Below are 181,230 nucleotides of genomic sequence, written 5' to 3' on the forward strand. Positions count from 1 at the left end.
GACCACCCGCGCCATCCGCGACCAACCCGAACGGGCCCTCCCCATCCTGGGCATCACCTACAAGCCCGACCTCAACGGAACTTGATCAAGCCCTGACCCGCACCAGCGGCCTCACCCACCTGCCCACCAAGACCCGGGCCTCCGAACGCAGAATCGCCCTCCCCACCGAATGCCTCCACTCCCTCAAAGAGCCCCAGCAACAGCAGGACGAGGAGCGCGAAACCGCAGGGCCAACCTGGCAAGACGGCGCGCGTCTTCACCACCCCTACCGGCCGGCCTCTCGACCCGGCCAACCTCACCCGCCGCTTCCGCAGCTTCCTCAACCGGGCCGGCCTCCGCCGCATCCGCTTCCACGACCTCCGGCATTCGACTGCCACCCTGCTCCTGGAACAGGGGATCGACCTCGTCGTGATCAAGGAACTCCTCGGGCACGCCCACATCGGCGTCACCGCCGGCGTCTACGCCCACGTACGACTCCCACTCCAGCGGGATGCCATCGACGCCCTGAGTCACGCTCTCAGCGGCCAGGACGACGACCCCGACGACCCACCAGCCGCACCCGTCGTCCGTTGACGTTGCCGTCAGCGTTGCCGTCAAACGACTCAGAAGCCCCACCGAAATTGCTCTCGGTGGGGCTTCTGATATATCCAAGGACATTCCGCCTTGCTGTTGCAGAAACAGACGGATCAGAGCAGAGCTCTATCCATCAGTCCAGTTGATTCAGTTCAGCACTGATTCTTTCTCCTTCGGCGCGAGCAGCGGCCGCTTCGGCGGCAGCTCTCTGGCGATCTTCCTCATAGATGAGAACGCCGGCCAGTGAATCCAAAGCGTCTGCAATCCTTTCCCGCCACGCGGCAAAAGATTCAGTTTCACGCCCACCCGGAGGCCTTTCGGATCGCACTTCTCTCAATCTTTGAAGTGCGGCGCGCAACTCTGGAGAGACGGGCATGAGACTCACCCACGTCCACCGATTAGAGGCAAGAACCGTTGGCAGGCAGGGCATGGTGCGATCAGCTCGCCATGATTCTCAATTGGGAACGAATTCCCTCTACCGCCACCACCGATCATGACGGACTGGAATGTCGACCCTTCCAGTGGGATGCCAGCATTCTCGAACTGGATGGCACACCCAACTTCCCCACATCCGCCATGGTGTCCGGAGTTGGCTACTGCCCTCGCTGTCTGCGGAGGCATTGCACCGCTACGCGTATCCGTCGCATAGGCGAAACGGACATGCTCTCCATCCGCAGAAGTAATCTTTGTCGCAACGTTGGGTCGCGATTCCGGGCTCATACTCAGCGCCTCGTCTGCGAAGTCGAGCAAGTCATCAGCGGCCTCACCACAGTTGTGAACGAGAACCGGCGTAGCCCCCGCCAGCACATAGTACGTATGCAGGTCACTGACCGTCAGGTTGTGCACCGTCGCTGTCAGAGCCGTCCAGCGCTTCACCGCGGTGATCTGGACCCGTGTTCCCGCGCTGGTGCGCAGCCAGGTGCCGGCCTTGAGGTCCGTCGCCTGGAGCCACTCGCCGAGTTGCGGGACCCAGAAGGGGTGTCCGTCGGTGGCGGTGACCGAGGCGGTCTTGGTGCCCTTCCTGCCGTCGATGTCCACGGTGATCTTGACGAGGTGCTTCAGGCCCTTGCCCTTGATCTCTGCGGTGACCGTCTCGGTCTTGGTCTCGCCCGTCTCGGGGTCGGTGGCCAGGACCTTGTCGCCGACGTCGACGTCCTTGATCTTCTTCGTCGAACCGTCGGCCATCAGCACCCTGGTGTCCGGGGTGAAACTGTTGACCAGGCAGGACGCGGCAGCCTCGACTTTCTCCGCCGCCTTCTTGCTCCTCCGCCAGCCCTTGAACTCGGCCCACAGCTTCCTGCCCAGGCCGACGATCCGCTTGCCCACGGCAATGGCCTTGTCGACCCTGAGCCCATACTTGACCGCCAGTCGGGCAGCGGGACCGCCGCCGATCAGTGAGGTGATCACATTGAGCGCGGTGGAGCCGCAGGAGCCCAGGCTTCCCGTCGTGAAGCAGTCAAGCGCGTCCGTGAGGCCCAGTTCGTCCGCGATGATCTGGCCGAGTTCCTTGGCTATGGCGATGGCCCGCTGCTTGGCGGCGTCCTCCTTGGCGCGGGCCTCGTCCGCTTTGGCCTGAGCCGGCGTGTAGGTGTACGTGCTGTCGTACGGAGTCTGGCCACCCGACAACCCGGACGCGTTGTCCGTCCACGCGCCCCGGTTCTTCGAGGTTCCTGGTCCGCACTCGTTCCAGCCGCCCACGCAGTTGGCCAGCCGCAGACCCGAGGCGTCGCTGTACGTGACCGGGCTGTTGTTCGCGTACGCGTAGCCGTTGATCTGCTGCGGGTCGCTGTAGTCGATGACCGGGTCGGCCGAGATGAAGCGGCCCGTGTCCGAGTCGTACTCCCGTGCCCCGAGTGTCGTCAGGCCCGTGAACTTCTGGACGGTGCCGCCCACGAAGCCCTTGTCGTTGACCCAGCCCGAGGAAGCGGAGGACGACGACGTGGACTCGTCCCGCAGGGTGCCGAACGGGTCCGTGCGCCGGCGGGAGGTCTCCCCCGTCTTGGCGTCGATGGCCAGTTCGGCCGTGCCCTGGTGGTCCGAGGCCAGGAAGTGGACACCGTCCGCCTCCCGCATCGCGACCGTCTGCCCGCCGAAGGAGTAGTAACGGGTCGCCGTCACCGCCTTCGTCGACTTGTCCAGGTGGAGCTCCGTGCCCGGCAGGTAGAGCGTCTTCTCGTCCGGCGTCTCACTGGTGATCCGCTCGCCCGAGGCGTCGTACTTGTATGAGGTCACCGTCCCGTCGGCGTTGGTGACCTTGGTCAGCTCGCCCTGCTTGTCCCAGTCCAGGGACTGGGTGTCGCCGTTCAGGACACGCGTCACGGTGTTGCCGGAGGCGTCGTAGGTGTACGTGTCCTGGGACGTGACCTGCGGAGTCGTGCTCGTCGCCTCGGTCGTCTGCGTCACCGACGAGACCGTGTGCGGGCCGGAGTCCGTCCCGTTCGGGCCGGACCCGTCCCCGTACGCGTACGAACGCGTGGACGTCGCGGCCCCGCCGAGCCCGTGCCGCACCTCGCTGGTGCGGTTGCCGATCGAGTCGTAGCCGTACTCCGTCCAGTACGGGGACACACCGCCGACCGTCGAGGACGAGGCGCCCGACGCGCACGCCGCGTCCGTACTGCCCGTGCCCGACGCGCTGTCGGAGGACACCGACGACGTCCAGGCGTCCGTCAGACGCTGGAGACCGTCGTAGCCGAAGCACTGCACGTCGCTCGCGCCGGTGCCCGGGGTGTCCGCGATCGACAGGACGTCGCCGGCGGCGTCGTAGGTGTAGCGCGCGTCGTACGCCAGCGTGGAAGCACCGCCGACCTTCACCGTCGCGCGGGACAGGCGGTCGGTACCGCGCTCGTAGTCGTACGACAGGGTCGACTTCGGGTCGTCGGTACCACCCGTCGTGAGCTGCAGTGCCGTCAGAAGCGACGTCGCCGAGTAGGTGGCGTCGGAGACGTAGCTCAGGCCGCCCAATGACGTGCTGAGCCCGACCGGCCGCTGCAGGCTGTCGTACTGGTAGGACAGCGCCTCCGCCGACAGGTCACCGGCCGCCGGGAGGCCCTGGCTCAGCACCGTCCCGTCGTCGTTGTACTGGGTCGTGAACTCGTAGGTGCCGCCCAGTTCCGGTTCGGCGGTCTTGGAGACCACGTACCGGGTCAGGGTCGGCCGGTAGTCGTTGTTCTCGTCCAGCTTCGGGTACAGCAGCGACGAATAGACCGCGCCGTCCTTGTAGGTGTAGGTGCCGTACAGCTCGCCCTTGTAGAGCGTGTCGTACTTCGCGACCGACAGCTTGGTCCCGGTGTCCACCTCGCCCAGCCAGGTCGACACCGCACGGCCCAGCTCGTCGTACTTGGTCGACGTCTTGTTGCCGCGGCTGTCCGTCACCGAGGTCGGACGGTCCAGCACGTCGTACGTGTAGGACGAGGTACCGGTGTCCGGGTCGACAGCCGTCTTCTTGCGGCCCAGCTGGTCGTAGTAGTACTGCCAGACGTTGCCCTTGTCGTCCGTGACCTTCGACAGCAGTCCCGCGGCCGTGTACTTGTACGCCGTGGTGACCGCGTCGCCGTCGGCCGGGTACTGGATCTGGGTGGTCGTCCGGCCCCGGGCGTCCGTCACGGCCGTCGTCTTGGTTCCGCCGGAGGGCGGGGTGGTGGTGACGCGGTCACCGCCGTAGGCGTAAGACGTCCGGTACTTTTCCTGTCCCTTGACCTTGAAGACAGTGGCGGTGGTGCGGCCCGCGCCGTCGTACTCGGTCTCCGTCTGCGCGTCGAGGTCGGAGTCGACGGGGACGAAGAGCGTCGCGGACGGGGCGCCGGTGGTGTAGTAGGTGTCGTTGACCTTGACCACGCGGCCCGAGCCGTCGTAGCGCGTGTCCGCCACCAGGCGGTTGCCGCCCGGCCCCTCGGTCTGCTCCTGGCGCGGCCGCAGCAGGCCGTCGTACAGCGACCATTCGCTGCCGTAGGACGTGCCGTCCTTCTCCACCTTCTGGGTGTGGACGGCGACGGGACCGCTGTCGCCGCGGACGAGGTACTCGTACTTGATCGAGGGCGTCTTGCCGATACGGTCCGGCAGCCAGACGGAGGTCAGGCGGCCGAGTCCGTCGTAGGCGAGCTCGGTGCGCTTGCCGTTCTGGTCGACCTTCGCGCTCGGCGCCCCCCACTGCGGGGCGTACTCCGTGGAGGTCGTCCAGCCGTCGATGTTGGTCACCGTCGACTTGGTGGCCAGCCCGTAGGTGTCCACGTATGTGGTCGACGAGGTGTACGTGGTGGAGGACGTGTAGGTCTGGGCGTCCTTCACCACGAGCGGCCGGCCGTAGTCGTCGTACGTCGTCACGGCGGTCGTCTGGTACGTGGCCGTCTTACCGTCGTGCGCGGACAGCCGCTTGACCGTCGTCACGTCGCCCTTGGTGGGCGCGGCTCCCAGCACGGTCGAGCCGTCGTAGAAGGTCAGGTCGTCGGAGATGACGTCCTTGGAGCGGTCCGGGGTGGTGGAGCAGTCGACGCCTACCTTCTCCACCCGTGACACGTACGTGTACAGGTGCAGGCTCGCGCTGTCCGCGTACTCGGTGCGGGTGCACTGGTTGTCGGCGACGCCGACCTCGCCGTCGTCGTCGACCTGGGTCGCACGGCCGGTCACGTCGTCGTAGCTGGTGGTCGACTTGGTGTGCTGCCAGCCGCCCACCGCGAGGGCCGTGTACGTGTCCGTGGAGCCCGCCGCGATGTAGCGCGCCCTGCGCGTGCCGAAGTCCTCCGTCTGGGTCGCCGTCACCGCGGTCCACGGCACCGTCACCGACTTCTGCGTGACGTCGGAGCCGTTGTAGGTGATCGTCTCCAGCTCCTGGCCGGCCTTCCAGTCGGAGTCGTCGTAGGAGACCCCGTTGGAGTCGGTGACCGTCGCCGAACGGGTGTTTCCGTCCTTGTCCACATCCCCGTCGAGGCCGCGGAAGAAGACGTGCTCGGTTTTGGTGTTCGAGGCGGAGTTGGTGCCGTCCGAGGTGACGACGCGGACCTTGCCGTAACCGCGCCAGTCGCCCCACGTCCGGCGCTCCGACGTGGTGATGCCGTCGGCCGGGGTCTTACGCCAGCCGGCATCGCCGAGGTAGGTGTACGAGGTGACCTGGTCGGCGTTGCCGCCGGTCAGGTCCTGCTCGTTGACGGACGCGACCACGTACTTGTGGAACCAGTCGACGATCGGGTCCGCCACACCCGGCGGATTCCACTTCACGGGGAAGCAGCGCTTGGTGGAGGAGTCCTCGGCGGGCAGGTCGCTCGTGGTGCACTGGGGGTCGGCGTAGTTCACGCTGAGCTTGCCACCGGTCTCGTTCTGCACCCCGCTGAGCCGGAAGCGGTAGAAGGGCTGGAGGTTGTCTCCGGTCTCGTCGACGCGGTTCGGCAACTGCTGGCCATAGAGCTCGATGGAGGGCAGGGAGACGTCCGTGCCCACCTTGCCGGTGTGGTCGATCTTGCTCAGCCACAGGGACTTGGAGCCGTCGCCGTTGTCGGTGAAGTCCTGCGTCAGGCTCCACTCGTCGACCGGACTGTACGTCGAGTCGCCGGTGCGGATCTGCGTGGTGATCTTCGTCAGCTTCTTGCGGGTCCAGAAGGTCGGCGAGTTCTGGCCGGGGCACTTGCTGTCGGCCTTGCAGTTCTGGTCCCAGGGGACGTCCGGCCAGTCGGCGGCCGTGGAGTCCGTGAGGTCGGAAGGCTCGCAGTCGGTCAGGTCGCCGATGCAGCGCTCGGCCGTGGTGAAGGCCACCTGCGCGGCCGGCTCGGTGGAGTACACCTTGCCGGCGCGCTGGCCGTAGTCGATGCGCTTGAGGTAGCCGCCGCGGATGTAGGGCTTGCCGTTCTCCGTCGTCTTCAGGCCCTGCGTGTAGTGGTTCGTCTCCGTGCCGTAGTAGTACGACATGGCGTTGCCGTGCGGGTCGACGACGTAGTCGAGGTTCCAGCGCCAGGCCTGCGTGCAGTACGCGTCGGCGAGGGTGGACTTGTAGCAGGGCTCGCCGGAGTCGTCGCCGTAGACGGGGACGGTCCACGTGGAGTCGGTCTCCTCGTTCCCGCTGGCATAGCCGGGCAGTCGGTCGAGGCCGAAGTAGTACTGGGTGCCGTCGGCGGTCGTGATCTTCCAGTACTCGCCGTTGTCGTCCCCGTTGGTGGCGCCGGTCAGGTGCTCGACCTTCGAGTTGTCGTCGTTCTTGACCCGCCACTCGCCGGTCGTGTCGTCCTTGATGAGCTGTCCGGAGGTACCGCCCGTGAGGGCGAGCGTGGCGTTGTCGTACGCCCAGCACTCATCGCCGTTGGTGTCGTCGTGTCCGTCGTCGGCGCACGGCTTGTAGCTCCGCTCGATGTAGCCGGGGTCGTAGGAGAAACCCTGCCCGATCCACGAGCCCTGGTTGTTGGTCGCCGCCGTCTGGCCGTCGATCGCCTGGGAGTTGTAGCTCAGACCGACGGTCGGCTGCAGGCCTCCGGGGACCGGCGGGGTGGTCAGCGGGTACGACCAGGTGAAAGCGCCCGAATTGGTGTCCACACCCCACTGCGAGGACGGAGCGAGGCTGGTCGCCTTGTAGTCGCCACCGTCACCACTGCTGCCGGAGGTGGCCGCGACCACGGTGGCGGACGACGTGCTCGAGCCGGCCTCGAGAAGCTGGGCGGACGGGCCGGAGGTGTCACCGGCCGCCCGCACCGTCGCCGTCAACGTCTGCTTCGCCGCGTTGTTGGTGCTCTTGAGGTACCTGGGCGTGGCGCAGGACTTCTTCTGCGGCGTGGTCAGCACGCACTCGGGGTACTGGGCGAGACGGAGTCGCGAACCGTACCCACCGCCGTAGGCGTCGGCGAAGCCCGAGTAGTCCAGGGTGACTCGGGCAGTCCCCGCGGCCGTGTCTCCGTCGGCCCGCGCCACGGCGAACAGGACGCCGTCGACGCCGGCGGCCTGGGCGGCCTTGCGTCCGAGGACCTCGACGCGTACGGAGCCGGCGTCCTTCTTGCCGCCGGTCGTCCTCACGGTCAGCGGCAGGCCCTCGGCCCTGGCCGCCTTGGCGGAGATGCCGACCTCGGCGCTGCCGGCCTTGGGCCAGTGCGCTTCCTCCGCGTGCTTGACCGCTGCCTTCCCCGCCTCGTCGTTCTTCCTGACGGTCCTGGGCTCGGCGTTCTTGCCCTGGACCGGGTCGTCCTTGTACGTCGGCATCTGCGGGGCGGCCGGGCTGGCATCGGCCGCGGGGGCGTACTGCGGCAGCAGCCCTATCGACAGGGTCAGACCGAGGAGCACTGCGGCTCTTCGTTGACCGCTGCGCCAGGCCGGTCTGACAGACCGGATCCAGGCAGGCGAGGACATGACATCTCCCTGTGGAGTCGGGTGGGCGGGAAGGCTGGGGGGCGGGAAGACGTGCGGGCGGACGGCCGTGGGCCGGCCACCCGCACGCCGTGGCGCTATGCCGAGGTCTCGTCGATGCTCGCGCCGGACGGCATGGCCGTCAGGAGCGCCACCAGTGATGCGTCCAACGGGCCCTGATACACGCGGACTTCGTCGACCGCACCGGCGAAGTACTCACTCGCGGTGGAGCCGGTCAGCGCACGTCCGATCTGCAGGCCGGTCGTGCTGAAGTCCCAGGAGTTGTCCCAGGGAGCATCGGCCACCGCGACACCGTTGACGTACAGGAGCACATCGCCGAAGACCGCGTTGTAGACCAGCGCCACGTGGTCGCCGTCGCCCTCGGAACTCGGCAGATGGCCGGCGTCGAGGAGTTCGGTCGTCACCGGGGAGGCGGAGTCCGCGTCCGTCACCACCAGTTCCCACGCGTCGTCGGCTGCCGAGTACCGCACCGTGGCCGCGCTGCCGTTCGTGCCGGGCAGCGACAGCAGGGTCTCGTCCGAGGCCGGATCCGCCGTGGCGAGGCGCGCCCGTGCCGTCACTGTGAAGCTGTCCTGCGCGGAGAGCAGCCCGGCCGCGCGAGCCGCGTAGGCGTCGGTGCCGTCGAGTGTCAGGTTGCCGTCGCCCCACAGGGGTTCGGCCGGAGGGGTGCAGTCGGGGTCGAGGTCGGCGTCGCAGGACTCGTCGGGGACGTAGATGGAGGCGCCGCCGCCCAGGGTCAGTCCCGTGCCGCCACCGGTCTCCGGGGAGACACCGGACGTCGCCTCGTCCAGCTGCCAGTACGCGAGTTGGTGGGGCTGGACACCGCCGAGTTCCTGGCCTTCGGCGGGTGGGATCACGCGGTCGTGGATCTTGACGTCGGCGACGCTGCCCTTGAGGTTGCCGGTGTAGCCGTCGAGGCCGATCTTCCGGCCGATCTGCACGGCGCCCGTGGCGTTCCAGGACGTGTGCCGGGCCTGGACGTCGTCGGCCACGAGGACCCCGTTGACGTACAGCATCATCTTGCCGGACTCGGCGTCGTACACGCCGATCAGATGTGTCCAGCTACCGGGCACGGCGGCCGCGCCGGAGACCTTCCAGGTGCCGAGCGACTCCATGTCGCTGACGGGGATGCGGAAGGTCCAGGACGCGCTGTCGACGTCGTAACCGAGCTCGAAGCCGGGCTGGGCGGTGCCGTCCTGGCTGACGACGGTGACGTTCTCGGTGGGGAGGGCGGGCAGCATCACCCAGGCGCTCACGGAGAAGGTCCCGCCGGTGTCGACGGCGGGCTCGCCCGCGTCGAGGTAGGCGTTCGCGGTGCCGTCGAAGGAGACGGCGGTGTCGGTGGAGCCGAGCGGACCCTGGACACCGAAGGTCACACCGGAGCCGGCCGTGGCGTCGGGGGTGCCGCTGCTGCCGACCGCCCGGGTGGCACCCTTGGCGTCACCGAGAGTCCAGGCGGCGACGGGGGCACGGCCGTCGCTGACGAGGAACACGTGGGTCGTCGGGTTCTTCTGCGAGTTGCCCGCTCCGTCGATGGCCGTGACGGTGAGGAAGTAGGCGCCCTCGTCCGGCGGCATCCAGCGGATGGTGACGGGAGCTCCGGCACTGGCCGCCGGCACGGTGACACCCGCGGCGTCCTCCTCGCTCACCATGGGGCCGCTGAAGGTGTAGAAGTACTTCGTCACGTCGGCGTCCGGCGAGTCCATGGTGAACGAGCCGTAGTCACCCGTCCCGACGTGCGTGGTCTCGTCGTCGGGGTACTCCGGCGACGAGATCACCGCCGGCTTGGGCCTCGTCTTGTCGTAGACGAACTCGCAGCGGGTCTGGTCGCCGTCGGTGGACCAGGGCCCGTACGACTGCTGGTCGAAACCACGGACGGCCCAGGCGACGACCGTGTTCTGCGGGACGGAGAAGCTGGCCTCGCCGTCGCCCGAGACATCGCTGCCGACGGTGTAGCTGAAGACCGCCTGGCCGGTCTGGCCGCCCGAACCGGTGACGGTGGACGTCCCCACCTTGCCCGTCTGCGCGTAGTGGACGACGGTGTTCCCGCTGCTGTCCGTCCACCACACCTTGAACTGGGCCTGCAGGCTCTCCTGGAGGCCGTCGTTGTCGCCGTGGTCGTAGTCCTTGATGACGACCCGGACCTTGGGAGCTTCCGTCACGTAGTGCTCGGTGGCCTTGCCGTACTCGCAGCTGCCGCCGGGCGTCATCTTCATCTGGTCCGTGTCGGGCTCCAGCGGCGGCCGGTTGTAGGTGACTTCGAGGTGCGCGTTGCCGCAGAACCGCTTCCAGTAGGACGTGTCGGACTCGCTGCCGGCCTTGAGGCGGAACGTGGTGGTGTCCCAGCCGTTGTCGGCGGCCTTCTGGACGGTGCTGGTCACCGTGAACCGCACGTTCTGGTTGGTCGACGTGCAGGAGCCGGCCGTCTCCGTCGGTGACTTGGTGCCGATCGTCTCCTTGGAGGAGGGCTGGTTCGACCAGTTGGTGGACGAACTGATCGCGCTGGCGCCGGTGCTGTTGACCCGGGCGAGCTGGACCTCGCGGGCGGCGGAGCTGTAGGTGAACACCTGGGTCACCGCGAACTCGGCGCTGACGATGTCCTTGCCCTCGAAGCCGCCGGTCGGAACGGCGAAGAACTGGCGCTTGACGTCGTCGGAGCTGGAACAGCGGTACGAGACGTCTGACGGGCACAGGCCCACGCCTTCGTCGTCGTCGAATTTCCAGAATTCGGCGGTCGAGTAGTGGGAGGACACCATGGTCCAGGCGCTGCGGTTGGCGGTCTTGACGACGGGGTCGATGTAGACCGGGTAGACCGTGTCGGCGTCGCCGAGCAGACCGGCGTCGGGGGTGAGCGTCACGGCTGCGGACGTGACGTCCATGCCGACATCGGCGACCCGGGCTCCCTCGGGGGGCGTCTGGGTGCTCTCGTCCCCGGCGGGCTGGTCGGCCGCGGCGTGGCTGGAGTCCCACATCACCGGCTGCGGCGCCTCGAAGACGGTGCCGCCGGAGCCGGTGTCGGTGGCGGTCAGCCCGCCTTCGCCGCTCTCCTCCAGCTTCACCGAGGAGGTACCGACCGACAGCTTGAGCTGCTTCAACCGGGGGTCGTCCGCCGCTTTGGCGTTCTTGACCACCAGCACGTGCGAGAAGCCCTCGGCGGTCGCGGTGACGTCCAGGTCCACCCCGGGTAAGACGTCGGCATAGGTGGCCGTCGAACCGTCGATCTCCGGCTCGGGCAGTTTGTCCGGCCAGTCGAGGGAGAGCGCGCGTCCGTCCTTCTCGATCTCCGCGAACGTGGTGTCGCCGCCGCCGGAGAAGGCCATGGCGGACAGCGCCGCCTTCGGTGCGTACCTGCCGTTCTTCTGCTTGACGAGAGTGGTGTCGATGGGCGTCCACTTGCCGTCGATCCGAGTGCGGACGGGCTGGACGTACTCGGTGGTCGTGAAGGTGCCGTCGGGATTGGCGACCGTGGTGCTGCGCTCGTCGCGGAGGCTCAGGATCTCCACCGGATCGCCGGTCTTCCGGGCTTCGGCCGGTGCGGCGGACGCGGTCAGCGACGGGCCGACGTCGGCGTGGGCGCTCGCGGCGGTGGCCGCGCGGACGGTGGCGGAAGGGCGTCCGGTAGCGGGTGCGGCGCTCATGGCCGCGGTGAGCAGGGCTGCGATGGTCGTGGCCACGAGGAGCGTGCGGTGTCCACCGCTGGTACGGGTCCTGATCCTGGACTGTCTTCTCTTCCCCGGCTCGCGGCTCATCCGACCACTCCGAACGCCTCACCAGCGTCGGGCAGGCCGCCCGAACCGGGCAGGTAGGTGGTGGTGCCGGTGCTGGTCGTGCCATCCACGTCCGTCCACGGCAGCACGTGCAGCACGCCCTTCAGAGAGCTGGTGGCCTTGCTGTAGGGCACGCCGACGTAGAGGTTGGCGGAACCGGCGGTAAGGGCGACCCCTGTATAGTCCCGGGCGGTCGCGGTGCCGGGCAGGCCCGAGCCCAGGGTGAGGATCTTGTCGTTCGTACCGACCGAGCTGTCCAGCGGGCGGAAGATCTGAATGGCGCCCGCGTTCTTGACGGTGTCCGCCTCCCGGCCCGGGATGCCGACGGCCAGCCGGACGGTGGCGGTGCTGGTGACGACGCTCGTGTTGGTGTTGGCGATGGCTACGCGCTGCCCGAAGAAGTCGCCCTGCGTCTCCGTACCGTCGACGCCGTCGGTCTTGGGGTCAATCCCGGCGACCAGGGAATACGTGCCCGACGGCTGCACACGCACCACCGTGACACTTCCGGTGTCGACGACTCCGTCGATGTCCTCGCCGGGTGTGCCCGCCACCAGAAGCGCATCCGAGTTGTACGTCTCGCCGCTCGGACGGTAGTTCGTCATGGAGATGGAGGTCCCGAAGGCGTCACCGGCCTCTGCCACACCGGGAACGGTGTCGCTGCTGGTCCCCTGGCCGATCCCGGCGAGCGCGGTGGGCACGCCGTCGGTGAAGGTGTGGTTGAAGACCGTGACGCCGCCTGCGAACTCCTCGTCCCCGATCGCCTCCCCCGGTCCGCCGACGGCGAAGTAACGGTTCGTACCCGCCAGCGAATAGCCGAACCGGTCGTTCGTCTCAACGATGCCGGGCACACCTGGGGACTTCTCACTAACGGAGGCCTTGGTGGCATCCTGAACGTACTCGATGCACCCGGCGTCCGTGTAAGTCGTTCCGCCGTCGGTGACGTTCTCACCTGGGACACCGATCACGAGGTAGGGCGAACCAGCCGCCGTCTCACCGGCCTTCAACGCGTATCCGAACCAGTCGTACGCCTCGGTGGCGGTGGTCGCGTCAAGTGAGGCCTGGGTGTAGGCCTCGATCGTCGAGCCCGCGCCGATGCCGGTCGGCGAGCCGTGGATCACATAGACCGCTCCGGCGTCCACCAGTTGCCTTCCACCGCTGGCTACGTCCTCATAGGGAGCGCCGACCACCAGGTCGGTGCAGCCGTCGCCGTCGGCGTCGTAGAACGCGCGTGACAGGCCAAAGTGGTCATTGGTCTCGGGCCTCGCATTCATACCACTGACCGACTGGGAGATCTCCGAGACCCCCTTGCCCCCTCCGAGAACCACGTGCACCAGCCCTGCGCCCACGGCGCCGTCGACCGTGGCGTTCGGGTCACCGATGACCGTGTCGGCGATACCGTCACCGTTGAAGTCGGTGGACGTACTCGCGGTACATGTGGCGGCGGCGGCCTGGGTCGCTTCGAGCGGTACCACCCCCGCGGCCAATGCGGTGATCCCGGCCACACCGGCCAGTAATCTGGCCACCTTTTTACGACTACACATACCCCACCCCGCCTACCTGACCCGGACCGATCTTGCCCCCGGCCAGCCACAGTGAATCCAACGAACACCAAATAATTGTGACCCGAATAAAGATCGTCAAGCCCCGCCAACGAACCGACTGCACATGGCAAACACACCCAGGATTAACCCACCTGATTCTTTTCGTTGCACAATGAACCGGAAGGTGTAATTCCAGAAAGAATGCAACATTATGTCCGCTTCACGGGTGGCCGAAAAACGCCGTTCACCTGCAACTTCACCAGTCGAGCACACCATGCGCTCGACAAGAGCATGGTAATTTCACAACCCCCTCAAGCTTCACAGGAACATTCTTTGAAGTCGGTGGAATTCTCGTGAGGCATCGAGCTCCAGCATGAAACGGGAGGATTTTTCAACACCAGATGGAGACCGCGACAATGCCTGGCCCCACCGTTTCGGTGATTATCGCCGCGTACAACGCAATGCCCTATCTGACGCAATCCATATCCTCAGCCGCCGAGCAATCCATCGGCCAGGAAAACCTTGAGATCATCGTCGTGGACGACGGCTCCACCGACGGCACGGCGGCCGAACTGGCACGGCTGACCGAGGTGTATCCAGGGTTGATGCAGGTCGTCCGCCAGGCGAACTCCGGCGGGCCCTCGGCCCCGCGCAATGCCGGGCTGGACCGGGCGCGCGGGGAGTTCGTGTTCTTCCTGGACGCCGACGACCACCTCGGCCCGGAAGCGCTGGAACGCATGGTCGCGATGTCGGTGGAGAACGGCACCGACATCGTGCTCGGCAAAATGGTGGGGATCGGCGGCCGAGACCTGCCGCAGTCGATGTTCAAGCGCAGCCAGCCGAAGACGGACGTCTTCACGTCTCGTGTCTACTGGGCGCTCAACCCGCTGAAGCTGTTCCGCCGGAAGCTGATCGAGAAGCATGGCCTGCGCTTCCCCACCGGTCTGCCCATCGGAGAAGACCAGCCGTTCGTGGCCCTCGCGTACCTCCACGCCTCCGGTATCTCCGTGGTCGCCGACTACGACTGCCTCTACTGCAACCTGCGGGAGGACGGCGGCAACACCACGGTGCGCAACGGCGGTTCCGAGCCGAGACTGCTTTTCCTGCCGCGCATGGTCGATCTGCTGCTGGAGCGCGTACCGCCTGGTCCGGGCCGCGACCACCTGGCGCACCGGCATCTCACGGTGGACGTCCAGCAACTGCTGAACGACCACCTTGTGCACGAGCCCCGCGAAGTGCAGGAGAAGGCCCTCGAACGGCTATCGGAGATCATCGCCCCGTTGTGGCACGACGGGATGAACGACCGTCTCTCGGCCATGGCCCGGCTGCGGCTGCACCTCGTACGGCACCGGATGCTCGACGAACTGCTGGAGGTCGTCGAGTTCGACAAGGAGATCTCCCGCAGCAAGGCGGCCACCCCCGTCCTGGTGGACGGCGGCCGCGCCTACGCCCGCTACCCCTACCTGCGCGACCCGGTCCGCGCCGTCCCCGACCTCTGCTACGACGTCACCGCTCAGCTCGGCACACGTCACCACGTCAGCCGGGCGGAATTACGCGGCACGGAGCTGCACTTGGCGGGCCACGCCTACCTTCACCGGGTGGTGACACAGGACGTCACCACGGAACTGATCCTGCGGGAGCGCGACACCGCGGCCGAGTACCGGCTTCCGGTCACGCACACCGCGACACCCGGGCTCGGCGCGGACGCGGACGAGGGCCGGTTCACCTACGACCTGGCCGGCTTCGAGGCGGCCGTCGACATCACCACGGCCGCCGACGGCGGGCCGCTCGGCGACGGCCTGTGGGACCTCTACCTCTCCGTGGGAGCCCAGGGGATCTCGAAGGAGGTACGCATCGGCGCGAAGCGGGCCGAGAGCGTCTCCGCCGGGCCCAGCACGCGCATCGTCGCCATCGGCGAGGAGCTGCGTTCCCTCACCCTCTATGCCACCAAGCCGTACGGCAACTTCACCCTGGACCTCGGTGAACGCAAGCACAAGGTGCTGCCCAGGCTGAGCCTCGACGGCATCGGCTGGGCGGCCGGAGTTCCCACCGAGCTGGAGTTCACCGGGCGGTGCGCTCTGGACGCGTATCCGGACGGCGCCCTGAGAGTCGTGCTCGACGACGGCCAGGGCGGCACCGTGAGCTTCGCCGCCCGGCACGTCGCCGACGACGGCCGGTTCGTCGTCCGAGTCCCCGTCCGGGATCTCCCCGCCGGCGTCTGGGGCGGCGAACTGCGCATCGGAGGGTGGGCGTTGCCCCTCACGCCGCTTCCCCGGGACCTGCCCCCGGCCACATGGCGCCGTCGCGCCCTGCCCTGGTACGCCGAACCGGTTCGGAACGCCAATGAACGGTTCGCGCTGCTGGTGGCGAGGGGCGGGCTGGTGGGGTGGCTCGCGGGGGCGGGCACATGATGCGGAGTGGGCCGGCGTCTCAGAGATTGTGGATCTTCCAGTTGGTGATCGCCTCGTCGGCGATCTTCCGGCCTTCCTGGGTGAAGTAGCCCTTGCCCGGGTAGTCGATCCAGATCCAGTACATGTCGCCGTTGCCGGCGCGGTAGTAGAGGGCCCGGGCCTGGCGGACGCGGGGGTGCGTGGGGTCCGTGGTCGTGTAGGTGATGAGGTTCTCCGCGGCCTTGCCGCCCCGGTACGTGGTTTCCCGCGGCTCCCCCTTCGGCACGGGGTCGGAGGCGATGTCCCAGCCGTACTCGCCGTCCTTGAGGTTCGCCCAGTCCGCGAACGCCTTCTCCGACGCGGACGCGGGAACCCCGTTGTCCTTGTCGTCGGCCTTGACGTCGCGGTTGACGTAGATGCGCACCGCTCCGCTGGGGTCGCTGAACTGCGCGTCCGTGCCGTCGGACCCGGAGAGGTCGTCCGCGACGAACGAGGCGGGCACACCGACGGTCATCCCCACCTTCGAGCCGAGGTCGTGCGTCTTCCAGCCCTCCGGCAGCGTCCCCGCGAACGGATCCGCGATCAGCAGGTACGCCGCCACCGCGGCCGCGACGATCCCCGCCCCGAGCCCGAGCCACGCCCTGCGGCCCAGCCGGAGACCGCCGCGCACCACCCGCACGGCCTGGGTGGGCGGCGGCGCGGGCGGGTCGGCGGCCTCCCGCAGCAGCGCCCGCACCCGGTCCGCGCCGGGCCTGCGCGCCGGGTCCTTCTGCAGCAGGCCGTTGATGGCCTCGGCGAGCGGGCCCGACGCCGAGGCGGGCGGCGCGGGGGTGGCGTTCAGGACGGACTGCAGGGTGGCCGGCGTGTTGCTGCGGCGGAACGGCGAGACGCCCTCCGTCGCCGCGTACAGCACCACGCCCAGCGACCACAGGTCGGAGGCCGGGCCGGGGCGCTGGCCCAGCACCCGTTCCGGGGCGATGTACTCGGGCGAGCCGACGAAGCCGCCGGTGTCCGTCAGGTTGGTCTCGCCCTCGATCTGCGCGATGCCGAAGTCGGTCAGCACCACCCGGCCGTGACGGCCCAGCAACACGTTGTCCGGCTTGACGTCCCGGTGCAGGATGCCCGCGGCGTGCGCGGCCTCCAGCGCACCGAGCACCTCCAGGCCGACGCGGGCCGCCTCGCGCGCGTCCAGCGTGCCCTCCTGCAGGGCGCTGCCGAGCGAACGGCCCTGCACCAGCTCCATGACGATCCACGGCTGCCCGTCGACCACGGCCACGTCGTGGACGTTGACCACCGCGGGGTGGTCGAGACGGGCGGCGGCGCGTGCCTCGCGGCGCATCCGCTCGAAGGCGTTGGCGCGTTCGCGCTCGGGAAGGTGGTCGGGGACGCGGGGCTCCTTGACGGCGACCTCGCGGTCGACCGTCTCGTCCTTGGCGTGCCACACGGTGCCCATGCCGCCGTGCCCGAGCTTGCTCAACAGCCGGTAGCGACCGGCGATCAGCCGCCCGGCGCCCGGGTCCTGCGGGGACTGCGGGGCCTGTGCGGACTGGGCAGCATGGGCAGGATGGGCAGGATGGGCAGACTGCGCGGCATGGGCGGGCTGGGCGGCATGGGCGGACTGCGCCTGCGGCGGGACGATCCGGGTGGGCGCCGGGTGCGGGCTGGCGTGCCGGTCCGGGTGCGGGCTCGCGTACTGGTCCGCGTGCCGGTCCGCGTGCCGGTCCGCGTGCGGGTCCGGGTGCCGGTCCGCGTGCGGGTCCGCGTGCGGGTCCGGGTGCCGGTCCGCGTGCGGGTCCGGGTGCGGGTCCGGGTGCGGGTTCGCATGTGGCTGCTTCGGCGGTTGCAGTACAAAACTCGTCGTGTCGTCGGACTCACGACCGGGGCCCCCGTTGCTGCTCATGCGTCCATCCATATCGCGCCGCGCGGCCTCGCATCCACACCGACGGCCCACCGGTCACAGACCCGTGACTTTCCGGGCGCGCCCCTGTCCCGGCACGCCTCCGTCCGGCCGCACGAACGCGGTCAGGTACGCGTGAACGTGTCGACGGCGACGTCGAAGTACTCCTTCGCCTCCCGCACTTTGCCGACCGGCGCCGACACCCACACGTCGTACAACCGCCCGTCCTCCTCCCAGCACAGGTCGTAGGTGTGCCGGGCGCCTTCCGCCTGCGTGAAGCCGTTCCAGGTGAACTCCCAGAACGCGGCCGGGTGTCCGTGGTGCCGGGTCTCGCTGACCCGGCCGTCGCGGTAACCGGGGTTGTTCTCGGGGCCGTCGGCGGCCGCGCGGCGCATCACCGCCGTGGGGCCGCCCGGTTCGGGAGCGGCGACCCGCACGCCGATGCGGAAGGTGTCGCCGGGCGACCTGTAGAAGATCCGTTCCCCCTGCGGACTGCGGGTGAAGCCCTCCGGCACGGCGAGGGCGAAGCCGTCCGGGTCGTCGGCGAGGCGGTAGCCGGAAGGGGCCGACGGGAGCGTGCGGTCGGCGCGGGAGGCGGTGGCCGCCGGGGTGCCCGGCGACGCCGACGCGCTCGCGGAGGTCCTCGGCGACTCGCCGGCCGAAGTCCCCCGTGACGCGCCGGCCGACGTCCCGGGCGCCGGGCTCACCGGCGTACGGCCGCCGCCGTCGCCGCCGTCCGTCAGCAGCGCCGCCGCGGACACGCCCGCCCCGGCCATCGCGGCGACCAGCAGCGCGGCGACCAGCACGCCCCGCTTCGAGGTCCTGGTCTGTGCGGTGGAGGACGACGGCGCGGGCGGGTGGAGGACGTGGGGCCGGGTGTGGGTGTGGCCGCGGGAGGACTGCGGGGTGTGGCCGGGCGGGAGCCGCGGGGTGCGGCCGGTGTCATGGAACTCGCGCAGCATCCGCTCCGCCCGGTCCGCGTCCAGCCGCCGGCCGGGGTCGCGTTCCAGCAGGCCGCGTACAACGGGCAGCAGCGGCTCGGCCTGCGGGGGCGGGCGGATCTCGTCGAACACGACCGCGTGCAGGATGCCGCCCAACGAGTCGCGCCGGAACGGCGACCTGCCGCTCAGCGCCGTGCACAGCAGTGCGCCCAGCGACCACAGGTCGGACGCCGGCCCGGTGCCGGCCCCGGACATCCGCTCCGGCGCCGTGTACTCCGGCGAGCCGACGAAGGAGCCCGTCTCGGTGAGGGTGGTGGCCCCCGCGACCTGGGCGATGCCGAAGTCGGTGAGGACGACCCGGTCGGTGCCGGACTCCAGCAGGACGTTGGCGGGCTTGACGTCCCGGTGCAGCACACCGGCCTCGTGCGCGGTGCGCAACGCGCTCAGCAGGTCGGCGCCGATGCGCGCGACCTCGGCGGCGTCGAGCGGCCCGTGCGCGGAGATGCGGTCGGCCAGCGAGCCGCCGTCGATCAACTCCATGACCAGGTAGGGGCGTTCGTCCTCCTCGACGACGTCGTGGACGACGACGATGTGCGGATGGCGCAACTGGGCCACGGCGCGCGCCTCGCGCAGGGTGCGGTCGCGCTGGCGGCGGACCTCCTCGGCGGAGAGCGTCTCGTCGAGATCGAGGGGTATCTCCTTGACCGCCACCTGCCGGCCGAGCAACTGGTCGGTCGCCCGCCACACCACGCCCATGCCGCCGCGTCCGAGCCTGGCCTCGAGCCGGTAACGGCCCGCGATCACGCGGACGCCTTCCCCCTCGGTCCCCATGCGCCCCATCATGCCGCACCGGACGGACCGGCTCCGGGACGCCGACCGGCCAACTCCGTCAGTTCGGCCGGATCAGGGCGTCTGTTCCTGCCAGCCCCGCAGCACCGCCGTGAACTGCTTGCTCGTGCGCGCCCAGTCCGCCGCCGGCGAGGACATGTAGAGCACGTGCTCGGTGCCGTTCCGGGACATGTACGCCTCCTCGACGGCGCGCCGCGGGCCGGGGAACGGCGTGTCCTTGGGCTGCGCGGTCCAGGTGTACTCCCAGATGGAGCCGCTGCGGTCGCGGTAGACGTTCTGCTGGAGCCGTATGACGTTGTAGTCGACCAGCCGCTGCAGTTGCTGCTCGAGGTCGGACTGGTGCGCGTAGGCGTCGTTGAAGTCGGGCGAGGTGTCGACGGCGATGCGGAGGAAGTGCTCGCCGCCGTCGGGCGTGTAGTCGACCTGTCTCAGGCCGGGGTCGGCCTGACTCGGGTCGCCGTCGGATTCGACGACCTGCCGATTCCAGCCGGGGGGCAGGTAGACGCTGAAACCCCACGGGTCGTCGTAGCGCTTCCACGTGGCGGGAACGATTCCCCCGGGCTGCCCGGTGAGCGTGCTCGTCGCGGTCGGGGAGGGGGTGGGCGTCGGCGACGTGGTTCCCCCGGCTGTGCCGCCCTGCCGTCCCGCCTCCCACTTCTGCAGCGCCACGACGGTGCCCGCGCCGACGATCGCGGCCAGGGCCAGCGCGAGCGCGAAGGTGCGCAGGCGCAGGCGCCGGCGTTCGGGCGGCGTGGGCGTGCGGTGCGCGGGCCCGGGCGGCGTGGGTCCGGCCGCGGTGGGTCCGCTGGCCGTGAGTCCGCCGGCCGTGAGTCCGCTGGCCGTGGGTCCGGCCGTCGGGGGTCGGACGGCCGTCGGGGGTCGGACGGCCGTCGGTCCGGTGGCCTGGGGGTACGGCGTGGCGGTGGCCGGGTGCGGCACGGTGCGCGGCTCCGGCGCGCGGCGGACGGGTCCGGCCTGTGTGGCCTGCGTGGGCACGAACGCCTGCGCCACGTCGGGCCGGCGCCCCTCGGCGGCCTCGGCGAGCATCTGCTCGGCCGCGTCGGCGCCGGGGCGCGCGGCGGGGTCCTTGTGCAGCAGCGCGGCGATGACGGGCCCGAGCGGGCCGGCGTGCTGCGGCTCGTCGGCCGCCTCCTCGACGACCGCCTGCATGGTGGACAGCGGCGAGGTGCGCCGGAACGGCGACCTGCCCTCGACGGCCGTGTAGAGCGTGGCGCCGAGCGCCCACAGGTCGGAGGACGGACCGGGATCGTGTCCGCGGACGCGCTCGGGGGCGAGGTAGTCGACCGAGCCGACGACCTCCCCGGTGCGCGTGATGGTGGTGTCGCCCTCGATCTGGGCTATGCCGAAGTCGGTGAGCAGGACGCGCCCGTCGTGCCCGAGGAGGACGTTGCCGGGCTTGACGTCGCGGTGCAGGACGCCGGCGGCGTGCGCGGCGCGCAGCGCGCGCAGCACCCAGAGGCCGATGCGGGCGGCCTCGGTGGGCTCGAACCGGCCGTGCTGCCGGACCGCCTCGGCCAGCGAGTGCCCCTCGACCAGCTCCATCACGATCCACGGGCGGCCGTCGTGCTCGAGCACGTCGTGCACGGTGACGACGGCGGAGTGGTTGATCCGCGCGGCGGCGCGGGCCTCGGCCCGGGTGCGGGCGAGCAGGCGCTCCCGGTCGCTTTCGGAGACGTAGAGCGCGGCCGTCAGCTCCTTGATCGCGACGGCCCGGTGCAGCACCTCATCGTGGGCACGCCACACGCGGCCCATGCCGCCGGTACCGATCGAGTCGGCGAGCCGGTAGCGGCCCGCGACGAGCTGGCCCTGCATCTGATTCACGTGCCCCCGCAATGGTCTTGACAGGGTCAGAGTAAGGACCGGTCCGCGTCGCGGGAAGCGGCGGCACGCCACGGAGACCGCACTGTGACGGTTGTCGCTCCCGGCTTCGGAACGCAACCGTTCGGGCCCGTCACGGACCGTCGGGGGGCGGGGTCAGCGGGTGACCCGGTACGTGGCCGACGCCTGCTCGAACAGCCGCGTCACCTCGTCCCGTTCCGACTCCGGTCCGCGTACCTGTACGACGTGGTAGCGGCCGTTCACCAGGATCGCGAGGTTGCGTACGAAGAGGTCGTGCCCCGCGTCGTCCGTCCAGGTGAACTGCCCTTCGGCCATGGTCCGTCCGCCCACCTCGATGGTCCGCAGACCGGTGGCGGTGGCCCAGCTGGAGCTGCGGTAGGGCTGCAACTCGTGTTCCTTGTCCCGCTGGTAGGCCATCGGATCGCTGCCGTAGGTGACCGCGCCGTCCCGGCCGGGCACGACGATGAGCTCGAAGTCGCCGTGCGCGTAGACCACCTGGTTCCAGTTGTTCTTGGGCGTGCGGGACCAGCCCTTGGCCACGGCGACCTGGAAGCCCTCCGGGTCCGTGCGCAGGGTGAAGCCGTCGGCGACGTCGGGGCCGGTGGTCTGCGTCTCGGTGGCGGCGGCCGACTTCGAAGCGCTGGGCTCGGACCCGGGCGAGGTCTGGTCGGGCCGCGGCTCGCTGCTCGCGCTGTCCGACTGCTCGGGCGCCGGGCCGGCTTGGCCCGCCACCCCGGTGCGGTCGCCGCTCGCCGCGCCGTGGTCGCCGGCCTTCGGCATGAACATCACGGCGTAGGCGACCGCCCCGGCCAGCAGGAGCAGGATCAGCACCAGCAGGGTGCGGCCGAGCCGGCGCGGCGAACGCGCCTCCTGCCGGGACCGCTTGTGCCGCCCGTGCGGAGTGGTCGCGGGCAGTCCGGCGCGCCGTCTGCGCACCAGCTCGCCCCGCCGCCGCACGACGGGGAGCCGGCTGACGTCGACGGGCGGCGCCGGGACGACATGGGTGCCGGCGTCCGGTTCGGGCGCGGACCGCACCAGCGACCGCAGCCAGCCCCCCAGTTCCTCGAAGTCCAGGCGCTCGGTCGGGTCCTGGCGCAGCAACGACTCCACGACCGGCCTGAGCGGCCCGCACTCCTCGGCGAAGGCGGGCGGCTCGGCGCACACCATCTGCACCAGTTCGGCCGTCGACTCCTCCGGGTACGGCGCGTGCCCCTGCACGGCTCTGAACAGGAGCGCACCGAGCGCCCACAGGTCGGTCATGGGCCCGATGGGCGGTGCGAGCTGCCAGTTCTCGTGCACGGGCCCGGCCTGCTCCGGCGCCCACCGCTCGGTCACCGGACCCACGACCGCCATCCGCGCCTGCCGCGCCCGTTCGGCGGCGAGTGCGGTGGCCGGACCGCGGTGGCGGACGGGGGTGCCGGCCACCAGGTCGTCCCAGCGGCCCGTCGGCTGGGCGGCGGGGGCCGCGTGGCTGTCAGGGGTTCCGGAGGGGCCTGCGGCGTCAGGGGTGCCGGGGGCGCCAGGGGGGTGGCCCGCCGACGTGCCGACGGCCGGGGGGAGTGCCCCTGCCGCCGCGCCGGGGCCCGCCGTGGTGCGGGGCGACGCGCCGTGCCAGGGCTTGCCGCCCACGCCGTAGGGGTCGGCTATCCGGCCCGGAGGTGTCGTGGTGCCGGGCTGTTGTGCCGGGTTGCCCTCCTGGGTCACCGCGCCGCTCTCGGAGGCGGGGCGGGAGCTGGGCAGAGCCGCCCGTCCGGCCTGCTGCGCCTCCTGGACGCGGGCCGCCGCCCGGGCGCCCGCCCGGTAGGCGGCGATGGCCCCGGCACGGGCGGCCCTGATGTCCCCGCCCGCTTCGAGGGCGCCGCGCGCGAGGGCGCCCGAGGCGCCGTTCGCCGTGCCGCCACCGGCCGCGGTCGTGGCCGCGGGCAGTCCGTCGGCGGCCCGTGCCTCGATCGCGGCCCGCCGCGCGGCCTCCGGATCCCCGGCGAACGCCCCGCCCGGGCCGCCGGGACCATCGGGACCACTGGGACCAGCGGGACCTCGGGAACCCCCGGGGCCGCCGTGGCCTCCGGCAGCCCCCGCGCCGCCGGGCTGCGCCGCGCCCGGCCCGGTGTGCTCGTCGCCGTCCGGCTCGGGCACCGGGTCGTAGCCGCACAGCGCCTCCTCGGCGGCGCCCACCGCGAGCCCGGTCAGCATGACCCGGCCGTCGTCGCAGACGAGTACGGTCCGGGCGGTGATGTTCCGGTGCACCCAGCCGTGGGCGTGCAGCACCCGCAACGCCATGAGGACGTCGGAGGCGACCTCGGCCGCCCGGTACGGCGTCAGCGGCTTCTCGGCGAGCAGGGCGGCGAGCGGCCGCGCGGCCACCAGCTCGCTGACGATCCACAGCGAACCGCCCTCGGCGAACACGTCGAAGACCTGGTCCAGCCGTGGGTGGTCGGGGATCCGGGCGGCGGCCTGCGCGGCCTCGACCGCCCGCCGTACGGCCGGATCGGTGGGCCGCCGCGTTCCGCCGCGGCCCGGGGCGCGCCGCGCCCCGCGGTCACGCGCCGTGAAACCGTCGGGCAGCCCCTCCGCGTCGAGCACCTCCGCCTCGACGATCTCCGGCAACGGGACCTGCCGGACGAGGACTTCCTGCCCGCTGTAGGTGTCGAAGGCCCGGGTCTCGGTGAGTTCGTACTCGTCCGAGGGCGGTAGCGGCAGACGGTAACGGTCGGCGAGAACCCGTCCCGCGTAGTCGTCCACGTTGCCTCCCCCGGCCGTCCGGTTGGTCAGATCCGTTCGCCTCGCGTCCCGTTCCGTGACTCCGCCCGGCTGCGTACGGTCCGCAAGCCTTCACGATACGTGCCGGAGGCAACCCGCAGAGAGGGGATGTCAGATCTCGCGCCCCGAACACGGGACCCGAGTGTTACGACTTGGGTTCGAACGTCTTCGCGAGGGTCTTCCAGGTGTCCTTACGGAGGCCGGTGTCCCACTTCGCGGCTTTCGCCGTGTACATCAGCGCATGCCCGAGATGGTCGTTGACCACGAACCCCCGGTCGATGGACCGGTACTTCGTCCCGCTCTCCTGATAGGTGAATTCCCAGTCGGCCGTGTTCCAGCCGCGGTAGTCCACCTTCTCTATGCGGATCCTGTGGTACTGAGAGCGCGTCATGTAGCGCTCCTGGTTCTTCCAGTCGGCCACCGGGTCGCTCTTGGGCGTGGACGTCCAGGCGATGAGGAGCTTCTGCCCGTCGGGCCCGGTGAACCGGTCCCCCGCGGCACCCGTCGACTGGTACTTCCAGCCTTTGGGCAGCCCGATCGAGTACCCCTGGCTTCCGTGGTACGTCGACTCGGCCGCGCCGCCGTCACCGGACGAACCGCCGGTGGCCGCGCCGCCCGTGCCCGCACCGCTCGACTTGGACGCGCTCGCGCCGGAGTCGCCGGACGTCGGGGACGCCGACGCGGAGGAGGGCGTCGCGGACCCGTCCGTACGGGTCCCGTCGCCCTTGTCCTCCTTGGTGCCGGGGCCGGAGCTCGCGCTCGCGGCGGTCTTGCCCGCGCCGTTCCCGGCGTCCTGCGAGCCCTTGTCGTCGTCCCCGCCGAGGGTGAAGGCCAGCACGGTGCCGAGCACGGCGAGCGCCACGGCCACCGCGAGGATGACCAGCGTCCGCCTCGGCACCACGTCGGTGAGCGGCGCCCGGGGCGCCGGCCGCGGCGGCAGATCCGGCGGGGTCATCACGGGCCAGCCCGAACTCTGCCCGCCGGAGCGCGTGTTGTCCCCCTGCGCCGCCGCGCTCGGTCCCCCCTGTGAGGCCGCCGCGGCGGACGGGGCCGCAGTCGCCGAAGCGGCCGGGGAGGGCTTCACGGCGGCCGGCGACGCCGAGGCGGCCGGTGCTCCCTCGTCCGCGGTGCCGCCCTCCCGCTTGGCGCGGGTCTTGGCGGCGGCACCGGCCGCCCCGGTGACCAGGCCGGCCTTCCGCACCGAACGCAGCGCCCCGCGGCGCTGGTCGGGCTGCTCGGGCAGCGGCACGACCTTCGTCGCGTCGGCCGGCTCGGACGGGTCCGCCTCCGGGTCGGGCGCGTGGATGACGGCGTTCAGCATCGCCCGCGCACCCGCGTCGTCGAGCCGCTGCGCGGGGTCCTTGGTGAGCAGGCCGTAGATGACGTCCCGCAGTGGCCCGGCGTTCTTCGGTTCCTCCAGCGGCTCGGTCATCACCGCGGTGAGGGTCGCGATCGCGGAGCCCTTGTCGTACGGCGGGATGCCCTCGACCGCCGCGTACAGCAGCCCGCCGAGCGACCACAGGTCGGCCGCGGGACCCGGCTTGTGCCCGCGGGCGCGCTCCGGGGAGATGTAGGAGGGCGCGCCGACGAGCATGCCCGTCGAGGTGATGGACGGGTCGCCCTCGACCTGGGCGATGCCGAAGTCGGTGAGCACGACCCGGTCGGTCCCGGACTCCAGCAGCACGTTGGACGGCTTGACGTCGCGGTGCAGGATGCCTTCGCGGTGCGCCGACCTGAGCACGTCGAGGACGGCGAGGCCGACCTCGGCGGCCCGCTTCGGCTCCAGCAGGCCGTCCTCCCGGATGACCTCGGCGAGCGACTTGCCCTCGACGAGTTCCATCACGATCCACGGCCGGTCGTCCTCGTCGACCACGTCGAAGACCGTCACGGCGCTGTTGTTGCGGATCCGCGCGATCGCCTTCGCCTCGCGCAGCGTGCGCGTGATGAGGCGGCGCTTCTCCTCCTCGTCGATGTTCGCCGGGAACCGCAGTTCCTTGACGGCGACCGTCCGGCCCAGGGTCTCGTCCTCGGCGCGCCACACCGTGCCCATGCCGCCGCGGCCGAGCACCTTTCCCAGCCGGTACCGCCCGGCGAGAAGACGCTCGCTGTTGTCCTGACGAGTGTCCTGACGGGATGTGCCCGCCCGCTCCGCCTCCGACATGCGTCCCCTCATGCAACCCGCCCTGACAGAGCCTCCATTGTCCCTCACCCGACAAGTGCCCGGCGCCCAGGGTGCTTATGGCGCCCTGTCGGCCCTGGCGCACCCGGCCCGCATGGTTCCGGACACTCGGTGCACCCGGCTCCGGACGTCCCCCGCGCCCCGGCCGACGCGGGCCCGGACCCGGTGAAGTGCCATTTCAGCCACCCTGGATGATGGGCCGCGACAAGGGAAGGACCCCTGCGATGCCACCGATTCGGACACTACTGGCCGTACCTGTGGCCGTCGCCCTGCTCGCCCTGGCCCCGACCGCCTCCTCCGCACCTTCGGTACCGGCGACGGACGCCGTCCTCCCGCTGCTGGTCACCCGGGGCGGAGCCCCCGCCGCGGCCCTGCTCGCCCACGAGGAGACCGGTACCCGCTACGACGGGGTCGGCCGGGGCATCGCCCGCGCCGACCACTTCCGCGCCGGCAGCATCACCAAGACGTTCCTCGCGACGGTCGTCCTGCAACTGGCCGCGCAGCACCGGCTGTCCCTGTCCGACACCGTGGAGCGGCACCTGCCGGGCGTGGTGCGCGGAGCGGGCAACGACGGCCGCGCGCTGACCCTGCGCGCCCTGCTCACCCACACCAGCGGCCTGTACGACTTCACCCGGGACACCGGGGGCGTCGTCCCCGTCTCCCCGCGTCAGGCATTGCACATGGCGCTCACCCATCCCCCGGCCGATCGCGGCCGCTTCGCCTACTCCAACACCAACTACGTCCTGCTCGGCCTGGTCGTCGAGCGGGTCACCGGCCGCTCCTACGCCGCCGAGGCCGAACGCCGGATCATCGCTCCGCTGGGCCTGACCGGCACCTCCTTTCCCGGTTCCCGAGCCACTCTTCCCTCCCCGCACGGCCGTGCCTACGACGCCGACGGGACCGACGTCACCGACCTCGACCCGCGAGTGGCCGGCGCCGCGGGCGAGTTGGTGACCACGCTCGCCGACCTGGACCGCTTCTACGCGGCGCTGCTCGGCGGCGAGCTGCTGCCGGCGCACGCCCTGCACGAGATGCTCGACACCCGTGCCGCACACGGCGCGTACGGCATGGGTCTGTTCCCCGCGAGGCTGCCGTGCGGCGTCACGGTGTGGGGGCACAACGGGCGCATCACCGGCAGCTACGTGCGCACCGCGGCCACCGTCGACGGCCGTCGCGTCCTCACCTTCCGCGCGAACACGACGTCGATCGCGGATCCCGGCCTGGAGCTCCGCCTGCTCGCCGCCGAGTTCTGTCCTCGCACCCCGTAGAACGACCGGGCCCCGAACGGAGATCCCACCTCGCGCCACTCGTTCGAGTGAAGCCCCGCCCGTCACTCCGCCCGCCGTCACAACGGCACGATGTCCGGCGCCCCCAGCCGCGCCGCGTCCGCCGTCAGGTCGTCCGGCTGCCGCTGCGACTCCCGCTCGGCCTCCACCCGCTTCTCGTAGTGCTCGACCTCGCGTTCGACGTGGTCCTTGTCCCAGCCGAGCACCGGCGCCATCAGTTCGGCGGCCTCACGGGCGCAGCGCGTGCCCCGGTCGAACGTCTCTATCGAGATGCGGGTGCGCCGGGTCAGCACGTCGTCCAGGTGCCGGGCGCCCTCGTGCGAGGCGGCGTACACGACCTCGGCGCGCAGGTAGTCGTCGGCGCCCTGCAGGGGCCGGCCCAGGGAGGCGTCGGCGGCGACGAGGTCGAAGACCTCCTCCGCCATGGCGCCGAACCGGTTCAACAGGTGCTCCACGCGCGCCACGTGCAGGCCGGTCCGGGCGGCGGTCCGCGCCCGCGCGTTCCACAGCGCCCGGTAGCCCTCCGCCCCCAGCAGCGGGACGTCCTCCGTCACGCTCTCGGCGACCCGCAGGTCGAGGCCGTGCACCGCCGCGTCCACCGCGTCCTTGGCCATCACCCGGTAGGTGGTGTACTTGCCGCCGGCCACCACCACCAGCCCCGGCACCGGGTGCGCCACGGTGTGCTCCCGCGACAGCTTGCTGGTGGCCTCCGACTCGCCCGCGAGCAGCGGGCGCAGGCCGGCGTACACGCCCTCCACGTCGTCCCGCGTGAGCGGTACCGCGAGCACCGAGTTGACGCGCTCCAGCAGGTAGTCGATGTCCGCGCTGGACGCGGCCGGGTGCGCCTTGTCGAGGTCCCAGTCGGTGTCCGTGGTGCCGATGATCCAGTGCCGGCCCCACGGGATGACGAACAGCACCGACTTCTCGGTGCGCAGGATCAGCCCGGTCGAGGAGTGGATGCGGTCCTTGGGCACGACGAGGTGGATGCCCTTGGAGGCCCGGACGTGGAACTGGCCGCGCTCCCCCACCATGGCCTGTGTGTCGTCGGTCCACACGCCCGTGGCGTTGACTATCTGCTGCGCGCGCACCTCGTACTCGCCGCCCGCCTCGACGTCCAGCACGCGCGCGCCGACGACCCGTTCGCCCTCGCGCAGGAAGCCCGTCACGCGGGCGCGGTTGGCAACCTTCGCGCCGTACGACGCGGCGGTGCGCACCAGCGTCGTCACGAAGCGGGCGTCGTCGACCTGGGCGTCGTAGTACTGCAGCGCCCCGACGAGGGCGGACGCCTTCAGCGCCGGTGCCACCCGGAGGGCGTGACGGCGACTCAGGTGACGGTGCATCGGCAGACCCCGGTCATGACCGCGGGTCATCGACATGGCGTCGTAGAGCGCGACGCCCGACCCGGCGTACAGGCGCTCCCAGCCCTGGCGTTGCAGGGGATACAGGAACGGCACCGGCTTCACCAGGTGCGGGGCGAGCCGCTCCAGCAGCAGTCCGCGTTCCTTCAGCGCCTCGCGGACGAGCGTGAAGTCGAGCATCTCCAGGTAGCGCAGGCCGCCGTGGATCAGCTTGCTGGACCTGCTGGAGGTGCCCGACGCCCAGTCGCGCGCCTCGACCAGGCCCGTGGACAGGCCCCGTGTCACGGCGTCCAGGGCGGTGCCCGCGCCGACCACGCCGCCGCCCACCACCAGCACGTCCAGTTCTCGCTCGGTCATCGCCGCCAGTGACTCGGCGCGCTGTGCCGGTCCCAGAGTCGCTGTCCTCACCGCTGCCTCCCGCTCTCCCGCTATCGGTCGTGCAGGCCGCACCCGGTGGGCGAAGCCCGGTTCCTTACCCTCATGCCCAAATTCTGACCGGCTCGCCCGGCTTCAGCCACCACTCGCCCCAGCCTGTGGACAACCGCTCACCCCCAGTCTGTGGACAACCACTCGTCCGCCGGTTTGTGGACAACAACTCGCCCCCCGGCCCGTGGACAGCGTCCACGGCCCGCCGGAAAACACAGACGATCAATGCCGCATATCGGTCATATTTACTCCTAGTCTGACATTGCGCTCGCCCGTTCTGTCCTCAGGGCTTGCGCGCCTGCCCCGCGTCGGTTACTGGGAAGGACGGCCCACGCCATGCCCGCAGATCTCGCCGTCATCGGACTCGGCCCCTACGGCCTGCCCCTGGCCCAGGCGGCCGTCGCCGCCGGCATCCCCACACTCGGTTACCGCACCGGACCCGAAGCCGGCTCCCTCAGCCCCGCCGAGCTGCGGCGGATGCTCGCGGGGGGCTTCCGGCACGCCTCCGGCCCCGCCGAACTGGGTCGCGTCCGCACCGCCGTCATCTGCGCGCCGACCCCGCGCGGCGCGGACGGCGGGCTCGACCTCGGCCAGGTCGAGGCGGCGGCCCGGGTGCTGGCGGCGCGCCTGCGCCCGCACACCACCGTGATCCTGGAGTCGCCCGTGCCCCCCGGCACCACCGAGGACTTCCTGCGCCCGCTCCTCGAAGAGGGCTCCGGGCTGTGCGCCGGCCGCGACTTCCACCTCGCCTATTCACCCACCCGGGTGGATCCCGGCAACCGCGACCACACCCCGGCCAACACCCCCAAGGTGATCGGCGGCCTGACCCCCGCCTGCACCGAGTCGGCCGCCGCCTTCTACGGCCGCCTCACCGACAAGGTGGTACGCGCGCGTGGCCCCCGCGAGGCGGAGACCGTGCAGCTGCTGGAGACCAACTTCCGGCACGTCAACATCGCCCTGGTCAACGAGATGGCCGTGCTCTGCCACGACCTGGGCGTCGACCTGTGGGACGTCGTGCGCTGCGCGGAGACCAAGCCGTTCGGCTTCCACACCTTCCGACCCGGGCCCGGCGTCGGCGGCCACGCCGTCCCGCAGGACCTGGCCGGGCACGCGGGCCGCACCCTGCGCATGGTCGAACTCGCCCAGCAGGTCAACACCCAGATGCCCCGTTACGTCGTCCAGCGCGCCGCCGCCCTCCTCAACGAGCACGGCAAGTCGGCCCGGGGCGCGCGGGTGCTGCTGCTGGGCGTCACCTACAAGCCCGACCTCGCCGACCAGCAGGCCACCCCCGCCCGGGAGGTCGCCGTGCGCCTGATGGAGCTCGGCGCCCTCGTCAGCTACCACGACCCGCACGTCCCGTCCTGGAACGTCCTCGACCGCCCGGTCCCGCGCGCGGACTCGCTCTACGAGGCCGCGGCCGACGCCGACCTGACGATCCTGCTCCAGCAGCACCGCACGTACGACCTCCAGGGCCTGTCGGTGAAGGCGCAGCTGCTGCTGGACACGCGGGGGGCGACGCCCACGGGGGCGGCGCACCGGTTGTGAGGGGGGCGCGCGCGGACGGCCGCGCGTCCGGGGCCGCTGGCATGCCGGTCACCGCGCCGCTAGCCTGTGAACAGGTGGAGCCCACCGCAGCGGGTACTGCGGCAGGCTCCGGGGTGGATCACGGAGTGTCCGTCCCTAGTGTGTATAGGGACGGCCGCTCACCATCCGAAAAGCCGCAAGATCCACCTCCTCCGGCACTTCACCATCCGAAGACGGATCCGGTCCCAGCGGGTGGGCTTGCGGTGGCGGCCCATAGGCGCCCCCTTCCACGACGCCGCCCAGAGACCCGGTAGGCAGCACGTCGGATGTCGGGCCGGGCCCCGAGGGCCGGGGTCCGGGACCTTGCCCTTGGAAGGGGGCGCCCCACACGACTGGGTCGCCGGAAACGGACACTATCGCCTCATACGACCCGTTCAGCACGCATTCGCCCTGAACGCAACCGTGCGCCCCCTACATCGCAAACGCGCCCCACTCACCCCCAGGCACGCAAAAGGGCCCGGACCGAAACGTGGTCCGGGCCCTTTCGGGCGTGCCGTACGGCCTACCGCCTGTGCTGGGAGTCCGCCACCGTCACCTCGACCCGCTGGAACTCCTTCAGCTCGCTGTAGCCGGTCGTGGCCATGGCCCGCCGCAGCGCACCGAAGAAGTTCATCGAGCCGTCGGGGGTGTGCGACGGGCCCGTCAGGACCTCCTCGATGGTGCCGACCGTGCCCAGGTCGACCTTCTTGCCACGCGGCAGTTCCTCGTTGACCGCCTCCATGCCCCAGTGGTGGCCCTTGCCCGGCGCGTCCGTCGCGCGGGCCAGCGGGGAGCCCATCATCACCGCGTCGGCGCCGCAGGCGATCGCCTTGGGCAGGTCGCCGGACCAGCCGACGCCGCCGTCCGCGATCACGTGCACGTACCGGCCGCCGGACTCGTCCATGTAGTCGCGGCGGGCGGCGGCCACGTCCGCGACCGCCGTCGCCATCGGGACCTGGATGCCCAGCACGTTGCGCGTGGTGTGCGCGGCGCCGCCGCCGAAGCCGACCAGCACGCCCGCGGCGCCCGAGCGCATCAGGTGCAGGGCCGCCGTGTACGTGGCGCAGCCGCCGACGATCACCGGCACGTCGAGTTCGTAGATGAACTGCTTCAGGTTCAGCGGCTCGGCCGCGCTGGAGACGTGCTCCGCCGAGACCGTGGTGCCGCGGATGACGAAGATGTCCACGCCCGCGTCGACGACCGCCTTGGAGAACTGCGCGGTGCGCTGCGGGGAGAGCGCGGCCGCGGTGACCACGCCCGAGTCGCGCACCTCCTTGATGCGCGCGCCGATCAGCTCCTCCTTGATGGGAGCCGCGTAGATCTCCTGGAGGCGGCGGGTCGCCGTGTCGGAGTCCAGCCCGGCGATCTCGTCGAGCAGCGGCTGCGGGTCCTCGTACCGCGTCCACAGGCCCTCGAGGTTGAGCACGCCGAGGCCGCCGAGCTCGCCGATGCGGATCGCGGTGGCCGGCGAGACGACCGAGTCCATGGGGGCGGCCAGGAAGGGCAGCTCGAAGCGGTAGGCGTCGATCTGCCAGGCGATCGAGACCTCCTTCGGGTCCCGCGTACGGCGGCTGGGGACGACGGCGATGTCGTCGAAGGCGTACGCCCGGCGGCCGCGCTTGCCGCGCCCGATCTCGATCTCAGTCACGTCTGTGGCCTTTCCCTGATGCGTTGCAGCGTCTTCCAGTATCGCCGACGGGCACGACAAGGGCGGCCCCGGATGTGCCGGGACCGCCCTCGGTGTGCCTCACGCGTGCGCGTGCGTCACGCCCTGCTGCCGTAGTTCGGCGCCTCGACCGTCATCTGGATGTCGTGCGGGTGGCTCTCCTTCAGACCCGCCGAGGTGATCCGCACGAACTTGCCCCTGGCCTGCAGCTCCGGGACCGTCCGGCCGCCGACGTAGAACATCGACTGGCGCAGGCCGCCGACCAGCTGGTGCACGACCGAGGAGAGCGGGCCGCGGTAGGGCACCTGGCCCTCGATGCCCTCGGGGATCAGCTGCTCGTCGGAGGCGACGCCCTCCTGGAAGTAGCGGTCCTTGGAGAACGACTTGCGGTCGCCGCGGGACTGCATGGCGCCCAGCGAGCCCATGCCGCGGTAGGACTTGAACTGCTTGCCGTTGATGAACAGCAGCTCGCCCGGCGACTCCTCGCAGCCCGCGAGCAGCGAGCCCAGCATCACCGTGTCGGCGCCCGCGACCAGGGCCTTGGCGATGTCGCCGGAGTACTGCAGGCCGCCGTCGCCGATGACCGGCACGCCGGCGTCCTTCGCGGCGAGCGCGGCCTCGTAGATGGCCGTGACCTGCGGGACGCCGATGCCGGCGACGACGCGGGTGGTACAGATCGAGCCGGGGCCGACGCCGACCTTGATGGCGTCGGCGCCCGCGTCGACGAGGGCCTGGGCGCCGTCGCGGGTGGCGACGTTGCCGCCGATGACGTCGACGGAGGAGTTCGACTTGATCTTGGCGATCATGTCGCCGACCAGCCGGGAGTGGCCGTGCGCGGTGTCGACGACGATGAAGTCGACGCCCGCCTCGATCAGCGCCTGGGCGCGCTCGAAGGCGTCACCGGCCACGCCGACCGCGGCGCCGACCAGCAGCCGGCCCTCGGCGTCCTTGGCGGCGTTCGGGTACTTCTCCGCCTTGACGAAGTCCTTGACGGTGATCAGGCCCTTGAGGACGCCCTCGTCGTCGACCAGCGGCAGCTTCTCGATCTTGTGCTTGCGCAGCAGCTCCATGGCCTCGACGCCGGAGATGCCGACCTTGCCGGTGACCAGCGGCATCGGCGTCATGACCTCGCGGACCTGGCGCGTGCGGTCGGACTCGAAGGCCATGTCGCGGTTGGTGACGATGCCGAGCAGCTTCTTGTTGCCGTCGGTGACGGGCACGCCGCTGATGCGGAACTTGGCGCACAGCGCGTCGGCCTCGGCGAGGGTGGCGTCCGGGTGCACCGTGATCGGGTCGGCCACCATGCCGGACTCCGAGCGCTTCACCAGGTCGACCTGGTTGGCCTGGTCCTCGATGGAGAGGTTGCGGTGCAGGACGCCGACGCCGCCCTGGCGGGCCATCGCGATCGCCATGCGCGACTCGGTGACCTTGTCCATGGCGGCGGACAGCAGCGGGATGTTCACCCGCACGTTCTTGGAGACGTACGAGGCGGTGTCGATCTCGTCGGGTGCCATGTCCGACGGGCCCGGCAGCAGCAGCACGTCGTCGTAGGTCAGCCCGAGTGTCGCGAATTTTCCGGGCACTCCGTCGACGTTGGCAGTCATGACACCTTCCCCAGATGGCCTTGCTCGGTGCGGATGTCCATGCTAACGGGAAGCGCGGCTGTCCCATTCCACGGTTTGAGGCCTGTGCGGGCTTCGGATGTTCGTATGTTCCTACGGAACTGGCTCGCATGTTCCTACGGAAGCGGCGCACCGCCTGTTCAACTGAGGGAGGCCTACTGCTCGGCGAGCGCGCGCAGCCGGCTCAGCGCCCGGTGCTGCGCGACGCGCACGGCCCCGGGTGACATTCCCAACATCTGGCCGGTCTCCTCGGCCGTGAGACCCACCGCGATGCGCAGCAGCAGCAGCTCCCGCTGGTTCTCGGGCAGGTTGGCCAGCAGTTTCTTGGCCCATTCGGCGTCGCTGCTGAGCAGCGCGCGCTCCTCGGGGCCCAGCGAGTCGTCCGGGCGCTCCGGCATCTCGTCGGACGGGACGGCCGTCGAACCGGGGTGCCGCATGGCCGCGCGCTGCAGGTCGGCGACCTTGTGGGCGGCGATGGCGAAGACGAACGCCTCGAAGGGACGCCCGGTGTCCTTGTAGCGCGGCAGGGCGAGGAGGACGGCGACGCAGACTTCCTGCGCGAGGTCCTCGACGAAGTGGCGCGCGTCGCCGGGCAGCCGGGACAGCCGGGTGCGGCAGTAGCGCAGGGCCAGCGGGTGGACATGGGCGAGCAGGTCGTGCGTGGCCTGCTCGTCCCCGTCGACGGCACGGTGGACGAGCGCACCGATCGCCCCCGCGGCGCCCGCCGCCTCGTCCTCGCGCATCGGTCCATGGTGCCTTGCGGCCGTGCGGTCCGTGGCACCGCGCCTGATGTTGTGCACCGAAGCGTTATGAGCAGGTGCGCCGGCACTCATCCCCTGCGCCCTCCCCTTCCGCTCGACCGACTCGTCCCCGGAAGACTCCACATCTCAAGGATGCGGCATCCGCGCCGAAACGAGCAGCGGGCACCCGGCGGTCGCCTCCGCGCAGCGGATTCGAGGAGGTGCGGGCGCGTGCCGCGCGTCCGGACCCGCCTCGCATCGCCTCACCCCGCCCACCCGGCGGCAGGCGGGGGTGTCCGTGCCCCCGCTGCTGCGCACGGGGTGTCCGCGCACTGCATGTCCGCGCTCGGGGTGTCTGAGCACGGCGTGCCTGCGCACGGCATGTCCGCGCACTGCATGTCCGCGCTCGGGGTGTTGGCGCACGGCATGTCCGCGCTCGGGGTGTCCTAGCGGACCAGACCCCACCGGAAGCCGAGCGCCACGGCGTGTGCCCGGTCCGAGGCGCCGAGCTTCTTGAACAGCCGACGCGCGTGCGTCTTGACGGTGTCCTCGGAGAGGAACAGCTCGCGGCCGATCTCCGCGTTGGACCGGCCGTGGCTCATGCCTTCCAGCACCTGGATCTCACGCGCGGTGAGCGTGGGCGCGGCGCCCATCTCGGCGGAGCGCAGCCGGCGGGGGGCCAGACGCCAGGTCGGGTCGGCGAGGGCCTGCGTGACGGTGGCGCGCAGCTCCGCGCGCGAGGCGTCCTTGTGCAGGTAGCCCCGGGCGCCGGCGGCGACCGCGAGGGCCACGCCGTCCAGGTCCTCGGCCACCGTGAGCATGATGATGCGCGCGCCCGGGTCGGCGGACAGCAGCCGGCGCACGGTCTCGACGCCGCCCAGTCCGGGCATGCGCACGTCCATCAGGATCAGGTCCGAGCGGTCGGCGCCCCAGCGGCGGAGGACTTCCTCGCCGTTGGCCGCGGTCGTCACGCGCTCGACGCCGGGCACGGTCGCGACCGCGCGGCGGAGCGCCTCTCGAGCGAGCGGGGAGTCGTCGCAGACGAGGACGGATGTCATGGCCGCCCTCCGCAGCTGATGCACGTCACCTTGAGCCTCCAGGCTGGTACGAATCGTCACCTGTGCGGTCGACCCGCTCGGACGCCTGCCCGAGCACTTGCGGTGCCAACCGCCTCCGCCTTCTCAACGACGGTCACTCGAAAGAGTTACGGGGCCGTGTGCCATCTTCGGCACTCTACGTGAGGGGCCGGACACGGTGGAGACATGCGCGGGGGACTCACCGCGTTTCACCATGAGCCATGCCCCATTCGGACCCTTTTCTTCCCATCTACAGGTGTCTGAGGCTAGATTCGCAATGAGTCATATTTTCATCTCCTTAGATCGTAGTTGTGCGGTCATCGCCACCGTATCCGCTCAGAACGGCTACAAGGGGTCATGTAATGGCAGATTTCTCCCGCCTTCCCGGACCGAACGCGGACCTGTGGGACTGGCAGCTCCTGGCCGCCTGCCGCGGAGTGGACAGCTCGCTCTTCTTCCACCCGGAGGGTGAGCGCGGTGCGGCCCGGAGCGCTCGTGAGAACTCGGCCAAGGAGGTCTGTATGAGGTGCCCGGTCCGCGCGCAGTGCGCGGCGCACGCGCTGGCGGTGCGTGAGCCGTACGGCGTGTGGGGCGGCCTGACCGAGGACGAGCGCGAAGAGCTCATGGGAAGGGCGCGGAACCGGCTGGTATCGGCGTCGGCGACCGGCGGGGACAGCGTCTCGAACAACTGAAGGAACGTTTCTGCAAGACACGATGGGTACGCGCCACGCGTGCCCATCCTTTTGTCCCCGGTGGCTCGCCCCGGCCACCGGAACCCCCGGCCACCCGAGCCCCCGGCCACCGGAACCCCCGGCCACCGGAGCCCCCGACCACCGGACCGCCCGGCCACCGGACCTCCCGGCTACCGGACCTCCCGGCTACCGGACGGCCGCGTGCGCGAGCTGGTCCAGGGTGGCCGCCACCGCCGGCACCTGCGCCAGGTCCGGCAGTGTCAGCGCGACGATCTCCCGCCGCACCGCCGGCTCCAGCGTCAGCACGCGCGCGTGCCGGGGCCGTACGGCCTCCAGCGCGAGCTGCGGCAGCACGGCCACGCCGAGGCCGGCGCCGACCAGGCCGACGACCGCCGGATAGTCGTCGGTGGCGAAGTCGATGCGCGGGGTGAATCCCGCGCTCTCGCACACCTCGACCAACTGCCCGCGGCAGCGCGGACAGCCGGCGATCCACGGCTCCGCGGCGAGCTCGCCGATGCCGACGGACTCCGCGCCCGCGAGCCGGTGCCGCTCCGGTACCAGGCCGACGAGCCGGTCGGTCAGCAGCGGCCGTACGACGAGGTCGTCCCACTCCTCCGCGCCCGGCGCGCCCTCGTACCGGAAGGCGAGCGCGATGTCGCAGTCGCCCTGGCGCAGCAGTTCGACCGACTTCGGCGGCTCGGCCTCCTCCAGGAAGACCCGGGTGCCGGGATGCGCGGCGCGCAGGGCGGCGAGCGCCGTCGGGACGAGGGTGGAGCTGCCGCTGGGGAAGGACACCAGCCGCACGCGCCCGGCGCGCAGCCCGGCGATCGCGGCGACCTCCTCCTCGGCGGCGGTGAGCCCGGCGAGGATGCCGCCCGCGTGCCGGACGAGCGCCTCTCCGGCCTCGGTCAGCCGCATCTCGCGTCCGCTGCGGACGAGCAGCGGGGTGCCGACCGACGCCTCCAGGGCCTTGATCTGCTGGCTGACGGCGGGCTGGGTGCAGCCCAGTGCGCGCCCCGCGGCGGAGAAGGAGCCGGTGGTGGCGACGGCGCGCAGTACACGCAGATGACGAGCCTCGAGCACACCGCCGAGGATAAGCGGTCCTTTGGCCGGGCGCCGAATAATGCGTCGACGCTTTGACCGCCCGTCCCCTACCGTGCGGCCATGAAGCTTCTGTCCGTCAACGTCGGCCGCGCGCGCCCCGTGCCGTACACGGACCAGCCGCAGGGGCTGACCGGCATCGACAAGCGGCCCGCGGACGGGCCGGTGCGGGTGGCCGCGCCGGGACCCAAGGGCGTGGGGGCGAGCGGGATCGCCGGGGACGCGGTGTGCGACACGCGCCACCACGGCGGTGACCACCAGGCGGTGTACGCGGTGGCGCGCGAGGACCTCGACGACTGGGAGCGCGAGCTGGGGCGGCCGCTGGCGAACGGCTCGTTCGGCGAGAACCTCACCACCCTGGGCCTGGACGTGTCCGGCGCGCTGATCGGCGAGCGCTGGCAGGTCGGACCGGAGGTGGTGCTGGAGGTGACCTGCGGGCGGATCCCGTGCCGCACCTTTCAGGGCCATATGGGTGAGAAGGGGTGGGTGAAGCGGTTCACACTCAAGGGTGCACCCGGGGCGTATCTGCGGGTGATACGACCCGGCGAGATCCGCGCCGGCGACGCGGTCGAGATCGTGCACCGGCCCGGACACGATGTGACGGTGGCCCTGCAGTTCCGCGCGGTGACGACCGAACGGGCTTTGCTGCCGCGGTTGTTGGCTGCCGTGGACGCGCTGCACCCGGAGTCGGCGGAGACGGCACGAAAATACACCGCGCGACAGCAGACCTGACGAGCCATCAGCTACCGGCCTCTTCGCGGGTGCTTCACCACCGCCGGGACCTGTGCAGACAGCGGACTGACGCGGTCCGGGTAACTACGCTTGGGCCATGACAACGGCTCTGATCACAGGAGCGACCGCGGGCATCGGCGCCGCGTTCGCACGTCGGCTGGCGGCCGACGGGCACGACCTGGTGCTCGTGGCGCGCGACACCGAGCGGCTGCGCGAGCAGGCGACCGAACTGCACGACCGGCACGGCATCGAGGCGGAGGTCCTGACCGCGGACCTCGCCACGGACGACGGCATCGAGGCGGTGGCCGCGCGGCTGTCCGACCGCAAGAACCCCGTCGACCTGCTGGTCAACAACGCCGGCTTCGGCAACAAGGGCCGCTATCTCGACGTGTCGATGGCGGACGAGCTGAGGATGCTGAAGGTGCACTGCGAGGCGGTGCTGCGGCTGACGTCGGCCGCGGCGGAGGCGATGCGGGAGCGGGGGCGCGGCGGCGTGGTCAACGTCGCCTCCGTGGCCGCCTTCGTGCCGCGCGGGACGTACGGGGCGTCGAAGGCGTGGGTCGTGCAGTTCACGCAGGGCGCGGCGAAGGACCTGGCGGGCAGCGGCGTACGGCTGATGGCGCTGTGCCCCGGCTTCGTGCGCACGGAGTTCCACCAGCGGGCCGGGATGGGCACGGACAACATCCCGAACTGGATGTGGCTGGACGCGGACAAACTCGTCGCGGCGGCGCTGACGGACCTGGCGCACGGGAAGTCGCTGTCGATCCCCGACCCGCGCTACAAGGCGCTGATGGGCCTGGTGAAGGTGACGCCCCGGGCACTGCTGGGCGGGATCTCCTCCAAGACCGGCCGGAAGTACGGACCCCAGTAGCGACCGCCCGGTAGCGACCACGGCGGCCGGTGGGAAGAATGGTGCTGTCCGACCGGGCCGGACCCAGGGGGCCGGAGGCGGCGCCATGACCTTCGTACAGCTCATCGACTGCCGGACCAGCCGGTTCGACGAGATGAACCGGCTGATGGACGCGTGGGTCGAGAAGACAGGGGGGAAGCGGACCGCGACGCACGCGCTGATCGGCAGGGACCGGTCGGACGCGTCGCACTTCGTCGAGATCGTGGAGTTCCCGTCGTACGACGAGGCGATGCGGAACTCGAGGCTCCCGGAGACCGGCCGGATCTTCCAGGACATGGTCGCCCTCTGCGAGGGCGCGCCGGCCTTCACCGACCTGGACGTCGTACGGGACGAGCCGCTCGACCGCGCGACGGCGCGGGGGTTCTTCGCGGAGGCCGGGCGGGCCGGCGCGGAGGCGCTGTTCGAGCGGTTCACGGACGACTACGTCGGCCACGATCCCGCGAACCCGCGGGACACCGGGCTGCGGGCGGCGCGCGAGGAGTACGCCGGATGGCGCCGGGCCTTCGAGTTCTCCTTCACGGTCGAGGACCAGATCGCGCAGGGCGACCGGGTGTGCACGCGCTGGTCCTGGCACGGCACCCACAAGGGCGAGTTCCTGGGCATCCCGGCCACCGGCCAGCAGGTCGCCATGACCGGAACGACGTGGCACCGGTTCCGGGACGGACGGATCCGCGAGAGCTGGTGGCAGTACGACCGGGCGGGACTGCTGGAGCAGCTGGGGGTACTCGGAGAGTAGCCCGCGAAGGGGACGGCCCCCGCCCGGTGTATCGCTTCAGCCGGAGCGGGGGCGTCGTCCGGTCCCAGGCCGACCTGGGCGGTTGTTGTTCGCACCGATCAGGCCGTCTCTATTTTTCTTTCCGATCAACCGATCGTCGGCTTGACCGTGGTGCGGGTCACCGGGATCCACAGCTGCGCGTCGGACTGCGTCGGGTCGTGCCGAGTCGGGCGGGTGCGCAGGATCTCCGGTCCCGGACGGTACTCGTACGGGTTGGACGGCATCCACTGGGCGGCGACGTCACCCCACATCTGCTGCAGCGCCTGCGGGAACGGCCCGGTGTTCTCGAACACGGCCCAGGTGCCCGCGGGGCAGTCCAGCACGTCGAGGTCCCTGGGCAGCTCGGCGGCCGTGGTCACCACGGCGTGGTAGTAGTCGAGTTCGCTGCCCTCCTCGAAGCCGTCCGACAGGCGCACGGTCGCCGATACCACGCCCTCCGGGTCCTGGTCCGAGAGGCCGGCGATCCGCAGCATCGTCTCCGGCGGGATGCTCCGGATGTGCTCGGCGATGTGCGGGTTGACGCCCTGGTAGATCAGCGGGACCCGGGCCTTCCTGCCGACGACCCGGAATGCTTCCTTCTCCACGATGCGGTACCGCATGGTGCTGTTCCCTTCGACGGTGAGGCGGAAGGACAGCCGGGGCTGCGAGTTCAGAGCCGCGCCGGTACGCCTGGCCTCGCCGGGGCCGACGCCGTGCACGGCGCGGAACGCCCGGGCGAAGGCCTCGCCCGAGCTGTAGCCGTAGCGGATCGCGATCTCCAGCAGGGTCGGTTCCCCGGCCAGCACCTCCGCCCCCGCGACGGTGAGCCGCCGACGTCGGACGTACTCCGACAGCGGCATCCCCGCCAACGACGAGAACAGCCGCCTGAAGTGGTACTCGGACGTGACCGTGATCCGGGCCAGCGCGGACGCCTCGATGTGCTGGTCGAGGTGATCCTCGATGTGCTCCATGGCCTGGTTCAGCCGATCCAGCAACTCCGGCCTCCTTCCCTTCCGGTCACCGACGTTAGGAGGGACCGAGCCTGCCGCACCCGACATCCTGTGCCCGCTCCGGTCGGGTGCCGCAGGCCCACCAGGGCGACTTCCTGGGCATCCCGGCCACCAGGCAGCGGGTCGCCATGACCGGCACGACGTGGCACCGCTTCCGGAAGGGACGGATCTGCGAGGGCCGGCGGGGTCACGACCGGGCGGGACTGCTGGAGCAACTGGGGTACTCACGGAGCAGCCCGTGAAGGGGGACGGCCCCGCCCGGTGCGTACTTCCGCCGGAGCGGGGGCGTCGTCCGTCCCGTACCGGCATGGACGGATTGTCGGAGGCGCCGACTAGGATTCTCGGTCTGTCCCAATGGAGTCGGCCCCGTGTGTCTCTGGCCGGGGCCCCCTTGCTGTTCAGTGCCGTTTCCGTCCGGAGGTGCTCGGTGCACGCTGTCCCCAAGCCGACGGCTCCTGCTCCGCGAGAGCGCTGGTTCCAGCCGCGGCGATCGGGCTTCCGGTGGGAGCAGGAGGGCCTGGATCACCTCCGGGCGCTGATGCCGAAGACAGAGCCGTATCGTGCGTGGGCGACCTTCCAGTTCACGGGGGCTTCCGGGCGCATCAACGAGTGCGACGTCCTGATCGCCGTTCCCGGTGGGCTGTACCTGCTGGAACTGAAGGGGCATCCCGGCCGCGTCGTCAATCACGGTGACACCTGGCAGTTCCACGGCGACCGGGTACGCACCCTCCGCAATCCGCTGCACCTGACCGACCTGAAGGCCAAGGAGCTGAAGGGTCAGCTCGAACGGGCGGCCCGCGCGCTCGGCATGGATCCGCGGCAGGTCCCCTTCATCAAGCCCGCCGTCTTCCTTCACGACCCGGCGCTGGTGAGCGAACTGGACGAGTTCCAGCGCACCTCCGTCTACGGCCGCAACGACGGGGCGAGCGGTCTGCCGAAGGTCTGGGACGACCTGCTGGGCCGTCCGCCGGAGCGGGAGAGCTGGCGGATCACACCGGTGATCAGCCAGCGTCTGGAACAGCTCATGCAGCGGATGGGCATCAGCCACTCGACGGCCCACCTGCGTTTCGGCGACGACTGGAAGCTCGCCCCCCGGGCCCTGGACGCGGGTCCCGGCTGGGAGGACCGGCTGGCCGTGCGGGACGACGGTCTGGTTCAGGAGAGCGGCCGTGTCCGTATATACCTGGCCGGTGCCGCCGCGTCGGACGAACAACGGGCGAAGCTGGACCGTGCGGCCCGCCGCGAGTACCAGGTGCTGCAGGGCATCAACCATCGCGGCATCGTGCAGGCGGTGCAGATCCGCGAGCACCAGGGCGGACCGGCCATCCTGTTCCGCCACCGGGAATCCGACCTGCGGCTGGACGCCTACCTCGACGCGTACGGCGGCCTGCTCACCCCGCTGGTCCGCCTCGATCTGGTCCGTCAGCTCGCCGAGGCCGTGCGCTACGCGCACAACCGGTCCCTCTACCACCGGGCGCTGTCGGCGCGGTCGGTCTACGTCACGGCCCGCGAGGACGGCAGCGACCCGGTGCTGCGCATCGCCGACTGGCAGACCGCGGCCCGTGACTTCGAGACCACCCTCCATTCGCTGGGTGACACGCCCCTGGACACGGGCCTCATCGCGGACACGGCGCAGGTCTACCTGGCGCCGGAGACCGACCAGGAGTTCGCCGATCCCGTCGACCTGGACGTGTTCGGCCTGGGCGCGCTCACCTACCTGCTGATCACCGGCCGCCCTCCCGCCGATCGCCGCAGTTCCCTCCTGGAGCGGCTGCAGGGCGACAAGGGGCTGCACCCCTATGCGGTCTCGGACTCCGTGTCGGCCGCCCTGGACGCCCTGGTGTTCCGGGCCACGGCCGCCGACGTGCGGGACCGTCCGGCATCGGTCGACGAGTTCCTGGACCTGCTGGCCGCCGCGGAGTCGGATGCGGCGGCTCCGCAGCCGTCCGGCCGGCCGGCCGCGGATCCCCTCACGGTGCAGCCGGGGCAGCCCCTGGACGGCACCTGGACGGTGGTCCGTGTGCTCGGCACCGGCGCGACGGCCCGCGCCCTGCTCGTCCGCCACACCACCGACGACGGTGGCGACGACTCCCTGCGTGTCTTCAAGGTCGCCCTGGACCAGGAAAAGGACGCCCGGCTCCTGGCGGAGGCGAAGGCGCTGAAGGAGGTGGGCGGCGGGCGCATCGTGAAACTGCTCGCCGAGCCGCGCGAGTTCGAGGGCCACACGATCCTGGAGATCGAGTACGCGGGCGGATACCGCGCGGCCGACGACCGTGAGCCGGTCAGTCTCGGCTCGCGGCTGCGCGACCAGGGCCCGCTCGGCTACGACCAGTTGGAGCGTTTCGGCAACGACCTGTTCGACGCCCTGGACACGCTGGCGGCGCGCGGGGTGCGACACCGGGACGTCAAGCCCGACAACCTGGGCCTGTTCAAGCGCAGCGACGGCTCCTGGCAGCTCATGCTGTTCGACTTCTCCCTGGCCGACGCCCCGGACCAGGATTTGCACGCGGGCACGCGGGCGTATCTGGATCCGTTCCTGGGCAGCGCCGGCCGTTCGCGGTACGACGACCACGCCGAGTGGTATGCCGCCGCCGTCACCCTGCACGAGATGGCGTCCGGGGAGAGGCCGGTGTGGGGCGACGGCCAGGGCGATCCGCGCATGGTGCCCGACGCGGAGCTGCACGTGTCGGCCGAGCTGTTCCCCTCCGCTCTGAGCGAGGGTCTGAAGAACTTCTTCGAACGGGCCCTGAACCGGGACGTGGAGCAGCGCTACGACAGCCTGGGACAGTTGCAGGAGGCGTGGCGGCAGGTCTTCCGCACCGCGGACGCTGCGCGTCCGGCCACCACTCCCGCGACGGTCGGCATGAGTGCGGAGGATCTGGAGGACGCACGGGAGCAGGCCGCCGAGGCCGCGGGTCTGGAGACTCCGCTCGCCGCCGCGGGCCTTTCCCCGCGGGCCGTGGCGGTGGCCGAGAGTCTCAAGGCCCACACGGTCGAGCAGTTGCTCAACATTCCGCCGCACCACATCGCGCGGGCGCGCGGCGCCGGCAACGCGATCCGCAAGGAGCTGAACCGCCGCCACCGGCAGTGGACGCAGGCGCTGCGCCGCCGCGCGACCGTGCAGAGGTCGCTGACGCTCGCCCCGGACGCGCCGGAGGAGGTGCTGGAGTCCGTCGACACCCTGGCGGCGCGTCTGACGCCGCCGGAGGGCAAGCGCCGTACGCGGCCCCGCTCCGACGTCGTCCGTGCGACGCTTCAGCTTCCGGGTGCGCTGGAGGCCGACGAGGCGCTGGAGCCGTGGCCGGCGCAGAGTGCGATAGCGCAGGCGCTGGGCATCAGCCAGCCGACCGTGTCGCAGAACGTGCAGGTCGCGGTGGAGCTATGGGCTGGACTGCCGTGGCTCGACAAGGTCCGCGACGAACTGGTGGCGATCCTGACCGACCGGGACCGGGTCTCGACGGCCGGGGAACTGGCGTCGGAGCTGCGGGCCCGGCACGGCGCCGGAACCGAGGATCCGGCCGAGGCCCAGGCCAAGGCGCTGGCGGTGGTGCGGGCAGCGGTCGAGACGGAGATCCGCAAGCGAAGCGAAGAAGCGCAGCCCGACACTGAAGGGGAGCCGCCGGCCCGCCTTGCCGTGCAGCGCCGGGTCGGCCGGGTCGTCGTCGCGCTGGAGGACCAGCCGGGCGCCGACGAGCCGACGCCTGCAGAACTCGCCGACTACGCGGCCGAGTTGGGCCTGCGAGCGGCCGAACTGGCCGGGCGTGACCCGTTGCCCGGCCGGACGACCGTATTGCGGGAGCTGCGCGCGGTGCCCGCCCCGGACGGCATGCCCCCGCTCGCCGACACCCGGCTGGTGGAGCTGGCCGCCTCGATGGCGCACGACGTCGCGGTGTCCCCGCGGCTGGAGCTGTTCCCGCTCGGTCTGTCGCTGGCGCGTGCACTGCGCATCTCGCAGGCGCCGGCGGGGGTCCGCCCGGAGACCGGGATCACCACCGCGGACCTGCTGTCCCGGGTCCGGGCCCGGTTCCCCGGCCTGGCCGTGCTGGACGAGACGACGTACGTCGAGCTGGGCGAGGCGCTGACCGAGGCCGGGTTCCCGCTGGTCCACGACCAGGAGCGGCGGCGTTTCGTCCCGCAGCGGCCGAAGGACGGCACGGCCAGCCGGCCGGCGTTGTCTTCCTCGGTGCTGACCAGCACCGGCTCGCTGTACGCCGCCGCGCAGGGCAGCATCGCGGAGGGCCGGGACCCGCGCGAGGTGCTGTCCGCCCGGCTGGCGGACGCGAGGCGGCGGGGCGGGTTCCTGGCGCTCACGCTGAGGGGGGCGGAGCTGCCGGGAGTCGCACCGGCCCTGGCGGAGCGGTACGAGGTCACCGCCGTGTCGCTGGGCGGGCTGTTCCTGGACGCGTTGAAGGAGCTGGCCGAGGAGCAGTCGGTGCGCTGGCAGGCGCTGCTGAAGGCGGACGCCAAGTACACGGCGACCGGCACGCTGGGGGCGGCGCTCGCCTCGTACACGCGGCTGGCGGCCGAGCGGGTCCGGCAGCAGGTGCTCGACCTCGCGGAGCGGTCCGGACCGCGCACCGTCCTGCTGGTCCAAGAGGCCGGGCTGATCGCCCGGTACTGGGAGGCGGGCGGCAGGGAGCTGCTGGCGGCTCTGCAGCAGTCGGCGCGGCGGCCCGCGGACACCCCGCACGGCCTGTGGCTGTTGCTGCCGGCCGAGGACGCGCGGGCCACGCCCACGCTGGACGGCCGCACGGTGGAGGTGGTGGACCGGGCCAGCGAGTGGGAGGTGCTGGACGGGCTGTTTGTGAAGAGCCTGCAGCCGGCCGGTTCACCCTCCTGATTGCCCGATTCGGCTTGCCAAGTATCTTTACCGGCGATTCACTTGCACAAAATCGGGTGAGACTAGCCTGGGGCAGCCTTCGGAAGGGAGTGCGGCATGCTTCTCAATTTCCGGGTGTCCAACCACCGGTCGATCAGGGACGAGCTGGAGTGGCAGCTCCATCCGGTGTACGACGGCGACCGGCCTCCGGGGACGTCCTGGCAGGCGGTGCCGGTGGCGGGCATCTTCGGGTCCAACGCGGCGGGCAAGTCGAACGTGGTGGACGCGCTGCGGTACATGGCGAACATGGTCGGGCGGTCTCCGCTCATGGCGGAGGACGGCGAGGGCGTGCGCAGGCAGCCCTTCTTACTCGACACGGTGGCGCCCTCGGAGTGTTCCTGGTACGTCGCCGATCTCGTCATCCGTGACGTGCGCTATGCCTACGGCTTCGAGGTCGACGACGAGAGCGTCCGCAGCGAGTGGCTGTACGCCTACCCGGAGGGACGCAAGCGGGTGGTGTTCGAGCGGGACGGGGAGAAGTTCCACGTCGGCAGCTCGCAGAGCGACGCGAAGGCGCTGTACACGGTGGCGGAGGTGACGGCGCCAAACGCCTTGTTCCTGTCCATGGCAGCCCGGTCAAGGGCGTCCGTCAGCTCGCTCGTTCGCGTGTACCGCTGGTTCCGCAGCGAGTTGGTGTTCGGTGGGCCCGTGTTGGGGCGCGCTCTGCGTTATCCGACGCGTCTCTTCACGAGGGAACTGGCCTGGCGTCTGGACAAAATGGGTGAGCCGACGCATCTGCGGGATCTGCTGCGCGCCGCGGATCTCGGCATCGAGGACTTCCGGGTGGAGACTTCGGAAGAGCACCTCTACGTGGACGGCCGCGCCCGGCGCAGCGATCAGCCGGTCGTGGACGTGAAGGGGGCGGAGACGTTGCTGGACGGGCCGCCGAACTCGCGGCGCGTGCACCATGAACTGTGGCTCCGGCACACCGGCCGGAACGGCTCGTTCGAGCTACCGCTGTCCGCCGAGTCCGCCGGGACCAAGGCGATCGTCGAGTACGCCGTCGCTCTGGAGCGGGTGACCAGCTCGGGCGGCACCCTCGTCGTCGACGAGCTCGACAGCAGTCTGCATCCCCGGCTGAGCGCTTTCCTCGTCGGTCTGTTCCAGGACCAGGAACGCAATCCGCATGGCGCTCAGCTTCTCTTCACCAGCCATGACGCGAGCCTGCTCGGCCGGAAGGCCGGTCAGGACATCCTCAAGCGTGACCAGATCTGGTTCGCGTCGAAGAACGAGTTCGGGGAGACCTCGCTCTACCCGCTGTCCGACTTCCGGCCACGCACCGAGGAGAACCGGGAGCGGCGCTATTTGAGCGGAAGTTACGGCGCGGTGCCGGTGATCGACGATAGTTTCGCGCTGGCGATTGCCGGGCGAGGGGGAGCGGATGGCGAGACAGCCGAAACCGGACGGGCGGAAGACCCCGAGGCGTGAGTCCACACTCCGGCGCAGGCCCGCACACCGGGACCCGCTGCCGCCGGTCCTGGTCGTCTGCGGTGCGAAGAACACGGAACCGGCCTACTTACGCGGCCTGTTGGCGTCCGTGGACAACCGCGCCGTCGACGTGAAGATCAAGATCTGCGACCAGGACCCGGTGTCGGTGGTGCGGCACACCGTGGGCGAACGCGACCGGGCCGGTGACCACTACCACCAGGCGTGGTGCGTCCTGGACGTCGACGAGTTCGCCCACCTGGACGAGGCCCTGCGGCTGGCCGCCGACGAAGGCGTCGAGGTGGCCCTCTCGAATCCCTGCTTCGAACTGTGGCTCCTGCTCCACCACCGCGACCACTTCGGAGAGATCGCCGGATACCAGCAGGCCAAGCGACACCTCACCGACCACCACCCCGGTTACAGCAAGGCGGCCCGCGAGTTCGACTTCGGCCGCTACCGCGCGGGGTGGCCTGACGCCGTCGACCGGGCGAGGAAGCTCGCGAGGAAGGGCGAGGAGGCCAAGAAGAACCCATCGAGCGGGATGTGGCGGCTGGTGCGGGAGATCGTCCCGGCGCATCTGCAGGGTTGACTCATCAATGCACCGTTGACCGGAGGGGGATGGCAGTGATTGATCACAAGGATTTCATGCACGGCGCCGCGCTGGTGGCGATCGCCGACTCGGAGAAGTTCACCGCGCTCAACCGCGCCAGCGTGAAGTACGGGCACTACGTCGTGAACCACGATCGCCACCTGTTCATCAAGTACAGCGACGGCAGTGGCCCAAGAGACTACTTCTTCACCTTCTCCGCCGAGGACAAGAGAAGAATCAGCTCCGTACCGGCGTCCTTCGTCTTCGCCGTTCTGGTCTGCGGCAACGAGGTGGTCACCGGAATCGCGCGGGACGAGTTGGCTCAGCTCGTCCCGCTCGCTTCCGCCGGCTCCTCGGCCGTCAAGGTCGCCGCTCACCAGGGCAGGCAGCTCAAGATCTCCGGACCGAACGGGCAGTTGCCGCTGGTCTCGCGCGGCTCCTTTCCCGCCCGCATCCTGGATTAGGGTCGGGTCGACGGCGTACCGGTTCTGAATTCGGCCGGGGACGGAGCGAAGGCGGTCAGCGGACCGGCTCCAGTCTGTCCGGCCAGCCGGCCAGAGCGCCGCTGTCGCGCAGCCGGTACAGGTCCGCCATGAGCTTTGCCCGCGCGGCTGCGTTCCGTGCGGACCAGCCGAAGAAGGCAAGGGCTTCACCGACGGCCTGCTCCGCACTGAGACCGCGGGGTTGGTCCTCGACCAGGCCGAGCAACGCGCGGCGGCGCTCCGCCGGGGCGACGTGTTCGAACGGCCGCAGAGTGAGACCGGGCAGCGGCCAGCGGGCCTGTCCGCATGGCCGTCCTGGGATGTCGAGGAAGCCGCCGGCCTCGGCCGTCCGTCCTTCCTCCACCAGTTGATCGGCCGCGGATTCCACCCGCGCCTTGATCGAGCCGACCCTGGGCTCGAACAACAGCTCGGCCATGTGTCGCAGAAGCACCTGCCAGTGGATCGGGCCCTCAGTCTCGACGACCCGGTACACGGCGTCCTTCAGCGGTGGCTTCGGAATCCCACCGCGCCGACCGGCGGTCTCCGGGTCGAGGTCCGCCACGTCGGCGGGCTGGTACGGGACCGCCCAGTCGCCGTGGTCGACAGCGGCCTGGAAAGACTTACGGGGTGTCACAGCCTGCCTCTTTCTGCGCGGTGCGAGTGATGCGTTCGAACGAGTACGCGTTGGCGCCGGCTACGGCCAAGGGAGCGAGACCGGCCGTCTCCGGCCTTCCGTGCAGCCTTAGCAGTACGTGGTCTTCGGCGACGAGGCAGTCGGTGTACGGAAGCGTGCGGGACAGCAGCCGGGCGAAGTCGTCGCATGCCGCCGGGACGTCGATGTCGGGCAGCCCGATCCACACATGGAGCGTGCCGTCCTGGACGGTCAGCTCGGCGTCGATCCGGGTACCGGCCGCTTCGGCTGCTTCCCCGCACCAGGTCAGCGTCTCGTGCAGTGTGCGGAGGTGAACGGTCAGCGGCGTGAAGTTCTGCCCGACCATGTCGTCGCGGACGGTGACGCCGGTCCGCGGCGCCTGGCCTCGCCACCACTCCTGCACGACGTCCCTCACGGACGCGGCGCAGACCCCGGAACCGGCGACCACGCGTCGCACTGCGTCGGCGGCATGGCGCCGCACCGCGCCGACGGCACCGGTGTCGGGGTCCACCGCCATCCTGCGCAGCAGGGAGCGCGGCCCCTGCCGGGTCTCGTCGACGACCTTGCGGTACAGCTCGTGCAGCGCCTCGGGCGCCGGGTCCTGGTCCGCGCCGAGCACGGCCGTGACGCGGTCGGCCCAGACCAGGAACGCTTCGGTGTCGCCGGTGGCGAGCAGATCGGTGCCGAGGTCACCGCGGGCGACGATGCGGGCGCGCTGCCGTGCGCTGGTCGGACCGAGGCCGTCGAGCTGGGCGCGTAGGAGGTAGGCCAACAGGTCCTGTTCCGCACGGGGGAGGTCGTCGACGACGCCGTTGACGGGGGTGGCGAGGATGTCGAGGACTGCTTCGGCGGTCGCCTGTTTCGCCGCCGGCTTCCCGGAGGCGTGGGGCAGCGGTTCGGTCCACCGGTGCACCCTGCCGCGCGCGTCCCGCAGGATGACGGTGGCCGTGTGGCTCTTGAGGTGATCCGGCCCTGAGCTGGCGTACTCGTATTCGTGATCGATGTCGTAGGTGTTGGCCAGAGCGGCGAGGACGGTGACCGGGTCGTGCCGGTGGTCGAGTTCCGTGAGCCAGTCGTCCAGGACGGCGGGGCGACGTCGCAGCAGGTGCGGCCCGTGGGTGCGCCAGGCCACGGCTACGGCCGCCTGTGTTGCATCGGACACCGCGTGGCGGCCCTGCCCGCTCTCGCCTCGGCTGGTCAGCAGGCCTTCCGCGAGCTGCAGGGTGGCGCCGAGCTGTGCTGTGTCCTGGTCCGAGGTGTAGTGGAGGCGCGTCTCGTCCTCGTCCGGGGTGAGGCCGTGAGCGAAGGCCCGGCGGGCCCTGGCGTGGGCCGCGAGGTAATTGATGACGAAAGAGCCTTGGTGGGCGAGGAGATGGTTGTCACGCTGACGGGCCTCTCGCACTGTGTCCTGGTTCCCCTGGATCCAGGACACATGAGTCAGGGCTTGGGCGAGGAGCCCGTCCGCGCGGTGGCCGAGCTCGAACATCGCTGCCAGGTCGCTCACGGCATCCCGGTGCCGGTTGCCGGGCTGGGCGTACGGCAGCGGCGAAGCCACCGGGATGGGGCCAGGTTGCGTCTTCTGCCGTACGCTCAGCGCTCTTGCTGCCTGCGGATACCTGTTCAACAGGGCCTGGGATGCGGCCGCTCTCGCGGCCTTCTTCGACGGTCCGGTGCCCTCGGCCGTGCGGCCGGCACCGGTGCGGGCGCGGGCGCGGAAGACCTTCTGGTGATCGGGGCCTTCCTCGTCGTAGTCGTAGGTCAGCCCTTCCTGGCCGAAGGCCGAGTGCGCCATGGTGACCGGATCGGCGACGGGCTCGGCGGGCAAGCGGTCAAGATCGGACCAGACGGCGGCGACGAGCCGGTGGGCGACCTGATGTTCACCGCACAGGCTGAGGGCGCCGAGGATCTGCCGGGCGACTCTTTCGGCGACGGATCGGGCAGGCTGCTGTGCCTCACCGGCACCCAGGCGGACCAGACCACGCTCGGCGGCCCAACGGCCCAGCGTACGGTCTGCGGCACCGCGCCTTCGGGCATGTTCCGAGGACTGTTCGCCTACCTTCTGGGGAGCTGCCTGCCGCACATAGGCGTCGAGCAGGATCACGTCGAGCGCGGTGCTGCCGAGCCGTTCCAGCAACCCGAGAACGGGAAGCGTGATCTGGTCGGCGTGGCGGCTCTCGTAGAGGTGGCTGCGGTGCTCCGCCGCCAGACCGAGCCATGCGGTCACCTCGGTTCCAGCGTCCCACCCTCCTATGGTCTTCCGTACGACCTCATGAACCACCTCCCCGAACGTGCCCACCAGTGCGGCCGGCGGCTCGTACAGATCCGGGTAGGTGACGTCTCGGGCGGCGAGCGGCCGTATGGCACGGGAGTACGGCTGGACCGGCGCGGTTGACGGATGGGGCTCGGTTCGGGGCGACGCAGGCCGAGCCGTCACGGCGGGCGTGCTCCCCTTCCGGCGCGAGGAAGGCCGAGGGCGGTCGGAAATCCGGGATCTGCGCGGCGAGGCATTCTTCTTCCGGGCGCCCGTCCACGGAGTGTCAAGGTCTTCGAAGTACTCCCGGAGTTCAGTGGTGAGCCAGTAAGGCAATCCGGTAGGGGCTCCTCTTCCTTCGAAGAAGTCACCGGCCAGTTCGACGCAGTACGTGTAACGCTCCCACTCGTAGCGACGTGCGTGTTCCTGACCGAGTGTCCGGAGTGCCGCCCGCATCTGCGCGTATGACACTTGGTGTCCGTTTATCTGGTACGACGTCCGTTTGCGCGCGGCCTCGATGGCCAGCGCGATCCGGTGTACGGGTGTCGGCGCCGCGGTGTCCCGCAGCGACACGATGCCGACCCAGCGGTTCATGCCCCTCCCGGTCCCGGGCCGCACGGCGCGTCCGGCGTGCCGACGGGCGGCGTCTGCCCGCTTCCCGGCGTCGCACGGACGGGCTTTCCCCCGGCCCGCTGTTCCCCTCCGTTCCGCCGTGCAGCGCCAAGCCTCAGCCCGGCCGACGGAATCCCCAGGTCAGCGTATGTCTCCATGGGCCGGTTCGGGGAGGGTTCAGCGAGACTCGGCGGACCGGCCGCGCTCGCGCTGCTCATCGGTGTCAGTCCGCCAGCAGGACGTGGCAGCGCGACCAGCGGAGGGTCCAGTCGCCGTCCGTCTGGTAACCGGCATCGCGCACCTGCTCGCCCGCCCGCTCCAGGAGAGTCCGCAGCCCGTCCACGGTTGAGGTGTCCAGCGGCTCACCGCCGGGTCCGGACACGGGCTGGTCGTGGAAGACGTGCCATTCTCCCCAGCGCGCCCCGGTGATCCGGAGGGTGGGGATGTCGTCCTCGTTGTCGATCGAGGCGAAGTAGTGGATCGCGTCCGACTCCCCGTCCGGGCCGTCGTCGGAGGAGTCGGAGTCATCGCCTGCGTCCTCGGGGCCGGTGACGTCGCTCTCGCAGGAGGTCCAGGTCACCCGCCAGGGCCCCTCCGTGTCCCAGCGCTTCCCGTCCAGCTTCTCCCGCGCGGCTTCGGAGGGAGGAAGGTGAGCCCTCGGAGCGAGCTCTCGTCGAAGTCCGGCGGGAGTTCGCCGCTCAGGTCCCAGTACGGGTCTCCGCATACGCCGCGATAGGCGTTCACGAGTTGCAGGACGCGGCCCTCCTCGTCGCAGTCCTCGTGGCCCTGGTGGCTGTCCACCTTCGCGTAGGGCTTTCTGCGCACCTCGTCGTGCAGGCAGAGGCCGGGCATGCCGGAGTGACAGGAATGGGCGTCCTCGTCCTCGTCGGTCTCTTCGAACTCCTCGAAGTCTTCCGGCTCCTCGTCGTCCGTGACCGCACAGGACGGTTCCCTGCTCGAAGCCCGCACATGGTCCGGCTGGTACGGGTTGAGGCAGACCGCTTCCAGCCGCGCCTGTCCGACACGGCTGGACCTCAGCGTTTCAGGCACCTCGTCGGCCATGTCGACGGCACGCGCCTGCAGCGGCCGGTCCGCAGCGCGGTAGAAGGCGATGTCGCAACGGTCGCCGAGCCACCGGTCGAAGATCTCGTCGCTTCCCGGCCGGCCGAGGCCGCTCGACTCGGCCGTGCGGAAGAGTTCCCGCGCGGCGGCGAGGTCGATGACCGGCAGGCCGACGCGGTTTCGCGGTGTCTCGGAGGGTACGGGCATGTCGAACAGCCTCCCGGAGTCGTAGGACCCCGGTAGCGCGCTGCCGCACCCCGGTGATCTGCACTTTCCCGCACACCTCGCGCGGGCCGGCCGTCACCCGGCGGTTTCTCACGCCGGGCGTGAACGAGGTCCAGCCGGCCAGGGCTTGGTGCTGAACCACACGACCGAGCGGGAAGCCAACACCCGCGCCGATCTTCCGCAAGATCTCCACAAACCCCTTGCTTTCAGGTCGCGATCATGAAATCTTGCGGCCCGGACGACCTGGACGAGCGCGCCGGGTCGGGACGAAAAGCACTGATCTCCCTGCACGATTCGTAAGGGGGTCTTCGATTCACAGGAGGCCCTTGTGCACGCCATCGACGCAGCCGTCACGGTCCGCAACTGGCACCACTACCGGAGCGCGGTGGTCGACATCCGGTTCCCCGACCGCGTCGTGCACGTAGAACCGCGCCCTTCGGGCACGGCCGAGGGTTCCTTCCCGGTGGCGGCGGCCGGTGGTGCCACCGTCCATGTGATCACCGCCTGGAACCCGCTGGGCCGTGACGCGTCGGACGACGCCAATTCCCGTGCCCACGCCCGGCTGCTCGGCGAGGTCCGCCGTCGTGGTCTCACCTGGTGGCCCGCGGTGGGCGGTGACGCGGCCGGCGCGCACAGCGAGGAGAGCGTCGCCGTCGCCGGCCTGGGCGATGCCGCGGCACGCGAACTGGGCCGCCGCTTCGGCCAGGACGCGGTCTTCGCCTGGACTCCCGGCGCCTGGCGCGTCCTGGCCTGCGGCACCGACGCCGCCGAAGTGAGCGGATGGGCGGCCTCCGAGCAGGTCCGCTCCGCTGCTCCCGGCAGTCGTTGAGGGAGACGGGAGGAGAGCGATGGGCATGTACCCGATGCGTACGCCGGACCACTGTCCGCGCTGCGGCAGGCGTCTCACCTCTCCACCGGCCGAGCGGGTCAGGGTGGACGGCTTCCCGGCCGAGGTGACGTACGCGACCGATCCGGTGTGCGGTGGGCGCTGGCACGTGTGGGACAAGACATCACCCCTGCGCTGTTCGGCCAGTCCTTATGTGGACGGCAAGGGGTGAGGTCACGACGCGCCGGGGACGGCTCGATCAGCCTCCGGTGCGGGCGGCCGACACCGTTCAGCGCTGCTGTAAGACTCAAAGCCCTTGCCAGTCAACGGAATTGAGGCCGATTCGGCCTGACATCCCCGCAGTGGCCGCCGTATCATGGCCAGTCCCTGTCGGCGACTGATAGCGGGGGGACGGATGGCCGGCACCGCCCTCGGCCCTACCGAATCAAGCCGTACGTTACGACCCACCGCACCGGGACAGACGGCCGCACCCCGGCGGGCAACCGCGTCGGGCGCTCGGCCGTGCGTTTCTTCCGGGCGGCAGCAGTCCGCAGGACCACATCCCGGCCGGCCCGCGCGAGCCTGGCCGGCACTGGTGCAGGAACTGCGGGACCCCACCGTCGAGGCGTTTTCCCGAGCGTGCCGGGAATTCGTGGCGGCTGATGCCGAACTCTGCGGAATGAGCGCCCGGGACTTCGACATACAGTTACGTCTGCACGCCCCTTCCGTATTCCCCGGAGAAGGGCCACAAAGGACCTACCGGAATATTTACGACCAGTTGCGTCCGCAGCTCATCGCACGCTGCAGCAGAATTTCGAGTTACGTCAGGGACGCCGATCTCCTCGCCAACAGTTCCCTGCTGCTGGGCGGCAGCGAGGCCCGGCGGGACTTCACCATCCGGCGCACCGACGGATCCTCCGTCGGAGTGAATTTCGCTCCGGTGTCACCGAGTGTCGGTCATCTGTACCAGTCCAAGCTGCACTACCTGCTCTGTGCACGGGCCGACACCATGGTGGAAGTCGGATGCTACCTCCAGGGAGCCTCGCATCCCTTCACCTACCTGGCGTTCTCCATGTGCGACAGGCCAGGCGTCATCAGGGCGCTGAGGACGCACGGCATTCCGGCGGAACGCGGCAACTTGCTCATCCTCACCCGCGCCCTAGGATTGTCGGACGCAGCACGAAACCTCATGAGTTTCACCGTCGGGCAAGCCGTGAAGCACCTCCGAACCATGGGATGCAAGTTCATTGTGACAGCGTTCAATCCGCTGCTCGGTTTTTCCGGATCGGCGTTGCACGCCACCAATTTTGTCCCCTTCGCCACCGCCCCGGTGGCGTACTACTACGACACCTTCGGCCGCTACCTCACCCGACGCCAGTCATCGTCGGACCATTGCACGGACCGCCGGCCGGGACAATACCGGAATCTCCTGGTGGTCCTCGGCACGGACAGTACAGCGAGAAAAGAAACCCGAAAAGTGACAGCCCTCCAGCATGTAGCAGAGCCTTCCACCGACGCGCCGTCCGGTCGACGGCGTACCCCGCCCATCGAGGAGTTGCGGCGCTACCGGGATCGGCTGGAGGCCGCGTGGTCGCTCGGCACCGCGCATCCCAGCTACGCCCGCGAGCCGCTCTCCTCGAAGGGGCAGTGCGGAGTGAGTTCCGTCTGGCTGGCGCGACGCCTGCGGCAGCAGGAGATCGAGGCGACGTACTGCTACGGCCGTCTTCGTTTCACCGACTCGCGGATCTCGTCCGTCGACCACCACTGCTGGATCGAGATCGGCTCCCCCGACGATCCCGCCCGCCAGGTGATCGACCTCACCTGCGACCAGGCGGACGGTTTCGAGGAGAAGGTGATCTGCCGTCGCTACGACGAACTCGTCCGTGCCGGCATCCGCTACGAGCCGGCGGCGCGCCTGACCGTCGACGAGCTGCCCGGCGACCGCGTCTGGCCCCGCTACCTCTCCCTCGAGGAGTCCATGCAGGCCCGGTGGGGCATGCAGCCCCTGTACGACGCGGTCTGACAGCTCCGCCTTCACGCTTCGGGGGGAACGTGACCAACCAGGAAGAGCGTCCGCAGGTCCTGCTGCTGTCGTCGAACGCGCGGCGCCGCTACTCCGAGGACATCCTCACCGCGCTGGCGCTCCCGCGGGGTGCGTGTATGCAGTTCCGCTACGAGGCCCGGTACGTCGCCTCGCCCCTCCAGCAGAAGGTGGCCAACGGGAGCGTCCTCGGCATGCGGGCGCTGCTGGGCTTCGTCGCCGACGCCGCATCGCCCGACGACGCCTTCCTGCTGCCGGTCAGGGTCGCCGAGGTGGTGGCCGCCGAATGCGCGGCCGAGGTGTTCCTGTTCAAGTTACGCGTCACCGACCACGTCGATCTCGACGACTACTCGCTCTCCCTGGCGGAGATCCGGAGCGAGAGCCGCAGGGTCATCGCCAAGATCGTCGAGGGGAACTCCGGCACCTACTTCCCCGCCGTCCTGAAGTTCCCCGCCTTCCCGATACGGACCGGCGGGGACCAGGCACAGTTGTGGATCAGCGTGGCCCGTCGCCTCGCTCTCCATCCGACGTTCGAGAACGCGTACTTCATGCGGATCGACCCGCCGACGCACCTGGCCCATGCCAGGGCCTTCACCTTCGAGGCGGGAGGCCGGCTGAGTCTGGGGGATCTGCAGCCCGCACGGCTGCCGGTCAGCTTCTACTCCGAGCGGTATGCCGAGACCCCGAAGATCACGCTGGCCTGTGACACGGACGGCCGTTTCCTGCGCGTCTCCTCGGACGCCTCCCACGACGTGGCCCTGCGTTACGACTCCACCGAGTTCTGGCTCCAGCCGGACGCGGCCTCCTTCGACGCCCTCACGCACGTCACCGTCCGTCTCGGCCCCGATGAGCCCGGCAGCACGCCGGTGGCGGCCGTACGCCTGCCGGTCATCATCAAGCACTCCCGCATGCGCCTGCTGTGGCGCGTCGCGATCAGCGCCCTGGGCGCGTTCCTGGTCGCCACGCCGGCCATCCTCGGCCCGACGTCGTCCCTCACGCTCCGTATCTTCCTGGCGGTGATCGGCTCCGCGGCCCTCAGCACGGCCACCATCGTGATGGGCCGGCCCCGTAGCTGAACCGGCACCGCCGCAGGTCTCCGGCCCTGGAAGCGCGGGGAGGACCGGCCGGGGGGGGAGGGGAGCTGGCAGGATGGGACGGCGGGCCTTGGGGGGTTCGCCGGGAAATCGGTGCGTCCGCGGTGATCGCGGGGCCGTGAGCAGGATGTGAGGTGCGGCTGTGACGGTGACGGCGGAGGGGACGCGGGAGGCGGGGGCCGCACTGGACCGGGTGCGGCTGCTGAAGGACCTCCAGGCGCAGGCCCGCCTGCTGGAGGACGACCTGCGGGAGCGCACCGACAGCGAGCCGGAGTTCCGGGCCGCGCTGCGCGCCGAGTACGACCGGGCCCTCGCCGCGGAGCGCACGGCCGCGATGTACGAGACGTGGCGGGACGAGCGGGTCGTGCAGATCGCCGCCGCGTGGGTGCTGGCGTGCGTGTTCGTCCGGTTCGCCGAGGACAACGGCCTCATCCCCGACCCGTGGCTGGCGGGCCCCGGCGAGCGACTGGCGGAGGCGCAGGACCGGCACGACGACTTCTTCCGCCGCCACCCGCAGAAGAACGACCGCGACTGGCTGTTCGAGGCCTTCGACGCGCTCGCCGCCGCGCACCCGACCGCCGCCGGGCTGTTCGACCGCGCGCACAATCCGCTGTACGAGGTGGAGCCCTCCTACGAGGCCGCGTCCGCCCTGCTGGCGTTCTGGCGGCAGCGCGGCGCCGACGGCGAGATCGTCCACGACTTCACCGACCCCGCGCTGGACACCCGGTTCCTGGGCGACCTCTACCAGGACCTGTCCGAGCACGCCCGGAAGACCTACGCGCTGCTCCAGACCCCGGTGTTCGTCGAGGAGTTCATCCTCGACCTGACGCTGGAACCGGCCGTGGAGGAGTTCGGCCTCACCCCCGCCTGGAAGCACCGGCCCGACGGCTGGGCCGGCGAGCTGTGGGCCGACGGCCCGGACGGCGCGGAGGTCGTGCGGGGGCTGCGCTCCATCGACCCGGCGTGCGGCTCCGGGCACTTCCTGCTGGGCCTCTTCCGGCGGCTGCTGGCCAAGTGGCGGGACGCCGAGCCGGGCACCGAGCAGTGGGTCCTCGTCCGGCGCGCCCTGGAGTCCGTCCACGGCGCCGACAAGAACCCGTTCGCGGTGGCCATCGCCCGCTTCCGGCTGCTCGTGGCCGCGCTGGAGGCGTGCGGCGTACGGGAGTTGAGCGCGGCGCCCGAGCTGCCGATCCGGGTTGCGGTCGCGGACTCGCTGCTGCACGGGCGGGGCGCGGAGACGGTGACGGAGGCGCTGGACACGCTGTTCGCGGAGAACGAGCCCTTCTACTACCGCACGGAGGACGTGGACCTGTACGCCCGGGAGGTGGACCTGCTCGGGCGGGGGTCGTACCACGTGGTGGTGGGAAATCCGCCGTACATCACGGTCAAGGACGCGAACGAGAACAAGAACTACAAGGCCGCGTACGACGCCTGCTACCGGCAGTACGCGCTGTCGGTGCCGTTCGCCCAGCGCATCTTCGAACTGGCGGTGCGGGCGGGCGGTGACCATCGGGACGGTGGGTTCACCGGGCAGATCACCGCGAATTCCTTCATGAAGCGGGAGTTCGGGAAGAAGCTGATCGAGGAGTTCTTCCCGAGGGTCCAGTTGACACACGTGATCGATACGTCCGGGGCGTACATTCCGGGGCACGGGACGCCGACCGTGATCTTGATCGGACGACACCAGATCCCTCGGCAAGGAGACAGCATCAGGGCTGCACTCGGTGTTCGCGGAGAACCGGGCCAACCATCTGATCCTGAGAAGGGCCTTGTCTGGCAGGCACTTCTTAGACAGCACCATGCACCCGGCAGCGAGTCGGAGTGGATGTCTGTTGAAGATGCCGACCGCAACCGATTCTCAAATCACCCGTGGGCACTCAGCGGCGGCGGGGCTGCCCCCGTGCAAGCCAAGATCGAGCAGGGAGCCACGCCTCTGCGTGAACTGACCGAGATCGGGTCTGGTGCCGTGACACGGGAAGATAGCGCATATCGCGTCTCTGCTGGCACCCTTCGCCGAAACGGGATCGGCGCCGACTTCCAACGAACGCTACTAGAAGCAGAAAACATCCGGGATTACGGGTACGACAGTCCGATCATTGGCCTTTGGCCGTACGACAGCAACACTCTCCAAGCGCGTCACACAAAAGAGATCGAACTGCTGCTGTGGCCCGCCCGCGCCATTCTTCGCGAACGAATTGCCTACGGAGAGAGCCAACTCGAACGCGGGCTGCAGTGGTTCGAGTATTCGATGTTCTTTCCCAAAAAATACGAGACACCGCTTTCCATTACAGTGGCTTTCTTCGGCACGCACAACCACTTCACACTTGACCGGGGCGGCAACGTCTTCAATCGCTCAGCACCCGTTATAAAATTGCCGAAGAACTCAACCGAAGAACAGCATCTACAACTCCTCGGCTTGCTGAACTCATCGGCGGCTTGCTTCTGGCTCAAGCAGGTCTGCCATGACAAGGGGAGTCAGTCAGGCACCGGCGGCTTTATGCATGACGAGTGGGAGCGCTTCTACGAGTTCTCGGTAACCAAATTGCAGAAATTTCCCGTTCCCGCTCCACTACCCTTCGGGTCAGCACTCGAACTCGACGCCTACGCGGGGGAGTTTACTGAGCACGAACCATCCAAGATCGTGACGCAAAACGTCCCCACGCGAGACGCACTGGCGTCAGCCCGCCGGGCTCAGGAAGAGATCCAGGCGCGGATGATCGCATTGCAGGAAGAGTCCGACTGGGCGGTCTACGGGGCATACCGGCTGCTCAGCGACGAGGAAGTCGCGCGTACCACCACCGACGACGTTCCTGGAATCAAGCTGGGTCAGCGTGCGTTCGAGATCGTGCTTGCCCGCAAAGTAGCCGCTGGGGAAATTGAGACGGTGTGGTTCGACCGACACGGCTCTACTCCCACCACCGAAGTCCCCGCCCACTGGCCCGAGTCCTACCGGAAGGTCGTTCAAGCCCGTATCGACCTCATCGAGGCCAATAAAGACATCCGGCTCATCGAGCGCCCCGAGTACAAGCGCCGTTGGTCCGTCGAGCCCTGGGAAAAGCGCGAGGCCGCCGCACTGCGGAACTGGCTGCTCGACGCCGCCGAGCGCGAGGAGCTGTGGTTCGAGGAGCGGGACGGGTTCACCGTTCCGCGTCCGCTCACCGTCAACCAGCTCGCCGACGCCCTCCGCCACGACGCGGACGTGCAGGCCGTGGCCGAGCTGTACGCCGCCGACCACCTCGGCAAGCGCGACGCCTCCCTCGCCACCGTTCTGGCCGCCGTCATCGAGCCCGAGCACGTGCCGTACCTCGCCGCCCTCCGCTACAAGGACTCCGGTCTGCGTAAGCGTGCCCAGTGGGAGCAGGTGTGGGAGAAGCAGCGCGAGGAGGACCGGACCGGGAAGCGGCTCGACATCAACGTGCCGCCCAAGTACACCGGCGCCGACTTCCTCAAGCACTCCTACTGGTCGAACCGCGGCAAGCTCGACGTGCCCAAGGAGCGGTTCATCTCCTACCCCGGTGCGTCCCTCGACTCCGACCCCTCCCTCCTCCTCGGCTGGGCCGGCTGGAACCACCGCGAGCAGGCCGAAGCCCTCGTCGGACTCCTCACCAACCGCGTGGAGAGCGGCGGTTGGGCCAAGGACGATCCCCGGTTCGTCCCGCTGCTCGCCGGGCTGCGCGAGGTCATGCCCTGGGTGCACCAGTGGTACGGCGAGTACGACGAGGAGTGGGAGGGCAACCCCGCCGAGGAGTTCCAGGCCGCCCTCGACTCCGGCCGTATGGAGAGGGGCGTGTCCGACGCCGACCTCGCCAACTGGCGCCCCGAGAAGAAGACGCGGGGAAGGAAGAAGAGCGAGTGACATGCGGGAGGGGCGCCGGACCAGCCGGCCGCCCCTCCCGCACCACGTCAGCCGCGCGCGGCCATCCTCACGAATGCCGCCCACGGCTCCGCACCGACATGGACGACCGCGTCTTCCGGCCGCTTGGAGTCGCGAACCAAAACGGCAGCGGGAACGGCGGCAACCTCCACGCACTGGCCGCCGTCTCCCGCGCTGTAACTGCTTTTCCTCCAGGTCAGCTCTGCTGCCCGATGCTCGTCCTTCACAGCTCTCCCAAGCGCTTCTCGATCCAAGACAGCGACTCCCTCGGGGTCATGGCCTGCGCCCGGATAACCCCATAAGTGGACTCGAACCCTTGAACCTTCGCCGGTTTGGTGTGGAGGGCGCTGTTGCTCTGCACCTCCGTGTAGGCAATCCTGCGCCCTTCTCGCGAGAGGATCAACGTGAAAGGACCAGCAACTCCGGCGTGCTCCTCGCGGTCGGTCGGCATGACCTGAATCTCGATGTTCCGCTCGTGGCCGGTCAGCAGCAGATGTTCCAACTGGGCCCGATGCACGGACCGGCCGCCCAGAGGTCTCAAGATGACGTGCTCCTCGATGACGAAGCTCAAGAGCGGCTTGGGACAACGTGACAACAGCTTCTGTCGATCCAGTCGGGCTGCCACCCGTTGTTCCACCGTCTCGGCGTCCAGCAACGGGCGCCACATCCCGAAGACAGCCCGCATGTACTCTTCGCACTGCAACAGGCCGTTCACCAACTGAGCGTCGTAGGCATGAAGTTCCGCAGCGTCCGCCTCCAGACTCGCGAACCGGCGAAAGAACGACGGATACCGAGCCTTCGCCACCTCCTCCTTCATCGCCGCCAGCACACCCCGTGCCCCCACCGCCCGGTCCACCGCGTCGATCAGTTCCGGCTTCGGGATGCGCCGTCCCTGCTCCACCGCCGCGATCTGCGCCTCGCCGTACCCGACCCGCTCGCCCAACTGCGCCTGCGTCAGCCCGGCTGCCTCCCGCAGCAGCTTCATCTGGCGGCCGAAGCAGCGCAGGAAATCCCCGCTGGAGTCAGGCTCCGCGCCGCCCATGCCCGAGTCCGCACCCACGTCCACGTCCCTCGCCTCCCGCCGCCGGACCGACCGTCCACCCTTCCCGCAGGCTAGGAACACCCGTGCGTCAAGGGCGCCCGAACAGGGACAAGTTGGCTCGTACGAGTGACAGGCCCCCGCAGGAACCGTTCTTCACGGATAGCGCTCACGCGAACACTTTGCGTGCGCTACGGTCGCCTCAGCGCACCACACAAAACGGCCCCCGCGACGGCTGCAACCGTCCGCGAGGGCCTGAACCACCAGTGGAAGTGGACTCCACCGTGATTTACCGGCACTTTATCGCGCCCCCGCGCGCCTTCACGCAGTTCTCCCACGACCTCATCCGGCACCCCCGGCTGTCCTCCGACGCCGTCCGCCTCCTGACCTGGCAGCTCTCCCTCCCCGAGGGCGCCCGCGAATCACTCTCCCGGACCGCCGAACGCGCCCGCATCGGAGGCTGCGCCTTCACCCGGGCCAAGCGGCAGCTCAAGGACGAGGGGTTCGTGCACGAGCGGCGCGTCCAGGGACCCGGCGGGCACTGGGTCACCCAACAGCTCGTCTCCAACGTACCGTTGAGCCCTGGGGAAGCCGCCAAGCTCCTCGCCCGCATGCCCGTGTCGCCGCAGGTCGCACCGAGTGCCCCGAATCCGATCGTCGGTGAGCGGACTGGTCGGCTCACCGACGGTCTTCCCTACCGCAACACCTGTGGGAACACCTCCAACCAACCCCCCAAACCCCCCGAGGACGCGCCCGATGCCGCCGAGACCGCCCAAGCCCCCGAAGCCCCGCACCCCTCGCCAGCCCCGCAAGCCGCGCAGGCCCAGGAAGCGGTAGGCCACGCCCACGGAAGCGACCAGCCCGATCCCCCGCTCCCCCGCCTCGACGAGGCCCGCGCCCTCGTCGACGCGCTCCCCGCCCTCTCCCCCGACCTGCGGCACATCCCGCGCGCGATGCACGCCGAGCTGACGGATCTCACCGCCCGCTGGCTGGCCGCCGGCCACCCGCCCGCCGCCGTCCGCCTGCACATCCTGCGCGGCCTGCCCGACGACGGCACCCCCGTCCGTCGCCCCGGCGGCCTGCTGCGGCACCTTCTGCGCGACGTACCGCCCCCGGTGTCGCCCGCACCGGCTCCAGCAGCCGCCGCGTCACCCCCGCGCACCCCCGACGCCGGGCAGCCCGGTACCCCTCCGCCCCCGCACCCGTCCCCGCGCCTCTCCGCCCGCCTGACGGGCACCCGGGAGTGCGCGGGCGACCATCTGCAGCCGATGCTGTTCCGGCCGGTCGGTGACGAGACACTGTGCCGTCACTGCCTCAACACCCCACCGGCCGAGGGCAGTCGGCACACACCGCCCGTCCCGCTGCCCCAGGCCCCCGCATGACTCTCCTGACTCCCCGTGGTCAGCTGCCCCTGGCAGGATGCGCGTCATGGGAGCGAGAGACGACAGCGACGAGGCGTACGTCATCGGCCTGTGCAACCGGATCCTCGGCGAAACGGCCCTGACACAGCACCGGTTCGACTGGCTGCTCGGGGACCCGGGAGCCGGAGGCAGGCGGGTCAGGCTGCCGGTCGAGGCGTACTGGCCCGGTCACCGGCTGGTGGTCGAGTACCGGGAACTCCATCACGACCGGCCGGTGCCACACTTCGACAAGCCGGACCGGCTCACCGTGAGCGGTGTCCACCGGGGTGAGCAGCGCGCCCTGTACGACGCGCGCCGGGAGACCGAGATACCCGCCCACGGGCTGCGGCTGGTCGTGGTCCGGCCCGCCGACCTCGACGCGGACAAGCGCGGGCGGCTGCGGCGCGACGAGGCGGCCGACCTGCCGGTCCTGCGGAGGATCCTCACCCAGGCCGGCGACGAGGACCGGGCATGAGGTGACGGGCGCAGCGGGGCGGTGCGTACGCCGGACGCGGGGTTCCGGCCCGTTCCGGCCCGTCGGCAACGAGACACTGCGCCGTCACTGCCTCACACTTCACGAGCCGGCCACCTTTACCCCTGCTTGACAGCCGCCTTACCTCGCGCATAACCGCCTTCAATAGTGTCGTGAGGTTGGCATGTGCACAGCGTGAATAGCGGGGGGTGGGTGGCGTGTCGGACCTGAAGAAGACAGCCACGTCCATGCACAAGGCGGCGACGGGGCTGCGGCATGTGGGGCATCACACGGCGAAACCGTTGCAGGAGTTCAAGGCTCAGTCCCACGACCTGGGCGCGCTGGGCGCACTCGGCTCGCTGCTCAGCGCCACGGACGAGATCCGCAAGGGCATGACCACCCTGACCAGGCTGACCAAGGCGCTGGAAGAGGAGTGGGAGGCGGAGGCGAAGCTGATCGGCGAGGTCTCCGACGCCTTCGACCTGCTGGATGTGCTGATCGCTGCCACGGCGCAGGAAAAGAAGGGCTGAGCCGGGCGTGGTCGACCTCAACCCCCTCCACTACGTCAACAAGTTCAACCACATGTTCGGCGACTCCATCGCCAGTGGTCTGGAGTTCCTGGGCATCTCGGATCCGGCGGTGGACCCGGACGGGGTGCGGGAGATCGCCAAAAAGTGGCGGCATCTGGCCACCGGCCTGGACGACGCCGCGGAGGCGTCCCGCAAGGCCGTCGCCGAGGTGGAGTGGGAGGGCAAGGCGGCCAAGGCCTTCGACAAGCGCTCCAAGGCCGCCCGCAAGCAGGCCAGGGAGATGGCCCACTCGCTGAGGGAGGGCGCGAAGGCTCTGGACGGCTTCGCGGACAAGGCGCACGAGTTGCTGTCCGAGATCGGTGTGATCCTGGCGGAGATCGTCGAGTTCGAGATCGCCGGTCTGGCCCTGTCGATCCTGACCGCCGGCGCCTCGGAGGTCGCCTCCACCCTCATGGCGGGCGAACGGGCGCTGAAGGTGGTGGCGCTGGTCGGCCGGATCGAGGAGGAGGGCACCGCGCTGGGCTCCGTCATCCGCGGGGTGATGGAAGTCATCCGCGGTGTGGAGCGGGCGCTGAAGACGCTCAAGGAGATCCGGGGTGTCGCCGCGGTGGCCAAGATGGCCAAGGGCGGCGCGGAGTTCACGGCGTTCGAGACGCTGCTGCAGGATCCCTCCGCCTTCAAGGACCCGGAGAAGCTGGCCGGGATCCTGGCCCAGGGCGCGGTGCTGGGCGTCGGCTTCGGCGTCCTGGGCAAGGCCCTCGGCAAGGGACTCAAAGCACTGGGCCCCGCCGCCCTGGCGAAGCTGAGCCAGGCCATGGGGCTGGACTGCGCCGCCTTCGAGCGCCTGAAACTCAACCCGGGCTTCGACAAGCTGCCCGCCTCCGTCCGCAACATGGTCAAGAAGTTCGTGCGGGACCCGATCGACGTGGCCACCGGCGACATGGCCCTCACCCGCACCGACGTGTCCCTGCCGGGCGTGCTGCCGCTGATCCTCACGCGCACGCACCTCTCCTCCTATCGGTGGGGCGGCTGGTTCGGCCCCACCTGGGCCTCCACCCTCGACCAGCGGGTCCAGGCCGACGACGAGGGCTTCGTGTACGCGGCCGCGGACGGCGCCCGCCTCTGCTTCCCACGCCCGGACCCGGAGACCAACGACCCCGTCGGTCCGCAGACGCCCGGCTCCCGCCTCACCCTGTCCTGGGACACCGAGACCGACGGCGCCGTCCGCGTCACCGACCCCGACACCGGGCTGACCCACGTCTTCCACTCCCCGGTCCCGGCGGCCGGCGACACCGCCGTCGACCTGCCCCTCCAGCACATCGTCGACCGCAACGGCAACCGCATCACCGTCCACTACGCCGACGGGGACGTCCCCGCCGCGGTGATCCACTCCGGCGGCTACCGCATCGCCCTCGACCACGACCCGGCCCGCTCCCGCATCACCGGCCTGCGCCTGCTCGACCCCGCCCACCCGAACCGCCCCGGCACGACCCTGCTCACCTTCGGCTACGACGAACAGGGCCGGCTGACCGAGGAGACCAACTCCTCCGGCCTGCCGATGCGTTACACCTACGACGCCGAAGGCCGCATCACCTCCTGGACCGACCGCAACGACACCACCTACTGGTACCGCTACGACGAACAGGGCCGCGTCACCGCCACCGGCGGCACCGGAGGTGCCCTCGCCTCCACCCTCACCTACGACACTGCCACCCGCACCACCCGCGTGACCGACTCCCTCGGCCACACCCGCGTCTACGAGCACAACGAAAACCTGCGCCTCGTCCGCGAAACCGATCCGCTCGGCAACACCACCCGCCGGGAGTGGGACGATCAGCTACAACTGGTAGCGGTCGTCGATCAGTTGGGGCGCGCTACGAAACTCCGCTACGACCCCCTGGGGAACGTGGTCCAGGTGGTCCGGCCTGACGGGCACGAGACGACCGTTGCTCACAACACCCTGGGTCTGCCCGAGACGGTGACGCACCCGGACGGCTCTGTGTGGCGCCAGACCTATGACGAGCGCGGCAATCGCACCACCGTGTGTACGCCGGGCGGGGTCGAGTCCCGCTTCAGTTACGACGCGGCCGGCCGTCTGACGGCAGTGACCGACGGGCTCGGCCACACCACGGTGGTCCGCTGCAACACCGCGGGTCTGCCTGTCGAGGTCATCAACCCGCTGGGGCAGACATTCCGTTACCAGCGCGACGCCTTCGGCCGCACCGTCAAGGTCACCGATCCGCTCGGCGCACCCACCCGACTGCGGTGGACCGCTGAAGGCCGCTTGGCTTCCCGGACCTCCGCGGACGGCACGGAGGAGTCCTGGGCCTACGACGGGGAGGGAAACTGCGTCAGCCATACGGACAGGAACGGGGCGGTCACCTCGTCCGAGTACACCTGCTTCGACCTGCTGGCCGCACGCACCGGCCCTGACGGCGTGCGCTACGAGTTCACCCACGACACCGAACTACGCCTGTCGAGAGTGACCAATCCACAGGGGATGACCTGGGATTATGCCTACGATGCCGTGGGCCGGCTCACCTCGGAGACCGACTTCGACGGCCGAACCCTCACGTACACCCACGACGCCGCGGGACGTCTCACCAGCCGCACCAACGCGCTCGGCCAGACCGTGCGCTACGACCGTGACGCTCTCGGCCGGGTGATCCGCAAGGACGCCGAAGGCCGGGTCACCACCTACGAACACGACGTGTCGGGCCGGCTCGTCCGTGCCGTCGGGCCGGACACTTCACTCTCCGTCGAGATCGACGGAAGCGGACTGCCTCGGTCCGAGACCGTCGACGGCCGTACCGTCACCTACGCCTACGACCGCCTGGGCCGCCGTACCCGACGCACCACCCCCACGGGCGCGACCAGCACGTGGTCGTACGACGCCGCAGGCCGACTCATCGAACTGACCGCCGGTGGCCGCCCGGTCGGCTTCGACCGCGACGAGGCCGGCCGGGAGACAGCCCGCCGCATAGGCGACAACATCTCCCTCGCCCACACCTTCGACGTGCTGGGGCGGCTCACAGGGCAGAGCCTGCTCACCGCAGACGGCCAAGCCGTCCAGCAACGAGCCTTCACCTACCGATCCGACGGCCTCGTCACCCAGATCGACGACGCGCTCAACGGCACCCGGCGCTTCGATCTCGATGCCGCGGGCCGCGTCACCGCCGTTCACGCCCAAGGGTGGACCGAGAGCTACGCCTACGACGAGGCGGGCAATCAGACGGACGCGGCCTGGCCGGCCGCCCATCCCGGGCAGGAGGCAACCGGCCCACGCGTCTACCAGGGCACCCGCATCAACCGCGCCGGGCGGGTCCGCTACGAGCATGACGCCCAGGGCCGGATCACCCAGCGCCGCAAGACCCACCTGTCCGGGAAGTCCGAGACGTGGAGTTACGCCTGGGACGCCGAAGACCGTCTCGTCTCGGTCACCACCCCCGACGGCACACGCTGGCGCTACCAGTACGACCCGCTCGGACGCCGTTCGGCCAAGCAACGCCTTGCCCCGGGCGACGAGAGCGTCGTCGAGCAGACCGACTTCACCTGGGACGGCCACACCCTCTGTGAGCAGACCAGCGTGGCCGATGGCCCCTCCTGCCCAGTCGTTCTGACCTGGGACCACGACGACCGCCGGCGCCCGCTCGCCCAGACGGAACGCATCACCGCCGCAATGGCATCCCAAGAGGTCATCGACCAGCGCTTCTTCGCGATCGTCACCGACGTCATCGGCACCCCGACAGAACTCGTCGACGAACGGGGCGCCATCGCCTGGCGCAGTCGCGCCACCCTGTGGGGCACGACCACCTGGAACAGCGATGCAGCGGCCTACACTCCGCTCCGCTTCCCGGGCCAGTACTACGACCCTGAAACCGGCCTGCATCACAACCACTTCCGCACCTACGATCCCCAAACCGCCCGCTATCTCACCCCCGACCCCCTTGGGCTCGCCCCCGCCCCCAACCCGACGACCTACGTGCACAATCCGCACACCTGGAGTGATCCCCTGGGACTCGCCCCGGAATGCGGGGAGGAGTCGGAATACCTCTACAGAGGAGTCCCCAAGGGCCACCCCAAATATGACGAAGCCCTGCAAGGGGCAGCGGTCCCGCACGGTGGACATTCCGACCCCGGACGCCATGCCGGCGGGAACACTGAAAGCGAGTTCACATCATGGACTCATGACTACGAAGACGTGGCGCTCGACGCCGCGGAGGAACTCGGCCCCGGAGGAATCGTCTTGAGGATTCCCAGGGACAGTGTTCCACCAGAAATTGACTACGTGATCCACGGAACGGATTACGAGGTCTACGAGGAGATGGAGCATGCCCTGAAAGGAACCGTGAAGGGCGCTGAGATCAGCGTCGACAGAGGACCTTGGCGCAGGCCCTGACCGGCCCGCCCTATACTCGCCGCAACCCTGCTACAGACTGGCAGTCAAGTGGAACGTGAGACTTTGCAGCGCCTGCTCCGAACGGGCGGCCAGGTTGCGCAGCAGTGCGCCGACGCCCTGACGCAGGGCGCGGAATTCGAACTGTGGCCGGACCAGTCGCCGAAAATGCGCCTGGTCTCCCTCTACGCCCGCAGAGAGCGGACACTCCAGAAGACCGGCCAGCCTTCCATTGGATTTGCTGCGGCTGTCGAGGATCTCCGCGCATACCCGGGAGAAAGCCTGCTGACGGGATACGTCGACGACCGGCCGAACGGCGGCTACTACTTCCAGATCTTCACCGATCCATCGACGGAGACTCTGGTTGCCTGCCTGGGCGTGAGGCCATCCCCGGACGATCCTCCGCCTGCCTGAACGCCATCTTCGGCAAGCGCCGACTCCAGGACGCCGCGGCCACCCGCCGGTCGGCCTGCGCGCGGAGCCGGGGCTCGTGCCGCCCTTCCCCTCCGGTCGCCTCGCCGCTCTCCACGAGCCGTGACGGACCGGCCGCACGGACCGGCGCACTACACACCATGCCGACACCGATGCCGGCCGGAGACGGAACCGTAGCCGCAGGGTAGGCCCGACACACGTCAACCGGGCGTCGAACGACGCCGGTTGCCTCCTGTGAGTGAACTGGCGCCGCACGTTCCCTTCCTCGGACCACCCCACCCCTTTTCGTGCGATACCGTCGCCTCCGCAACCAGCCGGTCCGCACCGCAGCGATCGCCGGCTCGGCCCCCGGTCCCCGAAACGCACCGGTAGGACTTTCTGAGCGTGCGGCCTGCTCGCACCCACGCCTCACCGTGTCAGGCGTGGAGGACGGCTAGCGTACCGCCGAGGATTTCGCTACCGTTCGAGGTGCTAACCATCAGTCCACCCAACTCATCACCATCGCCCGATTTTTGATGAAGTGCATGACTGTGGGCGGGGCACCCGGGGTTGTGCGACGAGAGTTCTCAACAACACCCCACAAGCCCGTCTGCCGCGACATCATGGTGCGTGCGCGGCTACACGGAGTCGACCTCAGAGAGAATGGAGCGAGCGATGGACCAGGAACGGTCGGACGCCGAAGGAATTTTCCCCTCGCTCTTCAGAAGGTTAAGCCACTGGATTCGACGCAGTTCGGCGGAGACCGATTCCGCATGCATTTTCTGCCGGCGGGACCAACCCGATCTGAACAGAATTTTGCAGCAGAACAAGACGTTCTACGTCCGCTATGACAACTTCCCGGCCACCGCCGGCCATGTGGAGGTCGTTCCCAAACGCCACGTGGAGTCCTTCTTCGAGCTGACCGCCAGGGAGGTCAAGGACGCCTATGCCCTCATCCTCGCCACGCGGGAACGCCTCACGGAGGAACACGACGACCTCGACGGGTTCACCATCGGCGTCAACGAGGGGCGAGCGGCCGGACGAACCGTCGACCACCTGCACATCCACCTGATCCCCCGGCGCTTCGGGGATGTCGCGGATCCTCGTGGCGGAATCCGGCAGGCGGTCCCGAACTGCGAGCCGGACCTCTGGGCCGCCAAACCCGACGAGGAACCCGAGCTGAGGCAGCTCACCGACGCTCATACCGGCCGCCGCTGAGATCCACGGCCGGATCACAGGACGTCGAAGTCGTCCTGCCCGATACGGGAGCACAACGAGTTCAGTTCGTGCCAGAAGTCATCCACGTCCATGGCAGCGTGGCCGTGTCGGGCATCGACGCTGACGCATCCGATGAAGTCACCCCCGCGGCTCCTGATCGGGCTCGCGAAGACCGCCCCGCGGTGCGCCACACGCCGGAACTCCGACCAAGTCAGGCCCATCACCGCGTCGGCGCCCCGGGCATCCCGGTACCGCTCGAACTCCTGTCGGTCCGTCAGCCGGTCCGCCAGTTCCCGCACGTCGAAGGACACCTCCTCGTTCCGCTTCCAGCAGAGGCCCACGACGCCCACCCCTTTGGTCGGCGCGAAGGACCTGGTGGCCGGGGTGCTTCCGAGGCGATACGTGACGGTGCGCCGGAGGTACCCCCGCAGCGGATGACGAAGCGACCGCTGGATCTGCCACACGTGCAGCCCGAGGTCACCCGTGTCCACGGGAGGCTGCGCGTTTCGCGCCACGGCCAGCATCTTGCCGAAGTGCGCCAGCACCTGCTGCCGGACGACGACCCGGCGCCCCACCCGCTGCCGGTCCGCGTAGCTCTGGAACGGGGTCAGGGCGCCGAACAGGGCGACCGTGCAGACGAGCGTGACGACGACATACGGATGGTTCAGCATCGCGTCGGCCCAGAACTGCTTGCTCGGCAGGTCGTACTGCCGGGCTATCAGCACCAGAGATGCCCCGAGCAGTATCGACCGGTCCAGGAACTTGGCGGTCAGCGCTCTCATCTGGACTGCGGGTCGGACGAGCCGGAGGCCAGCAGGCTGACGTCGGACTTCTGGTGCTTCCACGCCACCCCGGGCAACGGGCGCGTTCCCTCATCACTCACCGCCCACGCCTCTCCGTCGTCGGTGGCTTCGCCGATCACGAAGAATTCCAGCCCCATGGCCGCGAACTCCGCGCGGCACGCCTCCAGATCATCCGGGGCAAGGGTGAAGGCCAACTGGAAGTCGGACGAGGCGCTCATCGTCAGAGCCAGCGGATCGACCCGCATGAGGTCCGCGACCATGCGCACCGCGGGGTCGACGGGGACGTCCCGCTCCGTGACGCGGAAGCCCACCCCGCCGGCCTGCATGATCTGCTCGATGGTGGCCTTGAGCCCGTCAGAGGTGTCCTGGCACGACGTGGCGAACGGCTTCTCGGCCAGGACACGTCCCTCGGCCACGCGGGCCCGGGGCCTTCGCCAACTGTCCAGCAGCCTCCGCGCCGCGTCCGCAGGAAGCCTGCGGGGAAGGAAGGAGTCCTCTTTCGGGAAATACGCGACCGCGGCTCCGAGCAGGCCGCAGGCGCCCGTGACACAGAGGAGGTCTCCCGGCCTGGCGCCGCTCCGTTTGAGTACCTTGCCCGGCCGGCAGACGCCCAGGGCGGTTCCGGAGAGGATGACGCGCTCGGCGTTGCCGATGTCGCCGCCCACGTTGAGGGTCCCGAAATCGGTACACGCCTGATGGATTCCGGCCATGACCTCCCGGAACCCCGCATCGTCCAACTCATGCGGGTAGCGGACGACGCTGAGCAGGCCGATGGGTGTCGCGCCCATGGCGGCGATGTCGCTGATGTTGGCCGCTGCCAGGTAATAGCCGATATCGAAGTCCGATAACAGGCCCATTTCGTGGAGAATGAATTTCGGGCCGCGAATGTAGTCCGATCCCACGACCAGGGTCACCGGCGATCCGATGTCGTACACCGCGCAGTCGTCCCGCACGTCCGCGCCCATGCTCAGGACCACGTCCAGACCGTCCGGTCCCACACCGGCTCCGGACTGACTGCTGAAGAATTCGCTGACCAGTTGCTTCACCCGTGTCGGCTCGTCCGAGTAGACCGGTTCCTGGGAGGTCACGATTCATCGCACCTTTCTCTGAGTACCTGGCGCCGAGGCGTTCGTCAGCCTGTTCAGGGCGCATGTGGACACCGCCGGAGCGGGAAGATACGTCGTGTCGATCTCGATGGAGTCGGGGAGCGACCGGACGGCGGCCCGGTTCTCCTCGTCGCGCTGCGTGGGCGGGCCCACTGCCGTGGAGCGGTCGCTCCGGTCGCGGTACTGCGCACGCCGCCGCTCCCTGCGCACGGCCAGACTGGCGGTCAGGTAGATCCGCAGACGCGCCGCCGGCAGGAGAGTCATGGCCACGTCTCTGCCGACGGCGACGACATCGCCGTGCTTCTCGACGATGGCCTGATGCATGCGCAGGATCTCCTCGCGCCAGGCGGAATCCCCTGCGACCGCCTTGAGTCCGCCGTCCAGGGACATGTCCCAGATGTCCTCGGTGATGTCCTCACCGTGCAGGAGAATGGCGTGATCCTGAACCAGCTCTCCCGACCTGTCGTACACGACGGGCCGGTGCTCCAGAGCGGAGTGCAGTCGGGTGCGCAGGCTCTCCGCCGGCTCCCGGGAGAGAGCGTAGGCCAGGCTTCGATAAGTGAGTCCGGTATCCAGGAAAGCCAGCCCGAGGGACTGGGCGAGACGTGTGGCCAGTGTGGTTTTACCGCTGGCCGTAGGACCGTCGATGGAAATCGAGACGCGCGGCACGTGCCGCCCTCCACATGTGCTCAGAATGACGTCCCCACGGCCGGCAGGGCGTCCCGCCAACTCCTGGTGAGCGTCATGGTCTCGCGGAGCAGTTCCTTGCGGACGACCAGGGCGTAGTCCCAGAGCGGGTCGGGGATGTCCAGCAGACGGCCGACGACGGAGCGCAGATACTGGCTGCGCATGGGGGTATGCCCGTCGTACACCTTGTATTCGCCCTCATGGGCACAGAGAAAATACGGCTCGCCCCGCAGGGCCGCCAGGCCTTTGATGTCCGTGAGGGAAACAGCGGGCAGCCCGTCCGCCGCTATCAGAGAATCGACGTGCTGACCGTCGACGGGCAGTATGTGCCAATGCGCGTGAGAAATGCACGCGCGTGTCCGCATGGCGGCGGAGGATCCATGCTCAAGTATCGTAAGCGGTCCGAAGGCACTTCGATATAAGGACTTTAAGACCGAGAACACGGCCGCCAGTTCACCATGACGCACATCGACGAACTCGGCAAAGCTGAGATAATGTTCGACCGGGAGAAGCAGCAGATGACCGGCGCACAGGGGAGACATGTCGGCGATGAGTCGGAACCGCGAGGTTTCCCAGATGACACGGCTCGGCGGGTCGCCCCCGTAAATCGCCGAGAAAGTGGTGTCCGGCGCACCGGCGATTTCCTCACAGAATTCCGAATCGACACAGCGGAGTCCGCTTTCCATGCCTACCCCTTGCCCAAGGGCTCAGCCGAGGAGAGAATAAAGTCGGGAGGACTTTACAGGATGCCGCAGGGACACACAAGTAAAAAGGTTGTCGCTCGTCGAAGTTGACTGAAACAATGTACGTCGGATTGTCTGCGCCTTTTCGGCTCTGTCTTCTGCATGGATGGTGAGTAATGCGTGAGGCCGATAGAAACCACCCAGCGGGTCCAGGACAGAGTAGACGCTCCTCCCCCTCGGGGACGGCAGGCTATGGCGCCGCGGCCGAAGATCTCGCGCGCCAGTACGAAAGCATCTCCTTCCAAAATGTCCACGGTGAGATGCTCCCCCTGTTTCCGCCTCCTCCCGCCAGGGTCGCCGACCTGGGCGCCGGGTCCGGCAGGGACGCGGCGGCGCTCGCCGGACTGGGCCACGACGTGGTGGCGGTCGAACCGACGCCCGAACTCCGCGAGATCGGACAGCGACTGCACGCGGACGCGCCCCTCACCTGGATCGACAGCGCACTGCCCGGACTCCCCGGCGTGCACGGACCCTTCGACCTCGTGCTGATCGTCGCCGTATGGATGCACCTGGAGCACGGAGACCGGGAGGCAGCCATGACGCGCGTCCGGTCGCTGCTGTCCCCGACGGGGCGCGTGCTCATCACCCTTCGGCACGGTCCCGTCCCACCCGGGCGGCGTATGTTCGATGTTCCCCTGTCCGAGACGATCCGGCTGGCGCGCCGGGCCGGACTCGACGTACTGACGGTCCGCGAGCAGCCGGACCTGCAGCGACGCCCAGGGGTCTCGTGGAGCGTGCTGCTACTGCGGGCCAGGCTCTGACCGGGCGAAGCGCGCGCCTGCCAGGGGGCAACCCCGACAACCCCGACAGAGCTTCCCGTCGCCCCCACAGAGCGCCACCGTGGGGGTGTCGTACCTGGTGAGCGGGGGTTTCACCACGGGATCTTCGGGACATGACCACGTCCCCCCGCCAGGAGCGGCGGTCCACGCTGCCGCTCCCGCTCGCCGACCAGACGGTTCTCTCGTTCCGCTTCACCGCGTCCCCACGCGGCGCCCGGCTCGCCCGCCGGCTCGCCTCCTGCCAGATGGACGCCTGGGGCTGGCGCCACCGGACCCCCGTGCACGATTCCGTGGAACTGATCGTCGCCGAACTGGCCAACAACGCCGTGACCCACGGCCGCGTGCCCGGACGCGACGCCAGTCTGCGTCTGACGCGGTTCCGCGTCACCGGCCGCATCCGCATCGAGGTCAGCGACGCCCGCGGGGAGCGGCACCCCGCCCCCGTCCGGGACGGCCTGCCCGATGACGAAGGCGGACGCGGTCTCGCGCTGGTCGCCGCACTGGCCGAGGAGTGGGGCATCGCCCCGCGGCCCGGCGCGCCGGGCAAGACCGTGTGGGCGGTGGTGGCGGCGCCCGGCACGCCGTAGCAGCGGCCCGGCCCGCGCTCCCGCACCGGTCCACTCCCCGCAGACCGCCCCAGCCGCCCGCCGCGACCTGGCAGGATGAATGGGACGTACAAGGGACACACGGGGACCACGGGGAGCGGGAGCAGTCGATGGCCAGGGGCGCGGGCGAGACGGTCGTACTGAGAGACGTGCTCGACATCAAGGAGGACGTCTACGCCGGCGACTTCAAGGTCGAGCTGTCCCAGGGGTTCACCGGCAGGGCCGCCGGGCGCGTCGAGGAGTACGTCGTCACCCCGCAGCTGCAGGAGCAGTTCCGCAAGGCGCTGAACCTGGTGCGCGGCGCGGTACGCAAGAACACCTCATACGCCGCCTACCTGCACGGCTCCTTCGGCGCCGGTAAGAGCCACTTCCTCACCGTGCTGCACGCCGTCCTCAACAACGACCCGTCCGTGCGGACCAAGCCGCGGCTGCGGGAGGTCGTCGCCGAGCACGACGAGTGGCTGCGCGGGAAACGGTTCCTGATGGTGCCCTACCACCTCGTGGGCGCCGCGAACCTGGACGAGGCGCTGCTCGGCGGGTACGTGCGGGCGGTGCGCGAGCGGCACCCGGAGGCGCCCACCCCGATCGTGTTCCGTTCCGACGCCATGCTGGCGGACGCCCGGCGCATGCGGGAGCAGCTCGGGGACGACGCCTTCGTGCGGCTGCTCCCGGCCGACCCCGGCGGCCCCGACGACGGCGAGGACGACGAGCTGCAGGTGATCGGCGCCGGCGGGGCCTGGACGTCCGGCGAGCTGGACGACGCCTTCACTGCGCCCGCCGGGGACCAGCGGCGCGAACGGCTGGTGTCCGCGCTGCTCAGCGGGCCGATGCGGTCGTACGCGGAGAGCGCGCACGGTGACGCGGCCAAGTACGTGCCGCTGGAGACCGGGCTCGCCGCGATCAGCAGGCACGCCCGCGCCCTGCACTACGACGGCGTGGTGCTGTTCCTCGACGAGCTGGTGCTGTGGCTCCAGGCCCACATGAGGGACCGCACCTTCGTCAACAGCGAGATCCAGAAGCTGGTGAAGCTGATCGAGTCGGGCGACGCGGAACGGCCCGTGCCGATCGTGTCGTTCATGTCGCGTCAGCGCGACCTGTCCCAGCTCGTCGGCTCCGACGTGCTCGGCGCCGACGTCAAGGCGATGGAACAGGCCCTCGAATACCTCAACGAGCGGTTCGACACCGTCGACCTGGAGGACCGCAACCTGCCGGAGATCATCAAGGAGCGGGTGCTGAAGCCGCTGCCCGGCAAGGAGGCGGTGCTGGAGAGCTCCTTCGCCGGCATCGACCGCTCCAACCAGCAGGTCAAGGACATCCTGCTGGACGGCGGCGGCGCCACCCAGGCCGACTGGTCCGACTTCCGGGCCGTGTACCCGCTGTCCCCGGCGCTGCTCAACGTCCTCGTCGCCCTGTCCGGCGCGCTCCAGCGCGAACGCACCGGCCTCAAACTCGTCCAGCAACTGCTGCAGCACAACGCCGGCGCCGCCGTCGGCCGGCTCATCCCGCTGGGCGACCTGTGGGACGTCCTCGTCGACGGCACCCGCGCCGCCTTCACCGACAAGCTGAAGCGCGAGTCCGAGGCCGCGGTGAAGTTCCACGCCAAGGCGCGCGCCCACCTGCTGGACAAGTACGGCTCCGACACGCACACCGACTTCCAGGCCGACGACCGGTTCGTCAAGACACTGCTGCTGGGCGCGCTCGCCCCCGACGTGCCCGCGCTGCGGCGGCTGACCGGGGCCCGGCTCGCCGCGCTCAACCACGGCTCGGTGCGCTCCCGGACCGTGCCCGCCGGCGACGTCGTCGTGCGCCGCATGCGCGACCTGCAGGCCGCGTTCCCGTCCGAGGTGCGCTCCGACGGCGAGGCCGACCCCGTGTTCTCGCTGCACCTGTCCGACCTCGACATCGAGCCGCTGCTCGACGCCGTCGCCGAGGAGGACAAGGCGGGCGTGCGCCGGGTGTGGCTGCGCGACCGGCTGTGGGACGCCATCGGCGTGCGGGACGGGCAGTTCGTCGCCGAGAAGGAGATCGTCTGGCGGGGCACCCGGCGCGTCGCCGAGTTCGTCTTCGGCAACGTACGCGACCGCGCCGACCTGCCCGACGAGCAGTTCACCCCGGCCACGTCCGGCAACGTGCGGTTCGTCGTCGACTACCCCTTCGACGACGGCGACCACTACCCCAGCGACGACTTCCACCGCGTCGAGGAGCTGAGGAAGGACGGGCTGACCGCCCCGACCCTGGTCTGGCTCACCGACTTCTTCTCCGACCAGCGCAAGGCACAGCTCGGCCGGCTCATGCGGATCACCTTCCTGCTGGAGCGCGACCGGCTCGCCGACTACACCGGCACCTTCCCGCCCGACGACCGGGCCAAGGTCAGGCGGCAACTGGAGGTGGCCCGCGACACGCTCACCGATCAGCTCACCGGCGCGCTCGCCGAGGTGTACGGCCTGGCCCGCCCCACCGACGCCAACCCCGGTCCCGAAGTGCCCGACGGGCGGCACGTGCTCTCGCTCCAGCCGGAGTTCACGCAGCCCCGCACGGAAGGCGGCAAGGGCTTCGAGGCGAACGCGCAGCACCTGGCCGACGGCATGTTCTCCGCGCTCTATCCCAAGCACCCCGACTTCGGGCCGGACCCCAAGGGGCAGCGCAAGGCGGTGACGGCCGGTGAGCTGCGCACCGCCCTGGAGTGGATCACCCGGGCGATGGACGAGGGCGGCCGCGCCCAGAACGTCGACAGCCACCACCTGAAGACCGTCAAGCGGATCGTGGAGCCGCTGGAACTGGGCACCGTCCACGACGGCCCCCTCGTCATGCGGCAGGACTGGCGCACCCGCGTCAACCAGGCCGCGTCCGCGCACAAGCAGCGCGGCGACCTCGCCGTCGAGGACATCCGCAACTGGATCACCAAGGACCTCGGCCACGGCGGGCTCGACAAGCTCACCGGGAACCTCCTCATCGCCGCGTACGCGCTGCTCGACGACCGGGCCTGGGTGTACCAGGGCGGCCCGGAGCGGGAGGCGCCCGCCCTGCACGAGATCGGGCCCGGCTGGTCGCTGCGGTCCCAGCCGCTGCCCGGCGAGGACGAGTACGCGGCGGCCCGGGACCGGGCGGCCAGGCTGTTCGGCGTCACCGCCAAACCGGCCATGTACGCGCGCAACGTCAACCGGCTCGCCGAAGGCATCCGTGCCCGGGCGGAGAGCTGGGAGAAGGACGTGGCCGGGGTGCGGGCGTCGCTGGAACGGCACGCCGCACTGCTCGGACTGGACACCCCGGGCCAGGCCGCGCCGCGCACCGCGATCCTGCGGGAGGCCGCGGGCCTGCTCGCCCGGCTGACCCGGCACGGCAGCGACGCCACCGCGCTGGTGCGCGAGCTGGCGTCGGCCTCGTTCACCGCGACCGAGCGGGACCTCAACACCGCCATGGGCAGCGCCGGCGAGGTACTGCGGGCACTGGACGGTGCCGCCTGGCCCGCCCTGACGAACGTACGCGGCCTGATCGGCCGTGAGGACGGCGTGGGCGACCGGGCACGACGGCTGTTCGACGAGATCGCCGTCACCGCCCGGGCCTCCGAGTTCGAGCGGCCGCTGGTGCCGGTGCTCGGCGAGGCGGGCGAGAAGGCCAACGCGATCATCAACGCGGCGCTGGCGGTGGAGACCGCGTTCACGCCCCGGCAGGAGCCCGCGCCGGCCGCGCAGGACGTACGGGTCAGCGAGCCGGAGGTGGCGACCCACCACCCCGCGGGGCCGCAGCCGGGGGCGGGCGGCACGGTGGTGCCGTCGCAGGCCGACCCCGCCGCCGCTCAGGCGCCGGACGCTTCCGGCACACCGCCGCGCGCTCCGAGATCGGGGCGCCGGGTCGTCGCCGCGGCCGGTGCGACGCCGCTGGAGGAGCTGCTGGCCGGTGAACTCGCCGGTGTCCGCGACGACATCCGCGCCTATCTCGCCGCCCACCCGGACGCCGCCGTGGAGATCAGCTGGCGGCCGGTGGAGTCCGCGGAGGGTGCCGAGAGCGCCGAGAGCGCCGGGGAGGCCCGCTGATGGCGGCCCGGCCCGCCGCCGGGCGGCGCGCCGTCGAAGTACTGCTGGAGACGGAACTGCCCGGGGCCGAAGGCCGCCGCCTCGTGCTGGTCGACGCCGTGTGGGCGGGCAGCGACGAAGAACGCGAGTTCACCGTGCAGGTGGACGGCGGCACGCGCCGCGTCCGCGTCACCGACCAGGACTCGCCGCTCGGCATCGCCGACGCCTGGCGGCGCCACCTCGCCGACACCGGCGAGGACGGCGACGGCGTCCTGGTCGTCACCGGCAGCGTCCCCGCCGACCAGCTCGGCTGGGACCTGCGCGGACACGCGGTCCGCCGCCGGCCGCTGGCCGTCGAACGGGCCGACATCGTCAAGCAGCTTTTCGGAGCCGGCGACCTCGACACCCGGATGGTGCGCGAGACCTGGCTGCTCGACGCGCTGCTGGAGGCCGAACCGCCCGGCGGCTGGCCGCGCACGGGTTCCGTCCTCACCCGCGACCGGGCCGTACGGGCCCTGCTGGCCGCCCGCGTCGGACTCGGTGACGCCGCGGACGACTCCCTGGACCTGGACGCGGACACCCTCTTCGACTGGAGCCGCACCCCGGCCGGGCCGCGGCGCTTCGCCGAACTGCCTCAGCAGGAACGCGCCGGGCTGACCACCTGGCTGGACCAGGTGGCCGGGCCTGCGGCGCCCACCCTGCTCGCGCTGGCCGCCGACGGCCGCGGCGCCGACGCGCTGCCGCTGGGCGCGCTCGCCTCGGCGGCCCTGGCCTGCCCGGCCGCCGCCGACGCCGGGTTCGCCCTGGGCACCCTCTTCGGCGAATCCCTGCGGTCCTTCGACGCGCTGACGCCGTACGCGGCCGCCGCCACCGGAGTGCTGACCCGGTGGATCGCACAGGCGGAAGCCGGCGGCCCGTCCGGGGCGGACGCCCGCGCCCGGGTGCTGGCCGTGCTGGAGCAGGCCGACCGGCTCGCCGAGACCGCGCGGCTGACCGGCCTGCTCACCGGCGACCGGCTGCTGCCCTCCGGATACCGGGCCCGGCTGCGGACCCTCGCCACCACGCTCGACGCCCGCCCCGCCGCCGCCGAGGCCGCGCTGCGCGACCTCGCGGACCACCAGCTCACCAGGCTCCACGCGGAGTCCACCGAACGCGCACGCACCGCCGTCCGGCTGCTGCGCTGGCTCGACACCCCGCTCCCGCCGCTGGAGTCGGCCGGCCAGAGCGTGCGCCGTCACATGGAGTCCACCGGCTGGGTGGACCTGGCGACCGGCATCCTCGCCGAGGGCGACACCTCACGCGACGGCACGGTCGGGGAGGCCTACCACCGGCTCATCGGCCGGGTGCGGGACCGGCGCCGGCAGCTCGACGAACGGTTCGCCCAATCCCTCGCCACCTGGGTGGAAAGCGCGTCGCAGCAGGCGCCGAACGGGGCGCTGCTGATCGAGGACGTCCTGACGGAGGCAGCCGCTCCGCTCGCCCGGGAGGGCGGCCGGCCGCTGATCCTCGTCCTGGACGGAATGAGCGCGGACGTCGCCGCCGAACTCGCCGCCGGGCTCGACCGGCGGGACTGGACCGAGATCGTCCCCACCGCACCCACGGGACGCCGTCCCGGCCGGCTCGCCGCGGTCGCCATGCTGCCGACCGTCACCAGGATCAGCCGGGCCTCCCTGCTCGCGGGCACGGCCACCGAGGGCGGCCAGGACGTGGAGCGGGCCGGCTTCACGGCCTTCTGGAAGAAGCGGCGCCGGGCAGCCAGGCTCTTTCACAAGGGAAGCTACGAAGGAGCCGCCGGGCACCGGCTCGCTCCCGAACTGCTGGGCGCGCTCCAGGACGACGACACCGTCGTCGGAGTCGTCGTCAACACCATCGACGACGCGCTGGCCGACGGGCGGGAGAACGGACGCGCCCGGTGGGGCACGGCCGACATCGCCAGACTGGCCGACCTGCTCGACGCCGCCCGCGGTGCGGGCCGGCCGGTCCTGCTCGTCTCCGACCACGGGCACGTCCTGGACCGCAGCCCGCGTGAGGCGGGGCCCACACCGGCCGACGGGGTGGAGGGAGCCCGCTGGCGCACCGGCCCGGCCCAGCCCGGCGAGGTGGAGCTGGCCGGGCCGCGCGTGCGGGCCGGCAACGGGCGGATCACCGCCGCCTGGCGTGACGACCTGCGCTACACCTCCCGCCAGGCGGGCTACCACGGGGGCGCCTCACTCGCCGAGGTCACCGTGCCGGTCCTGGCCTTCGTCCCGTCCGGCAGCGAACTCCCGTCCGGCTGGACGGCGCTGCCCGCGGAGAACACAGCCCCCGCATGGTGGCGGGGCGGCGGAACAGCCGAACCGCCGCAGCCCGCCCCGGTGCCGCGCGGCAGGGACACCCGCAAACAGCAACCGCCGCAGTCCGAAGGGCTGTTCCCGCAGCCCGGACACGGCACACTCGGCGAACGGACCGTGCGCAGCAAGCCGTACGAGACGCAGCGCGAGTTCGTGCGCAACGCGCCCGGCAACACCGCCGTGGCCGCGGCGCTCGACGCACTGCTCGAAGCGGGCGGCAAGCTGTCACCGGCCGCCGTCGCCGCAGCAGCGCAGTCGGCCACCGGCCGGTCGGAACGCAACCCCCAGCGGTTCGTCACCATGCTCGAACGTCTGCTCAACATCGACGGTTACCCGGTGCTCCAGCTCGTGGAGTCCGGGCGCACCGTCCACCTCGACAGGGAGCTGCTGCGGCAGCAGTTCACGGAAGGCACACAGGCGTGAGCACCCCGACTCCCCGACCGACCGGCACCGCCGGGATCAGCGCCGCACGCGCCCGGGACGTCGTCGACGCCCTGCGCCGCGGCACCGTACCGCAGCAGGGGCTCGGCCTGTTCGCCGTGGGCCTCGACCGGTTCACCGACGCCCTGGACGACGACCTGTCCACCGTCGCCCGCGGCGGCAGCGCCTTCCACGCCCTGCGCGGCGAGTACGGCTCGGGAAAGACGTTCTTCGCCCGCTGGCTCGCCGAACGGGCCAAGAAGCGCGGCCTGGCCGTCAGCGAGGTGCAGATCTCCGAGACGGAGACCCCGCTGCACCGCCTGGAGACCGTCTACCGCCGGCTCACGGAACGACTGACCACGTCCACGCATCCGCCGTCCGCGCTGCGCGCGTTGATCGACTCCTGGTTCTATGCCCTGGAGGAGGAGGTCATCGGCGCCGGAGAGGTGGACGAGAACGACGAGGCCGGACTCGCCCGTGCCGTGGACACCCTGCTGGAGCTGAGGCTCACGGACGTGGCCCGCACCACCCCCGCCTTCTCCGCCGCCCTGCGCGGCTACCGCGAGGCGGTCGCGGCGGGTGACGGGGCACGTGCCGAGGCGCTGATCGCGTGGCTCGGCGGACAGAAGTCCGTGGCCGCGTCGGCCAAGCGGTCCGCCGGGGTGCGGGGCGACCTGGACCACTTCGCCGCACTGGGCTTCCTGCAGGGCCTGCTGACCGTGCTGCGGGACTGCGGGCATCCCGGGCTGCTGCTCGTCCTCGACGAGGTGGAGACGCTGCAGCGGGTACGCGGCGACGTACGGGAGAAGTCCCTCAACGCCCTGCGGCAACTCCTCGACGAGATCGACGCCGGACGGTTCCCCGGCCTGTTCCTCGTCATCACCGGCACCCCCGCCTTCTACGACGGCCAGCAGGGCGTGCAGCGCCTGGCACCGCTGGCCCAGCGGCTGGCCACGGACTTCACCACCGACCCGCGCTTCGACTCCCCGCGGGCCGTACAACTGCGCCTGCCGGGCTTCGACCTCGCGTCCCTCGGCGAGCTGGGGCGGAAGGTACGCACCGTGTACGAAGCCACCGCCCGCCGTCCAGAGCGCGTCGCCGCACGGGCCGACGACGCCTACCTCGACGACCTGGCACGTGCCGTCACCGGCTCACTCGGCGGCAAGGCCGGCATCGCTCCCCGGCTCTACCTGCGGAAGCTGGTGGCCGACGTCCTCGACCGTATCGACACGTTCGACGACTTCGACCCACGTGTCCACTACACGCTCACGGTCAACACCGCGGAACTCGACGAGGTGGAACGCAACGCCGCGGCGAGCGCCGGAGACGTGGAGCTGGAGCTGCCGTGAGCGCCGCCGCGCTGGACCTGCTGGACCCGATCCTGACCCACCACATCGTCAACACGCTCGGCTGGCGCTCCCTGCGCCCCCTGCAGGAGGAGGCGATCGGGCCGCTGCTGTCCGGGCAGGACGCGGTGCTGCTGGCGCCCACCGCCGGAGGCAAGACCGAGGCCGCCGCATTCCCCCTGCTCACTCGCGCGCAGCGGCACGGGTGGAAGGGCACCGGCATCCTGTACGTCACTCCGCTCAAGGCGCTCCTGAACAACCTGCACCCCCGGCTGGAGACGTACGCGGGCTGGGTGGGCCGCACCGCGGAGCTGTGGCACGGCGACATCGCGACCAGCAGACGCCGCCGCATCCTGGCCCAGCGGCCGGACCTTCTCCTCACCACGCCGGAGTCCCTGGAAGCGATGCTGGTCAGCGCCCATGTGGACCACCGGACGTTCTTCTCCGGGCTGCACAGCGTGGTGGTCGACGAGGTGCACGCCTTCGCCGGTGACGACCGCGGCTGGCATCTGCTCGCCGTACTGGAGCGGCTGCAGAGGATCACCGGGCGGCCGGTGCAGCGAGTCGGTCTGTCGGCCACCGTCGGCAACCCGCACGAGCTGCTGGACTGGCTCCAGGGGTCGGGACACGGCCGACGGCCCGGGCAGGTCGTCGCACCCGGCGTGGCACCGCCCGAACCACGTACGGCAGCACCCCCGCTTTCCACCGCTCCCCCGCCGGGCGACATCGAGCTGGACTACGTCGGCTCGGTCGCCAACGCGGCCACGGTCGTCGCCGCCCTGCACCGGGGCGAGAAGCGCCTGGTGTTCTGTGAGAGCCGCCGCACCGTCGAGGAGCTGGGCGAGCAGCTCAGGCTGCGCGGTGTCACCACGTTCCTGTCCCACGCCTCACTGTCGGCGGACGAACGACGGCGTGCCGAACAGGCCTTCGCGGAGGCCCGGGACTGCGTGATCGTGTCCACCAGCACCCTGGAACTCGGCATCGACGTCGGTGACCTCGACCGAGTGATCCAGCTCGACGCTCCGCAGACCGTCGCGTCGTTCCTGCAACGCCTCGGCCGTACCGGCCGTCGCCCCGGCACCCGCCGCAACTGCCTCTTCCTCGCCCTCACCGACGCCGGTCTGCTGTCCGCGGCGGCCTTGCTGCTCGCCTGGTCGCGCGGCTGGGTGGAACCGGTGACGCCACCTCCTGAACCACGGCACCTGGTCGCCCAGCAGATGCTCGCCCTGTGCCTGCAGGAACACCGGGTCGGGGAGAACCTGTGGCAGGAGTGGTGGGGTGGGCTGGGAACCTTCGGGAAGGCCGCCGAGCCCATCGTGCACCACCTGGTGGAGCAGGGCTACCTGGACCGGGACGGCGGCCTGCTGTTCATCGGGCCCGAGGCCGAACGCCGCTTCGGGCAGCGGCACTTCATGAACCTGACGGCATCGTTCACAGCCCCGCCGGAGTTCACCGTGCTGAGCGGGCGGACCGAGATCGGCCGCACCGACCCGGATCTGCTCACCGAGGAGGTCGAGGGACCGCGGAAGCTGCTGCTGGCGGGCCGCAGCTGGCTGGTGACGTACATCGACTGGCGCCGCAGGCGCTGCTTCGTCGAGCCCGTGGACGAGGGCGGGCGTGCCAGGTGGAACGGCTTCGGCCCGGACCGTGTCCGGTCGTTCACCCTGACCCGTGCCGGGCGGCAGGTGCTGCTCGGCGATGACCCACCCGTCGTCCTCACCCGTCGCGCACAGGCCAAACTGGCCCAAGCGCGGGATGCCCACCGGGACGTGGTCCACCCGGCCGGTACGGTCATCACCCGCCGGGGGGACGGCGACGTCCGGTGGTGGACCTGGGGCGGACACCGGGCGAACGCCACCCTGACCGCCTCTCTCCCCTCCGTGGTGCTGCCCCACCGGATCACCGACGACCGCTTCCTGAGGCTGCGTGACGACGTGACCCCGCGGATGTGGCGAGCCGCCGCGGCGGACGCCGGCAACGGCGTGACACTGCCCGAGGTGGACGTACGCGCCGTGCGGGGCCTGAAGTTCGCGGAGGCACTGCCCCCACGGCTGGCGGAGGCCACCCTCGCCGCCCGGCTGGCGGACGCTCAGGGGGCGCGGGCGCTGCTGGCGGAGAACGTCCGGTTCCTGGTAGACACCGACGGCTGACCGCATCTGCCGAGACGGGGGCCTTCCTGTGAGCGGTGCGGCTCAGTGGCTGTGGCCGTGGCTGTGGCCCGCGGCGGCCGGCTCTTCCTCTTCCTTCTTCTCGACGACCAGGGTCTCGGTCGTCAGCAGGAGGGAGGCGATGGAGGCGGCGTTCTCCAGGGCGGAGCGGGTGACCTTCACCGGGTCGATGACCCCGGCCTTGACCAGGTCGCCGTACTCGCCGGTGGCGGCGTTGTAGCCGTTGCCCTTCTCCAGCTCCTTGACCTTGGAGACGATCACGTAGCCCTCGAGGCCCGCGTTCTCCGCGATCCAGCGCAGCGGCTCGACGACGGCGCGCGCGACGACGGAGACGCCGGTGGCCTCGTCGCCGGTCTTGTCGAGGTTGCCCTCGAGGACCTTGGCGGCGTGGACCAGCGCGGAGCCACCACCGGAGACGATGCCCTCCTCGACCGCGGCGCGGGTCGCGGAGATGGCGTCCTCCAGACGGTGCTTCTTCTCCTTCAGCTCCACCTCGGTGGCGGCGCCGACCTTGATCACGCACACGCCGCCGGCCAGCTTGGCGAGGCGCTCCTGGAGCTTCTCGCGGTCCCAGTCGGAGTCGGTGGTCTCGATCTCGGCCTTGATCTGGGCGACGCGGCCGTGGACGTCCTCGGACTTGCCGGCGCCGTCGACGAGGGTGGTGTCGTCCTTGGTGACCGTCACGCGGCGGGCGGAGCCCAGCACGTCCAGGCCGACCTGGTCGAGCTTGAGGCCGACCTCCTCGGAGACGACGGTGGCGCCGGTGAGGATCGCCATGTCCTGCAGCATCGCCTTGCGGCGGTCGCCGAAGCCGGGGGCCTTGACCGCGACCGCGTTGAAGGTGCCGCGGATCTTGTTGACCACCAGGGTCGACAGGGCCTCGCCCTCGACGTCCTCGGCGATGATCAGCAGCGGCTTGGAGGAGTTGGCCTGGATGACCTTCTCCAGCAGCGGCAGCAGGTCGGCGATCGCGGAGATCTTGCCCTGCGTGATCAGGATGTAGGGGTCGTCGAGGACGGCCTCCATGCGCTCCTGGTCGGTGACGAAGTACGGCGAGAGGTAGCCCTTGTCGAAGGCCATGCCCTCGGTGAAGTCCAGCTCCAGGCCGAAGGTGTTGGACTCCTCGACGGTGATGACGCCGTCCTTGCCGACCTTGTCCATCGCCTCGGCGATGAGCTCGCCGACCTGCTGGTCCTGGGCGGACAGCGCGGCGACGGCGGCGATGTCGGACTTCTCCGCGATCGGGCGGGCCGACGCCAGCAGGTCCTCGGAGACGGCGGCGACGGCGGCGTCGATGCCCTTCTTCAGGGCGGCGGGGGAGGCGCCGGCGGCCACGTTCTTCAGGCCCTCGCGGACCAGGGCCTGGGCCAGCACGGTGGCGGTGGTGGTGCCGTCACCCGCGATGTCGTTGGTCTTGGTCGCCACCTCCTTCACCAGCTGGGCGCCGAGGTTCTCGTACGGGTCCTCGATCTCGACCTCGCGGGCGATGGTGACGCCGTCGTTGGTGATGGTGGGAGCGCCGAACTTCTTGTCGATGACGACGTTGCGGCCCTTGGGGCCGATCGTCACCTTGACCGTGTCGGCAAGCTTGTTGACGCCGCGCTCGAGGGCGCGACGGGCGTCCTCGTCGAACTTCAGGATCTTCGCCATGACAGCGTGAGCCCTCTCGGAAATCTAGGTGAAAGAAACTGCGCCCCGGGCGCCCGGCTTCTTGTGTGGTCGCGGGGGCCAGGGGCGCAGCTAAGAGCGGAATGCTCGAGGTGGGACTACTTCTCGATGATCGCGAGGACGTCGCGAGCCGAGAGGACGAGGTACTCCTCGCCGTTGTACTTCACCTCGGTGCCGCCGTACTTGCTGTACAGCACGATGTCGCCGGTCTTGACGTCGAGCGGGAGACGCTCGCCGTTCTCGAAGCGGCCCGGGCCCACGGCCAGGACGACGCCCTCCTGGGGCTTCTCCTTGGCGGTGTCCGGAATGACCAGGCCAGAGGCCGTGGTCTGCTCGGCGTCCAGCGGCTGGACCACGATGCGGTCCTCGAGCGGCTTGATGGCAACCTTGGAGCTGGCGGTCGTCACGATCCGACCTCCCCCTTCGGAGATCTCACGGGGTTAACTGTCTGAGGTGGCGACCAGGTCGATCCGTCGTCGCGGGTGCCGGACCTGCCCGTCGCGTTGTTGGCACTCTCCAGGGGGGAGTGCCAGACCTGAGACTATGACCGTGATTAGCACTCGGTCAAGCGGAGTGCCAATCACCGCGGCGCGTCGGCCGGGGTTCCGCGCCGCAAGGAGGACTGCGCGGGGTCGCGCGGCGGCTGCGCAGGACCGTACGCGGCCGTACGGCGGACCCGGGGCCTGCCGACTGACTTGGCGGCGTCAGACGTAGTCCTCCAGCCGCGCCACCCTCAGCCCCCGGCCGCGTGCCTCCCGCAGCAGCCGCGCCGTCCGCTCCCCGACCGTCGGTCCCGTGCCCTCGCCCGCGGCCACGGCCACGATGTCGCCGGGGCCGAGGCGGTGCTCGCCGCCCGCGTACGTCAGTTCGCCGTCCCCCGTCATCGCCGCCCGCCACAGCACGACCGCCGAGATGCCGCAGTCCGCCGCGGCGCGCAGGGTCGTCGCGTCGTACGTGCCGTAGGGCGGGCGGAAGAGGCGGGGGCGGACGCCGAGGCGAGCGGTGAGCTTGTCCTGCTGGCCGCAGATCTCGGCGCGCTGACCGACGTAGGGCAGGCCGCGCAGGGCGAGGTGGTCGAGGGTGTGGTTCTGCAGGCTCACTCCGACCGACCGCAGGCGCGCGAGGTGGGCGTAGCCCGGGCCGGCGACCCGGTCGGTGAGGAAGATGCTGACGGGCAGGCGCAGTGTGCGGACCGTCTCGGCGAAGCGGGGGTCCGTCTCCGCGCCGTCGTCGTAGGTGAGGAAGACGACCTTGTCGCGGGTGGGGACGCGGAAGAGCACCCGCGGCAGGCCCCGGTCCGCCGCGGGGGCGGCCGGAACCCGGGACGGATTCGGGGCCGCGTGGCCCCGGCGGCGGGGCGACGGCCGCCCGGGCGCGGGATCGCTGCCGCGGGGCGACGGCCGCCCGGGGGCGAGGTCCCGGCCGCGGGGCGACGGCCGCCCGGGGGCGAGGTCCCGGCCGCAGGACGACGACTGCCCGGCGACCGGAAGACCGGCAGCCGGAAGACCGGCGGCCGGAAGACCGGCGGCCGGATGACCGCCGTCGTACGGCGGCCGCCCGGCAGCCCTGTCTCCGGCGCCGACCAGCCGGTGCCCGACACCTTCGTCCCCCGCGCCACGCGGCCGACGCCCGACACCCTCGTCCCCCGCGCCACGCGGCCGACGCCCGGCGACCCCCTCCCCGGCCCCGCACGGCCGGCGCCCCGCGCCCCTGTCCCCCGTACCGCGCAGCCGCTGCCCAGGACCCCCGTCCCCGTCCTCGACCCCGCCGTGCGCCCGGTGCCCGACGGACGTGTCCCCCGTGGCGTGCGGCGGCCGGCCGGCGGTCGCCGTGCCGTGCGGCGACTGCCCCGCCGTCGCCGCACCGTGCGGACCCATTCGCCGGGCCGCCTTCTCGCCGAGCCGTTGGATGGGGTCGACGGACGGGGCGCAGCCGGTGAGCAGGAGGGTGGCCGCCAGCGCACCGGCCGCCAGGCGGCGCCGCCTCACAGGTAGTCCTCCAGCCGGGCCACCGCGTATCCCTGGACGGTGACCTTGTCCAGGAAGCGGCGGAGCATGTCGGGCATGGTGCCCTTCCACTGCCCGCGGCCCCGGAAGTGGGTCAGGACGATGTCGCCGGGGTGCAGGAAGCGGTCGTCCCGGTACTCCCAGTGGTCGACGAAGACCTCCTCGTCCCAGATGGGCGCGTACCGGATGCCGCAGGCCTTGGCGGCGAGCAGGGTGTCCTGGTTGTAGCTGCCGTAGGGCGGGCGGAAGAGGCGGGGGCGGACGCCGTAACGCTCCTCGATCACGTCCTGCATGCCGCAGATCTCGCGCTTCTGCTCCTTGTAGGACAGGCCGCGGAGGTAGGGGTGGTTGAGGGTGTGGTTGTTCAGCGTCACTCCGTCGTGCCGCATCTTGCCGAAGTAGCCGTAGTCGTCCCGGATCAGGAAGTCGCTGAGGAAGGCGGTGTACGGGATCTTCAGCTCGCGCGTCATCCGCAGGAACGCCGGGTCCTTCTCGGCGCCGTCGTCGATGGTGAGGAAGACGACCTTCTGCTCGGTGGGGACGGTGGTGAAGACCGGGGGCAGGTCCAGTTCGCGCTGCCCGTCGACCTCGAAGCCCTTGCGGGCGGTGATCACCGGCTTCTTCGCGGGCGGCGGCGGGGCGGTCAGCGGCACCTTCGCCAGGCCCCAGCGTCTGGCCGCCGCGGCCCGGGCGACGGCCGCGGCGCGCAGCCGCGCGGCGTACGCCTCCAGGGCGCGGGCCGGGGCCGCCTTCAGGGGCGGCTGGCCGGCGGCCGGGGTCACCTCGGCCGAATCCACCTCGGAGGCGTCGCCCTGCGCACAGCCGGAGGCGATGGCGGCCGCGGCGAGCAGGGCGGCCCCGCAGCGGACCCGCATCCGGAACGATGCCCTATTTTTATCGTTTTGTCGTACTGCTCGCATGATGCCGGATCCTCGCAGCCCCCGTCCCGCGTCCCGGCCCGACACCGCGGCCGGCGGCACACCATCCACCGACTGGCCCACAATGAGCCGGTGAACGACCTCGCCTGCCTCCTCACCCCCGAAGGCCGCGCCCTCCTCGAAGAGGTGCGCGACACCGCCCCGGCCGACGAACTCGCCGTCGCCACCCGGCTGCGCCGCGAGCACCCCGCCGAACTGGTGTCGGCGGCGCTCGGGCAGGCGCGGCTGCGGCAGCGGGCGGCGGCGAAGTTCGGGGCGGCGGACGCGCGGCGGATGTTCTTCACGCCGAACGGGGTCGAGCAGTCGACCCGGGCGAGCGTGGCGGCGTACCGGGCCGGGCGGCTGCGGGAACTGGGCGTGACCTCGGTGGCCGACCTGTGCTGCGGGATCGGCGGGGACGCGGTCGCGCTGGCGCGGGCCGGCATCAGGGTGCTCGCCGTGGACCGCGACCCGGTGACGGCGGCCGCAGCGCGCGCGAACGCCGAAGCGCTCGGGCTGGCGGAGCTGATCGAGGTGCGCCAGGCCGACGTGACCGAGGTGGACACGGCCGGCTGGGACGCCGTGTTCGTCGACCCCGCCCGGCGCGGCGGACGCGGCCGCGTCTTCGACCCGGAGGCCTACTCGCCCCCGCTCTCGTGGGCGGTCGGCGCGGCCCGCACGGCGCCGCACGCCGCCCTCAAGGTCGCGCCCGGCATCCCGCACGAGGCGGTGCCCGCCGACGCCGAGGCCGAGTGGATCTCCGACGGCGGGGACGTGAAGGAGGCCGTGCTGTGGTTCGGGACCGCGCCGGGCGCGGTGCGCGCGACGCTGCTGCCGGGCCCCCGCACGCTGCACGGCAGGGGCCTGCCCGATCCCCCGGTCCGCGCCGTCGGCCGGTACCTGTACGAGCCCGACGGGGCCGTCATCCGCGCCCACCTGGTCGCCGAGGTGGCCGAGGAACTGGACGGCGGCCTGATCGACCCGACCATCGCCTACGTCACCGCCGACCGCCTGCGGCCCACGCCGTACGCCGTGCCGTACGAGATCACCGACCGGCTGCCCTTCAACGTGAAGAAGTTGAAGGCGCTGCTGCGGGAGCGGGAGGTCGGGACGCTGACCGTGAAGAAGCGCGGGTCGGCGGTGGAGCCGGAGGAGCTGCGCCGGAAGGTCAAGCCGCAGGGGCCGAACGCGGCGACCGTGTTCCTGACGCGGGTCGCAGGGGCGCCGACGATGCTGATCGGAGCGCCCACGCGGCCTTAGAGCTCCGGCCGGAAGCGCCGTGGGACCTCAGGCGCCGGGGAGGGACTTGAGCCGGTCCAGCAGCAGTTGCCGCTCGCGGGCGTTGCGCGTCAGCCCGGCCGCCCGCGCCAGTTCCTCGCCCGCCTCCGCCGTGCGTCCCAGGCGGGCCAGCAGGTCACCGCGCACGCTGGGCAGCAGGTGGTAGTCGCGCAGGGCGGGCTCGGCGGCGAGGGCGTCGACGATCTCCAGCGCCTTCGCCGGGCCCTCGGCCATGGACACGGCCACCGCGCGGTTGAGCTCGACGACCGGGGACGGGGCGCGGGCGGCCAGCAGCCCGTACAGGGTGGCGATGCTCGCCCAGTCGGTCTCCTCGTAGGAGTGGGCGTGCGCGTGGCAGGCGGCGATGGCGGCCTGGAGGGCGTAGGGGCCCGGGGCGCCGGACGTGGAGGCGGACGTGGAGGCGGACGTGGAGGCGGACGTGGAGGCGGCCCCGGCGCGGTCGAGGGCGGCGATGCCGCGGGCGATGAGCATGCGGTTCCAGCGGCGGCGGTTCTGGTCCTTCAGCAGCACGGGTTCGCCGTCCGGGCCGGTGCGGGCGGCCGTGCGGGACGCCTGGAACTCCAGCAGCGCGGTCAGGCCGTGCACCTCGGGTTCCCCGGGCATCAGCTGCGACAGCACGCGGGCCAGCCGCAGCGCGTCCTCGCACAGGGCGGGACGCAGCCAGTCGTCGCCGGCCGTGGCGGCGTACCCCTCGTTGAAGACGAGGTAGACGACGTCGAGGACCGGCCCGAGCCGGGCCGCGCGCTCCGGCCCGTACGGCACCTCGAAGGCGACGTTCTTCGCGGCCAGCGTCCGCTTGGCGCGCACGATCCGCTGGGCGATCGTCGGCTCCGGGGTGAGGAACGCACGGGCGATCTCGGCCGTGGTCAGGCCGCCGAGCAGGCGCAGGGTCAGCGCGATGCGGGCCTCGGCGGACAGCACCGGGTGACAGGCGGTGAACACCAGCCGCAGCAGGTCGTCGTCGATGTCGTCGGGGTCGGCGGGCTCCTCGAACGGCGCCGTCGTCTCCAGGTCCCGCCCGATCTCGCGCAGCTTGCGGGCGTAGGTCTCCCGGCGCCGGACCAGGTCGACGGCGCGGTGCCGGGCGGTGGCCATGAGCCAGGCGCCCGGGTTGTCGGGCACCCCGTCCCGCGGCCACTGCTCCAGCGCGGCGACCAGCGCGTCCTGCGCGAGTTCCTCGGCGATGCCGACGTCGCGGACGATGCGGGCGACGCCCGCGATGACGCGCGGGGACTCGATGCGGAAGACGGTGTCGATGGCCTGGCGCGTGTCGGCGGCCTGACGGGGGTCGATGGCCTGGCGGGGGTCGGCGGCCTGACGCATGTCGGCGGCCTGACGGGGGTCGATGGCCTGACGGGGGTCGATGGCCTGACGGGGGTCGGCGGCCTGACGCGTGTCGGCGGCCTGGCGGGGGTCGATGGCCTGACGGGGGTCGGTGGCCTGGTGGGGATCGGCGACCCGGTGGATGTCGGCGGCCCGGCGGGGGCCGGCGGTGGGCTGCGGTGTCACAACCCACCATCGAACACCCCGCGGCGGCCGGAGGCCAGGAGGAATCAGCCCTCCGCGATCTCGCGCACCTCGCAGGTCACCTGCCACTCCGGGCCGTGGACCTTGAGGAACCGCGACGCCCACTCCAGCGCCTCGGCCTTGTCCTTGCACTGCATGATCGCGTAGCCGCCGATCACCTCCTTGGTCTCGGTGAACGGCCCGTCGGTGACGGAGGTCTTCTGACCGTCCCAGTGCACCCGGGTGCCCTGCGCCGACGGCGTCAGCCCGGCGGTGTCCAGCATCACCCCGGCCTTGGTGATCTCCTCGATCAGCTCCCCCATCCGCTGCATCAGCTCGGGGCTGGGGCCCTCGGCGGGCGCGGAGTTCTCGTCGATCCGGACCAGTGACATGAAGCGGGGCATGGTGACTCCTCGGTCGTTCGGTCTCCGGGCCGGTTCCTTCGGGTTCCTTCGGGTTCCTTCGTTTCCGGCCTCTCACCCAGTGCGTCGAACGAACGACGGCCGGATCGACAGGCGCGCCGGATTTCTTCGAAGATTTTTTTCGGAGATTTTTTCCGGCCCGCGTGCGGAGGCCGTGACGGCGGTCAGCGCAGCGACGCCCACAGGTCTCGGGCCGCCGGCTGCCGGGCCACCACCCGGTTGGGGTCCGACGGCGCGGCGACCACTGGCATCGTCACCGTCCTCACGTCGTCCGCCGTCAGGTTCCGCAGGCTGCGGCCGAGGCCGGCCAGTTCGCTCAGCGAGTCCAGGCCGGTGTCGGTGGTCAGGCTGCCGGTCACCGCCTCGGCCACCGCGTAGAGCCTGCCGGGGTCGGTGAGCAGGCCGACGGAGGAGATCTGTGCCAGCAGGGCCTTCACCAGCTCCTGCTGGAGCCCTATGCGGCCCAGGTCGCTGCCGTCGCCTATGCCGTGCCGGGTGCGGGCGAGCGCGAGGGCCTGCTCGCCGTTCAGGTGGTGGGTGCCGGCCTGGAGGGTCAGGTGGCTGTCCTCGTCGTCGATGTCCTCGTCCGTGGTGACCGTGACGCCGCCGAGCGCGTCCACCAGCTTCGCGAAGCCGGCGAAGTCGATCTCCAGGTAGTGGTCCATGCGGACGTCCGTGAGCGACTCGGCCGTCTTCACCGCGCACACCGGCCCGCCGAGCGAATACGCGCTGTTGAACATGGAGTTGTAGGCCACCGCCGTGGAACCGCCGCCGCGGAGCGGACACGACGGTCGGGTGACGAGGGTGTCGCGCGGGATGCTGACGACGGTGGCGCGGGCACGGCCGGCGTCGAGGTGCACGACCATCGCCGTGTCGGACCGGGCGCCGGAGCTGCTGCCCCCGCCGAGTTCCCGGTTCTCCTTGCCGCTGCGCGAGTCCGAACCGAGGACCAGGATGTTCAGCGCGCCGCTGGGCAGCGGCGAGGCGGCGACGGAGACGGACCCGGAGGGAGACGGTGTCGTCACAACCCCGGCCGGCCGGCTGCCGCCGAGCGCGCTGTCGATGTCGACGCTCTTGATGTTGTCGTCGAGGTGCAGGTACGCCCAGCCCGCCGCCGCGACGCCCAGCACGAGCGTGGCGGCCAGGACGAGGCCGACGGCCCTCAGCGCTCTCGGCCGTCGGCCTCCGGTTCCGCCCGCGTCGGCGTTCTCGTGTCCGGTCACGGGCAGGACGGTAAGTCCGCAGGATTAGGGGATGGTTAGAGGAACGGTGCGGGACGGTTTTCTTCGGAGAATCTCACGTTTCCCAGCCCCGCCCAGCCCTCGCCCGGCCCTCGCCCGGCCCTCGCGCAGCCCCGCTCGTCCCCGCGCATCCCCGCTCGTCCCCTGGCTCAGCCCAGTGTCACCGTGGGCACCGGATTGCTGCCGCTCCAGGACCCGTTGAACCCGAAGGTCACCGAACCGCCGTCCGGCACCGTGCCGTTGTAGGAGGCGTTGGCGCATGTCACCGCCGCCCCGGACTGGGTGCAGGTGGCGTTCCACGCCTGGGTGACCTGCTGGCCCGCGCCGTACGTCCAGTTCACCTTCCAGGACGACAGGGACGCCCCGGAGCACGCGATCCGCACCTCTCCCGTGAACCCGGTGCTCCACTGGTTGGTCACGCTGTACGCCGCCGTGCAGCCGTCCGTGGACGGCGGCGGGGTGGTCGTGCCGCCGAGCGCCTCCGCAATGCCGTAGTACGCGGGCTTGGGCGCGTAGTTGTCGTCGTACGGCGTCGCCGCCCCATAGCCGGGGAACGTGCTCGGCACCCAGGAGTCGGAGTCGGCGAAGCCCCAGACGGTGACGTTGACGCAGCGGGCGACGGCCACGCAGGCGGCGACGACCGACTTGTAGTCGGCGGCCTGCTGGGCCAGCTTGGCGCTGTCCGCCGGGAGGGCCATGCGCACGTCCAGCTCGGTGATCGCCACGTCGACGCCGAGGTCGGCGAAGCGCTGGATGTTCTGCTGGAGCGTCGAGGGGACCTGGCCGAGGATCAGATGGGCCTGGAGCCCGACGCCGTCGATCGGCACGCCGCGGTCCTTCAGCGACTTCACCAGGTTGTACAGGGCGGTGGACTTCGCGTTGACGCCCTCGACGTTGTAGTCGTTGATGTACAGCTTGGCGGCCGGGTCGGCGGCGTGTGCCCAGGTGAGGGCGTTGGCTATGTAGTCGGCGCCCAGGCCGTTGTACCAGAGGGTGGAGCGGTAGGTGCCGTCCTCGTTGAAGGGCTCGTTGACGACGTCCCAGGCGGCGATCCGTCCCTTGTAGCGGCCGACCTCGGTGCTGATGTGGTTCTGCAGCAGGCTGCTGAGCTGGGCGGAGGTCCAGGAGCCGTTCGTCAGCCAGCTCGGGTTCTGGTTGTGCCAGACCAGGGTGTGGCCGCGCACCTGCTGGCCGTGCGCCTCGGCGAAGGCGACGATCTGGTCGGCCTCGGTCCAGTTGAAGCTGCCTTGGGTCGGCTCGACCGACCCCCATTTCATGGCGTTGCCGGGGGTGAGCGAGCTGAACTGGGCGCCCGCGATGTCGCCGTAGGTGCCGGTGAGCTTGGAGCCGGTGACCGCCGTGCCGACGATCTTGCCCTTGGCGGCGGCGAGGTCGCGCAGCGGGGTGTCGGCGGCGTGCGCCGCGGGCGCCGTGAACAGCATCAGCGCGCCGGTGACCAGTGATGCCAGGGATAAAGCCGTTCTCAAAGATCTCATTGCCAGGACCTCCGAAAGTTTCGGCCGTGCAACCGATTGACTTCGGAGAGTGTCGGACGGCCCGCCACACCCGTCAATACAGCAACAGGCTCCTCTCGCCCCGACAGGCCCTAAACCTCCGGCGGCGCCGCCGTGCTGCTGCGCACCACCAGGCTCGTCGCGAGTTCCACCCGGGTGGCCACCGGGGCATGGTCCTCGCGGCCGAGGTCGAGGACCAGCCGGGCCGCCGTCTCGGCCATCTCCGTCAGCGGCTGCCGTACGGTCGTCAGCGGCGGGCCCACCCAGCGGGCGACCGGCAGGTCGTCGAACCCGACCACGCTCAGGTCCTCCGGGATCCGCAGCCCGAGCTCGCGGGCGGCCTCGTACAGCCCGAGCGCCTGGAGGTCGTTGCCGGCGAACACGGCGGTCGGCCGGTCCGGGCGGCGCAGCAGCCGCAGCCCCTGCCGGTAGCCGGTCTCGTGGCGGAAGTCGCCGGGCGCGATCATCGACGTATCGACCGGGAGCCCGGCGGTCTCCAGGGCCGCCCGGTAGCCGTCGACGCGGGCGCGGCTGCACATGATGCGGGACGGTCCGCTGATCGCGCCGATGCGGGTGTGGCCGAGCTCGACCAGGTGGCGGGTGGCGGCCAGCCCGCCCTGCCAGTTGGTGGCGCCGATCGACGGCACGTCGACGCCCGGGTCGCCCGCCGGGTCCACCACGACGAACGGGATGGAGCGGCTGGTCAGCAGGGCGCGCTGGGAGTCGTCGAGGCCGGACAGCACCAGGATCACGCCGTGCGGCCGGCGCGCGGCGACCTGGTCGGCCCAGGTGCGGCCGGGGGTGAGCCGGCCGGCGCTCTCGCTCAGCACCACGCTCAGGCCGGCGTCCCGGGCGACGTTCTCCACGCCCCGGATGACCTCCATCGCCCAGGCGCTCTCCAGCTCGTGGAAGACCAGGTCGATCAGGGGCGAGCGGCTGGTCTCGGCGCGCCGGCGCCGGTAGCCGTGCACGCGCAGCAGTTCCTCCACGCGGCTGCGGGTGGCCGGGGCCACGTCCGCACGTCCGTTGAGGACCTTCGAAACAGTCGGCGCGGACACGCCGGCCTCACGGGCGATCTCGGCGAGCGTCGCGCTCTGCGCCGACCGCCCCGCCGTCCGCGTTTCCTGGGGCTCCGGAGGGGTCATGGCGGCGATCGTATCCCTGCGCCCCCTCTTGACGAACCTTTCGTCACCGGCCTAGGTTCCGGAACATTCGATATACCTACCGAAACATTCGCGAGAGGGCCGCACCCCGCCTCGACAAGAGCAGGAGTTTCATGACCACCGCCCCCTGGCGTGACCCCGCCCTGCCCGCCGCCGCCCGCGTCGACGACCTCCTCTCCCGGATGACCCTGGAGGAGAAGACCGCCCAGTTGTACGGGGTGTGGGTGGGCGCCGCCACGGACGGCGACGGAGTCGCCCCCCTGCAGAGCGAGATGGCCGCCGACTACGACTACGACGAGCTGATCAACCACGGCCTGGGCCAGCTCACGCGCTCCTACGGCACCGCCCCGGTGGACCCGGCGCTGGGCGCGCAGGCGCTGGCAAGCGCCCAGCGGCGGATCGCCGCGGCCGGCCGCTTCGGCATTCCGGCCGTCGCCCACGAGGAGTGCCTGGCCGGCTTCACGGCCTGGGGCGCCACGGCCTACCCCGTCCCGCTGGCCTGGGGCGCCACCTTCGACCCCGGCCTGGTCGAGGAGATGGCCCGGCGCATCGGGCACGACCTGCGGGCGGCCGGCGTCCACCAGGGCCTCGCCCCGGTGCTGGACGTCGTACGCGATCCGCGCTGGGGGCGGGTGGAGGAGACGATCGGCGAGGACCCCTACCTGGTCGGCACCATCGGCACCGCCTACGTGCGCGGCCTGGAGTCGGCCGGCGTCATCGCCACCCTCAAGCACTTCGCCGGGTACGCGTCCTCGGCCGGCGCCCGCAACCTCGCTCCCGTGCGGGCGGGCGTGCGCGAGTTCGCCGACGTGACGCTGCCGCCGTTCGAGATGGCGCTGCGCGAGGGCGGGGCCCGCTCGGTGATGGCCGCGTACACCGACACCGACGGCATCCCGGCCTCCGCGGACCCCGCCCTGCTGACCGGGCTGCTGCGGGAGGAGTGGGGCTTCACCGGCACGGTGGTCGCCGACTACTTCGGCATCGCCTTCCTGCAGACCCTGCACCGCGTCGCGGGCTCCCCCGCCGAGGCGGCGCACGCGGCCCTGACCGCCGGGATCGACGTGGAGCTGCCCTCGCTGAACTGCTACGGCAGACCGCTGCTGGAGGCCGTCCGGACGGGCGAGGTCCCCGAGTCCCTGGTGGACCGGGCGGCCCGCCGGGTGCTGCTGCAGAAGTGCGAACTGGGCCTGCTGGACGAGGACTGGGACCCGGAGCCGGCCACGGCGCTCGACCTGGACTCCGCGGCCAACCGGGACGTGGCCGGCCGGCTCGCCCAGGAGTCGGTGGTGCTGCTGGACAACCCCGACGGGCTGCTGCCGCTGGCGCCCGACACCCGGATCGCGGTGGTGGGCCCGAGGGCGGCGGACGCGCTGGCGATGCTCGGCTGCTACTCCTTCCCCTCGCACGTCCTGCCCCGGCACCCCGAGGTGCCCATGGGCATCGACATCCCGACCGTGCTGGACGCGCTGCGCACCGAACTCCCCGACGCCAAGGTCACGTTCGCGGAGGGCTGCGGGGTGTCCGACCCGGACGCCTCCGGTTTCGAGGAGGCGGTGGCCCGCGCGTCGGAGGCGGACGTGTGCGTGGCGGTCCTCGGCGACCGGGCGGGCCTGTTCGGCCGGGGCACCTCGGGCGAGGGCTGCGACGTGACCGACCTGCGGCTGCCGGGCGTGCAGGGCGAGCTGCTGGACCGCCTGGTCGCCACCGGGGTGCCGGTGGTGCTGGTGCTGCTGACCGGCCGGCCCTACGCCCTGGGCCGCTGGCAGGGCCGGCTGGGCGCCGTCGTGCAGGCCTTCTTCCCGGGCGAGGAGGGCGGGCCCGCGGTGGCCGGGGTGCTGTCGGGCCGCGTCAGCCCCTCCGGCCGCCTTCCGGTGAGCGTGCCGCGCGAGCCCGGCGGCCAGCCCTGGACCTACCTCCAGCCGCCGCTCGGCCTCGCGGGCGAGGTCAGCAACCTGGACCCGACCCCGCTGTACGCCTTCGGCCACGGGCGCTCGTACACGACGTTCGCGTGGGAGGACTTCACGGGCACCACGCCCGGGATCACCACGGACGGCTCCTGCGACCTGTCGCTGACCGTCCGCAACACCGGCGACCGGGCCGGTGCGGAGGTGGTGCAGCTGTACCTGCACGACCCGGTGGCCTCGGTGACCCGGCCGGACGTGCGCCTGATCGGCTACCGGCGGCTGGAGCTGGAGCCGGGCGCGGCGGCCCGCGTCACCTTCCGCTTCCACGCGGACCTGTCGGCGTTCACCGACCGCTCCGGCACACGGGTGGTCGAACCGGGCGCCCTGGAACTGCGGCTGGCGGCGTCCAGCGCGGAGGTCCGCCACACGGCACGCCTCAGGCTGACCGGCCCGGTCCGGCCGCTCGGCCCGGACCGGCGGCTGCGCTGCGAGACGGAGGTGTCACCGGCGGAGTGACCCGGGGAGCCCCGGAGTGACCCGGGGAGCCCCGGAGTGCCCCGGGGAGCCCCGGAGTGCCCCGGGGAGCCCAGGGGTGACCCGGGGAGGCCACGGGTGAGGTGACCCGGGGGGCCAGGGGTGACCCGCCCGCCTCGGAGCTTCGGGCTCCTACTCCGCCCCCACCGACTCGAACCGCCACCGGTGCACCGCCCGGGTGACCAACTCGGCGTCCGGCTCCGGCAGTTCGGGAAGATCGGCGTCGAGGGCCGCATCCCACCAGGTGATGACGAGGACGCGGTCCTGTGGGGCGCGGAAGGTCTCCCGGCGCAGGGGGCGGGGCCGGTCCGGGAGTTCCTGGGCCCGTGCCCAGGCGAGCAGTTCCGCGCCGCGCCCCGCGGCGGCCCTTGCCTCCCACATCAGCGCGACGGTCACGAGTACAGGTTCCCCTTGGCGGTCTCGTGCACGTGATCGTGGCCGTGACTGTGGCCGTGACTGTGGCTGTTGCCGTTGCCGTTGCCGGGGACGTGCGGGTCGGTCACCGGCAGCGAGGAGTCGGCCGACAGGTCCCAGCCGGACGCCGGCCGGTTCCGGGCCACCATCTCCGCGCCGAGCGCCGCCACCATCGCCCCGTTGTCCGTGCACAGCTTCGGCCGCGGCACCCTGAGCCGGATCCCCGCCGCCTCGCAGCGCGCCTGCGCCAGCGCCCGCAGCCGGGAGTTGGCGGCCACGCCGCCGCCGATCATCAGGTGGTCCACGCCCTCGTCCTTGCACGCCCGCACGGCCTTGCGGGTGAGCACGTCGACGACCGCCTCCTGGAAGGAGGCCGCCACGTCCCGCACCGGCACCTCCTCGCCCGCGGCCCGCTTGGCCTCGATCCAGCGGGCGACGGCCGTCTTCAGGCCGGAGAAGGAGAAGTCGTACGCCGGGTCGCGCGGGCCGGTCAGGCCGCGCGGGAACGCGATCGCGTCCGGGTCGCCCTCCCGCGCGTACCGGTCGATGACCGGGCCGCCGGGGAAGCCGAGGTCCAGCACGCGGGCGATCTTGTCGAAGGCCTCGCCGGCCGCGTCGTCGATGGTCGCGCCCAGCGGCCGGACGTCGGAGGTGATGTCACCCGACAGCAGCAGGGACGAGTGCCCGCCGCTGACCAGCAGCGCCATCGTCGGCTCCGGCAGCGGGCCGTGCTCCAGCTGGTCGACGCAGATGTGCGAGGCGAGGTGGTTGACGCCGTACAGCGGCTTGCCGAGGGCGTAGGCGTACGCCTTCGCCGCCGAGACGCCGACCAGCAGGGCGCCCGCCAGCCCCGGGCCCGCGGTGACCGCGACGCCGTCCAGGTCGCGGGCGCTGACCCCGGCGTCCTTCAGCGCGCGGTCGATGGTCGGCACCATCGCCTCCAGGTGCGCGCGGGAGGCCACCTCCGGCACGACGCCGCCGAAGCGGGCGTGCTCGTCGACGCTGGAGGCGACGGCGTCGGCCAGCAGGGTGGTGCCGCGGACGATGCCGACGCCGGTCTCGTCGCAGGAGGTCTCGATGCCGAGGACGAGTGGTTCGTCAGCCATTGATCTCGGTTCCTTGTACGGAGGTGGAAGGGTCGGTCAGGCGCATCACCAGGGCGTCGACGTTGCCCGGCTGGTAGTAGCCCCGCCGGAACCCGATGGCCTCGAAGCCGAAGCGCTCGTACAGCTTCTGGGCGCGGGTGTTGTCGATCCGGCACTCCAGCATCACCTCGGAGCACTCGAACGCGGTCGCCGCCCGCAGCAGCTCGGTCAGCAGGCGTCCGCCGAGCCCGGTGCCCTGGTGGTCGCGGGCGACGGCGACGGTCTGGACGTCGGCGAGGTCGCCGGAGGCGGCGAGCCCGGCGTACCCGACGATCCGGCCGCCGGCCTCGGCGACGAGGTAGCGGCGCGTCGCCTCGGGGCCGCGCGCGTGGGCCAGTTCGGACCAGAACATGCCCCGGGACCAGGCGTCCTCGGGGAACAGGTCCTTCTCCAGCTCCAGCACGGGGTCGATGTCCCACCAGCGCATCTCGCGCAGTCGGGGGGTCTCGGGTTTGGTCACTTGGGGGTGACCACCTTGTAGTTCTTGGGGACCTGGGCGTCGGGCCGGCGCAGGTACAGCGGCCGCGGCGCGGGCAGTTCCGTGCCGGCGGCGAGCCGCTCGGCGGCCAGCGAGGCCAGGGCGGCGGCCGACACGTGCTCGGGCTCGTGCGCCCGGGGGAAGGTGTCCGGGTACAGCAGCGCGCCCGCGCCGACGGCCGGCAGCCCGGCGACCCGGTCGGCGATGTCGGCGGGCCGGTCGACGGCCGGGCCGGTCAGGCGGGTACGGGAGTCGGCGTAGGTCGCCCAGTAGACCTCCTTGCGCCGGGCGTCCGTCGCCACGACGAAGGGGCCCTCCTCGATGTCCGCCGCGTACGCGAGGCCGTCGAGCGTGCACACGCCGTGCACCGGGACGCCGAGCACGAGCCCGAAGGTGTCCGCGGTCATCAGGCCGACCCGCAGCCCGGTGTAGGGGCCGGGGCCGACGCCGACGACGATGCCGGTGACAGCGTCGATCTTCAGTCCGGCCTCGGCGAGCAGCCGGTCGACGGCCGGCAGCAGCAGCTCTCCGTGCCGGCGCGCGTCCACCTGGGTGGAGGAGGCGATGACGTCCGTTCCGTCGTGCAGGGCGACGGTCACGGCGGGGGTGGCGGTATCCAGAGCGAGCAAGAGCACGCAAACAGCCTACGGCTCCCGCGGCGCGCGCACGGCCGCCCGGTCCGGGCGCACGGGGGCTGCTACGGTCGCCCGGAAGCACGACGTACGACACGACGGCTGAGGTGGGCGACGGTGGCAGGCGGCAGCTCAGGAATCGTGTTCGGGCTCACCACGGCGGCCGTCGCGACGGTCGGCGTCCTCGCCTTCCAGGCCTCCGCCGGCGTCCCGGACGGCCTCGGCGGGCCGCACGCCGGTACGTCGCCGTCGGCGGCGCCCACGCACCCGGCCCGCGGCCCGAAGGACCCCACCGCCCTGCCCGTCGACTCCGGCACCGGCGCACGGGTCGTGTACTCGGTGACCGGCGACCGGGTGTGGCTGGTCGGCGCGCGCGACAAGGTGCGCCGCACGTTCCTGGTCCTGCCCGGCAAGGTGGACCCGGCGCCGGGCACCTACGAGGTCACCTCCCGCTCGAACTCCGTCACCGGCACCGACGGCGCCCCCGTCCGGCACGTCGTCCGCTTCGCCGACGTGGACGGCGTCGCCATCGGGTTCAGCACACCGGCGGGGCCGGCGACGGCGAAACCGGACGAGGGCGTGCGCACGGGCGGCATCCGCGAGTCCCGCGCGGACGGCGACGCGATGTGGTCGTTCGCGACGATCGGCCGCCCGGTCGTGGTGGTCCGCTAGGCCCGTGGTGGTCCGCTAGGCCCGTGGTGGTCCGCTAAACCCGTGGTGGTCCGCTAAACCCGTGGTGGTCCGCTAGGCCCTGCCGTTCGGATCACCCCGGCGTCGCGGGCTCAGGCGGCGTCCCGGTGCCCGGTCTCCCGCTGTCCGGCTTCCCGGTGTCCGGATTCCGTGTGCCCGGTCTCCCGGTGCGGGGGGGTGCGGCCGGGCCGCCTCGGGGTCGGGCAGGCGCGGCGGGGTGGAGATGACCTTCGCGGCGGCGCAGGACGCCAGCAGGTCACGCATGGGCACCGCGGACACGCCGCGCGACGGCACCTCCGACACCTCGCGCGACGGCACCTCGTCTCGTTCCGTGGCCGGCATGAGTGCCTCCTGGGAGCCGGGGGCGAGCGTAGTTAGGTACACCTAACTACGTCGGAGATACCATGTGACCACGTACCGGACGCCGGACGCAACATCTTGCCGACATCATGTCGGAACCCACCCCGTGGGTGACACAGGCGGCGGCCGGAACCCGGCCCCGGCAGGCGACATACGCGGCAGCCGGAATCCCCCGGGGCGAACGACCGCGTCAGGCCGACAGCACGCTCAGGTCGGCCGCCGCCCAACGCTCCCCCAGCCCGGTCACCGTCACGTGCCGGACCTCGTCCGCGGTGTCGCCGACGGCCCGGTGGATGACGACGTGCAGGCGGTCTTCGGTCAGCTCCTCGACCTTGCCCTCACCCCACTCCACGACGACCACCGAGTCCGGCAGCGAGACGTCCAGGTCGAGGTCCTCCATCTCGTCCAGCCCGCCGCCCAGCCGGTAGGCGTCGACGTGGACCAGCGCCGGGCCGTCGGCGAGCGACGGGTGCACCCGGGCGATCACGAAGGTCGGGGAGGTGACCGCGCCCCGGACGCCGAGCCCTTCGCCGAGGCCGCGGGTGAGGGTCGTCTTGCCCGCGCCGAGTTCGCCGTCGAGCATCACCAGGTCGCCGGCGCGCAGCAGTTTCGCCAGTCTGCGGCCCAGTTCCCGCATCTGTTCGGGGGAGGTGACGGTCAGCTCGGTCTCAGCCGCGTCGTGCGGTGCTGCTGGTGCTTCCATAGCCACCCACGGTAGCCCCTGCGGGCACCGCGCCCACACGGGTCAGCAGGTCGGCGAGCCGGTCGGTGACCACCTCCGGGTGCTCCAGCATCACCAGGTGCCCGGCATCCGGCACGAGCACCAGTTCGGAGTCCGGCAGCAGGTCGGCGATGGCCTCGCTGTGCTCGCTGGGCGTGACCAGATCGCCGATACCGGCCAGCACCAGCACGGGTATGTCCCGGAACAGCGCGAGCGCCTCGGTCTTGTCGTGGTCGTCGAACGCCGGGTAGTACTCGGCGACGACGTCGATCGGCGTGCCCTCGATCATCCGCTCGGCGAACCGGGCGACGGCCGGGTCGACGTCCCGCGAGGCGAACGAGTACCGCTTGACGACCCCGGCGAACAGGTCGGCGGTGGCCCGCCGCCCCTTCTCCACCAGTTCGACCCGCTGCCCCAGCGCCTTCAGCACTCCGGGGAGCACCCGGCGCACGGCGTTGACGCCGGCCACGGGCAGGCCGAAGTTGACCTCGCCGAGCCGCCCGGACGACGTGCCGACGAGGGCGACCGCGACGACCCGGTCGCGGATCAGCTCGGGGTACTGGTCGGCCAGGGCCATCACGGTCATGCCGCCCATCGAGTGCCCGACCAGCACGATCGGGCCGTCCGGCACGGCGGCGTCGATGACGGCCTTCAGGTCGCGTCCCAGCTGCTCGATGGTGACCGGCACGCCGTCGCGCACCTGCTGCACGCCCCGCCCGGAGCGGCCGTGGCTGCGCTGGTCCCAGTGCACGGTCCGCACCACGCCCCGCAGGGCCGCGCGCTGGAAGTGCCAGGAGTCCTGGTTGAGGCAGTAGCCGTGGCTGAAGACGACGGTGACCGGGGCGGGGGCCTTGCGCCCGAACAGCCGGCGGCGGCGCGGGGTCAGCGCGGGGGCCGCCTCCGGGTCGACGTCGTCGACCTCGTAGTAGAGCTCCGTCCCGTCGTCGGCGTACGCCTTGCCGGGGTTGCCGCGCAGCGCCCCGTACGGTCCGGTGGAGTCGAGGGCGAGCCGGGCCTTCTTCCGCATGTCGCGGCCGACGGTGAGCCGCTCGATGGCGACGCCGGCGGCGGCGCCCGCGGCGACCACGCCTATCGCGGCGCCCGCGATGCCGGTCACCTTGCGCCAGGTCCCGCCCGTCCCCCCGGTCGCGACTGCCGCGGCCGTCGCGGCCGTCGCGGCTGTCGCTGTCGCGGCCGTCGCCTGCGCGGCGGAGGCGACGGCCGTGAGGGCCTCCGCACTGCTCTCGCTCACGTACCCGCTCCCCTTCGACGGACTGCTGTTCGATGGCTCGCGCGGCACCGGGGTGGTGCCGCCCACGGAAGGTGTGACGCCGTCGGACCCCGAGCGGTTACCCCGCTCGGCCCTCGCCCACATGCTCGTCCATCCGGACGTGCGTGTGGACGCGGGGAACACGCGTTCCGATGCGGGTGACGATCTCATACGCGATGGTGCCCGCGGCCTGCGCCCAGTCCTCGGCGGTCGGCTCGCCGCGGTCGCCGGGCCCGAACAGCACCGCCTCGGCGCCGGCCTCGGGCTCGTCTCCCCCGAGGTCCACGACGAACTGGTCCATCGCCACCCGCCCCGCGACCGTGCGCCACTTGCCGCCGACCAGGACGGGGCCGGTGCCGGAGGCGTGCCGCGGGATGCCGTCGGCGTATCCGACGGGGACGAGGCCGAGGGTGGTGTCGCCGGGGGTGACGTAGTGGTGGCCGTAGCTGACGCCGTGGCCGCCCGGTACGTGCTTGACCTGGGCGAGGGACGCCGACAGCGTCATCACCGGGCGCAGCCCGAAGTCGGCCGGGGTGCCGAGCTCGGGGCTGGGCGAGATGCCGTACATCGCGATGCCGGTGCGGACCAGGTCGAAGTGGCTCTCGGGAAGCGTGAGCAGGGCCGGCGAGTTGGCGATGTGCCGCACCTCGGGCCGCACGCCCTGCGCCTCGGCGTGGGCGGCCATCTCCTCGAACAGGGCGAGCTGCGCGGCGATGGAGGGGTGGCCGGGTTCGTCGGCGCAGGCGAAGTGGGACCACAGGCCGGTGACGCGCAGCAGCCCGTCGCGCTCGGCGCGGCGCGCCGCGCCGACGAGTTCGCGCCAGTCGGCGCCCGGCTGGCATCCGTTGCGGCCGAGGCCGGTGTCGGCCTTCAGGTGCACCCGCGCGGGCCGGCCGGCCCGCCGGGCGGCCTCGGTGACCTCCGCCAGGGCCCACATGGCGCTGACCGACACGTCGACGTCGGCCTCGATCGCCCGCTGCCACGGCCCGCCGGGGGTCCACAGCCAGCACATGATCCGCCCCGGAAGCCCGGCGGCCCGCAGGGCGAACGCCTCCTCGGGGGTGGCCGTGCCGAGCCAGGTCGCCCCCGCCTCGACGGCCGCGCGGGCGCACGGCACGGCTCCGTGGCCGTACGCGTCGGACTTCACGACGGCCATGACGGCCGCCCCGGACGCGACGGCGCGCAGGGCCCGCACGTTGGCCCGCAGGGCAGCGAGGTCGATCTCGGCGCGGGCCCGCAGGGTCGCGGTGGGGGCAGCTGCTGTCTCGTTCATGGCGCCCCCAGTCTCTCAGAGCCCCCGGCCGGACCCGACAGACACCTGCCGCCGCCCCGGCCCCCGGACCCGCGTGGCGCCCGCGTCCGCACGCACCGACGGACCCGCGCAACGGCTCCACGAACCGCTCAGCGGCTCGACGATCCCCTCAGCGGGCCCACGTCACGCCACGCCCGCGGCGACGCCCTCGGCCGTACGTTCGCCCCCACACGAACCCCCTGGTGGGCGGCCGCTCGACGCCCCCGCTCAGCGGCACACGTCCCGCCACGCCCGTGGCAGCGCCTCGGCCACGTCGTGGGCCCCCGCCGGCGCCCCGTCCGCCGCGAAACGCCCCGCCAGCCCGTGCAGGTAGGCGGCCGCGCTCCCGGCGTCCGACGCCGACAGTCCGGACGCCAGCAGGGAACCCGCGAGGCCCGACAGCACGTCGCCGCTCCCGGCCGTGGCCAGCCAGGACGTGCCGGTCGGGTTCACCCGGACGGGGCCGCCGCCGGGGTCGGCGACGAGTGTGGTGGAGCCCTTGAGCAGGACGGTGGCGTCGTAGCGGGCGGCGAGTTCGCGGGCGGAGGCCAGCCGCGCGCCCTCGACCTCCTCCCGGGCCACGCCGAGCAGCGCGGCGGCCTCTCCCGCGTGCGGGGTCATCAACGTCGGCGCCGTGCGCGCCCGTACGGCGTCGACGTCGGCGAGCCGCAGCCCGTCAGCGTCGATCAGCACCGGCACGTCCGCCGACAGCACCTCCGCCACGGCCGACGCGTCGTCACCGGCGCCGGGGCCCACCACCCACGCCTGCACCCGCCCGGCGTGCCTGGGGCCCCGGTCCGACACGAGCGTCTCCGGGAACCGGGCGATGACGGCGTCCCCGGCCGGTCCCACGTACCGCACGGCCCCGGCGCCGCCCCGGAGCGCGCCGGACACCGCGAGCACCGCGGCCCCCGGATACCGCGCCGACCCGGCGGCGATGCCGACGACCCCGCGCCGGTACTTGTCGCTCTCCCCCGTCGGCACCGGCAGCAGGCAGGCCACGTCGGCGTGTTGCAGCGCCTCCAGTTCGGGCTCGTCGGGCAGGGCGTCGCCGAGCCCGATGTCGACGAGCCGCACGGACCCGGCGTGCGCGCGGGCGGGATCGATCAGCAGCCCCGGCTTGTGGGTCCCGAAGGTGACGGTCAGATCGGCGCGCACCGCGGCTCCGCGCACCTCGCCCGTGTCGACGTCGACACCGCTCGGCAGGTCGACGGCGACGACGGCCGCCCGGGACCGCTCGGCGGCGGCGGCCAGCGGCGCGGCGTCCGGCCGCAACCCGCCCTGGCCGCCGATGCCGACGATGCCGTCGACGACGAGGTCGGCCCGTTCGATCAGCGGCTCGGCGTCCTCCGGCCGGACGGTGGTCCCACCGGCCCGGCGCAGCGCGGCCAGTCCGCCGGCGTGCGCCCGCTCGGGCGCGAGCAGCACGGCCGTGACGCCGGCTCCGCGCCGGGCCAGCCGCGCACCGGCGTACAGGGCGTCACCTCCGTTGTCCCCGCTGCCGACGAGCACGACGACCCGGCTGCCGTAGACCCGCCCGAGCAAGTCGGCGCAGGCGGCTGCCAGTCCGGCCGCCGCCCGCTGCATCAACGCCCCGTCCGGGAGCCGCGCCATCAGCTCCCGCTCGGCCGCCCGCACCGTCTCCACGCTGTACGCAGTACGCATGGGGTCGAGTCTCCCCCGGAAGCGCCAGCGCCCGCACGTGGGCCGGTCCGTGGGCCGGTCAGCCCTCCGCGATCACCACGGCCGACGCGACTCCCGCGTCGTGGCTCAGCGACACGTGGAAGGACCGCACCCCCAGATCCGCGGCGCGCGCGGCCACGGTGCCCTTCACCCGCAGCCTCGGCTGCCCGCTGTCCTCGACGAAGACCTCGGCGTCCGTCCACAGCAGCCCGGCCGGCGCGCCGAGCGCCTTGGCCAGCGCCTCCTTGGCGGCGAACCGGACGGCGAGCGAGGCGACGCCCCTGCGCTCCCCGCCGGGCAGCAGCAACTCCCCGTCCAGGAAAAGCCGTCGAGCCAGTCCGGGCGTACGCTCCAGCGACGCCGCGAACCGCTCGATCTCGGCCACGTCGATACCGACCCCGATGATGCTCACCCGGGCACTCTACGATCCGCGCGGCTCAGCCCTGTTCAGGACCGGCCGCCGGTGCCTCCGGATCCTCGGCGAACAGATCCTCGGCCGCCGTGGCCGTCAGGGAGCGGTCGAACCAGCGAGCGAGCGCGTCGAGGTCGGTACACGTGGTGATGCGCTCCCGCGCGTCCTCCGGGACGGGGACACCGTGCAACTCCAGCACGCGCAGAATCAGCGAGGCGCGGTCTTCGACCTTGCCTTCGGCCTTGCCTTCCAGGTAGGCGGTCTCACGAACCGTCCCACGGCCGGGGAAGTAGCTGACGAACGACATGATTTCCTTCCATTTCTCTCCGGCTGGGGTGTTCCCCAGATTGATTTCCAAGAAGTCGAAGAAGTACCCGGCCGTCTCAGGATCCGTTTCCTGGAGTTCCTGAAGGGCGCTGCTGATCGCCTCCAGTATGGCGCCGCAGTCGGCGCTTCGGGCGTGCGCCAGGGCCGACAGCACGGCCAGTGGGAGGTTCTTCGCCACGGTCCTGGCGTCGATGATCACCGGAAGGTTGTCCGGGCCGACCACCAGTGGATACGTCCGCTGAGCCGTCCAGTCGCGCGTGCCGCAGTCGAAGGGACCAGCCGCCCACTTGGCCGTGGCTCTGTCCTGGCAGACCACCAGGAGCAGCACGGGCAGACCGTACTTCGCCCGAAGGAACGCGACGTAGTACGCCCAGCTCGCCTCCTTGCCGGGAACTCTCTTCGACTGCGATTCGATGGCGAGCAGGAAGTCCTCGCCATCGGACGGGCCGATCCGCAGCACGGTGTCCACGCGCCGTTCCAGCGGCCGGGCCTCTGTCACGTCCGTAGTGACAGCATCCACCGTCGCCTTCGCGGAGAACGGGAAACCCAGCACCCCGAAAACAGGAGCCAGTACCTCGGGCCGCTCCTGGAAGATGCGGTGCATTCCCTCGTGAGCTTGTGTGACCATGTACGCAACCTAAATGGATCAAGGGATGGGCTGTCCGGGCAATCGCAATGCGTTCACCCTTTCGAGCGGCGGGGAAACGTTCACGCCGCTGCCAGTTCGCACCACACGAATTTGCCCCGGTTGCCGTGCCTGGCCAGTGGATGCCAGCCCCACAGGTCGGCGCAGGCGCGGACGAGGGCGAGACCGCGGCCGTTCTCCAAGTCGGCGGGCTGGCCCGGGGACCGCGGCGGCTCGGGCGGCTCCGGGTCGGCGTCCCACGCCCCGATCCGCAGCACCCCGGCCGCACAGCGCACCCGCAGCGCGGCGGGCCCCTTGGTGTGGGACACGGCGTTCGTGACGAGTTCGGCCGCGAGGAGTTCGGCGACGTCGACCAGACGGATCAGTCCGTGCAGGGTGAGGATCAGGCGGAGGGTGCGGCGGCTGACGGTGACGGCGCGGGGGTCGTTCGGGATGTAGAGGCAGTACTCCCACGGTTCACTTTCGGGCATGGTCGACTCCGTTGACGGAAAGAGGGGTTCGAGGCCGGGCTCCGGTGTCGTTGCCGCGTCCGTCACGGCAGGACGGAGCGGTGCGCTTCCGGCGCCCCGGCATTTCGCAGAGTGTGCGACGCGTCACCGACGGTAGACCTTAAATTTAAGAAACAGCAAGCCGATCGCGTAATCTGCCCCCGAACGAGTCGCGCCGGCAAATACGTTGAGCCAAGGAGTCGTCGATGGGGACCAAGCGCGAGCCCACGGCTCGGCAGATGCGCCTGGCGGTCGAACTTCGCAGGCTCCGCGAGGCGGCAGGCCTCAGCGCACGTGAGGCAGCGGCACTGCTCGGGGTGAACTCCGTCCAGATCAGCCAGATCGAGTCGGGCACTTCGGGTGTGAGCGAGCAGCGTCTGCGTCGCCTTGCCGCCAACTATTCCTGTTCCGATGACAAGTTGGTCGAAGCCCTCGTGGTCATGGCCACCGACCGGACGCGCGGCTGGTGGGAGGAGTACCGCGGGTCACTGCCCACGCCGTTCCTCGATCTGGCCGAACTGGAGCACCACGCCACGTTCCTGCAGGAGGCTCAGTTCCTCTACGTCCCCGGTCCTCTTCAGACGGAGGACTACGCTCGCGCCGTCTACGCCTACCGAGTCCCCGAGCTTCCCGACGAGGAACTGGAGTTGCGTGTCCAGCACCGCATGCGGCGGAAGGTGATCCTGGAAGGTCCCTCCCCCAAGCCGTACGAAGCGGTCATTCACGAAGCGGCGCTGCGCATCATGGTCAGCGACCGTGCCGCCTCGCGAGCCCAGCTCCGGCGCGTGCTGGAGCTGTCCGAGGCAGACCACGTCACCGTGCGCGTCATCCCCTTCGACCTGCCGGGCTTCGCCGGCGCCGCGAGCGCCATGACGTATGCGGGAGGGCCGGTACCCAGGCTGGACACCGTCGTCCGGGACGGACCGCACGGTGCGGCGTTCATCGATTCCGCCGCCCAGCTCGACGCCTTTCGAACGCTCTTCCGTAAGGTGGAGGCCGTCTCGCTCACCCCCGAGCGGTCGCGTGACTTCATCCACAGGCTGGCGAAAGAGCTGTGAGGCACCCATGGACACGCCCGAGAACTGGCGGAAGTCGTCCTACTCAGGCCCCGGCGACGGTGACTCCTGCGTCGAGATAGCCACCGGCCCCGCCCGCATATCCGTCCGCGACTCCAAGACCCCGGCCAGGGCAACCCTCACCTTCCCGGCCGAGGCCTTCGCCGCCTTCGTCGGGGCCCTGAAGCGCCGCGCTCACTGACCGGGGGGAGGCGGTGCACGCCTCTTCCTGTCGTACCCCCCTGCTAACCTGCACAGACTCTCGCGCGCCTGGGGGGCCAGTCTGCGCGCCCGCACATTCGTCGCGCCAAGGGGGGCGTCCGCATGGGCAGAAGCACCACCGGCACGGGGACCGAGAAGGGCGGCAGACCCGCCGGCTCATCGGCTCCGGTGACCGATCCGTTCGACGCGCTGCCCGAGCTGGCCGCGCTGCGCACCGCCGCCTGGGACGGTGACTGGGCAGCCACCCGGGACTTCTTCACGGGGCTCGACTCCGTCGAGAAGGTCACCTTCGCCACGGGCCAACTCGCCGATCTGGAGCGGACCGAGGCGTACCTGGAAGCCGCTGCCAAGGCCCTGCCCGCCGACCCGCTGCCGCGCACACTGCTCGCCGAGCGCTACATCCGCATCGGCTGGCGCGTCCGCAGCGGCGCCCGGGCCCAGCACGTGTCGCGGGACCAGTTCGACGAGTTCCACTCCTGGCTGCGCAAGGCCGAGCACCTGCTGATCGAGGTGTGCGCGGAGCAGCCCGGGTACGCGCCCGCCTGGACCGCCCGGCTGCTCACCGCCCGCGGCCTGGAGCTGGGGCAGTCAGAGGCCCGGCGGCGCTACGAACGGCTGGCGGAGCACCACCCCCACCTCTTCCGCGCGCAGTCGCAGTTGCTGCAGCAGCTCTGCCCCAAGTGGGGCGGTTCCTGGGAGGCCGCGCACGGTTTCGCCCGGGAGTGCGCGAGCAAGGCGCCGGACGGCTCCTACTCCGGAGTCCTGGTCGCCGAGGCCCACATCGAGCACTGGCTGGACCTCGACGGCGCGAAGGCCCAGGAGTACATGCGGGACATCGCGGTCCGCGACGACCTGCGCCACGCCGCCCAGGTCTCCGTGCTGCACCCCGGCCACCGTCCGGGCTGGCACCACATCGGCGGCCACAGCACCTTCGCCCTGGCCTTCTCGCTCGGCGGCCATCTCCACGACGCCGCACGGCACTTCGCGGCCCTGGGCGACACGGCCTCCGAGTCCTTCTGGCAGTACCTGCCGGACTGGAAGAGCCGGTTCGCGAAGTACCGCACGGCCGCGCTGGCGACGCTCTGAGGGGGGACGGACACACGATGGACGCACACATGACCACGCAGGACCACGCCCCGGCCGCGGAACCGGTCACGCAGCCGGCCACGGAACCGGTCACGCAGCCGGCGGCGGAACCGGTCACGCAGCCGGCGGCGGGCACGGAACTCGCCGTCCTCGACGGCCTCGTCGACCACACCACCGTCCACGGCATCCCCACCCTGCTCGCCCCGCGCCCCGGCGCCCTCACCGCCGGTCTCTTCTTCCGCGTGGGCCGCGCCGACGAGACCCTGCCCACCTCCGGCGTCACCCACCTCGTCGAGCACCTCGCCCTGCACCGCCTGGGCCTGTCCGACCTGCACTACAACGGGGCCACGGCGAACACGTACACCCTCTTCCACGTCACCGGCGACGAGGACGAGGTCGTCACCTACCTCAACGGCGTCTGCGCGGCCCTGCGCGACCTGCCGCTGGACCGGCTGGAGACGGAGAAGGAGATCCTGCGGACGGAGGCCCGCAACCGCGCGAACGGGCCCATGTCCCAGTTGCCGCTGTGGCGTTACGGCGCCCAGGGCTACGGCCTGTCCAGCTACGAAGAACTCGGCACCCGGAGCCTGACCGCCGATCAGGTGCGGCACTGGGCCGAGACCCGTTTCACCCGCGACAACGCAGTGCTGTGGATCACCGGCGACCGGGTGCCGGACGGCCTGGACCTCGGCCTGCCCGCCGGCCGCCGCATCCCCGCACCGGCCGCGACCAGCGCCCTGCCCGTCACGCCCGCCTGGATCCGCGGCGACGACGGCCACCTCGTCTTCACCTCCGTGCTGCGCCGCTCCACCGCGGCTGCCGTGTTCGCCGACGTCCTCGGCCGCGCCCTCTTCCAGGACCTGCGCCAGAAGGGCGGCTACTCGTACTCGGCGGAGGCCGACTACACCCCGCGCGACGCCGATTTCGCCACCCTGACCGCATACGCCGACGCGCTCCCTCAGAAGCAGGACGCGGTGGTCGGCGGCTTCGTCGACGCCTTCGCGCGGCTGCGCGCCGGCCGCATCGAGCAGGCCGAACTCGACTCCGCCCGCGGCAAGTTGCTCAAGCTCTACGACGTTCCCGACCTCGGCGCGACCATGCTGCCGTCGTACGCGCTGAGCCTGCTGCTCGGTCACCGGATCCTCGGTCCGGAAGAGCACAGGGCCGAGTTGGAGGCGGTCACGCTAGCGGACCTGCGCGAGGTCGCCCGCGAGGCCTGGGACGCCGGACTGCTCCAGGTGCCGACCCGGGGCGCCGACTGGGCGGGCCTCAGCCTCGCCCCGCAGTACTCCTCGTCCGGGGTCTCCGGCTCGCTGCACCCGTCGCTGGAGGACGACGACGTCACGCTGGTCATCGGGGACCGGGGCGTGACCCTGTCGCTGCCGGGCGGCCTGGTCACCGTGCGGTACGACGCCTGCGCCGCGATGACCACCCGCCCCGACGGCGCCCGGCACCTGACCGGCCTCGACGGCTTCCGCGTGGCCGTGGAGCCGACCCTGTTCCGGGACGTCACGGCCGAGCGGATCGCGGTGCTGGACGCCGCCGTCCCCGCCGACGCGGTCGTCCCGCTGCCGGCCCGCACCGAGGAGGAGATACCCCGGCCGCGCGAGCGAGCAGCCGGGCAAGAGGCCGAGCGGAAGGCCGGGCGGAAGGCCCCCGCCGGACGGAAGCGCACCGGGCGCGTGACGGCCCGGTTCGCCCTCACCACCGCGCTGGCCGTGCTGTGGCCCGTGCTCCTGGTCGCCCTCTTCGTCAACGCCGAATCGCACACGATCCGCTTCCCTGGGATCGGCGCCCTCCTGCTGGAGTACTGGCTGATCCGCACCGCCCGCCGGCTCTACCGGCAGGACCAGCTCGGGAACGGCTGACCCCGGGGCGACGCCCAGGGCCGGTCCGGTGGATCAGGCCGGACGGGCTCTACTCCCCGGACCGGCCCCACTCCCCGGACGGGCTCTACTCCCGGACCGGACCTACTCCCCGGACCGGACCTACTCCACCGTCACCGACTTGGCCAGGTTGCGCGGTTGGTCGACCTCGTTGCCGCGGGCGGTCGCCAGCTCGCAGGCGAAGACCTGCAACGGCACCGTGGCCACCAGCGGCTGCAGCAGGGTCGGCGTGGCGGGAATGCGGACGAGGTGGTCCGCGTAGGGGACCACCGCCTCGTCGCCCTCCTCCGCGATCACGATCGTCCGCGCGCCCCGCGCCCGGATCTCCTGGATGTTGGAGACGATCTTGTCGTGGAGCACGGACCGGCCGCGCGGCGAGGGCACCACCACGACGACCGGCAGGTCGTCCTCGATCAACGCGATCGGCCCGTGCTTCAGTTCACCCGCCGCGAAGCCCTCCGCGTGCATGTACGCGAGTTCCTTCAGCTTCAGCGCGCCCTCCAGCGCCACCGGGTAGCCCACGTGCCGCCCCAGGAACAGCACCGTGTCCTTGTCCGCCAGGGACCGGGCCAGCTCCCGCACCGGCTCCATGGTCTCCAGCACCTGCTCCACCTCGCCGGAGATGTGCGACAGGTCCCGGATGACGGCGGAGATCTCGTCGCCCCACTTGGTGCCCCGCACCTGGCCCAGGTACAGCGCCACCAGGTAGCACGCCACGAGCTGGGTGAGGAATGCCTTCGTGGACGCGACCGCGACCTCCGGCCCGGCGTGCGTGTAGAGCACCGCGTCCGACTCGCGCGGGATCGTCGAGCCGTTGGTGTTGCAGATCGCCAGCACCCTGGAGCCCTGCTCGCGGGCGTGCCGCAGCGCCATCAGCGTATCCATGGTCTCGCCGGACTGGGAGATGGCGATCACCAGCGAACGGGCGTCCAGGATCGGGTCGCGGTAGCGGAACTCGCTGGCCAGCTCCACCTCGCACGGGATGCGGGTCCAGTGCTCGATCGCGTACTTGGCGATCAGCCCGGCGTGGAAGGCCGTGCCGCACGCGACGATGACGACCTTGTCCACCTCGCGCAGCTCGGAGGCGGAGATCCGCACCTCGTCCAGGGTCAGCGCGCCGGACGCGTCGATGCGCCCCAGCAGCGTGTCGGCGACCGCCTTCGGCTGCTCGGCGATCTCCTTGAGCATGAAGTAGTCGTAGCCGCCCTTCTCCGCCGCGGACGCGTCCCAGTCGACGTGGTACGAGCGCACGTCGGCGGGCCGTCCGTCGAAGCCGGTGACCGTCACACCGTCCCGGCGCAGCTCCACCACCTGGTCCTGCCCCAGCTCGATCGCCGACCGCGTGTGCGCGATGAACGCGGCGACGTCCGAGGCGAGGAACGCCTCCCCCTCGCCGACGCCCACCACGAGCGGGGAGTTGCGGCGGGCGCCCACGACGACGTCCGGCTCGTCGGCGTGCACCGCGACCAGCGTGAACGCGCCCTCCAGCCGCCGGCACACCAGCCGCATCGCCTCCGCGAGGTCGGCGCAGGAGGAGAACTCCTCGGCCAGCAGGTGCGCGACGACCTCGGTGTCGGTCTCGGAGGCCAGTTCGTGGCCCCGCTCCGCCAACTCGGCCCGCAGGGAAGCGAAGTTCTCGATGATGCCGTTGTGGACGACGGCGACGCGGCCCGCGTTGTCCAGGTGCGGGTGGGCGTTGGCGTCCGTCGGCCCGCCGTGCGTGGCCCAGCGGGTGTGCCCGATGCCGGTCGACCCCGTCGGCAGGGGCCGGTCCGCCAGCTCCTTCTCCAGGTTGACCAGCTTCCCGGCCTTCTTGGCGGCGGCGAGCCCGCCGTCCACCGCCACGGCCACGCCCGCCGAGTCGTAGCCCCGGTACTCCAGCCGCCGCAGTCCGGCCATCACGACATCGAGCGCCGACTGCGCCCCCACGTATCCCACGATTCCGCACATGCGTGGCAGCCTACGGGCCGACACCCGGCGAAAAGAGCCGTCGCGTGCCCGAAATCGGAAATTCCCACTGTCGTACGAGCGCACTGACGGAGTGATACGGGCGCACGTACGGCGCCGCAAGAGCGCCCACGCCGCCGCCCACGCCGCCGCCCGCGACCGCGCGCGGCGAGCGTGACGGACAGCGTGACGGACAGCGTGACGGACCCCACCCACCGAGTTGTTCAAACTCCGTTAACAATGGACTGTGATCTCTCCGGTCCCCTCGATGCCCCGGAGCGCCCACCGGCAGCGGCCGGAGGCGACTCCCTACGTCGACCTCACCCGAGCCGAGTGGAGCGCGCTGCGCGACAAGACGCCGCTGCCGCTCACCGCCGAGGAGGTCGAGAAGCTGCGCGGCCTCGGCGACGTCATCGACCTCGACGAGGTGCGGGACATCTACCTTCCGCTGTCCAGGCTCCTCAACCTCTACGTCGGCGCCACGGACGGCCTCCGGGGCGCTCTGAACACCTTCCTCGGCGAGCAGGGGTCCCAGTCCGGCACGCCCTTCGTCATAGGGGTCGCCGGTTCGGTGGCGGTCGGCAAGTCGACCGTCGCCCGTCTGCTGCAGGCGCTGCTGTCGCGCTGGCCCGAGCACCCGCGCGTCGAACTCGTCACCACGGACGGCTTCCTGCTGCCCACCAGGGAGCTCCAGGCCCACGGCCTGATGTCGCGGAAAGGTTTCCCCGAGTCCTACGACCGCCGCGCGCTCACCCGCTTCGTCGCCGACGTCAAGGCGGGCAAGGCCGAGGTGGCCGCGCCCGTCTACTCCCACCTGATCTACGACATCGTCCCGGGCGAGCGGTACACCGTCCGCCGCCCCGACATCCTCATCGTCGAGGGACTCAACGTCCTGCAGCCCGCCCTGCCCGGCACCGACGGCCGCACCCGGGTCGGTCTCGCCGACTACTTCGACTTCAGCGTGTACGTCGACGCGAGCGCCGACGACATCGAGCGCTGGTACCTCAGCCGGTTCAGGAAGCTGCGGCATACCGCCTTCCAGAACCCGTCCTCCTACTTCCGCAAGTACACCCAGGTGTCGGAGGAGGAGGCCCTGGACTACGCACGCATGCTGTGGCGCACCATCAACAAGCCCAACCTCACCGAGAACATCGCGCCCACCCGCGGCCGCGCCACCCTGGTCCTGCGCAAGGGCCCGGACCACAAGGTGCAGCGCCTGCGTCTGCGCAAGCTGTGACCGCTACGCTGCGGCCATGCTGCATGTGCGCCTGATCACGCCGTCCGGGAGGACCGACGACGTGGTCCGCCTCATAGAGAAAACCGTCGGGACCGCCCACCTGGTCGTGCTGCCGGGGGCCGCGCGCAACCCGGCCGGGGACGTCGTGCTGTGCGACGTCGCCCGCGAGGCCGGCGACGAGCTCCTGTCCGAGCTGCAGGAGCTGGGCCTGGACCGCGAAGGCTCGATCGCCGTCGAGAACATCGACCTGTCCCTGTCCGAGCGCGCCGAGAAGGCCGAGGAGGAGGCGCCCGGCGAGGCCGCGGACGCGGTCCTGTGGGAGCACCTCACCGACGCCACGCACGAGGAGTCGACGCTCTCCGTCACCTACGTGTCCTTCATCGTCCTCGCGACGATGATCGCGGCCTGCGGTGTCGTGCTGGACAACGCCATCCTGATCGTGGGCGCCATGGCGGTGGGCCCGGAGTTCGGCCCGCTGGCCGGCATCTCCACCTCGATCGTGCAGCGGGCCCCGCGCCTCGCGCTGCGCTCCGCGGTCGCGCTGCTGGTGGGCTTCGCCCTGGCGATGGCGGCGACGGTGGGCTTCAGCCTCTTCATGGACGCGCTCGGCCTGTTCTCGGAGGCGAAGCTGGAGGGCGAGCGCCCCCAGACGAGCTTCGTCTACGCACCCGACGCCTTCAGCTTCATCGTGGCGGTGCTGGCCGGCGCGGCCGGCACGCTCTCCCTGACCTCGGCCAAGTCCGGCGCCCTGGTGGGCGTGGCCATCTCGGTCACGACCGTCCCCGCCGCCGCCAACGCGGCCATCGCGCTGAGCTACGGCGACACGAAGCAGACCTGGGGCTCCACGGAGCAGCTGCTGCTGAACCTGCTGGGCATCGTGCTGGCCGGCACGCTGACGCTGCTGTCCCAGAAGTGGTTCTGGACCAAGCAGCGCGAACGACTCAGCAGGCGCCCGGGGCAGTGAACCCCGGGCGCCCCACGCGGTGACCCGGTGGGCCGGTGCTAGCCCAGCGCCGACTTCACCGCGTCGGCGAGCCGCTCGGCCACCGACCGCGCCTGCTCGATGTCCGCGGCCTCGACCATCACGCGGACCAGCGGCTCGGTCCCGGACGAGCGCAGCAGCACCCGCCCGGTCGCGCCCAGCTCCCGCTCGGCCTCGGCGACGGCGGCGGCCAGTTCCGCCGATGTCTTCACCCGGGACTTGTCCACGTCCGGCACGTTGATCAGCACCTGCGGCAGCCGCTCCATGACGGACGCGAGGTCCTTCAGCGACCGCCCGGTCTCGGTGACCCGGGCGGCCAGCATCAGGCCGGTCAGCGTGCCGTCGCCGGTCGTCGCGTGGTCCAGGATGATCACGTGCCCGGACTGCTCGCCGCCGAGCGCGTACCCGTGCTGCTTCATCTCCTCCAGCACATAGCGGTCGCCGACCGCGGTCTGGACGAGCTTCAGGCCCTCCCGCTCCAGCGCCAGCTTGAAGCCCAGGTTCGACATGACCGTCGCGACGACGGTGCCGGAGCGCAGTGCGGAACGCTCCCGCATCGCCAGCGCGAGCACGGCCAGGATCTGGTCGCCGTCCACCTCCTCGCCGGTGTGGTCGACGGCGAGGCAGCGGTCGGCGTCGCCGTCGTGGGCGATGCCGAGGGCGGCGCCGTGCTCGACGACGGCCGCCTTCAGCTTGCCGAGGTGGGTGGAGCCGCAGCCGTCGTTGATGTTGAGCCCGTCCGGCTCGGCGCCGATCGTGATCACCTCGGCGCCGGCCCGCGAGAACGCCTCGGGCGAGACCCGGGCGGCGGCGCCGTGCGCCTCGTCGAGGACGACCTTCAGCCCGTCGAGGCGGTTGGGCAGTACGGCGATCAGGTGGGCGACGTACTTGTCGAAGCCCTCCTCGTAGTCCCGTACGCGTCCGACGCCCGCGCCGGTGGGCCGCTCCCAGGGCTCACCGTGCCGGTGCGCGTCGTACACGGCCTCGATGCGGTCCTCCAGGTCGTCGGCGAGCTTGTGGCCGCCGCGCGCGAAGAACTTGACGCCGTTGTCGGGCATGGCGTTGTGGCTGGCGGAGAGCATCACGCCGAGGTCGGCGCCGAGCGCGCCGGTCAGGTACGCGACCGCCGGCGTCGGCAGCACGCCGACCCGCAGCACGTCCACGCCCGCGCTCGCCAGGCCCGCGACCACGGCCGCCTCCAGGAACTCCCCGGACGCGCGCGGGTCCCGTCCGACGACCGCCGTCGGGCGGTGGCCATCGAAGGTGCCCGCCTCGGCCAGTACGTGCGCCGCGGCCACGGAGAGGCCGAGCGCCATCTCCGCCGTCAGGTCCGCGTTGGCGACGCCGCGCACGCCGTCCGTGCCGAAGAGTCGTCCCACTTGTCCTCCTGAGAAGCGTCAGTTTCGGAAGCGCCTGACGATGGATGACAAGCATCCGATCACACAAGCCGTTGAGCATCTTGTGCCGTTATACGCCCCCGATGGCGATAAACGAATGCCCCGACAGCACAGTGGCGTGCCGCCGGGGCGTTCGTACGAGCAGGCAGCTGCGAAGCAGCCGGGTTTAGCGCTTGCTGTACTGCGGGGCCTTGCGGGCCTTCTTCAGACCGGCCTTCTTGCGCTCGACCGCACGGTCGTCGCGGCGCAGGAACCCGGCCTTCTTCAGCGGGCCGCGGTTGTTGTCGACGTCGGCCTCGTTCAGCGCGCGGGCGACACCGAGACGGAGCGCACCGGCCTGGCCGGAGACACCGCCGCCGGCGATGCGGGCGATGACGTCGTAGCGGCCCTCGAGCTCGAGGACCTTGAACGGCTCGTTGACTTCCTGCTGGTGCACCTTGTTCGGGAAGTAGTCCTCGAGGGTGCGCCCGTTGATCTTCCACTTGCCGGAGCCCGGAACGATCCGGACGCGGGCGATGGCGTTCTTGCGGCGGCCCAGGCCGGCGGCCGGCTGGGGCTCACCGAAGCGCGAGGCGAGGGACTCGGAGGTGTACTCACCCTCCACCGGAACCTCGGACTCGGTGGTGTAGCTGTCGATGTCAAGCTCTTCGAGCGGCTGCTCGGCAGTGGTCTCGGCCACGATGCTCCTCAGATTCTCTTCAGTCTTAGGGGGTGGCCGGAATTACTGCGCGACCTGGGTGATCTCGAACGGAACCGGCTGCTGGGCAGCGTGGGGGTGGTTCTCGCCCGCGTAGACCTTCAGCTTCGTGAGCATCTGACGGCCCAGGGTGTTCTTGGGGAGCATGCCCTTGACGGCCTTCTCGATGGCCTTCTCGGGGTTCTTGTCCAGCAGCTCGTCGTAACGGACGGAGCGCAGACCACCCGGGTAGCCGGAGTGGCGGTACGCCATCTTCTGGGTCCGCTTGTTGCCGGAGAGGTGCACCTTGTCGGCGTTGATGATGATGACGAAGTCACCGGTGTCGACGTGCGGCGCGTAGATCGGCTTGTGCTTGCCGCGGAGAAGAGACGCGGCGGTCGTGGCCAGACGGCCCAGGACGACGTCCCGAGCGTCGATGACGTGCCACTGGCGAGTCACATCGCCGGGCTTGGGGCTGTATGTACGCACTTCGCAGCCTTTTTCTTCAGTGGATGGGTGCTGACACGTGGCATCACTGAAGCGATCGTGCAGCTGGGGACGACAATGCCGGGGACGCTGCCCGTATGCCGCCCACTGGTAACTGCTCCAGGGAACCTAGGTATGGGCCTCTCGCGTGAGAACGAGCGAGCCAATACACAACGAAGATGCAGGATACCGGGGTCGCACGTACGGGTCAAAACGAGCCCTCCTCGACACGGACGGGCCGAGATGTGCCGCCGTGCCGGAAAGGTCCCCGCGGCAGGTCCCGCGGCCACCACCGGGCCCGCCAACCCCCGTCTAAGATGCGCCCCATGAGCTTCGGGCAGCAGGGGGGACCCCCGTCCCAGTGGGATCCCTGGAAACCGCATTCCCAGCAGCCGTGGAACAACGGCAACAGCGGCGACACACCGGACTGGGCCGCGCTCGCCGAGGCGTCCGAGACGCGCAACAAACGGCGCCGGCTGCTGTTCATCGGCGGCGGCGCCGTCGCCACCATCGCGATAGGCACCGCCGTCGCGATGGCCGTGGTGTCCGCGAACGACGACAACGATGCCTCGAACCGGACGACCGGGCTCCCCTCGACGGCGGACATACCGAGCAGCAGCACGGCGGTCCCGTCCTTCGAGCCGACCAGCGCCCCGCCCCCGCTGGACCCGAAGGAGTTCGTCTCCAGCAAGACCAAGGACACCGCCCCGCTCGACGTCCAGGCGCTCTTCCCGGGCACGCAGCTCACCATGGGCTCGACCGTGTACAAGAAGGGCCCGACCGCGGACACCACGAACTGCGCCTCGGCCGCCCAGGGCACCCTCCCGAAGGTGCTCACCGCCAACAAGTGCACCCGCCTGATGCGGGTCACCTACGTCAAGGACGGCGTCGCCGTGACGGTCGGCGTGGCCGTCTTCGACACCGAGGCCGCGGCGACCAGCGCCAAGGGCCAGGCGGACAAGCAGAGCATCGTCAGGTCCCTGGCCGGCAAGGGCGTCAAGGCCTTCTGCAACGGCGCCGTCTGCCGCTCCACGACCAACTCCTACGGCCGCTACGCCTACTTCACCATCACCGGCTTCACCAGCGGCAAGGACGTCACGACCAAGGACACCGCGGTCTTCTCCACCGGCGACGACCTGGCCCAGTTCACCTTCCGCCAGATCCGCCGCCGCGGCGAGGCCCAGGCGTCGGCGGCGGCGAACCAGTAGCCGGGCCGGGCGTCAGCAGCACCCGGCCCGGGGCAGCGTCCGCTTGTTGCGGGCCTCCCTGCTGCGCGCGGCCAGCAGCTCGTCGGCCGGGTAGCCGACCTCCTCCAGGGTCAGCCCGTGCGGCCGTACCACGTGCACGGCGGAGTCCCGTACGCCGGCCGCCAGCACCTTCCCGGGCCAGTCGGTCCCGCGGTGCCCGTCGCCCACGAACAGCAGCGCGCCGATCAGCGAGCGCACCATGTTGTGGCAGAAGGCGTCGGCGCGGACGGTCGCGGTGATGATCCCGTCGTCGCCGCGCGCGAGGCCGAGCTCCTGGAGCGTGCGGATCGTCGTCGCGCCCTCCCGCTTCTTGCAGTAGGCGGCGAAGTCGTGCTCGCCGAGCAGCGCCCGCGCCGCCTCGTTCATGGCGTCGACGTCCAGCGGCCAGTCGTGCCACAGGACGTGGTTCCGCAGCAGCGGGTCGACGCCGCCGGGGTTGTCGGTGACCCGGTAGGCGTAGCGGCGCCAGACCGCGGAGAAGCGGGCGTTGAAGCCGCTGGGCGCCTCCCTGAGCGCCCACACCCGCACGTCCTTGGGCAGGCGGCCCGCGAGCCGCTTGAGGAGCTTGTCGTGGTGCTCGCCCCAGACCTCGCGCGGCAGATCGACGTGCGCCACCTGCCCCCGGGCGTGCACCCCGGCGTCGGTCCGCCCCGCCACCGTCAGCTCGTACGTCTCCCTGGACCGGGTGACCGTCCGCAGCGCGTCCTCGATCTCCCCCTGCACGGTCCGCCGGCCGCCGGCCTGCCTGGCCCAGCCGGAGAAGTCGGTGCCGTCGTAGGACAGGTCGAGGCGGACGCGGACGTAACCGGGCTGTACTTCGTCACTCACCCCTGGATCCTCTCAGGAACACGGAAGCGGGCCCGCCCCGAGGGGGGCGGGCCCGCTTGCGTTTGCGTCAGGCAGAGCCTCAGGCGTCCTTGGACTCCTCGGAGCCCTCGGCGGCCTCGTCGGCCGGCTTGGCGTCCTCGACCGGGGCCTCGTCGGCCTTGGTCTCCTCCGCCTTGGCCTCCTCGGCCTCCTTGACCGCACGCTTGGTGGCGGCCTCGGCCTCACCGGTCGCCTGCTGCGCGACGGTCAGCGCCTCGACCAGCTCGATGACGGCCATGGGCGCGTTGTCGCCACGGCGGTTACCGATCTTGGTGATGCGGGTGTAGCCACCGGGACGGTTCTCGTAGCGCGGGCCGATCTCGGTGAAGAGCGTGTGGACGACGCTCTTGTCCGTGATGACCTGGAGCACCTGACGGCGGTTGTGAAGGTCGCCCTTCTTCGCCTTGGTGACCAGACGCTCGGCGTACGGGCGCAGCCGGCGCGCCTTCGCCTCGGTGGTGGTGATGCGGCCGTGCTCGAACAGCGCCTTCGCGAGGTTCGCGAGGAGCAGCTTCTCGTGCGCGGCGCTGCCGCCCAGACGGGCACCCTTGGTGGGCTTCGGCATGTTCTTTCTCCTGTATGTCTGCCCCGGCCGTATCAGGTACCGGAGTCAGTATCCGAGCGGGCGGTCGCCTGTCGGAGATCCGGGAGCAGCCCCGAAGGGGCGCTCCCGGAAGGGGCGCGGGGCGGTGTCGATATGCGACTCCGTCGCGCGAGCGCGACCAGCCACAGCGCACCCGCACCCGCACCCGCACCCAAGAACGGACCCAGAAGGCCCGAGCTCTTAGTACTGCTCGGTCTCGACGAAGCCCGCGTCCGCGTCGTCGTCCGCCCCGAAGGCGTCCGCCGCGGCGGTGGGGTCGAATCCGGGCGGGCTGTCCTTCAGGGCCAGGCCCATGCCGGCCAGCTTCGCCTTGACCTCGTCGATGGACTTCGCACCGAAGTTGCGGATGTCCAGCAGGTCGGCCTCGGAGCGGGCGACGAGCTCACCCACGGAGTGGATGCCCTCACGCTTGAGGCAGTTGTAGGAGCGGACCGTGAGCTCCAGCTCCTCGATCGGCAGCGCGAGGTCGGCGGCCAGGGCGGCGTCCGTCGGGGACGGGCCCATGTCGATGCCCTCGGCGTCGATGTTGAGCTCGCGGGCCAGACCGAACAGCTCGACCAGGGTCTTGCCGGCCGACGCCATGGCGTCACGCGGACGCATGGCCTGCTTGGTCTCGACGTCGACGATCAGCTTGTCGAAGTCGGTGCGCTGCTCGACACGCGTGGCCTCGACCTTGTACGTGACCTTCAGCACGGGGCTGTAGATGGAGTCGACCGGGATACGGCCGATCTCCTGGCCCACCTGCTTGTTCTGCACGGCGGAGACGTAACCGCGGCCGCGCTCGACCGTCAGCTCCATCTCCAGCTTGCCCTTGCCGTTGAGCGTGGCGAGGACGAGGTCGGGGTTGTGCACCTCGACACCGGCCGGGGGCGCGATGTCGGCGGCGGTGACCAGACCCGGGCCCTGCTTGCGCAGGTACATCACGACCGGCTCGTCGTGCTCCGAGGAGACGACCAGCTGCTTGATGTTGAGGATCAGGTCGGTGACGTCCTCCTTGACGCCCGGCACGGTGGTGAACTCGTGCAGCACGCCGTCGATCCGGATCGACGTGACCGCCGCACCGGGGATCGAGGACAGGAGGGTCCGGCGGAGGGAGTTGCCGAGGGTGTAGCCGAAGCCCGGCTCCAGCGGCTCGATCACGAACCGGGAGCGGAACTCGTCGACGACCTCTTCGGTCAACGAGGGACGCTGAGCGATCAGCATGTGTGGAGATCCTTCATTCGTGGACGCCCGCTATTTGACGCCCGACGGAAACCGCGCCCGTGAAAAGCGCGGGTACTGCAAGGGTACGGGCGATACGGCGCTTTGACAGTGCCGTACCGCCCGGTCCCGAAGCCGTGAAGCGGCGAGCGTCAGACGCGGCGGCGCTTCGGCGGACGACAGCCGTGCTGCGACATTGCGGGGGACGACCCCCGCACCCCCAGCAGGAGGCCCGCCCGCTGCACCGCAGCGTCAGACGCGGCGGCGCTTCGGCGGACGGCAGCCGTTGTGCGGGGTCGGGGTGACGTCCTGGATGGAGCCGACCTCGAGACCCGTCGCCTGCAGGGAGCGGATCGCGGTCTCACGACCGGAGCCCGGGCCCTTGACGAACACGTCGACCTTGCGCATGCCGTGCTCCTGGGCGCGGCGGGCGGCCGACTCGGCGGCCATCTGCGCGGCGAACGGCGTGGACTTCCGGGAGCCCTTGAAGCCGACATGGCCGGCGGAGGCCCAGGAGATCACGTTGCCGGACGGGTCCGTGATGGAGACGATCGTGTTGTTGAACGTGCTCTTGATGTGCGCGTGGCCGTGAGCGACGTTCTTCTTTTCCTTGCGGCGCACCTTCTTGGCAGCGCCCTGACGACCCTTGGGGGGCATCTATTACTCCTACGGGAGGTGGTCGGTCCTGCAGCGAAGACCGTGGACAGGCGTCCGCTGAGGACTACTTCTTGCCCGGCTTCTTCTTGCCGGCGATGGCGCGACGCGGGCCCTTGCGGGTACGGGCGTTGGTGCTGGTGCGCTGACCGCGGACCGGCAGACCGCGGCGGTGCCGCAGACCCTGGTAGCAGCCGATCTCGACCTTGCGGCGGATGTCGGCCTGGATCTCGCGACGGAGGTCACCCTCGGTCTTGATGTTGTTGTCGACGTACTCGCGGATCGCGACGAGCTGCTCCTCGGAGAGGTCGCGAACGCGGGTGTTCGGGTCGACGCCGGTGGCGTCCAGCGTCTGCTTCGAGAGGGTCCGGCCGATGCCGAACACGTAGGTGAGGGCGACCTCCACGCGCTTTTCGCGCGGGATGTCAACACCGGAAACGCGTGCCATTCAATGGCTCCAGTTGATCTTCGGAGGTCTTCCGCAGCACCGGCTCCCGGCCGCCGTATCAGGTACGAACCGGGTCCCCGGCCTCCGAACCGGGGGTGTCGGGCGATCGCTCGCCCGGGTCCTGCGTATGAACAATTCAGCTCGCGTCGCGCGAATCCCTGCGATGTCGATGCAGAGGGATCGGTCGATCGTGCGTCAGCCCTGGCGCTGCTTGTGGCGCGGGTTCTCGCAGATGACCATGACCCGACCGTGACGGCGGATCACCCTGCACTTGTCGCAGATCTTCTTGACGCTCGGCTTGACCTTCATGGGATTGAGGTTCTCCGGGTCAGTGCCACCACCCCGCCGAAGCGGAGTGCGGGCAAGATCTACTTGTACCGGTAGACGATCCGGCCACGCGTCAGGTCGTACGGAGACAGCTCCACCACGACCCGGTCGTCAGGGAGGATGCGGATGTAGTGCATGCGCATCTTGCCGCTGATGTGTGCCAGGACCTGGTGGCCGTTCTGGAGCTCGACCTTGAACATGGCGTTCGGCAGAGACTCGACGACAGTGCCCTCGATCTCGATGGCACCTTGCTTCTTGGCCACGCTTCGCCCTTCGAATCGACTACCTTGATCGACTCTCTCGCGTCCCTTACGGGCGCATGCGGACATGCGGGTGCACGAGAGCCGACGAGTCAGTCTACGTCAGCGCACCCGGAAAGACGAATCGAGGAAGTCTGCCCCAGACAGAGATCATTAAGCGAGCGGGTCCGGAGCGGCCGTGACGCCGTACTCCGCCAGCTTGGCCCGGCCGCCGTCCGGGGCCGTCAGGACCAGCGGGCCCTGCTCGGTCAGGGCCACCGAGTGCTCCCAGTGGGAGGACCAGGTGCCGTCCGTGGTGATGACCGTCCAGTCGTCGTCCAGGACCTCCGTCTTCGGGGTGCCCAGGGAGACCATCGGCTCGATGGCCAGGCAGAAGCCGGGGACCAGCTTGGGGCCCTTGCCGCGGCGCCGGTCGACGTAGTTCAGCAGGTGCGGGTCCATGTGCATCTCGGTGCCGATGCCGTGGCCGCCGTAGTCCTCGATGATGCCGTAGCGGCCGCCGCCGGGCTTGGGCTGACGGCGGATGTACGTCTCGATGGCGCGGGAGACGTCGACGAGCCGGTTGCCCTGCTTCATCGCCGCGATGCCGGCCCACATGGACTCTTCCGTGACCCGGGAGAGCTCGATCAGCTCCGGGGCGTGACCGGAGCCGACGAACGCCGTGTACGCGGCGTCGCCGTGCCAGCCGTCAATGATGGCGCCGCAGTCGATGGAGATGATGTCGCCGTCCTTGAGGACGACCTCGTCGGACGGGATGCCGTGGACGACGACCTCGTTGACCGAGGTGCAGATCGTCGCCGGGAAGCCGCCGTAGCCGAGGAAGTTCGGCTTGGCGTTGTGCTCGGCGAGCACCTTGCGCGCCACCTGGTCCAGGTCCCTGGTAGTGGCCCCGGGCACGGCGGCCTCGCGGGTGGCCGCGTGGATGGCGGCGACGACCAGCCCCGCCTCACGCATCTTGGCGATCTGCTCGGCGGTCTTGATCTGCACCATGGGGGCCCTGCGCTCTCCGTCACTCGCGTCAACCGGTTACTGCACAACAGTACGGCCGTGACGCCCATCCGGGTGCCACGGCCGTACCGGACCGACGACTACTTGTCGTCGTCCTCGCGCTTGAGCGCCTCCAGGGCGCGCTGCGTGATCTCCTCGACCGGGCCGAGGGACGAGATCGTGACGACCAGCCCCTGCGCCTTGTAGTAGTCGATGATCGGCTCGGTCTGCGTGTGGTAGACCTCGAGCCGCTTGCGGACCGTCTCCTCGGAGTCGTCGTCGCGCTGGTACAGCTCGCCACCGCAGACGTCGCAGACGCCTTCCTGCTTCGGCTTGCTGTACGTCACGTGGAAGACGTGGGAGGAGTCGTTGCGGCAGATGCGCCGGCCGGCGATCCGCTTGACGACCTCTTCCTCGGAGACTTCCAGGTCGAGAACCGCGTCCAGCTTGATGGCCTCGGTCGTCAGCAGTTCGTCGAGCGCCTCGGCCTGCGAGACGTTGCGCGGGAAACCGTCGAGCAGGAAGCCGCCCTCGGCGTCCGGCTGCTCCATCCGGTCCTTCGCCATCGCGATCGTGACCTCGTCGGGAACGAGGTTGCCTGCGTCCATGTAGGACTTGGCGAGCTTGCCCAGCTCGGTCTGCTGGCTGATGTTGGCCCGGAACAGGTCGCCCGTGGAGATGTGCGGGACGCGCAGCTTCGCGGCGAGGCGCGTGGCCTGCGTGCCCTTTCCGGCACCTGGCGGCCCGACGAGGACGATTCGCATCAGCGGAGGAACCCTTCGTAATTGCGCTGCTGGAGCTGGCTCTCGATCTGCTTCACCGTCTCGAGACCGACACCCACGATGATCAGGATGCTGGTCCCACCGAACGGGAAGTTCTGGTTCGCCCCAAACCCAACCAACGCCATCGTCGGCACGAGAGCGATCAGACCCAAGTACAGCGAACCCGGCCAGGTGATCCGGTTGAGTACGTAGCTCAGATACTCAGCGGTCGGTCGGCCAGCCCGGATGCCCGGGATGAAACCACCATACTTCTTCATGTTGTCTGCGACTTCCTCGGGGTTGAAGGAGATCGCCACGTAGAAGAACGCGAAGAAAACGATGAGCAAGAAGTACGAAGTGATGTAAATCGGGTGATCGCCCTTGGTCAGGTTCTGCTCGATCCAGGTCTTCCAGCTCGAGTTGCCTCCGGAGAACTGGGCGACCAGCGCCGGAATGTAAAGCAGCGACGACGCGAAGATGACGGGGATCACACCCGCCTGGTTGACCTTCAGCGGAATGTAGGTCGACGTCCCGCCGTAGGAACGACGGCCGATCATGCGCTTGGCGTACTGCACCGGGATCCGGCGCTGGGCCTGCTCGACGAAGACGACCAGACCGACCATGACCAGGCCGACGAGGATGACGGTGCCGAACTCGATCCAGCCGCCCGCCAGGGTGCCCGACTTCTTGATGGCCCACAGGGCCGAGGGGAAGGTGGCGGCGATCGAGATGAACATCAGGATCGACATGCCGTTGCCGATGCCGCGGTCGGTGATCAGCTCACCGAGCCACATGACGACGGCCGTACCGGCGGTCATGCAGACCACCATGGTGATGGTGGTGAAGATCGCCTGGTCGGGGACGATGCTCGACGCGACGGTGCAGCCGCTGAAGAGGGCGCCGCTGCGGGCGGTGGCCACCAGGCCGGTGCCCTGCAGGATCGCGAGCGCCACCGTCAGGTAACGGGTGTACTGGGTGATCTTCGCCGTGCCGGCCTGCCCCTCCTTCTTGAGGGCTTCCAGACGCGGGATCACCACGGTCAGCAGCTGCAGGATGATACTCGCCGTGATGTACGGCATGATGCCCAGCGCGAAGACCGTGATCTGCAGCAGCGCGCCGCCGCTGAACATGTTGACCAGGCCGAAGAGGCCCTGGTTGCCGGAGGCCTCGTCCACGCACTGCTGGACGGCCGTGTAGTTGACGCCGGGGATCGGGATGTGGGTACCGACCCGGTAGACCACGATGATGCCGAGCGTGAAGAGCAGCTTCTTGCGCAGGTCGGGCGTCTTGAACGCCCGGGCGAACGCGGTGAGCACGGTGCCTCCTGCGACCCCCGCGCAACAGCGTCAAGGGTGACGGTCTTGAGGTTCGACGAATAAGGAAGTGAACAGTGCAGGCCACCTTACCGGCGACACTGCCCCCCTTGGAACGACCAACCGGGGATACCTCATTGTGAGGTATCCCCGGTCGGGACTTGCTTACGTCATCGAGACGTCCGAACGGACTCAGACGAGCTCGGTGACGGTGCCGCCGGCAGCGGTGATCTTCTCCTTGGCGGAGCCGGAGACGGCGTCCACCGTCACCTGCAGCGCCACGGAGACCTCACCCTGGCCGAGGACCTTGACCAGGCTGTTCTTGCGAACGGCGCCCTTGGCCACCAGGGACTCGACCGTGACCTCGCCACCCTCGGGGTAGAGCGCGGCCAGCTTGTCGAGGTTGACGACCTGGTACTCGGTCTTGAACGGGTTCTTGAAGCCCTTCAGCTTCGGGAGGCGCATGTGCAGCGGCATCTGGCCGCCCTCGAAGCGCTCCGGAACCTGGTAACGGGCCTTGGTGCCCTTGGTACCACGACCGGCCGTCTTACCCTTCGACGCCTCACCACGACCGACACGGGTCTTGGCGGTCTTGGCGCCGGGGGCGGGACGGAGGTTGTGGATCTTGAGCGGGTTCTGCTCCGCCATGATCAGTCGACCTCCTCGACCGTCACGAGGTGGCGGACGGTGTGCACCATGCCGCGGAACTCGGGGCGGTCCTCCTTGACGACCTGCGTGTTGATCCCCTTGAGACCAAGGGAGCGCAGGGTGTCACGGTGGTTCTGCTTGCTGCCGATGTAGGACTTGACCTGCGTGATCTTGAGCTGCGCCATGATTACGCACCCGCCCCGGCACGCGCACGCAGCAGAGCCGCGGGAGCGACGTCCTCGAGGGGCAGACCACGGCGGGCCGCGATCTCCTCGGGACGCTGCAGGCCCTTGAGGGCCTCCACGGTCGCGTGCACGATGTTGATCGCGTTGTCGGAGCCGAGCGACTTCGACAGCACGTCGTGGATACCGGCGCACTCGAGCACGGCACGCACCGGGCCACCGGCGATAACACCGGTACCGGGCGACGCGGGCTTGAGCAGCACGACACCGGCCGCCTTCTCACCCTGGATGGGGTGCGGGATGGTGCCCTGGATCCGGGGGACCTTGAAGAAGTGCTTCTTGGCCTCCTCCACACCCTTGGCGATGGCGGCCGGCACCTCCTTGGCCTTGCCGTAACCGACACCCACGGTGCCGTCACCGTCGCCCACCACGACCAGCGCGGTGAAGCTGAAGCGACGACCACCCTTCACAACCTTGGCGACGCGGTTGATCGCGACGACGCGCTCAACGTACGCGGTCTTCTCGGCGGCAGCAGCGCCGCCGTCACGGCCCTTCCGGTCCCGCCGCTCGCCGCCACCGGCACCGCTTCCGCGGCGCTGGGGTCCAGCCATTGGATTACCTCTCTCTTTCCGCTAGCTACAAGCGGCTCAGAACTTGAGCCCGGCCTCGCGGGCGGCGTCCGCCAGGGCGGCGATGCGCCCGGCGTACTGGTTGCCACCACGGTCGAACACGACGGCCTCGACACCGGCGGCCTTGGCACGCTCGGCGACCAGGGCGCCGACCTGCTTGGCCTGCGCGGACTTGTCGCCCTCGCCACCGCGGATCGACGCGTCCAGGGTGGACGCCGACGCCACGGTGTGGCCCTTCAGGTCGTCGATCACCTGCGCCACGATGTGGCGGTTGGAGCGGGTCACGACCAGACGGGGACGCTCCGCCGTACCGGAGACCTTCTTGCGGATCCGGATGTGGCGGCGCTTGATCGCGGCGCGCTTGTAGGCGTCGCCCTTGAGGATCTTCTGCCCGTATGCCATGGCTTACTTACCCGCCTTTCCGACCTTGCGGCGGATGACTTCGCCCTCGTACTTGACGCCCTTGGCCTTGTACGGGTCGGGCTTGCGCAGCTTGCGGATGTTGGCCGCAACCTCGCCGACCTTCTGCTTGTCGATGCCCTCGACCTGGAAACGGGTCGGGGTCTCCACCTTGAAGGTGATCCCCTCGGGGGCCTCGACGGTGATCGGGTGGCTGTAGCCGAGCGCGAACTCGAGGTTCGAGCCCTTGGCGGTCACGCGGTAACCGACACCGCTGATCTCCAGCTTCTTCACGTAACCCTGGGTCACGCCGGTGATCATGTTCGCCACCAGCGTGCGGGAGAGGCCGTGCAGGGCCTTGCTCTGACGCTCGTCGTTGGGGCGGGTCACCTGCAGGGTGCCGTCCTCGCCCTTGGCGATCTCGATCGGCGCCACGACGGTGTGGGTCAGTTCGCCCTTGGGGCCCTTGACCGAGACCGTACGGCCGTCGATGGTGACGTCCACGCCGGCGGGAACCGCGATGGGGAGCTTGCCGATGCGCGACATAGCTGTTTCCTCCGTTCCCTTCCGCTACCAGACGTAGGCGAGGACTTCCCCACCCACGCCCTTCTTGCCGGCCTGCTTGTCGGTGAGGAGCCCGTGCGACGTGGAGATGATCGCCACGCCCAGGCCGCCGAGCACCTTCGGCAGGTTGGTGGACTTCGCGTACACCCGGAGACCGGGCTTGGAGATCCGCTTGATGCCCGCGATGGAGCGCTCACGGTTGGGGCCGAACTTCAGCTCGAGGACGAGGTTCTTGCCGACCTCGGCGTCCTCGACCTTCCAGCCCGTGATGAAGCCCTCCTGCTGGAGGATCTCCGCGATGTGGGACTTGATCTTGGAGTGCGGCATCGACACCGAGTCGTGGTACGCCGAGTTCGCATTCCGCAGACGCGTCAACATGTCTGCGATCGGATCAGTCATGGTCATGAATTGGCCTGTGGCCTTTCTCGCCGGGGTTTCCTATATGCGCCATCCCTCTCCCCGTACATGGACGGGACGGGTGCGGCGCGGGGACCTACGGCGTAGTAAGCAATCATTCAGCGGACTTCGTCCGCGGGCGATCCAGGGCGGCAGAGGCCCAACCCTCCCAGCCTACGGCATGGAAGGCCGGGCCCCTGCCGGCCCGGTTGCTTACCGAGAGGTCCAGGAATCCCTGTTTACGGGGATTACCAGGAGCTCTTGGTCACGCCCGGCAGCTCGCCACGGTGAGCCATCTCACGAAGGCACACGCGGCAGAGGCCGAACTTGCGGTACACGGAGTGCGGACGGCCGCAGCGCTGGCAGCGGGTGTAGCCGCGCACACCGAACTTGGGCTTACGGGCAGCCTTCGCGATGAGAGCCTTCTTCGCCATCTCGCTCACGCCTCCTTGAAGGGGAAGCCGAGGTGACGGAGGAGCGCGCGGCCCTCAGCGTCGTTGGTCGCCGTGGTGACCACGGTGATGTCCATACCCCGGACGCGGTCGATCTTGTCCTGGTCGATCTCGTGGAACATGACCTGCTCCGTGAGACCGAAGGTGTAGTTGCCACGGCCGTCGAACTGCTTGGGGGACAGGCCGCGGAAGTCGCGGATGCGCGGCAGCGCGAGCGACAGGGTGCGGTCCAGGAACTCCCACATGCGGTCGCCACGGAGCGTGACGTGGGCACCGATCGGCTGGCCCTCACGCAGCTTGAACTGCGCGATGGACTTGCGGGCCTTGGTGACGGCCGGCTTCTGGCCGGTGATCGTGGTGAGGTCGCGGATGGCGCCCTCGATCAGCTTGGAGTCGCGGGCGGCGTCGCCCACACCCATGTTGACCACGATCTTGACGAGGCCGGGGACCTGCATGACGTTCTCGTACTTGAACTCGTCACGCAGCTTGCCCGCGATCTCCTCGCGGTACTTCGTCTTGAGACGCGGAGTGGTGGTGGTAGCCATCAGATGTCCTCACCCGTCCGCTTGGCAACGCGGATCTTGTTGCCCTCGTCGTCGAAGCGGTAGCCGACACGCGTGACGACCTTCTGGCCGTCCTTCTCAACGACCAGCTGGACGTTGGAGACGTGGATCGGCGCCTCGGTCGTGACGATGCCGCCGGCCTGGGAACCGCGAGCGGTGGGACCGGCCTTCGTGTGCTTCTTGACCCGGTTGACACCCTCGACCAGGACGCGGTCCTCGCGCGGGTAAGCGGCAATGACCTTGCCCTGCTTGCCCTTGTCCTTGCCGGTGATGACCTGGACCAGGTCGCCCTTCTTGATCTTCATGCTTACAGCACCTCCGGCGCGAGCGAGATGATCTTCATGAACTTCTTCTCGCGCAGCTCACGCCCGACCGGGCCGAAGATGCGGGTGCCGCGAGGGTCGCCGTCGTTCTTCAGAATGACGGCGGCGTTCTCGTCGAAGCGGATGTACGAGCCGTCCGGACGGCGGCGCTCCTTGACGGTGCGAACGATGACCGCCTTGACGACGTCACCCTTCTTCACGTTGCCACCGGGGATCGCGTCCTTGACGGTGGCGACGATGACGTCACCGATGCCCGCGTAGCGGCGACCGGAGCCACCGAGCACACGGATGCAAAGGATCTCCTTCGCACCCGTGTTGTCGGCGACACGCAGTCGCGACTCCTGCTGGATCACGTCTATCTCCTGAATGTCTGCCGGTTCCCCGGGGGCCGCTCACCGAGCGGCCCCCGGAGCCTGGCGGAACTGTCCTGCGAGGGGTGCCCCGCAGGAACGTACTTTTGGGAATTCCCTTGCGGGAATTGCCTACTTGGCCTTCTCGAGGATCTCGACGACGCGCCAGCGCTTCGTCGCGGACAGCGGCCGGGTCTCCATGAGGAGGACGCGGTCGCCGACACCCGCGGCGTTCTGCTCGTCGTGGGCCTTGAGCTTGTTCGTACGGCGGATGACCTTGCCGTACAGCGCGTGCTTGACACGGTCCTCGACGGCGACGACGACGGTCTTGTCCATCTTGTCGCTGACGACGAGACCCTCACGGGTCTTGCGGAAGCCGCGGGCCTCTGCAGTCTGCTCAGTCACGTTGCTCTCACTCATCAGGCGCTCTCCACCGTCTCGATGCCCAGCTCGCGCTCACGCATCAGGGTGTAGATCCGCGCGATGTCCTTGCGGACGGCCTTCAGCCGACCGTGGTTCTCGAGCTGACCGGTCGCCGCCTGGAAGCGGAGGTTGAACAGCTCTTCCTTGGCCTCGCGGAGCTTCGCCAGAAGCTCCTCGTTGCCCAGCTCGCGCAGCTCGGACGCCTTGGTACCGGCCGACATCACGCTTCACCTGCCTCGCGCTTGACGATCCGGCACTTCATCGGCAGCTTGTGGGCCGCACGGGTCAGCGCCTCACGGGCGATCTTCTCGTTGGGGTACGACAGCTCGAACATGACGCGTCCGGGCTTGACGTTGGCGATCCACCACTCCGGGGAACCCTTACCGGAACCCATGCGGGTCTCGGCCGGCTTCTTGGTGAGGGGACGGTCCGGGTAGATGTTGATCCAGACCTTGCCGCCACGCTTGATGTGGCGGGTCATCGCGATACGGGCCGCCTCGATCTGGCGGTTCGTCACGTAGGCCGGGGTCAGCGCCTGGATGCCGTACTCGCCGAACGCAACCTGCGTGCCACCCTTGGACATACCGTTGCGCTTCGGGTGGTGCTGCTTGCGGTGCTTGACCCTACGGGGGATCAGCATGACGGTCAGGCCTCCGTTCCGGTGCTCTCAGCCGGAGCGGCGGCGGGAGCCTCGGCCTTGGGGGCCTCGGCGCCGGCAGCCTGCTGCGGCTTGCGACCGCGCCGCTCGCCACCGCGGCCACCACGGGCCGGGCGGTCGGCGCCACCGCGGGCCGGGCGGTTACCCGCACGGGCGGCAGCGTTCTCGGCGCGAACCTCGGCGATGTTCTTGACGTCGCCCTTGTAGATCCAGACCTTCACACCGATGCGGCCGAAGGTCGTCTTGGCCTCGAAGAAGCCGTAGTCGACGTTCGCGCGGAGCGTGTGCAGGGGCACGCGGCCCTCGCGGTAGAACTCCGAGCGGGACATCTCGGCGCCGCCGAGACGGCCGCCGCACTGGATCTTGATGCCCTTGGCGCCCGCCTTCATCGCCGACTGCATGCTCTTGCGCATGGCACGGCGGAAGGAGACGCGGGAGGAGAGCTGCTCTGCGACGGCCTGGGCCACCAGCTGGGCGTCGGTCTCGGGGTTCTTGACCTCGAGGATGTTCAGCTGGACCTGCTTGCCGGTGAGCTTCTCGAGGTCGCCGCGGATGCGGTCGGCCTCGGCGCCGCGGCGGCCGATGACGATGCCCGGACGAGCGGTGTGGATGTCCACCCGCACGCGGTCACGGGTGCGCTCGATCTCGACCTTGGAGATGCCGGCGCGCTCCATGCCGGACGTCATCATCCGACGGATGGCGACGTCTTCCTTGACGTAGTCCTTGTACAGCTTGTCGGCGTACCAACGGGACTTGAAGTCCGTGGTGACACCGAGCCGGAACCCATGCGGGTTTACCTTCTGGCCCATTACCGGGTTCCTTCCTTGCTGCTGACGACCACGGTGATGTGGCTGGTCCGCTTGCGGATCCGGTAGGCACGGCCCTGGGCGCGCGGACGGAACCGCTTCAGGGTCGGGCCCTCGTCGACGTAGGCCTCGGAGACGTAGAGGCTGTCGGCGTCGGTGTGGTCGTAGTTGTGCGCGGCGTTGGCGATGGCGCTGTCCAGCACCTTGCCGACCGGAACCGAGGCTGCCTGCGGAGCGAATCGCAGAACAGCCTGGGCCTCCGTGGCGTTCATGCCACGGATGAGGTCCACCACACGGCGGGCCTTCATGGGCGTGACGCGGATGTACCGCGCCTGGGCCCTGGCTTCCATGGTTGTCCCTTCAGAGTTACTTACGTGTCTGAATGCGATCCGCTGCTAGCGGCGCTTCGACTTCCGGTCTTCCTTGACGTGGCCCCGGAAGGTGCGGGTCGGCGAGAACTCGCCGAGCTTGTGGCCGACCATCGACTCGGTGACGAACACCGGGATGTGGGTCTTGCCGTTGTGCACCGCCAGAGTGTGGCCGAGCATGGCCGGGACGATCATCGAGCGACGGGACCAGGTCTTGATGACGTTCTTGGTGCCGGCTTCGTTCTGGGCGTCCACCTTCTTCATCAGGTGGTCGTCGACGAAGGGCCCCTTCTTCAAGCTACGAGGCATCTCAACCCGTCCTTAGCGCTTCTTGTTCGTCTTGCGGCGGCGGACGATGTACTTGTTGCTCGCCTTCTTGGGAGCACGAGTACGACCTTCCTTCTGACCCCAGGGGCTGACCGGGTGGCGACCACCGGAGGTCTTGCCCTCACCACCACCGTGGGGGTGGTCAACCGGGTTCATCGCCACACCGCGAACGGTCGGGCGGACGCCCAGCCAGCGCTTGCGGCCGGCCTTGCCCCAGTTGATGTTGCTCTGCTCGGCGTTGCCGACCTCGCCGACCGTGGCGCGGCAGCGCTGGTCGACCAGGCGGATCTCACCGGACGGCATGCGGAGGTGGGCCATCGAGCCCTCCTTCGCGAGCAGCTGCACGGAGGCACCGGCGGAGCGGGCGAACTTGGCGCCGCCGCCCGGACGAAGCTCCACGGAGTGGATCGTCGTACCGACCGGGATGTTGCGCAGCGCCAGGTTGTTGCCGGGCTTGATGTCGGCGCCGGGGCCGTTCTCGATCCGGTCGCCCTGGCTCAGGCCCTTGGGGGCCAGGATGTAGCGCTTCTCGCCGTCCGCGTAGTGCAGGAGCGCGATGCGCGCGGTGCGGTTGGGGTCGTACTCGATGTGCGCGACCTTCGCCGGCACGCCGTCCTTGTCGTGACGACGGAAGTCGATCAGACGGTAGGCGCGCTTGTGTCCGCCACCCTGGTGGCGAACGGTCACACGACCGGCGTTGTTACGGCCGCCCTTGCTGTGCAGCGGGCGAACCAGCGACTTCTCCGGCGTGGACCGCGTGACCTCGACGAAGTCGGCGACGCTGGCGCCACGACGGCCCGGCGTAGTCGGCTTGTACTTGCGGATTCCCATTTCTCAGTCCTCGTCCGATATCGGACGATCCGACCCGCTTACGCGGTCGGACCGCCGAAGATGTCGATACGGTCGCCCTCGGCGAGGGTCACGATCGCGCGCTTGGTGGCGGCACGCTGGCCGAAGCCCGTGCGGGTCCGCTTGCGCTTGCCGGCGCGGTTGATCGTGTTGACCCCGGTGACCTTGACGTCGAAGACCGCCTGGACGGCCTCCTTGATCTGGGTCTTGTTGGCCCGCGGGTCGACGATGAACGTGTACTTGTTCTCGTCGAGGAGCGCGTAGCTCTTCTCGGAGACGACCGGCTTCAGCAGCACGTCACGGGGGTCCGTGTACGACTTGCTGAGCGGCGTCTCGACGGTGTTCTTGCCCTCGGCGGCGTGGCGGCGCGCCTTGGCGACGCGCGCGGCCTTGGCGGCCTTGGCGGCCTTCGAGGCAATGGCGGGGTGACGGATGGCCATCAGACCTCGCTCCCTTCGGTGTCGTTGGCCTTGTTCGGGCCGGCGACGAAGGACTCGAAAGCGGCCTGGGTGAAGACCACGTCGTCCGAGACGAGAACGTCGTACGTGTTCAGCTGGCCCGGCTCCAGGATGTGGACCTGGGGCAGGTTGCGGGCGGACAGCCACGCGGCCTCGTCGGCGCGGTCGATGACCAGAAGCAGGTTCTTGCGCTCGCTGATCTTGCCGAACAGGCTCTTCGCGGCCTTGGTGCTGGGGGTGTCGCCCTCGACCACGCCGGAGACGACGTGGATGCGGTTGTGACGCGCCCGGTCGGTGAGGGCGTGGCGCAGGGCCGCGGCCTTCATCTTCTTCGGGGTGCGCTGCGAGTAGTCGCGCGGCACGGGACCGTGCACGACGCCACCACCGGCGAACTGCGGCGCGCGGGTCGAACCCTGACGGGCGCGACCGGTGCCCTTCTGGCGGTAAGGCTTCTTGCCACCGCCGCGGACCTCGCCGCGCGTCTTGGTCTTGTGGGTGCCCTGGCGGGCAGCGGCCAGCTGCGCGACGACGACCTGGTGGATCAGCGGGATGCTGACCTTCTCAACGCCGAAGATCTCCGCGGGGAGCTCGACGGTACCGGCCTTGTCGCCCGCCGGCGAAAGGATGTCAACAGTGCTCATCGGTTACCTCAGGCCCCCTTGGCCGCGGTGCGGACCAGGACGAGGCCGCCGTTCGGACCGGGAACCGCGCCCTTGATGAGCAGCAGACCCTTCTCCGCGTCAACGGCGTGGACGGTCAGGTTCTGGGTGGTGACCCGCTCGTTGCCCATGCGACCCGCCATGCGGAGGCCCTTGAACACACGGCCCGGGGTGGCGCAGCCACCGATGGAACCGGGCGAGCGGTGCTTGCGCTGCGTGCCGTGACCGGCGCCGAGGCCACCGAAGTTGTGGCGCTTCATGACACCGGCGAAGCCCTTGCCCTTGCTCTTGCCGGTGACGTCGACCTTCACGCCGGCCTCGAACACCTCGGCGGTGATCTCCTGGCCGAGGGTGTACTCGCTGGCGTCAGCGGTACGGATCTCGACGAGGTGACGGCGCGGGGTGACGTCGGCCTTGGCGAAGTGGCCCTTGAGGGGCTTGTTCACCTTGCGGGGGTCGATCTCGCCGAAGGCGATCTGGACCGACTCGTAGCCGTCGGTGTCGTTCGTACGGACCTGGGTGACGACGTTGGGCCCGGCCTTGACGACGGTGACCGGAACAACACGGTTGTTCTCGTCCCACACCTGCGTCATACCGAGCTTCTCGCCCAGGATGCCCTTGATCTGCTTAGCCATCTCTCAGATCACCGCGCCTCAGAGCTTGATCTCGATGTCGACACCGGCCGGGAGGTCGAGTCGCATCAGAGAGTCAACGGTCTTGGGGGTCGGGTCGAGGATGTCGATCAGGCGCTTGTGCGTACGCATCTCGAAGTGCTCGCGCGAGTCCTTGTACTTGTGCGGCGACTTGATGACGCAGTACACGTTCTTCTCAGTGGGCAGCGGCACCGGGCCCGCGACCGACGCACCAGTGCGGGTCACCGTCTCGACGATCTTCTTCGCCGAGGAGTCGATGACCTCGTGGTCGTAGGCCTTGAGCCGGATGCGGATCTTCTGTCCCGCCATGGCTACTCAGTAGTCCTGTCTCTTCTCACGCTCTGGACCCGGTGTCACTCCACCCTCGTTCTCCGACCCACGCGGTCGGGCGTGTCGCGCTCCCGCTGACACAGATGTCCCTTGTTCGAACATCCCTGCGGGGAATGCACACGGCCCTTCCGGAACCGCAAGCCGGGGACGAAAGTCCACCGGGCGCCTGGTCGGTGCCGCGCTGACACTTCCCGGAAGATTCCCGTACGTCCGCCCCAGCGCTGCCTGACGGCAGTTAGGGCGACGAGTACTGTGGGACTCGCTTCCGGTCCCCCCGGCGGGAGGCGCGCAGCATCAACACTCGACCGAGCAACTCGGACAGTCTGCCATATGGGGCAGGCCGCTGGCCAATCGAGCCGGAGAGAATACCCCCAGGGTGACGCAGGTCAAACCCGCACCCTCCCCGCGCCCCCCGCGCAACCCGGGACCCGTTCATGCTCGTGAATATGAATCACGTACGCAACCCTTGACGCGTCCACAGCAAGCGCTTACGGTCCCACACGGACGTTGAGAAAGCGCTTTCCCCTGCACGGCACACCCCTGGTCACGGACGAACCGGAGGCACCACCATGCAAGTGAAGCCCGTCATCGCGTGCGTCAGTCTGCTGGCAGGCGCGCTGGTCGCGCTGTCCGGCGCTCCGGCGCAGGCCGCGAGCACCACGCAGTACGTGTCGCCGAGCGGCACCGCCAGTGCGGCCGGGACGCAGTCCGCCCCGACGACGCTCGCCACGGCGATCAGCCGCATCGCGCCCGGCGGCACCATCTACCTGCGCGGCGGCACCTACAGCTACTCCTCGACCGTCACGATCCCGGCCGGCAGCGACGGCACCTCGAGCGCCCGCACCACCCTGAGCGCCTACCCGGGCGAGACCCCGGTGCTGAACTTCTCGGCGCAGAGCGAGAGTTCGTCCAACCGCGGGCTGCAGCTCAACGCGAACTACTGGCACCTGTACGGCCTCACCGTCGAGCACGCCGGCGACAACGGGATCTACGTCGGCGGCAGCAACAACGTCGTTGAGCGCGTGGTGACCGCCTACAACCGCGACACCGGACTCCAGCTCGGCCGGATCTCCTCCAGCACCCCGAGCTCCCAGTGGCCGTCCAACAACCTGATCGTGAGCTCGGAGTCGCACGACAACGCCGACTCCGGCGGGGAGAACGCCGACGGCTTCGCCGCGAAGCTCACCACCGGCACCGGCAACGTCTTCCGCTACGACGTCGCCCACAACAACATCGACGACGGCTGGGACCTCTACACCAAGACCGACACCGGAGCCATCGGCCCGGTGACCATCGAGTACTCCCTCTCCTACCGCAACGGCACCCTCACCGACGGCACCCAGAACACCAACGGCGACCGCAACGGCTACAAGCTCGGCGGCTCGGACATCGCGGTCAACCACACGGTCCGGCACAACATCGCCTACAACAACGGCCATCACGGGTTCACGTACAACAGCAACCCCGGCACGATGGCCATCTCGAACAACGCCAGCATCGACAACGTCCAGCGCAACTTCTCGTTCGACGAAGGCACCTCGGTGTTCCGGACCAACACCTCCTGCCGGTTCAGCGTCAGCGGGTCGAACGACAAGACGGTCGGCGACGCCGACAGCTCCAACCAGTTCTGGACCGGCACCAACGGCTCCCGCTGCTCCTCCTACAGCGGCTCCCTGGGCTGGTCCTTCGCCTCGAACGGCGCCCTCGCCGTCACCTTCGGGGGGAAGGTCGTGACGCCGTAGGGCCGGGCCGGCTCGACGGATCCTCCGACGCCGACGCGCCGCGCTCCCGGTTCTCCCCGGGAGCGCGGCGCGTCACTGGTGTGCGGCCGGCGTGAAGGGGCCGCCGGTCGGTCGCGGTCAGCCGGTGGCGTCGAGCGGGAGCGGGCCGCCCCGCAGCCACTGGGCGCCCTGACGGCTCAGCATGACCCAGTCGCCCTCGGATCTGGGCCGCAGGTCGTCGACGATGATCATCCGCAGCCGCAGCCACGCCACCGCCTCACTGATGGCGCCCAGCGCCTCCGGATCCTTCAGCTGCCGGTAGTCCCGGCGGACCCGGTGCAGCCAGCCGGAGATGTTCGGCGTGCTGCCGCCCGGCCTCATCAGATCCCCCACGACACTGCGGGCGAGGGTTTCGAGCGGGAGCGCCACCACCTGCTCGGCCGAGAGCGAGGACAGAGCCGGCGCATTCCCCTGTATGCCTGTCATGGGCACAAGGTAACGCAGAGCGCAGGTGCCAAAGGCGTCATGCGACCAGCAGACGGGCGTCCATGGTGTCCCGCAGGCGGTTGATGACCGCCGTTCCGGCCGCGTGGTGCGGCAGGTGCGGGGTAGGTCGGGCTCCCAGCCGTCGCGGCCGTGGCGGGTCCGCAGGATGACGATCAGCGTCTGCCGCAGGACGAGTCCATGAACGCCCGCGGACCGCGGTGGCGCCGCGGGCCGGTGGATCCGGTCCCGGGCGGCGTGGTGGCACCGCGGGCCGGTGGATCCGGTCCCGCGGACCGTGGTGGCGCCGCGGGCCGGTGGATCCGGTCCCGGGCGGCGTGGTGGCACCGCGGGCCGGTGGATCCGGTCCCGCGGACCGTGGTGGCGCCGCGGGCCGGTGGATCCGGTCCCGGGTGGCGTGCTGAAGCCTGGGACACTGGCGCCGTGCCTCCGACCCCGCAGTCACCAGCGCCACTGCAGCCACGACCGCCGACACCCCCGCACCCCATAACGGCCGACCCTCCCGAGGCCATCGCGCGGCCCCTGCTCACCCAGTCCTGGCTCGACCTGACCTTCCTGCACTGGGCGGTGGACCCGGCCGACGTGGCCCGTCTGCTGCCGGCGGGCGCCGTGCCCGACACCCTGGACGGTGTCACGTACGTCGGTCTCGTCGCCTTCCGCATGCACCGCGTGGGCTGGCTCCGCCTCCCGGGCGTCCCCTACCTCGGCACGTTCCCCGAGACCAACGTCCGCCTGTACTCGGTGGACACGCACGGGCGGCGCGGCGTCGTCTTCCGCTCCCTGGACGCCTCGCGCCTGATCCCCGTGGCGGTCGGGCGCCTGGGCTTCCGCATGCCGTACCTCTGGTCCCGGATGGACATCCGGCACGACGGGGACACCGTGACGTACACCAGCTCACGGCGGTGGCCGGGCCCGCGCGGCACCCGGAGCCGTATCACCGTGCGGACGGGCGAGCCGGTCGAGGAGCCCACCGAGCTGGAGCACTTCCTGACCGCCCGCTGGGGCATGCACGGGGCCTTCTTCGGCCGGTCGATGTATCTGCCCAACGCCCATCCGCGCTGGCCGCTGCACCGGGCCGAACTCGTCGAGTGCGACGAGGACCTGGTCATGGCGGCCGGTCTGCCGGCACCGGAGGGGGAACCGGTGAGCGTCCTGTACTCGCCGGGCGTCCCCGCCCGCTTCGGGCGCCCGGCCCGCCCGGCCGGCATCGCGACGCCGTGACCGGTTCTGCGGCGTCTCGTTCTCGTACACGGAATCTCACATGCGGAACGCCGTCCTGGCCTCTTGGTCTTCTCTTCAACATGGGGGTAACGCTTAGGCGCCGACTGCTCGCGGATGCGGGCGGCCGAGATTCCCACGCGCGGCAATGACGCCGAGCGCCCTTCACCGGCTCAGTCCCGGTGTCAGCCGTGCCTGAAAGGGACCTCCGTGACCTCACGCCCCGACCCCAAGACCGCCCTCGCATTCCTGCGCACCGAGATCGAACGGCGCAACCCGGCGGAGCCCGAGTTCCACCAGGCCGCCCGTGAGGTGCTGGACAGCCTCGGCCGGGTGCTCACGGCCCGCCCCGAGTACGCCGACCCGGGCCTCGTCGAGCGGCTGATCGAGCCGGAGCGGCAGATCATCTTCCGCGTGCCCTGGCAGGACGACCGGGGCCGGGTCCACGTCAACCGCGGCTTCCGCGTCGAGTTCAACAGCGCCCTCGGCCCGTACAAGGGCGGCCTGCGCTTCCACCCGTCCGTGAACCTCGGGATCATCAAGTTCCTCGGCTTCGAGCAGATCTTCAAGAACGCGCTGACCGGCCTCGGCATCGGCGGCGGCAAGGGCGGCAGCGACTTCGACCCGCAGGGGCGCAGCGACGCGGAGGTCATGCGCTTCTGCCAGTCCTTCATGACCGAGCTGTACCGGCACATCGGTGAGTACACCGACATCCCGGCCGGTGACATCGGGGTCGGCGCCCGCGAGATCGGATACCTGTTCGGCCAGTACCGGCGGATCACCAACCGCTGGGAGGGCGGCGTGCTGACCGGCAAGAGCGCCGGCTGGGGCGGCTCGCTGATCCGTCCGGAGGCGACCGGATACGGCAACGTGCTGTTCGCGGAGGCCATCCTGCGCGCCCGCGGTGAGGACCTCGAGGGGCAGACGGCGGTCGTCTCCGGCTCCGGGAACGTCGCGATCTACACCATCCAGAAACTGGTGGCCCTCGGCGCCAACCCGGTGACCTGTTCGGACTCCAGCGGCTACGTGGTGGACGAGAAGGGCATCGACGTGGACCTGCTGCGTCAGGTCAAGGAGGTCGAACGCGGCCGGGTGAGCGACTACGCCGAGCGTCGCGGCGCCTCCGCACGGTTCGTCCCCGGCGGGCGGGTCTGGGAGGTCCCGGCGGACCTCGCCCTGCCGTCGGCGACGCAGAACGAGCTGAACGCCGACGACGCCGCCGAGCTCATCCGCAACGGCGTGAAGGCGGTCTCGGAAGGCGCGAACATGCCGACCACGCCGGACGCGGTGCAACTCCTGCAGCGGGCCCAAGTCGCCTTCGGCCCAGGCAAGGCCGCGAACGCGGGCGGGGTCGCGGTGAGCGCCCTCGAGATGACGCAGAACGCGTCGCGTACGTCGTGGAAGGCCGAGCAGGTCGAGAACGAACTGGCCCGCATCATGACCGACATCCACACCACCTGCGCCGAGACCGCCGAACGCTACGGCGCCCCCGGCGATTACGTGGCCGGCGCGAACATCGCCGGCTTCGAGCGGGTGGCGGACGCGATGCTGGCACAGGGCGTCATCTGATCCGGGGCCCTGACCCGGGGGCCCTGCCCCGGGGCGCGGTCCCGGCCGGACGGCCGGGCGCCGGAAGCGGGCGGGGGATGTCCGGTGAGGCCAGGACTCACCGGTTCCCCGTCCGACGCCGGCAGTCCGGCAGGATCACCACGCCGTGACCCGCGTCGCCCGCCTCGGTCGTCCCGCGGGCCGGGTCACCCCGCGTTCCGCAGCCGCGCGAACGACGTGTCCAGCCCCCGCTTCAGCAGCCCCGCCACCGGGCGCTCCACGAACCGGTGCACCAGCCAGCTCAGCAGCAGGAACCCGGCGATCACCGACGCGACCAGCAGACGGGCGTCCATCGTGTCCCGCAGCCGGTTGATGACCGTCGTACCGGCCGCGTAGTGCAGCAGGTACAGGGGGTACGTCAGGCTCCCGGCCGTCGCCAGCCACCTCCAGCGGATCCGGTCCGTCGCGCCGAGCGCGATCGCGGCCATGGCGAGCAGGAACGCCGTGTAGACCAGCACGCTCCCCCGCCACCCGGAGACGTGCTCGACGTTGTCGATGCGCAGCCCCAGCTCCCGCTGCCCCATCAGCCAGGCCATCGCGAGGATGCCCCACAGCAGCAGGTCCTGGCCGAAGCGGTGCATGAGGTAGAGGGCCAGGCCGGCGATGAAGTACCAGGCGCCGTCCGGGTCGGCGGCCAGGGCCAGCAGGTGTAACTTCGACACCGGGGCGAGCATCGCCGCGGCGCCCCACACGCAGCAGAAGACCACGACCCGCCGGTAGGTCAGGCCCACCGCGACGACGACCAGGAACAGCAGGTAGAAGCGGAGTTCCGACCAGAGCGTCCAGTACACCCCGTCGACGTCGGCCACGCCCGAACCGGACTGCAGCATCGTCAGGTTGAGGAGTACGTCGCTCAGCGGCAGGCGGTCCCAGACACCGGGGAGGGCCACCAGGACGGCCGTGGTGAACGCTATGGCGAATCAGTACGCGGGGTACAGCCGGATCACCCGCGAGACGAAGAACTGGCGCGGGGTGCGGCCCCAGCAGGACATGCAGATCACGAAGCCGCTGATGACGAAGAAGATCTCGACACCGATCCAGCCGTACGAGGCTGAGTGGTACACCGTCGGCATGATGTCGGACGCCGGCCGGTCCCAGACGGCGTTGTGCGGCCGGTCGACGCGGCGCGTGCCGGCGTAGTGGTGCACGGCGACCATCAGGGCCGCGAGCAGGCGGATGCCGTCGACGGCGTACAGGCGGGGGCGTTCCCGCCGGGGCGGGGGCGTGTCGCGGCGCGCCCGCACCGTCCGCAGTCGCTGTACCGGCCGGTCGGCCATCACGGACATCAGCCCTCACCCCTGTCTGCCGCCTCCAGTGCGAGCGTCCACGCTAGGACGGCACAACCGGCCCACAGCGAGCAGACAGGAACATTCGGGATGCCTCCGGCGCGGAGTTGGCGCAACTCTCGGCGGCCGGTCCCGCGGGGTTCGCCGGGACTTCACCGGACCGCCGTCGGCCCTTCCGGCGCGGGGAAGGCGAAGGGGCCCGTACGACCGAAGTCGTACGGGCCCCTTCAGAGACCTACCGGGTCAGTCGAAGATCACTTGGTGATCTTGGTGACCTGGCCGGCGCCCACGGTCCGGCCACCCTCACGGATGGCGAACTTCAGGCCCTCTTCCATGGCGACGGGCTGGATGAGCTCCACCTTCATCTCGGTGTTGTCACCCGGCATGACCATCTCGGTGCCCTCGGGGAGGGTCACCACGCCGGTCACGTCCGTCGTACGGAAGTAGAACTGCGGACGGTAGTTGTTGAAGAACGGCGTGTGGCGGCCACCCTCGTCCTTGGACAGGATGTAGGCCTGCGCCTCGAACTCGGTGTGCGGGGTGACCGAGCCCGGCTTGATGATGACCTGGCCGCGCTCGACGTCCTCGCGCTTGATGCCGCGGAGCAGCAGACCGACGTTCTCACCGGCCTGGCCCTCGTCGAGCAGCTTGCGGAACATCTCGATGCCGGTGACCGTGGTGGAGGTCTTCTCCGTCTTGATGCCGATGATGTCGACGGTCTCGTTGACCTTGAGGACACCACGCTCGATACGGCCGGTGACGACCGTACCGCGACCGGTGATGGTGAAGACGTCCTCGATCGGCATCAGGAACGGCTTGTCGACGTCACGCTCGGGCTCCGGGATGGAGGTGTCGACGGCGTTCATGAGCTCGAGGACCGACTGGGTCCACTTCTCGTCGCCCTCGAGCGCCTTCAGCGCGGAGACGCGGACGACCGGCAGGTCGTCGCCCGGGAACTCGTACTCGGAGAGGAGCTCACGGACCTCGAGCTCGACGAGCTCCATGATCTCCTCGTCGTCCACCATGTCGGCCTTGTTCAGGGCGACGACGATGTAGGGGACGCCGACCTGGCGGGCCAGGAGCACGTGCTCCTTGGTCTGCGGCATCGGACCGTCGGTCGCGGCGACCACGAGGATCGCGCCGTCCATCTGGGCGGCACCGGTGATCATGTTCTTGATGTAGTCCGCGTGACCCGGGCAGTCGACGTGGGCGTAGTGACGCGCCTCGGTCTGGTACTCGACGTGCGCGATGGAGATGGTGATACCGCGCTGGCGCTCCTCGGGCGCCTTGTCGATGTTGTCGAACGGGGTGGCCTCGTTCAGGTCCGGGTACGCGTCGTGCAGCACCTTGGTAATGGCGGCCGTGAGGGTCGTCTTACCGTGGTCGATGTGACCGATGGTGCCGATGTTGACGTGCGGCTTAGTCCGCTCGAACTTCGCCTTCGCCACTGGGGTCCTCCTGTGGAGTGGTTCTGTACGCCTTACTTCATCGGCGCCAGGTGATCTTTGCTGGAAAGCCCGGGCCCTGGGGCAAACACCATCGGATGCGGGTGTTTGCCCCGTGAGGCTCCGGAGTCAAGCCTACGGCGTGTGAACGCGGTGCGTTACTCGCCCTTGGCCTTCGCGATGATCTCCTCGGCGACGTTCCGCGGAACCTCGGCGTAGGAGTCGAACTGCATCGAGTAGCTTGCGCGACCCGACGTCTTGCTGCGGAGGTCTCCGACGTAGCCGAACATCTCCGAGAGGGGCACGAGGCCCTTCACGACGCGGGCACCCGCCCGCTCCTCCATGGCCTGGATCTGGCCACGGCGGGAGTTGATGTCGCCGATGACCTCGCCCATGTAGTCCTCGGGCGTGGTGACCTCGACGGCCATCATCGGCTCGAGGAGCACGGGGCTGGCCTTGCGCGCGGCCTCCTTGAAGGCCTGCGAACCGGCGATCTTGAACGCGAGCTCGGAGGAGTCCACCTCGTGGTAGGCGCCGTCGAGCAGCGTGACACGCACACCGGTCATCTCGTAGCCGGCGAGGATGCCGAACTGCATGGCCTCCTGCGCACCCGCGTCGACCGAAGGGATGTACTCCTTCGGCACACGGCCACCGGTCACCTTGTTGACGAACTCGTACGAGGCGTCGCCGCCCTCGATCGGCTCGATCGCGATGATGACGCGGGCGAACTGGCCGGTACCACCCGTCTGCTTCTTGTGGGTGTACTCGACCTTCTCGACCGCCTTGCGGATGGTCTCGCGGTAGGCGACCTGCGGCTTGCCGACGTTGGCCTCGACCTTGAACTCACGGCGCATGCGGTCGACCAGCACCTCGAGGTGCAGCTCGCCCATGCCGCCGATGATGGTCTGGCCGGTCTCCTCGTCGGAGTGGACCTGGAAGGAGGGGTCCTCCTCGGCCAGGCGCTGGATCGCGACGCCGAGCTTCTCCTGGTCGCCCTTCGACTTGGGCTCGATGGCGACCTGGATCACCGGCGCCGGGAAGTCCATGGACTCCAGGATGACCGGGGACTTCTCGTCGCACAGCGTCTCACCGGTGGTGGTCTGCTTCAGGCCCATGACGGCGACGATGTCGCCGGCGCCCACCGACTCGATCTCCTCACGCTTGTTGGCGTGCATGCGGTAGATCTTGCCGATGCGCTCCTTCTTGCCCTTGACGGAGTTCAGCACCGAAGAGCCGGACTCCAGGCGGCCCGAGTAGACCCGGACGAAGGTGAGCTTGCCCAGGTGCGGGTCGCTCATGATCTTGAACGCCAGCGCGGACAGCGGCTCGTCGTCGGACGGCTTGCGCTTGATGACCGTCTCCGGGTCCTTGACGTCGTGGCCCTCGATGGCCTCGATGTCGACCGGGGACGGCAGGTAGCGCACGACCGCGTCGAGCAGGGGCTGCACGCCCTTGTTCTTGAACGCGGTGCCGCAGAACACCGGGGTCACCGTGGTGCCGGTGCCCTTGCCGGACGCGATGGTGATACGACGGATCGCCGCGTACAGCTGCTCCTCGGTGGGCTCCTCGCCCTCGAGGTACAGCTCCATCAGCTCCTCGTCGTTCTCGGCGACGGCCTCGAGCAGCTTGCCGCGCCACTCCTCGGCAGCCTCGGTGTGGGTGGCCGGGATGTCGACGACGTCGTACATCTCGCCCTTGGTCGCCTCGGCAGACCACACCAGGGCCTTCATCGTCACCAGGTCGACGACGCCCTTGAAGTCGGCCTCGGCGCCGATCGGCAGCTGCATGACCAGCGGCTGCGCGCCCAGGCGGTCGGAGATCATGTCGACGCAGCGGTGGAACTCGGCACCCGTGCGGTCGAGCTTGTTGACGAAGCAGATACGCGGAACGCCGTAGCGGTCCGCCTGACGCCACACCGTCTCGGACTGGGGCTCGACACCGGCGACGCCGTCGAACACCGTCACGGCACCGTCGAGCACACGCAGGGAACGCTCCACCTCGACGGTGAAGTCGACGTGACCCGGGGTGTCGATGATGTTGATGGTGTGGTCGACGTTCTCCAGCGACCAGTGACAGGTGGTGGCAGCAGAGGTGATCGTGATGCCACGCTCCTGCTCCTGCTCCATCCAGTCCATGGTGGCAGCGCCGTCGTGGACCTCACCGATCTTGTAAGACACACCGGTGTAGAACAGGATCCGCTCGGTGGTGGTCGTCTTGCCCGCGTCGATGTGGGCCATGATGCCGATGTTGCGCACCTTGGCCAGGTCAAGTGAAGTGGTAGCCATAAGGCTTCAGTCTTCTCTCGGTCTCGATGTGGGTAGCGACTACCAGCGGTAGTGCGCGAAGGCCTTGTTGGACTCGGCCATCTTGTGGGTGTCCTCGCGCTTCTTCACGGCCGCACCGAGGCCGTTGGAGGCGTCGAGAAGCTCGTTGAGGAGACGCTCGGTCATGGTCTTCTCGCGACGGGCGCGGGAGTAACCGACCAGCCAGCGCAGCGCCAGGGTGTTGGCGCGGCCGGGCTTGACCTCGACCGGCACCTGGTAGGTGGCGCCACCGACACGGCGGGACTTGACCTCGAGGGTCGGCTTGATGTTCTCGAGAGCGCGCTTGAGCGTGATGACCGGGTCGTTGCCGGTCTTCTCGCGCAGGCCCTCCATGGCACCGTAGACGATGCGCTCGGCGGTGGAGCGCTTGCCGTTCAGCAGCACCTTGTTGATCAGGGAGGTCACCAGAGGAGAGCCGTAGACCGGGTCGATGATGACCGGGCGCTTCGGGGCGGGGCCCTTACGAGGCATTCTTACTTCTCCTTCTTGGCGCCGTAACGGCTGCGAGCCTGCTTGCGGTTCTTGACACCCTGGGTGTCGAGCGAGCCACGGATGATCTTGTAGCGAACACCCGGCAGGTCCTTCACACGGCCGCCGCGCACGAGCACGATGGAGTGCTCCTGCAGGTTGTGTCCCTCACCCGGAATGTAAGCGGTGACCTCGATCCCGCTGGTCAGACGCACACGCGCGACCTTACGCAGGGCCGAGTTCGGCTTCTTCGGGGTGGTCGTGAACACACGCGTGCAGACGCCGCGACGCTGAGGGGAACCCTCGAGTGCGGGCGTCTTGTTCTTCTCGACCTTGTCCTGCCGGCCCTTGCGGACCAGCTGCTGGATCGTAGGCACTACTTCTCCGGTTTCTGTGTGCCGATGGGTACAGCTAACCTGGAACATCTCCGACCCACGCGGTCGGGTGTGTCGGATCCCGCGAACTCCCGCCGGGCGGCAGAAAGAGGCACGGATCACGGTGGCCGTTCACGGCTCCCTATGCGGTTCGAAGGCACGCAGGAGAGCCAAGGCACACCCCAGGCACAAGGTCTGAGCGTACCTACCTCATTCGCTGCGGTCAAAACAAATGGGCCCCGCCCGCATCGTCACGCGAGACATGTCAAGCCCATACACCGGCTTCGGGCTTCGAAAGGTTGATCCGGTCACCCGGTGCCGGACACGACCGCCGACACCATCCCCAGCACCAGCACCAGGGCCCAGAAGCCGGTGGACAGCCAGCCGAGGATCACGCCGGTCAGGGCGAAGCCGTCGCCGGGCTCGCCGGTGCGGCGGATCTCGGCGCGGGCGGTGTGGCCCAGGACGATCGCCGGGATGCCGGTGAAGCCCATCGTCGGCACGCACAGCAGACCGCAGACAAAGGCGCCCACGGCCTTGCCGTTGGTCCGTGCCGGGGGCACCGGCAGGAAGGTGCCCGGCACGGGCGCCGGGGCCGTCGTCATCGGCATCGGGCCGTGCGGCAGGTCGGCGACCAGGAGGGCCAGTTCCCCGACCGTGCGGGACGCGTAGGCGCGTGCCACCCGCTTCTCGAACTCGGGCTGCTCCAGGCGTCCCTCGCCGAACCCCGCTCTGAGCACGTCCACGGTCCGCTCACGGTCGGCGTGCGAGGCGAGCATCGACGACGCAGCCGACGGCATGTTCTGTCCTGCCCACGGCTGCGGAACGCCCTGGCCGGCCCACGGCTGCGGCACGTGAGGCCCCTGCTGCCAGGGCCGCGACGACTCATCGGACACGGAGCACCTCCCCCACAACCCCTAGTCCCTCCATCATGTGCCAAGTGGGGAATTCCGGCACAGTCCCACGGCCGTGAATCACGACATCGGGACAGGACCGTGAAGAACGCCGACGGGCGGCCACCCCGGAGGGTGACCGCCCGTCGGTGCAAGCGGACGCTCGCTGCTACTGGTTGTACGGACCGTAGTCGTAGTCCTCCAGCGGGACGGCCTGGCCGGAGCCGGTGCCGAACGGCGAGTAGTCGATGTCGTCGTAGCCGACGGCCGAGTACATCGCGGCCTTGGCCTCCTCGGTCGGCTCGACCCGGATGTTGCGGTAGCGGGACAGGCCCGTACCGGCCGGGATGAGCTTACCGATGATGACGTTCTCCTTGAGGCCGATCAGGGAGTCGGACTTGGCGTTGATCGCCGCGTCCGTGAGGACCCTGGTCGTCTCCTGGAAGGACGCCGCCGACAGCCAGGACTCCGTGGCCAGCGAGGCCTTGGTGATACCCATGAGCTGCGGACGACCGGAGGCCGGGTGACCGCCCTCCTGGACCACACGACGGTTCTCCTGCTCGAACTTCGAGCGCTCGACCAGCTCGCCGGGCAGCAGCTCGGCGTCGCCGGACTCGATGATCGTCACGCGGCGGAGCATCTGCCGGATGATGATCTCGATGTGCTTGTCGTGGATCGACACACCCTGCGAGTTGTAGACCCGCTGGACCTCGCCGACCAGGTGGACCTGGACGGCGCGCTGGCCCAGGATGCGCAGCACGTCGTGCGGGTTGGTGGCACCCACGGTGAGCTTCTGGCCCACCTCGACGTGCTCGCCCTCGCTGACCAGCAGACGGGCACGCTTCGAGATCGGGTACGCCGTCTCGTCGCTGCCGTCGTCCGGGGTGATGACGATCTTCTTGGTCTTCTCCGTCTCCTCGATGCGGACGCGGCCGCTCGCCTCGGAGATCGGAGCCACACCCTTCGGGGTACGGGCCTCGAAGAGCTCGACGACACGCGGCAGACCCTGGGTGATGTCGTCACCGGCCACACCACCGGTGTGGAAGGTACGCATCGTCAGCTGGGTGCCGGGCTCACCGATGGACTGGGCGGCGATGATGCCGACCGCCTCACCGATGTCGACCAGCTTGCCGGTGGCCAGCGAACGGCCGTAGCACATCGCGCAGGTGCCGACGGCGGACTCGCAGGTCAGGACCGAGCGGGTCTTGACCGTCTCGACGCCGTGCCGGACGAGCTCGTCGATGAGCACGTCGCCGAGGTCCGTGCCGGCCTGGGCCAGCACCTTGCCGTCGACCACGATGTCCTCGGCGAGGCAGCGCGCGTACACGCTCGTCTCGACGTTGTCCGCCTTGCGCAGCACGCCGTCCGCGCCGCGCTCGGCGATCGCCAGCTTCAGGCCGCGGTCGGTGCCGCAGTCCTCCTCGCGGATGATGACGTCCTGCGAGACGTCGACCAGACGACGGGTGAGGTAACCCGAGTCGGCGGTACGCAGGGCGGTGTCCGCCAGACCCTTACGGGCACCGTGCGTGGAGATGAAGTACTCCAGCACGGACAGGCCCTCACGGAAGGACGCCTTGATGGGACGCGGGATCGTCTCGTTCTTGGCGTTGGACACCAGACCGCGCATACCGGCGATCTGACGCATCTGCATCATGTTCCCTCGGGCGCCCGAGTTCACCATCATGAAGATCGGGTTGGTCTTCGGGAAGTTCTCGTTCATCGCCTCGGCGACCTCGTTGGTCGCCTTGGTCCAGATCGCGATGAGCTCCTGCGTGCGCTCGTCCTTGGTGATCAGACCGCGCTCGTACTGCTTCTGGACCTTCTCGTCCTGCGCCTCGTAGCCCTTGACGATCTCCTTCTTCGCCTCGGGAACGACGACGTCGGAGATGGCGACGGTGACGCCGGAACGGGTGGCCCAGTAGAAGCCGGACGCCTTCAGGTTGTCGAGCGTCGCCGCCACGATGACCTTCGGGTAGCGCTCGGCGAGGTCGTTGACGATCTCGGAGAGCTGCTTCTTGCCGACCTCGTAGTCGACGAACGGGTAGTCCTCGGGCAGCAGCTCGTTGAAGAGCGCACGGCCGAGCGTGGTCTTCAGCCGGAAGCTGTCACCCTGCTGCCACTCCGGCTCGCCCTCCTCGCGGGCCGGCGGGGTCCAGCCGCGCGGCGGGATGGTGCCCACCGGGAAGCGGATGTCCACGCGTGACTGCAGCGAGAGCTCGCCGGCGTCGAACGCCATGATCGCCTCGGCCACGGACGCGAAGGAGCGGTCCTCGCCCTTCACGTTCCGCATCTCGCCGTCGGTGGTGAGGAAGAACAGACCGAGGACCATGTCCTGGGTCGGCATCGTCACCGGACGGCCGTCGGCCGGCTTGAGGATGTTGTTCGAGGACAGCATCAGGATGCGGGCCTCGGCCTGCGCCTCCGCGGACAGCGGCAGGTGCACGGCCATCTGGTCACCGTCGAAGTCCGCGTTGAACGCGGTGCACACGAGCGGGTGGATCTGGATGGCCTTGCCCTCGACCAGCTGCGGCTCGAAGGCCTGGATGCCGAGGCGGTGCAGGGTGGGAGCACGGTTCAGCAGCACCGGGTGCTCGGCGATGACCTCTTCGAGGACGTCGTACACGACCGTGCGGCCGCGCTCCACCATGCGCTTGGCGCTCTTGATGTTCTGCGCGTGGTTCAGGTCGACCAGGCGCTTCATCACGAACGGCTTGAACAGCTCCAGCGCCATCGCCTTCGGCAGACCGCACTGGTGCAGCTTCAGCTGCGGACCGACGACGATCACGGAACGCGCCGAGTAGTCGACGCGCTTGCCGAGCAGGTTCTGACGGAAGCGGCCCTGCTTGCCCTTGAGCATGTCGGACAGCGACTTCAGCGGACGGTTGCCGGGGCCCGTGACCGGGCGGCCGCGGCGGCCGTTGTCGAAGAGCGCGTCGACGGCCTCCTGGAGCATGCGCTTCTCGTTGTTCACGATGATCTCGGGCGCACCGAGGTCGAGAAGGCGCTTCAGGCGGTTGTTGCGGTTGATCACGCGGCGGTACAGGTCGTTCAGGTCGGAGGTCGCGAAGCGGCCACCGTCCAGCTGCACCATCGGACGCAGGTCCGGCGGGATGACCGGCACGCAGTCGAGCACCATGCCCTTGGGGCTGTTGGACGTCTGCAGGAACGCGGAGACGACCTTCAGGCGCTTGAGCGCGCGGGTCTTCTTCTGGCCCTTGCCGGTGCGGATGATCTCGCGGAGGCGCTCGGCCTCCTCCTCCAGGTCGAAGGACTCCAGGCGCTTCTGCAGCGCCGCGGCGCCCATCGAGCCGTCGAAGTAGGTGCCGAAGCGGTCGCGCAGCTCGCGGTAGAGGAGCTCGTCGCCCTCCAGGTCCTGGACCTTGAGGTTCTTGAACCGGGTCCACACCTCGTCGAGACGGTCGATCTCGCGCTGCGCGCGGTCGCGCAGCTGCTTCATCTCGCGCTCGGCGCCCTCGCGCACCTTGCGGCGCACGTCGGCCTTGGCGCCCTCGGCCTCCAGCTCGGCCAGGTCGGCCTCGAGCTTCTTGGCGCGGGCCTCCAGGTCGGCGTCGCGGCGGTTCTCGATCTGCTGCCGCTCGACGGAGACGTGCGCCTCCAGGGAGGGCAGGTCGCGGGTGCGGCGCTCCTCGTCGACGTACGTGATCATGTACGCCGCGAAGTAGATGACCTTCTCGAGGTCCTTGGGCGCCAGGTCGAGCAGGTAGCCCAGGCGACTCGGGACACCCTTGAAGTACCAGATGTGCGTGACGGGCGCGGCCAGCTCGATGTGGCCCATCCGCTCACGGCGCACCTTGGCGCGGGTGACCTCGACGCCACAGCGCTCGCAGATGATGCCCTTGAAGCGGACGCGCTTGTACTTGCCGCAGTAGCACTCCCAGTCCCGGGTCGGACCGAAGATCTTCTCGCAGAAGAGTCCGTCCTTCTCGGGCTTGAGGGTGCGGTAGTTGATGGTCTCGGGCTTCTTGACCTCGCCGTGGCTCCACTGACGGATGTCGTCAGCGGTGGCCAGGCCGATCCGGAGCTCGTCGAAGAAGTTGACGTCGAGCACTATGCGTCAATCCCTCTCAGGGTTGTGAGTCTTGGGGTCTGATACGGGGGTCCTGGGGCCGGGAGCCTTCACCGGGAAGGCTCCCGGACTCCCGTCAGACCTCTTCGACGCTGCTCGGCTCGCGCCGGGACAGGTCGATGCCGAGCTCCTCCGCAGCGCGGAAGACATCCTCGTCGGTGTCACGCATCTCGATGGACATACCGTCGCTGGACAGCACCTCCACGTTCAGGCAAAGGGACTGCATCTCCTTGATGAGGACCTTGAAGGACTCGGGGATGCCGGGCTCGGGGATGTTCTCGCCCTTGACGATGGCCTCGTAGACCTTCACGCGGCCGGTGACGTCGTCGGACTTGATGGTCAGCAGCTCCTGGAGGGCGTAGGCGGCGCCGTACGCCTCGAGCGCCCACACCTCCATCTCGCCGAACCGCTGGCCGCCGAACTGAGCCTTACCACCCAGCGGCTGCTGGGTGATCATCGAGTACGGGCCGGTCGAGCGGGCGTGCAGCTTGTCGTCGACCAGGTGGTGCAGCTTCAGGATGTACATGTAGCCGACCGAGATCGGGTCCGGGAACGGCTCACCGCTGCGGCCGTCGAACAGCCGCGCCTTGCCGGACGGGAGCACCATGCGCTCGCCGTCCCGGTTCGGGATGGTGTGCTGCAGCAGACCCGCGAGCTCGTCCTCGCGCGCACCGTCGAAGACGGGGGTCGCGACGTTGGTGCCCGGGTCGACCTGGTCGGCGCCGATCGCCTGGAGGCGCTGCGCCCACTCCTCGCCGAGGCCGGAGACGTCCCAGCCGCGGCTGGCGAGCCAGCCGAGGTGGATCTCCAGGACCTGTCCCGGGTTCATTCGGGACGGCACACCCAGCGGGTTGAGGATGATGTCGACCGGGGTGCCGTCCTCCAGGAACGGCATGTCCTCGATCGGCAGGATCTTGGAGATGACACCCTTGTTGCCGTGCCGGCCGGCGAGCTTGTCACCGTCGGTGATCTTGCGCTTCTGCGCCACGTACACGCGCACCAGCTGGTTCACACCGGGGGGAAGCTCGTCGCCCTCCTCGCGGTCGAAGACGCGCACGCCGATGACCTTGCCGGTCTCGCCGTGCGGCACCTTCAGCGAGGTGTCACGGACCTCACGGGCCTTCTCACCGAAGATCGCGCGCAGCAGGCGCTCCTCCGGCGTCAGCTCGGTCTCACCCTTCGGGGTGACCTTGCCGACGAGGATGTCACCGGCGATGACCTCGGCGCCGATGCGGATGATGCCGCGCTCGTCGAGGTCGGCGAGGACCTCCTCGGAGACGTTCGGGATGTCCCGGGTGATCTCCTCGGGGCCGAGCTTGGTGTCACGGGCGTCGACCTCGTGCTCCTCGATGTGGATCGAGGAGAGGACGTCGTCCTGCACGAGGCGCTGCGACAGGATGATCGCGTCCTCGTAGTTGTGACCCTCCCACGGCATGAACGCGACCAGCAGGTTCTTGCCGAGCGCCATCTCGCCGTTCTGGGTGGCCGGACCGTCGGCGAGGACCTGGCCCTCGATGATCCGGTCGCCCTCGTTGACGATGACCTTCTGGTTGACCGAGGTGCCCTGGTTGGAGCGGGCGAACTTGGCCAGGCGGTACGTGATGTACGTGCCGTCGTCGTTGGCGGTGGTGATGTAGTCCGCGGAGACCTCCTGGACCACACCCGCCTTCTCGGCCTTGACCACGTCGCCGGCGTCGACGGCGGAGCGGTACTCCATGCCGGTGCCGACGAGCGGGGCCTCGGACTTGATCAGGGGCACGGCCTGGCGCATCATGTTCGCGCCCATCAGGGCACGGTTGGCGTCGTCGTGCTCGAGGAACGGGATCATGGCGGTCGCGACCGACACCATCTGGCGCGGCGAGACGTCCATGTAGTCCACGTCGTCGCCGGGGACGTAGTCGACCTCTCCGCCACGACGGCGGACCAGGACCCGGGACTCCTCGAACCGCATGTCGTCACTGAGCGTGGCGTTGGCCTGCGCGATGACGAAGCGGTCCTCCTCGTCGGCCGTCAGGTAGTCGACCTCGTCGGTGACCTGGCCGTCGACGACCTTGCGGTACGGGGTCTCCACGAAGCCGAACGCGTTGACCCGGCCGTAGGACGCCAGCGAACCGATCAGACCGATGTTCGGGCCTTCGGGCGTCTCGATCGGGCACATGCGGCCGTAGTGGGACGGGTGCACGTCACGGACCTCGAAGCCGGCCCGCTCACGGGAGAGACCACCCGGACCGAGCGCCGACAGACGGCGCTTGTGGGTGAGACCCGACAGCGGGTTGTTCTGGTCCATGAACTGCGACAGCTGGCTGGTGCCGAAGAACTCCTTGATGGAGGCGACGACCGGCCGGATGTTGATCAGGGTCTGCGGCGTGATCGCCTCGACGTCCTGCGTGGTCATGCGCTCGCGGACGACGCGCTCCATGCGCGCCAGACCCGTGCGGACCTGGTTCTGGATGAGCTCGCCGACGCTGCGCAGACGACGGTTGCCGAAGTGGTCGATGTCATCGGTCTCGACGACGATCGTCTGACCGCTGTCGCCGACCGTCTCGGTCTCACCGGCGTGCAGCTTCACCAGGTACTTGATCGTCGAGATGATGTCCTCGACGGTCAGGATGCCGGCGTCCAGCGGGGCGTCCGCGCCCAGCTTCTTGTTGACCTTGTAGCGGCCGACCTTGGCGAGGTCGTAGCGCTTGGGGTTGAAGTACAGGTTCTCCAGGAGCGTCTGCGCGGCCTCACGCGTGGGGGGCTCGCCCGGACGCAGCTTGCGGTAGATGTCGAGCAGCGCGTCGTCCTGGCCCTGGGTGTGGTCCTTCTCCAGGGTGGCGCGCATGGACTCGTACTCGCCGAACTCCTCGAGGATCTGCTCGGTCGTCCAGCCGAGCGCCTTCAGGAGGACGGTGACGGACTGCTTGCGCTTGCGGTCGATGCGGACACCGACCATGTCACGCTTGTCGATCTCCATCTCCAGCCAGGCACCCCGGGACGGGATGATCTTGGCGGAGAAGATGTCCTTGTCGGACGTCTTGTCGATGGAGGAGTCGAAGTAGACACCCGGCGAACGGACCAGCTGCGACACCACGACACGCTCGGTGCCGTTGATGACGAAGGTGCCCTTGTTGGTCATGAGCGGGAAGTCGCCCATGAAGACCGTCTGGGACTTGATCTCGCCGGTCTCGTTGTTCGTGAACTCGGCCGTGACGAAGAGCGGGGCGGCGTACGTGAAGTCGCGCTCCTTGCACTCGTCGATGCTGTTCTTCGGCGGCTCGAAGCGGTGGTCGCGGAACGTCAGCGACATCGACCCGGAGAAGTCCTCGATCGGGGAGATCTCCTCGAAGATCTCCTCGAGACCGGACTTGGTGGGGACGTCCTGACCGGACTCCAGAGCCTCCTCGACCCGACTCTGCCAGGCGGTGTTCCCGAGCAGCCAGTCAAAGCTCTCGGTCTGCAGCGCGAGCAGGTTGGGAACCTCGAGAGGCTCCTTGATCTTTGCAAAAGAGATGCGCAGCGGGGCGGTGCTGGCGCCGTTGTTCGTATTCGCGGTCGAGGCAGTGCGCGAGGCGGCCAAGAGGGGGTCCTTCCGAGGGCTCGGACTCACTACGCGCGTACCGGTCCCTCTCTTGTGCACAGAGACAGAAATCCCAGTTCAGAGATCATCCGGTCATCGGTGCTCGAGCGAGGGCATGCCCCTGGTGACGGGCAGGGGACAGCTAACAGGCAGCGCAAAGGGTCAGTGTAGCCACTTGGCACACTGATGTCCAGCCCCGATTTTCCGTGACCCTCGTCGTCCTCAACGCCCTCGGCATGTTGCCCTCAACGCACGTTGATACTGCCCTCTTCGTCGTCGATCCATGCCTCGGATTCGGATCCTGTGACGACGCGTCCTGAGAATTGCGCGCTGCGTGCGGTTCGTCAAGGCCCCCTGCCCGGACCCTGGGCGGCCGGGAGCACAACGAAGATCACCCTACCCCCCGCGAACGCGGGTTCAAGGCAACCGTGGCCGCGCCCCTCGGAACGCGAAGGAGCGACCACCCGGATGGATGATCGCTCCTCGGTGCGTTCGCGTTACATCCCCAGGGGGGGACGCGTTCAGCGGTCGCGAGAGTGCGGTACGGGACCGCGGAGGTGTTACTTGACCTCGACGGAGGCGCCGGCGCCCTTGAGGGACTCGGCGGCCTTCTCGGCGGCGTCCTTGGCGACCTTCTCGAGGACCGGCTTCGGGGCGCCGTCCACGAGGTCCTTGGCCTCCTTCAGACCCAGCGAGGTCAGCTCGCGCACGACCTTGATGACCTGGATCTTCTTGTCGCCGGCACCGGTGAGGATGACGTCGAACTCGTCCTTCTCCTCGACGGCCTCGGCGGCCGGAACACCCGGGACACCGGCGGCCACGGCGACCGGGGCGGCGGCGGTGACGTCGAACTTCTCCTCGAAGGCCTTCACGAACTCGGAGAGCTCGATGAGGGTCATCTCCTCGAACTGCGCGAGCAGGTCTTCCTGGCTGAGCTTCGCCATGACGGGCGATCCTTCCATTCAATCGGCTGGTGCCGGATGTACATGTCTGGCGGGCGTACGTTGGCCCGCTACGACCCCCGCGTCAGGCGGCGGTCATTTCGCGAGCCGAATTACTCGGCACCGCCCTGCTCGTCCTGCTTGGCGCGAAGCGCGTCCAGGGTGCGGACGAGCTTCGACGGGAGCGCCTGGAAGACAGCGGCAGCCTGGGACTGCTTGCCCTTCAGGGCGCCCGCCAGCTTGGCGAGCAGAACCTCGCGGGACTCGAGGTCCGCAAGCTTCTTGATCTCGTCGGCGGACAGCGCCTTGCCGTCAAGGACACCGCCCTTGATGACGAGATTCGGGTTGTCCTTGGCGAAGTCACGAAGACCCTTCGCCGACTCCACCGGGTCACCGGTGACGAAGGCGACCGCCGTCGGACCGTTGAACAGGTCGTCGAGCGTCGAGATGCCGGCCTCGTTGGCCGCAATCTTGGTCAGCGTGTTCTTCACCACGGCGTAGGACGCGTTCTCACCGAGAGAACGGCGCAGCGTCTTGAGCTGCGCCACGGTGAGACCGCGGTACTCGGTCAGCACGGCGGCGCTCGAGTTGCGGAACTTGTCCGTCAGCTCGGCAACCGCGGCAGCCTTGTCGGGCCTCGCCATAGAGCCTCGGCCTCCTTCCGGGTGATTCGGACCGCGCGGACCCGAAGGAGGACTGGGGAAAACGAAACGCCCCGGCGCAGGCGCACGGGGCGGACTCGACCGGTCGTACAGGCGCGGATCGCACGTACTCCGGGAGCTCTTCCACAGTCACCTGCGCGGGTCGCCCGCATTTTCAGCGGATCCTTCGGCCACCGCGCCCTCGTACGAGCGCACGGCAACGACCAGCGGTCTTTGGCTTCAGTAGGAGGGTAGATACATCGGGCCCGTATAGCAAATCCACCCAGGCCGACCGGGATCAGGAGGTCGTGCCGGTCCCGCCCTGCTGCCGCAGGAGCGTCGTGAAGTCCTCGGTGTCGCCGGCCGGGGGCCTGCCGGCGGAGACCCGCACGCCGTAGTCGCTGTAGTACGCGGTCTGGGTGTACTCGCCGACCGACATCTGGCCCTTCTCGACCTTCTTCACCAGCAGGTCCCGGTCGTCGACCCAGATGTGGACGGTCTCGGTGGTGACGCCGGCCTGGGTGAGCTGCCGCTTCAGGCCGGCCAGCTGGCCCGCGTCGAGGCCGGAGTTCCCGGCGGCGAGGTCGGCGACGTCCACGGTGCCCGCGTAGTGCGTGGTGTTCGTGCCGCGCACCTTCTCCGTGCCGACCTTCTCGACGTCGCCGGAGGCCAGCAGCAGCTTCACCGCCTGGTTGGGCGTGGTGTTCCGCATCTGGTCCCGGAGGAAGGCGCCGGAGCTGCCGCCGAAGTCGGCGAGGTCGGCGTAGCCGTACCGGATCCAGTGCTTGCCGCCCGCCTGCTGGGCGAACTTCTCGCCCATCTTCGCGTAGTACGCGTCGGGCAGGTAGCGCGCCTCCATGGACGTGGCGCCGAGCCCGCGCATGGAGTCGGCGACCCAGCCGCCGGTGTACGTGATGGTGAGGTTGCCGACGAGGCCGTCCCCCCAGCCCATGGCGCCGTCGGCCTTCATCGACATCATCGAGCCCATGGTCGTGACGGACTCGACCCTGGCGGAGTCGGCCCGGTGGGTGGACCTCTCGGCGCTGCGCAGGGCCGCGACGGGACGCGCGTGCGCCGCTCTCCCGCCGGACGCCCCATCGTCCTTGCCTGAGCCCCCGGAGCCGCCGGAGGAGCCGAGGGGACCGCAGGCGGCCGCGCCCGACAGCACGCTCACCGCCGCGACCGAGAGCGTCATCCGGCGCACCGTCGTGCTCTTCATTCGTCCCACCCCTGTGCGGTCGCGGTGCCGGCACGCCGGCACGGCGCGCTGACGGGCGTGCGGAAAGACCGTACAGGCAAAGGCTGTTCGAAAGGACCGCACATAAACGGAGACGGGCCCCGCAACCCGAAGGTTGCGGGGCCCGTGCTCGCTGCGACGCGTCCCGGACGCGGCTGCCGGGGTGAGCTCGGGGCTCAGACGGCGGCCGGGTCCTCCTCGACGAGGAGGTTGCGGGTGCGGTTGGGGTCGACCGGGATGCCGGGGCCCATGGTGGTGCTGACCGCGGCCTTCTTGATGTAGCGGCCCTTGGCGGCGGACGGCTTCAGACGGAGGATCTCCTCCAGCGCGGCGCCGTAGTTCTCCACCAGCTTGGTGTCGTCGAACGACGTCTTGCCGATGATGAAGTGCAGGTTCGAGTGCTTGTCGACGCGGAACTCGATCTTGCCGCCCTTGATCTCGGTCACCGCCTTGGCGGTGTCCGGGGTCACGGTGCCGGTCTTCGGGTTCGGCATCAGACCACGCGGGCCGAGGACGCGGCCGAGGCGGCCGACCTTGCCCATGAGGTCCGGGGTGGCGACGACGGCGTCGAAGTCCAGCCGGCCCTTCGCCACCTCGTCGATCAGCTCGTCGGCGCCGACGATGTCGGCGCCCGCGGCACGCGCGGCCTCGGCACGGTCACCGGTCGCGAAGACCAGGACCCGGGCGGTCTTACCGGTGCCGTGCGGAAGGTTCACGGTGCCACGGACCATCTGGTCGGCCTTGCGCGGGTCGACACCCAGACGGAAGGCGACCTCGACGGTGCCGTCGAACTTGGTCGTGGAGGTCTCCTTGGCGAGACGGACGGCCTCGAGCGGGGCGTAGAGCTTCTCCCGGTCGATCTTGGCGTCCGCAGCGCGGAGAGACTTGCTGCGCTTGCTCACTACTGCTCCTGTTGGTTCTTAGGAGTTGTGGTTCGGGCCGAGCGGGCCCTCCCACGACTTCTGCGGGTGGTGAAGGTCAGCCCTCGACCGTGATGCCCATGGAACGGGCGGTGCCGGCGATGATCTTCGACGCGGCGTCCAGGTCGTTGGCGTTGAGGTCGGGCATCTTCGTCTGGGCGATCTCGCGGACCTGCGCCTCGGTGATCTTGGCGACCTTGGTCTTGTGCGGCTCGCCGGAGCCCTTCTCGACACCCGCGGCCTTGAGGATCATCTTGGCGGCCGGCGGCGTCTTGGTGACGAAGGTGAAGGAGCGGTCCTCGTAGACCGTGATCTCCACCGGGATGACCCAGCCACGCTGCGACTCGGTCGCGGCGTTGTAGGCCTTGCAGAACTCCATGATGTTGACGCCGTGCTGACCCAGCGCGGGGCCGACCGGCGGGGCGGGGTTCGCCGCACCGGCGTTGATCTGGAGCTTGATGAGCCCCGTGACCTTCTTCTTCTTGGGAGGCATAGCTCTCCGGGTCCTTTCGATTCGGGTCCTGCCTGCACCGGGCACGCGACCCTGACGCAGGCATACCGCACAACGATAACGGGTATAGATGCGCGGCCAAAAACCGGGCAGGTCAGGCGGACGCTCGCGCGTCCGCCTGACCTGCCGGTAAGCGGTTCGTCCGGAACGGACTAGTTCTTCTGGATCTGGTCGAAGCTCAGCTCGACCGGGGTCTCGCGGCCGAAGATCTCGACCAGGCCCTTGACCTTCTTCGAGTCCGGGTTGATCTCGTTGATGGTCGCCTGCAGCGTGGCGAACGGGCCGTCGGTGACGGTGACCGAGTCGCCGACCTCGAAGTCCAGCACCTGGACCTCGACCCTGCGCTGCGGGGCCGGCTTGCCCTCGGCCTCGGCGGCCTCGCGGGCGGCCTTCTCCTCGGCCTCCGGCGCGAGCATCTTGACGATCTCGTCCAGGGTCAGCGGGTACGGGTCGTAGGCGTTGCCCACGAAGCCGGTGACGCCGGGGGTGTTGCGGACGACGCCCCAGGACTCGTTCGTCAGGTCCATGCGGACCAGGACGTAGCCCGGCAGCTTGTTCTGCTTGATCGTCTTGCGGTCGCCGTTCTTGATCTGGACGACCTCTTCCTGCGGCACCTCGGCCTGGAAGATGTAGTCCTCGACGTTCAGCGAGACGGCGCGCTGCTCGAGGTTGGTCTTCACGCGGTTCTCGTAACCCGCGTAGGTGTGGATGACGTACCACTCGCCGGGAAGCGAGCGCAGCTCCTCGCGCAGGGCCTCGACGGGGTCGACCGGCTCGGTCTCCTCCTCGGCGGCCTCGGCCTCGGCTTCGTCGGCGTCCTCGCCGGACTCGTCCTCGGCGGTCTCGTCCTCGACGTGCAGGGCGGCTTCCTCGGCCGGTTCCCCGGCCTCGGCCTCGGCAGCCTCGAACTCGTCTTCCTCGTCCGCGCCCTCGACGATGTCGAGCTCGTCATCCACCGACTCGTCGGGCTCGATGGCGTCGTTCAGGTTCGGGTCAGACACGGTGGCTGCTTCTTCCTGGATACATAGGGGTGGAACACGCGAAAGGGGCGCCGGTAACCACGGCGCCCTTCGCTCTCGGTTCAGCCGAAGACGTACTTGGCGGCGTGGCTGAGCCCATAGTCAATCACGGTCACCAGGGCGATCATGATGGCGACGAAGAAGATCACGACGGTCGTGTACGACGTCAGCTGGTTGCGCGTCGGCCAGACGACCTTGCGGAGCTCCGCAATGACCTGGCGGTAGAAGAGGGCGAGCCGCTTCAGCGGGCCCTTCTTGGCACGCTTGCCGCCCTTGCGGGCCTTCTTCTTGTCCTGCGCCTCGTCCTGGGCATCAGGCGTGTCGATGGAGCCCACGGCGTCCGCCATTCGTCCTCACCTGATTCCGGGTCATGGCCGTGCCGCGCCCGGTCTGAGCCGCACGGCGGTGCATTGCTGTACGTACATGCGCACACCCTGGCGAGTGTGTGTAGCAGGGCCGGAGGGACTTGAACCCCCAACCGCTGGTTTTGGAGACCAGTGCTCTACCAATTGAGCTACGACCCTTTGGTTGTCCCCCAACGTACCGCATCTCGGTGGGTGCTCGATGTGCACCGCCCGTGCGCGGCCCGTGTGAGGCCAACGAGGAGAGAGTGTACGTGCTCCGGGGCCGGTCGTCGAACAGAAAGTGCCTGTAGGGACTTTGATCGCGTGGGATCGCCCGGGCCGGTGGCCGGATCCGGACAGTTGTTCAGTCGCTGTTCAGTCTGTGAAACCCGCGTGCCGGGGGAGTTTCCGGTCTGAAACGATGGACTCATGAGCGCTGCAACCCCTCCCACCGAGCGCCGGGTCTCCGCCCGAGTCGGCGCGATCTCCGAGTCCGCCACCCTCGCCGTGGACGCCAAGGCCAAGGCCCTCAAGGCCGCCGGGCGTCCGGTGATCGGCTTCGGCGCCGGTGAGCCCGACTTCCCGACCCCGGACTACATCGTCGAGGCCGCCGTCGAGGCCTGCAAGAACCCGAAGTACCACCGCTACACCCCGGCCGGCGGTCTGCCCGAGCTGAAGTCCGCGATCGCCGCGAAGACGCTGCGCGACTCCGGCTGGGAGCCGGACGTCTCGCAGATCCTGGTCACCAACGGCGGCAAGCAGGCCATCTACGAGGCCTTCGCCGCGATCCTCGACCCGGGCGACGAGGTCATCGTCCCGGCGCCGTACTGGACGACCTACCCCGAGTCGATCCGCCTCGCCGGCGGTGTCCCGGTCGAGGTCGTGGCCGACGAGACCACCGGCTACCGGGTGAGCGTGGAGCAGTTGGAGGCCGCCCGCACGGACCGGACCAAGGTCGTCCTGTTCGTCTCCCCCTCCAACCCGACCGGCGCGGTGTACTCCGAGGCCGAGACCGAGGCGATCGGCCGCTGGGCGCTGGAGCACGGCCTGTGGGTGCTGACGGACGAGATCTACGAGCACCTGGTGTACGGCGACGCGGTCTCCGTGTCCCTGCCGGCGCTGCTGCCCGAGCTGCGCGACAAGTGCGTCGTCGTCAACGGCGTGGCCAAGACGTACGCCATGACGGGCTGGCGCGTGGGCTGGATCGTCGGCCCGAAGGACGTCGTGAAGGCCGCGACGAACCTGCAGTCGCACGCCACGTCCAACGTCTCGAACGTGGCGCAGGTCGCCGCCCTGGCCGCCGTCTCCGGCGATCTGCAGGCCGTGGCGAAGATGCGCGAGGCCTTCGACCGCCGCCGCAAGACCATCGTGCGCATGCTGAACGAGATCGACGGCGTGGTCTGCCCGGAGCCGGAGGGCGCCTTCTACGCGTACCCGTCGGTCAAGGCGCTGATCGGCAAGGAGATCCGCGGCAAGCGTCCGCAGAACACGGTGGAGCTCGCCGCGCTGATCCTGGAGGAGGCCGAGGTCGCGGTCGTGCCGGGCGAGGCCTTCGGCACGCCGGGCTACCTGCGGCTGTCGTACGCGCTGGGTGACGAGGACCTCGTCGAGGGCGTGAGCCGGATCCAGAAGCTGCTGGCGGAGGCGCGGGACTGAGAAGGTCCACGCGCGCGTACGGGCCGCTTCCCCCTGGCGGGGAGGCGGTCCGTTTCTTTGTGCGGGCAACACCCCGTACGGGCAATCCGCTACCGGGACCGCGGGGCGTGCGGCAGGATCTTCGAATGGAGCGTGTACGTGATGTCTCTGAGCTGCCGAAGGCCCATCTGCACCTGCACTTCACCGGGTCGATGCGGCCCAGCACCCTGCTGGAGCTGGCCGACAAGTACGGCGTGCGGCTGCCCGAAGCGCTGACGGAGGCGCTGACCGGCGGGGAGCCGCCGCGCCTGCGGGCGACCGACGAGCGCGGCTGGTTCCGGTTCCAGCGGCTGTACGACGCGGCGCGTTCGTGCCTGCGGGAGCCCGAGGACATCCGGCGCCTGGTGCGGGAGGCCGCGGAGGAGGACCTGAAGGACGGCTCGGGCTGGCTGGAGATCCAGGTGGACCCGACGTCGTACGCGCCGCGGCTGGGCGGTCTGATTCCGGCGCTGGAGATCATCCTGGACGCGGTGGAATCCGCGATGCGGGAGACCGGGCTCGGCATGCGGGTCGTGGTCGCCGCGAACCGGATGAAGCACCCGCTGGACGCCCGTACCCTGGCCCGCCTCGCGGTGCGCTACGCCGACCGGGGCGTGATCGGCTTCGGCCTGTCCAACGACGAACGCCGGGGCATGGCGCGGGACTTCGACCGCGCCTTCCACATCGCGCGGGAGGGCGGGCTGCTGTCGGCGCCGCACGGCGGTGAGCTGGCGGGGCCGTCCTCGGTCCGCGACTGCCTGGACGACCTGTACGCGCACCGGATCGGGCACGGCGTGCGGGCGGCGGACGACCCGCGCCTGCTGAAGCGCCTGGCGGACCGGGGTGTGACGTGCGAGGTGTGTCCCGCCTCGAACGTGGCCCTGGGCGTCTACGAGAAGCCGGAGGACGTCCCCCTGCGCACTCTGTTCGACGCGGGCGTCCCGATGGCCCTGGGCGCCGACGACCCGCTCCTGTTCGGCTCCCGTCTCGCCGCCCAGTACGAGATCGCCCGCCGCCACCACGACTTCTCGGACGAGGAGCTGGCGGAGCTGGCCCGCCAGTCGGTACGGGCGTCGGTCGCACCGGAGGACGTGAAGGTCAAGCTGCTGTCCGGCGTGGACGACTGGCTGGCCTGACCCGTCCCGTCCCGGCCTGTCCCGGCCCGCGCGCCCAGTGCGCGGGGTCCGCGCCGGCCGACCGGCGGAGGCGCCGACGTCCGGGCCGGTCCGCCCGGGTCCCTGCCCGGGCCGCTGGATGGAGGCCACGTCGGTGCGCGGGGCCACGGACTGGACGGTCCGACGGTCGCCGGCCGGGGCCCTACAGGCTGACGCCCACCGTCACCGGCTCGTTGACCAGGGTGATGCCGAAGGTCTCGCGGACGCCGGCCACGACCTCGCGGGCCAGCGCGAGGAGGTCCTCGGTGGTGGCCGCGCCGCGGTTGGTGAGGGCGAGGGTGTGCTTGGTCGAGATGCGGGCGGGTCCGGTGCCGTAGCCCTTGGTGAAGCCCGCCTTGTCGATCAGCCAGGCCGCGGAGGTCTTGGTGCGGCCCTCCCCCGCCGGGTAGGCCGGCGGCTCCACGCCGTCGCCGAGCCGTTCCCGCACGCGCGCGCGGAAGGCGGCGAACTGCTCGTCGGTGAGGATCGGGTTGGTGAAGAAGGAGCCGGCCGACCAGGTGTCGTGGTCCTCGGGGTCCAGGACCATGCCCTTGCCCGCCCGCAGCTTCAGCACGGTCTCGCGGGCGTCCGCCAGCGGCACGCGGTCGCCGGGTTCGACGCCCAGCGCGCGGGCGGTCTCGGCGTACCTGATCGGCGCCGACAGCCCGTCCGCGTCCTCCAGCAGGAAGCGCACGCGCAGCACGACGTAGCGCTCGGGGTCGGACTTGAATCGGCTGTGCCGGTAGGAGAACGCGCAGTCGGCGTTCGGGAGGGTGACCGTCTCGCGCGTGGCGCGGTCGTAGGCGACGACCTCGGTGATCGTGGAGGAGACCTCCTGGCCGTAGGCGCCCACGTTCTGGATGGGGGTCGCGCCGGCGGAGCCCGGGATGCCGGCCAGGCACTCGATGCCGGCGTGTCCGGCCTCGACGGTGCGGGCGACGGCGTCGGTCCACACCTCGCCGGCGGCCAGCTCCAGCCGGGTGCCGTCCAGCGAGAAGCCCTTGGTGGCGATGACGAGCGCGGTGCCGGCGAAGCCCTTGTCGCCGATGACCAGGTTCGAGCCGCCGCCGATCAGCAGCAGCGGTGTCCCGGTGTCGTCGGCCTCGCGGACGGCGGCGATCACCTCGTCGTCGGTGGTCGCGGTGACGAGCCGGTCCGCGGGACCGCCCAGCCGGAAGGTGGTCAGCGGGGCGAGGGGGGCGTCGTGGAGTTCCTGCACGGGCCCAAGACTACGAGACGCCGCCGGCAGCCCCTCGCCACCGCCGCACCACCGGCGACAGCGCTTCACCACGCGCGTGTGCGGCCCCAGCCAGTGGCTGGGGCCGCACGCGCGCGTGTGTGCTCGGCTCAGGCGTCGGCCTGGGACGCGTCCGGCGTGGCGACCGGAGCGTGTCCGGGTCAGCGCAGGGCGGGCTCGGCGGCCGCGGCGGGCGCCGGTTCCGTCCGGCCACCCGGGAGCTGCCCGGCGCGCCGCCGGGCGGGGATGAGCAGCGCGGCCACCGCGGCGAGCGCGACCATCGCGGAGCCTGTGGCCAGCGCGGGCCGCAGGCCGTCGACGAAGGACTGCCCGGACTCGTAGCCGCCCTGGGCGGAGAAGATCGACGACATGACGGCGATGCCGAGCGCGCCGCCGACCTCGCGCAGCGCGTTGTTGGCGCCGGAGGCGATGCCCTGCTCCCCGGGCAGGACGCTGGACATGACCAGGTTGGCGGCCGGGGCGAAGTAGAGGGCCATGCCGATGCCGCTGACGATCAGGCCGGGCAGCTGGACGGCGTAGGAGGCGTCGGCGGTGGCCACGGCGGCCATCCAGCCGAGGCCGGCGGCCTGCAGCAAGAGGCCGGTGGCGACGACGGGGCGGCCGCCGACGCGGTCGGAGAGGATGCCGGCGATCGGCGCGACGAGCATCGGCATGCCGGTCCAGGGCAGCATCCGCAGGCCCGCCTCGGTGGGCGAGTAGCCGAGGACGCCCTGCATGTACTGGCTGAGCAGGAAGATCGAGCCGAACATGCCGAGGAACATCAGCAGGCTCGCCGCGTTGATCCCGGAGAAGGCGCGGGAGCGGAAGAGGCGCATCGGGAGCATGGGGTTCGCGGCGCGGGTGCTGTAGAGGACGAAGCCGACGACCAGCGCGGCGCCGGCGAGCAGCCCGGTGAGCACCAGGGGGCTGGTCCAGCCGTCGGCGGGACCGCGGACCAGGCCGTAGACGATCCCGAAGAGGCCGCCGCTGGCGAGCAGGGTGCCGGGGACGTCGAGCGGGGCGCCGGTGCCGTGTGACTCGGCGAGGCGCAGCCGGGCGAGCGGCAGCAGGGCGACGCCGAGCGGGACGTTCAGCCAGAAGATCCAGTGCCAGGAGACGTGCTCGGTGAGGCTGCCGCCGATCAGCGGTCCGGAGGCCACCGCGAGCCCGTTGACGGCGCCCCAGATGCCGTACGCCGTCCCGCGCTTGGCGGCGGGCACGGCCTCGGTCAGCAGGGTCAGTGTGAGGGGCATCATGATCGCCGCTCCGACGCCCTGGACGGCGCGGGCGATGATGAGCGCGTCGATGCCGGAGGCCATGGCCGCGGCGGCGGAGGCGCCGGTGAAGACGGTCAGACCGGCGAGGAAGAGCCGGCGCCGGCCGAAGCGGTCGCCGAGCGCGGCGCCGAACATCAGCAGGACGGCGAAGGTGAGCGTGTAGGCGCTCACGGTCCACTCCAGGTCGTCCAGCGCGCCGCCGAGGTCCTCGCGGATGGAGGGCAGGGCGGTGGTGACGACGAGGTTGTCGAGGGCCGCCATGAACCCGGCGACGCTGGTGATGACGAGGGCCCAGACTGCTCCCCCGCGACGTGCGGTCTGCTCTGACATCGCTCCCCCTGAGGGTGTTCGGCTTCCGTGGCCGGCCGCCGATGATTAGTTATTGATTACTAACTTTCGTGCTCATGAAAAGGCGCCCACGGCACCCTTCCGGCGCACCCGCTCGCCGCTACTTCTCCGGCCGGCCCTTGATCCGCACCGACGGATACAGCCCTTCCCAGACCCGGTGGTCGGGAGGGAAGCCCATGGCGACCAGGCAGTTGATGAGCATCCCGCACGCCATGAAGGTGGTGGTCTCCTCGGCATCGGCGCCGAGCGGCAGGTGCACCGTGTCCCACAGCCGCATCCAGCCCGCCCGGACCTCCTCACCGAACTCACGGTCGCCGGCCTGCTCGGCGGCGGCCACGGCGACGTACATCTGCATCTGCATCAGCAGCTGCTCCGGCCGCTCCGCGATGGCCTCGGTGTACGCGTTGGCCATGGCGTGCAGCGCCTCTTCGCCCTCCAGCCCCTCGGCGGCCTGCCGGAAGGTGCGGACCGTGTCCTCCATGCAGCGCTGGGCCACCGCGAGGAACAGGGCCTTCTTGCCCGGGAAGAGCCGGAAGAGGTACGGCTGCGAGACGCCGACACGCTTGGCGATCGCCTCGGTCGACGTGCCGTAGTAGCCGCCACGGGCGAACTCGGCCGTCGCCGCGCGGATGACGCTCTCGCGCCTCTCCTCTGCGCTCATCCTGACCATGCGAGAAAGTTAGTACTCAATCACTAACTACGTCAAGGCGGTCGCACCAAGGGAATCCGCGGTCGCGCCAGGGGAATCCACTGACGTCCGCGAGCCCGGACGCGGTAAGGGGTGCCCCGTGATGGAGTGCGCCCCTTACCTCGCGCGGTTCGGCGGCACGCGCGTGTCCGTGCGTGCGCCCGAGCGTCTCAGGCCAGCCGTACGACCGCCCGTGACATGCCGAGCACCTTCTGGCCGGCGCTGGTCGCCGTGAGGTCCACGCGGACCGTGTTGTCGTCGAGCTTGGCCGCGACCTTGGCGCCGACCTCGATCACGGCTCCCTCGTCGTCGTTCGGGACGACGACGGGCTTGGTGAAGCGGACGCCGTACTCGACGACCGCGCCCGGGTCGCCGAGCCAGTCGGTGACCACGCGGATGGCCTCCGCCATGGTGAACATGCCGTGCGCGATGACGTCCGGCAGCCCGACCTCCTTGGCGAACTTCTCGTTCCAGTGGATCGGGTTGAAGTCCCCGGAGGCGCCCGCGTAGCGCACGAGCGTGGCACGGGTCACCGGGAAGGTCTGGGCGGGCAGCTCGGTGCCGACCTCGACGTCGTCGTAAGCGATCTTCGCCGTCATCGGTTCCTCACGCCTCCTCTGCCGCACGGGCGACCAGCTTGGTCCAGGCGGTCACGACGTGCTCGCCGGCCTCGTCGTGGACCTCGCCGCGGATGTCCAGGATGTCGTTGCCGGCCAGCGACTTGATCGCCTCGATGGTCGAGGTGACGGTGAGCCGGTCACCGGCCCGGACCGGGCGGGTGTAGGCGAACTTCTGGTCGCCGTGCACCACACGGTTGTAGTCCAGGCCCAGCTGGGGGTCCTGGATGACCTGCGCCGCGGCCTTGAAGGTGATCGCGAACACGAAGGTCGGCGGGGCGATCACCTCGGAGTGGCCGAGCGCCTTGGCGGCCTCCGGGTCCGTATACGCCGGATTGGCGTCCCCCACCGCTTCCGCGAACTCCCGGATCTTCTCCCGGCCCACCTCGTAGGGCTCGGTGGGCGGGTAGCTCCGCCCCACGAAGGACTGGTCGAGCGCCATGGCTCGGCACCTCCTGGTGTCTGCTGTGGTTGACCTGGTGGCCCGCCCCGCGGGGACCGGTCCCTGGGGAACCGTCCCTGGGACCCGTCCCCGGGACCCGTCGTCCCCGGGATCCGTCGCCCCTGGGACCCGTCGTCCCCGGGACCCGTCCCTGCGGTTACTGGCCGGAACCGGCCGGTAACCGGGGCCGAAACGACACGAGGCCGCCCCCCGACTGCGGGGGCGGCCTCGTGTACGAGCCTTTTTATCGCGTTTCGCGGTGCGCGGTGTGCGCGTTGCAACGCGGGCAGTGCTTCTTCATCTCCAGTCGGTCCGGGTTGTTACGCCGGTTCTTCTTGGTGATGTAGTTCCGCTCCTTGCACTCCACGCAGGCCAGCGTGATCTTCGGGCGGACGTCGGTGGCAGCCACGTGAGTGCTCCTAAGACGAACGGGTGGACTGATTCAACGCAAGAAAGAGTAGCCGATCGAAGGACCGACCCCACAATCGGCTACTGTGAGTAGCGGTGACCGGACTTGAACCGGTGACACAGCGATTATGAGCCGCTTGCTCTACCGACTGAGCTACACCGCTTCGGTGGGATCGGACCCCGCCTGACGGCGGGAACCTCTCTCACCAGAGCCCCAATACGGAATCGAACCGTAGACCTTCTCCTTACCATGGAGACGCTCTGCCGACTGAGCTATTGGGGCGAGCGATGAAGACATTACACGGTCCGCAGCCGTTCGCCCAAATCCGTTTCGCGGCCCCCGTCCGGGAGCGTCCCGCGGCCCTCCCGTGCGCCTCCGCGGCCGCTCCCGCACCACGCCGGATCACTCCGGATCACAGCGGACCACGCCGGTACGACTATTGCGCTCCTCCCCGCCGGGGACGGGTCACCGCCCTAGGCTCGACTCACTCTGCGTGATCTTGTGCCCCTGCGCAGTCCCCGGGCTTGCGCAACCCCGCCCGAGCCTCTGGAGCGCGATGCCCGACAGCCAGCCGCAGCCGCCCCACCCGTCCGCCCTGCTGTTGTGCGGGGCGCGGCTGACCGACGGCCGGACGGTGGACGTGCGGCTGGACGGAGGACGGATCGAGGCGGTCGGCACGGCGGGCAGCCTGACGGCGGGCGGGGTGCGGGGCGGCGGCACGCGCGTGGACCTCAGCGGCTATCTGCTCGTACCGGCCCCGGCCGAACCGCACGCCCACGGTGACACCGCCCTGTCGGCCGCCGACGACGGCCCGGTGTCGTACGACTCCCACGACGTCCAGCGCCGGGTCACCGAGGCGGCGCTGCTGCAGCTGGGGCACGGGGCGACCGCGTTGCGGGCACACGTGCGCGTGGGCGACGTGCAGGGGCTGGGCGCGCTGGTGGCAGTGGAGCGGGCGCGGCGTTCGCTGCGCGGGCTGACGGAGCTGACCGCGGTGGCGATGCCGCGGCTGCTGACGGGCACGGCGGGAGCGGACGGGCTCGCGATGCTGCGGGACGCGGTGAAAATGGGCGCCGGCGTGGTGGGCGGCTGCCCGGACCTGGACCCGGACCCCATCGGGTACGTGGAGGCGGTGCTCGAGGTCGCCTCCGAGCACGGCTGCCCCGTCGACCTGCACACCGACGCCGCCGACCCCGCCCGGCTGGCCCGCCTCGCCGCGATGGCGGGCGGGCTGCGCCCCGGCGTCACCCTCGGCCCGTGCGGCGGTCTCAGCCGGCTTCCGGCCGACGCGGTCTCGCGCACGGCCGACCGGCTCGCGGCGGCCGGGGTGACGGTGGTGTGCCTGCCCCAGGGGGGCTGCGGCGGCGCCGACCGCCTGGGTACGGCTCCGGTACGGCTGCTGCGGGCGGCCGGCGTGCGGGTGGCGGCGGGCAGCGGCGCGCTGCGGGACGTCTCGAACCCGGTGGGCCGCGGGGACCCGCTGGAGGCCGCCTATCTGCTGGCCTCCCGGTACGCGCTTCGTCCCGAGGACGCCTACGACGCGGTGAGCTCAGCGGCACGGGCCGCTCTGGGCCTGCCCGAGGTACGGGTGGAGGCCGGCTTTCCGGCCGAGCTGCTGGCGGTGCGCGGCGACCGCCTCACGGAGGCGCTGTCGCTCGCGTACAGCCGGATCGTCGTGCACCGGGGGCGGGTGGTCGCGCGGACGAGCGCGGTACGGGAGTACTGCAGCTCGGCCGCGGCGGAGCTGGGGCTGCCCCGGCAGGGGCGCGGGGAACTGTCGTGAGGGCGCGGGGCGGGCGCGCCCGGCGCGCTCAGGACGGTCCGGCGCGTGTATGGGTGCGTACGCCCCGCTTGCGGGAGAGCACGCACGCCCGGCTCGCGGGAGGAGCACGCGCGCCCGGCTCGCGTGACGAGTGCGCGAGCCCGGCGTGTGGCGTGGGCGTGCGCGCCTGGTGCGTGGATCTCGGTTCACCACCCGGTCGGAGACCCGGGCACCCCGGGGAGCCAGGGGTTGTGCGGCGGAGGCGCACACGCTCGGCGCGAGACCGCACGGCGTGCGCGCCGGGAGCGGGCGCCCGGCGGGTCGGAGGCGGGCGCCCGCGCCCAGCGCGTGCGCTGGGCGCTCGCGGGGCGCGGGCGCTCCCTGGGACGCGGGCTCAAGTCGTGGGGCGGATACGGCCGTCCGGGCGTACGGTCGGAGACATGCGCATTGTCATCGCTGGTGGTCATGGTCAGATCGCGCTGCGGCTGGAGCGGCTGCTCGCCGCGCGCGGTGATGAGGTCGCGGGGATCATCCGCCACGCCGAGCAGGGCGACGACCTGCGAGAAGCCGGCGCAGAACCGGTTCTTCTGGATCTCGAGTCGGTTTCCGTCGAGGAGGTCGCGGCCCATCTGCAGGGCGCGGACGCGGCGGTGTTCGCGGCGGGCGCGGGTCCGGGCAGCGGGGCGGCCCGCAAGGACACGGTGGACAAGGGAGCGGCCATCCTGTTCGCGGACGCCGCGGTCCGGGCGGGCGTGCGCCGGCATGTCGTCGTGTCGTCGATGGGCGCGGATCCGGCGCGCCAGGGCGACGACGTCTTCGACGCCTACCTGCGCGCGAAGGGCGCGGCCGACGCCCATGTGCGGAGTCTGGACGCCCTGGACTGGACGATCCTGCGCCCCGGCAGCCTGACGAACGACCCCGGCACCGGTCTCGTACGGCTGGAGGCCCACACCGGCCGTGGCGCGGTCCCCCGCGACGACGTCGCCACCGTTCTCGCGGAGCTGGTGGACACCCCGGCGACGTCGGGCCTGGTCCTGGAACTGGTGAGCGGGTCCACGCCGGTGTCGGTGGCGGTGAAGTCGGTGGCCGGGCCCTGAGCGGCCCCGCCGCGCCGAGGCGTTCGCGCTCGGTCACGCCCGCTCAGAAGAGGGGTAGTTGCCCGGGGAACTCGGGCACGACGTAGCCGTCGAGCGTGGGCTGGGCCGCGTCGGTCTCGGCCTGGCGGCGCGAGCCGGCGCAGGAGACGAGCCTCCCGTTCTCGCGCGCCCCAGGCGGGTCGTGCCGGGCGAACCGGCCGGCCACGACGGCGATCTCGCGCCGGCATTCGGGGCAGCGTCTGCGACGAGTGGACATACGGTCAGTGTGCCCCGGACGGAGGCGCGTTGGGGTGGCGGGGCGGCCGCGCTCGCCTGACGCCGGCGCCCCGTGTCCGCGGCCGTCAGCCGATGTGGGGAGCGGTCCGCGCCGGGTCCAGGGCGTGGTCGATCCGCAGGCGCATGGTGGGGTGGATGTCCAGTCCGGCCAGGTCGGCCGGGTCGACCCAGCGGACCTGGGTGGTCTCGTCGCTCGTGCGCAGTTCGCCGCCCGTGGGGCGTGCCAGGAAGCAGATGCTGAACTGCTGGCGGACCTCCCCGTCGTCGTACCGGATCACGTGGCCTGGGTCGGTGTAGATGCCGGTCAGGCCGACGACCTCCACCTCGATCCCGGTCTCCTCGCGGACCTCGCGGACCACCGTGTCGCTGATGGACTCCCCCACGTCGTGCCCGCCTCCGGGCAGGGCCCAGCGTCCGTTGTCGGACCGCTGCACCATCAGCACCCGCCCCGTGCCGTCGCGCACGAGGGCCACGACGGCGGGCACGACGGAGTCGGCGCGCGGGGCGTCGGGGTCGTGCAGGTAGTCGATCCGTCCCATGCCGACGTGCCTACCACACAGCCCTGCCCCACGGCCTCCGCACGTGATCAGTGGGCGGCGAACTGGACGCGGGTGGGCTGCACGGCGTCCGGCCGGAGCGCGATGCCGTCGACGACCAGTCGTTCACCGTAGATGTCGGTGATCCTCAGCCCGCCGCCGCAGCCGCTGCCGTGCTCGGAGAGGAAGTAGTTGAAGTCGGTGCGGGGCAGCGGGCTCCAGCCGCCGCCGCTGCGGACCTCCAGCCGCGCCACCGGATTGCGGTGGCCGATCACCTGCACGGCGCACCAGTAACGGCTGGACCCGGTCTTGTACCGGAGCGAGATCGTGTCGGTGGTGCTGGGGCTCAGCAGGCTCCAGGTGATCGCGATGCGGCCGCGCGAGGGGGCGGCGAGCTTGGCGAAGGCCTGGACGCTGAGGTCGAGTTGGCCGGGAGCGCAGGGCAGTGGGCATTCGTTGGTGACGCGGACCGTGACGGATGCGCCGTCGGCCGTGCGGACGCGCACGTACGCTCCGCACGCCTTGGCGGACTCGTAGTCGGCGTGGTTCATCGCGGCGATCATGAGGTCGTCGGTCGGGCCGTACAGACAGGCGCCGTCCCCGTCACCGGCGTCGTAGTGGGTGGCGACTCCTCGGTAGGTGACCGCGGGGCGGATCCGTCCCGCCAGCGGCGCCGCGCCGGAGCCCGTCCGGGGGACGGCGGCCGTGGCCGACGGCGGCCGGGAGGGGGCGGCGCCGGTCCGGTGGGGCGCCGGGGTGGACGTGGCGGCGGACGAGGACGGGGACGGAGACCCGGATCCGGACTCCGGCCGGGACTGGGACGTCTCGGACCGGGTCCGCGTCGGGGACGACGGGGCGCTCGCCCGATCGCCGGCGAGGGACGTGGCCCGGGCGTGCCCGGCATCGTCCGCCCGGTGACCGGGCTGGAACGCGACGACCAGCAGCACGACGAGCCCGGCGGCCAGGACGGCGATGCCGGGGACGAGCGCGGCGCGGCGCTTGCGGGGCGGGCGGCGGCGGTGCGAGGGGAGCGCCACGGATGAGTCCTTACCTGACCGGGTTCGGGGGAACGCGTGGTTGCCGTGAGGTACGGGTGGAGAGGGTCTCCGACTCATCAGTGGCCGCGGGGCGCGGAAAGGTTGCCGGAAGGGCCCGACGTTGTTGCGGGAGCGACCCGACGGCGTAGCGGGAGGGCCCGACGGCGTAGCGGGAACGGCCCGACGTCCCCCTCCGGCATGATCGCGATGCCGGGTGGGCGAGGACTGTGACCTTCGTCGCCGCAGGGGGTCCCGGGGGTGTTCCGCTCCCTGCCGGGCATCGGTGGCGCCGGTGGCCGTACGTCCGGCTCCGCCGGAGGTCAGGGCTCCGCGACCGCCCGGCCGCCGCCGGGAAACGCCGCGACCGGCGAGCCAATATCTGTGTTCGCGAAGTGAGAATTAGACACGGCGCGCACCGAGTATTCCCGACCACCGGACCAGGCGGAAATCATCGACAGTGCAGGGCCGGTCGCGCCATGCTACTGTCGATCTCAGTTGCAGGTGTGATTGCCAGAAGGTTCATTTCTTCCTACGGCGTCATCATCACGGCGACACGGAACCCGCACAGGGCGGATTCCCGACACCGCCTCCGAAGGAGAAATGAAATGGCTACTGGCACCGTGAAGTGGTTCAACGCGGAAAAGGGCTTCGGCTTCATCGAGCAGGACGGCGGCGGCGCCGACGTCTTCGCCCACTACTCGAACATCGCCGCCCAGGGCTTCCGCGAGCTGCTGGAAGGCCAGAAGGTGTCCTTCGACATCGCGCAGGGCCAGAAGGGCCTGACGGCCGAGAACATCGTTCCCGCCTGACATACCACACCGTCACACACTTCGCAGTTGGGGCCCGCGCCTAGGGGTGCGGGCCCCGACTCGCTGTATTCAGGGGCCGCCCGAGCGCAGGCTCCTCCGCATCACCGGCGGTGGCGCGTTTTCTCGTCGCTCCGACCGCCCTTCGACGACTTTGGCTCGTTCTCGCAATTCTCTGCGCCGCTCATTCGCTGCGGGAATTCCTTGCACGTGCCGCATCAATGCCATGTGCCGCGACAAGGAAGGTTCCGCATGAATCGCGCCCGCACGTCCCGCTCCTACGACCGCTCCCGAGGGGGCTCCGGCGCCAACCGCTCCGGCTCTCCGCGCCGCTCGCGGGGGTACGGAAGCCGACCGGCCGCGCCCGCCGAGTTCGCACTGCCGGAGACGGTCACGCCTCCGCTGCCCGCCGTGGAGTCGTTCGCCGAACTCGCCCTGCCGGCGCGGCTGCTGGCCGCGCTCGGTCACGAAGGGGTGACCGTGCCGTTCCCGATCCAGGCGGCGACCCTGCCGAACTCGCTGGCCGGACGGGACGTGCTCGGCCGCGGTCGCACCGGGTCGGGCAAGACGCTCGCCTTCGGTCTCGCCCTCCTGGCCCGGACCGCGGGACGACGCGCGGAGCCCCGCCAGCCCCTCGCCCTGGTCCTCGTCCCCACCCGCGAGCTCGCCCAGCAGGTCACCGACGCGCTCACCCCGTACGCCCGTCCCCTCGGGCTGCGGCTGGCCACCGTCGTCGGCGGGACGTCGATCGGCAGGCAGGCGGGCGCGCTGCGGAGCGGGGCGGAGGTCGTCGTCGCGACGCCCGGGCGGCTGAAGGACCTGATCGGCCGTGGCGACTGCCGACTGGACGACGTCGACATCACCGTCCTGGACGAGGCCGACCAGATGGCCGACATGGGCTTCATGCCCCAGGTCACCGCCCTGCTCGACCAGGTGCGTCCGGAAGGCCAGCGGATGCTCTTCTCGGCCACCCTGGACCGCAACGTCGACCTGCTGGTCCGCCGCTACCTCAGCGACCCGGTGGTCCACTCCGTCGACCCGTCGGCGGGCGCGGTCACCACGATGGAGCACCATGTGCTGCACGTGCACGACGCGGACAAGCACCGGACGACCACCGACATCGCGGCGCGCGACGGCCGCGTGATCATGTTCCTGGACACCAAGCACGCGGTGGACCGGCTGACCAAGCACCTGCTGAGCAGCGGCATCCGCGCCGCGGCCCTGCACGGCGGCAAGTCGCAGCCGCAGCGCACGCGGACCCTCACCCAGTTCAAGACCGGGCACGTGACCGTCCTGGTGGCCACCAACGTCGCCGCGCGCGGCATCCACGTCGACAACCTCGACCTGGTCGTCAACGTCGATCCCCCCAGCGACCACAAGGACTACCTGCACCGCGGCGGCCGTACGGCGCGCGCCGGCGAGTCCGGCAGCGTCGTCACCCTGGTGACGCCCGATCAGCGCCGCGACATGAGCCGCCTCATGTCCTCGGCCGGCATCACCCCGCGGATCACGCAGGTGCGCCCGGGCGACGAGGAACTGAGCCGCATCACGGGGGCCCAGACCCCCTCCGGCGTCCCGGTCGTCATCGCGGCGCCGGAGACGGAAAGCCCCCGCCGCGCGTCCTCCTCGCCGCGCAGCCGCGGAGGGCGTGGCGGACGCGGCACACGCGGCGGCGGTGACCGTCGTGAGGCTCGTGGCGCCCGTGACGGCGGCGGAAACGCCGGGAGCGGCGGGAACGGCGGAACCGGCGGGAGTGGCGGAACCGGTCGTGGGGAGCGCGCTGTCGAGGGCCGCCCGGCCGGTGAAGCGGCCCGGCGCAGGCCGCGGCGGCAGCGCGCCTACGGATCGGCCGCGTAACCGCCGTGCGGCGCCAGGCGCCTGCCGCGTTCGTACCTTTCACCCCGCCGGTTGTCCCGCTGGTCCAGCCGGTCCCGCCCGTCCGGCCCGTCTCGCCCGTCCGGTCCATCCGGTCCGTCCGGGTCAGCGCATCAGGAGGCACCTTGACACAGGACCAGATTCAGGACCGTGGGCCGGCTTCCGGCCCCGGGAACCCGGCAGACGTGGACACATGCGGACCGCGGGTCCGTGACGACATGACCGTCGAGGTCGCTCTGGCCGTCATGGCCGCCGCCCGGGTCGAGCACCTGACCCTGTGCGACAGGGACGACCAGAGCACGGGCCGGATCACCCTGGCCCGCCTCGCGGTCCTCCGCGAGAGTGCCACGTACACGGACCGGATTCGGCTACGGGACGTCCTCGACGGACCCCTCGCCGCAGCCTAGACCGCACGCGTCGCACGAGCCGCACGCGTTGTGGACATCGTCCACCAAGCCACCTGACCAGGGCTCCCTCCGTTCCCCCTTCCCTCTGTGAGGCATCATGCGCTGCATCATCGCCCGCTACCCGTTCGAGCTGACCAAGGCCGGAGTGCTGGAGTCGATGAAGGGCGTCACGCCCGAACTCGTCACGGGAGAGTCTGTCACCATCGGCCGCCGCCGCTACCCCGTCAAACAGGTGGGCCAGATCATCACCCGGCAGGACCGTCGTGACTTCACCAGCGGTGAGGTCACCCGCGCCATGACCCGCCTCGGCTTCACCTGCCATGCCGCCCCCTCCGCCGAGCCGGCGCAGGACCTCACTCCCCTCCAGGCCGCCGCGGCGCTGCTCGGCGACAGCGGCCCGCTGGGTGCGTGAACCGGCGAATCCGCCGCCGGAAAGATCAGTTGTGGGGGGGGGGGGGGGCCGGGGGGGGGGGGCCCCCCCCCCGGGCCCCGGGCCCCCCGGGGGGGCCCCCGCCACCCCCCCGCCCCCCACAAACAAAATGAACGTGAATCATATTGTAAACCCCGCC

At 70.4% G+C, this 181,230-nt stretch carries 154 protein-coding genes, 3 tRNA genes and 3 pseudogenes; 52 read left to right on the forward strand and 108 right to left on the reverse strand.

Going from position 1 to position 181,230, the window contains the following annotated elements:
* Positions 1–95 precede the first annotated feature (95 nt).
* Positions 96–573, forward strand: a pseudogene (locus tag ACH4ZX_RS12905) (tyrosine-type recombinase/integrase); the annotation flags it as partial.
* 381 nt (positions 574–954) lie between these two features.
* On the opposite strand, the gene ACH4ZX_RS12910 reads toward ACH4ZX_RS12905, so the two are convergent.
* From ACH4ZX_RS12910 to ACH4ZX_RS12920, 3 genes are all read right to left on the reverse strand, one after another.
* Complete coding sequence (locus ACH4ZX_RS12910) at positions 955–7,824, reverse strand: polymorphic toxin-type HINT domain-containing protein (RefSeq protein WP_398271611.1); 6,870 nt, start codon at positions 7,822–7,824, stop codon at positions 955–957.
* Between the two features lie 161 nt (positions 7,825–7,985).
* Complete coding sequence (locus ACH4ZX_RS12915) at positions 7,986–11,582, reverse strand: LamG-like jellyroll fold domain-containing protein (RefSeq protein WP_398271613.1); 3,597 nt, start codon at positions 11,580–11,582, stop codon at positions 7,986–7,988.
* Positions 11,583–11,653: 71 nt separating this feature from the next.
* A complete protein-coding gene (locus ACH4ZX_RS12920) occupies positions 11,654–13,177 on the reverse strand; it encodes a VCBS repeat-containing protein (RefSeq protein WP_398271615.1) in 1,524 nt (507 codons plus the stop codon).
* A 500-nt stretch (positions 13,178–13,677) separates the two neighbouring features.
* Here ACH4ZX_RS12920 and ACH4ZX_RS12925 point away from each other — a divergent pair, with 500 nt between their 5' ends.
* Positions 13,678–15,627, forward strand: a complete 1,950-nt coding sequence (locus ACH4ZX_RS12925) for a glycosyltransferase (RefSeq protein WP_398271617.1) — start codon at positions 13,678–13,680, stop codon at positions 15,625–15,627.
* A gap of 19 nt (positions 15,628–15,646) precedes the next feature.
* Here ACH4ZX_RS12925 and ACH4ZX_RS12930 read toward each other — a convergent pair whose 3' ends face one another.
* The 5 genes from ACH4ZX_RS12930 to ACH4ZX_RS12950 all read right to left on the reverse strand — a co-directional run bounded on the left by ACH4ZX_RS12930 (position 15,647) and on the right by ACH4ZX_RS12950 (position 26,074).
* Complete coding sequence (locus ACH4ZX_RS12930; protein ID WP_398271619.1) at positions 15,647–17,506, reverse strand: serine/threonine-protein kinase; 1,860 nt, start codon at positions 17,504–17,506, stop codon at positions 15,647–15,649.
* Positions 17,507–17,628: 122 nt separating this feature from the next.
* A complete protein-coding gene (locus ACH4ZX_RS12935; protein ID WP_398271621.1) occupies positions 17,629–19,275 on the reverse strand; it encodes a protein kinase in 1,647 nt (548 codons plus the stop codon).
* Positions 19,276–19,347: 72 nt separating this feature from the next.
* Complete coding sequence (locus ACH4ZX_RS12940) at positions 19,348–21,126, reverse strand: protein kinase (protein WP_398271852.1); 1,779 nt, start codon at positions 21,124–21,126, stop codon at positions 19,348–19,350.
* Positions 21,127–21,288: 162 nt separating this feature from the next.
* On the reverse strand, positions 21,289–23,895 hold the full coding sequence (locus tag ACH4ZX_RS12945) for a protein kinase (protein WP_398271623.1): 2,607 nt from the start codon (positions 23,893–23,895) through the stop codon (positions 21,289–21,291).
* 163 nt (positions 23,896–24,058) lie between these two features.
* Entirely contained in the window at positions 24,059–26,074 is a 2,016-nt protein-coding gene (locus tag ACH4ZX_RS12950) for a serine/threonine-protein kinase (protein WP_398271625.1), read from the reverse strand.
* 242 nt (positions 26,075–26,316) lie between these two features.
* On the opposite strand from ACH4ZX_RS12950, the gene ACH4ZX_RS12955 reads away from it, so the two are divergent.
* The gene (locus ACH4ZX_RS12955; protein WP_398271627.1) at positions 26,317–27,360 is read left to right on the forward strand and encodes a serine hydrolase domain-containing protein; all 1,044 of its coding nucleotides are present in this window, start codon (positions 26,317–26,319) and stop codon (positions 27,358–27,360) included.
* Positions 27,361–27,437: 77 nt separating this feature from the next.
* On the opposite strand, the gene ACH4ZX_RS12960 is transcribed toward ACH4ZX_RS12955, so the two are convergent.
* Positions 27,438–29,144 carry a glycerol-3-phosphate dehydrogenase/oxidase gene (locus tag ACH4ZX_RS12960; RefSeq protein WP_398271629.1) on the reverse strand — a complete coding sequence of 569 codons (1,707 nt, stop codon included), beginning with the start codon at positions 29,142–29,144 and terminating at the stop codon, positions 27,438–27,440.
* Between the two features lie 354 nt (positions 29,145–29,498).
* Between ACH4ZX_RS12960 and ACH4ZX_RS12965 the strand changes: the two genes are divergently transcribed.
* Positions 29,499–30,707, forward strand: a complete 1,209-nt coding sequence (locus ACH4ZX_RS12965) for a nucleotide sugar dehydrogenase (RefSeq protein WP_398271631.1) — start codon at positions 29,499–29,501, stop codon at positions 30,705–30,707.
* Between the two features lie 541 nt (positions 30,708–31,248).
* On the opposite strand, the gene ACH4ZX_RS12970 is transcribed toward ACH4ZX_RS12965, so the two are convergent.
* The 4 genes from ACH4ZX_RS12970 to ACH4ZX_RS12985 all read right to left on the reverse strand — a co-directional run bounded on the left by ACH4ZX_RS12970 (position 31,249) and on the right by ACH4ZX_RS12985 (position 35,811).
* Positions 31,249–32,373 (reverse strand): GuaB3 family IMP dehydrogenase-related protein, encoded by a 1,125-nt coding sequence (locus tag ACH4ZX_RS12970; protein ID WP_398271633.1) that lies wholly within the window; start codon positions 32,371–32,373, stop codon positions 31,249–31,251.
* A gap of 116 nt (positions 32,374–32,489) precedes the next feature.
* On the reverse strand, positions 32,490–33,995 hold the full coding sequence (gene guaB, locus ACH4ZX_RS12975) for an IMP dehydrogenase (RefSeq protein ID WP_398271635.1): 1,506 nt from the start codon (positions 33,993–33,995) through the stop codon (positions 32,490–32,492).
* 173 nt (positions 33,996–34,168) lie between these two features.
* Positions 34,169–34,756, reverse strand: a complete 588-nt coding sequence (locus ACH4ZX_RS12980) for a sigma-70 family RNA polymerase sigma factor (RefSeq protein ID WP_108013267.1) — start codon at positions 34,754–34,756, stop codon at positions 34,169–34,171.
* A 443-nt stretch (positions 34,757–35,199) separates the two neighbouring features.
* Positions 35,200–35,811: a response regulator transcription factor gene (locus ACH4ZX_RS12985; protein WP_003948568.1), complete on the reverse strand. Its 612-nt coding sequence runs from the start codon at positions 35,809–35,811 to the stop codon at positions 35,200–35,202.
* Positions 35,812–36,191: 380 nt separating this feature from the next.
* Here ACH4ZX_RS12985 and ACH4ZX_RS12990 point away from each other — a divergent pair, with 380 nt between their 5' ends.
* Entirely contained in the window at positions 36,192–36,521 is a 330-nt protein-coding gene (locus ACH4ZX_RS12990; protein ID WP_351893959.1) for a WhiB family transcriptional regulator, read from the forward strand.
* A gap of 186 nt (positions 36,522–36,707) precedes the next feature.
* Here ACH4ZX_RS12990 and ACH4ZX_RS12995 read toward each other — a convergent pair whose 3' ends face one another.
* A complete protein-coding gene (locus tag ACH4ZX_RS12995) occupies positions 36,708–37,604 on the reverse strand; it encodes a LysR family transcriptional regulator (RefSeq protein WP_351893961.1) in 897 nt (298 codons plus the stop codon).
* A gap of 81 nt (positions 37,605–37,685) precedes the next feature.
* Here ACH4ZX_RS12995 and ACH4ZX_RS13000 point away from each other — a divergent pair, with 81 nt between their 5' ends.
* The 3 genes from ACH4ZX_RS13000 to ACH4ZX_RS13010 all read left to right on the forward strand — a co-directional run bounded on the left by ACH4ZX_RS13000 (position 37,686) and on the right by ACH4ZX_RS13010 (position 40,000).
* Positions 37,686–38,354, forward strand: coding sequence for an MOSC domain-containing protein (locus ACH4ZX_RS13000; protein WP_398271637.1), 669 nt, complete (start codon positions 37,686–37,688; stop codon positions 38,352–38,354).
* Positions 38,355–38,451: 97 nt separating this feature from the next.
* Complete coding sequence (locus tag ACH4ZX_RS13005; protein WP_398271639.1) at positions 38,452–39,225, forward strand: SDR family NAD(P)-dependent oxidoreductase; 774 nt, start codon at positions 38,452–38,454, stop codon at positions 39,223–39,225.
* Positions 39,226–39,310: 85 nt separating this feature from the next.
* Positions 39,311–40,000, forward strand: a complete 690-nt coding sequence (locus tag ACH4ZX_RS13010; RefSeq protein ID WP_398271641.1) for an ester cyclase — start codon at positions 39,311–39,313, stop codon at positions 39,998–40,000.
* Positions 40,001–40,125: 125 nt separating this feature from the next.
* Here the strand turns inward: ACH4ZX_RS13010 and ACH4ZX_RS13015 are convergent, their stop codons facing one another.
* Positions 40,126–41,013: a GyrI-like domain-containing protein gene (locus ACH4ZX_RS13015; protein ID WP_398271643.1), complete on the reverse strand. Its 888-nt coding sequence runs from the start codon at positions 41,011–41,013 to the stop codon at positions 40,126–40,128.
* An 83-nt stretch (positions 41,014–41,096) separates the two neighbouring features.
* Here ACH4ZX_RS13015 and ACH4ZX_RS13020 point away from each other — a divergent pair, with 83 nt between their 5' ends.
* The 5 genes from ACH4ZX_RS13020 (at position 41,097) to ACH4ZX_RS13040 (ending at position 48,385) form a co-directional block, all read left to right on the forward strand.
* Positions 41,097–41,270: an ester cyclase gene (locus ACH4ZX_RS13020; protein WP_398271645.1), complete on the forward strand. Its 174-nt coding sequence runs from the start codon at positions 41,097–41,099 to the stop codon at positions 41,268–41,270.
* Positions 41,271–41,455: 185 nt separating this feature from the next.
* Positions 41,456–45,868 (forward strand): BREX system serine/threonine kinase PglW, encoded by a 4,413-nt coding sequence (gene pglW / locus ACH4ZX_RS13025; RefSeq protein ID WP_398271647.1) that lies wholly within the window; start codon positions 41,456–41,458, stop codon positions 45,866–45,868.
* Between the two features lie 165 nt (positions 45,869–46,033).
* The gene (locus ACH4ZX_RS13030; protein ID WP_398271649.1) at positions 46,034–47,335 is read left to right on the forward strand and encodes an ATP/GTP-binding protein; all 1,302 of its coding nucleotides are present in this window, start codon (positions 46,034–46,036) and stop codon (positions 47,333–47,335) included.
* Positions 47,289–47,921, forward strand: coding sequence for an RloB family protein (locus ACH4ZX_RS13035; RefSeq protein ID WP_398271651.1), 633 nt, complete (start codon positions 47,289–47,291; stop codon positions 47,919–47,921). Before ACH4ZX_RS13030 ends, ACH4ZX_RS13035 begins: the two co-directional genes overlap by 47 nt.
* A 35-nt stretch (positions 47,922–47,956) precedes the next feature.
* Entirely contained in the window at positions 47,957–48,385 is a 429-nt protein-coding gene (locus ACH4ZX_RS13040) for a hypothetical protein (protein ID WP_398271653.1), read from the forward strand.
* 55 nt (positions 48,386–48,440) lie between these two features.
* Here the strand turns inward: ACH4ZX_RS13040 and ACH4ZX_RS13045 are convergent, their stop codons facing one another.
* From ACH4ZX_RS13045 to ACH4ZX_RS13060, 4 genes are all read right to left on the reverse strand, one after another.
* A complete protein-coding gene (locus ACH4ZX_RS13045) occupies positions 48,441–49,037 on the reverse strand; it encodes a hypothetical protein (protein WP_398271655.1) in 597 nt (198 codons plus the stop codon).
* Positions 49,024–51,279, reverse strand: coding sequence for a putative dsRNA-binding protein (locus ACH4ZX_RS13050; protein ID WP_398271656.1), 2,256 nt, complete (start codon positions 51,277–51,279; stop codon positions 49,024–49,026). The genes ACH4ZX_RS13045 and ACH4ZX_RS13050 overlap by 14 nt, the downstream gene beginning before the upstream one ends.
* An 862-nt stretch (positions 51,280–52,141) precedes the next feature.
* Entirely contained in the window at positions 52,142–52,498 is a 357-nt protein-coding gene (locus ACH4ZX_RS13055) for a hypothetical protein (RefSeq protein WP_398271658.1), read from the reverse strand.
* Positions 52,495–53,187 carry a hypothetical protein gene (locus ACH4ZX_RS13060; protein ID WP_398271660.1) on the reverse strand — a complete coding sequence of 231 codons (693 nt, stop codon included), beginning with the start codon at positions 53,185–53,187 and terminating at the stop codon, positions 52,495–52,497. The genes ACH4ZX_RS13055 and ACH4ZX_RS13060 overlap by 4 nt, the downstream gene beginning before the upstream one ends.
* A 346-nt stretch (positions 53,188–53,533) precedes the next feature.
* On the opposite strand from ACH4ZX_RS13060, the gene ACH4ZX_RS13065 reads away from it, so the two are divergent.
* From ACH4ZX_RS13065 to pglX, 5 genes are all read left to right on the forward strand, one after another.
* Positions 53,534–54,034, forward strand: coding sequence for a DUF3293 domain-containing protein (locus ACH4ZX_RS13065; RefSeq protein ID WP_398271662.1), 501 nt, complete (start codon positions 53,534–53,536; stop codon positions 54,032–54,034).
* 25 nt (positions 54,035–54,059) lie between these two features.
* Positions 54,060–54,263: a hypothetical protein gene (locus ACH4ZX_RS13070; RefSeq protein WP_398271663.1), complete on the forward strand. Its 204-nt coding sequence runs from the start codon at positions 54,060–54,062 to the stop codon at positions 54,261–54,263.
* Between the two features lie 363 nt (positions 54,264–54,626).
* Positions 54,627–56,054: a hypothetical protein gene (locus ACH4ZX_RS13075; RefSeq protein ID WP_398271665.1), complete on the forward strand. Its 1,428-nt coding sequence runs from the start codon at positions 54,627–54,629 to the stop codon at positions 56,052–56,054.
* Positions 56,055–56,083: 29 nt separating this feature from the next.
* Entirely contained in the window at positions 56,084–57,148 is a 1,065-nt protein-coding gene (locus ACH4ZX_RS13080) for a hypothetical protein (protein ID WP_398271667.1), read from the forward strand.
* A gap of 160 nt (positions 57,149–57,308) precedes the next feature.
* On the forward strand, positions 57,309–61,022 hold the full coding sequence (pglX, locus tag ACH4ZX_RS13085; protein WP_398271668.1) for a BREX-2 system adenine-specific DNA-methyltransferase PglX: 3,714 nt from the start codon (positions 57,309–57,311) through the stop codon (positions 61,020–61,022).
* A gap of 47 nt (positions 61,023–61,069) precedes the next feature.
* On the opposite strand, the gene ACH4ZX_RS13090 is transcribed toward pglX, so the two are convergent.
* Positions 61,070–61,267 carry a DUF397 domain-containing protein gene (locus ACH4ZX_RS13090; RefSeq protein ID WP_398271670.1) on the reverse strand — a complete coding sequence of 66 codons (198 nt, stop codon included), beginning with the start codon at positions 61,265–61,267 and terminating at the stop codon, positions 61,070–61,072.
* Positions 61,264–62,082, reverse strand: coding sequence for a helix-turn-helix domain-containing protein (locus ACH4ZX_RS13095; protein ID WP_398271854.1), 819 nt, complete (start codon positions 62,080–62,082; stop codon positions 61,264–61,266). The genes ACH4ZX_RS13090 and ACH4ZX_RS13095 overlap by 4 nt, the downstream gene beginning before the upstream one ends.
* Before the next feature lie 281 nt (positions 62,083–62,363).
* On the opposite strand from ACH4ZX_RS13095, the gene ACH4ZX_RS13100 reads away from it, so the two are divergent.
* From ACH4ZX_RS13100 to ACH4ZX_RS13125, 6 genes are all read left to right on the forward strand, one after another.
* Positions 62,364–63,461 carry a hypothetical protein gene (locus tag ACH4ZX_RS13100; RefSeq protein ID WP_398271672.1) on the forward strand — a complete coding sequence of 366 codons (1,098 nt, stop codon included), beginning with the start codon at positions 62,364–62,366 and terminating at the stop codon, positions 63,459–63,461.
* A gap of 46 nt (positions 63,462–63,507) precedes the next feature.
* A complete protein-coding gene (locus ACH4ZX_RS13105; RefSeq protein ID WP_398271674.1) occupies positions 63,508–63,954 on the forward strand; it encodes a hypothetical protein in 447 nt (148 codons plus the stop codon).
* 215 nt (positions 63,955–64,169) lie between these two features.
* Complete coding sequence (locus ACH4ZX_RS13110) at positions 64,170–64,481, forward strand: hypothetical protein (RefSeq protein WP_398271676.1); 312 nt, start codon at positions 64,170–64,172, stop codon at positions 64,479–64,481.
* A gap of 7 nt (positions 64,482–64,488) precedes the next feature.
* Positions 64,489–68,880 carry a DUF6531 domain-containing protein gene (locus tag ACH4ZX_RS13115; RefSeq protein WP_398271677.1) on the forward strand — a complete coding sequence of 1,464 codons (4,392 nt, stop codon included), beginning with the start codon at positions 64,489–64,491 and terminating at the stop codon, positions 68,878–68,880.
* 48 nt (positions 68,881–68,928) lie between these two features.
* Positions 68,929–69,291 carry a hypothetical protein gene (locus ACH4ZX_RS13120; RefSeq protein WP_398271679.1) on the forward strand — a complete coding sequence of 121 codons (363 nt, stop codon included), beginning with the start codon at positions 68,929–68,931 and terminating at the stop codon, positions 69,289–69,291.
* Between the two features lie 672 nt (positions 69,292–69,963).
* Positions 69,964–70,506 (forward strand): HIT family protein, encoded by a 543-nt coding sequence (locus ACH4ZX_RS13125; RefSeq protein WP_398271680.1) that lies wholly within the window; start codon positions 69,964–69,966, stop codon positions 70,504–70,506.
* A gap of 14 nt (positions 70,507–70,520) precedes the next feature.
* On the opposite strand, the gene ACH4ZX_RS13130 is transcribed toward ACH4ZX_RS13125, so the two are convergent.
* From ACH4ZX_RS13130 to ACH4ZX_RS13145, 4 genes are read right to left on the reverse strand one after another with little or no spacing between them, the layout of a single operon-like run.
* Positions 70,521–71,288, reverse strand: a complete 768-nt coding sequence (locus tag ACH4ZX_RS13130) for a hypothetical protein (protein ID WP_398271682.1) — start codon at positions 71,286–71,288, stop codon at positions 70,521–70,523.
* Positions 71,285–72,397: a thiamine-phosphate kinase gene (gene thiL / locus ACH4ZX_RS13135; RefSeq protein WP_398271684.1), complete on the reverse strand. Its 1,113-nt coding sequence runs from the start codon at positions 72,395–72,397 to the stop codon at positions 71,285–71,287. The genes ACH4ZX_RS13130 and thiL overlap by 4 nt, the downstream gene beginning before the upstream one ends.
* A gap of 3 nt (positions 72,398–72,400) precedes the next feature.
* A complete protein-coding gene (locus ACH4ZX_RS13140) occupies positions 72,401–73,084 on the reverse strand; it encodes a (d)CMP kinase (protein ID WP_398271685.1) in 684 nt (227 codons plus the stop codon).
* Positions 73,085–73,104: 20 nt separating this feature from the next.
* Entirely contained in the window at positions 73,105–73,788 is a 684-nt protein-coding gene (locus ACH4ZX_RS13145) for an HIT family protein (RefSeq protein ID WP_398271687.1), read from the reverse strand.
* A gap of 317 nt (positions 73,789–74,105) precedes the next feature.
* Here ACH4ZX_RS13145 and ACH4ZX_RS13150 point away from each other — a divergent pair, with 317 nt between their 5' ends.
* From ACH4ZX_RS13150 to ACH4ZX_RS13175, 6 genes are all read left to right on the forward strand, one after another.
* Positions 74,106–74,606, forward strand: coding sequence for a class I SAM-dependent methyltransferase (locus ACH4ZX_RS13150; protein WP_398271689.1), 501 nt, complete (start codon positions 74,106–74,108; stop codon positions 74,604–74,606).
* Positions 74,607–74,737: 131 nt separating this feature from the next.
* The gene (locus tag ACH4ZX_RS13155; protein WP_398271690.1) at positions 74,738–75,211 is read left to right on the forward strand and encodes an ATP-binding protein; all 474 of its coding nucleotides are present in this window, start codon (positions 74,738–74,740) and stop codon (positions 75,209–75,211) included.
* A 128-nt stretch (positions 75,212–75,339) separates the two neighbouring features.
* Complete coding sequence (locus tag ACH4ZX_RS13160) at positions 75,340–79,263, forward strand: hypothetical protein (RefSeq protein WP_398271692.1); 3,924 nt, start codon at positions 75,340–75,342, stop codon at positions 79,261–79,263.
* Positions 79,263–81,995, forward strand: a complete 2,733-nt coding sequence (pglZ, locus tag ACH4ZX_RS13165) for a BREX-2 system phosphatase PglZ (RefSeq protein WP_398271693.1) — start codon at positions 79,263–79,265, stop codon at positions 81,993–81,995. Before ACH4ZX_RS13160 ends, pglZ begins: the two co-directional genes overlap by 1 nt.
* Positions 81,992–83,341, forward strand: a complete 1,350-nt coding sequence (brxD, locus tag ACH4ZX_RS13170; RefSeq protein ID WP_398271695.1) for a BREX system ATP-binding protein BrxD — start codon at positions 81,992–81,994, stop codon at positions 83,339–83,341. The genes pglZ and brxD overlap by 4 nt, the downstream gene beginning before the upstream one ends.
* Positions 83,338–85,488, forward strand: coding sequence for a DEAD/DEAH box helicase (locus ACH4ZX_RS13175; RefSeq protein ID WP_398271697.1), 2,151 nt, complete (start codon positions 83,338–83,340; stop codon positions 85,486–85,488). The genes brxD and ACH4ZX_RS13175 overlap by 4 nt, the downstream gene beginning before the upstream one ends.
* Before the next feature lie 42 nt (positions 85,489–85,530).
* On the opposite strand, the gene groL is transcribed toward ACH4ZX_RS13175, so the two are convergent.
* The 4 genes from groL to ACH4ZX_RS13195 form a co-directional block, all read right to left on the reverse strand.
* Positions 85,531–87,156 carry a chaperonin GroEL gene (groL, locus tag ACH4ZX_RS13180; protein WP_398271698.1) on the reverse strand — a complete coding sequence of 542 codons (1,626 nt, stop codon included), beginning with the start codon at positions 87,154–87,156 and terminating at the stop codon, positions 85,531–85,533.
* Between the two features lie 116 nt (positions 87,157–87,272).
* Positions 87,273–87,581: a co-chaperone GroES gene (gene groES, locus ACH4ZX_RS13185; protein ID WP_055493212.1), complete on the reverse strand. Its 309-nt coding sequence runs from the start codon at positions 87,579–87,581 to the stop codon at positions 87,273–87,275.
* Positions 87,582–87,878: 297 nt separating this feature from the next.
* Positions 87,879–88,760, reverse strand: coding sequence for a polysaccharide deacetylase family protein (locus ACH4ZX_RS13190; RefSeq protein WP_398271856.1), 882 nt, complete (start codon positions 88,758–88,760; stop codon positions 87,879–87,881).
* 398 nt (positions 88,761–89,158) lie between these two features.
* A complete protein-coding gene (locus ACH4ZX_RS13195) occupies positions 89,159–90,055 on the reverse strand; it encodes a polysaccharide deacetylase family protein (RefSeq protein ID WP_398271700.1) in 897 nt (298 codons plus the stop codon).
* 135 nt (positions 90,056–90,190) lie between these two features.
* On the opposite strand from ACH4ZX_RS13195, the gene ACH4ZX_RS13200 reads away from it, so the two are divergent.
* On the forward strand, positions 90,191–91,357 hold the full coding sequence (locus ACH4ZX_RS13200; protein ID WP_398271701.1) for a methyltransferase domain-containing protein: 1,167 nt from the start codon (positions 90,191–90,193) through the stop codon (positions 91,355–91,357).
* Between the two features lie 27 nt (positions 91,358–91,384).
* Here ACH4ZX_RS13200 and ACH4ZX_RS13205 read toward each other — a convergent pair whose 3' ends face one another.
* The 5 genes from ACH4ZX_RS13205 to ACH4ZX_RS13225 form a co-directional block, all read right to left on the reverse strand.
* Positions 91,385–92,719, reverse strand: coding sequence for an RNA polymerase sigma factor (locus ACH4ZX_RS13205; protein WP_398271858.1), 1,335 nt, complete (start codon positions 92,717–92,719; stop codon positions 91,385–91,387).
* A 230-nt stretch (positions 92,720–92,949) separates the two neighbouring features.
* Positions 92,950–93,306, reverse strand: a complete 357-nt coding sequence (locus ACH4ZX_RS13210; protein ID WP_398271702.1) for a YciI family protein — start codon at positions 93,304–93,306, stop codon at positions 92,950–92,952.
* Positions 93,307–93,488: 182 nt separating this feature from the next.
* Positions 93,489–94,547 (reverse strand): LCP family protein, encoded by a 1,059-nt coding sequence (locus ACH4ZX_RS13215; RefSeq protein WP_398271703.1) that lies wholly within the window; start codon positions 94,545–94,547, stop codon positions 93,489–93,491.
* A 167-nt stretch (positions 94,548–94,714) separates the two neighbouring features.
* Positions 94,715–96,061, reverse strand: a complete 1,347-nt coding sequence (locus ACH4ZX_RS13220; protein WP_398271705.1) for an endo-1,4-beta-xylanase — start codon at positions 96,059–96,061, stop codon at positions 94,715–94,717.
* A gap of 110 nt (positions 96,062–96,171) precedes the next feature.
* Positions 96,172–97,224 carry a LacI family DNA-binding transcriptional regulator gene (locus ACH4ZX_RS13225; protein ID WP_398271707.1) on the reverse strand — a complete coding sequence of 351 codons (1,053 nt, stop codon included), beginning with the start codon at positions 97,222–97,224 and terminating at the stop codon, positions 96,172–96,174.
* A gap of 131 nt (positions 97,225–97,355) precedes the next feature.
* Here ACH4ZX_RS13225 and ACH4ZX_RS13230 point away from each other — a divergent pair, with 131 nt between their 5' ends.
* The gene (locus ACH4ZX_RS13230) at positions 97,356–99,662 is read left to right on the forward strand and encodes a glycoside hydrolase family 3 N-terminal domain-containing protein (RefSeq protein ID WP_398271709.1); all 2,307 of its coding nucleotides are present in this window, start codon (positions 97,356–97,358) and stop codon (positions 99,660–99,662) included.
* 150 nt (positions 99,663–99,812) lie between these two features.
* Here the strand turns inward: ACH4ZX_RS13230 and ACH4ZX_RS13235 are convergent, their stop codons facing one another.
* Genes ACH4ZX_RS13235 through tsaB form a run of 4 tightly spaced genes read right to left on the reverse strand, consistent with a single transcriptional unit; the run spans position 99,813 to position 102,352 of the window.
* Positions 99,813–100,076 carry a hypothetical protein gene (locus tag ACH4ZX_RS13235; RefSeq protein ID WP_398271710.1) on the reverse strand — a complete coding sequence of 88 codons (264 nt, stop codon included), beginning with the start codon at positions 100,074–100,076 and terminating at the stop codon, positions 99,813–99,815.
* Complete coding sequence (gene tsaD / locus ACH4ZX_RS13240; protein ID WP_398271712.1) at positions 100,073–101,200, reverse strand: tRNA (adenosine(37)-N6)-threonylcarbamoyltransferase complex transferase subunit TsaD; 1,128 nt, start codon at positions 101,198–101,200, stop codon at positions 100,073–100,075. The genes ACH4ZX_RS13235 and tsaD overlap by 4 nt, the downstream gene beginning before the upstream one ends.
* Positions 101,193–101,699, reverse strand: coding sequence for a ribosomal protein S18-alanine N-acetyltransferase (rimI, locus tag ACH4ZX_RS13245; RefSeq protein ID WP_398271714.1), 507 nt, complete (start codon positions 101,697–101,699; stop codon positions 101,193–101,195). Before rimI ends, tsaD begins: the two co-directional genes overlap by 8 nt.
* The gene (gene tsaB, locus ACH4ZX_RS13250) at positions 101,696–102,352 is read right to left on the reverse strand and encodes a tRNA (adenosine(37)-N6)-threonylcarbamoyltransferase complex dimerization subunit type 1 TsaB (protein WP_324789154.1); all 657 of its coding nucleotides are present in this window, start codon (positions 102,350–102,352) and stop codon (positions 101,696–101,698) included. Before tsaB ends, rimI begins: the two co-directional genes overlap by 4 nt.
* A 114-nt stretch (positions 102,353–102,466) precedes the next feature.
* Here tsaB and ACH4ZX_RS13255 point away from each other — a divergent pair, with 114 nt between their 5' ends.
* Entirely contained in the window at positions 102,467–103,021 is a 555-nt protein-coding gene (locus ACH4ZX_RS13255; protein WP_398271716.1) for a hypothetical protein, read from the forward strand.
* 235 nt (positions 103,022–103,256) lie between these two features.
* Positions 103,257–103,427 carry a hypothetical protein gene (locus tag ACH4ZX_RS13260; RefSeq protein WP_398271717.1) on the forward strand — a complete coding sequence of 57 codons (171 nt, stop codon included), beginning with the start codon at positions 103,257–103,259 and terminating at the stop codon, positions 103,425–103,427.
* Between the two features lie 162 nt (positions 103,428–103,589).
* On the opposite strand, the gene tsaE is transcribed toward ACH4ZX_RS13260, so the two are convergent.
* The 7 genes from tsaE to ACH4ZX_RS13295 form a co-directional block, all read right to left on the reverse strand.
* Positions 103,590–104,102, reverse strand: a complete 513-nt coding sequence (gene tsaE, locus ACH4ZX_RS13265; RefSeq protein ID WP_398271719.1) for a tRNA (adenosine(37)-N6)-threonylcarbamoyltransferase complex ATPase subunit type 1 TsaE — start codon at positions 104,100–104,102, stop codon at positions 103,590–103,592.
* A complete protein-coding gene (locus ACH4ZX_RS13270; protein ID WP_398271721.1) occupies positions 104,068–105,372 on the reverse strand; it encodes an alpha/beta fold hydrolase in 1,305 nt (434 codons plus the stop codon). Before ACH4ZX_RS13270 ends, tsaE begins: the two co-directional genes overlap by 35 nt.
* Before the next feature lie 97 nt (positions 105,373–105,469).
* Positions 105,470–106,663 carry an alanine racemase gene (alr, locus tag ACH4ZX_RS13275; protein WP_398271723.1) on the reverse strand — a complete coding sequence of 398 codons (1,194 nt, stop codon included), beginning with the start codon at positions 106,661–106,663 and terminating at the stop codon, positions 105,470–105,472.
* Positions 106,664–106,909: 246 nt separating this feature from the next.
* Positions 106,910–108,346, reverse strand: a complete 1,437-nt coding sequence (locus tag ACH4ZX_RS13280; protein WP_398271724.1) for an NAD(P)H-hydrate dehydratase — start codon at positions 108,344–108,346, stop codon at positions 106,910–106,912.
* A 58-nt stretch (positions 108,347–108,404) separates the two neighbouring features.
* A complete protein-coding gene (locus ACH4ZX_RS13285; protein ID WP_324789161.1) occupies positions 108,405–108,776 on the reverse strand; it encodes a holo-ACP synthase in 372 nt (123 codons plus the stop codon).
* A gap of 25 nt (positions 108,777–108,801) precedes the next feature.
* Positions 108,802–109,731 carry a hypothetical protein gene (locus tag ACH4ZX_RS13290; RefSeq protein ID WP_398271727.1) on the reverse strand — a complete coding sequence of 310 codons (930 nt, stop codon included), beginning with the start codon at positions 109,729–109,731 and terminating at the stop codon, positions 108,802–108,804.
* Between the two features lie 80 nt (positions 109,732–109,811).
* The gene (locus ACH4ZX_RS13295) at positions 109,812–110,219 is read right to left on the reverse strand and encodes an ATP-binding protein (RefSeq protein ID WP_398271729.1); all 408 of its coding nucleotides are present in this window, start codon (positions 110,217–110,219) and stop codon (positions 109,812–109,814) included.
* 224 nt (positions 110,220–110,443) lie between these two features.
* Between ACH4ZX_RS13295 and ACH4ZX_RS13300 the strand changes: the two genes are divergently transcribed.
* From ACH4ZX_RS13300 to ACH4ZX_RS13315, 4 genes are all read left to right on the forward strand, one after another.
* On the forward strand, positions 110,444–111,295 hold the full coding sequence (locus ACH4ZX_RS13300; protein WP_398271731.1) for a helix-turn-helix domain-containing protein: 852 nt from the start codon (positions 110,444–110,446) through the stop codon (positions 111,293–111,295).
* A 7-nt stretch (positions 111,296–111,302) separates the two neighbouring features.
* A complete protein-coding gene (locus ACH4ZX_RS13305; protein ID WP_398271733.1) occupies positions 111,303–111,494 on the forward strand; it encodes a DUF397 domain-containing protein in 192 nt (63 codons plus the stop codon).
* Between the two features lie 122 nt (positions 111,495–111,616).
* Positions 111,617–112,600 (forward strand): hypothetical protein, encoded by a 984-nt coding sequence (locus ACH4ZX_RS13310; protein WP_398271735.1) that lies wholly within the window; start codon positions 111,617–111,619, stop codon positions 112,598–112,600.
* A gap of 29 nt (positions 112,601–112,629) precedes the next feature.
* Complete coding sequence (locus tag ACH4ZX_RS13315) at positions 112,630–114,468, forward strand: insulinase family protein (protein WP_398271737.1); 1,839 nt, start codon at positions 112,630–112,632, stop codon at positions 114,466–114,468.
* A 120-nt stretch (positions 114,469–114,588) separates the two neighbouring features.
* Here ACH4ZX_RS13315 and glmS read toward each other — a convergent pair whose 3' ends face one another.
* Positions 114,589–116,436 carry a glutamine--fructose-6-phosphate transaminase (isomerizing) gene (gene glmS, locus ACH4ZX_RS13320; protein WP_398271739.1) on the reverse strand — a complete coding sequence of 616 codons (1,848 nt, stop codon included), beginning with the start codon at positions 116,434–116,436 and terminating at the stop codon, positions 114,589–114,591.
* A 265-nt stretch (positions 116,437–116,701) separates the two neighbouring features.
* Here glmS and coaA point away from each other — a divergent pair, with 265 nt between their 5' ends.
* Both coaA and ACH4ZX_RS13330 read left to right on the forward strand, forming a co-directional pair.
* Positions 116,702–117,670, forward strand: a complete 969-nt coding sequence (gene coaA / locus ACH4ZX_RS13325) for a type I pantothenate kinase (RefSeq protein WP_398271860.1) — start codon at positions 116,702–116,704, stop codon at positions 117,668–117,670.
* Between the two features lie 16 nt (positions 117,671–117,686).
* Positions 117,687–118,634, forward strand: a complete 948-nt coding sequence (locus ACH4ZX_RS13330; protein WP_398271741.1) for a DUF389 domain-containing protein — start codon at positions 117,687–117,689, stop codon at positions 118,632–118,634.
* A gap of 38 nt (positions 118,635–118,672) precedes the next feature.
* Here the strand turns inward: ACH4ZX_RS13330 and glmM are convergent, their stop codons facing one another.
* The 3 genes from glmM to rplM form a co-directional block, all read right to left on the reverse strand.
* On the reverse strand, positions 118,673–120,031 hold the full coding sequence (glmM, locus tag ACH4ZX_RS13335; RefSeq protein ID WP_398271743.1) for a phosphoglucosamine mutase: 1,359 nt from the start codon (positions 120,029–120,031) through the stop codon (positions 118,673–118,675).
* Between the two features lie 184 nt (positions 120,032–120,215).
* Positions 120,216–120,728 carry a 30S ribosomal protein S9 gene (gene rpsI, locus ACH4ZX_RS13340; RefSeq protein ID WP_030173946.1) on the reverse strand — a complete coding sequence of 171 codons (513 nt, stop codon included), beginning with the start codon at positions 120,726–120,728 and terminating at the stop codon, positions 120,216–120,218.
* A 42-nt stretch (positions 120,729–120,770) separates the two neighbouring features.
* Entirely contained in the window at positions 120,771–121,214 is a 444-nt protein-coding gene (gene rplM / locus ACH4ZX_RS13345) for a 50S ribosomal protein L13 (RefSeq protein WP_324789173.1), read from the reverse strand.
* Positions 121,215–121,537: 323 nt separating this feature from the next.
* On the opposite strand from rplM, the gene ACH4ZX_RS13350 reads away from it, so the two are divergent.
* Positions 121,538–122,419 carry a hypothetical protein gene (locus ACH4ZX_RS13350; protein WP_398271745.1) on the forward strand — a complete coding sequence of 294 codons (882 nt, stop codon included), beginning with the start codon at positions 121,538–121,540 and terminating at the stop codon, positions 122,417–122,419.
* A 12-nt stretch (positions 122,420–122,431) separates the two neighbouring features.
* Here the strand turns inward: ACH4ZX_RS13350 and truA are convergent, their stop codons facing one another.
* The 31 genes from truA to rpsJ form a co-directional block, all read right to left on the reverse strand.
* On the reverse strand, positions 122,432–123,286 hold the full coding sequence (truA, locus tag ACH4ZX_RS13355) for a tRNA pseudouridine(38-40) synthase TruA (RefSeq protein ID WP_398271747.1): 855 nt from the start codon (positions 123,284–123,286) through the stop codon (positions 122,432–122,434).
* Positions 123,287–123,365: 79 nt separating this feature from the next.
* Positions 123,366–123,890 carry a 50S ribosomal protein L17 gene (gene rplQ, locus ACH4ZX_RS13360; RefSeq protein WP_398271749.1) on the reverse strand — a complete coding sequence of 175 codons (525 nt, stop codon included), beginning with the start codon at positions 123,888–123,890 and terminating at the stop codon, positions 123,366–123,368.
* Positions 123,891–124,109: 219 nt separating this feature from the next.
* A complete protein-coding gene (locus ACH4ZX_RS13365) occupies positions 124,110–125,132 on the reverse strand; it encodes a DNA-directed RNA polymerase subunit alpha (RefSeq protein ID WP_003966937.1) in 1,023 nt (340 codons plus the stop codon).
* 249 nt (positions 125,133–125,381) lie between these two features.
* Positions 125,382–125,786, reverse strand: a complete 405-nt coding sequence (rpsK, locus tag ACH4ZX_RS13370; protein WP_003956432.1) for a 30S ribosomal protein S11 — start codon at positions 125,784–125,786, stop codon at positions 125,382–125,384.
* 64 nt (positions 125,787–125,850) lie between these two features.
* The gene (gene rpsM / locus ACH4ZX_RS13375) at positions 125,851–126,231 is read right to left on the reverse strand and encodes a 30S ribosomal protein S13 (RefSeq protein WP_351890887.1); all 381 of its coding nucleotides are present in this window, start codon (positions 126,229–126,231) and stop codon (positions 125,851–125,853) included.
* A gap of 195 nt (positions 126,232–126,426) precedes the next feature.
* Positions 126,427–126,540, reverse strand: a complete 114-nt coding sequence (gene rpmJ, locus ACH4ZX_RS13380) for a 50S ribosomal protein L36 (RefSeq protein ID WP_003998809.1) — start codon at positions 126,538–126,540, stop codon at positions 126,427–126,429.
* 59 nt (positions 126,541–126,599) lie between these two features.
* The gene (infA, locus tag ACH4ZX_RS13385; RefSeq protein WP_003948620.1) at positions 126,600–126,821 is read right to left on the reverse strand and encodes a translation initiation factor IF-1; all 222 of its coding nucleotides are present in this window, start codon (positions 126,819–126,821) and stop codon (positions 126,600–126,602) included.
* A 150-nt stretch (positions 126,822–126,971) separates the two neighbouring features.
* A complete protein-coding gene (gene map / locus ACH4ZX_RS13390) occupies positions 126,972–127,808 on the reverse strand; it encodes a type I methionyl aminopeptidase (RefSeq protein ID WP_398271751.1) in 837 nt (278 codons plus the stop codon).
* 98 nt (positions 127,809–127,906) lie between these two features.
* Complete coding sequence (locus tag ACH4ZX_RS13395; protein ID WP_398271753.1) at positions 127,907–128,569, reverse strand: adenylate kinase; 663 nt, start codon at positions 128,567–128,569, stop codon at positions 127,907–127,909.
* Positions 128,569–129,882, reverse strand: a complete 1,314-nt coding sequence (gene secY / locus ACH4ZX_RS13400; RefSeq protein ID WP_398271755.1) for a preprotein translocase subunit SecY — start codon at positions 129,880–129,882, stop codon at positions 128,569–128,571. Before secY ends, ACH4ZX_RS13395 begins: the two co-directional genes overlap by 1 nt.
* A 189-nt stretch (positions 129,883–130,071) precedes the next feature.
* Positions 130,072–130,527 carry a 50S ribosomal protein L15 gene (rplO, locus tag ACH4ZX_RS13405; RefSeq protein WP_324789180.1) on the reverse strand — a complete coding sequence of 152 codons (456 nt, stop codon included), beginning with the start codon at positions 130,525–130,527 and terminating at the stop codon, positions 130,072–130,074.
* Between the two features lie 2 nt (positions 130,528–130,529).
* Positions 130,530–130,712, reverse strand: a complete 183-nt coding sequence (gene rpmD, locus ACH4ZX_RS13410; RefSeq protein ID WP_003974250.1) for a 50S ribosomal protein L30 — start codon at positions 130,710–130,712, stop codon at positions 130,530–130,532.
* Between the two features lie 2 nt (positions 130,713–130,714).
* Positions 130,715–131,320 carry a 30S ribosomal protein S5 gene (rpsE, locus tag ACH4ZX_RS13415; RefSeq protein ID WP_019753099.1) on the reverse strand — a complete coding sequence of 202 codons (606 nt, stop codon included), beginning with the start codon at positions 131,318–131,320 and terminating at the stop codon, positions 130,715–130,717.
* A gap of 36 nt (positions 131,321–131,356) precedes the next feature.
* Positions 131,357–131,740: a 50S ribosomal protein L18 gene (gene rplR / locus ACH4ZX_RS13420; protein ID WP_324789181.1), complete on the reverse strand. Its 384-nt coding sequence runs from the start codon at positions 131,738–131,740 to the stop codon at positions 131,357–131,359.
* A 3-nt stretch (positions 131,741–131,743) separates the two neighbouring features.
* Positions 131,744–132,283, reverse strand: coding sequence for a 50S ribosomal protein L6 (gene rplF / locus ACH4ZX_RS13425; protein WP_324789182.1), 540 nt, complete (start codon positions 132,281–132,283; stop codon positions 131,744–131,746).
* 24 nt (positions 132,284–132,307) lie between these two features.
* Complete coding sequence (gene rpsH, locus ACH4ZX_RS13430; protein ID WP_014674378.1) at positions 132,308–132,706, reverse strand: 30S ribosomal protein S8; 399 nt, start codon at positions 132,704–132,706, stop codon at positions 132,308–132,310.
* 239 nt (positions 132,707–132,945) lie between these two features.
* Positions 132,946–133,131 (reverse strand): type Z 30S ribosomal protein S14, encoded by a 186-nt coding sequence (locus ACH4ZX_RS13435; RefSeq protein ID WP_003948630.1) that lies wholly within the window; start codon positions 133,129–133,131, stop codon positions 132,946–132,948.
* Between the two features lie 5 nt (positions 133,132–133,136).
* On the reverse strand, positions 133,137–133,694 hold the full coding sequence (gene rplE / locus ACH4ZX_RS13440) for a 50S ribosomal protein L5 (protein ID WP_053661885.1): 558 nt from the start codon (positions 133,692–133,694) through the stop codon (positions 133,137–133,139).
* On the reverse strand, positions 133,694–134,017 hold the full coding sequence (gene rplX, locus ACH4ZX_RS13445; RefSeq protein WP_069779212.1) for a 50S ribosomal protein L24: 324 nt from the start codon (positions 134,015–134,017) through the stop codon (positions 133,694–133,696). The genes rplE and rplX overlap by 1 nt, the downstream gene beginning before the upstream one ends.
* A 2-nt stretch (positions 134,018–134,019) precedes the next feature.
* Positions 134,020–134,388, reverse strand: a complete 369-nt coding sequence (gene rplN / locus ACH4ZX_RS13450) for a 50S ribosomal protein L14 (protein WP_003998823.1) — start codon at positions 134,386–134,388, stop codon at positions 134,020–134,022.
* A gap of 129 nt (positions 134,389–134,517) precedes the next feature.
* A complete protein-coding gene (gene rpsQ, locus ACH4ZX_RS13455; RefSeq protein WP_003992363.1) occupies positions 134,518–134,805 on the reverse strand; it encodes a 30S ribosomal protein S17 in 288 nt (95 codons plus the stop codon).
* Positions 134,805–135,029 carry a 50S ribosomal protein L29 gene (rpmC, locus tag ACH4ZX_RS13460; RefSeq protein WP_003974259.1) on the reverse strand — a complete coding sequence of 75 codons (225 nt, stop codon included), beginning with the start codon at positions 135,027–135,029 and terminating at the stop codon, positions 134,805–134,807. The genes rpsQ and rpmC overlap by 1 nt, the downstream gene beginning before the upstream one ends.
* Complete coding sequence (rplP, locus tag ACH4ZX_RS13465) at positions 135,029–135,448, reverse strand: 50S ribosomal protein L16 (RefSeq protein WP_009190136.1); 420 nt, start codon at positions 135,446–135,448, stop codon at positions 135,029–135,031. Before rplP ends, rpmC begins: the two co-directional genes overlap by 1 nt.
* 5 nt (positions 135,449–135,453) lie before the next feature.
* Entirely contained in the window at positions 135,454–136,275 is an 822-nt protein-coding gene (gene rpsC, locus ACH4ZX_RS13470) for a 30S ribosomal protein S3 (protein ID WP_014674374.1), read from the reverse strand.
* Entirely contained in the window at positions 136,275–136,622 is a 348-nt protein-coding gene (rplV, locus tag ACH4ZX_RS13475; protein WP_351890877.1) for a 50S ribosomal protein L22, read from the reverse strand. The genes rpsC and rplV overlap by 1 nt, the downstream gene beginning before the upstream one ends.
* A gap of 45 nt (positions 136,623–136,667) precedes the next feature.
* Positions 136,668–136,949: a 30S ribosomal protein S19 gene (gene rpsS / locus ACH4ZX_RS13480; protein WP_030233885.1), complete on the reverse strand. Its 282-nt coding sequence runs from the start codon at positions 136,947–136,949 to the stop codon at positions 136,668–136,670.
* Between the two features lie 12 nt (positions 136,950–136,961).
* Entirely contained in the window at positions 136,962–137,798 is an 837-nt protein-coding gene (gene rplB / locus ACH4ZX_RS13485) for a 50S ribosomal protein L2 (RefSeq protein ID WP_351890875.1), read from the reverse strand.
* 38 nt (positions 137,799–137,836) lie between these two features.
* Entirely contained in the window at positions 137,837–138,256 is a 420-nt protein-coding gene (gene rplW, locus ACH4ZX_RS13490; RefSeq protein ID WP_324789184.1) for a 50S ribosomal protein L23, read from the reverse strand.
* On the reverse strand, positions 138,256–138,915 hold the full coding sequence (gene rplD, locus ACH4ZX_RS13495) for a 50S ribosomal protein L4 (RefSeq protein ID WP_360749244.1): 660 nt from the start codon (positions 138,913–138,915) through the stop codon (positions 138,256–138,258). Before rplD ends, rplW begins: the two co-directional genes overlap by 1 nt.
* Before the next feature lie 8 nt (positions 138,916–138,923).
* The gene (gene rplC, locus ACH4ZX_RS13500) at positions 138,924–139,568 is read right to left on the reverse strand and encodes a 50S ribosomal protein L3 (protein WP_324789186.1); all 645 of its coding nucleotides are present in this window, start codon (positions 139,566–139,568) and stop codon (positions 138,924–138,926) included.
* An 18-nt stretch (positions 139,569–139,586) separates the two neighbouring features.
* Positions 139,587–139,895 (reverse strand): 30S ribosomal protein S10, encoded by a 309-nt coding sequence (gene rpsJ, locus ACH4ZX_RS13505; RefSeq protein WP_003948644.1) that lies wholly within the window; start codon positions 139,893–139,895, stop codon positions 139,587–139,589.
* Between the two features lie 683 nt (positions 139,896–140,578).
* Between rpsJ and ACH4ZX_RS13510 the strand changes: the two are divergent.
* Positions 140,579–141,658 (forward strand): annotated as a pseudogene (locus ACH4ZX_RS13510) (right-handed parallel beta-helix repeat-containing protein); the annotation flags it as partial.
* Between the two features lie 117 nt (positions 141,659–141,775).
* Here ACH4ZX_RS13510 and ACH4ZX_RS13515 read toward each other — a convergent pair.
* Entirely contained in the window at positions 141,776–142,123 is a 348-nt protein-coding gene (locus tag ACH4ZX_RS13515) for a hypothetical protein (protein ID WP_398271763.1), read from the reverse strand.
* Positions 142,124–142,564: 441 nt separating this feature from the next.
* Between ACH4ZX_RS13515 and ACH4ZX_RS13520 the strand changes: the two genes are divergently transcribed.
* Both ACH4ZX_RS13520 and gdhA read left to right on the forward strand, forming a co-directional pair.
* The gene (locus ACH4ZX_RS13520; RefSeq protein WP_398271765.1) at positions 142,565–143,362 is read left to right on the forward strand and encodes a YqjF family protein; all 798 of its coding nucleotides are present in this window, start codon (positions 142,565–142,567) and stop codon (positions 143,360–143,362) included.
* Between the two features lie 207 nt (positions 143,363–143,569).
* A complete protein-coding gene (gene gdhA, locus ACH4ZX_RS13525; protein ID WP_398271767.1) occupies positions 143,570–144,928 on the forward strand; it encodes an NADP-specific glutamate dehydrogenase in 1,359 nt (452 codons plus the stop codon).
* A 185-nt stretch (positions 144,929–145,113) separates the two neighbouring features.
* Here gdhA and ACH4ZX_RS13530 read toward each other — a convergent pair.
* The 16 genes and pseudogenes from ACH4ZX_RS13530 to ACH4ZX_RS13605 form a co-directional block, all read right to left on the reverse strand.
* Positions 145,114–146,244, reverse strand: a pseudogene (locus tag ACH4ZX_RS13530) (acyltransferase family protein).
* A 263-nt stretch (positions 146,245–146,507) separates the two neighbouring features.
* Positions 146,508–147,701, reverse strand: coding sequence for an elongation factor Tu (tuf, locus tag ACH4ZX_RS13535; protein ID WP_398271768.1), 1,194 nt, complete (start codon positions 147,699–147,701; stop codon positions 146,508–146,510).
* Positions 147,702–147,856: 155 nt separating this feature from the next.
* Positions 147,857–149,983, reverse strand: a complete 2,127-nt coding sequence (fusA, locus tag ACH4ZX_RS13540; protein ID WP_398271770.1) for an elongation factor G — start codon at positions 149,981–149,983, stop codon at positions 147,857–147,859.
* A gap of 39 nt (positions 149,984–150,022) precedes the next feature.
* Entirely contained in the window at positions 150,023–150,493 is a 471-nt protein-coding gene (gene rpsG / locus ACH4ZX_RS13545; protein ID WP_003998848.1) for a 30S ribosomal protein S7, read from the reverse strand.
* A gap of 2 nt (positions 150,494–150,495) precedes the next feature.
* Positions 150,496–150,867 (reverse strand): 30S ribosomal protein S12, encoded by a 372-nt coding sequence (gene rpsL / locus ACH4ZX_RS13550; RefSeq protein ID WP_003948652.1) that lies wholly within the window; start codon positions 150,865–150,867, stop codon positions 150,496–150,498.
* A 305-nt stretch (positions 150,868–151,172) separates the two neighbouring features.
* Positions 151,173–151,664: a DUF1707 and DUF4190 domain-containing protein gene (locus ACH4ZX_RS13555; RefSeq protein ID WP_398271772.1), complete on the reverse strand. Its 492-nt coding sequence runs from the start codon at positions 151,662–151,664 to the stop codon at positions 151,173–151,175.
* A gap of 262 nt (positions 151,665–151,926) precedes the next feature.
* Positions 151,927–155,826: a DNA-directed RNA polymerase subunit beta' gene (locus tag ACH4ZX_RS13560; RefSeq protein ID WP_398271774.1), complete on the reverse strand. Its 3,900-nt coding sequence runs from the start codon at positions 155,824–155,826 to the stop codon at positions 151,927–151,929.
* Positions 155,827–155,920: 94 nt separating this feature from the next.
* On the reverse strand, positions 155,921–159,406 hold the full coding sequence (gene rpoB, locus ACH4ZX_RS13565) for a DNA-directed RNA polymerase subunit beta (protein WP_324789196.1): 3,486 nt from the start codon (positions 159,404–159,406) through the stop codon (positions 155,921–155,923).
* A gap of 560 nt (positions 159,407–159,966) precedes the next feature.
* Positions 159,967–160,350 (reverse strand): 50S ribosomal protein L7/L12, encoded by a 384-nt coding sequence (rplL, locus tag ACH4ZX_RS13570; protein ID WP_324789197.1) that lies wholly within the window; start codon positions 160,348–160,350, stop codon positions 159,967–159,969.
* 110 nt (positions 160,351–160,460) lie between these two features.
* Positions 160,461–160,991 (reverse strand): 50S ribosomal protein L10, encoded by a 531-nt coding sequence (gene rplJ, locus ACH4ZX_RS13575; RefSeq protein WP_398271776.1) that lies wholly within the window; start codon positions 160,989–160,991, stop codon positions 160,461–160,463.
* Positions 160,992–161,286: 295 nt separating this feature from the next.
* The gene (locus ACH4ZX_RS13580) at positions 161,287–162,207 is read right to left on the reverse strand and encodes a hypothetical protein (RefSeq protein WP_398271778.1); all 921 of its coding nucleotides are present in this window, start codon (positions 162,205–162,207) and stop codon (positions 161,287–161,289) included.
* 194 nt (positions 162,208–162,401) lie between these two features.
* Positions 162,402–163,127, reverse strand: coding sequence for a 50S ribosomal protein L1 (rplA, locus tag ACH4ZX_RS13585; RefSeq protein ID WP_360756516.1), 726 nt, complete (start codon positions 163,125–163,127; stop codon positions 162,402–162,404).
* A gap of 76 nt (positions 163,128–163,203) precedes the next feature.
* Entirely contained in the window at positions 163,204–163,638 is a 435-nt protein-coding gene (rplK, locus tag ACH4ZX_RS13590) for a 50S ribosomal protein L11 (protein WP_031167035.1), read from the reverse strand.
* A gap of 170 nt (positions 163,639–163,808) precedes the next feature.
* On the reverse strand, positions 163,809–164,657 hold the full coding sequence (gene nusG / locus ACH4ZX_RS13595; protein WP_398271781.1) for a transcription termination/antitermination protein NusG: 849 nt from the start codon (positions 164,655–164,657) through the stop codon (positions 163,809–163,811).
* Between the two features lie 80 nt (positions 164,658–164,737).
* Positions 164,738–165,022, reverse strand: a complete 285-nt coding sequence (gene secE / locus ACH4ZX_RS13600) for a preprotein translocase subunit SecE (RefSeq protein ID WP_398271783.1) — start codon at positions 165,020–165,022, stop codon at positions 164,738–164,740.
* A 104-nt stretch (positions 165,023–165,126) separates the two neighbouring features.
* Positions 165,127–165,199 (reverse strand) — tRNA-Trp (locus ACH4ZX_RS13605).
* Positions 165,200–165,448: 249 nt separating this feature from the next.
* Between ACH4ZX_RS13605 and ACH4ZX_RS13610 the strand changes: the two genes are divergently transcribed.
* Positions 165,449–166,675, forward strand: coding sequence for a pyridoxal phosphate-dependent aminotransferase (locus ACH4ZX_RS13610; protein WP_398271785.1), 1,227 nt, complete (start codon positions 165,449–165,451; stop codon positions 166,673–166,675).
* A 125-nt stretch (positions 166,676–166,800) separates the two neighbouring features.
* Positions 166,801–167,829 (forward strand): adenosine deaminase, encoded by a 1,029-nt coding sequence (locus ACH4ZX_RS13615; protein WP_398271787.1) that lies wholly within the window; start codon positions 166,801–166,803, stop codon positions 167,827–167,829.
* Positions 167,830–168,010: 181 nt separating this feature from the next.
* Here ACH4ZX_RS13615 and ACH4ZX_RS13620 read toward each other — a convergent pair whose 3' ends face one another.
* The 8 genes from ACH4ZX_RS13620 to ACH4ZX_RS13655 form a co-directional block, all read right to left on the reverse strand.
* Positions 168,011–169,066 carry a UDP-N-acetylmuramate dehydrogenase gene (locus ACH4ZX_RS13620; RefSeq protein ID WP_398271789.1) on the reverse strand — a complete coding sequence of 352 codons (1,056 nt, stop codon included), beginning with the start codon at positions 169,064–169,066 and terminating at the stop codon, positions 168,011–168,013.
* Between the two features lie 179 nt (positions 169,067–169,245).
* Positions 169,246–170,691 (reverse strand): DHA2 family efflux MFS transporter permease subunit, encoded by a 1,446-nt coding sequence (locus tag ACH4ZX_RS13625; protein ID WP_398271791.1) that lies wholly within the window; start codon positions 170,689–170,691, stop codon positions 169,246–169,248.
* Between the two features lie 118 nt (positions 170,692–170,809).
* On the reverse strand, positions 170,810–171,379 hold the full coding sequence (locus tag ACH4ZX_RS13630; protein WP_398271793.1) for a TetR/AcrR family transcriptional regulator: 570 nt from the start codon (positions 171,377–171,379) through the stop codon (positions 170,810–170,812).
* 188 nt (positions 171,380–171,567) lie between these two features.
* The gene (locus ACH4ZX_RS13635) at positions 171,568–171,996 is read right to left on the reverse strand and encodes a MaoC family dehydratase (protein ID WP_360756541.1); all 429 of its coding nucleotides are present in this window, start codon (positions 171,994–171,996) and stop codon (positions 171,568–171,570) included.
* A 7-nt stretch (positions 171,997–172,003) separates the two neighbouring features.
* Complete coding sequence (locus ACH4ZX_RS13640) at positions 172,004–172,456, reverse strand: MaoC family dehydratase N-terminal domain-containing protein (protein WP_398271795.1); 453 nt, start codon at positions 172,454–172,456, stop codon at positions 172,004–172,006.
* Between the two features lie 244 nt (positions 172,457–172,700).
* Positions 172,701–172,865 carry a 50S ribosomal protein L33 gene (gene rpmG, locus ACH4ZX_RS13645; protein WP_003948671.1) on the reverse strand — a complete coding sequence of 55 codons (165 nt, stop codon included), beginning with the start codon at positions 172,863–172,865 and terminating at the stop codon, positions 172,701–172,703.
* Between the two features lie 90 nt (positions 172,866–172,955).
* A tRNA-Met gene (locus tag ACH4ZX_RS13650) sits at positions 172,956–173,028 on the reverse strand.
* A 46-nt stretch (positions 173,029–173,074) separates the two neighbouring features.
* A tRNA-Thr gene (locus ACH4ZX_RS13655) sits at positions 173,075–173,147 on the reverse strand.
* A gap of 274 nt (positions 173,148–173,421) precedes the next feature.
* On the opposite strand from ACH4ZX_RS13655, the gene ACH4ZX_RS13660 reads away from it, so the two are divergent.
* Positions 173,422–174,648, forward strand: a complete 1,227-nt coding sequence (locus ACH4ZX_RS13660; protein ID WP_398271797.1) for a hydrolase — start codon at positions 173,422–173,424, stop codon at positions 174,646–174,648.
* A gap of 419 nt (positions 174,649–175,067) precedes the next feature.
* Positions 175,068–175,724 (forward strand): SDR family oxidoreductase, encoded by a 657-nt coding sequence (locus tag ACH4ZX_RS13665; RefSeq protein ID WP_398271799.1) that lies wholly within the window; start codon positions 175,068–175,070, stop codon positions 175,722–175,724.
* Between the two features lie 43 nt (positions 175,725–175,767).
* On the opposite strand, the gene ACH4ZX_RS13670 is transcribed toward ACH4ZX_RS13665, so the two are convergent.
* The 3 genes from ACH4ZX_RS13670 to ACH4ZX_RS13680 form a co-directional block, all read right to left on the reverse strand.
* Positions 175,768–175,980, reverse strand: coding sequence for a hypothetical protein (locus tag ACH4ZX_RS13670; RefSeq protein ID WP_398271801.1), 213 nt, complete (start codon positions 175,978–175,980; stop codon positions 175,768–175,770).
* A gap of 85 nt (positions 175,981–176,065) precedes the next feature.
* A complete protein-coding gene (locus ACH4ZX_RS13675; protein ID WP_398271803.1) occupies positions 176,066–176,539 on the reverse strand; it encodes an NUDIX hydrolase in 474 nt (157 codons plus the stop codon).
* Between the two features lie 47 nt (positions 176,540–176,586).
* Positions 176,587–177,573: an expansin EXLX1 family cellulose-binding protein gene (locus ACH4ZX_RS13680; protein ID WP_398271805.1), complete on the reverse strand. Its 987-nt coding sequence runs from the start codon at positions 177,571–177,573 to the stop codon at positions 176,587–176,589.
* 605 nt (positions 177,574–178,178) lie between these two features.
* On the opposite strand from ACH4ZX_RS13680, the gene ACH4ZX_RS13685 reads away from it, so the two are divergent.
* From ACH4ZX_RS13685 to ACH4ZX_RS13700, 4 genes are all read left to right on the forward strand, one after another.
* Complete coding sequence (locus ACH4ZX_RS13685) at positions 178,179–178,382, forward strand: cold-shock protein (RefSeq protein ID WP_030173817.1); 204 nt, start codon at positions 178,179–178,181, stop codon at positions 178,380–178,382.
* 249 nt (positions 178,383–178,631) lie between these two features.
* Positions 178,632–180,236 carry a DEAD/DEAH box helicase gene (locus tag ACH4ZX_RS13690; RefSeq protein ID WP_398271807.1) on the forward strand — a complete coding sequence of 535 codons (1,605 nt, stop codon included), beginning with the start codon at positions 178,632–178,634 and terminating at the stop codon, positions 180,234–180,236.
* Positions 180,237–180,394: 158 nt separating this feature from the next.
* Positions 180,395–180,661: a CBS domain-containing protein gene (locus ACH4ZX_RS13695; RefSeq protein ID WP_398271862.1), complete on the forward strand. Its 267-nt coding sequence runs from the start codon at positions 180,395–180,397 to the stop codon at positions 180,659–180,661.
* Between the two features lie 97 nt (positions 180,662–180,758).
* On the forward strand, positions 180,759–181,073 hold the full coding sequence (locus ACH4ZX_RS13700) for an SCO5918 family protein (RefSeq protein WP_398271809.1): 315 nt from the start codon (positions 180,759–180,761) through the stop codon (positions 181,071–181,073).
* The last annotated feature ends 157 nt before the right edge of the window (positions 181,074–181,230 follow it).

It is taken from the genome of Streptomyces sp. NPDC020490, from assembly GCF_044335305.1.
In the GTDB taxonomy this organism is placed as follows: domain Bacteria; phylum Actinomycetota; class Actinomycetes; order Streptomycetales; family Streptomycetaceae; genus Streptomyces.

What these genes read in the sequence shown, in the direction of transcription:
- ACH4ZX_RS12925 (WP_398271617.1), top strand. Translation starts at nt 13,678, where the DNA reads ATGCCCTATCTGACGCAATCCATATCCTCAGCCGCCGAGCAATCCATC.
- ACH4ZX_RS12930 (WP_398271619.1), bottom strand. Translation starts at nt 17,506, where the DNA reads ATGAGCAGCAACGGGGGCCCCGGTCGTGAGTCCGACGACACGACGAGT.
- ACH4ZX_RS12935 (WP_398271621.1), bottom strand. Translation starts at nt 19,275, where the DNA reads ATGGGGACCGAGGGGGAAGGCGTCCGCGTGATCGCGGGCCGTTACCGG.
- ACH4ZX_RS12940 (WP_398271852.1), bottom strand. Translation starts at nt 21,126, where the DNA reads ATGCAGGGCCAGCTCGTCGCGGGCCGCTACCGGCTCGCCGACTCGATC.
- ACH4ZX_RS12950 (WP_398271625.1), bottom strand. Translation starts at nt 26,074, where the DNA reads ATGTCGGAGGCGGAGCGGGCGGGCACATCCCGTCAGGACACTCGTCAG.
- ACH4ZX_RS12955 (WP_398271627.1), top strand. Translation starts at nt 26,317, where the DNA reads ATGCCACCGATTCGGACACTACTGGCCGTACCTGTGGCCGTCGCCCTG.
- ACH4ZX_RS12965 (WP_398271631.1), top strand. Translation starts at nt 29,499, where the DNA reads ATGCCCGCAGATCTCGCCGTCATCGGACTCGGCCCCTACGGCCTGCCC.
- guaB (WP_398271635.1), bottom strand. Translation starts at nt 33,995, where the DNA reads ATGACTGCCAACGTCGACGGAGTGCCCGGAAAATTCGCGACACTCGGG.
- ACH4ZX_RS12980 (WP_108013267.1), bottom strand. Translation starts at nt 34,756, where the DNA reads ATGCGCGAGGACGAGGCGGCGGGCGCCGCGGGGGCGATCGGTGCGCTC.
- ACH4ZX_RS12985 (WP_003948568.1), bottom strand. Translation starts at nt 35,811, where the DNA reads ATGACATCCGTCCTCGTCTGCGACGACTCCCCGCTCGCTCGAGAGGCG.
- ACH4ZX_RS12990 (WP_351893959.1), top strand. Translation starts at nt 36,192, where the DNA reads ATGGCAGATTTCTCCCGCCTTCCCGGACCGAACGCGGACCTGTGGGAC.
- ACH4ZX_RS13000 (WP_398271637.1), top strand. Translation starts at nt 37,686, where the DNA reads ATGAAGCTTCTGTCCGTCAACGTCGGCCGCGCGCGCCCCGTGCCGTAC.
- ACH4ZX_RS13005 (WP_398271639.1), top strand. Translation starts at nt 38,452, where the DNA reads ATGACAACGGCTCTGATCACAGGAGCGACCGCGGGCATCGGCGCCGCG.
- ACH4ZX_RS13010 (WP_398271641.1), top strand. Translation starts at nt 39,311, where the DNA reads ATGACCTTCGTACAGCTCATCGACTGCCGGACCAGCCGGTTCGACGAG.
- ACH4ZX_RS13035 (WP_398271651.1), top strand. Translation starts at nt 47,289, where the DNA reads ATGGCGAGACAGCCGAAACCGGACGGGCGGAAGACCCCGAGGCGTGAG.
- ACH4ZX_RS13060 (WP_398271660.1), bottom strand. Translation starts at nt 53,187, where the DNA reads ATGCCCGTACCCTCCGAGACACCGCGAAACCGCGTCGGCCTGCCGGTC.
- ACH4ZX_RS13070 (WP_398271663.1), top strand. Translation starts at nt 54,060, where the DNA reads ATGTACCCGATGCGTACGCCGGACCACTGTCCGCGCTGCGGCAGGCGT.
- ACH4ZX_RS13095 (WP_398271854.1), bottom strand. Translation starts at nt 62,082, where the DNA reads ATGGGCGGCGCGGAGCCTGACTCCAGCGGGGATTTCCTGCGCTGCTTC.
- ACH4ZX_RS13105 (WP_398271674.1), top strand. Translation starts at nt 63,508, where the DNA reads ATGGGAGCGAGAGACGACAGCGACGAGGCGTACGTCATCGGCCTGTGC.
- ACH4ZX_RS13125 (WP_398271680.1), top strand. Translation starts at nt 69,964, where the DNA reads ATGGACCAGGAACGGTCGGACGCCGAAGGAATTTTCCCCTCGCTCTTC.
- ACH4ZX_RS13130 (WP_398271682.1), bottom strand. Translation starts at nt 71,288, where the DNA reads ATGAGAGCGCTGACCGCCAAGTTCCTGGACCGGTCGATACTGCTCGGG.
- ACH4ZX_RS13145 (WP_398271687.1), bottom strand. Translation starts at nt 73,788, where the DNA reads ATGGAAAGCGGACTCCGCTGTGTCGATTCGGAATTCTGTGAGGAAATC.
- ACH4ZX_RS13150 (WP_398271689.1), top strand. Translation starts at nt 74,106, where the DNA reads ATGCTCCCCCTGTTTCCGCCTCCTCCCGCCAGGGTCGCCGACCTGGGC.
- ACH4ZX_RS13155 (WP_398271690.1), top strand. Translation starts at nt 74,738, where the DNA reads ATGACCACGTCCCCCCGCCAGGAGCGGCGGTCCACGCTGCCGCTCCCG.
- ACH4ZX_RS13160 (WP_398271692.1), top strand. Translation starts at nt 75,340, where the DNA reads ATGGCCAGGGGCGCGGGCGAGACGGTCGTACTGAGAGACGTGCTCGAC.
- pglZ (WP_398271693.1), top strand. Translation starts at nt 79,263, where the DNA reads ATGGCGGCCCGGCCCGCCGCCGGGCGGCGCGCCGTCGAAGTACTGCTG.
- groL (WP_398271698.1), bottom strand. Translation starts at nt 87,156, where the DNA reads ATGGCGAAGATCCTGAAGTTCGACGAGGACGCCCGTCGCGCCCTCGAG.
- ACH4ZX_RS13195 (WP_398271700.1), bottom strand. Translation starts at nt 90,055, where the DNA reads ATGCGGGTCCGCTGCGGGGCCGCCCTGCTCGCCGCGGCCGCCATCGCC.
- ACH4ZX_RS13205 (WP_398271858.1), bottom strand. Translation starts at nt 92,719, where the DNA reads ATGCGTCAGGCCGCCGACCCCCGCCAGGCCATCGACCCCCGTCAGGCC.
- ACH4ZX_RS13210 (WP_398271702.1), bottom strand. Translation starts at nt 93,306, where the DNA reads ATGCCCCGCTTCATGTCACTGGTCCGGATCGACGAGAACTCCGCGCCC.
- ACH4ZX_RS13220 (WP_398271705.1), bottom strand. Translation starts at nt 96,061, where the DNA reads ATGAGATCTTTGAGAACGGCTTTATCCCTGGCATCACTGGTCACCGGC.
- ACH4ZX_RS13225 (WP_398271707.1), bottom strand. Translation starts at nt 97,224, where the DNA reads ATGACCCCTCCGGAGCCCCAGGAAACGCGGACGGCGGGGCGGTCGGCG.
- ACH4ZX_RS13230 (WP_398271709.1), top strand. Translation starts at nt 97,356, where the DNA reads ATGACCACCGCCCCCTGGCGTGACCCCGCCCTGCCCGCCGCCGCCCGC.
- tsaD (WP_398271712.1), bottom strand. Translation starts at nt 101,200, where the DNA reads ATGGCTGACGAACCACTCGTCCTCGGCATCGAGACCTCCTGCGACGAG.
- tsaE (WP_398271719.1), bottom strand. Translation starts at nt 104,102, where the DNA reads ATGGAAGCACCAGCAGCACCGCACGACGCGGCTGAGACCGAGCTGACC.
- alr (WP_398271723.1), bottom strand. Translation starts at nt 106,663, where the DNA reads ATGAACGAGACAGCAGCTGCCCCCACCGCGACCCTGCGGGCCCGCGCC.
- ACH4ZX_RS13280 (WP_398271724.1), bottom strand. Translation starts at nt 108,346, where the DNA reads ATGCGTACTGCGTACAGCGTGGAGACGGTGCGGGCGGCCGAGCGGGAG.
- ACH4ZX_RS13290 (WP_398271727.1), bottom strand. Translation starts at nt 109,731, where the DNA reads ATGGTCACACAAGCTCACGAGGGAATGCACCGCATCTTCCAGGAGCGG.
- ACH4ZX_RS13295 (WP_398271729.1), bottom strand. Translation starts at nt 110,219, where the DNA reads ATGCCCGAAAGTGAACCGTGGGAGTACTGCCTCTACATCCCGAACGAC.
- ACH4ZX_RS13300 (WP_398271731.1), top strand. Translation starts at nt 110,444, where the DNA reads ATGGGGACCAAGCGCGAGCCCACGGCTCGGCAGATGCGCCTGGCGGTC.
- ACH4ZX_RS13305 (WP_398271733.1), top strand. Translation starts at nt 111,303, where the DNA reads ATGGACACGCCCGAGAACTGGCGGAAGTCGTCCTACTCAGGCCCCGGC.
- ACH4ZX_RS13310 (WP_398271735.1), top strand. Translation starts at nt 111,617, where the DNA reads ATGGGCAGAAGCACCACCGGCACGGGGACCGAGAAGGGCGGCAGACCC.
- ACH4ZX_RS13315 (WP_398271737.1), top strand. Translation starts at nt 112,630, where the DNA reads ATGACCACGCAGGACCACGCCCCGGCCGCGGAACCGGTCACGCAGCCG.
- glmS (WP_398271739.1), bottom strand. Translation starts at nt 116,436, where the DNA reads ATGTGCGGAATCGTGGGATACGTGGGGGCGCAGTCGGCGCTCGATGTC.
- coaA (WP_398271860.1), top strand. Translation starts at nt 116,702, where the DNA reads ATGCCCCGGAGCGCCCACCGGCAGCGGCCGGAGGCGACTCCCTACGTC.
- ACH4ZX_RS13330 (WP_398271741.1), top strand. Translation starts at nt 117,687, where the DNA reads ATGCTGCATGTGCGCCTGATCACGCCGTCCGGGAGGACCGACGACGTG.
- ACH4ZX_RS13350 (WP_398271745.1), top strand. Translation starts at nt 121,538, where the DNA reads ATGAGCTTCGGGCAGCAGGGGGGACCCCCGTCCCAGTGGGATCCCTGG.
- rplQ (WP_398271749.1), bottom strand. Translation starts at nt 123,890, where the DNA reads ATGCCGAAGCCCACCAAGGGTGCCCGTCTGGGCGGCAGCGCCGCGCAC.
- ACH4ZX_RS13365 (WP_003966937.1), bottom strand. Translation starts at nt 125,132, where the DNA reads ATGCTGATCGCTCAGCGTCCCTCGTTGACCGAAGAGGTCGTCGACGAG.
- rpsK (WP_003956432.1), bottom strand. Translation starts at nt 125,786, where the DNA reads ATGCCCCCCAAGGGTCGTCAGGGCGCTGCCAAGAAGGTGCGCCGCAAG.
- rpsM (WP_351890887.1), bottom strand. Translation starts at nt 126,231, where the DNA reads ATGGCACGCGTTTCCGGTGTTGACATCCCGCGCGAAAAGCGCGTGGAG.
- rpmJ (WP_003998809.1), bottom strand. Translation starts at nt 126,540, where the DNA reads ATGAAGGTCAAGCCGAGCGTCAAGAAGATCTGCGACAAGTGCAGGGTG.
- map (WP_398271751.1), bottom strand. Translation starts at nt 127,808, where the DNA reads ATGGTGCAGATCAAGACCGCCGAGCAGATCGCCAAGATGCGTGAGGCG.
- ACH4ZX_RS13395 (WP_398271753.1), bottom strand. Translation starts at nt 128,569, where the DNA reads ATGCGAATCGTCCTCGTCGGGCCGCCAGGTGCCGGAAAGGGCACGCAG.
- rplO (WP_324789180.1), bottom strand. Translation starts at nt 130,527, where the DNA reads ATGGCGGAGCAGAACCCGCTCAAGATCCACAACCTCCGTCCCGCCCCC.
- rpmD (WP_003974250.1), bottom strand. Translation starts at nt 130,712, where the DNA reads ATGGCGCAGCTCAAGATCACGCAGGTCAAGTCCTACATCGGCAGCAAG.
- rpsE (WP_019753099.1), bottom strand. Translation starts at nt 131,320, where the DNA reads ATGGCTGGACCCCAGCGCCGCGGAAGCGGTGCCGGTGGCGGCGAGCGG.
- rplR (WP_324789181.1), bottom strand. Translation starts at nt 131,740, where the DNA reads ATGGCATACGGGCAGAAGATCCTCAAGGGCGACGCCTACAAGCGCGCC.
- rplF (WP_324789182.1), bottom strand. Translation starts at nt 132,283, where the DNA reads ATGTCGCGCATCGGCAAGCTCCCCATCGCGGTTCCCGCCGGCGTGGAC.
- rpsH (WP_014674378.1), bottom strand. Translation starts at nt 132,706, where the DNA reads ATGACCATGACTGATCCGATCGCAGACATGTTGACGCGTCTGCGGAAT.
- ACH4ZX_RS13435 (WP_003948630.1), bottom strand. Translation starts at nt 133,131, where the DNA reads ATGGCGAAGAAGGCTCTCATCGCGAAGGCTGCCCGTAAGCCCAAGTTC.
- rplE (WP_053661885.1), bottom strand. Translation starts at nt 133,694, where the DNA reads ATGGCTACCACCACCACTCCGCGTCTCAAGACGAAGTACCGCGAGGAG.
- rplX (WP_069779212.1), bottom strand. Translation starts at nt 134,017, where the DNA reads ATGAAGATCAAGAAGGGCGACCTGGTCCAGGTCATCACCGGCAAGGAC.
- rpsQ (WP_003992363.1), bottom strand. Translation starts at nt 134,805, where the DNA reads ATGAGTGAGAGCAACGTGACTGAGCAGACTGCAGAGGCCCGCGGCTTC.
- rpmC (WP_003974259.1), bottom strand. Translation starts at nt 135,029, where the DNA reads ATGTCGGCCGGTACCAAGGCGTCCGAGCTGCGCGAGCTGGGCAACGAG.
- rplP (WP_009190136.1), bottom strand. Translation starts at nt 135,448, where the DNA reads ATGCTGATCCCCCGTAGGGTCAAGCACCGCAAGCAGCACCACCCGAAG.
- rpsC (WP_014674374.1), bottom strand. Translation starts at nt 136,275, where the DNA reads ATGGGCCAGAAGGTAAACCCGCATGGGTTCCGGCTCGGTGTCACCACG.
- rplV (WP_351890877.1), bottom strand. Translation starts at nt 136,622, where the DNA reads ATGGAAGCCAGGGCCCAGGCGCGGTACATCCGCGTCACGCCCATGAAG.
- rpsS (WP_030233885.1), bottom strand. Translation starts at nt 136,949, where the DNA reads ATGCCTCGTAGCTTGAAGAAGGGGCCCTTCGTCGACGACCACCTGATG.
- rplB (WP_351890875.1), bottom strand. Translation starts at nt 137,798, where the DNA reads ATGGGAATCCGCAAGTACAAGCCGACTACGCCGGGCCGTCGTGGCGCC.
- rplW (WP_324789184.1), bottom strand. Translation starts at nt 138,256, where the DNA reads ATGGCCATCCGTCACCCCGCCATTGCCTCGAAGGCCGCCAAGGCCGCC.
- rplD (WP_360749244.1), bottom strand. Translation starts at nt 138,915, where the DNA reads ATGAGCACTGTTGACATCCTTTCGCCGGCGGGCGACAAGGCCGGTACC.
- rplC (WP_324789186.1), bottom strand. Translation starts at nt 139,568, where the DNA reads ATGGCTAAGCAGATCAAGGGCATCCTGGGCGAGAAGCTCGGTATGACG.
- rpsJ (WP_003948644.1), bottom strand. Translation starts at nt 139,895, where the DNA reads ATGGCGGGACAGAAGATCCGCATCCGGCTCAAGGCCTACGACCACGAG.
- ACH4ZX_RS13515 (WP_398271763.1), bottom strand. Translation starts at nt 142,123, where the DNA reads ATGACAGGCATACAGGGGAATGCGCCGGCTCTGTCCTCGCTCTCGGCC.
- fusA (WP_398271770.1), bottom strand. Translation starts at nt 149,983, where the DNA reads ATGGCTACCACTTCACTTGACCTGGCCAAGGTGCGCAACATCGGCATC.
- rpsG (WP_003998848.1), bottom strand. Translation starts at nt 150,493, where the DNA reads ATGCCTCGTAAGGGCCCCGCCCCGAAGCGCCCGGTCATCATCGACCCG.
- ACH4ZX_RS13555 (WP_398271772.1), bottom strand. Translation starts at nt 151,664, where the DNA reads ATGCCGTCGGCTGCGTCGTCGATGCTCGCCTCGCACGCCGACCGTGAG.
- rplL (WP_324789197.1), bottom strand. Translation starts at nt 160,350, where the DNA reads ATGGCGAAGCTCAGCCAGGAAGACCTGCTCGCGCAGTTCGAGGAGATG.
- rplJ (WP_398271776.1), bottom strand. Translation starts at nt 160,991, where the DNA reads ATGGCGAGGCCCGACAAGGCTGCCGCGGTTGCCGAGCTGACGGACAAG.
- ACH4ZX_RS13580 (WP_398271778.1), bottom strand. Translation starts at nt 162,207, where the DNA reads ATGAAGAGCACGACGGTGCGCCGGATGACGCTCTCGGTCGCGGCGGTG.
- rplK (WP_031167035.1), bottom strand. Translation starts at nt 163,638, where the DNA reads ATGCCTCCCAAGAAGAAGAAGGTCACGGGGCTCATCAAGCTCCAGATC.
- secE (WP_398271783.1), bottom strand. Translation starts at nt 165,022, where the DNA reads ATGGCGGACGCCGTGGGCTCCATCGACACGCCTGATGCCCAGGACGAG.
- ACH4ZX_RS13610 (WP_398271785.1), top strand. Translation starts at nt 165,449, where the DNA reads ATGAGCGCTGCAACCCCTCCCACCGAGCGCCGGGTCTCCGCCCGAGTC.
- ACH4ZX_RS13615 (WP_398271787.1), top strand. Translation starts at nt 166,801, where the DNA reads ATGGAGCGTGTACGTGATGTCTCTGAGCTGCCGAAGGCCCATCTGCAC.
- ACH4ZX_RS13625 (WP_398271791.1), bottom strand. Translation starts at nt 170,691, where the DNA reads ATGTCAGAGCAGACCGCACGTCGCGGGGGAGCAGTCTGGGCCCTCGTC.
- ACH4ZX_RS13630 (WP_398271793.1), bottom strand. Translation starts at nt 171,379, where the DNA reads ATGGTCAGGATGAGCGCAGAGGAGAGGCGCGAGAGCGTCATCCGCGCG.
- ACH4ZX_RS13635 (WP_360756541.1), bottom strand. Translation starts at nt 171,996, where the DNA reads ATGACGGCGAAGATCGCTTACGACGACGTCGAGGTCGGCACCGAGCTG.
- ACH4ZX_RS13640 (WP_398271795.1), bottom strand. Translation starts at nt 172,456, where the DNA reads ATGGCGCTCGACCAGTCCTTCGTGGGGCGGAGCTACCCGCCCACCGAG.
- ACH4ZX_RS13660 (WP_398271797.1), top strand. Translation starts at nt 173,422, where the DNA reads ATGCCCGACAGCCAGCCGCAGCCGCCCCACCCGTCCGCCCTGCTGTTG.
- ACH4ZX_RS13665 (WP_398271799.1), top strand. Translation starts at nt 175,068, where the DNA reads ATGCGCATTGTCATCGCTGGTGGTCATGGTCAGATCGCGCTGCGGCTG.
- ACH4ZX_RS13670 (WP_398271801.1), bottom strand. Translation starts at nt 175,980, where the DNA reads ATGTCCACTCGTCGCAGACGCTGCCCCGAATGCCGGCGCGAGATCGCC.
- ACH4ZX_RS13675 (WP_398271803.1), bottom strand. Translation starts at nt 176,539, where the DNA reads ATGGGACGGATCGACTACCTGCACGACCCCGACGCCCCGCGCGCCGAC.
- ACH4ZX_RS13685 (WP_030173817.1), top strand. Translation starts at nt 178,179, where the DNA reads ATGGCTACTGGCACCGTGAAGTGGTTCAACGCGGAAAAGGGCTTCGGC.
- ACH4ZX_RS13690 (WP_398271807.1), top strand. Translation starts at nt 178,632, where the DNA reads ATGAATCGCGCCCGCACGTCCCGCTCCTACGACCGCTCCCGAGGGGGC.
- ACH4ZX_RS13700 (WP_398271809.1), top strand. Translation starts at nt 180,759, where the DNA reads ATGCGCTGCATCATCGCCCGCTACCCGTTCGAGCTGACCAAGGCCGGA.